The organism is Microbacterium aurum, assembly GCF_016907815.1.
GTDB classification, from domain to species: Bacteria; Actinomycetota; Actinomycetes; order Actinomycetales; family Microbacteriaceae; genus Microbacterium; species Microbacterium aurum.
In genome coordinates this window covers 677432-903982 of sequence record NZ_JAFBCQ010000001.1, presented here as the reverse complement: position 1 = coordinate 903982, position 226551 = coordinate 677432, and the positions used below count along the sequence as shown (strand labels likewise).

The 226551-nt window shown below is 71.1% G+C and carries 215 protein-coding genes, 1 tRNA gene, 7 pseudogenes and 1 riboswitch (2 of these 224 only partly in view); of the genes and pseudogenes, 101 read left to right on the top strand and 122 right to left on the bottom strand.

Annotation, left to right across the window (positions count from 1 at the left end):
- Window positions 1–92, top strand: the 3' end of a protein-coding gene (galE, locus tag JOD60_RS04480; protein ID WP_076688929.1) for a UDP-glucose 4-epimerase GalE. It extends 889 nt beyond the left edge of the window; the window shows 92 of its 981 coding nt (coding positions 890–981); its start codon lies off the left edge, out of view; the stop codon is at window positions 90–92.
- A 764-nt stretch (window positions 93–856) separates the two neighbouring features.
- Here the strand turns inward: galE and JOD60_RS04475 are convergent.
- Entirely contained in the window at window positions 857–1834 is a 978-nt protein-coding gene (locus JOD60_RS04475) for a LacI family DNA-binding transcriptional regulator (protein WP_084201885.1), read from the bottom strand.
- Between the two features lie 75 nt (window positions 1835–1909).
- On the opposite strand from JOD60_RS04475, the gene galT reads away from it, so the two are divergent.
- The 3 genes from galT to JOD60_RS04460 all read left to right on the top strand — a co-directional run bounded on the left by galT (window position 1910) and on the right by JOD60_RS04460 (window position 5130).
- A complete protein-coding gene (galT, locus tag JOD60_RS04470) occupies window positions 1910–3076 on the top strand; it encodes a galactose-1-phosphate uridylyltransferase (RefSeq protein WP_157127832.1) in 1167 nt (388 codons plus the stop codon).
- Complete coding sequence (gene galK / locus JOD60_RS04465) at window positions 3073–4209, top strand: galactokinase (protein WP_076688925.1); 1137 nt, start codon at window positions 3073–3075, stop codon at window positions 4207–4209. The genes galT and galK overlap by 4 nt, the downstream gene beginning before the upstream one ends.
- Before the next feature lie 78 nt (window positions 4210–4287).
- Complete coding sequence (locus tag JOD60_RS04460) at window positions 4288–5130, top strand: alpha/beta fold hydrolase (RefSeq protein ID WP_076688923.1); 843 nt, start codon at window positions 4288–4290, stop codon at window positions 5128–5130.
- Window positions 5131–5224: 94 nt separating this feature from the next.
- On the opposite strand, the gene JOD60_RS04455 is transcribed toward JOD60_RS04460, so the two are convergent.
- Together JOD60_RS04455 and JOD60_RS04450 are read right to left on the bottom strand one after the other, a co-directional pair.
- Window positions 5225–6778 (bottom strand): glycoside hydrolase family 3 C-terminal domain-containing protein, encoded by a 1554-nt coding sequence (locus tag JOD60_RS04455; protein WP_307823843.1) that lies wholly within the window; start codon window positions 6776–6778, stop codon window positions 5225–5227.
- A 148-nt stretch (window positions 6779–6926) separates the two neighbouring features.
- Window positions 6927–7430 carry a MarR family winged helix-turn-helix transcriptional regulator gene (locus JOD60_RS04450; RefSeq protein WP_076688921.1) on the bottom strand — a complete coding sequence of 168 codons (504 nt, stop codon included), beginning with the start codon at window positions 7428–7430 and terminating at the stop codon, window positions 6927–6929.
- Window positions 7431–7514: 84 nt separating this feature from the next.
- Here JOD60_RS04450 and JOD60_RS04445 point away from each other — a divergent pair, with 84 nt between their 5' ends.
- Entirely contained in the window at window positions 7515–8090 is a 576-nt protein-coding gene (locus JOD60_RS04445) for an NADPH-dependent F420 reductase (RefSeq protein WP_076688919.1), read from the top strand.
- A 45-nt stretch (window positions 8091–8135) separates the two neighbouring features.
- Here the strand turns inward: JOD60_RS04445 and JOD60_RS04440 are convergent, their stop codons facing one another.
- From JOD60_RS04440 to JOD60_RS04420, 5 genes are read right to left on the bottom strand one after another with little or no spacing between them, the layout of a single operon-like run.
- Window positions 8136–9050, bottom strand: a complete 915-nt coding sequence (locus JOD60_RS04440; RefSeq protein WP_157127831.1) for a DNA-methyltransferase — start codon at window positions 9048–9050, stop codon at window positions 8136–8138.
- Window positions 9047–10096 (bottom strand): lipoate-protein ligase LplAB, encoded by a 1050-nt coding sequence (lplAB, locus tag JOD60_RS04435; protein ID WP_076688915.1) that lies wholly within the window; start codon window positions 10094–10096, stop codon window positions 9047–9049. Before lplAB ends, JOD60_RS04440 begins: the two co-directional genes overlap by 4 nt.
- A 42-nt stretch (window positions 10097–10138) precedes the next feature.
- Entirely contained in the window at window positions 10139–11008 is an 870-nt protein-coding gene (locus JOD60_RS04430; RefSeq protein WP_157127830.1) for a hypothetical protein, read from the bottom strand.
- Between the two features lie 3 nt (window positions 11009–11011).
- Window positions 11012–11878 carry an alpha/beta hydrolase gene (locus JOD60_RS04425; RefSeq protein WP_076688911.1) on the bottom strand — a complete coding sequence of 289 codons (867 nt, stop codon included), beginning with the start codon at window positions 11876–11878 and terminating at the stop codon, window positions 11012–11014.
- A gap of 24 nt (window positions 11879–11902) precedes the next feature.
- Complete coding sequence (locus JOD60_RS04420; RefSeq protein ID WP_157127829.1) at window positions 11903–12043, bottom strand: hypothetical protein; 141 nt, start codon at window positions 12041–12043, stop codon at window positions 11903–11905.
- An 83-nt stretch (window positions 12044–12126) separates the two neighbouring features.
- Here JOD60_RS04420 and JOD60_RS04415 point away from each other — a divergent pair.
- The 3 genes and pseudogenes from JOD60_RS04415 to JOD60_RS04405 all read left to right on the top strand — a co-directional run bounded on the left by JOD60_RS04415 (window position 12127) and on the right by JOD60_RS04405 (window position 15668).
- Window positions 12127–13781, top strand: a pseudogene (locus JOD60_RS04415) (DHA2 family efflux MFS transporter permease subunit).
- 88 nt (window positions 13782–13869) lie between these two features.
- A complete protein-coding gene (locus JOD60_RS04410; RefSeq protein ID WP_076688909.1) occupies window positions 13870–14328 on the top strand; it encodes a MarR family winged helix-turn-helix transcriptional regulator in 459 nt (152 codons plus the stop codon).
- On the top strand, window positions 14325–15668 hold the full coding sequence (locus JOD60_RS04405) for an MFS transporter (RefSeq protein WP_076688907.1): 1344 nt from the start codon (window positions 14325–14327) through the stop codon (window positions 15666–15668). Before JOD60_RS04410 ends, JOD60_RS04405 begins: the two co-directional genes overlap by 4 nt.
- A gap of 99 nt (window positions 15669–15767) precedes the next feature.
- On the opposite strand, the gene rhaS is transcribed toward JOD60_RS04405, so the two are convergent.
- From rhaS to JOD60_RS04385, 4 genes are all read right to left on the bottom strand, one after another.
- The gene (gene rhaS / locus JOD60_RS04400) at window positions 15768–16817 is read right to left on the bottom strand and encodes a rhamnose ABC transporter substrate-binding protein (RefSeq protein ID WP_076688905.1); all 1050 of its coding nucleotides are present in this window, start codon (window positions 16815–16817) and stop codon (window positions 15768–15770) included.
- Between the two features lie 61 nt (window positions 16818–16878).
- Window positions 16879–17934, bottom strand: coding sequence for an ABC transporter permease (locus JOD60_RS04395; RefSeq protein WP_076688903.1), 1056 nt, complete (start codon window positions 17932–17934; stop codon window positions 16879–16881).
- Window positions 17931–18962, bottom strand: coding sequence for an ABC transporter permease (locus JOD60_RS04390; RefSeq protein WP_076688901.1), 1032 nt, complete (start codon window positions 18960–18962; stop codon window positions 17931–17933). Before JOD60_RS04390 ends, JOD60_RS04395 begins: the two co-directional genes overlap by 4 nt.
- Window positions 18959–20473, bottom strand: coding sequence for a sugar ABC transporter ATP-binding protein (locus JOD60_RS04385; protein ID WP_076688899.1), 1515 nt, complete (start codon window positions 20471–20473; stop codon window positions 18959–18961). Before JOD60_RS04385 ends, JOD60_RS04390 begins: the two co-directional genes overlap by 4 nt.
- Before the next feature lie 188 nt (window positions 20474–20661).
- Between JOD60_RS04385 and JOD60_RS04380 the strand changes: the two genes are divergently transcribed.
- Window positions 20662–21672 carry a LacI family DNA-binding transcriptional regulator gene (locus tag JOD60_RS04380; RefSeq protein WP_076688897.1) on the top strand — a complete coding sequence of 337 codons (1011 nt, stop codon included), beginning with the start codon at window positions 20662–20664 and terminating at the stop codon, window positions 21670–21672.
- Window positions 21673–21765: 93 nt separating this feature from the next.
- Here the strand turns inward: JOD60_RS04380 and JOD60_RS04375 are convergent, their stop codons facing one another.
- Both JOD60_RS04375 and JOD60_RS04370 read right to left on the bottom strand, forming a co-directional pair.
- Window positions 21766–22050, bottom strand: a complete 285-nt coding sequence (locus JOD60_RS04375) for a DUF559 domain-containing protein (protein WP_157127828.1) — start codon at window positions 22048–22050, stop codon at window positions 21766–21768.
- A 158-nt stretch (window positions 22051–22208) separates the two neighbouring features.
- Window positions 22209–23252, bottom strand: a complete 1044-nt coding sequence (locus JOD60_RS04370) for a LacI family DNA-binding transcriptional regulator (protein ID WP_076692047.1) — start codon at window positions 23250–23252, stop codon at window positions 22209–22211.
- Window positions 23253–23339: 87 nt separating this feature from the next.
- On the opposite strand from JOD60_RS04370, the gene JOD60_RS04365 reads away from it, so the two are divergent.
- From JOD60_RS04365 to JOD60_RS04350, 4 genes are all read left to right on the top strand, one after another.
- Window positions 23340–23714: an L-rhamnose mutarotase gene (locus tag JOD60_RS04365; protein ID WP_076688895.1), complete on the top strand. Its 375-nt coding sequence runs from the start codon at window positions 23340–23342 to the stop codon at window positions 23712–23714.
- Window positions 23711–24877 carry an L-rhamnose isomerase gene (rhaI, locus tag JOD60_RS04360; protein ID WP_076688893.1) on the top strand — a complete coding sequence of 389 codons (1167 nt, stop codon included), beginning with the start codon at window positions 23711–23713 and terminating at the stop codon, window positions 24875–24877. The genes JOD60_RS04365 and rhaI overlap by 4 nt, the downstream gene beginning before the upstream one ends.
- A gap of 190 nt (window positions 24878–25067) precedes the next feature.
- Window positions 25068–27104 (top strand): bifunctional rhamnulose-1-phosphate aldolase/short-chain dehydrogenase, encoded by a 2037-nt coding sequence (locus JOD60_RS04355; protein ID WP_076688891.1) that lies wholly within the window; start codon window positions 25068–25070, stop codon window positions 27102–27104.
- A 136-nt stretch (window positions 27105–27240) separates the two neighbouring features.
- Window positions 27241–28677, top strand: a complete 1437-nt coding sequence (locus JOD60_RS04350; protein ID WP_076688889.1) for a rhamnulokinase — start codon at window positions 27241–27243, stop codon at window positions 28675–28677.
- Between the two features lie 52 nt (window positions 28678–28729).
- On the opposite strand, the gene JOD60_RS04345 is transcribed toward JOD60_RS04350, so the two are convergent.
- Complete coding sequence (locus tag JOD60_RS04345) at window positions 28730–29308, bottom strand: DUF1349 domain-containing protein (protein WP_076688887.1); 579 nt, start codon at window positions 29306–29308, stop codon at window positions 28730–28732.
- Entirely contained in the window at window positions 29305–31347 is a 2043-nt protein-coding gene (locus JOD60_RS04340; protein WP_076688885.1) for a beta-galactosidase, read from the bottom strand. Before JOD60_RS04340 ends, JOD60_RS04345 begins: the two co-directional genes overlap by 4 nt.
- 68 nt (window positions 31348–31415) lie before the next feature.
- Here JOD60_RS04340 and JOD60_RS04335 point away from each other — a divergent pair, with 68 nt between their 5' ends.
- Both JOD60_RS04335 and JOD60_RS04330 read left to right on the top strand, forming a co-directional pair.
- A complete protein-coding gene (locus JOD60_RS04335; protein ID WP_084201883.1) occupies window positions 31416–32081 on the top strand; it encodes a TetR/AcrR family transcriptional regulator in 666 nt (221 codons plus the stop codon).
- A 53-nt stretch (window positions 32082–32134) separates the two neighbouring features.
- Window positions 32135–32479 carry a protein-L-isoaspartate carboxylmethyltransferase gene (locus JOD60_RS04330; protein ID WP_076688883.1) on the top strand — a complete coding sequence of 115 codons (345 nt, stop codon included), beginning with the start codon at window positions 32135–32137 and terminating at the stop codon, window positions 32477–32479.
- A 24-nt stretch (window positions 32480–32503) separates the two neighbouring features.
- On the opposite strand, the gene JOD60_RS04325 is transcribed toward JOD60_RS04330, so the two are convergent.
- The gene (locus tag JOD60_RS04325) at window positions 32504–32866 is read right to left on the bottom strand and encodes a hypothetical protein (protein ID WP_076688881.1); all 363 of its coding nucleotides are present in this window, start codon (window positions 32864–32866) and stop codon (window positions 32504–32506) included.
- A complete protein-coding gene (locus JOD60_RS04320; protein WP_076688879.1) occupies window positions 32863–33186 on the bottom strand; it encodes a DUF7882 family protein in 324 nt (107 codons plus the stop codon). The genes JOD60_RS04325 and JOD60_RS04320 overlap by 4 nt, the downstream gene beginning before the upstream one ends.
- A 147-nt stretch (window positions 33187–33333) precedes the next feature.
- On the opposite strand from JOD60_RS04320, the gene JOD60_RS04315 reads away from it, so the two are divergent.
- Complete coding sequence (locus JOD60_RS04315; protein WP_076688877.1) at window positions 33334–33792, top strand: MarR family winged helix-turn-helix transcriptional regulator; 459 nt, start codon at window positions 33334–33336, stop codon at window positions 33790–33792.
- A gap of 70 nt (window positions 33793–33862) precedes the next feature.
- On the opposite strand, the gene JOD60_RS04310 is transcribed toward JOD60_RS04315, so the two are convergent.
- On the bottom strand, window positions 33863–34354 hold the full coding sequence (locus tag JOD60_RS04310; protein ID WP_076688875.1) for a MarR family winged helix-turn-helix transcriptional regulator: 492 nt from the start codon (window positions 34352–34354) through the stop codon (window positions 33863–33865).
- Window positions 34355–34471: 117 nt separating this feature from the next.
- On the opposite strand from JOD60_RS04310, the gene JOD60_RS04305 reads away from it, so the two are divergent.
- The 4 genes and pseudogenes from JOD60_RS04305 to JOD60_RS04290 form a co-directional block, all read left to right on the top strand.
- Window positions 34472–36049 carry a carboxyl transferase domain-containing protein gene (locus tag JOD60_RS04305; RefSeq protein WP_076688872.1) on the top strand — a complete coding sequence of 526 codons (1578 nt, stop codon included), beginning with the start codon at window positions 34472–34474 and terminating at the stop codon, window positions 36047–36049.
- A gap of 5 nt (window positions 36050–36054) precedes the next feature.
- Window positions 36055–38100 carry an ATP-binding protein gene (locus JOD60_RS04300; RefSeq protein WP_076688870.1) on the top strand — a complete coding sequence of 682 codons (2046 nt, stop codon included), beginning with the start codon at window positions 36055–36057 and terminating at the stop codon, window positions 38098–38100.
- Window positions 38101–38314: 214 nt separating this feature from the next.
- Window positions 38315–38455 (top strand): hypothetical protein, encoded by a 141-nt coding sequence (locus tag JOD60_RS04295; RefSeq protein ID WP_198159113.1) that lies wholly within the window; start codon window positions 38315–38317, stop codon window positions 38453–38455.
- A gap of 33 nt (window positions 38456–38488) precedes the next feature.
- Window positions 38489–38662 (top strand): annotated as a pseudogene (locus JOD60_RS04290) (MFS transporter); the annotation flags it as partial.
- Window positions 38663–38702: 40 nt separating this feature from the next.
- Here the strand turns inward: JOD60_RS04290 and JOD60_RS04285 are convergent.
- From JOD60_RS04285 to ddaH, 5 genes are all read right to left on the bottom strand, one after another.
- On the bottom strand, window positions 38703–39548 hold the full coding sequence (locus JOD60_RS04285; protein ID WP_076688868.1) for a transglutaminase family protein: 846 nt from the start codon (window positions 39546–39548) through the stop codon (window positions 38703–38705).
- Window positions 39545–40477, bottom strand: coding sequence for an alpha-E domain-containing protein (locus JOD60_RS04280; protein WP_076688866.1), 933 nt, complete (start codon window positions 40475–40477; stop codon window positions 39545–39547). The genes JOD60_RS04285 and JOD60_RS04280 overlap by 4 nt, the downstream gene beginning before the upstream one ends.
- Complete coding sequence (locus tag JOD60_RS04275; RefSeq protein WP_076688864.1) at window positions 40471–42174, bottom strand: circularly permuted type 2 ATP-grasp protein; 1704 nt, start codon at window positions 42172–42174, stop codon at window positions 40471–40473. The genes JOD60_RS04280 and JOD60_RS04275 overlap by 7 nt, the downstream gene beginning before the upstream one ends.
- A 240-nt stretch (window positions 42175–42414) precedes the next feature.
- Window positions 42415–43635: an ornithine--oxo-acid transaminase gene (gene rocD, locus JOD60_RS04270; RefSeq protein ID WP_076688862.1), complete on the bottom strand. Its 1221-nt coding sequence runs from the start codon at window positions 43633–43635 to the stop codon at window positions 42415–42417.
- Complete coding sequence (gene ddaH, locus JOD60_RS04265) at window positions 43632–44522, bottom strand: dimethylargininase (RefSeq protein ID WP_076688859.1); 891 nt, start codon at window positions 44520–44522, stop codon at window positions 43632–43634. Before ddaH ends, rocD begins: the two co-directional genes overlap by 4 nt.
- A gap of 246 nt (window positions 44523–44768) precedes the next feature.
- On the opposite strand from ddaH, the gene JOD60_RS04260 reads away from it, so the two are divergent.
- On the top strand, window positions 44769–44960 hold the full coding sequence (locus tag JOD60_RS04260) for a hypothetical protein (protein WP_076688857.1): 192 nt from the start codon (window positions 44769–44771) through the stop codon (window positions 44958–44960).
- Between the two features lie 48 nt (window positions 44961–45008).
- Window positions 45009–45314, top strand: coding sequence for a hypothetical protein (locus tag JOD60_RS04255; RefSeq protein ID WP_076688855.1), 306 nt, complete (start codon window positions 45009–45011; stop codon window positions 45312–45314).
- 199 nt (window positions 45315–45513) lie between these two features.
- Here JOD60_RS04255 and JOD60_RS04250 read toward each other — a convergent pair whose 3' ends face one another.
- Window positions 45514–49248: a proline dehydrogenase family protein gene (locus JOD60_RS04250; RefSeq protein WP_076688853.1), complete on the bottom strand. Its 3735-nt coding sequence runs from the start codon at window positions 49246–49248 to the stop codon at window positions 45514–45516.
- Window positions 49249–49344: 96 nt separating this feature from the next.
- On the opposite strand from JOD60_RS04250, the gene JOD60_RS04245 reads away from it, so the two are divergent.
- Window positions 49345–50289 (top strand): LysR family transcriptional regulator, encoded by a 945-nt coding sequence (locus JOD60_RS04245; protein WP_076692046.1) that lies wholly within the window; start codon window positions 49345–49347, stop codon window positions 50287–50289.
- Window positions 50290–50445: 156 nt separating this feature from the next.
- On the opposite strand, the gene JOD60_RS04240 is transcribed toward JOD60_RS04245, so the two are convergent.
- Complete coding sequence (locus tag JOD60_RS04240) at window positions 50446–51006, bottom strand: acyl-CoA thioesterase (RefSeq protein WP_076688851.1); 561 nt, start codon at window positions 51004–51006, stop codon at window positions 50446–50448.
- Window positions 51007–51088: 82 nt separating this feature from the next.
- Between JOD60_RS04240 and JOD60_RS04235 the strand changes: the two genes are divergently transcribed.
- Window positions 51089–51607 carry a GNAT family N-acetyltransferase gene (locus tag JOD60_RS04235; protein WP_076688849.1) on the top strand — a complete coding sequence of 173 codons (519 nt, stop codon included), beginning with the start codon at window positions 51089–51091 and terminating at the stop codon, window positions 51605–51607.
- A 78-nt stretch (window positions 51608–51685) separates the two neighbouring features.
- On the opposite strand, the gene JOD60_RS04230 is transcribed toward JOD60_RS04235, so the two are convergent.
- The 5 genes from JOD60_RS04230 to JOD60_RS04210 form a co-directional block, all read right to left on the bottom strand.
- Complete coding sequence (locus JOD60_RS04230) at window positions 51686–53440, bottom strand: cytochrome b/b6 domain-containing protein (RefSeq protein WP_076688847.1); 1755 nt, start codon at window positions 53438–53440, stop codon at window positions 51686–51688.
- Complete coding sequence (locus JOD60_RS04225) at window positions 53440–54429, bottom strand: electron transfer flavoprotein subunit alpha/FixB family protein (protein WP_076688845.1); 990 nt, start codon at window positions 54427–54429, stop codon at window positions 53440–53442. Before JOD60_RS04225 ends, JOD60_RS04230 begins: the two co-directional genes overlap by 1 nt.
- A gap of 13 nt (window positions 54430–54442) precedes the next feature.
- Entirely contained in the window at window positions 54443–55219 is a 777-nt protein-coding gene (locus tag JOD60_RS04220; RefSeq protein WP_076688843.1) for an electron transfer flavoprotein subunit beta/FixA family protein, read from the bottom strand.
- Window positions 55220–55440: 221 nt separating this feature from the next.
- On the bottom strand, window positions 55441–56217 hold the full coding sequence (locus tag JOD60_RS04215; protein WP_076688841.1) for an enoyl-CoA hydratase: 777 nt from the start codon (window positions 56215–56217) through the stop codon (window positions 55441–55443).
- A 62-nt stretch (window positions 56218–56279) separates the two neighbouring features.
- The gene (locus JOD60_RS04210; RefSeq protein WP_076688839.1) at window positions 56280–57473 is read right to left on the bottom strand and encodes a thiolase family protein; all 1194 of its coding nucleotides are present in this window, start codon (window positions 57471–57473) and stop codon (window positions 56280–56282) included.
- A 74-nt stretch (window positions 57474–57547) separates the two neighbouring features.
- Here JOD60_RS04210 and JOD60_RS04205 point away from each other — a divergent pair, with 74 nt between their 5' ends.
- Genes JOD60_RS04205 through JOD60_RS04195 form a run of 3 tightly spaced genes read left to right on the top strand, consistent with a single transcriptional unit; the run spans window position 57548 to window position 60857 of the window.
- Window positions 57548–59032, top strand: a complete 1485-nt coding sequence (locus JOD60_RS04205) for a type I restriction-modification system subunit M (protein WP_076688837.1) — start codon at window positions 57548–57550, stop codon at window positions 59030–59032.
- Window positions 59029–60144 carry a restriction endonuclease subunit S gene (locus tag JOD60_RS04200; RefSeq protein WP_076688835.1) on the top strand — a complete coding sequence of 372 codons (1116 nt, stop codon included), beginning with the start codon at window positions 59029–59031 and terminating at the stop codon, window positions 60142–60144. Before JOD60_RS04205 ends, JOD60_RS04200 begins: the two co-directional genes overlap by 4 nt.
- Window positions 60141–60857 carry an NYN domain-containing protein gene (locus tag JOD60_RS04195; RefSeq protein WP_076688833.1) on the top strand — a complete coding sequence of 239 codons (717 nt, stop codon included), beginning with the start codon at window positions 60141–60143 and terminating at the stop codon, window positions 60855–60857. Before JOD60_RS04200 ends, JOD60_RS04195 begins: the two co-directional genes overlap by 4 nt.
- Before the next feature lie 245 nt (window positions 60858–61102).
- Here the strand turns inward: JOD60_RS04195 and JOD60_RS04190 are convergent, their stop codons facing one another.
- The 4 genes from JOD60_RS04190 to JOD60_RS04175 all read right to left on the bottom strand — a co-directional run bounded on the left by JOD60_RS04190 (window position 61103) and on the right by JOD60_RS04175 (window position 66173).
- Window positions 61103–61864, bottom strand: coding sequence for an ATP-binding protein (locus JOD60_RS04190; protein WP_076688830.1), 762 nt, complete (start codon window positions 61862–61864; stop codon window positions 61103–61105).
- A gap of 149 nt (window positions 61865–62013) precedes the next feature.
- Window positions 62014–63360, bottom strand: coding sequence for an IS256 family transposase (locus JOD60_RS04185; protein WP_372431321.1), 1347 nt, complete (start codon window positions 63358–63360; stop codon window positions 62014–62016).
- 39 nt (window positions 63361–63399) lie between these two features.
- A complete protein-coding gene (gene istA, locus JOD60_RS04180) occupies window positions 63400–64971 on the bottom strand; it encodes an IS21 family transposase (RefSeq protein WP_232321687.1) in 1572 nt (523 codons plus the stop codon).
- A gap of 368 nt (window positions 64972–65339) precedes the next feature.
- On the bottom strand, window positions 65340–66173 hold the full coding sequence (locus tag JOD60_RS04175) for an Ltp family lipoprotein (RefSeq protein ID WP_076688826.1): 834 nt from the start codon (window positions 66171–66173) through the stop codon (window positions 65340–65342).
- A 153-nt stretch (window positions 66174–66326) separates the two neighbouring features.
- Between JOD60_RS04175 and JOD60_RS04170 the strand changes: the two genes are divergently transcribed.
- A complete protein-coding gene (locus tag JOD60_RS04170; RefSeq protein ID WP_076688824.1) occupies window positions 66327–67634 on the top strand; it encodes an HNH endonuclease signature motif containing protein in 1308 nt (435 codons plus the stop codon).
- Window positions 67635–67955: 321 nt separating this feature from the next.
- On the top strand, window positions 67956–71084 hold the full coding sequence (locus JOD60_RS04165; RefSeq protein ID WP_232321686.1) for a type I restriction endonuclease subunit R: 3129 nt from the start codon (window positions 67956–67958) through the stop codon (window positions 71082–71084).
- Between the two features lie 10 nt (window positions 71085–71094).
- On the opposite strand, the gene JOD60_RS04160 is transcribed toward JOD60_RS04165, so the two are convergent.
- Both JOD60_RS04160 and pulA read right to left on the bottom strand, forming a co-directional pair.
- On the bottom strand, window positions 71095–72249 hold the full coding sequence (locus JOD60_RS04160) for an acyl-CoA dehydrogenase family protein (protein ID WP_076688822.1): 1155 nt from the start codon (window positions 72247–72249) through the stop codon (window positions 71095–71097).
- Between the two features lie 707 nt (window positions 72250–72956).
- Window positions 72957–78690: pseudogene (pulA, locus tag JOD60_RS17365) on the bottom strand (pullulanase-type alpha-1,6-glucosidase); the annotation flags it as partial.
- 202 nt (window positions 78691–78892) lie between these two features.
- Between pulA and JOD60_RS04150 the strand changes: the two are divergent.
- Window positions 78893–82564, top strand: a complete 3672-nt coding sequence (locus tag JOD60_RS04150) for a choice-of-anchor I family protein (RefSeq protein WP_076688815.1) — start codon at window positions 78893–78895, stop codon at window positions 82562–82564.
- A 71-nt stretch (window positions 82565–82635) separates the two neighbouring features.
- Here JOD60_RS04150 and JOD60_RS04145 read toward each other — a convergent pair whose 3' ends face one another.
- The 5 genes from JOD60_RS04145 to JOD60_RS04125 form a co-directional block, all read right to left on the bottom strand.
- Window positions 82636–83826: a bifunctional 2-methylcitrate synthase/citrate synthase gene (locus JOD60_RS04145; RefSeq protein WP_076688813.1), complete on the bottom strand. Its 1191-nt coding sequence runs from the start codon at window positions 83824–83826 to the stop codon at window positions 82636–82638.
- Window positions 83827–83828: 2 nt separating this feature from the next.
- A complete protein-coding gene (gene prpB / locus JOD60_RS04140; RefSeq protein ID WP_076688811.1) occupies window positions 83829–84731 on the bottom strand; it encodes a methylisocitrate lyase in 903 nt (300 codons plus the stop codon).
- A 157-nt stretch (window positions 84732–84888) separates the two neighbouring features.
- Window positions 84889–86427 (bottom strand): MmgE/PrpD family protein, encoded by a 1539-nt coding sequence (locus tag JOD60_RS04135; RefSeq protein WP_076688809.1) that lies wholly within the window; start codon window positions 86425–86427, stop codon window positions 84889–84891.
- Window positions 86424–87053 (bottom strand): GntR family transcriptional regulator, encoded by a 630-nt coding sequence (locus JOD60_RS04130; protein WP_076688807.1) that lies wholly within the window; start codon window positions 87051–87053, stop codon window positions 86424–86426. The genes JOD60_RS04135 and JOD60_RS04130 overlap by 4 nt, the downstream gene beginning before the upstream one ends.
- Before the next feature lie 104 nt (window positions 87054–87157).
- Window positions 87158–88816 carry a PucR family transcriptional regulator ligand-binding domain-containing protein gene (locus tag JOD60_RS04125; RefSeq protein WP_307823842.1) on the bottom strand — a complete coding sequence of 553 codons (1659 nt, stop codon included), beginning with the start codon at window positions 88814–88816 and terminating at the stop codon, window positions 87158–87160.
- 136 nt (window positions 88817–88952) lie between these two features.
- Between JOD60_RS04125 and JOD60_RS04120 the strand changes: the two genes are divergently transcribed.
- From JOD60_RS04120 to JOD60_RS04110, 3 genes are read left to right on the top strand one after another with little or no spacing between them, the layout of a single operon-like run.
- Window positions 88953–90440 (top strand): CoA-acylating methylmalonate-semialdehyde dehydrogenase, encoded by a 1488-nt coding sequence (locus JOD60_RS04120; RefSeq protein ID WP_076688803.1) that lies wholly within the window; start codon window positions 88953–88955, stop codon window positions 90438–90440.
- Window positions 90441–90465: 25 nt separating this feature from the next.
- Window positions 90466–91833, top strand: coding sequence for an aspartate aminotransferase family protein (locus JOD60_RS04115; protein WP_076688801.1), 1368 nt, complete (start codon window positions 90466–90468; stop codon window positions 91831–91833).
- The gene (locus JOD60_RS04110; RefSeq protein WP_076688799.1) at window positions 91830–93266 is read left to right on the top strand and encodes an aminobutyraldehyde dehydrogenase; all 1437 of its coding nucleotides are present in this window, start codon (window positions 91830–91832) and stop codon (window positions 93264–93266) included. The genes JOD60_RS04115 and JOD60_RS04110 overlap by 4 nt, the downstream gene beginning before the upstream one ends.
- Here the strand turns inward: JOD60_RS04110 and JOD60_RS04105 are convergent.
- Window positions 93247–93843 (bottom strand): TetR/AcrR family transcriptional regulator, encoded by a 597-nt coding sequence (locus JOD60_RS04105; protein WP_084201881.1) that lies wholly within the window; start codon window positions 93841–93843, stop codon window positions 93247–93249. The two genes, JOD60_RS04110 and JOD60_RS04105, sit on opposite strands and share 20 nt — an antisense overlap.
- A gap of 109 nt (window positions 93844–93952) precedes the next feature.
- Here JOD60_RS04105 and JOD60_RS04100 point away from each other — a divergent pair, with 109 nt between their 5' ends.
- The 5 genes from JOD60_RS04100 to JOD60_RS04080 all read left to right on the top strand — a co-directional run bounded on the left by JOD60_RS04100 (window position 93953) and on the right by JOD60_RS04080 (window position 100047).
- On the top strand, window positions 93953–95002 hold the full coding sequence (locus JOD60_RS04100; protein ID WP_076688797.1) for an agmatine deiminase family protein: 1050 nt from the start codon (window positions 93953–93955) through the stop codon (window positions 95000–95002).
- Window positions 94999–96741, top strand: a complete 1743-nt coding sequence (locus JOD60_RS04095) for an amidase (protein WP_076688795.1) — start codon at window positions 94999–95001, stop codon at window positions 96739–96741. The genes JOD60_RS04100 and JOD60_RS04095 overlap by 4 nt, the downstream gene beginning before the upstream one ends.
- Window positions 96738–98114, top strand: coding sequence for a pyridoxal phosphate-dependent decarboxylase family protein (locus JOD60_RS04090; protein ID WP_076688793.1), 1377 nt, complete (start codon window positions 96738–96740; stop codon window positions 98112–98114). Before JOD60_RS04095 ends, JOD60_RS04090 begins: the two co-directional genes overlap by 4 nt.
- Window positions 98115–98185: 71 nt before the next feature.
- Window positions 98186–98668 (top strand): Lrp/AsnC family transcriptional regulator, encoded by a 483-nt coding sequence (locus JOD60_RS04085; protein WP_076688790.1) that lies wholly within the window; start codon window positions 98186–98188, stop codon window positions 98666–98668.
- Window positions 98665–100047, top strand: a complete 1383-nt coding sequence (locus tag JOD60_RS04080) for an aspartate aminotransferase family protein (RefSeq protein WP_076688788.1) — start codon at window positions 98665–98667, stop codon at window positions 100045–100047. Before JOD60_RS04085 ends, JOD60_RS04080 begins: the two co-directional genes overlap by 4 nt.
- A gap of 12 nt (window positions 100048–100059) precedes the next feature.
- Here JOD60_RS04080 and ald read toward each other — a convergent pair whose 3' ends face one another.
- Complete coding sequence (gene ald, locus JOD60_RS04075; RefSeq protein WP_076692044.1) at window positions 100060–101133, bottom strand: alanine dehydrogenase; 1074 nt, start codon at window positions 101131–101133, stop codon at window positions 100060–100062.
- Window positions 101134–101274: 141 nt separating this feature from the next.
- Between ald and JOD60_RS04070 the strand changes: the two genes are divergently transcribed.
- From JOD60_RS04070 to JOD60_RS04055, 4 genes and pseudogenes are all read left to right on the top strand, one after another.
- Window positions 101275–101748, top strand: coding sequence for an Lrp/AsnC family transcriptional regulator (locus JOD60_RS04070; RefSeq protein ID WP_232321685.1), 474 nt, complete (start codon window positions 101275–101277; stop codon window positions 101746–101748).
- A 213-nt stretch (window positions 101749–101961) separates the two neighbouring features.
- Window positions 101962–103326, top strand: a complete 1365-nt coding sequence (locus tag JOD60_RS04065) for an APC family permease (RefSeq protein WP_269746959.1) — start codon at window positions 101962–101964, stop codon at window positions 103324–103326.
- A 78-nt stretch (window positions 103327–103404) separates the two neighbouring features.
- A pseudogene (locus tag JOD60_RS04060) lies at window positions 103405–103694 on the top strand (ABC transporter); the annotation flags it as partial.
- Window positions 103695–103781: 87 nt separating this feature from the next.
- Window positions 103782–104327 (top strand): ribonuclease H family protein, encoded by a 546-nt coding sequence (locus JOD60_RS04055; protein WP_076692042.1) that lies wholly within the window; start codon window positions 103782–103784, stop codon window positions 104325–104327.
- On the opposite strand, the gene JOD60_RS04050 is transcribed toward JOD60_RS04055, so the two are convergent.
- The 9 genes from JOD60_RS04050 to JOD60_RS04010 all read right to left on the bottom strand — a co-directional run bounded on the left by JOD60_RS04050 (window position 104324) and on the right by JOD60_RS04010 (window position 112957).
- On the bottom strand, window positions 104324–104686 hold the full coding sequence (locus JOD60_RS04050; RefSeq protein WP_076688784.1) for a VOC family protein: 363 nt from the start codon (window positions 104684–104686) through the stop codon (window positions 104324–104326). The two genes, JOD60_RS04055 and JOD60_RS04050, sit on opposite strands and share 4 nt — an antisense overlap.
- Before the next feature lie 56 nt (window positions 104687–104742).
- The gene (locus JOD60_RS04045) at window positions 104743–105237 is read right to left on the bottom strand and encodes an NUDIX hydrolase (RefSeq protein ID WP_076688782.1); all 495 of its coding nucleotides are present in this window, start codon (window positions 105235–105237) and stop codon (window positions 104743–104745) included.
- Window positions 105238–105268: 31 nt separating this feature from the next.
- A complete protein-coding gene (locus JOD60_RS04040; RefSeq protein ID WP_076688780.1) occupies window positions 105269–106282 on the bottom strand; it encodes an aldo/keto reductase family protein in 1014 nt (337 codons plus the stop codon).
- 44 nt (window positions 106283–106326) lie between these two features.
- Entirely contained in the window at window positions 106327–107562 is a 1236-nt protein-coding gene (gene rlmN / locus JOD60_RS04035) for a dual-specificity RNA methyltransferase RlmN (RefSeq protein ID WP_076688778.1), read from the bottom strand.
- Window positions 107559–108560 carry a glycoside hydrolase family protein gene (locus JOD60_RS04030; protein WP_076688776.1) on the bottom strand — a complete coding sequence of 334 codons (1002 nt, stop codon included), beginning with the start codon at window positions 108558–108560 and terminating at the stop codon, window positions 107559–107561. Before JOD60_RS04030 ends, rlmN begins: the two co-directional genes overlap by 4 nt.
- Window positions 108561–108566: 6 nt before the next feature.
- Complete coding sequence (locus JOD60_RS04025; RefSeq protein WP_076688773.1) at window positions 108567–109514, bottom strand: carbohydrate ABC transporter permease; 948 nt, start codon at window positions 109512–109514, stop codon at window positions 108567–108569.
- A gap of 3 nt (window positions 109515–109517) precedes the next feature.
- Window positions 109518–110459 carry a carbohydrate ABC transporter permease gene (locus JOD60_RS04020; RefSeq protein ID WP_084201880.1) on the bottom strand — a complete coding sequence of 314 codons (942 nt, stop codon included), beginning with the start codon at window positions 110457–110459 and terminating at the stop codon, window positions 109518–109520.
- A gap of 64 nt (window positions 110460–110523) precedes the next feature.
- Complete coding sequence (locus tag JOD60_RS04015) at window positions 110524–111819, bottom strand: sugar ABC transporter substrate-binding protein (protein WP_076688771.1); 1296 nt, start codon at window positions 111817–111819, stop codon at window positions 110524–110526.
- A gap of 37 nt (window positions 111820–111856) precedes the next feature.
- A complete protein-coding gene (locus JOD60_RS04010; RefSeq protein WP_076688769.1) occupies window positions 111857–112957 on the bottom strand; it encodes a LacI family DNA-binding transcriptional regulator in 1101 nt (366 codons plus the stop codon).
- Window positions 112958–113134: 177 nt separating this feature from the next.
- Here JOD60_RS04010 and JOD60_RS16995 point away from each other — a divergent pair, with 177 nt between their 5' ends.
- Window positions 113135–113638, top strand: coding sequence for an HAD hydrolase family protein (locus tag JOD60_RS16995; protein WP_084201879.1), 504 nt, complete (start codon window positions 113135–113137; stop codon window positions 113636–113638).
- 69 nt (window positions 113639–113707) lie between these two features.
- Complete coding sequence (locus tag JOD60_RS03995) at window positions 113708–114604, top strand: Cof-type HAD-IIB family hydrolase (protein WP_372430790.1); 897 nt, start codon at window positions 113708–113710, stop codon at window positions 114602–114604.
- On the opposite strand, the gene JOD60_RS03990 is transcribed toward JOD60_RS03995, so the two are convergent.
- From JOD60_RS03990 to JOD60_RS03975, 4 genes are all read right to left on the bottom strand, one after another.
- Entirely contained in the window at window positions 114601–115428 is an 828-nt protein-coding gene (locus tag JOD60_RS03990; RefSeq protein ID WP_076688765.1) for an SDR family oxidoreductase, read from the bottom strand. The two genes, JOD60_RS03995 and JOD60_RS03990, sit on opposite strands and share 4 nt — an antisense overlap.
- A gap of 2 nt (window positions 115429–115430) precedes the next feature.
- Complete coding sequence (locus JOD60_RS03985) at window positions 115431–116204, bottom strand: enoyl-CoA hydratase/isomerase family protein (RefSeq protein WP_076688763.1); 774 nt, start codon at window positions 116202–116204, stop codon at window positions 115431–115433.
- A gap of 49 nt (window positions 116205–116253) precedes the next feature.
- Window positions 116254–117015 carry an SDR family NAD(P)-dependent oxidoreductase gene (locus tag JOD60_RS03980; RefSeq protein WP_076688761.1) on the bottom strand — a complete coding sequence of 254 codons (762 nt, stop codon included), beginning with the start codon at window positions 117013–117015 and terminating at the stop codon, window positions 116254–116256.
- Window positions 117016–117106: 91 nt separating this feature from the next.
- On the bottom strand, window positions 117107–117619 hold the full coding sequence (locus tag JOD60_RS03975) for a hypothetical protein (protein ID WP_076688759.1): 513 nt from the start codon (window positions 117617–117619) through the stop codon (window positions 117107–117109).
- A gap of 55 nt (window positions 117620–117674) precedes the next feature.
- Here JOD60_RS03975 and JOD60_RS03970 point away from each other — a divergent pair, with 55 nt between their 5' ends.
- From JOD60_RS03970 to JOD60_RS03955, 4 genes are all read left to right on the top strand, one after another.
- Window positions 117675–118028 carry a DUF488 domain-containing protein gene (locus JOD60_RS03970; RefSeq protein WP_198159112.1) on the top strand — a complete coding sequence of 118 codons (354 nt, stop codon included), beginning with the start codon at window positions 117675–117677 and terminating at the stop codon, window positions 118026–118028.
- Window positions 118025–118753 carry an aminoglycoside 3'-phosphotransferase gene (locus JOD60_RS03965; RefSeq protein ID WP_076688757.1) on the top strand — a complete coding sequence of 243 codons (729 nt, stop codon included), beginning with the start codon at window positions 118025–118027 and terminating at the stop codon, window positions 118751–118753. Before JOD60_RS03970 ends, JOD60_RS03965 begins: the two co-directional genes overlap by 4 nt.
- A gap of 138 nt (window positions 118754–118891) precedes the next feature.
- Window positions 118892–120238, top strand: coding sequence for an HNH endonuclease (locus JOD60_RS03960; RefSeq protein WP_076688755.1), 1347 nt, complete (start codon window positions 118892–118894; stop codon window positions 120236–120238).
- Between the two features lie 226 nt (window positions 120239–120464).
- The gene (locus tag JOD60_RS03955) at window positions 120465–120854 is read left to right on the top strand and encodes an MmcQ/YjbR family DNA-binding protein (protein WP_076688753.1); all 390 of its coding nucleotides are present in this window, start codon (window positions 120465–120467) and stop codon (window positions 120852–120854) included.
- A gap of 80 nt (window positions 120855–120934) precedes the next feature.
- Here JOD60_RS03955 and JOD60_RS03950 read toward each other — a convergent pair whose 3' ends face one another.
- The 3 genes from JOD60_RS03950 to JOD60_RS03940 all read right to left on the bottom strand — a co-directional run bounded on the left by JOD60_RS03950 (window position 120935) and on the right by JOD60_RS03940 (window position 124000).
- Window positions 120935–121714 carry an energy-coupling factor transporter transmembrane component T family protein gene (locus JOD60_RS03950; RefSeq protein ID WP_076688751.1) on the bottom strand — a complete coding sequence of 260 codons (780 nt, stop codon included), beginning with the start codon at window positions 121712–121714 and terminating at the stop codon, window positions 120935–120937.
- The gene (locus JOD60_RS03945) at window positions 121711–123345 is read right to left on the bottom strand and encodes an ABC transporter ATP-binding protein (protein WP_198159111.1); all 1635 of its coding nucleotides are present in this window, start codon (window positions 123343–123345) and stop codon (window positions 121711–121713) included. Before JOD60_RS03945 ends, JOD60_RS03950 begins: the two co-directional genes overlap by 4 nt.
- 1 nt (window position 123346) lies before the next feature.
- Entirely contained in the window at window positions 123347–124000 is a 654-nt protein-coding gene (locus tag JOD60_RS03940; RefSeq protein WP_076688749.1) for an ECF transporter S component, read from the bottom strand.
- A riboswitch (TPP riboswitch) is annotated at window positions 123993–124102 on the bottom strand. Its footprint overlaps the gene before it by 8 nt.
- A gap of 34 nt (window positions 124103–124136) precedes the next feature.
- Between JOD60_RS03940 and JOD60_RS17125 the strand changes: the two genes are divergently transcribed.
- Window positions 124137–125633: a D-alanyl-D-alanine carboxypeptidase family protein gene (locus JOD60_RS17125; RefSeq protein ID WP_232321683.1), complete on the top strand. Its 1497-nt coding sequence runs from the start codon at window positions 124137–124139 to the stop codon at window positions 125631–125633.
- Window positions 125634–125663: 30 nt separating this feature from the next.
- On the opposite strand, the gene JOD60_RS03930 is transcribed toward JOD60_RS17125, so the two are convergent.
- The 4 genes from JOD60_RS03930 to JOD60_RS03915 form a co-directional block, all read right to left on the bottom strand.
- Complete coding sequence (locus tag JOD60_RS03930; RefSeq protein WP_076688747.1) at window positions 125664–127259, bottom strand: SLC13 family permease; 1596 nt, start codon at window positions 127257–127259, stop codon at window positions 125664–125666.
- 149 nt (window positions 127260–127408) lie between these two features.
- Entirely contained in the window at window positions 127409–128374 is a 966-nt protein-coding gene (locus JOD60_RS03925; protein WP_076688745.1) for a J domain-containing protein, read from the bottom strand.
- Between the two features lie 8 nt (window positions 128375–128382).
- Window positions 128383–128628: a hypothetical protein gene (locus JOD60_RS03920; RefSeq protein WP_198159110.1), complete on the bottom strand. Its 246-nt coding sequence runs from the start codon at window positions 128626–128628 to the stop codon at window positions 128383–128385.
- A complete protein-coding gene (locus JOD60_RS03915) occupies window positions 128592–129659 on the bottom strand; it encodes an enoyl-CoA hydratase/isomerase family protein (protein ID WP_076688743.1) in 1068 nt (355 codons plus the stop codon). Before JOD60_RS03915 ends, JOD60_RS03920 begins: the two co-directional genes overlap by 37 nt.
- A gap of 107 nt (window positions 129660–129766) precedes the next feature.
- Here JOD60_RS03915 and JOD60_RS03910 point away from each other — a divergent pair, with 107 nt between their 5' ends.
- Together JOD60_RS03910 and JOD60_RS03905 are read left to right on the top strand one after the other, a co-directional pair.
- On the top strand, window positions 129767–130726 hold the full coding sequence (locus tag JOD60_RS03910) for an ATP-binding cassette domain-containing protein (RefSeq protein WP_084201878.1): 960 nt from the start codon (window positions 129767–129769) through the stop codon (window positions 130724–130726).
- A complete protein-coding gene (locus JOD60_RS03905; RefSeq protein WP_076688741.1) occupies window positions 130723–131550 on the top strand; it encodes an ABC-2 transporter permease in 828 nt (275 codons plus the stop codon). The genes JOD60_RS03910 and JOD60_RS03905 overlap by 4 nt, the downstream gene beginning before the upstream one ends.
- A 3-nt stretch (window positions 131551–131553) precedes the next feature.
- On the opposite strand, the gene JOD60_RS03900 is transcribed toward JOD60_RS03905, so the two are convergent.
- The 6 genes from JOD60_RS03900 to JOD60_RS03875 form a co-directional block, all read right to left on the bottom strand.
- Window positions 131554–131952, bottom strand: a complete 399-nt coding sequence (locus JOD60_RS03900) for a hypothetical protein (RefSeq protein WP_076688738.1) — start codon at window positions 131950–131952, stop codon at window positions 131554–131556.
- Window positions 131953–132009: 57 nt separating this feature from the next.
- The gene (locus JOD60_RS03895) at window positions 132010–132810 is read right to left on the bottom strand and encodes a uroporphyrinogen-III synthase (RefSeq protein ID WP_076688736.1); all 801 of its coding nucleotides are present in this window, start codon (window positions 132808–132810) and stop codon (window positions 132010–132012) included.
- Window positions 132811–133023: 213 nt separating this feature from the next.
- Window positions 133024–133296, bottom strand: a complete 273-nt coding sequence (locus JOD60_RS03890; RefSeq protein WP_076688734.1) for a hypothetical protein — start codon at window positions 133294–133296, stop codon at window positions 133024–133026.
- On the bottom strand, window positions 133286–133696 hold the full coding sequence (locus JOD60_RS03885) for a phage holin family protein (protein ID WP_076688732.1): 411 nt from the start codon (window positions 133694–133696) through the stop codon (window positions 133286–133288). The genes JOD60_RS03890 and JOD60_RS03885 overlap by 11 nt, the downstream gene beginning before the upstream one ends.
- 1 nt (window position 133697) lies before the next feature.
- The gene (locus JOD60_RS03880) at window positions 133698–134081 is read right to left on the bottom strand and encodes a hypothetical protein (RefSeq protein WP_076688730.1); all 384 of its coding nucleotides are present in this window, start codon (window positions 134079–134081) and stop codon (window positions 133698–133700) included.
- Window positions 134082–134211: 130 nt separating this feature from the next.
- Window positions 134212–135903 (bottom strand): protoporphyrinogen/coproporphyrinogen oxidase, encoded by a 1692-nt coding sequence (locus JOD60_RS03875; protein ID WP_076688728.1) that lies wholly within the window; start codon window positions 135901–135903, stop codon window positions 134212–134214.
- Window positions 135904–136060: 157 nt separating this feature from the next.
- Between JOD60_RS03875 and JOD60_RS03870 the strand changes: the two are divergent.
- The 4 genes and pseudogenes from JOD60_RS03870 to JOD60_RS03855 form a co-directional block, all read left to right on the top strand.
- A pseudogene (locus tag JOD60_RS03870) lies at window positions 136061–136156 on the top strand (HhH-GPD-type base excision DNA repair protein); the annotation flags it as partial.
- A gap of 391 nt (window positions 136157–136547) precedes the next feature.
- The gene (locus JOD60_RS03865) at window positions 136548–137525 is read left to right on the top strand and encodes a hypothetical protein (RefSeq protein WP_084201877.1); all 978 of its coding nucleotides are present in this window, start codon (window positions 136548–136550) and stop codon (window positions 137523–137525) included.
- A 61-nt stretch (window positions 137526–137586) separates the two neighbouring features.
- On the top strand, window positions 137587–138168 hold the full coding sequence (locus JOD60_RS03860) for an HhH-GPD-type base excision DNA repair protein (protein ID WP_076688726.1): 582 nt from the start codon (window positions 137587–137589) through the stop codon (window positions 138166–138168).
- A gap of 81 nt (window positions 138169–138249) precedes the next feature.
- Window positions 138250–139071 carry a hypothetical protein gene (locus JOD60_RS03855; RefSeq protein WP_076688724.1) on the top strand — a complete coding sequence of 274 codons (822 nt, stop codon included), beginning with the start codon at window positions 138250–138252 and terminating at the stop codon, window positions 139069–139071.
- Window positions 139072–139104: 33 nt separating this feature from the next.
- Here JOD60_RS03855 and JOD60_RS03850 read toward each other — a convergent pair whose 3' ends face one another.
- Window positions 139105–140493, bottom strand: a complete 1389-nt coding sequence (locus tag JOD60_RS03850; protein WP_076688722.1) for a glycine--tRNA ligase — start codon at window positions 140491–140493, stop codon at window positions 139105–139107.
- Between the two features lie 168 nt (window positions 140494–140661).
- Between JOD60_RS03850 and JOD60_RS03845 the strand changes: the two genes are divergently transcribed.
- A complete protein-coding gene (locus JOD60_RS03845; RefSeq protein WP_076688720.1) occupies window positions 140662–141270 on the top strand; it encodes a DUF5996 family protein in 609 nt (202 codons plus the stop codon).
- Window positions 141271–141279: 9 nt separating this feature from the next.
- Window positions 141280–142851 carry a class I SAM-dependent methyltransferase gene (locus JOD60_RS03840; protein ID WP_198159109.1) on the top strand — a complete coding sequence of 524 codons (1572 nt, stop codon included), beginning with the start codon at window positions 141280–141282 and terminating at the stop codon, window positions 142849–142851.
- 22 nt (window positions 142852–142873) lie between these two features.
- Here the strand turns inward: JOD60_RS03840 and JOD60_RS03835 are convergent, their stop codons facing one another.
- Window positions 142874–143557 (bottom strand): NUDIX hydrolase, encoded by a 684-nt coding sequence (locus JOD60_RS03835; RefSeq protein WP_076688718.1) that lies wholly within the window; start codon window positions 143555–143557, stop codon window positions 142874–142876.
- Between the two features lie 89 nt (window positions 143558–143646).
- Here JOD60_RS03835 and JOD60_RS03830 point away from each other — a divergent pair, with 89 nt between their 5' ends.
- A complete protein-coding gene (locus tag JOD60_RS03830) occupies window positions 143647–144651 on the top strand; it encodes an SPFH domain-containing protein (protein ID WP_076688716.1) in 1005 nt (334 codons plus the stop codon).
- A 1-nt stretch (window position 144652) separates the two neighbouring features.
- A complete protein-coding gene (locus tag JOD60_RS03825; protein WP_076688714.1) occupies window positions 144653–145537 on the top strand; it encodes an NAD(+)/NADH kinase in 885 nt (294 codons plus the stop codon).
- On the opposite strand, the gene JOD60_RS03820 is transcribed toward JOD60_RS03825, so the two are convergent.
- Window positions 145530–145967 (bottom strand): DUF4870 domain-containing protein, encoded by a 438-nt coding sequence (locus JOD60_RS03820; RefSeq protein ID WP_084201876.1) that lies wholly within the window; start codon window positions 145965–145967, stop codon window positions 145530–145532. The genes JOD60_RS03825 and JOD60_RS03820 overlap by 8 nt on opposite strands.
- Window positions 145968–146161: 194 nt before the next feature.
- On the opposite strand from JOD60_RS03820, the gene JOD60_RS03815 reads away from it, so the two are divergent.
- Window positions 146162–147628, top strand: a complete 1467-nt coding sequence (locus tag JOD60_RS03815; RefSeq protein ID WP_076688712.1) for a flotillin family protein — start codon at window positions 146162–146164, stop codon at window positions 147626–147628.
- On the opposite strand, the gene JOD60_RS03810 is transcribed toward JOD60_RS03815, so the two are convergent.
- The 6 genes from JOD60_RS03810 to JOD60_RS03785 form a co-directional block, all read right to left on the bottom strand.
- The gene (locus JOD60_RS03810) at window positions 147619–148449 is read right to left on the bottom strand and encodes a hypothetical protein (protein ID WP_157127827.1); all 831 of its coding nucleotides are present in this window, start codon (window positions 148447–148449) and stop codon (window positions 147619–147621) included. The two genes, JOD60_RS03815 and JOD60_RS03810, sit on opposite strands and share 10 nt — an antisense overlap.
- Before the next feature lie 121 nt (window positions 148450–148570).
- The gene (gene menC / locus JOD60_RS03805; RefSeq protein ID WP_076688710.1) at window positions 148571–149704 is read right to left on the bottom strand and encodes an o-succinylbenzoate synthase; all 1134 of its coding nucleotides are present in this window, start codon (window positions 149702–149704) and stop codon (window positions 148571–148573) included.
- A gap of 32 nt (window positions 149705–149736) precedes the next feature.
- On the bottom strand, window positions 149737–150159 hold the full coding sequence (locus JOD60_RS03800) for an organic hydroperoxide resistance protein (protein ID WP_076688708.1): 423 nt from the start codon (window positions 150157–150159) through the stop codon (window positions 149737–149739).
- A gap of 99 nt (window positions 150160–150258) precedes the next feature.
- Window positions 150259–150657, bottom strand: coding sequence for a hypothetical protein (locus JOD60_RS03795; protein WP_076688706.1), 399 nt, complete (start codon window positions 150655–150657; stop codon window positions 150259–150261).
- Window positions 150654–151583: a cyclase family protein gene (locus JOD60_RS03790; protein ID WP_076688704.1), complete on the bottom strand. Its 930-nt coding sequence runs from the start codon at window positions 151581–151583 to the stop codon at window positions 150654–150656. The genes JOD60_RS03795 and JOD60_RS03790 overlap by 4 nt, the downstream gene beginning before the upstream one ends.
- 25 nt (window positions 151584–151608) lie before the next feature.
- Window positions 151609–152319: a GNAT family N-acetyltransferase gene (locus JOD60_RS03785; protein WP_076688702.1), complete on the bottom strand. Its 711-nt coding sequence runs from the start codon at window positions 152317–152319 to the stop codon at window positions 151609–151611.
- Window positions 152320–152614: 295 nt separating this feature from the next.
- Between JOD60_RS03785 and JOD60_RS03780 the strand changes: the two genes are divergently transcribed.
- The 3 genes from JOD60_RS03780 to JOD60_RS03770 all read left to right on the top strand — a co-directional run bounded on the left by JOD60_RS03780 (window position 152615) and on the right by JOD60_RS03770 (window position 155774).
- Window positions 152615–152788, top strand: coding sequence for a hypothetical protein (locus JOD60_RS03780; RefSeq protein WP_232321682.1), 174 nt, complete (start codon window positions 152615–152617; stop codon window positions 152786–152788).
- Window positions 152789–152992: 204 nt separating this feature from the next.
- Window positions 152993–154171 (top strand): cobalamin-independent methionine synthase II family protein, encoded by a 1179-nt coding sequence (locus JOD60_RS03775; RefSeq protein ID WP_076688700.1) that lies wholly within the window; start codon window positions 152993–152995, stop codon window positions 154169–154171.
- Between the two features lie 115 nt (window positions 154172–154286).
- Window positions 154287–155774, top strand: a complete 1488-nt coding sequence (locus tag JOD60_RS03770; protein ID WP_269746947.1) for a peptide MFS transporter — start codon at window positions 154287–154289, stop codon at window positions 155772–155774.
- 9 nt (window positions 155775–155783) lie between these two features.
- On the opposite strand, the gene JOD60_RS03765 is transcribed toward JOD60_RS03770, so the two are convergent.
- Entirely contained in the window at window positions 155784–156194 is a 411-nt protein-coding gene (locus JOD60_RS03765; protein ID WP_076688696.1) for a type II toxin-antitoxin system VapC family toxin, read from the bottom strand.
- Complete coding sequence (locus JOD60_RS03760) at window positions 156191–156484, bottom strand: type II toxin-antitoxin system VapB family antitoxin (protein ID WP_076688694.1); 294 nt, start codon at window positions 156482–156484, stop codon at window positions 156191–156193. The genes JOD60_RS03765 and JOD60_RS03760 overlap by 4 nt, the downstream gene beginning before the upstream one ends.
- 185 nt (window positions 156485–156669) lie before the next feature.
- Here JOD60_RS03760 and JOD60_RS03755 point away from each other — a divergent pair, with 185 nt between their 5' ends.
- Both JOD60_RS03755 and purU read left to right on the top strand, forming a co-directional pair.
- Entirely contained in the window at window positions 156670–156840 is a 171-nt protein-coding gene (locus JOD60_RS03755) for a CsbD family protein (RefSeq protein ID WP_076688692.1), read from the top strand.
- A gap of 83 nt (window positions 156841–156923) precedes the next feature.
- Entirely contained in the window at window positions 156924–157805 is an 882-nt protein-coding gene (gene purU, locus JOD60_RS03750; protein ID WP_076688690.1) for a formyltetrahydrofolate deformylase, read from the top strand.
- Window positions 157806–157930: 125 nt separating this feature from the next.
- Here the strand turns inward: purU and JOD60_RS03745 are convergent, their stop codons facing one another.
- From JOD60_RS03745 to JOD60_RS03735, 3 genes are all read right to left on the bottom strand, one after another.
- Window positions 157931–159034 carry a serine hydrolase gene (locus tag JOD60_RS03745; protein ID WP_232321681.1) on the bottom strand — a complete coding sequence of 368 codons (1104 nt, stop codon included), beginning with the start codon at window positions 159032–159034 and terminating at the stop codon, window positions 157931–157933.
- Window positions 159031–161010 (bottom strand): M13 family metallopeptidase, encoded by a 1980-nt coding sequence (locus JOD60_RS03740; RefSeq protein WP_076688686.1) that lies wholly within the window; start codon window positions 161008–161010, stop codon window positions 159031–159033. Before JOD60_RS03740 ends, JOD60_RS03745 begins: the two co-directional genes overlap by 4 nt.
- 63 nt (window positions 161011–161073) lie before the next feature.
- The gene (locus JOD60_RS03735; protein ID WP_076688684.1) at window positions 161074–162876 is read right to left on the bottom strand and encodes a lipase family protein; all 1803 of its coding nucleotides are present in this window, start codon (window positions 162874–162876) and stop codon (window positions 161074–161076) included.
- 94 nt (window positions 162877–162970) lie between these two features.
- On the opposite strand from JOD60_RS03735, the gene JOD60_RS03730 reads away from it, so the two are divergent.
- Window positions 162971–164290, top strand: a complete 1320-nt coding sequence (locus tag JOD60_RS03730) for an MATE family efflux transporter (protein WP_076688682.1) — start codon at window positions 162971–162973, stop codon at window positions 164288–164290.
- Between the two features lie 117 nt (window positions 164291–164407).
- Window positions 164408–164611 (top strand): hypothetical protein, encoded by a 204-nt coding sequence (locus tag JOD60_RS03725; protein ID WP_076688680.1) that lies wholly within the window; start codon window positions 164408–164410, stop codon window positions 164609–164611.
- A 6-nt stretch (window positions 164612–164617) separates the two neighbouring features.
- On the opposite strand, the gene JOD60_RS03720 is transcribed toward JOD60_RS03725, so the two are convergent.
- A complete protein-coding gene (locus tag JOD60_RS03720; protein ID WP_232321680.1) occupies window positions 164618–165268 on the bottom strand; it encodes a TrmH family RNA methyltransferase in 651 nt (216 codons plus the stop codon).
- 283 nt (window positions 165269–165551) lie between these two features.
- Between JOD60_RS03720 and JOD60_RS03715 the strand changes: the two genes are divergently transcribed.
- Window positions 165552–166832, top strand: coding sequence for an Nramp family divalent metal transporter (locus JOD60_RS03715; RefSeq protein ID WP_076688678.1), 1281 nt, complete (start codon window positions 165552–165554; stop codon window positions 166830–166832).
- 23 nt (window positions 166833–166855) lie between these two features.
- Window positions 166856–167500 carry a metal-dependent transcriptional regulator gene (locus JOD60_RS03710; protein WP_076688676.1) on the top strand — a complete coding sequence of 215 codons (645 nt, stop codon included), beginning with the start codon at window positions 166856–166858 and terminating at the stop codon, window positions 167498–167500.
- Between the two features lie 189 nt (window positions 167501–167689).
- On the opposite strand, the gene JOD60_RS03705 is transcribed toward JOD60_RS03710, so the two are convergent.
- Both JOD60_RS03705 and JOD60_RS03700 read right to left on the bottom strand, forming a co-directional pair.
- A complete protein-coding gene (locus JOD60_RS03705) occupies window positions 167690–168196 on the bottom strand; it encodes a VIT1/CCC1 transporter family protein (protein ID WP_076688674.1) in 507 nt (168 codons plus the stop codon).
- Window positions 168197–168221: 25 nt separating this feature from the next.
- On the bottom strand, window positions 168222–169184 hold the full coding sequence (locus JOD60_RS03700) for an SDR family NAD(P)-dependent oxidoreductase (RefSeq protein WP_076688672.1): 963 nt from the start codon (window positions 169182–169184) through the stop codon (window positions 168222–168224).
- A 61-nt stretch (window positions 169185–169245) separates the two neighbouring features.
- Here JOD60_RS03700 and JOD60_RS03695 point away from each other — a divergent pair, with 61 nt between their 5' ends.
- Window positions 169246–170055, top strand: coding sequence for an HAD-IIA family hydrolase (locus tag JOD60_RS03695; RefSeq protein WP_076688670.1), 810 nt, complete (start codon window positions 169246–169248; stop codon window positions 170053–170055).
- A 112-nt stretch (window positions 170056–170167) separates the two neighbouring features.
- Window positions 170168–170347 carry a hypothetical protein gene (locus JOD60_RS03690; protein WP_232321679.1) on the top strand — a complete coding sequence of 60 codons (180 nt, stop codon included), beginning with the start codon at window positions 170168–170170 and terminating at the stop codon, window positions 170345–170347.
- Between the two features lie 11 nt (window positions 170348–170358).
- Here JOD60_RS03690 and pyrE read toward each other — a convergent pair whose 3' ends face one another.
- The gene (gene pyrE / locus JOD60_RS03685; RefSeq protein ID WP_076688666.1) at window positions 170359–170934 is read right to left on the bottom strand and encodes an orotate phosphoribosyltransferase; all 576 of its coding nucleotides are present in this window, start codon (window positions 170932–170934) and stop codon (window positions 170359–170361) included.
- Window positions 170935–171073: 139 nt separating this feature from the next.
- On the opposite strand from pyrE, the gene JOD60_RS03680 reads away from it, so the two are divergent.
- Together JOD60_RS03680 and pntB are read left to right on the top strand one after the other, a co-directional pair.
- Window positions 171074–172642 carry a Re/Si-specific NAD(P)(+) transhydrogenase subunit alpha gene (locus JOD60_RS03680; protein WP_076688664.1) on the top strand — a complete coding sequence of 523 codons (1569 nt, stop codon included), beginning with the start codon at window positions 171074–171076 and terminating at the stop codon, window positions 172640–172642.
- The gene (pntB, locus tag JOD60_RS03675; RefSeq protein ID WP_076688662.1) at window positions 172639–174078 is read left to right on the top strand and encodes a Re/Si-specific NAD(P)(+) transhydrogenase subunit beta; all 1440 of its coding nucleotides are present in this window, start codon (window positions 172639–172641) and stop codon (window positions 174076–174078) included. The genes JOD60_RS03680 and pntB overlap by 4 nt, the downstream gene beginning before the upstream one ends.
- A 7-nt stretch (window positions 174079–174085) precedes the next feature.
- Here the strand turns inward: pntB and JOD60_RS03670 are convergent, their stop codons facing one another.
- Both JOD60_RS03670 and JOD60_RS03665 read right to left on the bottom strand, forming a co-directional pair.
- Complete coding sequence (locus tag JOD60_RS03670; RefSeq protein WP_198159107.1) at window positions 174086–174451, bottom strand: type II toxin-antitoxin system PemK/MazF family toxin; 366 nt, start codon at window positions 174449–174451, stop codon at window positions 174086–174088.
- Window positions 174448–174675 (bottom strand): ribbon-helix-helix domain-containing protein, encoded by a 228-nt coding sequence (locus JOD60_RS03665; protein WP_076688660.1) that lies wholly within the window; start codon window positions 174673–174675, stop codon window positions 174448–174450. The genes JOD60_RS03670 and JOD60_RS03665 overlap by 4 nt, the downstream gene beginning before the upstream one ends.
- Window positions 174676–174765: 90 nt before the next feature.
- Here JOD60_RS03665 and JOD60_RS03660 point away from each other — a divergent pair, with 90 nt between their 5' ends.
- On the top strand, window positions 174766–176118 hold the full coding sequence (locus tag JOD60_RS03660) for a D-alanyl-D-alanine carboxypeptidase family protein (RefSeq protein ID WP_076688658.1): 1353 nt from the start codon (window positions 174766–174768) through the stop codon (window positions 176116–176118).
- Between the two features lie 39 nt (window positions 176119–176157).
- Complete coding sequence (locus JOD60_RS03655; protein WP_076688656.1) at window positions 176158–176997, top strand: exodeoxyribonuclease III; 840 nt, start codon at window positions 176158–176160, stop codon at window positions 176995–176997.
- A gap of 15 nt (window positions 176998–177012) precedes the next feature.
- Here the strand turns inward: JOD60_RS03655 and JOD60_RS16990 are convergent, their stop codons facing one another.
- On the bottom strand, window positions 177013–177147 hold the full coding sequence (locus JOD60_RS16990) for a hypothetical protein (RefSeq protein ID WP_269746946.1): 135 nt from the start codon (window positions 177145–177147) through the stop codon (window positions 177013–177015).
- A 135-nt stretch (window positions 177148–177282) separates the two neighbouring features.
- Window positions 177283–177864: an NADPH-dependent FMN reductase gene (locus tag JOD60_RS03650; RefSeq protein ID WP_076688654.1), complete on the bottom strand. Its 582-nt coding sequence runs from the start codon at window positions 177862–177864 to the stop codon at window positions 177283–177285.
- A 157-nt stretch (window positions 177865–178021) separates the two neighbouring features.
- On the opposite strand from JOD60_RS03650, the gene JOD60_RS03645 reads away from it, so the two are divergent.
- Genes JOD60_RS03645 through JOD60_RS03635 form a run of 3 tightly spaced genes read left to right on the top strand, consistent with a single transcriptional unit; the run spans window position 178022 to window position 180530 of the window.
- Window positions 178022–178519, top strand: a complete 498-nt coding sequence (locus JOD60_RS03645; protein ID WP_076688652.1) for a septum formation family protein — start codon at window positions 178022–178024, stop codon at window positions 178517–178519.
- Between the two features lie 59 nt (window positions 178520–178578).
- Window positions 178579–179871, top strand: a complete 1293-nt coding sequence (locus JOD60_RS03640) for a sensor histidine kinase (protein ID WP_076688650.1) — start codon at window positions 178579–178581, stop codon at window positions 179869–179871.
- Window positions 179868–180530, top strand: coding sequence for a response regulator (locus JOD60_RS03635; protein ID WP_076688648.1), 663 nt, complete (start codon window positions 179868–179870; stop codon window positions 180528–180530). Before JOD60_RS03640 ends, JOD60_RS03635 begins: the two co-directional genes overlap by 4 nt.
- A 70-nt stretch (window positions 180531–180600) precedes the next feature.
- Here the strand turns inward: JOD60_RS03635 and JOD60_RS03630 are convergent, their stop codons facing one another.
- The gene (locus JOD60_RS03630; RefSeq protein WP_232321678.1) at window positions 180601–181968 is read right to left on the bottom strand and encodes a glycosyltransferase family protein; all 1368 of its coding nucleotides are present in this window, start codon (window positions 181966–181968) and stop codon (window positions 180601–180603) included.
- Window positions 181969–182165: 197 nt separating this feature from the next.
- On the opposite strand from JOD60_RS03630, the gene JOD60_RS03625 reads away from it, so the two are divergent.
- Both JOD60_RS03625 and JOD60_RS03620 read left to right on the top strand, forming a co-directional pair.
- Complete coding sequence (locus tag JOD60_RS03625; protein WP_076688646.1) at window positions 182166–183050, top strand: ABC transporter ATP-binding protein; 885 nt, start codon at window positions 182166–182168, stop codon at window positions 183048–183050.
- Window positions 183047–184135 carry an ABC transporter permease gene (locus JOD60_RS03620; protein ID WP_076688644.1) on the top strand — a complete coding sequence of 363 codons (1089 nt, stop codon included), beginning with the start codon at window positions 183047–183049 and terminating at the stop codon, window positions 184133–184135. The genes JOD60_RS03625 and JOD60_RS03620 overlap by 4 nt, the downstream gene beginning before the upstream one ends.
- A 45-nt stretch (window positions 184136–184180) precedes the next feature.
- Here the strand turns inward: JOD60_RS03620 and rraA are convergent, their stop codons facing one another.
- Window positions 184181–184657 (bottom strand): ribonuclease E activity regulator RraA, encoded by a 477-nt coding sequence (gene rraA / locus JOD60_RS03615; RefSeq protein ID WP_084201874.1) that lies wholly within the window; start codon window positions 184655–184657, stop codon window positions 184181–184183.
- A gap of 110 nt (window positions 184658–184767) precedes the next feature.
- Between rraA and JOD60_RS03610 the strand changes: the two genes are divergently transcribed.
- Genes JOD60_RS03610 through JOD60_RS03595 form a run of 4 tightly spaced genes read left to right on the top strand, consistent with a single transcriptional unit; the run spans window position 184768 to window position 188625 of the window.
- On the top strand, window positions 184768–185349 hold the full coding sequence (locus JOD60_RS03610) for a nitroreductase family protein (RefSeq protein ID WP_076688642.1): 582 nt from the start codon (window positions 184768–184770) through the stop codon (window positions 185347–185349).
- A gap of 51 nt (window positions 185350–185400) precedes the next feature.
- Window positions 185401–186633: a type III polyketide synthase gene (locus JOD60_RS03605; protein ID WP_076688640.1), complete on the top strand. Its 1233-nt coding sequence runs from the start codon at window positions 185401–185403 to the stop codon at window positions 186631–186633.
- Window positions 186630–187322, top strand: coding sequence for a methyltransferase domain-containing protein (locus tag JOD60_RS03600; RefSeq protein WP_076688638.1), 693 nt, complete (start codon window positions 186630–186632; stop codon window positions 187320–187322). The genes JOD60_RS03605 and JOD60_RS03600 overlap by 4 nt, the downstream gene beginning before the upstream one ends.
- A complete protein-coding gene (locus tag JOD60_RS03595; RefSeq protein WP_076688636.1) occupies window positions 187315–188625 on the top strand; it encodes an FAD-dependent oxidoreductase in 1311 nt (436 codons plus the stop codon). Before JOD60_RS03600 ends, JOD60_RS03595 begins: the two co-directional genes overlap by 8 nt.
- Window positions 188626–188710: 85 nt before the next feature.
- On the opposite strand, the gene JOD60_RS03590 is transcribed toward JOD60_RS03595, so the two are convergent.
- Window positions 188711–189544 carry a UbiA family prenyltransferase gene (locus JOD60_RS03590; protein ID WP_076688634.1) on the bottom strand — a complete coding sequence of 278 codons (834 nt, stop codon included), beginning with the start codon at window positions 189542–189544 and terminating at the stop codon, window positions 188711–188713.
- 566 nt (window positions 189545–190110) lie between these two features.
- Window positions 190111–192348, bottom strand: a complete 2238-nt coding sequence (locus tag JOD60_RS03585; protein WP_076688632.1) for an ATP-dependent Clp protease ATP-binding subunit — start codon at window positions 192346–192348, stop codon at window positions 190111–190113.
- 144 nt (window positions 192349–192492) lie between these two features.
- Here JOD60_RS03585 and JOD60_RS03580 point away from each other — a divergent pair, with 144 nt between their 5' ends.
- Window positions 192493–193101 carry a DUF4166 domain-containing protein gene (locus JOD60_RS03580; RefSeq protein WP_076688630.1) on the top strand — a complete coding sequence of 203 codons (609 nt, stop codon included), beginning with the start codon at window positions 192493–192495 and terminating at the stop codon, window positions 193099–193101.
- Window positions 193098–194054, top strand: coding sequence for an epimerase (locus tag JOD60_RS03575; RefSeq protein WP_076688628.1), 957 nt, complete (start codon window positions 193098–193100; stop codon window positions 194052–194054). Before JOD60_RS03580 ends, JOD60_RS03575 begins: the two co-directional genes overlap by 4 nt.
- 13 nt (window positions 194055–194067) lie before the next feature.
- Here JOD60_RS03575 and JOD60_RS03570 read toward each other — a convergent pair whose 3' ends face one another.
- From JOD60_RS03570 to JOD60_RS03560, 3 genes are all read right to left on the bottom strand, one after another.
- A complete protein-coding gene (locus JOD60_RS03570) occupies window positions 194068–195042 on the bottom strand; it encodes a GlxA family transcriptional regulator (protein ID WP_076688626.1) in 975 nt (324 codons plus the stop codon).
- A 328-nt stretch (window positions 195043–195370) separates the two neighbouring features.
- Window positions 195371–196468 (bottom strand): glycosyltransferase family 4 protein, encoded by a 1098-nt coding sequence (locus JOD60_RS03565; protein WP_076688624.1) that lies wholly within the window; start codon window positions 196466–196468, stop codon window positions 195371–195373.
- Window position 196469: 1 nt separating this feature from the next.
- Window positions 196470–197675, bottom strand: coding sequence for a glycosyltransferase (locus JOD60_RS03560; RefSeq protein ID WP_076688622.1), 1206 nt, complete (start codon window positions 197673–197675; stop codon window positions 196470–196472).
- Between the two features lie 123 nt (window positions 197676–197798).
- On the opposite strand from JOD60_RS03560, the gene JOD60_RS03555 reads away from it, so the two are divergent.
- From JOD60_RS03555 to JOD60_RS16615, 7 genes and pseudogenes are all read left to right on the top strand, one after another.
- Entirely contained in the window at window positions 197799–198392 is a 594-nt protein-coding gene (locus tag JOD60_RS03555) for a hypothetical protein (protein WP_076688620.1), read from the top strand.
- Window positions 198393–198428: 36 nt separating this feature from the next.
- Window positions 198429–198992 (top strand): annotated as a pseudogene (locus JOD60_RS16620) (DUF6325 family protein); the annotation flags it as partial.
- Between the two features lie 28 nt (window positions 198993–199020).
- On the top strand, window positions 199021–199482 hold the full coding sequence (locus tag JOD60_RS03545) for a DUF2252 family protein (protein ID WP_076688616.1): 462 nt from the start codon (window positions 199021–199023) through the stop codon (window positions 199480–199482).
- Window positions 199479–200222, top strand: coding sequence for an SDR family oxidoreductase (locus JOD60_RS03540; RefSeq protein WP_076688614.1), 744 nt, complete (start codon window positions 199479–199481; stop codon window positions 200220–200222). The genes JOD60_RS03545 and JOD60_RS03540 overlap by 4 nt, the downstream gene beginning before the upstream one ends.
- Window positions 200223–200262: 40 nt before the next feature.
- Window positions 200263–200841, top strand: a complete 579-nt coding sequence (locus JOD60_RS03535) for a TetR/AcrR family transcriptional regulator (protein ID WP_084201873.1) — start codon at window positions 200263–200265, stop codon at window positions 200839–200841.
- 59 nt (window positions 200842–200900) lie between these two features.
- Complete coding sequence (locus tag JOD60_RS17290) at window positions 200901–201167, top strand: hypothetical protein (RefSeq protein WP_338039514.1); 267 nt, start codon at window positions 200901–200903, stop codon at window positions 201165–201167.
- A 23-nt stretch (window positions 201168–201190) separates the two neighbouring features.
- Window positions 201191–201310 carry a helix-turn-helix domain-containing protein gene (locus JOD60_RS16615; RefSeq protein ID WP_232321677.1) on the top strand — a complete coding sequence of 40 codons (120 nt, stop codon included), beginning with the start codon at window positions 201191–201193 and terminating at the stop codon, window positions 201308–201310.
- Here the strand turns inward: JOD60_RS16615 and JOD60_RS03525 are convergent.
- The 4 genes from JOD60_RS03525 to JOD60_RS03510 form a co-directional block, all read right to left on the bottom strand.
- On the bottom strand, window positions 201277–201753 hold the full coding sequence (locus tag JOD60_RS03525) for a recombinase family protein (protein WP_084201872.1): 477 nt from the start codon (window positions 201751–201753) through the stop codon (window positions 201277–201279). The two genes, JOD60_RS16615 and JOD60_RS03525, sit on opposite strands and share 34 nt — an antisense overlap.
- The gene (locus tag JOD60_RS03520; protein ID WP_307823841.1) at window positions 201704–201931 is read right to left on the bottom strand and encodes an antitoxin VbhA family protein; all 228 of its coding nucleotides are present in this window, start codon (window positions 201929–201931) and stop codon (window positions 201704–201706) included. The genes JOD60_RS03525 and JOD60_RS03520 overlap by 50 nt, the downstream gene beginning before the upstream one ends.
- Window positions 201932–202092: 161 nt before the next feature.
- Window positions 202093–203478: an FAD-dependent oxidoreductase gene (locus JOD60_RS03515; RefSeq protein ID WP_076688610.1), complete on the bottom strand. Its 1386-nt coding sequence runs from the start codon at window positions 203476–203478 to the stop codon at window positions 202093–202095.
- A gap of 11 nt (window positions 203479–203489) precedes the next feature.
- Complete coding sequence (locus tag JOD60_RS03510; RefSeq protein ID WP_076688608.1) at window positions 203490–204248, bottom strand: aquaporin; 759 nt, start codon at window positions 204246–204248, stop codon at window positions 203490–203492.
- 48 nt (window positions 204249–204296) lie between these two features.
- Between JOD60_RS03510 and JOD60_RS03505 the strand changes: the two genes are divergently transcribed.
- Together JOD60_RS03505 and JOD60_RS03500 are read left to right on the top strand one after the other, a co-directional pair.
- On the top strand, window positions 204297–204971 hold the full coding sequence (locus tag JOD60_RS03505; RefSeq protein WP_076688606.1) for an arsenate reductase/protein-tyrosine-phosphatase family protein: 675 nt from the start codon (window positions 204297–204299) through the stop codon (window positions 204969–204971).
- 22 nt (window positions 204972–204993) lie between these two features.
- Window positions 204994–205392 (top strand): arsenate-mycothiol transferase ArsC, encoded by a 399-nt coding sequence (locus JOD60_RS03500; protein ID WP_076688604.1) that lies wholly within the window; start codon window positions 204994–204996, stop codon window positions 205390–205392.
- Between the two features lie 55 nt (window positions 205393–205447).
- Here the strand turns inward: JOD60_RS03500 and JOD60_RS03495 are convergent, their stop codons facing one another.
- Window positions 205448–206767, bottom strand: a complete 1320-nt coding sequence (locus JOD60_RS03495) for an FAD-dependent oxidoreductase (protein ID WP_076688600.1) — start codon at window positions 206765–206767, stop codon at window positions 205448–205450.
- A 92-nt stretch (window positions 206768–206859) separates the two neighbouring features.
- Between JOD60_RS03495 and JOD60_RS03490 the strand changes: the two genes are divergently transcribed.
- Both JOD60_RS03490 and JOD60_RS03485 read left to right on the top strand, forming a co-directional pair.
- On the top strand, window positions 206860–207207 hold the full coding sequence (locus tag JOD60_RS03490; RefSeq protein ID WP_198159106.1) for an ArsR/SmtB family transcription factor: 348 nt from the start codon (window positions 206860–206862) through the stop codon (window positions 207205–207207).
- Window positions 207204–207710 carry a GNAT family N-acetyltransferase gene (locus tag JOD60_RS03485; protein ID WP_076688598.1) on the top strand — a complete coding sequence of 169 codons (507 nt, stop codon included), beginning with the start codon at window positions 207204–207206 and terminating at the stop codon, window positions 207708–207710. Before JOD60_RS03490 ends, JOD60_RS03485 begins: the two co-directional genes overlap by 4 nt.
- A gap of 106 nt (window positions 207711–207816) precedes the next feature.
- Here JOD60_RS03485 and JOD60_RS03480 read toward each other — a convergent pair whose 3' ends face one another.
- Together JOD60_RS03480 and JOD60_RS03475 are read right to left on the bottom strand one after the other, a co-directional pair.
- Window positions 207817–208029, bottom strand: coding sequence for a hypothetical protein (locus tag JOD60_RS03480; RefSeq protein ID WP_307823840.1), 213 nt, complete (start codon window positions 208027–208029; stop codon window positions 207817–207819).
- Between the two features lie 17 nt (window positions 208030–208046).
- Window positions 208047–208637 (bottom strand): annotated as a pseudogene (locus JOD60_RS03475) (acyl-CoA dehydrogenase family protein); the annotation flags it as partial.
- Window positions 208638–208692: 55 nt separating this feature from the next.
- Between JOD60_RS03475 and JOD60_RS03470 the strand changes: the two are divergent.
- Entirely contained in the window at window positions 208693–209907 is a 1215-nt protein-coding gene (locus JOD60_RS03470; protein WP_076688596.1) for an acetyl-CoA C-acetyltransferase, read from the top strand.
- Window positions 209908–209953: 46 nt separating this feature from the next.
- Here JOD60_RS03470 and JOD60_RS03465 read toward each other — a convergent pair whose 3' ends face one another.
- From JOD60_RS03465 to JOD60_RS03415, 11 genes are all read right to left on the bottom strand, one after another.
- Entirely contained in the window at window positions 209954–210406 is a 453-nt protein-coding gene (locus JOD60_RS03465) for a MaoC family dehydratase (protein WP_076688594.1), read from the bottom strand.
- Window positions 210403–211152, bottom strand: coding sequence for a 3-oxoacyl-ACP reductase FabG (gene fabG / locus JOD60_RS03460; RefSeq protein ID WP_076688592.1), 750 nt, complete (start codon window positions 211150–211152; stop codon window positions 210403–210405). Before fabG ends, JOD60_RS03465 begins: the two co-directional genes overlap by 4 nt.
- A gap of 93 nt (window positions 211153–211245) precedes the next feature.
- Window positions 211246–212391, bottom strand: a complete 1146-nt coding sequence (locus tag JOD60_RS03455; RefSeq protein ID WP_076688590.1) for a zinc-binding dehydrogenase — start codon at window positions 212389–212391, stop codon at window positions 211246–211248.
- Between the two features lie 55 nt (window positions 212392–212446).
- Window positions 212447–212878, bottom strand: coding sequence for a heat shock protein transcriptional repressor HspR (locus JOD60_RS03450; RefSeq protein ID WP_076688588.1), 432 nt, complete (start codon window positions 212876–212878; stop codon window positions 212447–212449).
- Between the two features lie 120 nt (window positions 212879–212998).
- Window positions 212999–213991, bottom strand: a complete 993-nt coding sequence (locus JOD60_RS03445; RefSeq protein ID WP_076688586.1) for a DnaJ C-terminal domain-containing protein — start codon at window positions 213989–213991, stop codon at window positions 212999–213001.
- 8 nt (window positions 213992–213999) lie between these two features.
- Window positions 214000–214569, bottom strand: a complete 570-nt coding sequence (locus tag JOD60_RS03440; protein ID WP_076688584.1) for a nucleotide exchange factor GrpE — start codon at window positions 214567–214569, stop codon at window positions 214000–214002.
- A gap of 12 nt (window positions 214570–214581) precedes the next feature.
- Entirely contained in the window at window positions 214582–216450 is a 1869-nt protein-coding gene (dnaK, locus tag JOD60_RS03435; RefSeq protein ID WP_076688582.1) for a molecular chaperone DnaK, read from the bottom strand.
- Window positions 216451–216943: 493 nt separating this feature from the next.
- Entirely contained in the window at window positions 216944–217327 is a 384-nt protein-coding gene (locus JOD60_RS03430; RefSeq protein WP_076688580.1) for a type II toxin-antitoxin system VapC family toxin, read from the bottom strand.
- Window position 217328: 1 nt separating this feature from the next.
- Complete coding sequence (locus tag JOD60_RS03425) at window positions 217329–217586, bottom strand: type II toxin-antitoxin system Phd/YefM family antitoxin (RefSeq protein ID WP_076688578.1); 258 nt, start codon at window positions 217584–217586, stop codon at window positions 217329–217331.
- Window positions 217587–217666: 80 nt separating this feature from the next.
- Window positions 217667–217942 (bottom strand): helix-turn-helix domain-containing protein, encoded by a 276-nt coding sequence (locus tag JOD60_RS03420; RefSeq protein ID WP_076688576.1) that lies wholly within the window; start codon window positions 217940–217942, stop codon window positions 217667–217669.
- 349 nt (window positions 217943–218291) lie between these two features.
- Window positions 218292–220103 (bottom strand): DEAD/DEAH box helicase, encoded by a 1812-nt coding sequence (locus tag JOD60_RS03415; protein WP_076688574.1) that lies wholly within the window; start codon window positions 220101–220103, stop codon window positions 218292–218294.
- Window positions 220104–220180: 77 nt separating this feature from the next.
- Here JOD60_RS03415 and JOD60_RS03410 point away from each other — a divergent pair, with 77 nt between their 5' ends.
- Window positions 220181–221695 (top strand): MFS transporter, encoded by a 1515-nt coding sequence (locus JOD60_RS03410; protein WP_084201871.1) that lies wholly within the window; start codon window positions 220181–220183, stop codon window positions 221693–221695.
- 287 nt (window positions 221696–221982) lie between these two features.
- On the opposite strand, the gene dcd is transcribed toward JOD60_RS03410, so the two are convergent.
- A complete protein-coding gene (gene dcd, locus JOD60_RS03405; protein ID WP_076688572.1) occupies window positions 221983–222588 on the bottom strand; it encodes a dCTP deaminase in 606 nt (201 codons plus the stop codon).
- Between the two features lie 29 nt (window positions 222589–222617).
- Here dcd and JOD60_RS03400 point away from each other — a divergent pair, with 29 nt between their 5' ends.
- Window positions 222618–222860, top strand: coding sequence for a hypothetical protein (locus tag JOD60_RS03400; RefSeq protein ID WP_076688571.1), 243 nt, complete (start codon window positions 222618–222620; stop codon window positions 222858–222860).
- A gap of 37 nt (window positions 222861–222897) precedes the next feature.
- Here JOD60_RS03400 and JOD60_RS03395 read toward each other — a convergent pair whose 3' ends face one another.
- Window positions 222898–223191, bottom strand: a complete 294-nt coding sequence (locus JOD60_RS03395; protein ID WP_076688569.1) for a Dabb family protein — start codon at window positions 223189–223191, stop codon at window positions 222898–222900.
- A 78-nt stretch (window positions 223192–223269) separates the two neighbouring features.
- Here JOD60_RS03395 and JOD60_RS03390 point away from each other — a divergent pair.
- Window positions 223270–223343 (top strand) — tRNA-Gly (locus JOD60_RS03390).
- Window positions 223344–223543: 200 nt separating this feature from the next.
- Here the strand turns inward: JOD60_RS03390 and JOD60_RS03385 are convergent.
- The 3 genes from JOD60_RS03385 to JOD60_RS03375 all read right to left on the bottom strand — a co-directional run.
- Window positions 223544–224974 carry a zinc-ribbon domain-containing protein gene (locus tag JOD60_RS03385; protein WP_157127826.1) on the bottom strand — a complete coding sequence of 477 codons (1431 nt, stop codon included), beginning with the start codon at window positions 224972–224974 and terminating at the stop codon, window positions 223544–223546.
- Window positions 224975–225438: 464 nt separating this feature from the next.
- Window positions 225439–226506 carry a TniB family NTP-binding protein gene (locus JOD60_RS03380; protein ID WP_076688564.1) on the bottom strand — a complete coding sequence of 356 codons (1068 nt, stop codon included), beginning with the start codon at window positions 226504–226506 and terminating at the stop codon, window positions 225439–225441.
- Window positions 226507–226517: 11 nt separating this feature from the next.
- Window positions 226518–226551, bottom strand: the final stretch of a protein-coding gene (locus tag JOD60_RS03375; RefSeq protein ID WP_076688562.1) for a TnsB C-terminal domain-containing protein. It continues 1829 nt past the right edge of the window; only the last 34 of its 1863 coding nucleotides appear in the window; its start codon lies beyond the right edge, outside the window; it ends in the stop codon at window positions 226518–226520.

The window sequence follows — 226551 nt, the reverse complement described above, 5'->3', positions numbered from 1 at the left end:
TCGCCGCCCGCGACCTCGCCTGGCAGAACCGCTACACGGTGGACGAGATGGTCCGCACTGGCTGGGAGGCCCGCCGCGCGGCGACCGCGTGACGCCTGCCGGCGCCAGGCCCGCGGATGTGTGCCGGTCGCCCGCCGTCCCGAAAGCAGGCTGAAACGGCCCATCCGGGGTCGCGGCGGTCGTATTCCGTCAATCCAGCCTGCTTTCGGAACGCGGGTGGTGGCAGAGGCGCGGGCCGCGGCAGGGGCGCGGGCGGCGGCGAAGGCGCGGGCGGCGGCCCGGGACCGGGACGGGACCGGGGTGGGATGCCGGGCCTCGCCGTCCCGAAAGCAGGCCGAAACGGCTCATGCGGGCTCGCGGCGGCCGGTTTCGGTCGATCTAGCCTGCTTTCGGAACACGGGCGGCGGGAGAGCGCGGGCGGCGGCAGGGGCGCGGGCGGCGGCGAAGGCGCGGGCGGCGGCAGGGGCGCGGGCGGCGGCGAAGGCGCGGGCGGCGGCCCGGGACCGGGACGGGACCGGGGTGGGATGCCGGGCCTCGCCGTCCCGAAAGCAGGCCGAAACGGCCCATCCGGGGTCGCGGCGGTCGTATTCCGTCAATCCAGCCTGCTTTCGGAACACGGGCGGCGGGAGAGCGCGGGCGGCGGCAGGGGCGCGGGCGGCGGCAGGGGCGCGGGCGGCGGCAGGGGCGCGGGCGGCGGCGAAGGCGCGGGCGGCGGCCCGGGACCGGGGCGGGACCGGGGTGGGATGCCGGGCCTCGCCGTCCCGAAAGCAGGCTGAAACGGCTCATGCGGGCTCGCGGCGGCCGGTTTCGGTCGATCTAGCCTGCTTTCAGGCAACGCGCGCCGGAGAGGGCCGCGTCAGGCGCTCGCGCGGACCACGAGCTGCGGCGTGAGCACCACCGGCGCGACGGTGTCGCCGCCGATGAGCGACACGAGCGAGGCCACGGCCGCCGCACCCAGGGCGTCGAAATCCTGGCGCAGTGTCGTCAGCGGGGGCCGGTAGTCCGCGGCATCCTCGACATCGTCGAAGCCGACGACCGCGACATCCGCCGGAACCTGCCTGCCTGCCTCCGCGAGCGCGCGCAACGCCCCGAGCGCCATCTGGTCGTTCGCGGCGAACAGGGCCGTCATCGCCTCCGGCAGGGCGGCGACGGCAGCGTGGCCGGATGCCGCGGTCCAGTCGCCGCGCACGATCTCCGGCGCCGGCACGCCCGCCCCCGCGAGCGCCTCGCGCCAGCCGCGCTCGCGCTCCGCCGCGGCGAACGAGCCGACGGGGCCGGCGAGGTGGTGGACGCTCGCGGCACCGGCGGCCAGCAGATGCGCCGTCGCAGCGCGCGCACCCGCGGCGTGGTCGGTCTGCACGGTGCCGGTGGTGGCGGACGCTCCGTCGGGCGGCGCGTCCACGACGACGACCGCGAGCCCCTCGGGAAGGTCCAATCCGCGGGCGAGGGCGGTCGCCTCGTTGAGGACGACGGCGCCGTCGATGCCCTGGTCGTGCAGCCGCTCGAACGCGTCGGCGACCGCGTCGCGACCCGAGGCCGTGACGACGGTCAGCGCGAATCCGCGCGCCGCGGCCGCGTCGGCGATCGCCTGCAGCATCCGCGAGTTGCCGACGGTGGCGAGGGTCGACACGACGAGGCCGATCGTGTCGGTGCGACCGGTGCGCAACGCCCGGGCGGCGCGATGCATGCGGTAGCCGAGCTCGGCCATCGTGGCCTCGACGCTCGCACGAGTGGCCGGATCGACCCGCGGGCTGGCGTTCACCACTCGCGACACCGTCTGCGCCGAGACCCCCGCCGCCGCGGCCACATCCGCCATCGAGACTCGTCGCGCCATGTCGCCATCCTAGGGCGGGATGCCGGAGTTTCCGCCTGTGTTGACGATAACACGACGGCGGGCTAGGGTGAGGGCATGAAGACCGCGGCGATGCACACCCAGCCTCTCGGCGCCGGCGTCCTCAAGCGCAGTACGCGCCTGGCCGACGGTCGCGAGCTGATCTACTTCGATGACCCGGACACGACGCTCGGCCGCGATCGCGCCGTCGACGCCCGGACGCTCGACCCGCGGCCGGCCACCGCGACGATGCGCCAGGACGTCCTCACCGGCGACTGGGTCTCGGTCGCCGCGGCCCGCCAGAACCGCGCATTCCTCCCGCCCGCCGAGCTCGACCCGCTGGCACCGCAGACGCCGACGAACCCCTCCGAGATCCCCTCCCAGTACGACGTGGCCGTCTTCGAGAACCGCTCGCCGTCGTTCGGTCCCGCCCTCGCCGAGGCGTTCGGCGACGCCCCCGCGGCATCCGACCCGCCGCGCGGTCTCGACGACCTCGCGCACCTCGGCCTCGGCCGCACCCGCACGAGCGTCGGCCGCTGCGAAGTGGTCTGCTTCTCCCCCGAGCGCGCCGGATCCTTCGGCACCCAGTCGGTGACCCGCGCACGCACCGTCATCGAGGCGTGGGCCGACCGCACCGCCGCGCTGTCGGCGCTTCCCGGCGTCGCGCAGGTCTTCCCGTTCGAGAACCGCGGCGAGGCGATCGGCGTCACGCTGCACCACCCGCACGGGCAGATCTACTCCTACCCGTACATCACGCCGCGCACGACCAGGTTGCTCGACTCGATCGATCGCACCTCTCCCGACCTGTTCCAGCGCATCCTCGAGTTCGAGCAGGCCGGCCCCCGCGTGCTGCTGCGCGGCGAGCACTGGACCGCGTTCGTGCCCTTCGCCGCCCGCTGGCCGATCGAGGTCCACCTCCTCCCGCACCGCCACGTGCCCGACTTCGCGGGCCTCAGCGAGGCCGAGCGCGACGAGCTGGCCCCGCTGTATCTGCGGTTGCTGCGCGGCGTCGACGCCCTCTACGACACGCCCACGCCCTACATCGCGGCGTGGCATCAGGCGCCCGTGGCCGTCGGGCGCGACACCGTGCGGCTGAACCTGCAGCTGACGAGCCCGCGCCGGGCGGCCGACAAGCTGAAGTACCTCGCCGGGTCCGAGGCGGCGATGGGCGCCTGGATCGGCGACGTGCCACCCGAGACCGCCGCCGACCGGCTCCGCGCAGCCGTGGAAGGAGTCCAGCTGTGACCGAGCGCATCGAGGGCACCTGGTCAGCGCCGGGTCGCGTCAACCTCATCGGCGAGCACACCGACTACAACGACGGGTTCGTGTTCCCCTTCGCGATCGAGTACCGCACCACGGTGCGGCTCGCGTCGCGCGACGACGCCCGCATCCGCGTCTCGTCCTCGTTCTCGGCGGATGCCGTCGAGGTCCCGCTCGCCGAGCTTGCCGGCCTCTTCCCCGACCGCCGCGACGAGGTGGTCGAGTGGGCGCGGTACCCGCTCGGGGTCGCGTGGGCGCTGCTCGAGGCGACCGGCACGGACGCGGCATCCGTCACCGGCGTCGACCTCGCGTTCTCCTCCGACGTGCCGGTGGGCGCGGGGCTGTCGTCGTCGGCGGCGATCGAAAGCGCCACGGCATCCGCTCTGAACGACGTGTGGCAGCTGGGGCTCGACCGGGTCGCGCTCGCCCGCGCGGGGCGCCGGGCCGAGAACGAGGCCGTCGGCGCGCCGACGGGGATCATGGACCAGATGGCGTCGATGCTCGGTCAGCCGGATGCCGGCACGTTCCTCGACTGCCGGTCGCTGCTGGCCGAGGTCGTCGATCTGGGCTTCGCGCGCGCGGGGCTCGAGCTCGTGGTGATCGACACGAAGGTGACGCACGCGCACTCCACCGGCGGCTACGGCGAGCGCCGGGCGGCGTGCGAGCGCGGCGCGGAGATCATGGGCGTCACCGCTCTGCGCGACGTGTCGGTGGCCGACCTGCCGCGCGCGCAGGAGCTCATGGACGACGTGACCTTCCGCCGCGTGCGGCACGTCGTGACGGAGGATCAGCGCGTGCTCGACACGGTGCAGACGCTCCGCGAGGACGGGCCGCGCGCGATCGGCGGGCTGCTGGACGCCTCGCACACCTCGATGCGCGACGACTTCGAGATCTCGGTGCCCGAGCTCGACCTCGCCGTCGAGACGGCGCGCGCGGCGGGGGCGATCGGCGCACGGATGACCGGTGGCGGGTTCGGCGGCGCCGCGATCGCGCTCGTCGACCGCGAACGCGTGCCGGCCGTGACGGCCGCGGTCGAGAGCGCGTTCGCCGCGGCCGGGTTCACGGCGCCGCACATCTTCACGGTGCGCCCCTCCGAGGGCGCCCGCCGCGACGCCTGACCGCGCCTCGCGTGACGCGTCGGTGAACGTGCGCGTCATGGGGTGGATGCCGGGGCGCGCACGTCGTAGCGTCGAGCCATGGCATACCTCACTGTCGCGACCGAGAACTCGACCGACGTCGAGCTGTTCTACACCGATCACGGCCCGGCCGACGGCCAGCCGGTCGTCCTGATCCACGGATTCCCGCTCAACGGCGAGTCCTGGGATCTGCAGAGCCGCGCGCTGCTGACGGCCGGGTACCGCGTCATCGCCTACGACCGGCGCGGGTTCGGCGCCTCGTCGAAAACCGCGAGCGGCTCGGACTACGACACGTTCGCCGCGGACCTGCACGCGCTGATCGAGGACCTCGACCTGCACGACGCGGTTCTCGTCGGATTCTCGATGGGCACCGGCGAGATCGCCCGGTATCTGTCGCGCTACGGCGCGGGGCGCATCGCGAGGGCCGCGTTCCTCGGGTCGCTCGAGCCGTATCTGCTCATCACCGACGACAACCCCGACGGCGCGGGCGACCAGGCGTTCTTCGACGGCACCGCCGAGGCGGTCGCGACCGACCGGCACGCGTTCCTCACCGGCTTCTTCCACGACTTCTACAACCTCGACGACACCCTCGGCGAGCGCATCTCGCAGGAGGCCCTCGACGCGAGCGTGCAAGTGGCAAACCAGGCCGGCAACGCCGCGGTCGCCGCGGCACCGCTGACGTGGCCGACGGATTTCCGGGAGGACATCCCGGCGATCACGGTCCCCGCGCTGATCTTGCACGGCACCGCCGACAACATCCTGCCGATCGACAAGACCGCCCGCCGGTTCCGCGAGCTTCTGCCGGAGGCGACCTACGTCGAGATCGAGGGAGCCCCGCACGGCCTGCTGCGCACGCACGGCGCCGAGGTCAACGAGGCGCTGCTCGCGTTCCTGCGCTCCTGAGCACCGCCGCGCGGCGGGCGGATGCCGCGACGCACGATCGCGGCGACGGCGCCCGCCGCGCGACCCCGCCGCGCGATCCCGCCGCCCGGGACACTCAGGCGCCGGACGCGGGCGCGCTCCCGGCATTGGCCATCGCGATGAGGCCCTCGATCATCTCCGGGCTCGCCGCGTCTCCCGCCATCATCGACACCCGGCCGAGGGGGAACGAGTCCATCATCTTCGTCATGTCCACACCCTCGGGCATAATCGACTCCACGCCCTCCATGCCCTGCATCATCTGGGCGATGGCGGCCTGCACGACGGGACCGGCGATCGGGTGTGCCATGACCTCGCCGAGCGAGGACTCCGCCGACAGCGGCACCGTGACCGCGTCGCCGTCGACCGGCACCGACACCGTCGCGCGGATGTCCCGGCTCGAGGCCGCGACCTCCACGGCGTACTCGCCGCCCTCCACGACCCAGCGGCCGACGCGGATGTCCCAGTACGCGAGGTCCTCGCGCCGCACGGTGAGCACGACCTCGCGCGCCTCACCCGGCGCCAGCGCGACCGACGCGAACGCCTTGAGCTCGCGCTCGGGCCGCTGCACGCGAGAGTCCGCCAGGCCGGTGTAGACCTGCACGACCTCGCGGCCGGCCACACCACCCGTGTTGGTCACCGTGACCCGCACCTCGATGTCGCGATCGGCGGTGACGGATGCCGCGGCATCCGCATACGCGAACGTCGTGTACGACAGGCCGTGTCCGAACGGGAACGCGACCTCGAGGCCGCGGGCGTCGTACCAGCGGTACCCGACGAACAGGCCCTCGCCGTAGCGGACGTGCCCGAACTCGCCCGGGAAGTCGAGGTAGGCGGGGGTGTCGGACAGGCGCAGCGGGATGGTCTCGGCGAGCTTTCCCGACGGGGTGACGTCGCCGAACAGCACGTCGGCGGTCGCCGATCCCCCGGCCTGCCCCAGCAGCCACGCCTCGACGATCGCGGGCACCCGCTCGGCGAACGGAAGCGCCACGACGCCGCCGTTGGAGAGCACCACGACGACGTTCTCGGTGACGGCGAGCACGGCGTCGAGCACCGCGAGCTGGTCGGCCGGCAGGTCGATGTCCTCACGGTCGAAGCCCTCCGACTCCAGCCGCGCGGGCAGCCCGAGGAAGAGGACGGCGATGTCGGCTCCGGATGCCGCGGCCACCGCCGCCTCGCGCAGCGCCGCCGTCTCGGCCTCCTCGACGCCGACAGCGAGGCTGAACCCGGGCGCGTAGGTCACATCATCCGTCGCGGCGTCGCGGATTGCGTCGAGCGCGGTGTCCAGGCGCGTCGGGTTGATCATCGTCGAGCCCGCGCCCTGGTAGCGCGGCTTCTCGGCGAACGCGCCGATGACGGCGAGGCGCGCGTCGCGCCGCAGCGGCAGCAGGGCGCCGCCGCCGGCGACGGGCGCGTTCTGCAGCAACACGATCGACCGGCCCGCCGCCTCCCGCGCGAGCGCGTGGTGGGCGTCGACGTCGAGCGGGCCGGTGATGGCCCCGGCATCCGCCTGCACTTTCCGCACCAGGTCGATGACGCGACCGGCCGCGACGTCGAGCGTCGACTCGGCGAGAGAGCCGTCGCGGACGGCGGTGACCAGCTGCGCATCGGTGCGTCCGTTCGAGGACGGCATCTCGAGATCCATCCCGGCGGCCAGCCCCTTCACGCGGTCGTTGACCGCGTCCCAGTCGCTGACGACGAGTCCCTCGCCGCTCCGCGGCGGCGCGGCGCGGGCGGGTGGGTGGCGGTCAGCTCCCCGGCAGCCCCAATCCCCAGCGACCTCAGGCGTCGGCGACGCGCGGGCGCGGACGGCTGGCGGCCATCCGCCCGTCGGGATCGAGTCGCGCGAGCACCGCGGCGGTGATCTCGCGCAGCTGCGCGCGCTGCCCGGCATCCAACGCGTCGAGGACCAGGCTCCGCACCTGCGCGACGTGCCCCGGCGTGGCCTGCAGCAGCGCTCGGCGGCCTTCCGGTGTGATGACGGCATCGACGCCGCGGCCGTCGGCGTTGTTGCGCTCGCGTGCGACGAGACCGCGCCGCTCGAGGCGACTGACGACGTGGGAGAGGCGCGGCATGGTGGCGTTCGTCATCGAGGCGAGCTCTTTCATCTGCAGCCGATGACCGACGGCGTTGGCGAGCATGGAGAGCGCGAAGTAGTCGAAGTGAGTGAGGTCGACGTCGCGCAGCAGCTGGGCGTCGAGTTCCCGCGGCAGCAGCTCCAGGAGCGCGGCGAGGGGGATCCACGTGTCCAGCTCATCGGGGGTGTAGAAGCGAGACGACGTCATTTCGACATTCTAGGAATACTTGTCGGCACAACGAGGTTGACGAGGATAGTTGCAGATACAACATCTGCTCGGAAAGGACTCGCCATGACCTCCATTACCATCTTCGGCACCGGCAACATGGGTCAGGCCATCGCCGGCGTCCTCGCGCGCGGCGGCGCCGACATCCAGCACGTCGGCAGCTTGGACACCGACGCCCGGATCGCCGGCGACATCGTCGTGCTCGCCGTCCCCTACCCCGCGCTCGCCGCGATCGCCGACTCCTACGGCGACCAGCTCGCCGGCAAGACCGTCGTCGACATCACCAACCCCCTCGACTTCTCGACCTTCGACGCGCTCGTCGTGCCCGTGGGCAGCTCCGCCGCCGCGGGCCTGCAGGAGCGCCTGCCCGAGGCGAAGGTGCTCAAGGCGTTCAACACCAACTTCGCCGCGACGCTCGCGTCGGGCACGGTCGGCGGTCAGCCGACGACGGTGCTCGTCGCCGGTGACGACGCGGGCGCCAAGACCGCGCTCATCGACGCGGTGCAGGCCGGCGGCCTGGCCGCCGTCGACGCCGGCGCGCTCTCGCGCGCACACGAGCTGGAGGCCCTGGGCTTCCTGCAGCTGACCCTCGCCGCGTCCGAGAAGATCGGCTGGACGGGCGGGTTCACCCTCGCGAAGTGACCTCCGGCCGGTCGCCGTCGTCGCCCCGGACTCCGGCGGTCGTGCTCACCGCAGCACGGCCTCCGGCATCCGTCGGCGCATGACGGCGACCGCCTCGGGGTTGTCGTCGACGAGCACGGCGTCGCGGCCGAGCGCGGCGGCGACCGCGCCCGTGGTGCCACTGCCGGCGAAGAGGTCGAGCACGCGGTCGCCGGGCCGGGTCGAGGCCTGCACGATGCGCCGCAGGATCCCCTCCGGCTTCTGCGTCGGATACCCCGTCTTCTCGCGCCCGCTCGTCGGGACGATCGTGTGCCACCAGACGTCCGTCGGCAGCTTGCCGCGCGCCGCCTTCTCGGGCGTCACCAGCCCGGGCGCCATGTACGGCTCGCGGTCCACGGCCTCGGAGTCGAACCAGTACCCGGCCGGATCCTTCACGTACACGAGGATCGTGTCGTGCTTGGTCGGCCAGCGCCGCCTGCTCTTGGCCCCGTAGTCGTAGGCCCAGATGAGCTCGTTGAGGAAGCACTCGCGCCCGAACAGTGCATCCAGTAGCACCTTCGCGTAGTGGGCTTCGCGGTAGTCGAGGTGCAGGTACAGCGTGCCGTCGTCGGCGAGCAGCCGCCAGGCCTCGCGCAGCCGCGGCTCGAGGAAGTCCCAATAGTCGTCGAACCGATCGTCGTACTGCCGCAGATCGCCCCGCAGCCGCGCGTAGCTGGTCCCCCGGAACCCGGTCTTGACGACCGGCCCGCCGAAACTCCACGGATCCGGCGCCGCCGGGGCCGAATCGGGCCTCTCCGGGGCGCCGGCGGCCGGAATCCGTGGAGTTCTCGCGGCCGACTCGACGGCACGACCCTGCGTCCGCCCGGTGTTGAACGGCGGATCGAGGTAGATCAGGGTGAACGAGGCGTCCGGCAGCGTCGCCGCGACGGCGAGGTTGTCGCCGTGGTGGATCTCGACGGAGCCGGGCCCGCCGGCGCTCACGGAACCCGGTGCAGCCACGCGTCGGTCGCGAACTTCGACGCCACGAGCGCCTCGGCCTCGGCGTATTCCTCATCGGTGATGTGGCCCGGCTCGGCCGCGTACAGCGTCGTGAAGGTCTCGATGAGCCGCTCGATGATGGCCTCCCGCGGCAGGCCCGTCTGGCTGCGCAGCGGGTCCACCCGCTTGGCGGCCGACGTCGTGCCCTTGTCGGAGAGCTTCTCCCGCCCGATGCGCAGCACCTCGGTAATGACCTGACCGTCCATGTCGTACGACAGGGTCGCATGGTGCAGCACACCGCCGCCCGCGAGCCGCTTCTGCGCGGCCCCGCCGATCTTGCCGCTCGGCGAGGCGATGTCGTTGAGCGGCTGGTACACGGCGTCGATCCCCAGCGACCGGAGGGCCTGCAGCACCCAGTCGTCGAGGAAGGCGTACGAGTCGGCGAACGTCATCCCCGCGACGAGGGATGCCGGCACGTACAGCGAATACGTCACGATCGAGCCGGCGGCCATGAGCATCGCGCCGCCGCCGGAGATCCGCCGCACGACATCGAAGCCGTGCCGGGCGGCGCCCTCGGGGTCGACCTCGTTGCGGTACGACTGGAACGATCCGATGACGACCGCGGATTCGTCCCACTCCCAGATGCGCAGCGTAGGCCTGCGGCGCCCGTCGCCGACGCGGGTGGTGAGCACCTCGTCGAGGGCGAGGTTCATGCGCGGTGAGACGGCCTTCTCGTGCACGACCTCCCACTCGAAGTCGCGCCACCCCGCGGCCGTCACGAGGGCGCGGCGCACCGCCGTGCCCACCGACTCGGGCGTGAACCCGAGGAGCTGCGCGCCTTCCGGCAGCGCCGCGCGCACCGCCGCGGCGATGCCCGCGACATCCGTCTCGACCGGCAGCCCGGTCACGGCGGCGTCGATGTCGGCGAGGGCGTCGTCGGGCTCGAGGAAGAAGTCACCGGCGAGGTGGAAGTCCGCGATGCGTCCCTCCCGGACCTCGAGATCGACCACGACGAGCTTGCCGCCCGGAACCTTGTACTCCCCGTGCATGCCTCCAGCCTAGAGTCGAGCGCCGCGGGTGGCGCCCGGCTCTCAGCGCCGCGCCCGCGCCCGCGCGACGAACATGGCGACCAGGCACACCGCGAGGGCGAGGATGGCGAGGCGTGCGACCCACAGCGCGACGGCCTGCCAGGCCTGCTCGAACGCCACCGCGCCGAACAGGAACGCGACAAGGGCCTCGCCGCCGTCGCCGGTCACCGGCGTGGTGTCGGTGAGACCGACCGCGAGCGTGGCCACGGCGGCGACGGCGCCCGCCGCGATCGCACCGAAGACCCACCAGGCGGATGCCGGGGCCTCTCCCCGCGGCATCCGGCGCAGCAGAGCGAACCCGCGCGTGGCGAAGACGAGCAGCCACCCGACGACGAGGAGCGACACGAAGACGACGAAGGTCGCGATGGGCGTCGTGATGAGACTGCTGACGAGGCCCGCGGTCCAGCCGCCGTCGACGACGCGCATCGCGACCCAGACGGCCATGCCCACGGTGGTCACGAGTGTCGCGACCGCGGCGTCGCCGATCGTGCGCGGCACGAGGACGCCCGCGACATCGCCCCACGACGACCCCGAGCCCGGGCGCCGTGCGCGAGCGCCGCGAGCGGCGCGGGCGGCGGCATCCGCCGTCATCGACCGCGCGCGTTCCCGCGCGACCACCCTCTCGGGCGGAAGCCCGACGATCCGCGACGACGAGGCGAGGCCGGCGGCACCCGCGCCCACACCGACGACGAGCCAGAACACCCGGTCGGGACCGGACAGCGGCTCGAAAGCCCAGAACGCGATCGCCGTCAGCGCGGCCAGCGCCAGCACCGCGCCGCGCACTGCACCCCAGGGGCGACCCGCCCACGCCGGGTCGACGGCGAAGGGGACCGATGCCGGAACCGCGGAGGGTCGACGTCGATGGCGCGCCACGCGTCAGTCCCGCACCGGGATGCGGGCGTCGAGCCAGGCGAGGAGGTCGGCGAAGACCTCCGCGGCCATCGTCTCGTTGAAGATCTCGTGGCGAGCGCCGGGGTAGACGAGCGTCGTCACGTCGGTCAGGCCGGAGCGGGTGCGATACGCGTCGGCGAGCCGGTGCACGCTGCGGGGGCCGCCGACGGGATCGTCGCGGCCCACCATGAGCAGCAGCGGCGGGTCGACACCGAGGTCCTTGCGCGGCTTGCCGATGAGGCGCAGCACGTCGCGCCAGCCGAACAGCTGCGGCAGGGTGGTGGTCGTCGTCAGCGGGTCGTCGAGGAAGGCCTGGCCCACCGTCAGGTCGCTGGAGAGCCACTCGGTGCCGAGCGCCCCCGGCGCCTTCCAGTTCTTGTTGAGGTCGCCGGAGTTCAGCGCCCCCGGCCACCGCAGCGACGAGCCGCTCAGCACGATGGCGTCGTAGGCGTCGGGGTGGTCGTTGACGAGGATCTGGGTGAGGAACGATCCCCACGAGTGCCCGAGGATCACCAGCGGCAGGTCGGGGTTCTCGCCGCGGATGAGCTGGGTGAACTGCCAGACCGCGGCGACGGCGGCGCGATGCCCGCCGGGGCCGAGCCGGCCGAGCCGCGACGCGTCGCCGTTCCACTGCGCCATGCCGGTGCGCCCGTGCCCGCGGTGGTCGTCGGCGTACACCGTGAACCCGGCATCCGTCAGCTGCGCGATCAGCGCACCGTAGCGGCCCGCGTGCTCGCCGACGCCGTGCAGCAGCTGCACCACCCCGCGCGGGGTGACCCGCGCGGGGTGGACGTCATAGAAGATGCGGATGCCGTGGGCATCGGTGAACGAGCGCGCTTCGGGTGCGGTCATGGACCACAACCTATCGCCCGGGCATCAGCGTCGGCAGGAGGCGCCGCGGTAGTCCAGCGCGTACGTGGAGGCGTACCCCACGCCGTCGACCTGACGGGTGGCGGTGACCGTCACCGTGCCGGTCGGCAGCGAGCGCTCCCCGCTGTCGACGACGTGCGTCAGCACGCCGCCTCGCGGCATCCCCCTGGGGCTCAGCCGGGTCTGGCGCGTCGAGTTATTGCTAGATAAGCTAGCTATTCGTGAGGGGCATCTCGTCGCGCCGCTGGTTCGGCCTCGTCTTCATCAGCCTCGCCGTCGCGCTGATCATCGTCGACTCGACGATCGTCAACGTCGCGATCCCCTCGATCGTCGACGATCTGAAGATCAGCTCGACGCAGGTGCAGTGGGTGCAGGAGGCGTACACCCTCGTGTTCGCGTCGATGCTGCTGCTGTCGGGTCGCTCGCCGACCGCATCGGCCGGCGACGCCTGCTGCTGATCGGCGTCGCGCTGTTCGCCGGCGCGCCGGTCGCGGCGGCGCTCGCACCCAGCGGCGACCTGCTGATCCTCGCGCGGCTTGTGCAGGGCGTCGGCGGGGCCATGATGCTCCCGAGCACGCTGTCGCTGCTGAACGCCACCTTCCACGGGCGCGAACGCGGCATCGCGTTCGCGGTGTGGGGGTCCACGATCGGCGGGATGGCCGCCGTCGGTCCGCTCCTCGGCGGCTGGCTCACGACGTCGTTCTCGTGGCGCTGGGCCTTCGGCATCAACATCCCACTGGGGATCATCATCGCCATCGGCGTGCTGTGGGCGGTCGCGGAGTCGCGCGAGGCGGCATCCGGCACCCTCGATCTCGTCGGCGCGGCGCTGTCGGTCGCCCTCTTCGGCGCGCTCGTGTTCGGTCTCATCGAGGGGCGCACGCTCGGATGGTGGGGCGTGCACGACCCCTTCACGATCGGCGGCTGGACCTGGCCGTTCGATCTCTCGCCGGTGCCGGTGGCGTTCGCGATCGCCGTCGTCGCGCTGATCGTGTTCGTGCTCTGGTCCCGCCATCGCGGCCGCGCCGGCCGGCCCGCTCTGCTCGACCCTCGACTGTTCTCGATCGCGACGTTCCGCAGCGGCAACGTCGCCGCACTGGTGGTCGCACTCGGCGAGTTCGGCATCATCCTCTCCCTTCCGCTGTGGCTGCAGTTCGTGCTCGGCTTCGACGCGCTGCAGACCGGCCTGGTGCTGGTGGCCCTGGCCGTCGGCTCGTTCGTCGCGAGCGGCATCGCGGGCGCCTCGAGCGGCGAGATCAGTCCCGTGCTCGTCGTGCGCGCGGGCCTCGCCGCTGAGATCGTCGGTGTCGTCCTGGTCGGCATCGTCGTGGGGCTGGATGCCGGGACGCAGACCGCCTGGGTGTGGCTGCTGCCGGCCCTGTTCATCTACGGTCTCGGCGTGGGACTCGCGACGGCGCAGCTGACGGGCGTCATCCTGCAGGACGTGCCGGTGCAGCTGTCCGGTCAGGGGTCGGGTACGCAGTCCACCGCGCGCCAGGTGGGATCGGCGCTCGGCATCGCGATCCTCGGCACCGTTCTCTTCTCCGGCACCGCCGGCCTGCTGTCCGCCTCGCTCGATGACCAGGGGATGCCGGCCGCACAGCGCGACCAGGTGGTCTCGGCCGTCGTCGACAGCTCGGGGTCGGCGATCGCGGGGCTCGCCGCCGATCCGTCGACGGCAGCAGTGGCGGATGCCGCGAAGCAGGCCTTCTCCGACGCCACGCGGCTCGCCGCGTTCACCGCCGCGGGATTGCTCGTCGTGGGCCTGATCGCGACGATCCCGCTCGGCCGCGCGCGCCGCCCCGCCGCCGGGAATAGCGGGGGCGGGGATGCCGGGGAGTCCCCTCACGCTTCACCCGACGCAACACGCGACCACAACACCCCATAACTGCAATACGCGCCGGATGAACCGGCAGCCCCGCCCCCACGCGCCCACATTTACTTAGCAAGACTAATGAGCTATGCTAAGTATCTGTATGAGCACCGAGAACGCCGACCCCGCGCCCCCATCCGACCCCTCCCTCGCCACCGACGCCTCCGCCCTGCGGATGGCGACGTTCCGCCTCGCGCGGCGCCTGCGCTTGCAGCGCGCCGTCGACACGATGAGCGACGGCCAGTTCGCGGTGCTGGCCGCCCTGTCGGCGCACGGCGCACACACCCTCGGGGAGCTCGCCGATCGTGAGCGGGTGTCGGCGCCATCGATGAACCGCACCGTCAACTGCCTCGAGAAGTCGGGCTACCTCACCCGCACCCCCGACGAAGCCGACCGGCGCAAGGTCAACATCGCCCTCACGGACGAGGGCCGCGCCGTCGTCGCCGAGACCGTGCGCCGCCGCGACTCCTGGCTCGAGCAGGCGCTCGCCGACCTCACTCCCGCGCAGCGCGAGCTGCTCCATGACGCTGCCGAGCTGATGCGGGAGGTGGCGAGCCGATGAGCTCCTCGATGTTCCGCTCCTTCTCGGTCTTCAACTATCGCGTCTGGTTCATCGGCGCGCTCGTCTCCAACGTCGGGCAGTGGATGCAGGCCACGGCGCTCAGCTGGGTCGTGCTGACGCAGCTGACCGACAACGACGCCGGCGCCATGGGCATCACCATGGCGCTGCAGTTCGCGCCGCCACTGCTGCTCGTCGGCGTCACCGGATGGGTCGCCGACCGGTTCGACCGGCGTCGCCTGCTCATGCTGACGCAGTCGCTGCTGCTCGCGATCGGCGCCGTGATCGGCGTGCTGATCCTGCAGGGCGTCATGACCCTCGCCCTCATGTACCTGTTCACGTTCGTGCTGGGGCTGGTCGCGGCCTTCGACAACCCCGCCCGACAGGCGTTCGTCTCCGACCTCGTGGCGCGCGAGAACGCGTCGAACGCGGTGGCGCTGAACGCGGCATCCTTCAACAGCGCCCGCATGATCGGGCCCGCCGCCGCGGGCGTCATGATCGTCGCGGTCGGCACCGGCTGGGTGTTCCTCGTCAACGCGGCGACCTTCCTCGCGATGATCGTCGCGCTGCTGCTGATCCGCACCGACGAGCTCGTGCCGCGCGTGAAGGCGCCGGGCGCGAACCGCCTCGCGGACGGATTCCGCTACGTGCGGCGCCGCCCCGACCTCATGGTCACGTTCGCGATGGTGTTCCTGCTCGGCGCGTTCGGCATGAACTTCCCGATCTTCGCGTCGACGATGGCACTGGAGTTCGGAAAGGATGCCGACGGTTACGGCCTCCTCTCGTCGATCCTCGCGATCGGGTCGTTGGCGGGCGCGCTGCTCGCGGCGCGGCGCGACCGCGCCCGCATCCGCATGGTGGTCGTCGGGACCGGACTGTTCGCCGTCGCCGCCGCCGTGAGCGCCGTCATGCCGACGTACGGGCTGTATGCCGTGACGCTCATGTTCACGGGCTTCGCGGTCGTCACGACGATGACCACGGCGAACGGCTACGTGCAGACGACCACCGATCCGGCACTGCGGGGCCGGGTGCTCGCGCTGTATATGGCGATCCTCATGGGTGGAACCCCGATCGGCGCGCCCATCGTGGGTTGGGTCGCGGCCGAGTTCGGTCCGCGCGCGGCGATCTGGCTCGGTGCGGGCGGGGCGTTCGTCGCCTTCGCGATCGGATTCGGGTGGATGCTGTTGTCCGGCCGCCTGCACCGCCACGAGACCCGCCGCTTCGCCCTCACGCTCGACGAGACGCGGCCAGTCTCGGTGGTCGCCCCCGTCGCCCCCGAGGAGTTCAGCGACGAGGTCGCCGGCACCACGCCGATCACCCTCCCCGGCCGCGCCCGGCGCTGACGCGACGCGCGGCGCGCGGCGCGCGACGCGCGGCCGCGCACGCGAAAGCGCCCGACCAGCTCTACAGGGAGCCGGCCGGGCGCTTCGGGTGCGGCGACGTCAGAAGTCGAAGTCGCCGATGTTGTCCTTGTTGAACACGTACGGGTCACCGAGGAGGACAGTGGCGTCGGCGCCGACCGTGTAGGAGCCGAGCTTGCCCGCCTCGAACGTGTCCCCTTCCTTACCCGTGATCTCGCCCTTGATGAGCGCCGCGGCCGCGTACGCCGACAGGTAGCCGAGGTCCTCCGGATTCCAAAGCGCGAACGCCGTGACGGTGCCGTCCTCGACGTACTCGCGCATCTGGTTCGGAGTGCCGAGGCCGGTCAGCGCGACCTTGCCCTTGTAGTCCGACGTCGACAGGTAGCGCGCGGCCGCCGCGATGCCGACCGTGGTCGGCGAGATGATGCCCTTCAGGTTCGGGTGCGACTGCAGCAGGGCCGCCGTCTTGTCGAACGAGGTCTGGTCGTCGTCGTCACCGTAAACGACGTCCACCAGCTGGATGTTCGGGTGATCGGATGCCAGGAGCTCCTTCATCTTCTCGATCCAGGCGTTCTGGTTCGTCGCGTTGGCGGATGCCGAGAGCACCGCGACCTCGCCGGCGTCACCGATCTGCTCGGCGATGAGGTCGACCTGCACCTTGGCGATGCCGTCGGCGGTGGCCTGGTTGATGAACAGGTCACGGCAGTCCGCGTCGGTGTCGGAGTCGAAGGTGACGACCTTGACGCCCGCGTCGCGCGCTTCGTTCAGCGCGTCGCAGATCGCCTTGGGGTCGTTCGCCGACACGACGAGGGCGCCGACGCCCTGCTGCGTCGCGGTGTTGATGTAGCTGACCTGCGCGTCGGGGGTCGCCTCGGCGGGGCCCACCTCGGCGAACGTGCCCTTGAGCTCCTCGACCGCGGCCTTGCCGCCCTTGCTCGACGTGTCGAAGTAGGGGTTGCCGAGGTTCTTGGGCAGGAAGGTGATCGACAGGTTGTCACTGCCGCCGCCGTCGCCGGTCGAGCCGGTCGCCCCACCTCCCGAGGTGCCGGTGTCGGCGCAGCCGGACAGGGCGAGCGCGGCGGCCACCGCGACCGCCGCCACAGCGGCCACACGCTTGCGTGCGAACTTCATTGTTTCGTTCCTTTCGTCAGGGCGACCGCGACGGGTGCCGTCGGCCGGGGACGCAGCTTCGTCATGGTGCTGTGGCTGCGACGGATGGGAGACGGCTCGGGCGCCGCCTGGCCTTCTGGAGCCAGCCGAGGACGCTGGCGCTGACCACCGAGAGCACGAGCAGCACTCCGGTGATGATGTTGATGACGTCGCTCGTGACGTTCGCGAGCCGCAGCGCGCTGGAGAGCACGCCGATGAGGAGCGCCGCCGCGACGACGCCGTAGAGCTGGCCGCGGCCGCCGAACACCGAGACGCCGCCGAGCACGACCGCCGCGATCACCTGCAGCTCGAGGCCCGTCGCGTTGTCGCCGCGGGCGCTGCCGAACCGCAGCGTGTAGTAGATGCCGGCGAACGCGGACACGAGGCCCGCGAGCACGAAGAGGATGAACTTCGTGCGCTCGACGTGCACGCCGGAGAAGCGCGCGGCATCCTTCGACAGTCCGATCGCGTAGATGCCGCGGCCGAACGGCGTGAAGTGCAGCACGATCACGAAGATCGCCAGCAGGATCAGGAACGGCACCATGATGTACGGCACGGTCGTCCCGGCGATCTTCGCCTTCGCGAGGGCCGTCCACATCTCCGGGAAGTCGGTGACGGCGGTCGTGCCGAGCAGGCCCACCGCGAGCCCGCGGAACAGGGCCAGCGTGCCGATCGTGACGGCGAGCGAGGGCAGCCCCACGACCGTCACGAGGAAGCCGTTGACGGCACCCCCGACGACGCCGACGAACAGGGCCAGCAGCGCCGCCGCCTCGAAGGGGACGCCCGCCTGCACCGCGACGCCCGTGACGACGCTCGACAGCCCCACCATCGAGCCGACCGACAGGTCGATCTCGCCGGTGATCATGATGAGCGTCATCGGCAGCGCGATCAGCAGGATCGGCGCGATGTCGAGCAGCAGGTAGTTGAGCGTGATCGGCTGACTGAAGCCGTGCACCGTAACCGCCGAGACGAGCACGACGAGGATGAGGAGCCCGACGATCGCCGATTCGCGGGTGAGCAGGATGCGGCGCCAGAGCGGCTTGTCGAAGTCGCGGGCGACGCGATTCGTGGTCGTCGTCGGAGTGGCTGCCGTTGTCATGACTGGTCCCTCGCTTCGATGAGCCGGCGTCGCTGCCTGACCGCCAGCCAGCGATCGAGCACGATCGCGCCGATGATGAGCGCGCCGACGACGGCCCGCTGCCAGAAGTCGGGGATGCCGAGGATCGGCAGCGCCCGGTTGATCGTCATGAGCAGCACCGCGCCGATCGCGGCGCCCCACACCGTGCCGACGCCGCCCGTGATCGCGACGCCGCCGATGACGGCCGCGCCCACGGCATCCAACTCCCAGCCGGCACCGGCCTGCGAGCTCACCGATCCGTAGCGGGCCGCGTAGAAGACGCCCGCGAGGCCCGCGAGCGCGCCGGAGAGGATGAAGGCGGTGAGGATGCGGCGCGTCACCTTGAGTCCGTAGAGCTCGGCGGCGGCGGGATCGGAGCCGATCGCGTAGTACTCGCGGCCCCCGCGGGTGTTGCGCATGTACCAGGCCGCGGCGGCCAGCACGACGAACGCGACGATCGCGAGGATCGGGATCGTGAGGATCTGCCCCGTGCCCAGCGCGAGGAAGTCCTTCGGCATGTCCGACGCGTTGACGCGGCTGGATCCGGCCCACATGACGTTAATGCCGCGATAGGCATACAGCGTGCCGAGGGTGATGACCATCGCCGGGACGCGGGCGAAGGCGACGAGCGCGCCGTTGATGAGACCGAGCACGCCGCCGAAGATCACGGCGAACAGCACGACGACCGGGATCGGCAGGCTCGGGATGTCGATGAACAGGCGGCCCGTCAGATAGGCCGACAGCCCCATCACCGAGCCCACCGACAGGTCGACGTTGCGGGTGATGATGACGATCGCCTGGCCGACGGCGACGAGCACGAGGATCGACGGGGTGAGCAGCAGGTCGCGCCAGCCGTCGGTCGAGAACAGGAAGCTCGGGTTCTTCGCGGTCGCGGCGATGACAACGAGCGCGAGGGCGACGAGGATGCCGAACTCGCGCGCCTTGCCGAGCGAGCCGATGCGCTTGGTGAGCCCCGAGACGGGGATGCGGGTCGTGGAGGTGAACGTCATGCGGCGTGCTCCGATGCGTGCGTCGCGGCGAACATGACGTTCTCGCTGGTGGCGTCGGCGCGCGCGATCTCGGCCGTGACGCGCCCCTCGCGCATGACGAGCACGCGGTCGGCCATGCCGAGGACCTCGGGGAGCTCCGACGAGATCATGAGGATGCCCATGCCCTGCCCGGCGAGCTCGGACAGCAGCCGGTGCACCTCCGACTTGGTGCCGACGTCGATGCCGCGGGTCGGCTCGTCGATGATGAGCACGTCGGGCTGCGTCGCGAGCCACTTCGCGAGGACGACCTTCTGCTGGTTGCCGCCGGAGAGCGTCGCCGCGACGGTGTCGAGCGCGTGGGCCTTGACCTCGAGCCGGCTCGCCCACTCGCGCGCGGCGCGGTTCTCCATGCCGGTCGTGATGAGCCCGAACCGCGACAGCTGCCGCCGGATCGCCATCGTGATGTTGCGGCCGACCCCCGATTCGATGACGAGGCCCTGCTTGCGGCGGTCCTCCGGCACGAGCGCGATGCCGGCCCGCATGGCCTCGGTCGGCTGGCCGCGGCGGATGCGCCTGCCCTTCATCGTGACGGTGCCCTCCTGGTAGCCGTCGACGCCGAACACCGCCCGGGCGACCTCGCTGCGCCCCGCCCCGACGAGGCCCGCGAGCCCGACGATCTCGCCGGAGCGCACCGTGAAGCTGATGTCGTGGAAGATGCCCGGGCTCGTGAGGTTCTCGACCTCGAGCAGGGGCGCGCCGATCGCGGCATCCTGCTTCGGGAACAGCTCGGTGACGTCGCGCCCGACCATCTGACGCACGAGGTCGGCGGGCGTCGTGTCGGCGATGGGCGTCGTGGCGATGTAGGCCCCGTCGCGCATGACCGTCACGGTGTCGCACAGGGCGAAGACCTCGTCGAATCGGTGCGAGATGAAGATGAGCCCGCGGCCCTCGTCGCGCAGGCTCCGGGCGATCGTGAAGAGGCGCTCGACCTCGACGCCCGACAGGGCGGCGGTCGGCTCGTCCATGATGAGCACCTTGGCGTCGAGCGACACCGCCTTCGCGATCTCGATGACCTGCTGGTCGGCGATCGACAGGCCCTCCGCGGGACGGTCGGGGTCGATCGCGACGCCGAGCCGCGTGAACAGGCGCTCGACCTCGTGGCGCATCGCCTTGCGGTCGATGCGGCCGAACCGGCCGGTGAGCTGCCGGCCCATGAAGATGTTCTCGGTGACCGACAGGTCGGGGAACAGCGTCGGCTCCTGGTAGATGACGGCGACGCCGGCGGCCTTCGACTGCGCGGTCGAGGTGAAGTCGACCTCCGCGCCGTCGAGCCGGAAGTCGCCGCCGTCGCGGCGGTACAGGCCCGCGACGATCTTGACGAGCGTCGACTTGCCGGCGCCGTTCTCGCCGATGAGGGCGTGGATGGAGCCCGCCTGCAGGCGGAGGCTGCCCGAGCGCAGGGCGATGACGGCGCCGAACGACTTGACGACCTTCGAGAGCTCGAGGACCACGGGTGCGTCGTTCGTCGGCACGAGTTCCTCCTCGTTGAGGTGTGGGTGAGGGACGGACTCGGATTCTGAACCGAGCCTGAATCGATTCAGGAGCGATTCATGGATACTGTAGGCATCGCATCGCCGCGCGGTCAAGTCACGGATCGGACACGGCGGATGCCGGGCCCCGGGCCCGCGGACAATGCCGCAGCAGCGGCGAAGGAGCACACATGGTGGTGAGCATCAGGGACGTCGCCGAGACGGCGGGCGTCTCGGTCGGCACCGTCTCGAACGTGCTCAATCGCCCCGAGACCGTGTCGGCGGAGTCGGCCGAGCGTGTGCTGAAGGCGATCGACGAACTCGGCTACGTGCGCAACGACGCGGCCCGCAAGCTCCGCGGCGGCGTCTCGACGACGGTCGGCTTCGTCGTGCTCAACGGGCAGAACCCGTTCTTCAACGACGTCGTGCGCGGGGCCGAGGACGAGGCATCCCGCCACGGCATCGCGATCCTGTACGGCAACACCGACGAGGACTCGAGCCGCGAGCGGATGTACCTCGACCTGTTCGAGGAGCAGCAGGTGCGCGGCGTGCTCATCTCGCCGTACGGCGACATCCTGCCGCGCCTGGAGCGGCTGCGCTCCCGCGGCATCCCGGCCGTGCTCGTCGACCGCTTCGGGGGCACGAGCCGGTTCAGCTCGGTCTCGGTGGACTCGGTCGCGGGCGGACGCATGGCCGTCGAGCACCTCATCGAGACGGGGCGGCGGCGCATCGCCTTCGTCGGCGGGCCCATGGACATGCGCCAGGTGACCGACCGGCTGGCGGGCGCGCGCGTGGCGACCGACAACGCGCTCGACGCCGTCGAGCTCGAGGTGATCGCCACGACGGCGATGACGGTCGCCGAGGGCGTGGCCGCCGGCACCCGGGTGCTCGCCCGCCCGCGCCGCGACTGGCCCGACGCGATGTTCGCCGCGAACGACCTCATCGCGCTCGGCCTGCTGCAGTCGCTCGTCGTCGGCGGGCGGATGCTGGTGCCCGACGAGATCGCCCTCATCGGCTTCGACGACATCTCGTTCGCCGCGGCGGCCGCCGTGCCCATCACCTCGATCGGCCAGCCGAGCGGCATGATCGGCCGCACCGCGCTGCGGATCCTGCTCGAAGAGTCCGACGACGCCGAGCTCATCCCCCGCCAGACCGTGTTCCAGCCCGAGCTGGTCGTGCGCCGCTCCACCGCGACGGCCTGACCGGCGCTCGCTCGGGAGGAGATCCGCATTCGGGAGGTGGGTCACCCGGGCATGCGGCCTCCGGGCTGCGCTTCTCCTCCCGAACGACAAGACTCAGCGCGCGAGGTGCAGCCCCTGCGCGACGGCGCGCATGATGCGCTCCTGGACCTCTTCCCACCGTTCGATCACCTGCGTGTAGCCCACGCAGATCACGTAGTAGCCGCGCAGCATGAGTGCGGCATCGTGAGCGACATCCTCTTCCCGCTGGCGCCCCACGTGCGTGCCGCCGTCGATCTGCAGCACGAGGCGCGCGCCGATCAGCAGATCGACCCGGTGGCCCTCGATCGAAGCGCGATGCTCCAGCGGCCTCCAGTCGCGCCGTGCGCACGACACCGCCATGATCGAGAACCCAGCCCGCGATATCCATGGCCGTGATGCTGGCCCCCTGCCGGGGCGCGCGGGGCCGGAGACCCCGCATCCGTGGACACTTTCGCCGCCGCGCCTGCTGTGCAGCGCAAGTGCGGCGCCTCGACCTCCGCGAGGGAGGGGATCCTCGCTCAGGAGGTCGATCGACGGGGAATCTGCCCTCCGGGCCGCGGATCTCCTCCCGAGCCCGCCGTCGAGGCCCGCACGACGAGCTCGGGCCGGAACCGCACGTGCCGCGGCGCGGCCTCGGGCGAGGCGACCGCCTCGAACAGCAGCTCGACCGCGGTCGCGCCGATCTGCCGCGCCGGCTGGCGGATCGACGACAGCGGCACGACCGTCGCCTGCGCGAAGTCGATGTCGTCGTACCCGATGAGCGCCAGGTCGTCGGGCACCCGGACCTCGCCGAGGATCGCGGTGCCCTGCAGCACCCCCACGGCGAGCAGGTCGTTCGCGCAGAACACGGCGTCGGGCCGCTCGCCGGCGCGGCGCCGCCCGATGGCCTCCCCCGCCTCGCGCCCGGCCAGCACGGTGAGCGCCTCGGTCTCGATGACCTCGAGCGCCGCGTCCGGCACCTCGGTCAGCGCACGGCGCGCCCCGGCCAGGCGATCGGCCACCTGGCGGATCGCGAGCGGCCCGCCGACGAACGCGATGCGGCGCCGCCCGAGCCCCAGCAGATGCGCGACCGCGAGGTGCCCGCCCTCGACGTCGTCGACCGCGACGGAGGGCACCTCGCCGCCGGGCAGCTCGCCGTCCACGAGCACGAGGGGGATGCCGGAGTCGGCCAGCGGCGCGGTCAGATCGGTCGGCGTGAGCAGCACGCCGTTGACCCGCTGCTCGCGGAAGAGATCGAGGTAGGCGCCCTCGCGCTCCGGGTTCTGATCGCTGTTGCCCAGCAACACGGACATGCCCTCAGCGGCGGCCCGCTCTTCCGCACCGCGCGCGACCTCGGCGAAGAAGGGGTTCGCGGAATCGAGCACGACGAGCCCGATCGACCGGCTACGCCCGGCGCGCAGCTGTCGCGCCGCGTCGTTGCGGACGAACCCCAGCCGCACGATCGCATCCTGGACCCGGGCGACGGTCTCCGGCGCCACCTTCTCGGGCCGGTTCAGCACGTTGGAGACGGTGCCGACCGATACGGATGCCGCGACCGCCACGTCTTTCACGCTCACTGCCACGGCGCCTCCACCCCTCTCGGATCCGAGCTTGACGAATCGTTTCACTCACACTATCGTTTGAAACGATTCACCATTGGAAGGACAGTCATGGCCCGCGTCGCCTTCTCGCTGACGGTGCGCCCCGAGCTCATCGACGAGTACATCGCCCGGCACAGTCCCGTCTGGCCCGAGATGCTCGCCGAGATCGCCGCCGCCGGTCGCCGCAACTACTCGCTCTTCCTCGACCGGGCCACGGCGACCCTGTTCGGCTACTACGAGACCGACGACGACGCGGCCGCGCAGGCGTATCTGGCGTCCTCCGAGGTCGCCGCACGCTGGGAGGCCTCCATGGCGCCCTTCTTCGCCGACCTCGACGGCCGCCCTGACCAGGCCGCCACCCCTCTCACCGAAGTCTTCAACCTGCACGACCAGCTAACCGCGGCATCCCCCGCCGGCACCGAGAACGAAAGCACCGAATCATGACGACGCTGTCTCCCGAGAACCTCGCCACGCTCGAAGCCCAGGGCATCGAACTGCCTAGCTGGGCCTTCGGCAACTCCGGCACGCGCTTCCGCGTGTTCCCCACGCCCGGCACGCCGCGCGACCCGTTCGAGAAGGTCGCGGATGCCGCCCAGGTCAACGCCTTCACGAAGCTCGCCCCGAGCGTCGCGCTGCACATCCCGTGGGACAAGGTCGACGACTACAGCGCGCTGCGCCGCCACGCCGAAGACCTCGGCGTCACGCTCGGCACGATCAACTCCAACACCTTCCAGGACGAGGACTACAAGTTCGGCGCCCTCACGCACCACGACTCCCGCATCCGCCAGAAGGCGATCGATCACCACCTCGAGTGCATCGACATCATGGATGCCACGGGCTCGCGCGACCTGAAGATCTGGCTCGCCGAGGGCTCGAACTACCCCGGCCAGAACGACATGCGCGGCCGCCAGGACCGCCTGCAGGACTCGCTGCAGCAGATCTACGCGCGCCTCGGCGACGACCAGCGGCTCGTGCTCGAGTACAAGTTCTTCGAGCCGGCGTTCTACCACACCGACGTTCCCGACTGGGGCACGAGCTACGTGCAGGTCGCGGCGCTCGGCGACAAGGCCATGGTGTGCCTCGACACCGGCCACCACGCCCCCGGCACGAACATCGAGTTCATCGTCATGCAGCTGCTGCGCCTCGGCAAGCTCGGCTCGTTCGACTTCAACAGCCGCTTCTACGCCGACGACGACCTCATCGTGGGCGCCGCCGACCCGTTCCAGCTGTTCCGCATCATCACCGAGGTGATCCGCGGCGGCGGTCTGAACAACCCCGACGTCGCGTTCATGCTCGACCAGTGCCACAACATCGAGGACAAGATCCCGGGCCAGATCCGCTCGGTGCTGAACGTCCAGGAGATGACGGCGCGCGCGCTGCTCATCGACCGCGAGGCACTGGATGCCGCGCAGCAGGCGAACGACGTGCTCGCCGCCAACGCGATCCTGATGGATGCCTTCTACACCGACGTCCGCCCGCAGCTGGCCGCCTGGCGCGCCTCGCGGGGCCTGGCCGAAGACCCGATGGCCGCCTACCTCGCCTCCGGCTACCAGCAGCGCATCGCCGAGGAGCGCGTCGGCGGCACGCAGGCCGGCTGGGGCGCCTGATGCCGGCTCGGCAGTCGCTTCGACACAGTCGCGCGCCTCGCGATCGTGCTCAAGCGACTGCCGAACGCGCGCGCACACCGTTGAACAGTCGCTTCGACACAGTGCTACCACCGAGTACCGTGCCGAAGCGACTGCCGAACTCGCCGACCCGCCATCCGCAGATGCCATGCACACGCAGAAAGAACCTGACATGACGAACCCGACCGCCGCTTCTCTCATCGCGCGCAGCAACCGCCTGGGCGCGGACCCGAAGAACACGAACTACGCCGGCGGCAACACGTCGGCCAAGGGCACCGAGACCGACCCGGTCACGGGCGAGCCCGTCGAGCTGCTGTGGGTGAAGGGCTCCGGCGGCGACCTCGGGACGCTGAAGCCCGAGGGCCTCGCCGTGCTGCGCCTGGACCGCATGCGCAAGCTCGTCGACGTCTACCCGGGCGTCGACCGTGAGGACGAGATGGTCGCCGCATTCGACTACTGCCTGCACGGCAAGGGCGGCGCCGCCCCGTCGATCGACACCGCGATGCACGGTCTCGTCGACGCCGCGCACGTCGACCACCTGCACCCGGACTCGGGCATCGCGATCGCGACGGCCGCCGACGGGCCGGAGCTCACGCAGAAGATCTTCGGCGACAAGGTCGTGTGGGTGCCGTGGCGTCGCCCCGGGTTCCAGCTGGGCCTCGACATCGCGGAGATCAAGAAGCAGAACCCGCAGGCGGTCGGCTGCATCCTGGGCGGCCACGGCATCACGGCGTGGGGCGACACGAGTGAGGATGCCGAGGCGAACAGCCTCTGGATCATCGACACCGCCGCCGCCTACATCGCCGAACACGGCAAGGCCGACCCGTTCGGCGGGGTCCGCGCCGGGTTCGAGGCGCTGCCCGAGGCCGAGCGCCGGGCGCGCGCAGCGGCGCTGGCCCCCACGATCCGCGGGCTCGCCTCGACCGACAAGCCGATGGTCGGGCACTACACCGACAGCGACGTGGTGCTGGACTTCCTGGCATCCGAGAAGGCGCCCGCCCTCGCGGCGCTCGGGACGAGCTGCCCCGACCACTTCCTGCGGACGAAGGTCAAGCCGCTCATCCTCGACCTCCCGGCATCCGCGTCGGTCGAGGAGCAGCTCGCGCGCCTGAAGGACCTCCACCAGGAGTACCGCGCCGACTACCAGGCGTACTATGACGCGCACGCGACGGCGGAGTCGCCCGCGATCCGCGGCGCCGACCCGCTCATCGTGCTCGTGCCGGGCGTCGGGATGTTCAGCTACGGGGCGAACAAGCAGACCGCGCGCGTCGCCGGCGAGTTCTACGTCAACGCGATCAACGTCATGCGCGGCGCCGAAGCCCTCTCGACCTACTCCCCCATCAGCGACGCGGAGAAGTTCCGCATCGAGTACTGGGCCCTCGAAGAGGCGAAGCTGCAGCGGATGCCGAAGCCGAAGAGCCACCAGGGCCGCATCGCGTTCGTGACCGGCGCGGCCTCCGGCATCGGCAAGGCCATCGCGACCCGGCTCGCAGCCGAGGGCGCGTGCGTCGTGGTCGCCGACCTCGACCTCGAGAAGGCGCAGGCCGCGGCATCCGAACTCGGGAACAGCGACGTCGCGATCGGCGTCGCCGCGAACGTGGCGGATGCCGAGGGGGTTCAGGCTGCGATCGACGCGACCGTGCTCGCGTTCGGCGGCATCGACCTGGTCGTGAACAACGCCGGGCTGTCGCTGTCGAAGCCGCTGCTGGAGACCACCGAGAAGGATTGGGACCTGCAGCACGACGTCATGGCGAAGGGCTCGTTCCTCGTCTCGAAGGCCGCCGCGAAGGCCCTCATCGAGCAGGGCATGGGCGGCGACGTCATCTACATCTCGTCGAAGAACTCCGTCTTCGCCGGCCCGAACAACATCGCGTACTCCGCGACGAAGGCCGACCAGGCCCACCAGGTGCGCCTGCTCGCGGTCGAGCTCGGCGAGCACGGCGTGCGCGTCAACGGCATCAACCCCGACGGCGTCGTCCGCGGCTCGGGCATCTTCGCGTCGGGCTGGGGTGCCAACCGCGCCGCGACCTACGGCGTCGCCGAAGAGGACCTCGGTCAGTTCTACGCGAACCGCACGATCCTCAAGCGTGAGGTCGTGCCCGAGAACGTGGCGGATGCCGTGTACGTCCTGACCGGGCCCGAGCTCTCCCGCACGACGGGCCTGCACATCCCCGTCGACTCCGGCGTCGCCGCCGCGTTCCTCCGATGACGCGCACCCCCGCGCCGGGCGCGCCGGTGGTGGTCGAGCGCGCCGGTTCTCGCCGAGCGCGCCCCTTGCGCCCCGCCCACAACCGGCGCACTCGGCAGCAACGGGCGCACTCGACCCGCCGACGCGGAGCCCGCGCATGAGCGCGGGGAGCGCGGGCGCGGTCGCCGCGGTCGACCTGGGCGCGACGAGCGGCCGGGTCATCGTCGGCCGGGTCGGTCCCGACACGCTCGAGACCGAGACTGTCGCGCGATTCCCGAACGACCCCGTCTTCGCCGGCGACGGGCTGCACTGGGACATCCTGGGGCTGTACGGTGCGGCGCTGAAGGGGCTGCGCGACGCGTTCCGCACCGAGCCCGGCATCGCGAGCATCGGCATCGATTCGTGGGCGGTCGACTACGGACTGCTGCGGGCCGGGCGGCTGCTCGGCACCCCGTTCCACTACCGAGACGAGCGCACGGCGCGCGGCGTCGAGACCGTCCATGAGCGGATGCCGCACGCCGAGCTGTTCGAGCGGAACGGCCTGCAGTTCCTGCCGTTCAACACGCTGTACCAGCTCGCCTCCGAGCCGGCCGATGTCCTCGGCTTCGCCGATACGGCGCTGCTCGTCCCCGACCTCCTCGCCTTCTGGCTCACCGGCGCCGCGCGCGCGGAGATCACGAACGCCTCGACGACGGGACTGCTGCGCTGGGCCGACCGGCAGTGGGACGACGCGCTGATCAACGCGCTCGGGCTCCCTGGCCTGTCCCGTGGCATCCTGCCGCAGCTCATCGCTCCCGGCGAGCGCGTCGGCGGGCTGCTGCCGCATGTCGTCGAGGCTGTCGGCGGCAGCGCCGATGTCACGGCCGTCGGTTCCCACGACACCGCGTCGGCGGTCGTCGCGGTGCCGATGCAGGCGGATGCCGCGGCCTACATCTCCTGCGGCACGTGGGGGCTCGTGGGCGTCGAAGTGGAGCATCCGGTACTCACGCCGCAGGCGCTGGCCGCGAACTTCACGAACGAGGGCGGGGTCGACGGCCGGGTGCGGCTGCTGCACAACGTCATGGGCCTGTGGGTGCTGAGCGAGACCGTCCGCGGCTGGGAACGCGTCGAGGGGCACGCGATCGACCTGCCGACGCTGCTCGATTCGGCCGCCGAGGTCCCGGCATCCGCCGTGCCCGTCTTCGACGTGAACGACCCGCGCTTCCTGCCGCCGGGCGACATGCCCGCGCGCATCGACGCGTGGTGCGCCGAGCACGATGTCGCGCCGCCGCGCACGCGCGCGGAGTACACGCGGTCGATCGTGGAGTCGCTCGCACAGGCGTTCGCCGATGCCGCCGCCACGGCCGGGCGCCTGGGCGGGGTGGATGTGCGGACGATCCACATCGTCGGCGGCGGGGCGCTGAACCGGCTGCTGTGCCAGCGGACCGCGGACCGCGCCGGGATGCCGGTGCTCGCCGGTCCCGTCGAGGCGACAGCGCTCGGCAACGTGCTCGTGCAGGCGCGCGCCGCCGGCTTCGTGACGGGTTCGCTCGACGCGCTGCGCGACCTCGTCGCCCGCGCCCACACCCCGCGCCGGTTCGACCCCGTGGCCTGAAGCCCCGGACTCCCGCCCACCGGGGCGGGGGTAGGGGCTACTCAGGGGCGGTTCAGTGCAGGGCGGTGTCCGCGTCGGTCCGCTCCCACGTGCGGAAGACGACCTCGAGACCGCTCCGGGTCGGCGCGCACACGAACGGCCCGGCCGCGGCGTCGAGGTCGCCGGCGAACGGTGCGACGCGCACGAGTCGCAGCGGCTCACCGTCGATGCCGGCCCGCACGACGAGGGCGTCGGGCAGGCGGCTGACGCGGACCCGCAGCGTGCGCTCGGCCCACTCCGGCACGGCCCCGACAGACCAGTCCGACATGCGGTCGGTGACGACCGCGCCGACGCCCAGGACGCCGTCGGCGTACTCGACGCCCGCCTTCATCCAGCGCTCGGCGTCGGCGCGCACGAAGATCCCGGCCTGATCGAACTCCCGGTCGAAGTCCGCCGTGAAGACGACCTCCATCGCCGCGCCGACGGGGAGCGGCGCGAGCAGCGCATGCTCCGTGTCGTGCACGAACCCGTATGCCGTGCGGCGCCACGCGTCGCTGCCCTCGGCGGCGGTCACGCGCAGCGCGTCGCCGGCGACGGCGGACGCGGGCGGCGTCGTCCAGGCGCCCGCCGCCCAGTCGATCCGCTCCCTCATGCGGAGACGGCCTCGCGCGCGGCGTCGGATGCCACGAGGACATCGCCGCCCGTCAGGACGACGACCGATCGCGGCGCGACCTCGACGACATCGAGCGCGACCCGGTCGTCGGAGCGGTTCGCGAGGAACACGAACCGCTCGCCGTCGCGTGCGACGCGCACGATGACCTCGAGCGCACCGTCCGCCGCGAGCGCGTCGCCGCGCAGCGCCTCGACGTCCTGCGACAGACGGGCGAGCACGCCGCGCACACCGTCACGGCCGAGGTCGGCCGACACGTACGTCGCCGACCCCTCGCCTGCGGTGCGTCGCGTGACGGCGGCCTGACCGGCGAGGTCGCCGTCGGCATACGTGTCGAGCACCTCGACGCCGTCGGCCAGGCGCGAGATCCGCTCGGTCCACAGGTTTGCGACCGCGCCCGACGCGAGGGTCACGGGGGCGTCCGGCAGCAGCGGCACGAACTCCTCGACGGTCACGCCGAGGACGTCCCGTAGCGCGCCCGGGTAGCCGCCGAGCCACACCCGGTCGTGCTCGTCGACCGTGCCGGAGAAGAAGGTCGTGACGAGGTGCCGTCCGTCCGCGACGATCGCCTCGAGCCGTGCGCGCAGCGCCGTGGGAACGACGTGCAGCATCGGCGCGATGACGACCTCGTAGTCGTCGAACGAGCTCGCGACCGGCACGACGTCGGCCCGGATGCCGAGATCGAGCAGCGCCCGGTACCAGTTCAGCGCCTCGACGTCGTACCGCAGGGCGTCGCTCGGGTGCGAGTCGCGCCCGCTGACCCACCACGACTCGTAGTCGAAGACGATCGCGACGCGCGCCTTCTCCCGGCGCGAGCCGACGACCGGCGCGAGGTCGCGCAGCTGGGCGCCCAGGGCGACGACGTCGCGGAACACGCGACTGTCCTCGCCCGCGTGCGGCACCATGCCGGAGTGGTAGCGCTCGCCTCCCGCGCGGGACTGGCGCCACTGGAAGTAGCACACGGCGTCCGCACCGTGCGCGACGTGGGTGAGGGCATCCGCCGCGAGCTCGCCGGAGCGCTTGGGCGGGTTGACCTCGCGCCAGTTGACGGCGCTCGTGGCGTGCTCCATGAGGAACCACGGGCGGCCACCGGCGATGTTGCCGGTGAGGTTCGCCCAGAACGACAGGTCGTCGCGTCCGAGCTCTCCCGGCCGGCGGTAGTGGTCGTTCGAGACGAAGTCGACGTCGCCCACCCAGGTCGGGTAGTCGAGGTCGCGCACGTTCTGCGCGACCATGAAATTCGTCGTGCGCGGGATGCCCGGGGCGACCTCGCCCAGCACGGCGGATTCGGCGCGCAGGTAGTCGCGCACGGCTTCCGACGAGAACCGCTCGAAGTCGAGCTGCTGACCGGGGTTTCGCTGCGTGGGGGCCGTCCGCGGCGGCAGGATCTCGTCCCACTCGCCGTAGTGCTGCGACCAGAACGCCGTGCCCCACGCCTCGTTGAGCGCTTCGAGCGTGCCATACCGGGCCTGCAGCCACACGCGGAACGCGCGCGCCGCATCATCGGAGAAGTCATAGAGGTTGTGGCAGCCGAGCTCGTTCGAGATGTGCCAGGCGACGACGGCGGGATGGTCGCCGTACCGCTCGGCGAGCGCCCGGACGAGGCGCAGCGCGTGCTCGCGGAACACCGGCGAGGTCGGGCGCCAGTGCTGACGGGCGCCCGGCCACAGGATCGTGCCGTCGATCGTCTGCGGCAGGATCTCAGGGTGGGCCTTCGCGAGCCACGGCGGCGGCGACGCGGTCGCGGTCGCGAGGTCGACGTCGATGCCGTTCGCGTGCAGCAGCTCGATGACCTCGTCGAGCCAGGCGAAGTCGTACTCACCGGGGCGGGGCTCCAGCAGCGCCCACGAGAAGATGCCGAGCGAGACGATGTTGACGCGCGCCTCGCGCATGAGGCGCATGTCCTCCTGCCACACGTCGCGCGACCACTGCTCCGGGTTGTAGTCCGCGCCGTAGCGCATCCGTCCCGGTCCGGTCGATCCGTCGTTCACCCAGCGGTAGGTCGTGTCATCGATCGCCATGCGTTCAGCGTAGCACCAAACACGTGCACATGCACGGGTTTTATCGCGACCCGGGTACTATCGGCTCCATGACGGCCTCCCCGCCCGCGCGCCGCGGCCCGTACGCCAAGACCGCCGAGCGACGCAGCGAGATCATCGCCTCGGCGACGGCGGTCTTCAGCGCGCACGGCTACCAGGGCGGATCGCTGCGGCAGATCGCGAAGCAGCTCGACCTCAGTCTCACGACCGTCATGCACCACTTCCCGACCAAGGTGGCGCTGCTGGCGGCCGTGCTCGAGCAGGAGGATGCCGCCGATCCCGACTTCGACGTCCGCTCGCGACGCGACGGATTCCTCCCCTCCATCCTCGCCATCGTGCGCCGGAACCTCGCGCGACGAGAGCTCGTGCGGATGTTCTCGATCGTCTCGGCGGAGGCGACGTATCCCGGCCACGAGGCCCACGACTGGCTGCGGAGCCGCTATGCGTCGGTGACCGCGACGTACTCCGCGCTCATCGCGCACGACGTCGCGGTCGGCCGGCTCACGACCGACGGCGACCCGCTCGAGCTCGCGGGGCTCGTGGTGACGGGCTGGGAGGGCATCCAGATCCGCTGGCTCGCCGACGGCACGGACCCGGTCGCGGCGATGGGGACCCTCCTGAGCGCGGTGCTGCGGCCCGCGCCCACGGCCTCGCACCTTCACGGGCGCCGCGGGAATCAGCCGGAATCGGTTCACACATCCCGCATACTGGAGTAGTGCCGTTCGGCGCGAAGAATCCCGGGACGCTCCCGGGGAGGATCCGAGGTTCGATGCCGTACCGCAACAAGGCCACCGTCCAGGGCTGGGTGGACGACTACCTCGCCCAGCACCCTGAGCGCACCGGTTCCGTCACGGTCCTCGAGAAGGACTTCACCCCCGGTCCCGAATCCGGCATGGTCGTCGTCGCGCTGCGAAACGTCTCCACGATCACGTACATCCAGGCCGGTGTCGACGAGACCGGCCCGCACTGGCTCGTGACGTTCGAGCCCCGCACCGAGGGATTCGACATGGACGCCGCGGGCGTGACGCAGCTGAGTGAAGACCTCCTCGTCGTCGCGGGACTCTGCGACTATCTGCAGGTGCGCACCGACGGGGCTATGGCCGCGAAGGCCTGATCCGCCGCTGTCGTCGCCGCCTGCTCAGAAGCCGGGCAGCGTCGCGACGGCGGTCGCGAGCGTTCCCAGGGCGACGAGCCCCGTTGCCGCCGCGGCGGTGTGCAGCGCCGCCTGCACGCGAGGCGACTCGGGTTCGGTCATCGCGTGCCTGCGCGCACTGACGACGGCGTCCTTCGCCTCGCCGAGGTCGGCGTAACGGCCGACCGGCGTGGACCGGGCGTCGAATCCCACGAAGTGCCCGTCCGGCGTGCGCTCGGCGAATCCGACGTATTCTCCCGCACAGGATGCCACGTGGAAGCCCGATTCGACGTGGATCCACGTCACGCGGCCGCCCGTCGCGCGGGTCGGAGCGGGAATCGTCGCCGGCGCGTTCAGGACGGCGCTCATGCGACCGCCGCCAGTTCCCGCTTCGCCATGCGCGACGCGTCGAGGTCGATGACGATCCCCATCGCCGACGTCGCGTCCTGGGCGAGCTGGTTGACGTAGGCCGGGTCGAGCTTCACCGGCTCGGCGGAGTCGAAGTCGAAGCGCAGTGGGATCGCGCAGTGCACCCACAGCGTAGATCGGCCGGTGCGCGCCGACGAGAACGAGACGCTGAAGCCTTCGGAGCGGCGGAGCTTCGTCGTCGCCACCATCTTCAGATGGGCCAGCTCGACGTCCGGAACGATGATCGGCTCGGCGCTGTTCCCGTAGTACAGGTTTCCCATGTCGACTCCTCATATGGTCGCCGTGATGATCACGGTCGATTCGTCGAAAGGTTATTCCGTCGGTAAGTAGTTAGTCAAGCGAGACATGTTTCGAGTTATCCTTGCGGGGAGATATATTGTTCACGTGCGATCGGGGGTCACAACGCCATGGACGAAAACGTGGTGACGAAGGACGACGTGCTCGACGCTCTCGAGCGCTTCCGCGCGGCCGACGCGGCGATGCACCTCCGCGTCCGGGAGACCTCTGCGCTCGGGGACAACGAGCTCCGCATGCTGCAGTATCTGCTGCTGCGTCGGCGCGAAGGGGCGGTCGTGCGCCCGAGCGAGCTCTCCCGCCACCTCGGCATCAGCTCGGCATCGACGACGGCCCTCCTCGACCGGCTGGAGAAGCAGGGGCGCGTCGAACGCGTCAGTCATCCCACCGACCGGCGCAGCATCCTCATCGCTCCCACCGCGCACGCCGAGACGGCGGTCGCCGATCTGGTCGACGCCTTCGCGGACCGTGTCGCCGCGATCGTGGGCGGCCTCGACGCCCACGGCCGCGACTGCATCCTCACCTTCCTCGACGAGGTCGCCGCCGCCGCCGACAACGTCGCGGCCGGCTGACGCGCTGCGCGCCGCTCCGCGGCCGCGTCACGCGTCGATCTGAAGCGCCTTCACCCCGACCAGATCGACGCTACGCGTCGATCTGGTCTACCGCCTCGCGCATCGCGTCCAGGAAGCCGATCACAGTGGCGCGCTGATCCGGGTCCATGCCGCGGACGATCGCCATCATGCGCTCGTGCATCGCGGACAGGGTGTGCCGGATCTCGTCGTCCGACTTCTCGCTCGAGGTGACGAGGACGCTGCGCCGGTCGGTCGGGTTGGGGCCGCGACTGACGTGCCCCGACCGCTCGAGCCGGTCGAGGAGGGCGGTCGTCGAGGCCGACGTGATGCCGAGGTACCGGCTGAGTGCGACGGGCGTGACCGACTCGCCGCGCAGGCGCGCTCGCGCGAGGAAGCGCAGCACGAGGAGCTCGTTCTCCCCCATGTCCATCGCCTGCTGGGTCCGGCGGCGCATCGCGACCTCCGCCGCCCGGTAGGACCGCATCGCCTCCATGACCGACGTGGAGCGCGCGTCGTCTTCGACGTACCAATACGACGCCGGCTGCTCGTGGGTGACACTCATCTCCCCCATTCTGTCCCGTGCGCGGCGCGCGGTGTGGCACCGGGGCGGTGGACGCGCGGGGGCGGCGAGGATACGCTCTCTTCAGTTAATGATTCCTAACCAAATCGAGGATGCCCGATGGCCGCGACGACGACGTCCGGATACGCCGCCCTGATCGACGACCTGCGCGCCCGCCGCGCCGAGGCCGCAGCGGGGGGCCCCGAGGCATCCCGCCGCCGGCACCTCGCGCGCGGCAAGCTCCTCGCCCGCGACCGCGTCGACGCGCTGCTCGACCGCGGCTCCCCCTTCCTGGAGCTCGCGCCGCTCGCGGGCTGCGACCTGGCGGACGCGTGGCCCGCGGCGGGCGTCGTCGCGGGCATCGGCCTCGTGCACGGCCGGCACGTGATGGTCGTCGCGAACGACGCGACGGTCAAGGGCGGCACCTACCATCCGCTCACCGTGAAGAAGCACCTGCGCGCTCAGGAGATCGCCGCCGAGAACCGCCTCCCCTGCGTGTACCTCGTCGACTCCGGCGGGGCTTTCCTGCCGCTGCAGGACGAAGTGTTCCCCGACCGCGACCACTTCGGCCGCATCTTCTACAACCAGGCGCGACTGTCCCGCGACGGCATCCCGCAGATCGCCGCGGTCATGGGCTCCTCCACGGCCGGCGGCGCGTACGTCCCGGCGATGAGCGACGAGACGGTCATCGTGCGGAACCAGGGCACGATCTTCCTCGGCGGGCCGCCCCTGGTGAAAGCGGCGACGGGCGAAGAGGTCACCGCCGAGGATCTCGGCGGCGGACTCACCCACGCCCGCATCTCCGGCGTCGTCGACCACCTCGCCGACGACGACGCCGACGCGTTGCGGATCGTCCGCGACATCGTCGCGACGCTCCCGGACACCCCACAGCCGGTGCCGCCGCTGGAGCGACCGGTGCCCGCCGTGCCGCCCGCCGCCGACCCCGCGACCCTCGTCGACGTCGTGCCGGTCGAGCTGACGACGCCGTACGACGCGCGGGAGATCATCGCCCGCATCGCCGACGACGCCACCTTCCACGAGTTCAAGCGCGAATACGGCGAGACCCTCGTGACGGGCTTCGCTCGCATCCACGGTCACCGCGTCGGCATCCTCGCCAACAACGGCGTCCTGTTCGCCGAGTCGGCGCTGAAAGGCGCGCACTTCATCGAGCTCTGCGATCAGCGCGGCATCCCCCTGGTGTTCCTGCAGAACATCACCGGGTTCATGGTCGGCCGCGAGTACGAGCACGGCGGCATCGCCAAGCACGGCGCCAAGATGGTGAACGCCGTCGCATGCGCCCGCGTGCCGAAGCTCACGGTCGTCGTCGGCGGTTCGTTCGGCGCCGGGAACTACTCCATGTGCGGTCGCGCGTACTCCCCGCGGTTCCTGTGGATCTGGCCCGGCGCGCGCGTGTCTGTCATGGGCGGACCGCAGGCCGCGTCGGTGCTGTCGACCGTGCGCGGCGACCAGCTGGACGCCGCCGGCACCCCGTGGACCGCCGACGAGCGCACCGCCTTCGAGCAGCCGATCCGCGAGCAGTACGAGCGGCAGGGCAGTCCCTACTACTCCACGTCGCGCCTGTGGGACGACGGGATCATCGAGCCCGCCGAGACGCGCGACGTGCTCGGCCTCGCGCTCGACGTCGTCGTGCGCGCCCCGATCGACCCGGCGCCGGCCTACGGCGTCTTCCGGATGTGAGGGCGATGGTGCTCCCCCCGTCCCGCGAACGGATCGACACGGTCCTCATCGCCAACCGCGGCGAGATCGCCGTCCGCATCATCCGGACGCTGCGCCGTCTCGGCATCCGATCGGTCGCCGTCTACAGCGACGCGGATGCCGGTGCCCGCCACGTCCGCGAGGCCGACGAGGCCGTCCGGCTGGGACCGGCGGCCGCGGCCGAGAGCTACCTGTCGATCGAGCGCGTTCTGGCGGCCGCACGGCGCACCGGCGCGCAGGCGATCCATCCGGGCTTCGGATTCCTCGCCGAGAACGCCGCCTTCGCCCGCGCGTGCGCCGACGCCGGCATCGTGTTCATCGGCCCCGACGCCCGGGCCATCGAGGTGATGGGCGACAAGATCGCCGCCCGCGCGGCGGTGGAGGCCCGCGGCGTCGCGACCGTCCCGGGCCTCGCCCGGCCGGGACTCTCCGACGACGAGCTGGTCGCGGGGGCCGCCTCGGTCGGCTTCCCGGTGCTGATCAAGCCCTCCGCCGGAGGCGGCGGCAAGGGCATGCACGTCGTGACCCAGGCGGCGCAGCTGCCCGACGCGCTCGCTGCGGCACGACGGGAGGCCGCGGCATCCTTCGGCGACGACACCCTGTTCCTCGAGCGCTACGTCGCGACGCCCCGCCACATCGAGGTGCAGATCATCGCCGACGCGCACGGCCACGTCGTGCACCTCGGCGAGCGGGAGTGCTCGCTGCAGCGCCGGCACCAGAAGGTCATCGAGGAGGCGCCCTCCCCGCTGCTGTCGGACCTCGCCGAGGGCGCGGCGATCCGCGAGCGCCTCGGGGCGGCGGCGTGCGAGACCGCGCGCAGCGTCGGCTACGTCGGCGCAGGGACCGTCGAGTTCATCGTGTCGGCCGACCGGCCGGAGGAGTTCTTCTTCATGGAGATGAACACGCGGCTGCAGGTCGAGCATCCCGTCACCGAGGAGATCACGGGTCTCGACCTCGTGGCGCTGCAGCTGCTGGTCGCCGCCGGTGACCCGCTGCCGTTCACGCAAGACGACGTGGCACTCACCGGCCACAGCATCGAGGCGCGCGTGTACGCCGAGGATCCGCGGTCCGGTTTCCTGCCGACCGGGGGCCGCGTGCTGCGCGTCGTGCACCCGGCGACGGAGGATCGCGGCGGCGCGGGCGGCGCAGATGGTGTCGGCGGGCGCATCCGCGTCGATTCCGCCCTCGAGGACGGACTCGAGGTGGGCGTGGACTACGACCCGATGCTCGCGAAGGTGATCTCGTGGGGTCCCGACCGCGCCACGGCGCTGCGGCGGCTGTCGGCCGCGCTCGCCGACACCGTCGTGCTCGGGTTCGAGACCAACATCGAGTTTCTCCGACTGCTGCTGGCGCACCCCGATGTCGCCGCCGGCGCCCTCGACACGGGTCTCATCGCGCGCGTGTTCGACGAGCTGCGGTTCACCGACGCGTCCGATCGCGTGTTCACCGAGGCGGCGCTCGTGCAGGATGCCGCGGCATCCGCCCCCGGCCTCAGCGACCCGTGGCGGCGGTGCGACGGGTGGCGGCTGGGGCCGCCCGCGCCGCGGCGCTACACCCTGGAATCCGGCGAGCGACGCGGCGAGGTGCGCGTGGGCGGAGCCGGCGACACCCTCCGGGTCGCCGTCGACGAGGGCGCGCCGGCGCCCGCCGCCGTCACGACCCTCGGCGACGGGCGAGCGTTGGTCCGCATCGGCGACGTGTCGCGCGAGGTGGTCTCCGCCCAGGACGGCGCGGCGCTGTGGCTGGCCGCCGGCGGGGTCACGGTCTGCGTCCGCGAGCGCATCACCCGCGCGGAGCGGCAGGCGGATGCCGCGGCCTCGCCGCAGGCCGTCTCCCCGTTGCCGGGGACCGTCGTGTTGATCCCGGCATCCGACGGCGCGCACGTCGAGCCCGGCGACGCCCTCGTCGTCGTGGAGGCCATGAAGATGGAGCACGTGCTGCGTGCCGCCGTGGCCGGGACGGTGCGCATCGACGTCGCGGTGGGCGACCGGGTCGCCCGGGGCGCCGTCGTCGCGCGCGTGGAACCCGACTGACGCGGCGCCCGCCCGGACGCGACCCGCGGCCCCGGCGGGCGGCCCAGACGGGCGGCCGCCGACGGGCGGTCCCCGGCGGTGAACGATTCCGAGGAGATGGCAGGATTCCGAGGACGCTGCGGCGGAGAAAGCTCCTCGGCATCCGTCATCTCCTCGGAATCCGACGCGGCGCAACCCCCTCTCCCGGCCGCGGACGGCGGCCTACCGTGGGCACATGACTGATCAGCGACCAGACGACACCGAACCCGACGCGCCGCTCGGCGGCGACGAGACCACGGAAGACCAGCTCGAAGCCGACAACCCGGCCGAGGAGGACACGCTGGCGACCCTCGACCCCGACGCCCCGCCCGCCTGACCCCACGCCCGCGGGCGTAAGGTGTGAAACGGTCTGACCGACAACGACGCGACCGCCATGGGTTTCACGATGGCCCTGCAGTTCGGCCCGCCGCTCGTGCTCGCCGGCTTCACCGGTTGGGTCGCCGACCGCTTCGAGCGCCGGCGCATCCTCTACGTCACGCAGAGCGCGCTGATGACGCTCGCGATCGTGGCCGGCATCCTCCTCCAGGATCAGCGCTGAGCCGCCCGCGGTCGGCAGGCGCGGGTTACGCCTCGCGCGTGATCAGCACCTGCACGTGCAGGTCGCCCTTGTGCGGCCCGGCGTACACGCCGCGCAGCGGCGGGACGTCGTTGTAGTCGCGCCCGCGGCCGACGAGCACGTGCCGGTCGCCGATCTCGATGCCGTTGGTCGGGTCGAACCCCTGCCAGTCGCCGGCGAACCACTCCACCCACGCGTGCGACTCGCCCATCGTGGGCGCGCCGACCTCGGCGTGGTCGTTGGGGTGCAGGTAGCCCGACACGTACCGGGCCGGGATGCCGACCTCACGCAGCGCGCCCAGGGTGATGTGCGTGATGTCCTGGCAGACGCCCTTGCGCTCGGTCCACGCCTCGGCGGCGGTCGAGTGCACGCCGGTGATGCCGTGGACGTACTCGACGGCCTCGCCGATCGCCACCGCGATGGCGTGGGCGGCGCGGGCGGGGGTGTCGTGCTGCGCTGCGATCGAGCGGGCGATCTCGACGACCTCGGGGTGCGCCGCCGTCCGCGGCGACGTGCCGAGCATCTCGACGGTGGCGATGGAGCGCGCGCTCGCGGCGGCCAGGCGATCCCACGTCAGGTCGGAGAACTCCAGCGGACGCCGCCGCACCTCCACGAGCGAGCGCGCCGTGATCTCCAGCGCCGCGTGGCCGGCGAGCACGTCGAAGGCCGCCACACGGGTTCCGAAGTAGTCGACGTAGTAGTTGACGCTCGTCGACGGCTCGATGTCGAGCTGCGAGCTCAGCACGAACTGCGTGTCGGTGGAGCTCGGCAGCATCCGCGCTTCGTTGTACGACGCGCCGACGGCTCCCTGATATGTGAAGCCCGTGGTGTGCTCGATCCGCAGTCGTCTCACGAGGTCTCTCCGATCCAGCTCGGCTCGGCGTGGGTCGGGAAGAAGCGGCCGCGGATCGCCTCGGACGCCTCGCGGGTCACCTTCTGCACGCGCTCCATGTGGTCGGGCAATTCGCTGAGGATCTCGGTGATCGGCCGGTACTCCAGGTCGTTGCGGATGCGTCCCAGCGCCCGCAGCACGGTGTTCGAGTGCCCGACGCGGTCGGCGACGGGGTCGATCGCGCTCATGCAGTTCTCGGCCTGCGCGATCGAGTGGATCACCGATCGTGGGAACAGGCGGTCCAGCAGCAGGAATTCCGCGGCGTTAGACGCGCTCGGCATGCCCCGGTAGGTCCGCAGGTACGCCTCGTAGGCGCCGCACGAGCGCAGGATGGTGGTCCACGAGGGGCCGGATGCCTCCGTCAGCGCCCGTGTCGCGAGGAGGCGCGCCGTCATGTCGGTGCGCTCGATGGAGCGACCGAGGGTGAGGAACTGCCACGCCTCGTCGCGGCTCGTGGACGAGTCGGTGATGCCGACGGCGAGTGCGGAGCGCTCGCGCACCCACTGGAAGAACTCGTGCACCTTCTCGTTGTTCAGGCGCCGCGGCATGCGCGAGTTGGTGGTGTTGAGGGTCTCCCAGAGTTCGGTGGAGACGATCTCGCGCGCCCGCCGCGCATTCTCACGGGCCGACTGCACGGCGTAGGCGATGCTCGACGGGTTGGCGCGGTCCACCGCGAGGCTCGTGAGCACGTCGGAGCGGGTGACCTCCCCGGCATCCGCCGGCGGGAACGTGCCCATGACGCCCATGAGCGAGCGGCACGCGGTGTCCTCGTCGATCCAGGGGTCCTCCAGCAGCAGCTGCAGGTGCACGTCGAGGATGCGGGCGGTGCCGTCGGCCCGCTCGATGTAGCGCCCGATCCAGAACAGCGATTCGGCGATGCGGCTCAGCATGCGGAACCTCCCTGGCCGACGGATGCCGCGGCATCCTGCGCCTGCTGCTGTTGCTCCTGCTGCTCGCGCGTGGTCAGCGGCCGGTCCTGCGGGGAGTGGGCCTGCTCGCCCTGCGGGTCGTAGATGATCGGGATCGCCTCGGTCACCGAGGCCTGGTCGGCGACGAGGCCGGCGAGCCCACCCGAGGTCTGCACGGCGTAGTCGCGGCGGCGAGGCGCCTCGCCCCCGACGACCCACGTGTCCTTCGAGCCGCCGCCCTGGCTCGAGTTGACGACGAGCTGACCCTCCGGCAGCGCCACGCGCGTGAGCCCGCCGGGCAGCACCCACACCTCGTCGCCGTTGTTCACCGCGAAGGGGCGCAGGTCCGCGTGGCGCGGGCGCATCCCGTCCTCGACGAGCGTCGGGATCGTGGAGAGCATGACGACGGGCTGGGCGATCCAGCCGCGCGGGTCGCGGATGAGCTTCTTGCGGAGCTTCTCGAGCTCTGTGGGCGAGGCATCGGGTCCGACGACCAGCCCCTTGCCGCCCGAGCCGTCGACGGGCTTGACGACGAGCTCGTCGAGGCGATCGAGCACCTCTGCGAGCGCCTCGGGCTCCTCGAGCCGCCAGGTGTCGACGTTCTTCAGGATCGGCTCCTCCGACAGGTAGTACCGGATGAGGTCGGGCACGTACGTGTACAGCAGCTTGTCGTCGGCGACGCCGTTGCCGACGGCGTTGGCGATCGTGACGTTGCCCAGCCGCGCGGCGAGCATCAGGCCGGGGGCGCCGAGCATGGAGTCGGCGCGGAACTGCAGCGGGTCGAGGAAGTCGTCGTCGACCCGGCGGTAGATGACATCGACGCGCTTGGGGCCGCGGGTGGTGCGCATGAACACCTTGCCGCCCATGCACTGCAGGTCGCGCCCCTCGACGAGCTCGACGCCCATGAGGCGCGCCAGCAGCGTGTGCTCGAAGTACGCGGAGTTGTAGACACCGGGCGTGAGCACCACGACGTTCGGGTCGTCGATGCCGGGCGGGGCCGACGCCCGCAGCGCCTGCAGCAGCTTGTTCGGGTAGTCCCCCACCGGGTGCACGCGCATCGAGACGAACAGCTCGGGGAGGGTCTGGGCCATGACCCGGCGGTTGGAGATCACGTAGCTGACCCCCGAGGGCACGCGCACGTTGTCCTCGAGCACGCGCATCTCGCCGTGCTCGTCGCGGATGAGGTCGATGCCGGCGACCTGGATCCGCACCCCGTTGGCGGAGTGGATGCCGGCCGCCTGCCGGTAGAAGTACTGGCTCGAGGCGATGAGTGCTGCCGGCAGCACGCCGTCGCGGACGCAGTGCTGGTGACCGTAGGCGTCGTCGAGGAACGCCTCCAGCGCGCGCACCCGCTGCTGCACGCCCTTCTCGATGCGCGACCACTCGTCGTACTCGATGACGCGCGGCACCGCGTCGAGCGGGAAGGGGCGCTCCTCGCCGGCGAAGTCGAACGTGACGCCCTGCGCGAGGTACGAGCTCGCGAGCGACTCGGTGCGTCCGCGCAGCTCTTCCTGCGTCATCTTCGCGAGGGCCTGATACAGCTCGCGGTACGCCGGACGGGACTGGGCGGTCGACCCCGACGACGCCGGCGCGGCGAACATCTCGTCGAACGCCGGCACCCCCGACGCGGTCTTGCGCGGCGTCAGCGTCGAGCCGTATCCGTCGAAGAGGTCACCCATGTCACGAGCCTAGCCCGGGCCGTGTTTCGTGAATATGACGGATGCCGCGCCCCGCCCGCTCCGCCCCGCCACCCCGCTGCACTGCGCCGCGCCCGTGCGCCGAGTGCGCCCCTTGTCCGCGAGTGCGCCCACTGTGGACGGGCTGCACCGGGCGCACTCGGCGAGAAGGGGCCCGCTCGGCGCCAGAGGCTCGGCGCCAAAGGCTCGGCGCCACGGGCTCGGCGGCAAGGGCGGCTCCGCTCAGCCGGCGAGCACGAGGCGCACCTGCTCGACGGCCCAGTCGAGCTCGGTCGCGCGGATCACGAGCGGCGGCGCGATGCGGATCTTCTGACCGTGCGTGTCCTTCACCAGCACGCCGCGGGCGAGGAGCTTCTCGGCGACCTCGCGCCCCGTGCCGATCGCCGGGTCGATGTCGACGCCGGCCCACAGGCCCGCGATCCGCACCGTCGTGACGCCGTGGCCGACGAGCTCGCCGAGCTTCGCGCCGAGGTGGTCGCCGAGCGCCTGCGCGCGGGTCTGGAACTCCCCCGACGACAGCATCTCGACGACGCGCAGGCCCACGGCATCCGCCAGCGGATTTCCGCCGAAGGTAGAGCCGTGCTCGCCGGGGCGGATGACCCCGAGCACGTCGCGGTCCGCGACGACCGCCGAGAGGGGCAGGATGCCGCCGCCCAGCGCCTTGCCGAGCAGGTACACGTCGGGGACGACCCCTTCGCGATCGCACGCGAAGGTCGTCCCGACCCGCGCCAGCCCCGACTGGATCTCGTCGGCGATGAACAGCACCCGGTGGCGGTCGCAGATCTCCCGGATCGCCCGGAGATACCCCTCCGGCGGGATCACGACACCCGCCTCGCCCTGAATCGGCTCCATGAGCACGGCCGCGGTGTTCTCGTCGATCGCAGCCTCGATCGCGGCGGCATCCCCGTACGGCACCGAGACGAAACCGGGCGTGAACGGACCGAAGCCGTCGCGCGCCTGCGGGTCGTCGCTGAAGCCGACGATCGTCGTCGTGCGGCCGTGGAAGTTCCCGTCCGCGACGACGATCTTCGCCGCGCCGGCGGCGACGCCCTTCACGCGGTACGCCCACGCCCGGGCGACCTTGATGCCCGTCTCGACGGCCTCGGCGCCGGTGTTCATCGGCAGCACGAGATCTTTGCCGCACAGCTCCGCCAGCGCCGCCGCGAACGATCCGAGCCGGTCGTTGTGGAACGCGCGGCTCGTGAGGGTCAGCCGGCCCAGCTGCTCGGTCGCCGCGGCGACGAGGGCGGGATGCCGGTGCCCGAAGTTCAAAGCCGAGTACGCCGACAGCAGGTCGAGGTAGCGCTTGCCCTCGATGTCGGTCACCCACGCGCCCTCGCCGCGGGCGATCACGACCGGCAGCGGGTGGTAGTTGTGGGCGACGTGAGCGTCTTCGGCCGCGATGATCTCGGTCGTGACGTCGTCGGTGGCGGTGGTGGTCATCGCGTTCCTCGCAGTTCGAGCGTGCAGCACTTGATCCCGCCGCCGCCGAGCAGCAGCTCGGACAGGTCGACGAGCACGGGGTGGTAGCCGCGTTCGCGCAGCTGGGCTTCGAAGCCCGTCGCGCGCGGCGAGATGAAGACGTTGTAGCCATCGGATGCCGAGTTCAGCCCGAACACGGCACCGTCGGCATCCGACACGAGGATCGCGTCGGGGTAGCGCTCCTGAAGGATGCGGCGCGAGGCCTCGTCGAACGCGGAGGGGAGGTAGGCGATGTTCGCCCGGTCGACGCCGCCGGGGCCCGCGACCGGATCGAGCACCGAGATCGCGGTGTCGAGGTGGTAGAAGCGCGGGTCGATCAGCCGCAGCGAGACGACCTCGCGGCCGAACACGTCCGCCACCTCCCGGTGGCTGTCGCCGACCGAGCGGAACCCGGTGCCGGCGAGGATCGTGTCGCCGACGAGCAGGAAGTCGCCCTCCCCCTCCTGCACCTCGACCGGCTCGACGACCTCGAAGCCGTGGGCGGCGAACCAGTCCATGAAGGGCCGCTCCTCGCCGCGCCGCTCGTCGACGCGGAACCGCACCCCGAGGGCGCGCCCGTCGATGACGAATCCGCCGTTGGCGGTGTACACCATGTCGGGCAGACCCGGCACCGGGTCGATGAGCTCGACCTCGTGGCCGAGCGCGACGTAGGTGTCGTAGAGGGTCTGCCACTGCGCGAGCGCCTTCGCGGTGTCGGTGGGCTTGGCCGGCTCCATCCACGGGTTGATCCGGTAGCTGACGGTGAAGTGCTCGGGCCGGCACATCAGGTAGCGGCGGTGCTGCTGGATGCGCGCGGGGGCATCGGGTCGTGTCTCGCTGCGCTCACTCAGCGACGGGGGTGTGGACATCTTCTCGCTCCTGGCTTCTCGCTCTATCCGGTGATTCCCGGGCGGGGCGGCGGACGCTGTCCAGAGGCCCGGTGGAGCTGAGAGAGCCGACGGTCCGGGCACGCCGGCATCCATTGTGCCAGACCGCCCCGCGGGCGCACCGGTTGCCCGTGTCGGTGTTGTGAGTAGATTTCTTCTCATGGGGAGACGTACGGGGGACGAGACACGGGCGCTGCTGCTGCGCGTCGGGACTACGCCCGCGTCGCCGTGGACAAGCTGATCGCCGACGGGGCGCCTGGCGACGACATCATCCGCGCCGCCGCCGAGGCGCACGTGCGCACGTCGGCCGTCGACGTGAGCGACCCCACCGACGCGGTCGGTGCGCAGCAGTCCCTCATCGCGCTGGCGCTGCGGACGACCGCCGACACATGGCCCGAGCTGAAGGAGGCGAGCCGGTAGCGCCATCAGGAGTCGATCGCCGCGTTCGCGGAGTTCTACGCCTACCTGATGGAGGCGTACGGGCTGCGGATGAAGACCCCGCTGACGGTGACGGACTTCACCGAGGCGATGGCGGCGATGGGCGAGGGTTTCGCGGTGCGCGCGATGGAGGGGATCGAGCACCCCGTTTACCACGCGGCCGAAGACGACGATGTGCCCACCGGCGAGTGGACGCTGTTCGCCCTCGGAGTGCGAGCGCTCGTGAACGAGTTCATGACGCCGATCGACGCGGCCGCCCGGATGCCGTTCGCAGACGCGCCGGTGACGCCCCCCGCTCCGGCCAGCGACGGGGGCGGGAGCTCTGGGGTCGGATGATTCCCCCGGCCCCAGAGCGACACTCCCCCCGGTGTGTCTTGACGGGTTCGACCTTCGGCTCTGCCGTACTGGAACCGGTCTCCGTCGGCGCTCCCCAGATGCGCCACTCATATGGTCACCTTCCGGGCACCTCAAGGCCAGAAAGATAACTTGTTTCTCTCCCGGCGGGTTTCTGGACGTCGTCCAGCCGCGGCCGGGCTCAGATGACCTGCTCGCTCCAGGTGTCGGGGTTGCCGAAGCGGTGCGCGGTGATCGTGATCGACTGCTCGTGCAGGAACGGCAGCAGTTCGATACGTCCGGCCGTCGTCACCTCTCCGTCGTAGACGGCGATGTCGGGGTCGCCGTCGGTCGCCTCGGCGAGCGCGTGATGCAGTGCCGCGACGGATGCCGCGGCCTCGCCGTCACCGGACGGCGCCGGCCCCACGAGGCGCACGCGCGGTGCGGAGCCGGAGGAACGGGCGACGCGGATCCGGTCGATCCACTCGTCGTCGCTCTCCACGAACACCGGCACCTCGAGCTCCCCCAGCGCGCGGCGGACCTCGGCAGGCAGCCCGACGGGCGCACTGACGGTGAAAGCGCCGCCCACACGCACGGCGGCGATGACGACGCGCAGGAGCGCCGGCCACGCGGCATCCTGCGTCGCACGGATCGCGACCTCGACGGGCCGGTAGCGGAACAGATTCCGCTCGACGGTCAGCTGCGACACGTCCTTGACCTGCCCGAACTCGCGGCTCCAGGCGACGGCGTCCGACAGCGCGGCGCGGCGCAGCCACTCGAAACCCTCGTAGTCCAGGGACGACTGGGCGGCCTCGATGAGGTCGGTGATGCGCGCGTCGAGACCGCGCAGATGCAGGGTCGACGACGGCGGGCCGCCCGATGCCGGTCGCCACGACCCCAGCCCGACGAGGTAGTTGGGGCCACCGGCCTTCGTGCCCGCCCCCACCGACGAGCGCTTCCAGCCGCCGAACGGCTGGCGCTGCACGATCGCGCCGGTGATGCCGCGGTTGACGTACAGGTTGCCGGCCTGCACCTGGTCGAGCCACAGCTCGAGGTCGGCCGGGCTCTGCGTGTACAGCCCCGCGGTGAGCCCGTACGCGACGGCGTTCTGCAGCTCGATCGCCTCGGCGAGCGAGTTCGCGTGCATGACCCCGAGCATCGGCCCGAAGAACTCCTCCAGGTGGGTGCGCGACCCCGGACGGACGCCGACGCGGATGCCGGGCCGCCACAGCCGACCGGCGTACTCCGGCGGCGCATCGTTGACCTCCCGCGGCGCGACGAGCCACTGCTCGCCCTCTTCGAGCGTCGTCAGCGCCCACTGCAGCTTGCCGCGGGGCACCTCCACGACGGGCCCGACCTCGCTCAGCGGGTCGGAGGGCGGCCCGACCCGCAGCGACTCGGCGGCGTCGACCAGCTGGCGGGCGAAGCGCTCGGAGCGGGCGACCGACCCGACGAGGATCGCGAGCGAAGCCGCCGAGCACTTCTGGCCGGCGTGGCCGAACGCGCTCTTGATGAGATCGGATGCCGCGAGGTCGAGATCTGCCGACGGCATGACGATCATGGCGTTCTTGCCGCTCGTCTCCGCCAACAGCGGCAGGTCGGGGCGCCACGAGCGGAACAGCTGCGCCGTCTCCCACGAGCCGGTGAGGATGACCCGGTCGACCTCGGGGTGCGACACCAGGCGCTGCCCGAGCGTCCCCTCGTCGACGTCGACGAGGGCGAGCACGTCGCGGGGGACGCCCGTCGCATCCAGCGCCTCCCAGACCGCCTCCGCGACGACGGCCGCGCAGCGGCGCGCCTGCGGCGCGGGCTTGAAGACGACGCCCGATCCGGCGGCGAGCGCGGCGAGCACGCCGCCGGCGGGGATCGCGACGGGGAAGTTCCAGGGCGGGGTGACCACGGTCAGCCGCGCGGGCACGAACACCGCGCCGCTGACGCGGTCGAGCTCGCGCGCGGTGGCGGCGTAGTAGTTCGCGAAGTCGACGGCCTCGCTGACCTCGACGTCCGCTTCGGCGAACACCTTGCCGGTCTCGCTCGCCGCGACCTCGATGAGCTCGCCGCGCCGGGCCTCCAAGGCCCGCGCGACCGCCTTCAGCACGTCGGAGCGCTCCGCGGCGGGCCGGGCTCCCCACGACTGTCCCGCGGTGCGCACCCGCGCGACGGTCTCCTCCAGGACGGCCGGGTCATCGATGCGGGCGGCGCTGATCGCGGCATCCCCCGCCGTCGAGGTCTCGACGCGCGCGACGACCTCGGCCGCCCACTCCCGGTTGGCCGGCAGGGCCGGGTCGGAGTCGGGGGAGTTCGCGAAGCCGGGGGCGCCGAGAGCGCGCGCCGTGGTTTCACGGGGCGCGAACGCCGCCGTCTCCACGATGCCCTCGGCAGCGAACGGTGCCGCATCCGCATCCGCTGCCGACGCCCGTGCGATGCCGACGACGGCCTGCGTCAGGTCGGAGTCGGGCACCGCCGCGAGGGGGCCGGCATCGCGCACCAAGACTGTGCGCCCGGGCTCGGGATGAGCGGCGCGCCGCCGGTCCTGCGTGCGGTTGGGGCCGACGGGCAGCGCCGGGTCGGCGGCGCGCTCGAGCGAGGCGAGGAACCGGTCGCGCTCGCGCGCGAACAGGCCAGGGTCGGAGTGCAGATCGAACGCGGCGGAGAGGAAGTTCTCGCTCGAGGCGTTCTCCTCCAGCCGGCGCACGAGGTAGCTGATCGCGACGTCGAACTCGTCGGGACGCACCACCGGCACGTACAGCAGAACGTGCCCCACCTCGCGGGAGACGGCCTGCACCTGCCCCTGGGCCATGCCCAGCAGCATCTCGAACTCGATCGCGTCGCGGACGCCCCGGTCACCGGCGAGCAGCCAGGCGTAGGCGATGTCGAACAGGTTGTGGCCGGCGACGCCGATCCGCACCGCCGCGGTGTGCTCCGGCTGCAGCGCGATGTCGAGGCAGCGCAGGTAGCTGGCGTCGGAGTCGAGCTTCGACGCGTGCGTCGCCAGCGGCCAGTCGTGCATGACGGCATCCACCCGCTCCATCGCGAGGTTCGCGCCCTTCACGAGGCGCACCTTGATGCGGGCACCCCCGGCGGCGACGCGCTGCTGCGCCCACGCCGTCAGCTGCTGCAGCGCCGGCAGCGCGTCGGGAAGGTACGCCTGCAGCACGATGCCTGCTTCGAGCCGCTGCAGCCGCGGTTCTTCCAGGATGCGCGTGAACACCGCGATCGTCAGGTCGAGGTCGCGGTACTCCTCCATGTCGAGGTTGATGAAGGTGCCGGTGGCGGATGCCGTCAGGTACAGCGGCAGCAGTCGCTCCACGACCGTGTCGACGACCTCGTCGAACGCCCACATCGAGATGTGGCTGACGATCGCCGACACCTTGACCGAGACGTAGTCGACGTCGTCGCGGCGGATGAGGTCGTGGATGCCCTCGAGCCGGCGCAGCGCCTCGCGCTCGCCGAGGACCGCCTCGCCGAGGAGGTTCAGGTTCAGCCGGGCGCCGCCCAGCCCCGGGGCCTGGGGCTGGCGCAGGCTCGCCAGCGCGGGCCCGAGCTTATCGGGACGGGCGTCGACGATGAGGTGGCCGACCATCTCGCGCAGCACCCGCCGAGCGATCGGCACGACGGGGCTCGGCAGGGCGGGGGCGACGGTGCCGCCGGCGCGCACCGCGGCGCGCAGGTACCAGGGCAGGAACTCGGGCACGAGCGGGGCGACGCGGCGCAGGTTGGATGCCGCGGCCACGAGCGACTCCGGACGCATGACGCCGTCGACGAAGCCGATCGTGAACGGCAGTCCGTTGGGGTCCTTCAGCACCCCCGCCAGCCGCTCCGCGGCGGGGTCGACGGCGGCGGCCGCGGACTCGTCGACCCAGCGGCGGGCGAGTTCGATGGCCTGGGCCGCGCGTGAGGTTGCGTTGGTCACATCACCAGAGTGCACCGTCTCCATCCGTACAGGGTGCGGCACGAGTACGATTCGACAAAAGCGATGATCCGTGACGGATACCGTTCGGCTTCATCGATGATTTACGAGGGGAAGGGTCCCGTGTTCGAGCTGCGTCGCCTGCGCCTGCTGCACGAGTTGGCGCAGCGCGGTACCCTCGCCGCCGTCGCGGAGGCGCTCTCGTACAGTCCGTCCACGATCTCGCAGCAGCTCGCGCAGTTGGAGCGGGATGCCGGGGTGCCGCTGCTCGTGCCCGAAGGCCGCCGCGTGCGACTCACCGAGCACGGCGCCGCGCTCGCCGCCCACGCCGCGCGGGCGCTGGAGGCCGACGAGCAGATCCGTGCCGAGCTCGAGGCGCTGCAGCCCGGCATCGCGCCGGTGCGCGTTGCGGTGCTACAGACGGCAGCGCGCACCGTCATGCCGGCGGCGCTGACGCTGCTCGCCGACCGCGCGCCGCTCTTGCGCGTGGAGCTTGCTGAAGTGCCGCCGGAGGAAGGGCTGTTCGAGCTGGCGGCGCGGGGCTTCGACCTCGCGATCGCGGAGCAGTACCCGGGCCTGACCCGCGAGCACCGCAGCGGGCTCGAGCGCCGGACCCTCGGCACCGACCCGATCCGCATCGCAACCGCCGCGACCGGCTCGGGCGGCGGAGGCGGCGGGGCGGGCGCTGACCGCGGCGGGGCGCTGGAGCTCGCGGCGCTCGCGGATCGCCCGTGGGTCATGGAGCCGCGCGGCACCGCGGCGCGCGAATGGGCGGTGCAGCAGTGCCGCGCCGCCGGGTTCGAGCCCGACGTGCGCTTCGAGCTCGCCGATCTCGCCGCGCACGTGCAACTCATCGCCGCCGGGCACGCCGTGGGGCTCCTCCCCGATCTGCTGTGGGCGGGCCGGCGCCCGCAGGCGGACGGGATCGCGCTGACCGACCTGCCGGGTTCGCCGGTGAGCGAGATCTTCACGGCCGAGCGCCGCGCGGCCACGCCGCGCCCCGGCATCCGTCTCGTCCGCGAGGCCATCGCCGACGCGTTCGTCCGCCCCGCTACCCTGAACGCGTGAGCACGCCACCGCCGAACGCGCCCGCGACGGGCGCGCAGCGCTCCCGGTTCGCGCGGCTGCAGGCGGCGACGGACCGGGTGCCGACGAAGTGGTTCGCCGCGATCGGCACGGGCCTGTTCCTGGCGGTCACGGGTAGCGGCAGCCGCGGCCGCCGCCTCACTCCCAGATGCTCGGCGCCGGTGCCTTCGTCGACGGCAGGGCAGCGCCCGCGGCCCAGTCCACGATCCACTGCGGCAGGGGAGGCAGGTTGTCGGGGCGGTGCAGCGCGTCGAAGAGCTCCGCGGTGTTGACGACGCCGCCGGTGCGGCGGAGGAACCGGGCGCGCACGATCATCTCGGCGTAGATCTCCCCGTCGACCACGGCGCGGTGGATCTGGTAGACCGCCTTGTCGTCGTGCCCGTACAGCCGGGACTCGACGGTGAACCGCTGCCACAGCTGCAGCGACTTCCGGAAGGTCACGGTCTCGCTGGCCACGACCGCGTACCAGCCCTCCGCGTTCATGGCATCCCAGATGCCGGTGCGGATCAGCAGGTCGAACCGGCCCAGGTCGAACAGCGACGCGTAGCGGCCGTTGTTCATGTGCCCCAGCAGGTCGAGGTCGGTGGGGAGCGTGCGCAGCCGCACCCGCCCGACGCTGTCCGGCGGGATGGGTCCGCGCCGCCGCAGCAGCACCTTCGCACGCCAGATCGTCAGCAGGGTCCGCCACCACACATTCACGAACGGCGATGCTACCCGGCATCCGTCGCCGACGCGTTTCGGCCGATTTCGCGTTTGCACAGCTCGGACGTAGAGTCTGGCCATGGAAGCCACCATCGAACCCACAGCACAGACCGACATCGTCGTCCGTCCGGTGCGCGACGTGGATGCCGAGGCCCTCGGGCGGGTGCACGCGACGTGCTGGCACGAGACGTACGACCACCTGATCAGCAAGGCGGCGCTCGAGAACGTCTCCCCCAAGCGCCTGGCGGAGCTGTGGACGCACTGGGCCGTGCAGGGACCGGAGTTCCGCATGTTCGCGGCGCTGTCCGGTGGCGAGATCGTCGGGTTCGTCGGATCGGGCCCTGCGCGCGACCGCGACGCCCCGCGGGCGCGCGAGCTGTACTTCATCTACCTGCTCGACGCCTTCCACGGCACTGGGACCGGTCAGCGCCTGTTCGATGCCGCGGTGGACGCCGGCGAGGAGCTCTACCTCTGGGTGGCCGAGAACAACCCCCGCGCGCACCGCTTCTACACGCGCAACGGCTTCACGCTGGACGGCGCGACCCACACCGAGCCGTTCCTCGGCGAGACCCTCACCGAAGTCCGCTTCGTCCGCTGATCGGGCGGGTCAGCGCGCGCTGGGCTTGCCGGTCGGCCGGCGTCGGGTCGCCGCGGTCGGCGCCCGTGACCGGGCGGGTCAGCGTCCGCTGACGGTGCCGAACAACCGCGCCACCGGTGCGAGCACGAGGGGGCGCGCCGCGACCCACGCCGCGGCGATGGCCACGAGCGACAGCACGAACATCCAGAAACCGGTCCAGTTGTCGGCGTAGGCGGTCGGATCCACCGACCCCTGCGCGGCGTACATGTGGTTGAGGTTGCGCAGCGCCCCCGTCGCCAGGACGAGCGCGACGTGGATGACGATGAACACGACGAAGTAGAGCATCACCGGGAAGTGGATCTTGCGGGCCCACTCGATGGGGTACGCAGCGCTCAGCTTGGCGTTGCCCTTGGGCCACATGCCGCTCATGCGGTATCCGGAGATCGCCGCCAGCGGCGCGGCCAGGAACACCGTCGCGAAGTACGCGAGCTGCTGCAGCGAGTTGTAGTTGACCCACCCGTTCTCGGTGGGCCAGTCCAGCGAGACGTACTGCAGCGCGGCGGAGACGGCGTTGGGGATGACCTCCCAGCTCGTCGGCACGATCCGCATCCACTGCCCCGTGACGAACAGCAGCACGATGAAGACGACGCCGTTGACGAGCCAGAAGATGTCCAGCGCCTGGTGGAACCAGATCGTGAGACTCGTCTTGCCCTTGGGGTTGTTCTTCGGCGCCCAGAAGACGGCGGGGCGCTTCTCGCGGCGGATCGTGAGACCCGAGCGGATGATCAGCACCATCAGGAAGGCGTTGAAGAAGTGCTGCCACCCGAGCCACGCCGGGATGCCGACGGGAGCCGCGTCGGGCAGGTGGTACTCCCCGGGGTACGTGGCGAGGAAGTCGCGCATGCCGTCAAGGCTCAGGAGGAACCGCACGAGCAGCACCACCATCGCCGCCGCGAACAGCAGTCCGAGCCCGCCGACGACGACCGCGCCGGCCCACTGCACTTTGGTGAAGGGACCGATCCGAGCCGGTTCGGGGCGCGGCGCCGGTCGGTGGGTCGCGGCCCGTCCCGGCCAGACGCTGCGCGTGAACGGCAGCGGCGCACGCGGCCCCTCCGTCTCTGCGGCGGGCGTCGCGGCGGGCTGTGCGGGTGCGGGTGCGGGTGCGGCGGCGGCCGGTGCCGATGCCGATGCCGCGGGCGCGGCGGGGGCGGTTTCGGCGGCGGTGGCGAGCCCCTCGGGCGGCCACGGCTCACCGCCGGGCACGCGCGGCAGGCCACGCCGCAGCGCAGCTCCCGATTCAGGTGGCGCGACACGCGGGAACGCGGGCTCCATTCCCGCGGAATGCGCCACCTGAACCGGGGCGGATGCCGCGGCATTCGATTCAGGTGGCGTGATCTGCGGGTTCGCGGGCGCCGAAGCCACCGCTTGCGCCACCTCAATGGGGGTGGATGCTGCGGGCACCGCGCCCGCCGGCGCAACGCCCGCGGGCGGCCACGGCTCGCCCCCGGGCACGCGCGGCAGGCCACGCCGCAGCGCCGTCGCCGATTCAGGTGACGTGATCTGCGGGAACGCGGGCTCCATTCCCGCGGAATGCGCCACCTGAACCGGGGCGGATGCCGCGGCATCCGATTCAGGTGGCGTGATCTGCGGGTTCGCGGGCGCCGAAGCCACCGCGTGCGCCACCTCAACGGGGGTGGATGCTGCCGACGCCGCGCCTGCGGGAACCGCGCCCGCCGGCGCCACGCCCGCGGGTGGCCACGGCTCGCCGCCGGGCACGCGCGGCAGACCGCGCCGCAGCGCGGACCCCGACCCCGAACCCGACCCCGACCCCGACCCCGACCCCGACGACGCCATTACGCCTTCTTCGCCTCGAGCGCGGCGATCAGCTGCGGGACGACCTGGAACACGTCGCCCACGATGCCGTAGTCGGCGATCTCGAAGATCGGCGCATCGCCGTCCTTATTGATCGCGACGATCGTCTTCGCCGTCTGCATGCCGGCCTTGTGCTGGATCGCCCCCGAGATGCCGAGAGCGACATACAGCTGCGGCGCGACCGAGACGCCCGTCTGCCCGACCTGGTGCGAGTACGGGATGTACCCGGCATCCACCGCGGCGCGCGACGCGCCCACGGCGGCGCCGAGCACGTCGGCGAGCTGTTCGACGAGCGCGAACTTCTCGGCCGAGCCGAGTCCGCGGCCACCCGAGACGACCTTCGCCGCTCCGCGCAGCTCGGGGCGGGAGGATGCCGCGACCTCCGCCTCGAATCCGGTGATGCTCGCCGCGGGCGCACCCGACGCTGCGACCTCGAGCGCCTGGACGACGGGCGCGGCGACCGCGTCGGCGCGGGCATCGACCGCGCCCTGACGCACCGTGATGACGGGCGCGCCGAATGTCGCCGCCGACGTCACGTTGTACGCCCCGCCGTAGACGGAGTGCTGCGCGAGCACGCCCTCGTCGTCGCGGCTCACACCGACGGCGTCGACGCACAGCGCCGAGCGCGAGCGCACGGCGAACCGGCCGGCGACGTCGCGGCCCTCGATCGAGTTCGAGACGAGCACGGCGTCGGGGCGGACGAGGCCGGATGCCGCGGCCAGCGCATCGACGAGCGGCACCGTGAGGGCGGTGTCGGCGCCACCCAGGCCCGCCGTGAGCACGACGGCAGCGCCGAGCTCGCCCGCGGCGGCGGCGAGGTCCGCGTGCGCGGACTCCCCGGCGACGATGAGGGCGACCGGTGTGCCGACGCCGGCGGCGGCGCCGAGAAGGCCCGCGGACGACTTGGCGAGCTCACCGGCGGGCGTGACGTCCAGCAGGACGAGGATCGAGTCCGAAGCGAAATCAACCATGACGACTCTCTCCTCAGGCCAGACGGTTCTCGATGAGGTACGCGGCGAGTTTCTCGCCGGCATCCCCCTCGTCGGTGATCTTGATGCCGGCTCCGCGGGGCGGCTTCTCGCTCACGGCGGTCATGATCGACTGCGGGGCGGATGCCGGGTCGACGTCGACGTCGAGGTCGGCCAGCGACACCGTCTCGAACGGCTTCTTCTTCGCCGCCATGATCCCCTTGAAGTTGGGGAACCGGGCGTCGGGCAGCGCTTCGGTGATCGAGATGACGGCGGGCAGGGTCGCGGTCACCTGAGCGGCGCCGGCGTCGGTGGCGCGGGTGCCTGACACCTCCGTCTCGCCGATCGTGACCGCCGACAGTGCGGTGGCCTGCGGCACGCCGAGGTGCTCGGCGACCATGGCCGGAATGACGCCGCCGGCGCCGTCGGTGGAGAGGTTCCCCGTGATCACGAGGTCGAAACCCGCCCGCTGCACGGCCGCGGCCAGCACGCGCGCCGTGACGCCGAGGTCGGCTCCGGCGAGCGCCGGATCGACGACCTGGAGAGCGGATGCCGCGCCCATCGCGAGTCCCTTGCGGATCGTCGCGGCCGACTCCTCGGGCGCCATCGACACGACCGTGACCTCGGTGCCGGGGTGCGCGTCGGCGTACGACAGCGCCACCTCGAGGGCGCGCTCGCCGATCTCGTCGAGCACCCGCTCGGAGGCGGCACGGTCGGCGAGACCGGTCTCGAGGTTCAGCTTGCGGTCGCCATAGGTGTCGGGGACTTCTTTGACCAGCACCACGATCTTCATCGGTTCTCCTTCGGGATGGGATCAGTCTAGGAGATGCGACTCAGTCTCGCATCGGGTGACACTGAGCGTCATGCTCGGAGTGGCGGTGAACTCGGATCGGTGGGAGGAGGAGTCCGAATGACCGATTCTGAGCGAGGTGCTCGTTCCCCGCGAGCGTCTGCGCGTGGGCGATGCCGAACTGCGCCTCGTCATCCGGCGCGCTCGCGCCGACGACGTCGAGATCACCGCTGAGTGAAGCGCGGCTCCCGCTTCTCGCGGAAGGCGGCCATGCCCTCCTTCTGGTCTGCCGTGTCGAACAGCGCCGCAAACACGTGCCGCTCGAACCGCAGGCCTTCGGCGAGCGGCGACTCCATTGCGGCATCCAGCGCCGCCTTCGCGGCGAACACGCTCGGCAGCGACTTCGACGCGATGGTCTCCGCGGTGCGCTGGGCGTCGTCGAGCAGATCGGATGCCGGGACGACACGCGACACCAGGCCCGCACGCTCGGCCTCCGCGGCATCCATCATGCGCCCGGTCAGGATCAGCTCGGCGGCCTTGTAGTAGCCGACCGCGCGGATCAGGCGCTGCGTGCCACCCATGCCCGGAATGACGCCGAGGTTGACCTCGGGCTGGCCGAACCGGGCGGTGTCGGCCGCGAGGATGATGTCGCACATCATGGCGAGCTCGCACCCGCCGCCCAGCGCGTAGCCCGAGACGGCGGCGATGACCGGCGTGCGGACATCGGCGAACCGCGCCCACGCGCCGAAGTGGTCGCCCATGATCATCTCGCGGCCGGTCTTGCCCTGCATCTCCTTGATGTCGGCCCCGGCGGCGAACGCGCGCTCGCTGCCGGTGACGACGATCGCGCCGACGCCCTCATCGGCGTCGAACGCCTCTGCCGCCGCGACGACGTCGCGCATCACCTGCGAGTTCAGGGCGTTGAGCGCCTCGGGCCGATTCAGCGTGATCCACCCGACGCGGCCGCGCTGCTCGGTGAGGATGGTCTCGTACTCAGTCATGCCTTCATCGTGTCACCGGCGGGGCCGCCACGTCACCGGCATGGCCGGCGCGTCACCCGTCATCACAGGCGCTCGATGATGGTCGCATTCGCCATGCCGCCGCCCTCGCACATGGTCTGCAACCCGTAACGGCCACCGGTGGCTTCAAGATGCGCGAGCAGCGTGCCGAGCAGCCGCGTGCCGCTGGATCCGAGCGCGTGACCCAGCGCGATCGCTCCTCCCCAGGGGTTCAGCTTGGCGGCATCCGCCCCGACCTCGGCGGCCCAGGCGAGCGGCACCGACGCGAACGCCTCGTTGACCTCGTACGCGTCGATGTCCTCGATGCCCAGCCCGCTGCGCTCCAGGATGCGACGCGTCGCGGGGATCGGTCCCGTCAGCATCATCAGCGGATCATCGCCGACGACGGCGAACGCGTGGAACCGCGCCCGCGGCGTGAGGCCGAGCTCGATCGCCTTCTGCTCGCTCACGATGAGCACGGCGGATGCGCCATCGGTCAGCGGCGAGGAGTTCCCCGGGGTGATTCGCCAGTCGAGCTCGGGGAAGCGCTCGGCGAGCGCGTCGGTGCGGAACGCGGGCGCGAGGCCCGACAGCCCCGCCTCGGTGGTCGCCGGGCGCACGGTCTCGTCGACGGCGAACTCTCCGGCATCCGTCGGCACCGGGAGCAGCTGCGAGGCGAAGCGTCCCTGCGCGGCGGCGTCGGCGGCACGCCGGTGGGACTCGGCGGCGAAGGCATCCAGGGTCTCCCGGGACAGGTCCCACCGGGCGGCGATCAACTCCGCCGACACGCCCTGGTTGACGAGTCCGGCAGGATAGCGCTCGTGCAGGGCCGGCGAGAACGGCGACCCCGCGACGGATGCCGCGATACCCAGCGGCACCCGGCTCATCGACTCGACGCCACCCGCGATCACGATGTCGTACTGCCCCGCCATCACGCCCTGCGCGGCGAAGTGCGCGGCCTGCTGACTCGATCCGCACTGCCGGTCGATGGTCGTCGCGGGGACGCGCTCGTCGAACCCGGCCGCGAGCACCGCCTGCCGGGCGATGTTCATCGTCTGCTCGCCCACCTGGCTCACGCAGCCGAGCAGCACATCGTCGATCTGCGACGACTCCAGGCCGTTGCGCTCGAGCGTCGCGCGCAGCACGTGTGCCGCCAGATCGACGGGATGGATGCCGCTGAGCGCGCCACCGGGTTTGCCCCGACCCGACGGAGTGCGGACGGCGTCGACGATGACAGCGGTGCGGGCGACGGTGCTCATGACTCCATCCTGCCCGCGCAGGCGTCGTCGCGGGCAGGGTCAGCGGCCGGGCGTCGACCAACTACCGTGGTCCTGTGGTCACGGGTGAGCTCAAGCGTCAGGTCGACAGGGTGTGGGATGCCTTCTGGTCGGGAGGCATCGCCAATCCCGTGGAGGTGATCGAGCAGATCACGTACCTCCTGTTCATCAAGCGCCTCGACGAGCTGCACACGAAGGCCGAGCTGAAGGCCGCCCGGTTCGGCGAGGAGATCAACGACCCGGTCTTTCCGGACGGGTTCGACGGCGAACTGCCCGGTCGGCGGCCGTACCGCGACCTCCGCTGGAGCGTGTTCACGAACTTCGCCCCGGCGGAGATGTTCGAGGTCGTGTCGGAGCACGTCTTCCCGTGGCTGCGCCGTCTCGGCGCCGAGGGTTCGAGCTACGCCCGCAACATGCGGGACGCGCGCTTCACGATTCCGACGCCGGCGCTGCTGACGAAGGTCGTCGATCTGCTCGGGGAGATCCCGATGGACGACCGTGACACCAAGGGCGACATCTACGAGTACATGCTCATGAAGCTGTCGACGAGCGGCACGAACGGCCAGTTCCGCACGGCTCGGCACATCATCCAGCTGATGGTCGACATGCAGCAGCCGCGGCCCGACGACCGCATCATCGACCCCGCCGTGGGCACCGCCGGCTTCCTCGTCGCCGCCGAGGAGTATCTGCGTGCGCAGCATCCCGAGATCTGGACGGATGCCGCCGCTCGCGCGCATTTCAACGGCCCGATGTTCACCGGGTACGACTCCGACGCCGCGATGGCGCGGATCGCGAGCATGAACATGTTGCTGCACGGCGTCGAGAATCCCACGATCGAGCGCGCGGACTCGCTGTCGGAGGGGCATCCCGGCCTCGATGAGTTCACGCTGGTGCTCGCCAATCCGCCTTTCGCCGGGTCGCTCGACGACGAGACCGTGTCGAAGGATCTGCAGAAGGTCGTGAAGACGCGCAAGACCGAGCTGCTCTTCCTCGTGCTGATGGTGCGGATGCTGCGCAACGGCGGCCGAGCCGCGGTGATCGTCCCCGAGGGAGTCCTCTTCGGGTCGAGCAACGCGCACAAGGCCGTGCGTCGGATGCTGGTCGATGACCACAAGCTCGATGCGGTGATCAAGCTGCCGTCGGGCACGTTCAAGCCGTACACCGGGGTGTCGACGGCGATCCTGCTCTTCACCAAGACCTCCTCGGGCGGAACGGACCACGTGTGGTTCTACGACGTGCGCGCCGACGGCATGACCCTCGACGACAAGCGCACCCCGATCGAGGCGAACGACCTGCCCGACGTTCTCGCTCGCTGGCAGAACCAGGATGCCGAGTCCACCCGCGCGCGCACTGATCAGAGCTTCATGGTGCCCAGACAGGAGATCGTCGACAACGGCTACGACCTCTCGCTGAACCGCTATAAGGAGATCGAGATCGAGGAGGTCGAGCACCGCTCCCCGTCCGAGATCCTCGACGAACTCGACGCGCTCGAGGTCCAGATCCAGGACGGGCTGAAGCGCCTGCGGGAGATGCTCGCGTGACCTGGGAGACGGTGCCCCTGGGGGATGTGGTCGAGCTCATGTACGGCAAGGCACTCAAGTCAGGTGATCGAATCGAGGGCCGATATCCCGTCGTCGGGTCGGGTGGGGTCGTTGGAACTCACGCCGACGCCGTAGTCGAATCGCCGACGCTGGTCGTCGGCCGAAAGGGCTCGATCGGTTCTCTGACGTGGGCTCCCGATGGCTGTTGGCCTATCGATACGGCCTATTACGTCTCGCCCCGGCGCGATTTCGATCTGCGATGGCTCTACTGGACATTGCACAACGTCGGACTCGATCGGATGAACAAGTCTGCGGCCGTGCCGGGCCTCAACCGCGAAGACGCATACCGCGCTCGTATCCCTCTCCCGCCCCTCCCCGAGCAGCGCCGGATCGCCGCGATCCTCGACGAGGCTGACGCCCTCCGCGGCCATGCGACGGCCGCGAGGGCGACCGCGAAATCCGCCACGGAGTCCCTCTTCATCTCGATGTTCGGCGATCCTCTATTGAATCCGCACGGGTGGGAAGTCTCGACCCTCGGGGACATCGCGACGAAAATCAGCGACGGCCCGTTCGGCAGCAACCTCAAATCTTCGCACTATGTGGAAGATGGCGTCCGTGTCGTCCGCTTGAAGAACATCGGTGTCGGCGAGTTCCTTGACGACGACAAGGCCTACATCTCAAGAGAGCACTTCCAACGCCTCAAGCGGCACGAACTGGACGTCCAGGACATCGTCGTCGGGACTCTCGGCGATCCCATCCTCCGCGCCGCTGCCGTCCCCGACAACATCGGTCCTGCGATCAACAAAGCCGACTGCGTCCAGGTGCGGGTGGACGGGAATCGATCGACGCGGGAATATATCGTGGACGCGTTGAACATGAGAACAGTCGTAGGACAGGCCGGCCTGCTGGCTCACGGCCAGACTCGTTCGCGGATCAGCATGTCGCAGGTCAGACAGCTCCAGCTTCCCGTTCCCCCGCTGTCGATTCAGCGTGAGTATGGGAAGCTTCGACAGCACCACTCCATGCTCCTCCATGCTGCGGAGGCACGAACCGCGCAGCTCGACGCGCTCTTCGCCTCGCTGCAGCACCGCGCGTTCCGAGGAGAGCTGTGAGCGAGCCGCCGGCATCCCGGGCCACGGCTTCGGTTTACGTGGACGGCTTCAATCTCTACCGACGGCTTCTCGAAGGGCAACCGCAGGACAAGTGGCTCGATCTCGAGGCTCTGAGCCGTCACCTGCTCCCGGAATTCGACATTCTGCGCGTCCGCTACTTCACCGCGGTGATCAAGGCGTTACCGGGGGCCGATGTCGACTCGCCGCAGCGGCAACAGGCCTACATCCGAGCGTTGAGGGCGCAGCCCCGAACGAGCGTCCACCTGGGCAACTTCAGAGTCGACCGTCGGCGCATGCCTCTCCATCCGTTGCAGTACGGCAGCGACGGCAAACCGGTGTCCGCCCTCGTCCGCAAGACCGAAGAGAAGGGCTCCGACGTCTCGCTGGCCAGCTACCTCCTGTTGGATGCATTTCGCGACGAAGCCAACATGTACGTCGTGGTCAGCAACGACTCCGACCTTGTGACGCCGCTCAGGCTCGCCAAGGAGGAGTTCCGGCGAAAGATAGGCGTGCTCTCACCCATGGAGCCGAAACGGGCCAGCAATGAACTCAAGCAACTTGGCCTTGACCTGCATCGTCAGGTCACGATCGAGGCCCTGAGAGCCGCGCAGCTGCCCGACCGGATCTCGGACGCCCACGGCACGGTGCGAAGACCGGGAAAGTGGAGCAGAAATTCCGAGGGCCCCGGCGAAGCGGGGCCCTCTAACCAGTAGCCGAAGCATCTGGGGGTGTGTGACACAGTTTACCCGTACCACCAGTACCAGCAAACACACCGCGGCACACTGAGGACTACCACGGTTGAGGCGCCGCAGCAGCGGCCGCGTACGTCGCAGTCTGTGCAGAAGTGACGAGACAAGCGGTGAATTTGTTTAGCCGGGGCTTCGGGTAGCGCGGATGCGGCGACTGGGTAGCGCGGGCGCGGCGACTGGGTAGCGGTCCGCGCCCGCGCGTCCGGTGGTCAGCTGGCCGTCTCAGTGTGGGTGTGGCGGCGCATGTTCGGCCCGTCGAGTTGGACGAGTTCGGCGTTGCTGACGATGCGGTTCAGGATGGACTCGGCGATGACCGCGTCGTGCAGCGACCGATACCAGTCCTCGGGATCGAACTGGCTGGTCACGACAGTCGAGCCTCGTCCTTCACGAGCGGCGAGGATGTTCAGCAGATCGGCGGCTGTCTCCCCGGTGATCGGGGTGGTGAGGAAGTCGTCGAGTACGAGCAGGTCGCAGGTGTGCAGGCCGGTCAGGAACGTGAGGCGCTGCGCGTCTTGCCGGTGGTAGACGGCGAGCTGATTCGCGAGGTCGTCGAGCCGGTAGTAGCGGGCTGAGTAGTCGCGCCGACAGGCGGCGTTCACAAGCGCTTGTGCGAGGTAGGACTTCCCGACGCTGGACTTGCCGAGGATCACGAGGTTGTGGGTCTGGTCGATCCAGCGGCAGGCAGCGAGCCGGGCGACGAGCTCCCGGTTCAGATTGCGCCCGTCGAGGTAATGGATGTCCTCGACGCAGGCGGCCGGGTTCGGTGTCCGCGACGCTTTCAGTAGCTTCAACACGCGCCGTTCGGTGCGGGCAGCGGTCTCCTGCTCGAGAGCGTGGCGGATCTTCTGCGAGAACGTCCACTGGTCGTAGGTCGGGTCGTTCGCGATGTCGATCACCGCTTCCCCGAACGCGGTCATCCGCAGCCGGGTGAACAAGGCCATGTCGTCGGGGGTGAGGTGTTGGTCAAGCATCGTGGCCGCCTCCCGCCTGGCTGCCGGCTGATCGGAGCGCGTCGAGACTGAACGCCCCTGCGCCGGCTAGGTGCGCGCGGCTGGTGTCCCGATGGCCCGGCGCGCGGGCGTGTCAAGACTTTTGTGTAAGCGGCTTGGTGTCGGTTTGATTACAGGTGGGGTTCGATGCGGTCGGGGTAGGCGAGGGCGAGCTGTTCGAGGGCCTTCTTCCAGTTCGTGGTCACGGCTCCCTCGATGAGTCGGGGCTCGGCTCTGCGCTGTTCGGAGGGCTTGCCTCGTTCCTTGAGCCGGTCTCGGGCTCGTTTGTCCTCGATGTTGCAGATCGCCAGCCAGAGCAGCTTGACGGCGGCGGCATCGTTGGGGAAATGCCCTCGGGATTTGGTGACTTTCCGTAGTTGGTAGTTCAGCGACTCGATGCTGTTGGTGGTGTAGATCACCCGGCGCAGCTCGGGCGGGAACGCGAGGAACGGCGTGAACCGGTCCCACGCGTCTTGGAACGTCTTCACCGCCGACGGGTAGCGCTTGCCGAGGTCGGAGTCCGCGAACTCGGTCAGCGCTTCGAGCGCGGCGTCCTCGTTCACCGCCTGGTAGATCGGCTTGAGCGCTGCGGCCACGGCTTTGCGGTCCTTGTAGTTCACGAACCGCATCGCTGCCCTGATGAGGTGCACGACGCAGGTCTGCACGGTCGCTTGCGGCCAGGTGGCCTCGATCGCTTCGGGGAACCCGGTCAGCCCGTCGGTGCAGACGATGAGCACGTCGCGGACGCCGCGGTTGGCGAGTTCGGCGCACACGGCCGCCCAGAACTTCGCACCCTCGACCGCTTGCACCCAGATTCCCAGGACGTGCTTGATGCCGTCCATGTCGACACCGACGGCGATATGCGCGGCCTTGTTCCGCACGTGGCCGCCGTCGCGGACCTTCACCACGATCGCGTCCAGGTAGATCACCGGATACAGCGCGTCCAGCGGACGGGTCTGCCAGGCCAGGACCTCGTCTGCGACCTGGTCGGTGATCTTCGAGATCGTCTCGTGCGAGAGGTCCGTGCCCAGCGTCGAGGCGAGGTGGTGCTGGATGTCGCGGACGGTCATCCCGCCCGCGTACAGCGAGATGATCATCCCATCGAGGCCGTCCAGCCGGCGCTGCCCTTTCGGGACCAGCATCGGGGTGAACGTCCCAGCCCGGTCCCGCGGGACGGCCAGCTCGATGTCTCCGATCTCGGTCGCGACCGTCTTCGCGCTCGTGCCGTTGCGGGAGTTCGGGTGCAACGAGGCCTCCGCGTCGCCGCGCTCGTAGCCGACGTGCTCGGTCAGCTCCGTCTCCAACCCGCGCTCCAGCGCGGCCTTGAGCATTCCACCGATCAGGCCGTGCTCGCCCGTGAGGGGCTCGCCGGCGTCGATCTGAGCGAAGATCTCGTCCATCGCGCCCGACGCCTTGAGCCGGTCAGCGAGCTCCTTCTGCCGGCGACGACGCTCCTCGCGCTCCGGACTGATAGCCATGGTCTCCATGATGTTCTCCTTCGAGATGAACCTCACCCCTTACACAGACCATCTGATACCCCCCGGCGCGCGGACGCCCGCCGGCGACGCGGTGACGATCCCCATCTCGCCGCTGACGGTGGGGCGGGCGTCGACTCCGGCGCGGAGCGCGGCGATGCGGTTCTTGACGGCGGTGTAGGTGATCTGCCGGTGCGGGTCCTCGTCGACCAGCCCCTTGCAGGCTTGCTCGAGGAGCACCCTGCTGCCCCGCTTGCCGAGGTCAAGGATGTTCATGCAGGACCGGTAGCCCTGCGCCTCGATCACCTTCCCATCCAGCAACCGGGTCAGCGCAGCGACCGTGCCGGGGCCGACCTTCGCGGCCTGCCGGAGGAAGTACCCGCGCGTCCAAAGCCCCGACACCGACTCGGCATGGACGGGCGCGTGTTCGGGGTCGGTGACGTAGCCGTTGCGGCGCGACCCCTGCTGGTGGGTCGCGATGATCTCGCCACCTGCGAGCACGTCGATCTGCTCCCCGATGATCCGGACGTCGACGCTGAGCCCGGCGAACCGGGAGGGGACGGAGTACTTGATCGTGTCGAGTTGGATATGCCAGTCCCGGTGAACCTTCGCCTTCCGCCAGATCACCGGCTCCCAATGACGAGCAGGCAATGCGATCAACTCGCCGTTCTCCTGCTCGGTGAACCAGTCGCGGCGTGACCGCTGCTCACCACGGAACGGAGTCCGATCGTTGATCGCGTCGACCTGGGCGGCGACGGCGACGTTCAACTCGTCCAGCGACGTGAACACCCGGCCTTCGAGGTAGTGGATCACCCAGTTCGTGACGACCTTCACCCCCGCCTCGACATGCCCCCTGTCACGCGGCCGATATGAGCGAGTTGGGACCGCGGCCGTTCGGTAGTGCTCCAGGAACTCGGCATAGGCCGCGTTCACATCCCTGGCCTTCTCGGTCCGGGAGATCTGGTTCGACGCGGTCGACGCATTGTCCGGCACGATCACCTGCGTGACGCCGCCGAAGTACTCGAACGCGCGGCGGTGCGCGTCCAGCCAGGCCGGCTGCTTCTCGTCCAGACACCCATAGGCGAACACCATCCCGGAGAACGGCAGCGACGCGACGAACACCGACACCCGCGTCGTCTCTCTCGTGATCGGGTCCGTGAGGTGCATCTGCGTGCCCGCCCAGTCGACTTGCATCGTGTGCGCCGGAACATGCGCGATCGGGAGCGTCAGATCGTTGACCCGGACGTGCTCCGCGACAATCTGGCAGAACCGCTCATACCCATAGAGCCGCGCGCCGGCAGGGGCATCGGTCTCCAGATACCGGGCCCACAACACCTTCAACGGCGGCTTGTTCCGCCCCAACCTGGCCGCGACGACCTTCTCGATGTCGACCGGGACGAACTCCTCGACCACGCTCCTGCGGCCATCAGCGAACAGTCTGTCGATGTCTTCGAGCGACAGCCCATCGACCTGCTCACGCGTCGTGAACCCCTCCTCGTCGAGGACCCGGCGGGCCCGAGCGATCGCGCGATGTGAGCACCCCGCCATCGCCTCGATCTGCCTATACGCATACCCCTGCACCAGCAGGCCCATCACAAGCCGGTAGTCCGTCATCGCCGACGTTCCTCTCCACCAGCGACCAGCCCTTGGCCGCGGTGAGAGTCATACTCGAACCCGCCGTCGGAACGCTACCGTATCCCCGCACGCACGCTACCGGATCGTTACACCGGCGCTACCCGAAGCGCCGGCTTAACAGTGAATTCAGAGCCCGGGTCTGTGAGCACGCGGATGGTCGGCTACCCGCGTTGCGGAAGACACCCCCTGGGCGTCTTGTCACCGACCATCTGCAGGTCCAGCGTCCCACAGGCCGACGGCATTCCCAACCCGTCGGCGCGACCACCGTCAGCTACCGCTGAGGTCGTCCTCCCCCTGGCGGCCGGCCGCCGCGAAAACGACGACCGGCCGCACGCAGCGGCATCCGATCAGTAGCCGACGGCCGCGAGGGCGTGGTTCGCCTCGTCGGCCGTGAACTGGCTGCCGTACGGGCTCGTGAGCTGGTCGAAGAGGCCCTGCCGTGAGAAGGACGAGTACTCCAGGTACGACTTCGCCTGCTCCACGGCCTCCGCGTTCCAGTCCGCTCCCACGGTGTCGGCGGCCCACGTCGCCACCTCCACCGGGTATCCGGAGCCGTACTCGCTCGACAGCTGATCGATGAGCCCCTGGCGAGAGAACGACGAGAACTGCAGGTACGACTGCGCCTGCTCCAGCGCATTCTGCTGCTCCAGCGTGTACACCGGCTTCGGGGCCTCGCTCGTGATGCTGAGCTCCAGACCCTCCAACGGGTGCGACCCGGCGCTCGGCTGCTGAGACGTCACCACCCAGTCATCGCCGGCATCCGTGGCCTCGAGCGTGAGACCTGCCGCGGCGAGCATGGCGCGTGCCTCGGCGACCGTCGAACCGACCATGTCGGGCACCATGACCTTCTCGGTCGGCTCGACGGGCTCCTCCGCGGCATCCGTTCGCTGCGCGACGGGAGCCGCGCCGTCGCCCGACGCGTCGGAGCCCCCGCGACCACCGCCCACGACTCCCGCGATGATGCCGATCACCACGAGGAGCCCCAGCGCGAGTAGCGCCCACTGCCACCAGCGTAACTTCGGCACCCGGCGGGCGGACTCCGCGACGGCGATCCCCCCAGGCGTGGCACCGGCCGCGGCCCACTGCCCGCCGTCCCAGTAGCGCTGCGCGTCGCCTCCCTGAGGATCGGGATACCAGCCCGCGGGCGGCAGTGCGGACGAGGGGTTGCTGTTGTCGGACATGACACACCTTTCGGTCGTGAGGGGCGCACACCCCAGGTGTGCGCCACCGGCCGATGGCCAGTAGAACAGGACACACCAGACCTCCGACATCGCCGTGATCGGGGCCGGCGAACGGCTCCGCCGATGTCGGAACCCCTCGTCACAATGGGAGGTATGGAAGACGAGTTCGCATCGGTGCCGAGCAGTGACGGCGATGTCGCCGTGCTCGCTGAGATCGTCGCGGACGTCGAGTCGGTGCAGGCGCAACTGGCGGTCGCGCAGGTCGCGGAGATGAGGGCGTTGGCGCGTGCGGGGCAGCTTGCCGAGAAGCAGGCATCGGGCGCCCGCGACACCGTGCGGGTGCACGACATGGCGCTCCGGTCGATCGCCGCCGAGCTCGGCGGTGTGGCCCGGGTCACCGACCGCACCATGCAGACCCGGATCGGCGAGGCGCGCGAGATCGTCGAGGGTTACCCCGCCGCCCTTACCGCCTGGGAATCCGGCCGCATCACCCGTGCACACGTGCGCGCGATCGTCGACGCCGGCTCGGTCGTACCCGTCCAGCGCCGCGGCGAGTACGAAGCCGAAGCGATCCAGCGGTGCCTCCACGACACCCCGAACCGCGTCCGGCCCGGGCTCGAGATCCTCGCCGAACGCACCGCGGAACGATCGTTCACCGAACGCCACCGCGAAGCCGCGAACGGCCGCAAGGTTCGGCTCATCCCGGGGCGACACGGCATATCCACGGTCATCGCGGACGTCCCCACCGTCATCGGCGACGGCATCCTGGATCGGCTCACCCAGCAGGCGCAGACCATCATCGACGCACGCGAGAACACCGATCTCGACGCGGCTGACCGCGACCGCCGCAGCATCGACGAGGTCCGCGCCGACGTGTTCGCCGACCTCCTGCTCGCCGGTGCCCCCGCCCTGGACCCGACCGCGACCGGCGACGCCCCCGGAACCCTCGGCACCATCCGCGCGCAGGTGCAGGTGATCGTCCCCGCGCTCACCCTCCTCGGTGCCGACGACGGCCCCGCCGACCTCGTCGGGCGCTCCCCCATCGACGCCGACACGGCACGCTGCCTCGCCGCGAACACCCCCACCTGGGCGCGCATACTCACCGAACCCGTCGACGGCACCGTCCTCGCCGTCGACCGCTACCGCACGCCCTGGCCCCAACGCCGCTTCCTCCAAGCCCGCGACCAGCACTGCCGATGGCCCGGATGCCGGCGCGCCGCCATCCGCTGCGAAATCGACCACACCATCGACGCCGCCAAAGGCGGCCCCACCGCCCTATGGAACCTCGCCCACCTCTGCCAACGACATCACTCGATGAAGCAGTTCACACCCTGGAAAGTCCGACAACTGTCGGGTGGGATCCTGGAATGGACCTCGCCCACCGGACGGATCTACCGCGAAGACGCCCCCGCACCACCCGTCGCCTTCATGCCGGCATCCGCCAGCGATGCACCCTTCTGACGTCGGAGCCGTTCGCTAGCATGAGCCGAGGGCAGGGCCGCGCCTGCCGCCGGGAGCCGTTCGTGGGGAACTTCGACTTCGTCCGGGATCGCTGGCCGACCGTCTGGGAGGCGGCATCCCGCGCTGAGTCGTACCTGCGGAGCGACCCCCGCGCCTCGGCCACCTACACCCGGCGGGCCGGCGAGATGTTCACCGAGTGGATCTACGCCGCCGAGTCCCTTTCCCGGCCGTACGACGATTCGTTCGCGAACCTCACATCGCAGCCGGCGTTCCGCCAGGCCGTCGGTGCGAACGTGGACGGCAGCCTGCGCATCGTCCGACGTGTCGGCAACGACGCGGTTCATCGCGGCGACGACATGCCGCTCGGCCGCGCGCGGCGCTCTCGAACAGCTGCACACCATCTGTCGCTGGCTCGATCACCGATACGGCGACCCCGACCTTCCCCCGTCGGCGCCCTTCGACTTCGCTCTGGTGCCGCCCGCCCCTGCGACCGTGGTCCGACGCGCCCGGGAAGACCTCGAACGCACCCAGGCGGCGTTCGATGAGGCCCGGCGAGCGCTCGCCGCCGAGCGCGAGACCAGCGCGACACTCCGCGAGCAGCTGGTAGCCCTGCAGGCCGATGCCGCCGCGGCGAAGTCCGCGAACGACACGGCGAACGCCGAGCGAGGGATTCCCGACCCCACCCTCGCGACCGAGGCCGAGACGCGGCGCGACCTCATCGACCTGCAGCTGCGCGAAGCCGGCTGGCTGCTCGAGAACCCGGACGATCGCGAGTGGCCGGTCACCGGCATCCCCACTGCATCCGGCACCGGAAGGATCGACTACGTCCTGTGGGGCGATGACGGCCGCCCGCTCGCGGTCGTGGAGGCGAAGCGCACGACCAAGAGCGCGAAAGAGGGCCGACTGCAGGCCGAGGTCTACGCCGACGCGCTCGAGCGAGATCACGGGCAGCGGCCGCTGATCTACTACACCAACGGGTACGAGACGTGGCTCTGGGACGACCGTCGCTATCCCCCGCGCCCCGTGTCGGGCTTCATGACGAAGGACCAGCTCGCTCTCGCGATCCAGCGGCGCGCATCGCTGGGGCCCCTGGCCACCGCCGCCATCGACCGGACGATCGTCGAGCGGCCCTATCAGCTGCGCGCGATCCGCGCCGTGACCGAGGCGTTCGAGCACCAGCGACGCCGCGCCCTGCTCGTCATGGCGACCGGCACCGGCAAGACGCGCACGGTCATCGCCCTGGTCGACGTGCTGCAACGGGCGAACTGGGTCAAGCGCGTGCTCTTCCTCGCCGATCGCACCGCCCTGGTCAACCAGGCCGTCGGCGCCTTCAAGACGCATCTGCCTGACAGCGCGCCCGTCAACCTCGTCACTGACCGCGGCGGCGACGGCCGCGTCTTCGTCTCGACCTATCAGACCGTGATGGGCCTGATCGACGCCGGCGACGACGGCCGCCGCTTCGGACCGGGCTTCTTCGACCTCATCATCGTGGACGAAGCGCACCGCTCGATCTACAACCGATACGGCGAGATCTTCGACTACTTCGATGCCCTCGTCGTCGGTCTCACCGCGACCCCGCGCGCGGACGTCGACCACAACACCTATCGCCTCTTCCATCTCGACGACGGCGTTCCCACCGACGCGTTCGAGCTCGACGATGCGATCGCCGGCGGATACCTCGTCCCTCCGGTCGCGCGCCCGATCGACCTCGGGTTCATGACACGCGGCATCCGCTACGCCGATCTGAGCGACGCGGAACGGGAGCGGTGGGACGAGCTGGAGTGGCAGGACGGCGAGATTCCCGATGCCATCGACGCGGCAGCCATGAACCGCTGGCTGTTCAACGAGGACACCGTCGACAAAGTGCTCGAGGTGCTCTTCACCGAGGGCCGAAGGGTCGGCGGCGGCGACCGGCTCGGCAAGACGATCATCTTCGCCAAGAACCAGCACCACGCCGACTACATCGAGTCGCGCATCGACGCCCATTACCCGGAGCAGCGCGGCACACTCGCCCGCGTGATCACCCACAACTCGGGGCCGTACGCGCAGACGCTCATCGATGCCTTCGCCACGCCCGGCTCCGCGCCCGACATCGCGATCTCCGTCGACATGCTCGACACCGGCATCGACATCCCCGACGTCGTCAATCTCGTCTTCTTCAAGCCGGTGAACTCCGCCACGAAGTTCTGGCAGATGGTCGGGCGCGGCACGCGGCTGCGGCCCGGCCTCTACGGTCCCGGCGACGACAAGGCCGACTTCGTCATCTTCGACGTCTGCGGCAACATCGACTTCTTCAACGAGGAGCTTCCCGAGGCGTCGGCGACGACGGCGCGCTCACTGTCGGAGCGGGCGTTCCTCCTGCGCACGCGTCTGCTCGCCCTCCTGCGGTCCGCCGACGACCCGGCGGTCACCGCGCTGCGCTCCGGACTCGCCGCCCGCCTGCACGGCGCGATCGTCGGTATGAACCGCGACAACTTCATCGTCCGCCGGCACCTGCGTGCTGTCGAGCGGTTCGCCGGCCTCGACGCCTGGACGGCCTTCGGGCCCGAGCATCTCACGGCGGCGGCGGAGCTGGCCGGGCTCCCCAGCGCGGCGGAGCAGGATGCCGACGAAGCCGCCCGACGCTTCGACGCGCTCGTCCTCACCGCCCAGGTCGCCGTGGCCGAAGGCGAACCGGTGCGCGCCGGCATCCTCTCCCGCCTGCTCGGCATCGTGCGCGCACTCGCCGACCAGCGGAGCATCCCCGCTGTCGCTGCCCACGCGGCACTGCTGGATGCTGCCGCCGACCCCGCATGGTGGGAGGGCGTCGACGCGGTGACTCTGGAGCAGCTGCGCCTGCGGCTGCGCGAGCTCGTGCGTCTCGTCGGCCGCGAGCAGCAGGTCATCGTCTACACCGACTTCGACGACGCCCTCGCCGACGCCCGCGAACTCACCCTCACCCGGGTCGTGCCGGGCCTCAACCGGCGTGCCTTCCGCGACAAGATGCTGGGATTCCTGGCTGGCCGCTCCGACGTGGCGCTGCACCGGCTGCGTACCGGGCGGCCGCTCACGACCGTCGATCTCGCCGAGCTCGAACGCGCTCTCACCTCGGCTGGCGGCGTCGACCCCGATCAGCTCCACGACGAAGCGAGCGGAGCCGGCGGGCTCGGACGCCTCATCCGCTCGATCGTCGGCATGGAGCGGTCGGCCGTCGAGGAGACGCTCGCCGATTTCGTCGCCGCCCCGGGTTTCACCCACCGTCAGCACGCGTTCGTCGATCTCGTCATCCAGCAGCTCACGATCGCCGGCCATCTCGACCCGCGGCGCCTCTACGAAGACCCGTTCGACGGGCTCGCACCGCAGGGGCCGGACGAGATCTTCACCGACGCACAGGTCAGCGAGCTGATCACGCGCCTCCGCCGGGTAGACGCCAGCGCAGACCCGATCAGCACGGACACGGTCAGCGCTTGACCCGCGAGGCTCAGCCCAGCACGCCGCGGCCGATGACCACCCGCATGATCTCGTTCGTCCCCTCGAGGATCTGGTGCACGCGCAGGTCGCGCACCACCTTCTCGATGCCGTACTCCTGCAGGTATCCGTACCCGCCGTGCAGCTGCAGCGCCTGATTGGCGACCTCGAACCCGGCATCCGTCGCGAACCGCTTGGCCATCGCGCACTGCACCGCCACGTCCGGCGCGCCCTCGTCGATCGCGCGCGCGGCGCCCTGCACGAGAGCGCGCGCCGCCTGCAGCTGCGTCGCCATGTCGGCGAGCGCGAACACGACCGTCTGCCGCTCGACGAGCGCCTCGCCGAAGGTGAACCGCTCGTGCACGTACCGCACCGCACGGTCCAGCGCCCACTGCGCACCCCCGATCGAGCACGCCGCGATGTTCACGCGCCCGCCGTTGAGACCCTTCATCGCGATGCGGAAGCCGGCCCCGACCTCCCCCAGAACGGCGGATGCCGGGACGCGCACCTCGTCGAGGATCACCTGTCGGGTGGGCTGCGCGTTCCAGCCCATCTTGTGCTCGTTCGGCCCGAAGCTGAGACCCGCGGAATCCGCCGGGACGAGGAAGGCCGTGATGCCCTTCGCGCCGGGCGCCCCCGTGCGGGCCATGACGACATAGACCGCCGCGGCGCCCGCACCCGAGATGAACTGCTTGACGCCGGTCAGGACGTATTCGTCGCCGTCGGGAATGGCGCTGGTCGTGATCGCCGCGGCATCCGACCCGGCACCCGGCTCGGTGAGGCAGTACGAGCCGAGCTCGGTCATCGCCACGAGGTTCGGCAGCCAGCGCCGCCGCTGGTCGTCGGTGCCGAACGTGTCGATCATCCACGCGACCATGTTGTGGATCGAGATGTAGGCGGCGATCGTCGGGTCGCCCATCGCGAGAACTTCGAAGATGGCCGCGGCATCCTCTCGCCGCAGGCCGGCGCCGCCGACGTCGTCGCGCACGGAGATCCCGCCGAGCCCCAGCTCTCCGGCGGCGGAGAGCGCGTCGAGCGGGAAGTGCTTGTCGCGGTCCCACTCCAGCGCGTGCGGCGCAAGGCGGGTGTCGGCGAACTCCCGAACGGCATCGAGGATGGCGTCGCGTTCTTCTGCCGAAAGCGTCGCCGGGGCAGCGGTCATGCTCATGTAGTCACGTCCTTGTGAGACAGATAGACATCTTCGTCCGCGCCCGGTAGGGCACATTGCTCAGTCTACGTCGTCACACCCGCGCACGGCGAGGCCCCACCCCATCCGACGCGAGACCCCGCCCACGCGCCGACCCATCCCACGCGAGACCCCGCCCACGCGCCGAGACCCCGCGTCCCAACACGGGGTCTCGGCGTCCAGGCGGGGTCTCGGTGCCCGGCGGGATGCCGGTGTCAGCTCGCGGAGTCGACGCCCGCCGCGGCAGTCCGCCGCCGGCGGGCGGCCATGATCACACCGGCGGCGATCATCGCCAGCATCACCAGCACGAACCCGTACGGCGGCTCGGCTCCGGTGCTCGCGAGGGCGCCCGCCGGCAGCACCTCGACGGCGGCGGTGAGCGGGTCCTCCCCGACCGACGCGATCACGAGGGTGTGCGCGCCGAGGGCGAAGTCCGCCGGGATCGCGACGTCGAACGCGACCGTCCCGTCCGCTCCGGCGGCGGGGATGCCGCTCACCACGATCGGGTCGCTGTGCAGCGTCGCGGAGATGCGCTGACCGGCCTCGAGGCCGCTCACCCGCACGTGCAGTGAGCCGCCCTGCTCGACCCGGCCGTCGCCGACGTCGATCGTCGCCCACGCGCCCCCGTCGCCAGCCCCCTCGCCGCCGCCGTCGCCGTCACCGTCGCCGTCGCCGCCGCCCGGCGTCGTGGACTGCGCGTCCACGAGTACCGCGACCGTGCGCGCGGGCACCGTGACGGTACCCGTCTCGGCATCCCACGTCGTCGTCTTCACGACCGCGTCGGTGCCACCGGCCTGCGCCGCAGTCAGCGCGAAGTCGCGCCCGGCGAACGCGCCCACCTGCTGGGTCGTCGCGGTCGGCGACGCATTGAACACGACGAGCGCGCCGTCCAGAGCGGGGTCGGCGTCCGCGCCCACGACGTCGTCGATCGCCATCACGATGACGCCCGGCGTCGCGCCGGTGCCGCTGTTCGGGAAGCTGACCTTCTCGGAGATCCGCTCCGCCGAGCCGAGCTGCAGCAGCCCGACCTCCGAGCGCACGCGCAGCAGGTCCAGCGCCTGACCCTCGGCCGCGGCGATGTCTGCCGCGGTCGGCTTCAGCGCGGGGTTGGCCAGCAGCGGGGCCATGACGCTCCACTTGGCCGAGTTGTCGGCCGACATCGGCAGCCCCGACCCGAAGGTCGACTCCTCACCGGTCCAGTCGATGCGGTTGAACCAGTCACCCGAGTTGTAGCTGTTGCGATCGAGCGACTTCGACCGCAGCAGCTCGGTGCCGGCGTGCCAGAACGACGGGCTCTGGCCGAGCGTGGCCGTCGCGAGCTCCAGCGTGTTCATGCGCACGCGGTCGGCCATCGAGGTCCCCACCGGCAGCTTGAACACCGACAGGTCGTACAGCGTCTCGTTGTCGTGCGCATCGACGTACGAGATGACCTCGTCCGGCTCGTCGGCGTAGCCGGCGGGCTGGCCGTTGTAGTCGATCTCGGAGCCCTTCTTCACCGAGCCGTCCGCCGTCGTCAGCGAGAAGTCGCGCAGGTTGCCCGCGAGACCCAGCTTGACGAGGTCGGCCTGGTGACCGAGATCGGCGAGCGCCTGCTCGGTGGTCCCGTTGATCGGGTCGCCGTTCGGGTCGGTGCCGAGGCCCGTGCCATAGCCCTGACGGAAGGTCGACCCGCTGTCGACGGGGCTGCCGCCGTGCACGGCGTCCCGCAGGCGGTCGTTGAACGTCCCGATGCCGGTGCCGCCGAGCTGCCCCTGCGTCGCCTGCTCGAACAGGGCGTTGTCGGCGACCTCGCCGAAGTTCCAGCCCTCGCCGTACAGGTAGATCGCCTTCCCGTCGACGCCGTCCTTCTCGAGCGTGAGCTCGTCGAGCGCGGCGCGCACGGCCAGCAGGTTCTCCTTCGAGTGGTGACCCATCAGGTCGAAGCGGAAGCCGTCGACCTTGTACTCCCGTGCCCACAGCACGACGGAGTCGACCATGAGCTTCTGCGCCACCTCGTGTTCGGTCGCGACGTTCTGGCAGCACGTCGAGGTCTGCACCGCGCCGTTGCCGTCGAGCCGCTGGTAGTAGCCCGGCACGACCCGGTCGAGCACCGAGGTGTCGGCTTGGCCGGCGGCCGAGGTGTGGTTGAACACCTCGTCGAGCACGACCTGCAGGCCCATGCCGTGCAGCGCCCCCACCATCGAACGGAACTCGCTGACGCGCGCACCGCCCTCGGGATTCACCGCGTACGACCCCTCCGGCGCCTGGTAGTGGAACGGGTCGTAGCCCCAGTTGAAGCCGTCCGCGTCGGCGACGGCAGCCACGCACGCCTGCTGCTGGTCGGAGTCGGGCGCGTACGACGCGAGGTCGCACGCCGGAACGGCCTGCGCCGCGCGGTCCTCCTCGATCGTCGCGATGTCGAACGACGGCAGCAGGTGCACCGTGTTGATGCCGGCGGAGGCCAGCTGCGTCAACTGCTGCGTACCGGCGCTGTCGCGCGTGAACGCGAGGTACGTGCCACGCTCGGCGGCGGGCACCGTCTCATCCGTGATCGAGAAGTCGCGGATGTGCAGCTCGTAGATCGCCCGATCGACGGCGTTCTCGATGACCGGAGCCGGGGTCTCGGACCACTGCTCGGGCTGCCAGGCAGGGTCGGCGAGGTCGATCGCGACCGAGCGCGTCGAGTTCGTCGTCAGGGCGATCGACGACGGATCCGTGACGGCGTTCGTCTCGATCTTCCCCGTCGTCGGCGCGTAGACCACGACCTCCCACAGGTATTCGGCGCCGGCGAGGCTCTTCTGCCCCGCGACCGTCCAGGTGCCGGATGCCGCGTCGAACGCGGCCTCGTGCCGGGTTGGCTCTCCGGTCCCGCCGGCGGGCCACGTCAGCAGGGTCGCCGTCTGCGCGGTGGGAGCCCAGAGCCGGAAGGTGGGCGCACCGCCGTCGAACGAGACGCCGAGCGGCTGGTCTTCGACGGCGTCGGCGTACAGGTCGTCGAGCACGCCGGGGATCTGCACACCCGTGAACGCCACGAGCGCACCGCCCGCGTCGCGCTGCGCGACCGCGACCTGCCCGCGCAGCAGCGCGGCCACGGCGTCACGGTCCTGCCCGTCGACGTGCAGCGCGACGTATCCGGACAGCGCGGGGAACCGCTCGCGTTGCGCGGCGGTGAGGCCGCCGGTGATCCGGGTGAGCGCGATCGGCTCACCGCCCGTGACAGCACCGTCCGTCACCGCGAGGCCGGCCGCCGCGGACCCGTACAGCTCCCACGTCGCGGCATCCGCCCTCGCACCCAGCTCGCCCGGCCAGACGATCGTCTCGGCGTCGATCCAGTGCGCGCGCGACTGTCCCGTGCCCGCCAGCGGCGGGTCGGCCGACGTGATCTCGAGCACGTGCGTCGCGATGTCGTAGCGGAACGTGACGCGTTTGCCCTCCGTCGCCGAGAAGTCGATGTTCGCGCCGTCCTTCACGCCGCCCTCGCCGTAGTTCTCGTTCCAGGTCAGACCGTGCGTGACCTTCACCTGGTAGGCGCCCGTCGCGATCTTCGTCGTGGAGTACTCCAGAATGCCGTCGCCGTCGCCGTCGAACATGAGCGTCGCGAGGCATCCCGGCGCCCAGTCCATGCTGCAGCCGACCTGCGACTGGAACGACCCGGCGAGGGTCACGGCGGGTCCGTCGGCGGTGGAACGCACGAGCTTCGTGCGCGGATCGAACCAGAACGTCACCGGTCCGCCCGCGTGCGAGAGCGCGATGTTCGCCCCGCTCGCCACACCGTTCGCGCCGTAGTTCTCGTCCCAGCTCTTCTCGGTCGCGACCTTGTACTCGTAGTCGCCGGCCGGCAGGTCGACGGTGAGCTGCCAGATCCCGTCGACCAGCGTCATCTGCGCCTGGTCGCAGTCGGGGGCCCAGTCGCCCGCGCAGCCCATCTCGGTGTTGAGCGACCCGGGGATGCTGACGAAGTCGTACGGCGTCGCTTCTTCGGGCTCCTCCGGCTCGGGCTCCTCGACGAGGGTGACCCGGTTGCCGACGGAGGCGTACGTGGATGCCGCGGAGCGGTGGCCGGCGGCATCCGTCGACACCGCGCGGTACTCGATCAGCGTCCCGTCGGCCAGGCCGGCGACGTCGTGGTAGACGCCCGGGGTGGTGTCTTCGGCGGTGCCCAGCGCGTGCCATTCGTCGCCGCCGACAACCCGCCAGGCGAAGCTCGTCTGCCGCCACGACTGGTCGGCGGTCGCCCACCGAGCCCGACACCCCCGCGCCGGCGACGGGAACGGTGACCTGCAGCGCCGCCGCCTCGCTCGGCGCGGTCACCGCGCGGTCGGCCCGGTAGACGACCGCCGACAGTGCCGGGACGGTGACGGATGCCGCGGCATCCGCGTCACTCGTCGTGGTGCCGGACGCGCCGTACAGCCCCGTGAACGTGGCCGCCGCGGTCAGCGTCGGCACCGACACCGTCGCCGCCGAGGCGGTGTTGTTGAGCGCGACGAGGTACTCGACCTTCTCCGCCGCGTCGACGCGCGAGAAGGCGTAGACGCCGTCTTTCGCATACCGCTCGATCTGCGCCCCGTCCACGAGCGCGGGGTGCTCCGCGCGCAGATCGGCGAGAGCGGCGATGTGCCGGTAGAGCACGGCGTCGGTGTCGTAGCGATCGACGGACCCCGCCGTCGACCCGTCGATGAGGGTCTGGTTCTGGTACTCGGCCACGTCGCTGGCGAACAGGCTCTGCCGCGCGCTCTTGTCGTTGCCGGGGTCGGCACCCGTGAAGCCCTGCTCGTCGCCGTAGTAGACGACCGGCTGGCCGCGGCTGAGGAACATCAGATCGTGCGCGAGCTGGTCACGCGCCTGCGCGTCGGCGGACTTCTTCAGCAAGTAGCCGATGCGGCCCATGTCGTGGTTGCCGAGGAACGTCGGCAACGCCGTCGCCGACGAATCCGGTGTGGTGTAGCGGTCATCGCCCGCGAAAAGCTTCTGCAGCACCGTCGCGTCGCCGCCCTTGGCGAAGCTCGTCGCCGCCGACTGGAACGTGAAGTCGAGCACCGAGCTCATGTCGGTGTCGCGGACGTAGGGCGCGAGCAGCGCCGGGTCGGCGTCGTACACCTCGCCGAACATGAAGAAGTCGCTCTTGCCCTTGCTGTGCGCGTAATCGAGCACCTGGGTCGTCCAGCCCTGCCAGAACTCGAAGTTCACGTGCTTGGCGGTGTCGATGCGGAACCCGTCGATGCCGAGGTCGATCCACGTCTGGTACACCTGCGCGAAGCCGTCGACGACCGCGGGGTTCTCGGTCATGAGGTCGTCGAGGCCGGAGAAATCGCCGTACGTCGTGGACTCGCCCGAGTAGGTCGAGTCGCCGCGGTTGTGGTACAGCGTGACGTCGTTGAGCCACGCCGGCACCTTGATGTCCTTCTCGGCGTCGGCGACGACGGGCGTGTAAGGGAAGCTCGTCGCGGCATCCATCGCGGGGAACGTGTTCGTCCCGGCGTAGTCCGCGGGGTCGAACGGGGTGCCGGCGGCATCCGTGTACGGCGCGGATGCCTGGTCGATGTAGGTGTACTGGTTCTCGGCGTACGAGATGACGTCGGCGGTGTGGTTGGTGATGATGTCGAAGTAGACGTCGATGCCGCGGTCATGCGCGTCGTCGATGAGCGCCTTCAGCTCGTCGTTGGTGCCGAGGTGCGGGTCGATCTGCGTGAAGTCGGTGACCCAGTACCCGTGGTAGCCGGCGCTCGCGTCGGCGCCGACGCCCTGCACGGGCTTGTTCTTGAAGCTCGGCGTCAGCCAGATCGCGGTCGTGCCGAGGCCGGCGATGTAGTCGAGGTTCTGCTGCAGGCCGGCGAGGTCGCCGCCGTTGTAGAAGCCGGTTGACGTGGGGTCGAACCCGGTCGTGAGCCGGTCGCCGGTGAGGCCGCCGGTGTCGTTGCCGGCGTCGCCGTTGGCGAAGCGGTCGGTCATCACGAAGTAGAACTGCTTGCCGTCGCCGGCCTGGCGCACTGGCGCGGCGACCAGCGCGTCGTCGGCGGCGGTGTAGCCGGACGCCAGGGATTCGACCTCGATCCCGATGCGGTGGCTCTCGTCGTCGTAGACGAAGCGGAGCCTGGCGGGTCCGTCGATCGTCAGGGGCAGGTTGGCTCCGCCTGCCGCACCGTCGGCGCCGTAGCTCTCGTCCCACGTGCCGTCCAGCGCGACCTTGTACTCGTAGGTGCCGGCGGGCACGTCGAACGTCTGCGCGTACTGCGACGTGCCGTCGACGGGCTGGAGGGTGCTCGCGGCGCACGCGGGGTCCCAGTCCCCGGGGCATCCGATCTCACTCTGCAGGCTGCCGACGAGGACCGGGGTGCGGTCTGCCGCGACAGAGGGGGCCGCGACGACGGCGACGGCTCCCGATCCGACGAGCAGCGCGGTCGTGAGCGCGGCGAGGCGTCGCCGGGCTGGAGTGGACAGGGTCATCGTCGACACGGAGGCTCCTGGGGGGTCGTGGGCACGACGACGTGCCCGGGCTGTCGCGGTCCACCATACTGTGACCGGTCACAGTCGCGCAATGCCCCGATGCGGGTTCGGCGGATGCCGTCCGTTCACCCGAACGTCACGCGCGCGCCACCCCGCGCCGATAGTCAGAGAGCATCCCCGCCCGCCCGACCTGAGGACACTCATGCCTTCGCCTGTCCGACGTCGTGCACTCGGTGCCGCCACCACGGCCGCACTCGTCTGCACGCTCGCCCTGACACCCCTGTTCGCCCCCGCGGCCGCCCTCGCCGCCGACGCACCCGCCGTCCCCGTCGTGCACTCCGCCGACGACGCGGCCATCTCGCTGACGCCGATCGGCACGCACGCCACCGGCGTGTTCGGCGGTTCCGCCGCCGAGATCGTCGCCGCCCACGGCGACCGCCTGTTCGTCGTGAACGCGAAGGCCGGCTCGGTGACCGTGCTCGACTACTCCGACGCCACGCAGCCGACGGAGCTGTTCGCCATCGCCGCCGACGGCGTCGCGAACTCGGTCGCCGTCCGCGCCGACGGCCTCGGCGTCATCGCGCTCGAGAACCCCATCAAGACCGAGCCCGGCCGGCTCGTGTTCTTCGACGCGGATGCCGATGCCGCCACGATCCTGGGCAGCGTGACCGTCGGGGCGCTCCCCGACATGGTGACGATCTCGAAGGACGGCCGGTTCGCCGTCGTCGCGAACGAGGGCGAGCCCGCCGCGGACTTCTCGGTCGACCCCGAGGGTTCGGTCGGCGTCGTGGCGCTGCCCACCACCAAGACGGCACCCGTGCAGAGCGACGTCCGCATCGCCGGCTTCGGCGCGTTCGAGGGCGCGAGCCTCCCCGCCGGCGTCCGGGTCTTCGGACCCGACGTCGCCGCTCCCGACCAGGGCGAGCGCCCGCTCGAGGCGAACCGGGTGAGCCGCAACCTCGAGCCCGAGTACATCACCGTCGACGGCGGCACCGCCTACGTCGCCGTGCAGGAGGCGAACGCGATCGCCGTCGTCGACCTCGCCTCGGCATCCGTCACCGATCTGTACTCGCTCGGATTCAAGGACCACGGCGCGGCCGGCAACGGCCTCGACGCAAGCGACCGCGACGAGGCCATCGACATCGCCACCTACCCGGGCCTGAAGGGCGTGTACATGCCCGACGGCGTCGCCTCGTACCAGGCGAGCGGGCAGACCTACCTCGTCACGGCCAACGAGGGCGACGCCCGGGAGTGGGGCTCGTACATCGACGAGGCCCGCGTGAAGGACCTCGGAAAGAAGACGCTGGCCGCCGTGTGCGCCGACAGCCCGCTCGCCGGGTTCACGGCGGACACCGCTCTCGGACGCCTGAAGATCGCGACCGACCTCGGCATCGCCGACGGCGCCGACTGCTACAGCGAGCTGTACAGCTACGGCGCACGCTCCTTCTCGATCTGGACCGCGGACGGTGAGCAGGTCTTCGACTCCGGCGACGGATTCGAGCAGGTCATCGCCGACGCGATCCCCGACTACTTCAACTCCGGCCACGACGAGACCGGCTTTGACACCCGCAGCGCGGCGAAGGGCCCCGAGCCCGAGAACGTCGCCATCGGAGCCGTGAACGGGCGCACCTATGCGTTCGTCGGGCTCGAGCGGGTCGGCGGCATCATGGTGTACGACATCACGGATCCCGCGGCATCCTCCTTCGTGACCTACGTGAACAACCGCGACTTCTCCGCGGGCGAAGAGCCCAGCAGCGCCTCGCTCGACCTCGGCGCCGAGGGCGTCACGTTCATCCCCGCCGAGCAGTCGACCACCGGCGAGCCGCTTCTCGCGGTCGCGAACGAGGTGTCGGGCACGACGACGCTGTTCGCGATCGACGACGGCCTCACCGACATCCAGGTGCTGACGATCAACGACTTCCACGGTCGCATCGAGCAGAACCTCGCCAACGGCGAGGCCGGCGCCGCCGTGCTCGCCGGCGCGGTCGACGCCTTCGAGGCGCAGAACCCGAACACGCTGTTCGTCTCGGCGGGCGACAACATCGGGGCATCCACCTTCACGTCCTTCATCCAGCAGGACACGCCGTCGATCCAGGCGCTGAAGGCTGCCGGTCTCGACGTGGGCGCCGTCGGAAACCACGAGTTCGACGCCGGCTTCGCCGATCTGAAGGACCGCGTCACTCCGGGCCTCGGGGGCAGCCACCTGTCCCTCGGCGCGAACGTCTATCTCAAGGGCACGAAGACTCCGGCGCTCGACGAGTTCCGCGTCGAGACCGTCGACGGTGTGCGCATCGCCTTCATCGGCACCGTCACCGAGCAGACTGCCGCGATGGTGACCCCGACGGGGATCGCGGGCATCGAGTTCGGCGACCAGCTCGAGGCCGTGAACCGCGCGGCGGCGAAGATCACCGACGGCGACCTCGCGGACGTCATCGTGGTGCTGGCGCACGAGGGTCCCGCGACGGGCTCCTGCGAGGCGGTCGCCGGTGACACCACCGCGTTCGGCGACCTCATCCGCGGCGCGTCCGCCGAGGTGGACGCGATCGTCACCGGCCACACGCACCAGTCGTTCGCGTGCGAGGTCGCCGGTCCCCGCGGCGAGCGCCCGGTGATCCAGGCGCACCAGTACGGCACGACGCTCGGCAAGCTCGACCTCTCGGTCGACTCCGCCACGAAGGAGCTCGTGTCGATCACGCCGTCGCTCGTTCCCCTCGTCGTGGGCGGCCAGGCCGCCTTCGCCGCCGACCCCGCCGTCGCCCAGATCGTGACGGATGCTGTGAAGGTCGCCGACCGCGAAGGCACCGTCGAGGTCGGAACCATCAGCGGCGACATCCTGCGCGGCGGCACGAACGGATCGGACCGCGGCGTCGAGTCCTCGCTCGGCAACCTCGTCGCCGACCTGTACCTGTGGGCGACGTCGAACGAGGACTACGCCGGCACCCCGGCGCAGATCGGGCTCATGAACCCGGGCGGCCTGCGCGCCGACCTCGTCAAGGTCGGCGACGGCACCGTCACCGTCCGCGACGTGGCCAACGTGCAGCCCTTCGCGAACACGCTCGTCACCGTCACCCTCACCGGGGCGCAGCTGAAGGCCGTGCTCGAGGAGCAGTGGCAGCCCGACGGGTCGTCGCGGCCGAAGCTGCACCTGGGCGTGTCCGACGGCTTCACGTACACCTACGACCCGACGGCCGCGCGCGGCGCACGCATCACGTCGATGAGCCTCGACGGCAAGGCGATCGCCGCGACCGACCGCTTCACCGTGGTGACGAACTCGTTCCTCGCCGCCGGCGGCGACAACTTCGTCACCTTCGCGGCGGGCACCGACCGCACCGACACGGGTCAGGTCGACCTGCAGGCGACGGTCGCGTACTTCGCGGCCCACGACGTCGTCGACCCGGCGCCCCTCGGTCGCGCGGTCCTCGCCTCCGGCGGCGGCGAGCTGCCGGGCACCGGCGGGCCCACCGACGCCGAGCTGGGTGCCGCGCTCGAGGGCGCGACGATCGACTACGGCTCCGGCCGCGTCGAGCAGGGAGACGCCTTCACGGTGAACATCGCCGGGTTGCTGCCGGGTCAGCAGATCGCGGCGACGCTGTTCAGCGACCCGATCGTGATCACCGGCATCCCCGCCGCGGGGACCGACGGACGGGTCTCGTTCACGGTCACCGTGCCGACGAACCTCACCCCCGGCGCGCACACGCTCGTGCTCACGTCGGGCACCGGGGAGGTGCGCCTCGCGGTGACGGTCCTGGCCGACGGCACCCTCGCCGCGACCGGCGGCACGTTCCCGATCGGATTCGTGACGGTGCTCGCCGCGGTCGCCTTGGCGCTCGGCGTGCTCGCGGTGCGGCGCCGGCGCGCCGACGCCGCGGCCTGAACCGCGACGCTACGGCGACGGCCCCCGGATGCCTTGGCATCCGGGGGCCGTCCCGTTCTCGCGCAGGTAGCTCAGGCGTCGGCTTCGGCGGCCCGCAGCGAGATGGCGGAGGTGCCGACCTCGTCGACGAAGCCCTCGATGTGCCGTTCGTCCGGGCCGACGTAGGCCGACAGCGGGCGGATGAGGGCGTTGGATGCCGCCTGCTCCATGATGTGCGCCGTCCAGCCCACGACGCGCGCCGCGACGAACAGCGGCGTGAAAGTCAGGGTGTCGAAGCCCATCAGGTTGTAGGCCGGGCCGGACGGATAGTCGAGGTTCGGGTAGATGCCCTTGCGCGCCACGAACTCGCGCTCGAGCGTCGCGTACAGCGCCTCCACGTCGGGGCGGTCGTAGTGCGCGATGAGGGTGTCGAGCGCGGCCTTCATCGTCGGCACGCGCGAGTCCCCGCGCTTGTACACGCGGTGGCCGAAGCCCATGATCTTGCGCTTCTCCGCGAGCGCGCGATCGAGCCAGGGGACGACGTTGTCGGCATCCCCGATCTCGTCGAAGATGTGCAGCACGGCCTCGTTCGCGCCGCCGTGCAGCGGGCCCTTGAGCGCGCCGATCGCGCCCACCACCGCGGAGTACAGATCGCTGAGGGTCGACGTGATGACCCGCGCCGTGAACGTCGACGCGTTGAAGGAGTGCTCCGCGTACAGGATCATCGAGCGGTTGAACGCGTCGACGACGACGGGGTCGGCCTCGGTGCCGAACGTCATCCAGAGGAAGTTGGCGGCATAGTCGAGGTCGTCGCGGGGGGCGATCAGCTCTTCGCCGCGCCGCCGCCGCTGGCCGTACGCGACGATGGCCGGCAGCGCCGCGAAGAGGCGGATGCTGCGCTGCAGGTTCTCCTCCGGCGTGCCTCCGGCGTCGAGCACCGACCCGGTGCCGGCGAGGTCGCGGGCACCGAGGACGCTGACGGCCGAGCGGAGCTCGTCCATCGGATGGGCATCGAGCGGAGTGAGGTCGATGACGGCCTTCACGTCGTCGGCGAGCGCGCGGTGCTGCCGCTCGGTCCGGCGCAGGTCGGCGAGCTGGTCATCGGTCGGCAGCTCGCCGTTCCACAGCAGGTACGCCACCGCCTCGGCGGGCTGGGTCGCGGCGAGCTCGTGCACGGGGTAGCCGCGGTAGAGCAGCGAGTTGGTCTCGGGGTTCACCTTGCTCACCGACGTGACGTCAGCGACGACCCCCGCGAGCCCCTTGTGGATGTCCTGGTCGGGCATGCTCACTCCTTCGTGATCTGAAAGTTGAAGACGTTCGTGTCGAAGTGGTTGTACGCCTCGTAGTCGAGTAGGTCGTACAGGTCGGCGCGATGCTGCATCTGGCCCAGCTGCGAGGTCAGGTGCCCCTCGTCGTTCAGCGTATCCAGCGCGCGGCCCGCCGCGCCCATCGCCATCCGCAGGAGGGACACCGGCCAGATGACGATCTGCACCCCGGCATCGCGCAGCTGGTCGACAGCGAACAGCTCGCTCTTGCCGAACTCGGTCATGTTGGCGAGGATCGGCACGTCGACCGCGTTCGCGACGGCCTCGAACTCGGCGAGATCGCGCATCGCCTCGGGGAAGATCGCGTCGGCCCCGGCATCCACCAGCGCCTTCGCGCGGTCGATCGCGGCGTCCAGCCCTTCCACGGCGCGGATGTCGGTGCGCGCCATGATGAGGAAGTTCGGGTCGCGGCGAGCGTCGACGGCGGCGCGGATGCGCTTGAGGGCGGTGTCCTCGTCGACGACCTGCTTGCCGTCGAGGTGCCCGCAGCGCTTCGGGTTGACCTGGTCCTCGATGTGCGTGCCCGCGAGGCCCGCGTCTTCGAGCGTCTGGATCGTGCGGGCGACGTTCATCGGCTCGCCGAACCCGGTGTCGGCGTCGATGATGGCGGGCAGTTCCGTCATGCGGGCGATCTGCTGGCCGCGACCGGCGACCTCGGTGAGGGTCGTCAGGCCGATGTCGGGCAGGCCCAGGTCGGCCGAGAGGACCGCGCCGGAGATGTAGACCCCGTCGAAGCCCTTGCGCTCGATCAGCCGGGCGCTGAGCGGGTTGAACGCGCCAGGGAACCGCAGCAGCTCGCCCGCCGCGAGTCGCTCCCGGAGAATCCGCCGCTTCTCGGCGGCCGGCGTCTGGCTGTACAGCATCAGCACCCCTCCTTCGCGACCGGCCCCCGTGCCCAATTCAGTCTGCACGCCGCCCGCCGCGCGCCCGGCCCGCGGAAACCCGCGGCTGCGTCGCCTCGCTGTCCGCACGGAGACTGAGTTAGGCACAGAACGCGCGCGGCACCGGCTGCGCGGCGCATCAGAACAGCCCCTTCGGCGTGGCGACGGATGCCAGGACGCCCGCCTTCGCAACGATGTTGAGCTCCTGCACCTCGGCCGCCGTCAGCTCGGGCAGGCGCTCGGCGAGCGCGAGGAAGCGCTCGATCTCGGCCGGCTCGAGCACGGGCTCGGCGAGCAGGCGGAACTTGCGGATGTAATCGGCGCGGGCGAAGGGGCGCGCGCCGAGCGGGTGCGCGTCGGCGACGGCGATCTCATCGGTCAGGGTCGTGCCGTCGGCGAGGCGGATCTCGACCCGACCGCCGAACGCCTTCTCGTCGGGGTCTTCGGAGTGGTAGCGGCGCGTCCACTCGGCGTCCTCGGCCGTCGTGATCTTGTGCCAGAGCGCGACGGTGTCGGGGCGCGACGCACGCTCGGGGGTGTACGAGTCGACGTGGTGCCACCCGCCGTCCTGCAGCGCCACCGCGAAGATGTACGGGATCGAGTGGTCGAGGGTCTCGCGGGAGGCGGAAGGGTCGTACTTCTGCGGGTCGTTCGCCCCCGAGCCGATGACGTAATGCGTGTGGTGCGAGGTGTGCAGCACGATGGATGCCACGTTCTCCGGCGCGAACACGGTGTCCGCCTGCGGTCCCTGAGCCCGTCGAAGGGTGCGCGCCAGGTCGATCCACGCCTGGGCCTGGTACTCGGCCGAGTGCTCCTTCGTGTACGAGTCGAGGATCGCGCGCTTGGCCTCTCCCGGCGCCGGCAGCGGCACGTCGTAGCGCGCGTCGGGACCGTCGAGCATCCACGCGATGACGCCGTCCTCGCCTTCGTAGATGGGCGACGGCGACGTCTGGCCACGCATCGCGCGGTCGACCGCCTCGACCGCCATCTTTCCGGCGAACGCGGGCGCGTGCGCCTTCCACGTGGAGATCTCGCCCTTGCGCGACTGCCGGGTCGCGGTCGTCGTGTGGAGGGCCTGCCCGACGGCCTGGTAGATCGTGTCGGCGTCGAGGCCGAGGAGTGTCCCGATGCCGGCGGCGGCCGACGGACCGAGGTGCGCGACGTGGTCGATCTTGTGCTTGTGCAGGCAGATCGCGCGGACCAGGTCCATCTGGATCTCGTAGCCGGTCGCGATGCCGCGCACGAGCGCCGCGCCGTCGGCGCCGACGTGCTGGGCGACGGCGAGGATCGGCGGGATGTTGTCGCCGGGGTGCGAGTATTCCGCGGCGAGGAAGGTGTCGTGGTAGTCGAGCTCGCGCACCGCGACCCCGTTCGCCCACGCGGCCCACTCCGGGCTCGACACGGTCTCGTTCGGCTCGCCGAAGAGCGTCCCGCCGTGGCCGCCGCGGGAGACCGGGTGGTCGAGCGCCTGCGCGCGCGCCGCGACGACGGGACCGCGGGTGAGGGATGCCGCGGCCACCGCCGCGTTGTCGATCACCCGGTTGATGATCATGTCGACGACGTCCGCCTCCACGGCGACGGGGTCGGCGGCGACCTGGGCGATCTTGTACGCGAGCTGGTCCTCGCGGGCGAGGTTCTCCTCGCTGCGGTGGACGCGGACGTGGTGGATGACGGTCATGGGGTTCCTTCCAGGGAGGCGAGGATCGAGGTCAGCGCGTTGTGCAGGTGGACATGGGTGGCGTGGGCGGCGAGATCGCCGTCGCCCTCGCCGATGGCGCCGGCGATGACGCGGTGCTCGGCGACGGATGCCGCCAGACGCTCGGGGTTCTCACGCGCCAGGCGGCGCACCCGGAGGAGATGGGTGCGCACGTTCCGCAGCGCCGCGGTGAGGTAGTCGTTCGCCACGGCGGCGTCGATCGCGGCGTCGAACCGGGCGATGAGCGCGTAGTACGCGTCGGGGTCGGCGGCGGCATCCGTTCGGGCGAACTCACCGGCCAGTGCGGCGAACAGCTCGGCGTCGACCCCGCGTGCGGCGAGGCGCGCCGCCGTCTCCTCCAGGGCGCGCCGCACCTCGAAGAGCTCTCGGATGTCGCCGGCATCGATGTCACTGACCACCGTGAGCCGCGGCGACGGCTGGACGACGAGGCCGTCGGCCAGCAGGCGCCCCAGTGCTTCGCGCAGCGGCGTGCGACTCACCCCCAGGCGCACCGACTGCTCGACCTCGGCGAGCACCGCTCCGGGCGCCAGCACGCCCGACTGGATCTCGTCGAGCAGCACCCGGTAGGCGCGGTCACTGGCACGCACACGGTCTCCTCTCGACGCCCCGATTGTATACACGGAGGATACCGAAGGGAAGGATTAGACCTCTTTGAGCGATTAATGCATACAGAATGAGATACGTACCCGCCTCACGCGCCCGTGTGGAGCCGGTGAGTCACCACGGCGACATGGAGAGCGGCGACCTGCTCACCATCGTCGAAGTCGACGCCGAGAAGGTCTTCGAGCAGGGCGATGCGCTGATAGAACACCGACCGCGAGAGGTGCGCCGCTTCAGCGGCGGCCGTGCGATTGGACGGGTGCGCGAGCAGCGCCGTGAGCACGTCGAGGAGGTCGCCGCCGCGAGCGCGGCTCTCCGCCAGCAACGGATCGAGCATGCGCTCCGCATGCGCGACGAGACGGTGATCGTCGCGTAGCGCCGCGACCACCCGGGTGAGGGGACGCTCCGCCACACGCCGCCCGTCCGCGCCTGGACGGGAGGACCCGCGCACCCCTTCGTCGACGCCGACAAGGTCGATGGTTTCGCGCAGACCCGCGATGAGCGCTCCCATCGCACGCTCGTATTCGGCCGTGGGCTCGAGCGCGGGAATGACCGTGCCCGGGGCGAGCACGATGCGCGCCCGCACCGACGTCGACCCCGCCCGCAGGGCGTCTTCCAGTGCGGCGGCGAAGGCGTCGGCGCGGTTGTCGGCGGCACTCGTCGCGCGGCCCGCCACGGCGAGGATCAGAGGCGTACGCACGAGCGCCGACCCGTCGTCGACGGGCGCGCTCGTGCCGCACACGACGCGCGCGCCGATCGCCGCAGCGGCGATGTCTGCGGCCGCCGCGACCGCGACCGCGTCGCCGCCCCGGCCCGACGACACGAGCGCGACAGCCGCGAAGGCCACCGTGCCGACGAGCGGCATGCCCGCGGCATCCAGTCGCGCCGCCACCGCGGACAGACCGGTGAACCGTCCGTCGATCAGCGCGTCGACCACCCGGCGCCGTCCCAGCCGCGACCACTCCTCACCGCCGAGATCGGCGAGCCTGCCCAGAGCGAGCGCGGTGGCAGCCTGCTCGAGCACGGCGTCGCGTCCGGCGAGGTGGGCAGCGCCCGGCAGCGCCACGAGCCATCCCCAGCGGATGCCACGCGCCTCCACCGGCACGATCGTGCGACCCTCCCGATCGGGCGCCGCGGCGGCCGCGCGGGATCGGCGCGCCCAGTCGCGCAGCGTGCGGGTCTCGGTGGCTCCGCCGACGTGGGCGACGACGACCTCGTGACCGACGGTCTCCAAGACGACGGGAGCGGCCAGCGTGAGACCGACCTGTTCGACGATGAACTCCGTCGGCGCACCGCGAAGCGCAAGCCCCGTGAACAGTGTGCGCACCGCGTCGCGGGCTTCCAGCGCCGCCGTCTGGTCGGCGATGATCCGGCGGTGCACGGCCTCGGTGATGGTGACGAACTTCACCTCGCGGTGCAGCACGATCAGGGCGATGTCGGCGCTGCGCGCGGCGTCGGCCAGAACCGCCGGTACGTAGCGGTGGTGGGCGCCCAGCTCGAGCACGATGCCCGCGGCGCCCACCTCGGCCAGCTGCGCGACGAACAGCGTCAGCCGCCGGGGATCGTCGGGCCATCCCGATCCGGTGGACAGCAGCAGCTCGCCGCCTTCGAGCAGTCGCGCGACGTCCGCACTGTCGGAGACATGCACCCAGCGCACAGACGCCTCCAGCGCGGCACCGCCCACCACCACGACCGGCGCACCGGGGGCGAAGGCATCGAGGGCCAGCACCTCGGAGACGGTGGGGAGCACGGCGGGAAGATCCGCGGTCGGACGTTCTGTCCGAGAAGACTCCACATCGCGACGATCAGACACCTGCGTCTCCCCCCTGCGCTCCGTCAGCATAAGCATGTCACGACCCGGTCGAACTGTCCGAACAGGAGCCCTCATGGACCTCATCCGCCATCACATCGCCGGCCAGTCCGTCGGATCTGCCGAGCGCACGGGGCCCGTCTACGATCCCGCGACCGGTGCCGTACAGGCCGAGGTGGCCTTCGCTTCGACCGCCGAGACGGATGCTGCGATCGCGGCGGCCGCGGCGGCGCTGCCGGCCTGGCGCGCCACGAGCCTCATCAAGCGGGCTGACGTCTTCTTCCGCCTCCGCCACCTGCTGGTCGAACGCGCCGACGAGCTGGCCGCGATCATCACCGCCGAGCACGGCAAGGTGCTCTCCGACGCGAAGGGCGAGATCAGCCGCGGCATCGAGAACGTCGAGTTCGCGGCGGGACTGGTCCACCTGCTCAAGGGCGAGCACGCCGAACAGGTCTCGCGCGGCGTCGACGTGCACTCGGTGAAGCAGCCGGTGGGTGTGGTGGGCGCGATCACGCCGTTCAACTTCCCCGTCATGGTGCCGCTGTGGATGACGGCATCCGCCATCGCCTGCGGCAACACGGTCGTTCTCAAGCCCAGCGAGAAGGACCCCTCCGCCGCCCTCTTCCTGGCGCGTCTGTACGAGGAGGCGGGCCTTCCCGCCGGCGTGCTGAACGTCGTGCACGGCGACAAGGCGGCCGTCGACGCGATCCTCGAGTCCCCGACGGTGCGTGCCGTCAGCTTCGTCGGCTCGACCCCGATCGCCCGCTCGATCTACGAGCGCGCCGCCGCCGCAGGCAAGCGCGTGCAGGCTCTCGGCGGTGCCAAGAACCACATGGTCGTCATGCCCGACGCCGACCTGGATGCCGCGGCCGACGCCGCCGTCTCGGCCGCCTACGGCTCGGCCGGCGAGCGCTGCATGGCCGTGTCGGTACTCGTCGCGGTGGGTGACGACGTCGCCGATGCGCTCGTGGCCAAGGTCGCCGAGCGCATCGCGGGGCTGGCCATCGGCCCCGGCACGGATGCCGCGAGCGAGATGGGACCGCTCATCACCCGCGAGCACCGCGACAAGGTCGCCTCGTACGTCACCGGCGCCGCCGCCGAGGGCGCGACGGTCGTCGTCGACGGCACGACGCAGCACTTCGAGGGCGATGGCTTCTTCATCGGGGTCTCGCTCGTCGACCGGGTCACCCCCGGCATGAAGGTCTACGACGAGGAGATCTTCGGCCCCGTGCTCTGCGTCGCCCGCGTCGCCACGTACGACGAGGCGGTCGACCTCATCAATGCGAGCCCGTTCGCCAACGGCACCGCGGTCTTCACGCGCGACGGCGGCACCGCCCGACAGTTCGAGTTCGACATCGAAGTCGGTATGGTCGGCATCAACGTGCCGATCCCGGTGCCGGTGGGCGCGTTCTCGTTCGGCGGCTGGCGCAACTCGCTGTTCGGCGACGCGCACATCTACGGCCCCGAGTCCATCCACTTCTACACGCGGAGCAAGGTCGTGACGACTCGCTGGCCCGACCCCAGCGAAAGCCAGATCAGCCTCGGCTTCCCGAGTAACCACTGAGTCCGCGGCATCCGAAGGAGACATCATGAGCACCATCGACCCGGTCGCCGACCCTGCGGCGGATGCCGCGGTCCGCGGCGACGACCGCAGCCACGTCTTCCACTCGTGGAGCGCGCAGGCGCTCATCGACCCGCTGCCGGTTGCGGGAGGTGCGGGCGCGACGTTCTGGGACTATGCCGGAAACAGCTACCTCGACTTCTCGTCACAGCTGGTGAACCTCAACCTCGGCCACCAGCACCCCGATCTGGTCGCGGCGATCCAGGAGCAAGCGGGGCGCCTCGCCACGATCCAGCCGTCGATGGCCAACGACACGCGTGGCGAGCTGGCGCGCCGCATCAGCGAGATCGCTCCCGACGGCTTCTCGAAGGTCTTCTTCACCAACGGCGGGGCCGATGCCAACGAGAACGCGGTGCGCATGGCGCGCCTGGTCACCGGCAAGCGCAAGGTGCTGGCGATGTACCGCAGCTATCACGGCAACACCTCGACCGCCATCACTCTGACCGGCGACCCGCGCCGGTGGGCGAACGAGCCGGCCGATGCGTCCGTCGTGCACTTCTTCGGGCCGTACGCCTACCGCTCGCCGTTCCACGCGGCTTCCCCCGAGCAGGAGACAGAGCGTGCGCTCGCGCACCTCGAGCAGACGATCATCCTGGAAGGCGCTTCGACGATCGGCGCGATCATCATCGAGTCGGTCGTGGGCACCAACGGCGTGCTGATCCCGCCGCCCGGCTACCTGCCCGGCGTGCGCGAGCTCTGCGATCGCTACGGCATCGTCTACATCGCCGACGAGGTCATGGTCGGTTTCGGACGCCTCGGCACCTGGTGGGGCTTCGAGAACTTCGACGTCGTGCCCGACCTCATCACCTTCGCGAAGGGCGTCAACTCCGGCTACGTGCCGTTGGGCGGCGTCGTCATCTCCGACCGCATCGCCGCCCATTTCGACACGGTCTCCTTCCCGGGCGGACTGACGTACTCCGGGCATCCGCTGGCGTGCGCCCCGGGGATCGCCACCTTCGAGGTGTTCCGTCGCGACGGCATTTTGGAGCGCGTCCGCGACCTCGGCGAGCGCGTCGTGCGTCCGCGACTGGAGCAGATGGCCGCCCGGCACCCGTCGGTCGGCGAGGTGCGCGGTCTCGGTCTGTTCTGGGCGATCGAGCTCGTGCGCGACCGCCAGAGCCGCGAGCCGTTGGTTCCGTTCAATGCGGCGGGAGCGGACGCCGCGCCGATGGCCGCGTTCGCGGCGGCGTGCAAGAAGGCGGGCCTGTGGCCGTTCACGCACTTCAACCGCGTGCACGTGGCGCCGCCGTTGATCGTGTCGGAGGACGACCTCGTGCGGGGCCTCGACATCATCGACCGCGCGCTCGAGGTCACCGATGCCGAGGTGGCATCGTGACGACGTCGACGACCGTGCTCCGCAACGTCGTCAACGGGGTGCCGGTCGCCTCGGTCGGCGCGGCCCTGCCGCTCGTGAGCCCGGTGACCGGCGAGGTGTACGCGCACGCGCCCATCTCGACGGCGGACGAGGTGGATGCGGCGTTCGCCGCGGCATCCCGCGCCTTCGAGACGTGGAAGCGCACGACGCCCGCCCAGCGCCAGCTGCTGCTGTTCCGTCTCGCGGATGCGCTGGAGGCGCACGCGGAGGAGTTCGCCGATCTGGAGTCGCAGGACACGGGCAAGCCCCGCGCGAACCTGGTCGCCGACGAGATCGTCCAGTCGATCGACCAGCTGCGCTTCTTCGCGGGCGCCGCCCGTGACCTCGACGGGCGGGCGGCGGCCGAGTACGCGGAGGGGTTCACGTCGTACGTGCGCCGCGAGCCGATCGGCGTCGTCGCCCAGGTGACGCCGTGGAACTACCCGCTGAACATGGCCGTGTGGAAGATCGGCCCGGCCCTCGCGGCGGGAAACACGGTCGTGCTGAAGCCGAGCGAGACGACGCCGCAGACGACGGTGCGCCTCGCCGAACTCGCCGCCGAGATCTTCCCCGCCGGGGTCCTCAACGTCGTCCTCGGCGACCGGGAGACCGGCCGGATGCTCGTGGAGCACCCGACCCCGCAGCTCGTCGCGATCACCGGTTCGGTGCGCGCCGGCATGCAGGTGGCCGCTTCGGCCGCGCAAAGCCTCAAGCGTGTGCACCTGGAGCTCGGCGGCAAGGCGCCGGCCCTCGTCTTCGCCGACGCCGACCTCGACCGCGCCGCCCGCGGCATCGTGGAGGCGGCGTTCTTCAACGCCGGCCAGGACTGCACCGCCGCGACGCGCGTGCTCGTGGATGCCGCCGTGCACGACGAGCTGGTCGCGAAGCTCGTCGCCCACACCCGCGATCACGCCAAGGCGGGCGCACCGGACGACCCGGATGCGTTCTTCGGACCGGTGAACAACCCCGACCAGCTCGCGCGCGTGCAGGGGTTCGTCGACCGGCTGCCGTCGCACGCGGCGATCGCGATCGGCGGGCATCGCCAGGGCGATGCCGGCTGCTTCTTCGAGGCGACGATCGTCACGGGCGTCCGCCAGGACGACGAGGTCGTGCAGCAGGAGATCTTCGGCCCGGTGCTCACGGTGCAGCCGTTCGCGTCGGAGGAGGACGCGCTCGCGCTGGCCAACGGGGTGCCGTACGCCCTCGCGGCATCCGTCTGGACGCGCGAGCACGCGCGGGCGCTGCGGTTCTCGCGCGATCTCGACTTCGGCTGCGTCTGGATCAACGCGCACATCCCGTTCGTCTCGGACATGCCACACGGCGGCTTCAAGCACTCCGGGTACGGCAAGGATCTCTCGGTCTACGGGTTCGAGGACTACACCCGCCTCAAGCACGTCATGGCGAGCCTGGACTGAGCGTCTCCGCATCGACGCGCAGCAGCCCCGCGGCCGCACGGAGCACGGGCGCGACGGGCTCGATCCCGGGCCCCCAGCCCACCAGCGCGTGGGCGCTGAGACCGTCGATCATGGCCAGCAGATGCCACGCGAGGGGCTCCGGGTCGCCGGCGGGGATGGCCCCGTCTGCCATCCCGCGTGCGACCTCCTCAGCGATCACGGCGCGCCACGCATCCATCGCCGCGCGCACCCGCTCGGCCAGCGGGGTGTTGCGCGTGCCCAGCGCCCACGCCTGCACCCAGACCAGGGTGACGTCGCGGCGAGCGGGATCCAGGGTCGTCCGCAGCAGCGCACCGATCCGTACGGAAGCGGCAGCGTCGGGAAGCAGCGCGCGCACCTCGTCGAGCTCGGCCGAGACGATGTCGAAGAACGTGTCGGCGATCAGGTCGTCCATGCTCGGGATGTAGTGGGCGACCAACCCGGAGGCCACGCCCACCCGCGCGGCGACGGCGCGCAGCGTGACCGCGTCCAGTCCCTCGGCGAGCGCGATCTCGCGCGCAGCGCCCGCGATCTGCTCGCGCCTCTGATCGGCGCTCATCCGCGCCCGTCCGGCAGTTGACGTCGACGGCATCCGCTCGCTACCCTCCGGTGAGTTGATCATGTGATCAATAAGCTACTCCAGGACCGGACGACAGTCGAGGATGCCGATGAGCTGGCGGATGCCGAGCGAGACCGCGCCACACGCGCGCACATGGATGGCCTTCCCCGTGGAGGGCCCCACGCTCGGCGACACCGCCGCCGAGCGTGAGGAGGGCTACGCCGCGTGGACGGAGGTCGCCGCCGCCATCGCCCGGTTCGAGCCGGTCACGATGATCGTCGATCCCGCCGAGACCGCGCGCGCACAGCGGACGCTGCCCGGCGACGTCACGATCCTCGAGGCGCCGGTCGACGAGTTCTGGATGCGCGATCACGGCCCGACCTTCGTCGTGGATGACGAGCGCCCCGGCATCCTGGGCGCCGTCGACTGGATCTTCAACGGCTGGGGCGCACACGACTGGGCGCGTTGGGAACGCTCCGCCGAGCACGCCCGCATCGTCGCGGCCGAGGTCGGCGCGGAACTCATCTCCTCGACCCTGGTCGCCGAAGGCGGGGGCTTCCACGTCGACGGCGAGGGCACGGTGCTGCTCACCGACACGGTGCAGCTCGACCCGCGCCGCAACCCCTACGCCGATCGCGCCCGCGTCGAGGCGGAGTTCGCCCGCACCCTCGGCACGACGACGGCGATCTGGCTGCCGCGCGGTCTCACTCGCGACTACGACGATTTCGGCACGAACGGCCACGTCGACATCGTCGCGACCTTCCCCTCTCCGGGCCGCGTGCTGCTGCACACCCAGCGCGACGCGGCACACCCCGACCACGCCGTCAGCGCGGCGCTGCGCGAGCTGCTCACCGACCACACCGATGCCGCCGGACGCCGCCTCGAGATCGTCGAGCTGCCCGCGCCGGCGACCCTGCGCGACGACGAGGGCTTCGTCGACTGGAGCTACGTCAACCACCTCGTCGTGAACGGCGGCGTCATCGCCTGCGGCTTCGGTGAGGACAGAGCGGATGCCGAGGCCCGCATGATCCTCGCCGATGCGTACCCGGGGCGCGAGATCGTCACGGTCGACGCTCGCCCGATCTTCGCGCGTGGCGGCGGCATCCACTGCATCACTCAGCAGCAGCCGGCGCTCGGCGGGCAGGAGGCCGAGCGATGATCGACGTCGTCGAGGCCACCATCGCCGACCTCCGCGCGGCGCTCGAGGACGGGCGCACCACGGCCGTCGAGCTCGTCGAGGCCTACCTCGCGCGCATCGACGCCTACGACGGTCCCGACACGGCGACCGCGCTCAACGCGGTCGTCGTGCGCAACCCCGACGCGCACGCGGAAGCAACCGCCTCCGACGCCCGCCGGGCCCGCGGCGAGGTGCTCTCACCGCTGGACGGCATCCCCTACACCGCGAAGGACAGCTACCTCGTCCGCGGGCTGACCGCGGCATCCGGCTCCCCCGCCTTCGCCACGCTCGTCGCGCAGCGCGACGCCTTCACGATCGAGCGGCTGCGCGCCGGGGGTGCCATCTGCCTGGGACTGACCAACATGCCGCCGATGGCCGGCGGCGGCATGCAGCGCGGGCTCTACGGCCGCGCCGAGAGTCCATACGCCGCCGACTGGCTCACCGCCCCGTTCGCCTCGGGATCCTCGAACGGCTCCGGAACGGCGACCGCGGCCTCGTTCGCCGCGTTCGGCCTCGGCGAGGAGACCTGGTCGAGCGGACGTGGGCCGGCCTCGAACAACGCGCTGTGCGCCTACACGCCCTCGCGCGGCGTCATCTCGACGCGCGGCAACTGGCCGCTCGTGCCGACGATGGACGTCGTCGTCCCTCACACGCGCACGATGGCCGACCTGCTCGAGGTGCTCGACGTGATCGTCGCCGACGACCCCGACACCCGCGGCGACTTCTGGCGCACGCAGCCGTGGATCCCGGTGCCGGCGCCGTCCGCTCTGCGCCCCGCGTCCTACCCCGCCCTGGCCGACGGTGCCTCCCCGGCAGGACGGCGGATCGGCGTGCCCCGCATGTACATCAACGCCGATCCGGATGCCGGGACCGCTCCGACGCCCGGCATCGGCGGGCCGACCGGCCAGCGCATCGAGACGCGCGCGTCGATCATCGCGCTGTGGGAGAAGACCCGCGCGGCACTGACCGCCGCCGGCGCGGAGGTCGTCGAGGTCGACTTCCCGGTCGTGTCGAACTACGAAGGCGACCGGCCCGGGGCGCCGACGATCTTCACCCGGGGGCTCGTGACCCGCGCTTACCTTGATCGCGAGATCCTCGACCTGTCGGCATGGTCGTGGGACGACTTCCTCGCCGCCAACGGCGACGCGGCACTGCACACGCTCGCCGACGTCGACGGCGCGCTGATCTTCCCGCACCCCGCCGGCGCCCTCCCCGACCGCTACGACGGCTTCGACGACGACCTGCCGAGCTATCCCGACTGGGTGCGAGCGCACCGAGGCGTCACCTGGCGGGACATGCCCGAACTCGAAGACGGCCTTCGCGGCCTGGAGCGCACGCGAGAGGTCGACCTGGAGGAGTGGATGGACGACCTCGGCCTCGACGCCGTCGTCTTCCCCGCCGTCGCCGATGTCGGTCGTGCCGACATGGACGTGAACCCCGCCTCCGCCGAACTCGGCTGGCGCAACGGCGTCTGGGTCGCCAACGGCAACCTCGCGATCCGTCACCTCGGCATCCCGACGGTGACCGTTCCGCTCGGACTGATGGACGACACCCGGATGCCGGTGGGGCTCACGATCGCCGGGCGCTCCGGTGACGATGCCGCCCTGCTGCGGCTCGGGTGCGCGATCGAGACGCTGACCGACGAGCGGCCGGTGCCGCCGCGGACTCCCGCCCTCCCGGCATCCACCCCCGCCCCTTCTTCCGCCGAGGCTCATTCATGACCGATGCCGCCCGCATGCACGACGTCACCGCCGAGACCCGCCGCATCGTCGACCTGGTGCTCGACTACTCGCGCGAGCGCCTGCTCGCCCAGGACACCCCGCTGGACAAGCCGCTGCCCGCCGCGGAACTCAGCCGACTGGCGGGGCGGACGATCTCCGAAGAGGGGGTCGGCGCCGAGCGCGCGCTCGGGGTGTTCACGCACGTCCTCGCACCCGCCTGCATCACGACCGACGACCCGCGGTACCTCTCGTTCATCCCGACCGCGCCCACGAAGGCAGCCGCGGCCTTCGACCTCGTCGTGTCGGCGAGCGCCCTCTACGGCGGCTCCTGGCTGGAGGGTGCCGGCGCCGTGCACGCCGAGAACGAGGTGCTGCGCTGGCTGGCCGACGAGTTCGGCCTGCCGGCATCCGCGGGAGGCGTCTTCGTGCAGGGCGGCACGCTCGGCAACCTGTCGGCCCTCGTCGCCGCGCGCGAGGCGGCGCGCGCGCACCGGGCCGACACCGGTACCGCCGCGCCGACCCGCTGGGCCGTCGTCTGCAGCTCGCAGGCGCACTCCTCGATCGCGTCGGCCGCGCGCGTCATGGACGTCGACGTCGTCACGGTGCCGACGGATGCCGACGGCGTGCTGCGCGGCGATGCGGTCGCCGCGGTGCTGGCCGATGTGCACGAGCGGGTCTTCGCCGTCGTCGCGACGGCCGGCTCGACCAACTTCGGCATCGTCGACGACATCGCCGGTGTCGCGGCGGCAGCCCGCGCCCACGGGATCTGGCTGCACGTCGACGGCGCCTACGGCCTCGCCGGCATGCTCTCACCCCTCGCCCGCCACCTGTACGCCGGAGTCGAGCAGGCCGACTCGGTGATCGTCGATCCGCACAAGTGGCTGTTCGCCCCGTTCGATGCGTGCGCGCTCATCTACCGCGACCCCGAGCAGGGCCGGCGCGCGCACACCCAGCACGCGGAGTACCTCGACACCCTGACCGACCGCTCCGACTACAGCCCGTCCGACTACGCCGCGCACCTCACCCGCCGTGCCCGGGGGCTTCCGCTGTGGTTCTCGCTCGCCACGCACGGCGCGGCCGCGTACCGCGAGGCCGTCAGCGCCTCGATCGTGCTGGCCCGGCGGATCGCGGATGAGATCGAGGTGCGCTCCGGCTTCTCGCTGGTGCGCCAGCCGCAGCTCGGTGTCGTCGTGTTCGAGCGCGACGGCTGGACCCGCGCCGACTACGAGGCCTGGTCGCAGCGCCTCCTCGACGTGCAGCACGCGTTCGTGACACCGTCGAGCCACGAGGGACGCGCCAACGCCCGGTTCGCAATCCTGAACCCCCGCACCACGTTCGAGGACCTCACCGGCATCCTCGACACCATGCGCTGAGCGCCGCGTCGCCCGCGAACTTCTGAATCAGTCTTGATTGTTCACTGCGGCGATTGATATCGTCGCCGATCATGCCTCAGACGACGGAAATCGCACCCTCGCGCCGACAGCCCCTGGATGCCGCGTCCAAAGCGATCATCGAGCAGTTGCAGGAGGACGGACGCCGGCCCTACGCCGAGATCGCGAAGGCCGTCGGCCTCAGCGAGGCCGCCACGCGCCAGCGGGTGCAGAAGCTCGTCGACCAGGGCGTGATGCAGATCGTGGCCGTCACCGACCCGCTCCAGCTCGGCTTCGCGCGTCAGGCGATGATCGGCATCCGGGTCGCCGGTGACACCCGCGGCATCGCCGCCCGGCTGTCGACCCTGCCCGGCATCAGCTACGTGGTGTCGACGGCAGGCTCGTTCGATCTGCTCGTCGAGGTCGTCTGCGAGAACGACGACGACCTCATGGACCTGCTCAACGAGCAGATCCGCGCCCTTCCCGAGGTGGTCTCGACCGAGACGTTCGTCTACCTCAAACTCCACCGTCAGCTCTACAACTGGGGGACACGATGACCATCGACGACGCCGACCTGCAGGCCAAGGCCCGCGACCACCTCTGGATGCACTTCGCACGCCAGTCGGTGATGACCGAGGGCTCGGGCGTACCCATCATCGTCAAGGGTGAGGGTCACCACATCTGGGACTCCCGCGGCAAGCGCTACATCGACGGGCTCGCCGGCCTGTTCGTCGTCAACGCCGGACACGGCCGCTCGCGCATCGCCCAGGCCGCGGCCACGCAGGCGGAGGAGCTCGCGTTCTTCCCGCTGTGGTCGTACGCCCACCCGTCGGGCATCGAGGCTGCCGACCGCATCGCGAACCTCGCGCCGGGCGAGCTCAACCACGTCTTCTTCTCCACCGGCGGCGGCGAGGCGGTCGAGACGGCCTTCAAGCTCGCGAAGCACTACTGGAAGCTGCAGGGAAAGCCCACCAAGCACAAGGTGATCTCGCGCGCGATCGCCTACCACGGCACCACGCAGGGCGCCCTCGCGATCACCGGCCTACCCGTCATGAAGCACATGTTCGAGCCCGTGACGCCGGGCGGCTTCCGCGTGCCGAACACCAACTACTACCGCGCCGCCGAGTCGGGCTTCGGCGGGGGAACTCCGGAGGAGTTCGGCCTGTGGGCCGCCGACCGCATCGAGCAGATGATCCAGTTCGAAGGACCCGAGACGGTCGCCGCCGTGTTCCTCGAGCCCGTCCAGAATGCCGGCGGCTGCTTCCCGGCGCCGGCGGGCTACTTCCAGCGGGTGCGCGAGATCTGCGACCGCTACGACGTGCTGCTCGTCTCCGACGAGGTAATCTGCGCCTTCGGCCGGCTCGGCCACTACTTCGGGGCGCAGGCCTACGACTACCAGCCCGACATGATTACCTTCGCCAAGGCCGTCACCAGCGGCTACGCGCCGCTGGGCGGCACGATCGTGAGCGACCGCGTCTACGAGCCCTTCGCACACGGCGACCTGTCGTTCCCGCACGGCTACACCTTCGGCGGGCACCCCGTCTCGGCTGCCGTCGCGCTGGAGAACCTCGACGTGTTCGAAGAGGAGAAGTTGCTTGAGAACGTGCGGGAGAACTCCCCCGTGTTCCGCGCGACACTCGAGAAGCTCCTCGACCTGCCGATCGTCGGCGACGTGCGCGGCGACGGCTACTTCTTCGGCATCGAGCTGGTCAAGGACAAGGCCACGAAGGAGACCTTCGACGACGACGAGTCGGAGCGGCTGCTGCGCGGCTTCCTCTCCAAGGCGCTGTTCGACGCGGGTCTGTACTGCCGCGCCGACGACCGCGGCGACCCCGTCATCCAGCTCGCCCCGCCGCTGACCATCGGCCCCGCCGAGTTCACCGAGATCGAGCAGATCCTGCGCTCCGTGCTCACGGAGGCCTGGAACCGCCTCTGACCGCGCAGGAACTCAGGCGAGGATGCGGGTGTCGATGACCTCGCCGCCGCGGATCGACAGACCCGCACGCAGCGACGCGTCGGCCTCGAGCGCCGCCTCGGTGCCGCGATCGGCGAGCGCGAGCGTGTATCGCAGCGTCGCGTTGGTGAGCGCGAGGGTCGAGGTCAACGGCACCGCTCCGGGCATGTTGGCGACGGCGTAGTAGATGGCGTCGTGCACCCGATAGGTCGGATCGGTGTGCGTGGTCGCGTGGGTGCCCTCGAAGCAGCCGCCCTGGTCGACCGCGATGTCGACGAGCACCGAGCCCGGCCGCATGCGCTCGACCATGTCGAGCGTCACGAGCTTGGGCGCCGCGGCGCCGGGTACCAGCACCGAGCCGATGACGAGGTCGGCGTCGGCGACGAGGTCGGCAATCGTCGAACGGGTGGACACACGCGTGTCGACGCGGCCGTCGAAACGCTCGTCGAGGCGGCGCAGCTGCGGGATCGACAGGTCGACGATGGTGACGTGCGCTCCGAGTCCCACGGCCATCTGTGCGGCGTGGGTGCCGGCGACGCCACCACCGATCACCACGACACGCCCGCGCGGGGTGCCGGGCACGCCACCGAGCAGGACGCCACGTCCGCCGACCGGGCCGAGCAACTGCTGCGCACCCACCTGCACCGACAGTCGGCCGGCGATCTCGCTCATGGGGGCCAGCAGCGGCAGCGACCGATCGGGCAGCTGAACCGTCTCGTAGGCGATGGCGGTGGTACCGGCATCCAGGAGAGCCGTCGTCAGCGCCGGCGCGGCGGCCAGATGCAGGTAGGTGAACAGCGTCAGGTCCGAGCGCAGGAAGCCGTACTCGGGCGCGATCGGCTCCTTGACCTTGACGAGAAGGTCCGCGCCGCCCCAGACATCGGCGGCCTCGGCCACGATCTCGGCTCCGGCGGCGCGGTAGGCGTCATCGCCGAAACCCGACCCGACGCCGGCGCCGCTCTGGATGAGCACCCGGTGGCCGTGTGCAGAGAGCTCGTCGACCCCCGTCGGCGTCATGCCGACGCGGCGCTCGCTGTCTTTGATCTCTGTGGGAACGCCGATGATCATGGGCGGGATTCCTTCGACATGGTCCGCGGGAAAGGGGGTGGAGCGGTGCAGCGCGATCACGATGTCAGCCCGCTCGGCACTCGACAAGAGCATCCGAAAATTCGGTGAAACTGGCTCACTGTTCCGAAATATGCTCGGAAGATGTCCGTTCCTCCCGCCGATCCTTCACTGGATGCCGCCGATCTCCGACTCATCGACGAGTTACGCGACGATGCCCGCCAGCCGCTCAGTCGTCTTGCCGCGACCCTGGGCCTCGCCGCGTCGACCGTCCACGCGCGCATCTCGCGTCTCGTGTCACGCGGGGTGATCCGTCGCTTCACGATCGACGTCGACCCGGGAGCACTGGGGTACCGCACCGAGGCTCTGGTCTCGGTGCGGATCCGCCCGGGGGCACGCGCGCAGCTGACCCGCTTCGCCGAGGAGCTGCGCACCCACCCCGATGTCGCCCAGTACTTCTATGTCGCCGGTGCGGAGGACTTCGTGATCCACTTCCGCGGGCGCGACAGCGCCGACCTGCGCTCTTTCGTCACCGACCACCTCTCGACGCACTCCATCGTCGCGGCGACCAACACGAGCCTCATCTTCGAGCGCACCGACGGGCTGCGCGGGGTCTGAGCCCACACCCTTCGTCCGCGAACGGGCGATCCCCGGTCGAATCGTCCGAACATGGCGCCCACGCGTCATCGGAGGTGACGGCGACGCTACACAAACGAAACACGGCGACCCTAGTATTCGAGCACCCGAAACACCTCACCATCAGGAGGAATCACGAACGAGTCACTGGCCGCCACGTCGGCATCCTCTCGCTCCGCCACCCTTGCGCGCTCTCTGGGAGTCTGGTCCATCGTCGGTCTCGGCCTCGGCTACATGACCCCGACGGTCGTGTTCGACACCTTCGGCTATGTCGCCGTCGAGACCAACAACGTCGTCCCCGCCGCCTACGCGCTCGCCCTCGTCGTCATGGGCTTCACCGCGATCAGCTACGGCAAGATGGTCGGCGTCATCCCGAGCGCCGGCTCCGCGTACACGTACGTCCGCGAATCGATGCACCCGAGCCTCGGCTTCCTCGTCGGCTGGACGTCGCTCATCGACTACCTGCTGCTGCCGATGGTCAACGCGCTGATCCTGCGCAGCTACATGGAGGCGCTCCTCCCCGACATCCCGGGATGGGTGTGGGTGGTGGCCTTCACCGCGGGCGTCACCGGGATCATCTACCTGACGATGCGCGGCACCTCCAACGTCAACATGATCCTGCTGATCTTCTCGATCGTGGTCATGGCGGTGTTCGTCGTCATGGTCATCGTGCAATTGGTTCAGGGCGCCGGCGCCGGCACGGTCGCCTCGGTGCAGCCGTTCTTCCACCCCGAGGTCGAGTTCGGCGCGGTGCTGGCGGGTGCGACCATCGTCTGCTTCTCCTTCATCGGCTTCGACGCGGTGACGATGTACGCGGAGGAGGCGAAGAACCCGAAGACCATGCCGCGGGCGATCCTGCTGACCGTGCTGGTGGGCGGCGCGATCTTCCTCGTCGCGGCCTACTTCACGCAGCTGCGCTTCCCGGCGCACGAGGCGTTCCCGCCCGAGGCGATCGCCGACTCAACGCTGCCGGAGATCGGCTCGCAGGTCGGCGGCATCGTGCTGCAGTCGGTGCTGACGGCGGCCGGCTTCGCGGCGACCTTGGCGTCGTGGCTCGCCTCGCACGCCTCGGTCGCCCGCATGCTGCTGGTCATGGGCCGCAACGGCGTGCTGCCGAAGCGCTTCTTCGGCTACATCAGCCCCCGCACCCACACGCCCGCGTTCACGGTGGTGCTGGTCGGCATCGTGAGCCTGGCGGCGATCGCGTTCACGCTCGATCAGATCGTCGACTACATCAACTACGGCGCCCTCATCGCGTTCACCTTCGTGAACATCTCGGTGATCGCCTGGTTCGCGATTCGCCAGGGACGTCGACGGACGCCGCGCGACATCATCAACTACATCGTGATGCCCGCGATCGGCATGGCGCTGACCGGACTGCTGTGGGTGAACCTGGACGATCACGCGCTCATCGTCGGTCTCATCTGGACGGGACTCGGGCTCGTGTACCTCGTCTTCCTCACCCGAGGGTTCCGCCGGCCCGTGGTGTCGTTCGATGAGAACCAGCCGGTCACCGGTTTCAACAAGATCGTCGAACCCGGGCCGCGCTCGCAGATCTGAGCGCCGTCCCCGACGCACCGGGGGAGAGGGCGGGTGTCGCATCTATCCTGCACCCGCCCTCGGCGTAGCATCCGGCGCATGACCGCCGTCATCCGCACGGACGCCCTCACGAAGCACTACGGCCGCGTGCACGCCCTCGACGGGCTCGACCTCACGGTCGGGCTGGCGCGGCCGACGTCCGGCTCGGCAACCGTGCTCGGCGGCGACCCGTGGACCTGTGGCCGAACCTGTCCGGAGGCGAGGCGATCGACCAGCTCTGCCGCCTGCGCACGGGCTGCGGCGGGGCCGATGCCGCGGTGCGACGCCGGCTCTGCGCGGACTTCGATCTCGACACCCGCACGAAGGGCCGCGCGCACTCGAAGGGCAACCCCGACGCTACCGGCAACCTCCGACACGAGAGGAACCGCGACGCACCCGCGGCATCCGCCGTCGGCCCCATCGAGTACCGTCGAACGGTGACTTCTGCGACCGACCCGACCGACACCTACACCGTGGCTACTGACGGCGCCTGCAAGGGCAACCCGGGACCGACGGGATGGGCGTGGGTCGGCGAGGACGGCCACTGGGCGGCGGGCGCCATCCCCGTCGGCACGAACAACATCGGCGAGCTCATGGGCATGCTGAAAGCCATCGAAGATCACGCGGATATCCCTCACCTGGTCGTGCAGGCGGACTCGAAGTACGCGATCGACACATACTCCTCGTGGATGGATGGCCACCGCCGACGCGGCTGGAAAACCTCCACCGGAGCCCCCACCAAGAACCGCGACCTGCTCGAACAACTCATCGCCGCTCGCGACGCGCGCCGCGCGGCAGGACTTCCCGACGTCGTACTCGAGCACGTGCGCGGGCACCGCGGACACGTGCTGAACGAGTGGGCCGACGAACGCGCCGTCCGTGGCGCCGAGCACGCCGCGAAGGGCACCGCGAGTGCGTGGTCGTCGCTGGGCGGCCTGCATCCTCAACTCGACGTGTCGGCGGCGCCGACGAAGAAGCGCTAGTCCTGGGTCGTTCCCTCGAACAGGCCGATGTGGTTGCCGTCGGGGTCGACGATCACCGCCCACCAGCTCTTCGCCGTGATCGGCTGCTTACCCATGGCGACGGTTGCGCCCGCGGCCTCGGCCTTGGCGATGGTGTCGTCGATCGAATCGACCTCGACGTACGAACGCGGCTGGGTGAACCCCTCGCTGCGCGGGGCGAGTCCGCCGCCGCTGATGCCGTTGGGGGCCGACCACATCGGGTAGCCCTCGAAGCCCGGCGGCTCCGCGATCTGCCATCCGAACAGCTCGGAGTAGAACGCCGCGGCCTTCGCCAGGTCCGCGACCGGGATGTCGATGTGCGTGATGTCGCCGTGTGCCATGAGGGCCCCCTTCGTCGCGCACAGTCTTCGCCGGCGGCGGCACGGCCGCAAGAGGGTCATTCCTGACGCAGCAGCACTTCCAACGCGTCGAGCGCCGGTCGCTGCCCGGCGACCAGGCGGGGACCGGCTTCCGCGAGCGGCATCCAGGCCACGCGGTCGATCTCGGGAAAGCTCTGACGGCGTCCCGACCGCGGCGGCCACTCCATCTCGAACTCGCCGAACACGAGCGCGGCGCGGTCGGCGTCGGAGGCGAGGAATCCCGTGCCGTCGCCGCAGAACACCGTGACCTTCTTCGAGCCCGAAGAGTACGCGAAGGTGCCGAGCTCGACATACGGGACGTCCGGCGGATCGACGCCGAGCTCTTCGCGGAACTCGCGCGCGGCGGCATCCCTCGCCGACTCCGACCGCGGGTCGAACTCTCCCTTCGGGATCGACCAGGCCCCCTCGTCCTTGCGCGCCCAGAACGGACCGCCCATATGTGCGACGAGCGCCGACACCTTGCCGTCCGGATCGGTCCGGTACAGCAGGATGCCGGCGCTCGTCGTGACCATCGTCAGACGACGTTTCTCACCGTGAGAGCGCTCAGAGCGGACGCGAGGCCGGCGAGACCGTGTAGGTCTCCTCGGGGTCGGTGACCGCGGCGGGTGCGAGGGCCTCATCGATCGCCGACATCACCTCGGCATCGAGGACGACGCCGGACGCCTTGACGGAGTCCTCGAGCTGCTCGGGACGCGAGGCACCCACGAGAGCCGCCGAGACGTTCGGGTTCTGCAGCACCCATGCGATCGCCAGCTGCGGCATGGTGAGGCCCGCCTGCTCGGCGATCGGCTTGAGCTTCTGCACGGCGGCGAGCGTGTCGTCCTGCAGGAAGCGCTTGATGAAGTTCGCCCCGCTCTTCTCGTCGGTCGCCCGCGAGCCGTCGGGAACGGGCTGACCGGGCAGGTACTTGCCGCTGAGCACGCCCTGCGCCATCGGCGACCAGACGATCTGAGAGATGCCGAGCTCTTCGGAGGTCGGCACGACCTTGCCCTCGATGACGCGCCAGAGCGCCGAGTACTGCGGCTGGTTGCTGACGAGCTGGAAGTTCAGCTCCTTGGCGAGTGCGGCGCCTTCGCGCAGCTGCTCAGCCGTCCACTCGCTGACGCCGATGTAGAGGGCCTTGCCCTGGCGCACGATATCGGCGAACGCCTGCATCGTCTCCTCGAGCGGGGTCTCGTAGTCGAAGCGGTGCGCCTGGTACAGGTCGACGTAGTCGACGTTCAGTCGACGGAGAGAGCCGTGGATGCCGTCGAAGAGGTGCTTGCGCGACAGACCCTGATCGTTCGGCCCCTTCTTGCCGATGGGCCAGTAGACCTTCGTGAAGACCTCGTAGTCGGTGCGCTCGAGGCCTTTCAGCGCGTCGGCCAACACGACCTCCGCGGCGGTGTTGGCGTAGGCATCCGCGGTATCGAACGACGTGATGCCGAGGTCGAGCGCCTTGTGAACCGTCGCGATGGCGGCCTCGTTTCCCACCTGGGAGGCGTGGGTCACCCAATTGCCGTACGTGATCTCCGAGACCTTGAAGCCGCTGTTGCCGAGATAGCGATAATTGACCATTCCCCCAAACTAACGCCGTGGCGGATGCTGTGGGCCGGCGGCGGTCACACCTCGACGGGGACGGATGCCGCGACCGCGCGGTCTTCCTCGGTCGCGACGAGCTGGCCGCACGCGCCGTCGATCTCCTTGCCGCGGGTGTCGCGGAGGGTCGTCGGGATGCCGGCTTCGTTGAGGCGGCGGACGAACTCGCGCTGCACGTCCTTCTCGGAGGCCGTCCACACCGACCCGGGCGTCGGGTTCAGCGGAATCGGGTTCACGTGCACCCACCCGCGGCCGCGCTCGTTGAGCTTCGTCGCGAGCAGATCGGCGCGCCACGCGTGATCGTTCATGTCCTTGATCAGGGCGTACTCGATCGACACGCGGCGGCCGGTCTTCTCGAAGTAGCCGCGCGCGGCATCCAGCGCCTCGTCGACCTTCCAGCGCGAGTTGATCGGGATCATCTCGTCGCGCAGCTGGTCGTCGGGCGCGTGCAGCGACAGCGCGAAGGTCACCGGGATGTCCTCGGCGGCGAGTTTGTTGATCGCCGGCACGAGGCCCACGGTCGACACCGTCACACCGCGCGCGCTCATCCCGAGGCCGTGATCCTTGTCGACCATCGTGCGGACGGCCTGCATCACCCGGTTGTAGTTGGCGAGGGGCTCCCCCATCCCCATGAAGACGATGTTGGTGACGCGCTCGTCGGCGTGCTCGGCGGGGCCCAGCTCACCGGCGCGGATCGCCGCGTTCGCGCGGACGACCTGCTCGATGATCTCCGCCGCCGACATGTTGCGGGTGAGTCCCGCCTGGCCCGTCGCGCAGAACGGACAGTTCATGCCGCACCCCGCTTGCGACGACACGCACAGGGTGATGCGACCGGGGTAGCGCATGAGCACCGACTCGACGAGCGCCCCATCGTGCAGCTTCCAGAGGAACTTGATCGTGTCGCCGCGGTCGGTCTCCAGCCGTCGCACCTCGGTGAGCAGATGCGGCAGCAGGCCCGCGACGAGCTCCTCCCGACCGGATGCCGGGAGGTCGGTCATTGCGGCGGGATCCGACGTGTAGTGCTGGAAGTAGTGTTTCTCGACCTGCTTCGCCCGGAACCCCGGCAGCCCCAACTCCTTGACCTTCTCGACGCGCTGCTCGGGCGTGACGTCGGCGAGGTGTACGGGCGGCATCCCCTTCTTGGGGGCGGCGAACTGCAGGAGGGGCTTGCCCTCGGCGTCGAGCCGCTGGGTCCAGCCTTCCGCGCGCGGGCGCACCTGACGGGGACGGGTGGTGCGCACGGGGCTGGGATCGGTCATGACTCCAGGGTACCGACGCCACCTGGATGAGCGGCGGGCGGACGGGTCGCCGATTCCCGCACGGTGAGGCGGCCATCGACCCAGCCGACGGGAAGGGGGTCGGTGATGCCGCCCACGAACGCGCCGTGCTCGTCGAGGTTGTGGAAAGCGAACAGCAGCCACTGACCGTCGTCGCGCCGTCGGAGCAGCCGCCCGACGTAGAGGCTCGCGTCGGTGAGGGGGTAGGCCTCCTCGACGTCGAACGGCCCGAGCACGCTCGCCGCGGGAACCGCCCACGTACCGCCGCGTTCGGCGGCGCGGGCCGGCATCGCGTGCTCCGCCAGGCAGGAGAACAGCAGCACGGGCCGCCCGTCGACGACCTCGACCTGCATGACCTCGAGCTGCCCGAAGCCCCGCTCGCTGGGCGCCGACAGCGGCGGTCGCAGCTCCCACGTCTTCAGGTCGGGTGACCAGCCGTGGCCGATGACGCCCCGGCCGAAGGCCGGCCCCTCGGGGGCACGGGCGGTCACCAGCATGTGCCAGCCGTCGCCATCGGGGTCGGCGAACACCCAGGGGTCGCGGAACGCCTCGTCGTGCCAGTCGCCGTCGGCGAGCGTCTCGTACCAGGGGCCGGAGGCCGACAGCAGCGGCCCCGGCGCCTTCGTCCACACCAGGAGATCGGGCGAGGTCGCACAGCCGATCCGCTGCACGTTCTTGCCGTCGGGCGCCAGCGACGACCCCGTGTAGAAGAGGTACCAGAGCCCGTCGTCGCCGCGGACGGTCGAGCCGGTCCAGGTCGCAAGGTCGTCGAAGCTGCCCGCTTCGCCGCGGACGATCGCGTCGGCGACCGGCGTCCACGTCACGAGGTCGTCGGACACGGCGTGGCCGACCGAGGCCCGGTAGTGGCGCGCGTCCGGGTCGTGCAGGGCGCGCGAGGCATAGAGGAAGAAGAGGTGGTAGGTCTCACCGTCGTCGGCGAACCAGTAGTCCCAGACCCAGGAGGAGGAGAGGTCGAACATGTGCGCTTAGCCCTTCACTCCGCTGGCCGCGATGCTGCTGACGAACGCGCGCTGGAAGACGAGGAACACGATGAGGACGGGGAGGGTGATCAGCGAGGTGTACGCCATGACCTCTCCCCACGCCGTGTTCAGTTGGAAGAAGTACTGCATCCCGACCATCACGGGCCTCAGGCCCTCCTTCTGCACCACCATGAGCGGCCACAGGTACTGGTTCCATGCGGGAAGGAACGTGAGGATCGCGACGGTCGCGAACGCCGGCCCCGACAGCGGCACGATGATGCGCCGGTAGACGGTGAACCAGCTGGCGCCGTCGATGCGCGCCGCCTCATCGAGCGAGGCCGGAATCGTCGAGAAGTACTGCGCGAACAGGAAGATCGAGAACGCGTTGGCGATGAACGGCACGATCTGCACCTGGTAGGTGTTCAGCCAGCCGAAGTCGTACTTCAGCACGCCGCCTTCCATCACCAGAGTCGGCAGGTGGGACACCCAGTAGACCATCGGCACGGCGATCGTCTCGAACGGCACGATGAGGGTCGCGATGATCAGGGCCATCACGACGAGCCGCCCCTTCCACCTCAGCCGTGACAGGGCGAAGCCGGCCATCGAGTTGACGATGAGCCCCAGGCCCACGGTCAGCACGGTGACCAGCACCGAGTTGAACATGAACTGGGCGACGGGAACGCGGTCGAAGACGCCGAAGTAGTTGTCGAGGCTGATGTCGCCGACGGGGAGGAAGGCCGCCGGCGAGTTGACGTCGCGCAGGATCTGCGCGTCGGGCTTGAGGCTGGAGACGAACATGAAAACGAGCGGGAAGAGGAAGAGAACCCCGAAGCCGCTCATCACGACGTAGGTGAGGATCTTCCCGATGCGCCGACGACGCCGCTCGCTCGCGTCTTTGCGCACCGGGCGCAGCACGGATGCCGGGACGGGTGCCGGGGTGACAGTGGCGGTCATGACTCAGTCCTTGTCTCGCGTGAGCCGGCGCTGGATGAGCGCGATGATCAGTACCGCGACGAAGAAGATCAACGAGATCGCCGCGGCGTACCCGATCTCCTGCTGCTGGTAGCCCTTGCGCACGGCGTGGTAGACGATCGTGGAGGTCGAGCCGGTCGGCCCGCCCTGCGTCATGACGTCCACCTGCACGAACAGTCCGAGCGCGGCGATCGTGATCGTGACGAGGACGAAGACCATGGTGGGGCGCAGGCCCGGCCAGGTCACGCTCGTGAACTGGCGCCAGGGGCTCGCGCCGTCCATCTTCGCGGCCTCGTAGAGCTCCTCGGGGATCGTCTGCAGGCCCGAGAGCCAGATGATCATGTGGAAGCCGACCGCCTGCCAGATCGACAGCACGATGATCGCGGGCAGTGCGGTCGCCGGATTGTTCAACCAGTCCACGCTCTGCCACGCGCCGAAGGTGAGCGTGTCGATGAACGAGTTGATGAGCCCGTCCTTCTGGTACATGAACTTCCAGAGGATCGAGACGACGACGATCGAGGTCACGACCGGGATGAAGAAGATCACGCGGAACGCGGTGACCCCCCGCATCCGGCGGTTGACCAGCACCGCCAGCAGCAGGCCGAGGCCGGCCTGCACCGGCACCACGACGAGCGCGAACAGGAAGGTGTTCCAGGCCGACTGCAGGAACATCGGGTCGGCGCCGAATGCACGGGCGAAGTTGTCGAGGCCGACGAAGCGCGGCGGGTTCGGCGATATGAGGCGCGCGTTCGTGAACGAGAGGCCGAAGGCGAGCAGCACGGGGATGACGAGGAACAGGAGGAGGAGAATGCCGGCCGGGGCGATCATCGCCAGACCGGCCCACGTCTCGCGTCCGCGGATGGAGCGGAAGCGGCTCAGGGCGCGCCGCGGCTTCTCGGCCACGGCCGTGGCAGGGGTGACAGTCATGGTGACTCTTTCGAGGTCGGCGAGCGGAGCGGGTGGGACGTGTGAGCGCCCCACCCGCCCAGGCTCACTTCTTGAAGCCGTACCCGTCGTTGGACGAGATGTTGGCGTCGATCTCGCTGACCGCCTGGTCGAGCGAGGTCTTGACGTCGGCGCCGTTCATGATGTCTTTCGCCGCGGTCTCGAACGTGGTCGAGATGACGGCATAGGCCGGCGTCTCCGGGCGCAGAACGGCGAACTTCTGCGAGAGCTCGACGAACGGACGCAGGACGCCCTTGTCGTTGAAGTACTTCGACGCCTGCGCGGCGGAGTCGGTCGCGGGAATGACGATCTGCTGATCGGCGAACTGGGTGATGTACTTGTCCTGGAAGCTGAACTCGAGATACTTGCGCGCACCATCGGCGTCGTTGCATCCCTTGGAGATGGCCCACTGCCAGGATCCGCCGCCGATCTTCGGGCCGGCGCCGAGGTCCGGCGGAGGCAGGATCGCGAGGTCGTCCCCGACGGCGTCGACCGACGCGAGCGCGTTCCACACGCCCGTGTAGCTGAGGGCCACCTTGTTGTCGACGAATTCCTGGTTGCCAACCGTGCCGTCCGCGTTGGCGTAGCCGTCCTTGAACAGGTTCTGGAACCACGTACCCCAGGCCACCGCGTCGCTGCCGTTGAGCGCGCCGTCGGCGGTGAGCATGGTGGAGCGGTCGATGAGGTCGCCGCCGAAGCTCTGCAGGAACGGCGAGTACGCGTAGGGCCACCACTCGCCCTTGTCCTCAGCGCCGATGTCGATCGGGGTGTCGTAGCCGGCGGCCTTCAACGTCGCCAAGACCGAGCCGAACTCGTCCTTCGTCCACGGCTCGTCGACGGTCGGGATGCGGATGCCGTTCTTCTCCAGCACCGACTTCCGGGCGAAGATCGACAGCGCGGCATCCCAATAGCCGGCGGAGTAGATCTGTCCGTCCCACTTTCCGACGGCGGTCGGCAGCAGCGCATCGGTGATCTTCGTGTCGATGCCCAGCGGCTGCAGGTAGCCGGCCCACGCCCAGTTGGGCATGATCGGCCCGTCGAGGTCGAGCAGGCAGGGAAGGTCCCCGGATGCCGCGGCAGCGACGACGGCGTCGTTGTACGCGCCCTGGGGGAAGGATTCCTCGACCACTTCGTACGTGTCCTGCGACGCGTTGAAGTCCGAGATGATCTGCTGATAGACCGCCAACTCGGCAGGGTTTCCGGCCGAATGGGTCCACATCGTCAGCTTGGTACGACCGTCCGCGGTCGTGCTGTCGCCCGTGCCGGCCTGTCCACAGCCGGTCAGCGTCAGCACACCGACGAGCCCCGCCGCAGCGAGGAACGACACGGATGTGCGCTTCATTGTGATTTCCTTGTCTCGTGATCGACGCGTGCGCCGGTCACCGGTCGGGGGTCGCCGAAAGCGACCGCTCGGTGTGTTGTGAGGTCCGTCGCCGGTTCTGTTTGCCGACGTGCGCCGGCGGCGGACCCACGGAGTCTCGTCGGATGACGGGACACTCCATCTGGTGAACGGCATCCACGCCCCCCTCGCGGATGCCGAGTGCAACCTCCATCGCCCAGCGGCCCATCTCGTAATGGGGCAGGGCGATCGTGGTCAAGGGAGGGTCTTGTTCGGCGGCGATGAACTGCTGGTCGTCGTAGCCGATGATCGAGATGTCTCCCGGAATCTGCAGTGCGCGCGCGTGGATCGCGGTGTACGCGCCGGTCGCCATGCGGTCGTTGAAGCAGAACATCGCCGTGGGGCGGTGGTGCTCGGGCAGATCGAGAAGACGGTCGGCGGCCTCGCGACCGCCGCGGTGCGAGGTCTCCCCGTGCACGTGCAGCCGGTCGTCGATCGCGATGCCGGCCTCGGCGAGCACCGCGCGGTAGCCCTGAAGACGGAGGTCGGCGGCGAGAGGCCGGGTGGCGGCCTCGGCCGTGTCGATGTAGGCGATACGTGTGTGACCGGCGGCGACGAGTTCGCGCGTTGCCGCCGCCCCGCCCTCGCGGTCATCAGGGACGACACTGGGAAAACCGACGACGCCGTCCGCCGGGCGGCAATCGAGCAGCACGGTACCCGCGGGCAGGCTGACGTCGGCCGAGACGACCCGATGCCACATCGCGGCGTAGATGAGCGCGTCCACCTGCTGCGCGGTGAGCGCACGGATGGCGGCCTCCTCGACCTCCGTGTCCGAACCGGTGTCGACGAGGAAGACGAGGTGCTCGTTGGCCCGGGCGACGTCCTGAGCGCCGGCGAGCATGCGCCCCGCGAAGGGTGTCGTCGCAATCTGGTCGGAGATCAGGCCTACCGTCTTGGTGCGCTGCCGGCGAAGCCCGCGCGCGAGTGCGCTGGGCTCGTATCCGACCGCGGTGGCCGCCGCACGCACGCGGTCGCGGGTCTCCTGCGAGATACGCGACTCGACATCGTTGAGCACGAGCGAGACCGTCGTGACCGACACTCCGGCCGCCGCCGCCACATCGGAGATACGCACCCGAGCCATGTCATCACTTCCTCGTGATAAATCGATTTATCGCCTGGAGCGATTATTGACGACCGTCGGCCGTTCGTCAAGCACTTCTAGACTTCTCAGCATGAGCACCCCCGACGCCGCGGCATCCGCTCGGCGCACCCACCCGACGCACGCCGTCCCGGTGCACAAGGTGCCAACAACAACGTCGTGATCGCGATCGACGAGTCGGGGCGCGAGCGGGTCCTCATGGGACGCGGCCTCGCCTTCGGGCTGAAGCCCGACGACGCGATCGATCCCGCGAAGGTGGAGAAGACGTTCATCCTCGACTCCGGCGACGGCGGCGAGAACGAACTGCGGCTTCTCTCCGAGGTGCCCTACCCCGTGCTCGAGGCGGTCACCCGCGCCGTCGACGGCGCCGAACGCAGCCTCCGTCGCGCACTCGGCCGCGGTTTCACGATCGCCGTCCTCGACCACATCCAGTTCGTCCTCGAGCGACTCGACCAGGAGGCGGTCCTCGCGCACCTGGGCATGGACCCCGCCGACGCGATCGGGATCGGCGACAACTGGAACGACGCCGAGATGTTCGAGGTGTGCGGCACCGCGATCGCGATGGGCAATGCCGTGGACGGCGTGAAGGCGCTCGCCGACCAGGTGACCACGGCGATCGACGACGGCATCCTGCGAGCCTTCGCCGTCAACGGGCTGATCTGAGGTGCGGGACGCCCCGGCCGCATCGCCCTGTCCAGATTCCGTTCATGCGGCTCTGGAAGGATGGATGCCGTGACTTCGGCATCCCCTTCGCGCATCGTGTTCATCGATGTCGACGGGACGATCCTGGAGCACGGCTCCGTCATCGCCCCCTCGACCGTCACCGCGATCCGGACCGCGCGGGCGAACGGGCACCTGGTGTACCTGTGCACCGGGCGGTCCGCGGGCGATGTGCACCCCGACGTCCTCGCGATCGGCTTCGACGGGGCGATCACCAACGGCGGCGCGTTCGCCACGCGCGGTGACGAGGTGCTCGTCTCGCACCCGATGCCCCGGGCGGACGTCGAGCGCCTCACGGACTACTTCACCTCGCGTGGGATCGAGTACTTCCTGCAGACGGACGAGCACGTGTATGCCAGCGCCGGCATCTTCGCGATGATGGCCGAGTTCGCACGGCTGCGCGCCGAGCGGCGAGCGGAGGACCTCCGCCACCTGGGGCTCACCAACGCGGACGCGGACGCACAGGACGACCTCCTCGACGCCGTGATGGCCGACGCGACGAACCGCTATCTGCCGCTCGCGCAGGCCGACCTCGACGCCGTGGCGAAGGCGGTCTTCGTGAGCGAACGCTCCGATGGCGTCGACCGGGCGCAGCGCGATCTCGGCGACCGGTTCCACGTGATCCCGGGCAGCATGCCCCTGCCCGGCGGCTCGAACGGCGAGATCTCCCTCGCCGGCGTCACGAAGGGCGCGGCGATCCTCGAGGTGCTCGCGCACCTCGGCCGGTCGCCGGAAGAGGCCGTCGGCATCGGCGACAGCTGGAACGACGTGGAGATGTTCGAGGTGTGCGGCGACTCGGTGGCGATGGCCGGCGCCGACCCCGAACTGCAGGCCCGCGCCGACCGCGTCACGACGGGAGTGCTCGACGACGGCGTGTGGAACGCCTTCGTCGAACTCGACCTCGTCTAGAGGAAGATGTCGGGGAACAGCTCGCTGTCGGGCGTCCCGGGGGTCGCGGCGTACTTCGCGAAGTCGGTGACCCCGGCGTCCCGCAGCACCTGTTCGACGATGAGCGTCTGGCCGGTGTACTCCCGCGCGGGCTTCGTGAGCACCTCGTAGGCGGCGTCGGCGTAGACCTCGGGCGTGCGGCTGACCTTCATCATGCGGTCGCCGCCGAGGGCGAACTGCACGGCGGCGGTCGCGATCGTCGTCTCGGGCCACAGGGTGTTCGCCGCGATGCCGTCGTCGGCGAACTCGGCCGCCATGCCGAGCGTCGCCATCGTCATGCCGTACTTCGCGAGCGTGTAGCCGGTGTGGGCGCCGAGCCAGCGCGGCGTGATGTTCAGGGGCGGCGACAGCGACAGGATGTGCGGGTTCTCGGCATCCTTCAGGATCGGCACCGCGGCGCGGCTGAGCATGAACGTGCCGCGGACGTTGACGTCCTGCATGAGGTCGTACTTCTTCGCGGCGAGATCCAGCGACCCGGACAGGTCGATCACGGAGGCGTTGTTGACGACGATGTCGATGCCGCCGAACTCGCCCTGCGTCTTCAGCACCGCCTCGGTGATGTCGTCGTCGTTGCGCACGTCGCCGACGATCGGGAGCGCGCGACCGCCCGCCGCTTCGATGGCCTCGGCGGCGGAGTGGACGGTGCCCTCGAGCTTCGGATGCGGGGTGTCCGTCTTCGCCATGAGCGCGATGTTCGCGCCGTCGCGCGCCGCCCGCAGCGCGATCGCGAGGCCGATGCCGCGGCTGCCGCCCGACATCAAAATGGTCTTTCCGGTGAGGGTCACAGTCACTCCTTGGTGCTTCGACGGGATGCCGCGGCGAACGCTGCCACGCGCGCTTTCGACTCGGGGGTGTCGAACCGCGCGCCGATCGAGCGCGCCTCGTCGTCGAGGTTCTCGGCGAAGGCGCGGCGGGCGCCGGCGCGGATGAGGCGCTTGGCCTGACCGAACGCGGCGGTCGCGTTCTCGAGCCAGAAGGCGGCGACCTCGGCGGCACGCGCAGCCGGATCGGCGGCGACCTCGGTCACAAGCCCCCAGTCCAGCGCCGTCTGCGCGTCGATCGTCTCGTCCTGCAGCAGCAGGCGCAGTGCGCGGGTCTGGCCGATCGCGGCGGGCAGCAGGGTCGAGACCCCGAGGTCGGGGGTGAGGCCGATGTTCGCGTACTTGCTGACGAACTTCGCGCGCTCCGCCGCGACGACGTAATCGGCGGTGAGCATGAGCCCGAGCCCGCCTCCGGCGACGGCGCCTTGGACCGCGGCGATGACGGGCTTGTCGGACTCGATGAACGTGCGGATGCCGTCGTGGATGCGGTGGGCGGCGGCGGTGACGTCGGCGCCCGCGGCACCGGAGGTCGCCATCTCGACGACGTCGCCACCCGCGCAGAACGCCGGACCCGCGGCATCCAGCAGCACGGCGCCGACCGTGTCGTCGGCGGTGATCTCGTGCGCCAGGTCACGCCACCGCTTCCCCATCTCGAAGCCCATCGCGTTGAGCGAAGCGGGCCGGTTGAAGGTCAGGCGCGCGAGAGCGCCGTCACGGGTGTAGAGGATGGAGTCGGTCATGCAGGCATCTCCTTGCGCGGGTGTCGGTGACGCGTTTCGGCGGGGGTGCTCACTTCGGCGCCATCCGGATCGCGCCGTCCAGGCGGATGGTCTCGCCGTTCAGGTAGCCGTTGCGGACGATCTCGAGCACGAGGCTCGCGTACTCGTCGGGCCGGCCGAGTCGCGCCGGGTAGGGCACCTGCTGGCCGAGGCTCTGCTGCGCGGCCTCGGGGAGGCCCGCGAGCATGGGGGTCTCCATGATGCCGGGAGCGATCGTGCACACGCGGATGCCGTACCGCGCCAGTTCGCGCGCGATCGGCAAGGTCATGGCGTGCACGCCGCCCTTGCTCGCCGAGTACGCCGGTTGCCCGATCTGACCGTCGAAGGCGGCGACGGAGGCCGTGTTCACGATGACTCCGCGGTCTCCGTCGGGCGCCGGGTCGGTGCGCGCGATCGCGGCTGCCGCCTGCGCGATGACGTTGTAGGTGCCGACGAGGTTGACGCGCACGATCCGCTCGAAGTGCGCGAGATCGGTGGGGTCGCCCTCACGGTCCAGCACCTTGGCGGGTGGCGCGATGCCGGCGCAGTTCACGACGACGCGCAGTGGCCCGTGCTCGCCGGCGGCGGCGACAGCGGCGGCGACCTGTGCCGGGTCGGTGACGTCGGCGGGCACGAAGGTGCCGCCGATGTCCTGCGCCCGCTCGGCGCCCGGCGACGTGGGCAGGTCGATGATCACGACGTGCGCACCCGCGGCGGCGAGACGCGAGGCCGTGGCCAGCCCCAGTCCGCTGGCGCCGCCGGTGACGAGGGCGGATGCTCCTGCGATCTCCATGGATTCTCCTTCGAAGTCCGGATGCCGTCGCGCGGCGCTCGTGGCAGATCCGTGCAACTGCGTCCCAGCATACGCGAGACGCAGTATCACGTCAGGGCGTGGCGGGAGGCGGCTGCCGCAGGATCTGGGCCAGGCGATCGAGCAGCGCGACCGGCTGCGCGAGCAGCCCGCGCGCGTCCGGATGTGCAACGAGATGATCGACCAGGCGGGCCGACATCGCGGCATCCTTTCGCCGATATCCCGACAGGTAGTGGGTCGTGGCGGACCATTCGAGCTGCGCACCGTCGGCGGTGCGGACGTGCACCGGGAAGGTGGGGGTCTCGGTCACCTCGATGGCGGCGCCGCCGAACAGCCCCTCGATCACCGGCCCGACGGAATCGCCGAGTGCGGGATGCGGCCACCAGGTGGTCGGCACATCCAGGCGGATCTCGCGCACGTCGGCCCAGGGGACGAAGCCCGACGGCGCCTCCGCGAGGTGCGGCGTGAGTCCGGCGACGCTGAGCCGCACGTGATGGACGTCGATATCCCCGACCGCGAGGGCCGGCTGTCCTCCCTCGACGGCCGCGAGCGGACCGACCCGGCGGGTGACGGCGGCAGAGGGCATGCCCCATCTCATCACGGCGGTGGCGAGGATGCGAGGTTCGGGGTTGACTGGCGGGATGGAGCTGCGAGTGAAGCACGTCTACGACGAGGCGACGGATGCCGACGGGTTCCGCGTGCTGGTCGACCGGCTGTGGCCCCGCGGCCTGTCGAAGGAGCGCGCCGCGCTCGATCTGTGGGCGAAGGACGTCGCCCCGTCACCCCAGCTTCGGCGGGCGTTCCACCACGAGGGTCTCGCGTGGCCGGAGTTCGAGAGCCGCTATCGCGCCGAGCTCGCCGCCGGCGATGGGCTCGACCGGCTGCGCGGCGAGGTGGCGGGCCACCCCGTCGTGACGCTGCTGTACGCGTCGCACGACGCCGAGCACAACGGTGCCGTCGTGCTGCGGGACCTGCTGAGGGGCTCTGCTCGGTGAGCATCCCGGCGCCGGATCTCGCCGTGCCCGGTGCCGTGCGCGCGCTCGCGCGGGGAGCCGCGCTGCGCGCGGTATGGCGGAACGGCATGGGTGGAGTGACCTTTCGCAGCGATGACGGGCGGTACATCAAGTACGGGCCGCAGCAGGCGGAAACCTCCATGCGAGCGGAGGCGGAGCGGATGGAGTGGGCGCACGCGTTCACGCGGGTCCCCGAGGTCCTCGAGAGCGGGGAGGACGACGCCCACGAATGGCTCGTGACACGCGCAATCGACGGACGCTCCGCCGTCGACCCGCACTGGCTCGCCGACGACCCTGCGACCGCGGTGCGCGCCGTCGGCGAAGGGCTGCGAGCCCTCCACGAGGCACTTCCTGTCGCAGACTGTCCGTTCGACTGGAGCGTGCGGTCTCGCGTCTCTCATGCCGCTGCCCGCGGCATCCGCCTGCCCGTGGCCTTGCAGGAGGGGCCGCCAGTCGACCAGCTCGTCGTCTGCCACGGCGACGCGTGCTGCCCCAACACCCTGCTGGGTGACGACGGCGGATGGCTCGCGCACGTCGACCTCGGCGCCCTCGGCGTCGGCGACCGGTGGGCCGACATCGCGGTGGCCGCCATGAGCACCGAGTGGAACTACGGCCCGGGGTGGGAAGACGCGCTCATCGCCGCGTACGGCGTGGCGCCCGATCGCGATCGGCTCGCGTACTACCGCGACCTCTGGAACGCGACGTGAGCATCGAACCCGGCCTGTGACTAGCATGATCCTCCGACAGTGGAACCGGTTCCACGTCGAGTTATCCACAGAAATAGTCCTGGTGAGAGTGAGAATAGTCTCACCCACGAGGAGGGTGTTCCGCGGTAGATTGGGGGTATGAGCAGCCCCGTCGCCACCCTCGCCGAAGCGGTCACCGCGCTCGGTGACGCGTGGCCCGACGGCAGCCTGGCGGGGTGCGAACCGGGACGGCTGGCGTCGCTGACGGAGTTGGTCGGCACGGCCCGGCGACTCCTGGATGCTGCGGCCGCGCAGGTCGCCACCGAGGTCGCCCGGCAGTCCCGCCCGGAACTGGGTGCGGAGTCCCTCGCCAAACGGCACGGGCACCGCAACGCGACCGTCATGCTCGCCACCACCCTCGGCACCTCCACCGCCGAAGCCGCCAAACTCGTCGAGGTCGGTGACGCCACCGCACCCCAGGCGACACCGGCCGGGGCACCCGCGCCGGCACGGCACCCGCACATCGCGGCGGCCGTCGCTTCCGGGACCCTCGGGCGGGACGCGGCGTCGATGATCATCCGGATGCTGGACGCCCTCCCCCACCGGGTGACGCCTGCCGCGATCGATGACGCCGAACGCGCCCTCACCGGCCAGGCGATCGGCCTGGAACTGCACGCGCTGCAGAAGATCCTGCTGCACGCCGAAGCACACCTGGACCCCGAGGGCCTCGAACCCAAAGAAGAAGAACTGCGGGCGCTTACGGCGGTGACCGTCCGCAACGACCGGTCCGGGATGATTATCCTCAACGCGAAACTCGACCCCGCCCGCGGCGCCCCCGTCCTCACCCTGCTAGAAGCGATGGTCACCGCCGAACTCGGCCGCGAACGCGACGCCGCCACCCGCGGCAACGGACTCCCACCCCGCCCCATCCCCGTCATGCTCGCCGAAGCGCTCATCACCGTCTGCGAGCACTACACCGGATGCGACCGCACCGACCAGCCCCTCCCCGGCGCGACCGTCATCGTCCGCTGCACCCTCGACGACCTCCGCACCGGCACCGGCACCGCCACCATCGACGGCATCGACCAGCCCATCTGCATCGGCACCGCCCGCCGGATGGCCGCCTCCGGCGGCATCATCCCCTGGGTCATGGGCACCGACAGCGAGATCCTCGACTGGGGCCGCGAGAAACGCCTCTTCACCACCGCCCAAAAACGCGCCATCACCGAGCGCGACGGCGGATGCATCGGATGCGGAGCCCCACCCGGCAGATCCAAAGTCCACCACGTCACCTGGTGGACCCACGGCGGCACCACCGACCTCACCAACGGCGCCCTCCTCTGCGACTCCTGCCACCACCGCATCCACGACCAAGGCTGGGACATTCACATCGACGGCCCCGGCATCAACGCACACGTCTGGCTCCTCCCACCCCCCACCATCGATCCCACCCGCACACCACGACCCGCCGCCCAACGACGATTCACCTACCAACCCGCCGCATAAGGCCCGAGGGAAGAGTCGGGCTGATCTCGATACGCCCGCTCGTCCCTCGCGGGCACTCGATCACCGGCGGCCGGGCGACGCGGCGAACGCGGGCACTCGATCACCGGTGGGAAGCGACGCGACCAGCGCGGGCACTCGATCACCGGAGGGAAAGCGACGCGGCGAACGCGGGCAGCCGACCACGGCACCCCTCGCCGGACGCGGACCGGCGCGGCAGAATCGGGCCATGACGCATCCGCTCATGTTCGACGACGCCGACCCGGTGCTCGCGCGCGTACGGGCCATCGCGCTGGCGCTCCCGGAGGCGGCCGAGAAGATCACCCACGGCAGGCCGACCTTCTTCACCGTCAAGACCTTCGCGTTCTACGGCGGATCGCCCCGCGGCGAGGTCGGCGACCGACACGACCAGGCGGTCCTCTTCCACCCCGATCCCGCCGACGAGCCGGCGCTGCGCCAGGACCCGCGCATCTGGGAGCCCTCCTACCTGTGGCCGCACGGCTGGCTCGCGATCGACCTCGACGACGACACCGACTGGTACGAGATCGCCGAACTGCTGGATGCCTCGTACCGCGCGAGCGCACCCCGCCGGCTCGTGAAGCTCCTCGACGCCCGCTGACCCGGGCCCGCGCGCGGGCGGGCGGAGGCAGGCGTGGGCGGGAGATGTCGGGAACCGCGCCGCCGGAACCCGCGCCCGGGTCACCTCGGGCCGAAGATCGGGTTGAACGCTCCGACGGCGATCGAGACGGCGAGCGCGATCAGTGAGATGGCGAGCCCCACGAGCATGAGCAGCACATCGCCGGGGCCGAGTCGGGACTCCCGCGCCCACGTGCGGCGCACGGGAGCACCGAAGGCGCGCGCCTCCATCGCCGTCGCCAGCGCCGAGCCGCGCCGGATCGCGAGGACGAACAGCGCGAACGCCGTCCCCAGCGCGCGTCGCACCCGACCGCTGTCGGCCACACCGCGGGCGCGGCGCGCGAGCGACAGCGCACGCCAGTCATCGGCGAGAAGGCCCAGCATCCGCATGCCGGCGAGCGCGCCGAGGACGAAGCGCGCCGGGAGTCGCACGATCTGCGCGAGGCCGTCGGCGAGATCGGTCGGATCGACCGTGACGAACAGGACGACCGCCGGCAGACCGATCGCCAGCACACGCAGGAACGCCGCGAGCGCCAGCGCGAGCGACCCCTCGCTCACCCGCACGAACAGCCACTCGAACAGCACGTCGCCGCTCTGCTCGCCATACAGGGCGATCGTGAGCGCCGTCGCGGGGGCACCGATCCACAGCGGCAGCGTCCGCAGCCAGAACGTCCGCCAGGCGAGCCCCGCGGACAACACCAGCGGCAGCTCCAGCAGCAGCGCGACGCCCGCGGACACGGCATCGACCGTGACGACGAGCGGGAGGGCGATCAGCAGCGCGGCGGCGAACTTCGCCACCGGGTTCAGACGCGCGACGGCCCCGCGTCCGTCGGCGGGACTCACGCGGCACCCTCGGGGAACTCGCCCGCGCCGCCGAGCGCGAACCGACGCGCGCCAAGCGCCTCGAGCAGCTGCTCGTCGTGCGTGATCGCCGCGATCCCCAGCGGCGCGCTGCCGTCCGCGCCGTCGCGCAGCGCCGCGATGATCGCGACGAGTTCGGCCCAGGTGCGGGCATCCTGCCCGAACGTCGGCTCGTCGAGCACGAGCACCGGCGGCCGCGTCGCGAGGGCGGCCGCGACCGTGAGCCGTCGCTTCTCGCCGCCCGACAGCGTGTACGGGTTGGCGGCGGCCAGCGGCCCGAGCCGCAGCCGCTCCAGCAGCTCGTCGACCCGCGCGGCGATCTCCGACTCCGCGATGCCCAGTTCCCGCGGCCCCACCTCGAGCTCACCACGCACCGTGTGCGCGAGGAGCTGGTGCTCGGGTTCCTGGAACACCGTGCCGATCCGGGTGAGCAGCGATCGTGAGGTCCAGGTGAACGGATCGCGCGGGTCGGATGTCGCCGCGCGCCCGCTCCGACCACGGCCACCCCGCCCACCCCGACTACCCCCACCAGCCCGCACGCGACGCGCGCGACGCCCCTCACGGCGCACCTCGGCGCCCGCCGCGAGAGACTCGGCGGCGCGCACCGTGCCGCCGACGGACGGCAGCAGCCCGGCGAGCGTGAGGCCCAGTGTCGACTTGCCGGCGCCGTTCGGCCCGACGATGCCGACGATCTCCCCCGCCCGCAGTCCGAGATCGAGCGGGCCGGCCGCGGGCGTCCCGGCATCCCGCCCCACGACGAGCCGCTCGGCCCTCAGCAGCACCTCGCCCGCAGCCGCCGTCGGCGGAGGTGGGGCGGCGGGGCGGATGCCGGGGACCCACACGTCCGCCGCGGTCAGCTCGCCCGCCCGGTCGCGCAGCACGGCGGCGGGAGACCCGTCTGCGAGGATCCCGCCCCCGCCTGCGGGCGAGCCGAGCACGATCACCCGGTCCACCAGGGGCAGCCACACGTCGACCCGATGCTCGATCACGACGAGGGTCGACCCCGTCGCGGCGAGTACCCGGCCGACCGCCGCCTGCACCTCGATGACGCCGGCCGGGTCGAGGTTCGCCGTCGGCTCGTCGAGCAGCATGACCCCGGGCGCCATCGCGACGACACCGGCGAGCGCGAGACGCTGCTTCTGACCCCCCGACAGCGCCGCCGTCGGCCGGTCCAGCGGCACGTCGAGTCCGACGGCATCGAGCGCCGCGCGCACGCGCGGCCAGATCTGCGCGCGCGGCACGCCGAGGTTCTCGCAACCGAACGCGACGTCGTCGCCCACCCGCGCCAGAATCGTCTGGCTGTCGGGGTCCTGCAGGACCATGCCGGCACGGCCGCGCACGGACGCCGCGGGCATGCCGTCGACGAGCAGTTCGCCCTGCGCCTCGCCCTCGTCGGCACCGCCGAGCACGCCCGCGATCCCCTGCAGGAACGTCGACTTGCCCGCGCCCGAAGCGCCCAGCAGCAGCACCCGCTCCCCCGGTTCGATCCGGAGGTCGACGCCCTGCACCGCCCAGGCGTGCCGGGTCGCGTACCGCCAGCCCCAGCCGCGCGCGACGATGCCGGCGGGGCGGGCGGCGGCATCCGGCGTCGCGGGGCGCCCGTCGGACGCCACGCTAGACGCGCACGCCCGCTTCGCGCCCGGCGGCGAAGCGGCTGAGGGCACCGGTGCGGGCCAGCGCGCGGGCGATTAGCCACCCGCCGAGGCCCGCGATCACCGCGCCGGAGACGGTCGTCGCGGAGATGTACACCGTCGTGAACAGCGTGTCGGCGCCGGGGTACCAGAGGATACGGTCGTTGATGCCGCACGCGAGGCCGGCGCCGGCGCCGGCGAGCATCGCGACCGGCAGGCGCCACACCCCGTAGAGGAACACCAGGAACACGATCTCGGCGCCGAGGCCCTGCACGAGTCCCGACACGATCGTGAGCGGTCCGCCCCACTGGTTGCCGACGAGGGCGGAGATCACCGCGGCGACGGTCTCGGTGTAGATCGCGGCGCCGGGCTTGCGGATGATGAGCCCGCCGAGCACCCCCGCGATGAGCCACGGTCCGGCGAGCAGCCCCTGCAGGCCCGGCAGCAGCGGCTTCAGGATCGCCGACGGCCCCTCGTAGCCGACGTTCCAGAGCAGGAAGACGGCGGCGCAGGCGACCGCGATGACGCTCGCGACGACGATATCGACGACGCGCCAGCGGTAGCGGTCGGCGCGCGAGACGGCATCCGCCGACGCATCGTGAGAGCGGACGGGGGACGGGGACGCAGACGCGTGCATGTTCTCTCCTCCCTGCGCCGGCATGATCCGGATCAGGTTCGACGGTCGAAGCGTGGATCGCTTCCTCTCAGCCCGGCTCACCGGACTCCCGTGGTTGTGGCGTCGAGTATAGCCGTGGACCGGGTAGTTTGGGCGGGTGACCACGTCCGACGCGCCTCCGCAGTCGCGCCGCGCACTCCGCGAGCAGGGCCGCTCGACGGGACCCGTGCCGCAGCAGGATGCCGGCGCGCACCCGCCGGGCGATGCCGAACCAGCCCCGGAGACCTCCCCCGTCATTGTGAGCAACCGGGAGGGTCGGCGGGCGCTCGCGTGGCTCGACGACGACACCGTGACGGCGCTGCCCGCGCCGGGCGACCTCGCCGGCACCCAGCACCCGTACGCCGTCGTCGCGCCCGACCTTCTCGCGCGCCGCCCCCGCCGGTCGCCGCTGCGCGCCGGCGTCATCGTCCCGCTGCTGGCGGTGCTCGGCGCCGCTGGCGCGTACGCGGCGACGACGCTGCTCTGGCCGCTGCACGCCGTCGCCCCCGAGGTGCGCGAGATCGCCCTGCAGGACCTCGGCGCCCCGGCATCCGCCCTCACGTGGCCGACCGAAGGATCAGCGGCGGTGGGTGTCGCCGGGATCAGCACGACCGCGGCATCCGGCGCCGAGACGGCACCCATCGCGAGCATCTCGAAGCTGGTGACGGTGCTGATGATCCTCGACGAGCTGCCCCTCGCGGTCGGCGAGCAGGGGCCGTCGTACACGTTCACCGCTCGCGATCGCACGACGTACTACAGCTACCTCGACAACGACGAGTCGGCGCTGAACGTGCCCGTCGGCGGGTCCCTGACGGAATACCAGATGCTGCAGGGCATCCTCATCGGCTCGGCCGGCAACTACACCGACCGGCTGGCGAGCACGGTGTGGCCGAACGACCGCGTCTTCGCCGCCGCCGCCCGCGCGTGGCTCACGCGGCACAACCTGCCGGGCATCACGCTCGTCGAGCCGACGGGGATCGACCCCGCGAACGCCGCCGACCCCGCCTCGCTCATCACGCTCGCGCGTCTCGCGCTGGCGAACCCCGTCGTCGCCGAGATCGTCCGGACGCCGTCGGTGGAGCTGCCCGGCGCGGGCCTGGTCACGAACACCAACGACCTGCTCACCGATCCGGCCGTCGTCGGTCTGAAGACCGGAACGCTCGACGGCGCGTACAACCTGCTGGCCGCCAAAGAGGTCACGATCGCCGACACCCCGGTGCGCGTGTACGCGGCCGTGCTCGGCCAGCCGACCGACGAGGCGCGCGACGGCGAGACGGCACGGCTGCTGAACGACGTCGCCGCCGAGGCGGCCGCCCCGCAGGTCGTCCCCGCGGGGTCGCTCACGGGCGTCGTGACGACGAAGTGGGGCGCCACCGTGAACATCGTGACGGATGCCGATGCCTGGGTCATCCTGTGGAACGGCGCGAGCGGCACGGTGACCACCAGCATCGCGCTGGGCGACGCGCGCGCCGCGAACGACGCGGTCGGCGAGGTGCGCGTCAAGGGCCCGCTGAACGCGACGACCACCGGCCTGCACCTCACCGCCGACATCCCCGATCCCGACCCGTGGTGGCGCCTCACCCACCCGTTGGAGCTGTTCGGCCTGGTCGACTGACGCGGCGCCGGCGCTCAGAACGGCCAGCGCTCAGAACGGCCAGACCAGCGGGACGTAGAGCACCGCGACGGCGAGGTAGACGACCATGAGCGGCAGGCCCAGCTTCCAGTAGTCGCCGAACCGGTACCCGCCGGGCTGGAGCACCATGAGGTTCGCGGGCGTCGCCACCGGGGTGAGGAACGCGGCGGCGCCGGCGACGGTGAGCGCCATCATGAACGGCTGGATGCTGAGCTCGAGCGTCTGCGCGATGGCGACGGCGATCGGCGTCACGACGAGCACCGTCGCGACGTTGGAGATGAACTGGCCGAGCACCATCGTCAGCACGCACAGCACGAGCAGCGCCAGATGCGGGGATGCGGAGCCGATGATGCCGAGCACGAAGTCGGCGACGCTGTCGGCCGCCCCGGTGGCGATGAAGGCCGCCGACAGCGGGATCATGCCGGCGATGAGGATGACCGTGGTCCACGAGATCGACCGGTAGGTCTGCGGGATCGTCAGCACGCGGGTGAGCACGAGGGCTCCGGCGGCGAGCAGCCCGGCCACCGCCGCCGGCACGAGCCCGGTCGCGAGCAGCACGACCATGACGCCGAGGACGACCAGAGCGCGCTTCGCGCCGCGCCCGAGCGGGACGGCGCGCTGCAGCGCCTGCGGCGGCGTCACCGCGATGACGTCGGGCGACTGGGTGTAGCGGGTGAGCGCCGCCCAGGGGCCCTGCACGAGCACGGCGTCACCGGCCTGCAGCTGGAGGCTTCCGGCGACCCCGGTGCCGCGCGACGCGTTGGGCCCCTCGTCCTCACCGCGGCGCACCGCCAGGATGACGAGGCTCTCGTCGCGGGTCGTCATCCCGGCGTACACCGTCCGCCCGATCAGCCGCGACCGCGGCGCGACCAGCACTTCGGCGACGCCCTCGTCGGCGGTGAACAGCGCGCCGGTGTCGAGGTCGACGGCGTAGCTGGAGCGCAGCAGTTGCGCGTGCGCGCGGGGATCGGGGGCGAGGTCGCCGAGGTGCTCGGGGGTGCGGTCGGGTAGCAGTCGCCCACCGCCGAGCACGACGACCGCGACCGTCAGCAGCACGAGAGGGACACCGGCGAGAGCGAACTCGAAGAACCCGAACTCGCGGCCGCCCGCCGCCGCGGCCGCTTCGGAGACGACGATGTTCACGGGCGTGCCGGTCAGGGTCAGCAGCGACCCGGCGCTCGCGGCGAACGCCAGCGGGATCAGCATCTTCGAGGGCACGAGCCCCGCGCGCACCGCGACGACCACGACGACGGGCAGCAGCGCCGCGACGGCGCCGTTGATGGAGATGAACGCGGACAGCCCCGCCGCCAGCATCCCGACGATGAGGGTCAAGCGGCCCCGGCCGCGCCCGGCACGCGCGACCACCTGATGCCCCAGCCACGCGGTCACGCCGGTGGCATCCAGCGCCTCACTCACGACGAACAGCGACGCGATGAAGAGCACCGTCGGGTCGCCGAACCCGCTGAACGCCTCGCCGAGCGTCAGCACCCCGGTCGCCCAGAGCGCCAGCGCGACCCCGATCGAGACGATCGCGAGGGGCACCCTGCCGCTGACGAACGCGACGATCGCGAGCGCCAGGATCACGAAGGTCCAGGATGCCGGGTCCACAGCATCACCCTACGGCGCCCGGTTCGGGCGCGTGAGGTCGCCACTTCACACGCGAGGTCGCCAGCTCTCGCGCGAGGTCGCCACCCGGCGGCCTCGGGGACGAACCGGCGACCTCGGGGACGAACCGGCAACCTCGGGGAGCGGGCGCGTCAGACGAACCGGACGACCTGCTGCAGGCGGGTGCGGATGTCGAAGAGCTCGTTGCCGCCGATGTCGCGGGCGCCGGTGAGTCCGCGTCGCAGCACCGTGGACAGCGCCGAGCGGGCCACGATCGCGACGGCCAGTCCCCGGACGCGACCGATCTCGTCGATCGCGGTGACGACGTCATCGTCGGGCAGCACGACGATCGCCCCGCTGAACTTCACGCGCGCCGCCCGTGCGACCGCCCGCGCGGCGGCGACGACCTCGGCGACCGGCGCCCCGGTCACGCCGTCGCCGATGAGATCACCTCGGCGCACCCGCACCGGTCCGCCGAAGTCCTCGCTGCGCAGGGCATACAGCCCGCTCGGGCCGAGCACGATGTGGTCGAGCTTGAGGTCGGCGTCCCGCGGATCGGCGGCCACGTCGTGCCAGACGGTGTACCCCATGCCGAGGTCGCCGACGATGCGCGCCGTGGTCTCCTCGGCGAGCGCGTCGGCGAGGAGGCGCCGCAGCTCGCGCGGCGCCGTGCGCACGAGCGCCGGATCGTACGGATCGGCGAGCTCGGTCCCCCGCCCCGCCCATTCCCGCATGAGCGTGAGGTACCGCTCGCGGCGCCAGCCGCCCGGCTGCCCGAACGACCGCGCCCGCGGTCGGGTGTCGGCCGACCGGGTCCGCGGCCGCCAGCCCCCGTCCGCGCCACCCCCGCCGGCGCCCTCGGCTCCGCCCGCCGCGCCCGCGGGCGCATAGCCGGTCCCGCCGAAGCCGTGCCCGCGATCGTAGGCGGCGCGGGCCTCGGGCGTCGCGACGAGCTCCCACGCCCGCTGCACCTGCACGAACGCGGCGGCGTCGCCCCCGGTGTCGGGGTGGGTCTGGCGCAGCCGCAGGCGGTACGCCTTGCGGAGGTCGTCGTCCGCAGCATCCGGCGCCACACCGAGCACCTCGTAGGCCGACGCGGAGAGGGGACTGTCGAACACGGGCGACCTCAGCGCTTCTCGCCGCGCCGCGCGTACGCGGCGGCGCTCTGGCTCGACACGGCGAGCAGGATCAGGATGTCCAGGCTCAGCGACAGGAAGGTGCTCTGCAGCGTGATCTCCTGGCCCTGCGCCCACCACGCGACGAAGGACGACGCGATCGACAGCGTCGAGAAGACCATCACGACCACGCGCGCCCAGTTGCGCCCGGCGGGCGCGGTCAGTGGGCCGGCCACAGCGGTTCGCGCGGCACCCATTCCAGAGCCTCGGCGCCGAGGTCGGCGGCGACGTCGGCGAGCGCCGCGGGCTGCCAGCGCGGGTCACGGGTCTTGTCGACGAGCTGGGCGCGAATGCCCTCCACGAGATCGGGCTGCGTGTGCGCGAACCACAGCACGAGGCCGTACTCCTGTGCGAGCGCCGTCCGCAGATCCGGCAGCTTCCGGGCGCGGCGGACGGCGGCGAGGGTCACGGTGAGCGCGGTGGGCGCGAGCTGCTCGAGCAGGTCGGCGGTGTCGGATGCCGCCGGCTCGCCGTGCGCGCGCAGGCGCGCGATGATCTCGGTGACGGTGTCCGCAGCGAACGCATCATCGATCCACGGCCGCGCCGCCCGGAGCCGAGACGGCCCCGGCGTCTCATCCAGGAGGAGCACGAGTTCCGCGGGCGTCGCGGGGTCGGCGCGGTCGACGAGCGCGTGACGGAGGTCGTCGAGTCGCTCGCTCGGCACGAGCGCGTCGGCGAATCCGGCGTAGATCGCGTCGGCGGCATCCATCGTCTCGCCGGTGAGGGCGAGGTACTCGCCGATCCGGCCCGGGGCGTGCGCGAGCAGCCACGACCCGCCCACGTCGGGCGTGAAGCCGATGCGGGTCTCGGGCATGGCCAGCCGGGAGCGCTCGGTGACGACGCGGACGGCTGCGTGACCGGCCAGACCGACGCCGCCGCCCATCGTGACCCCGTCGGCGATCGCGACGATGGGCTTCGGATACTCGGCGATGCGCGCGTTCAGCGCGTACTCGGCGCGGAAGAACACGGCGACGTCGTCGGTGCGCCCCGAGACGATCTGCTCGCGGAGGCCGCGCACGTCCCCACCGGCGCACAGTCCGCGATCACCGGCGCCGTCCAGGAGGACGAGCTCCACGTCCGGGTCGCTCTCCCATCGGTCGAGCGCCGCCGAGAGCTGCTCGATCATGTCGAGGTCGAGCGCGTTGATGGCGCGGGGACGGTTGAGCGTCAGATGTCCGATGGCGCGCTCGGTGCGCGCCATCACGGTGGGTTCGACGGTGTCGGTCACGCTCGCAACGTTACCCGCGGGAACACCTCACCCGGGCGCGGCCTCCGGGCGCCGGCGGCGGCATGCGACAGGATGGAGGCAACGACCCCCACGATGAGAGGCCGCCGATGCCCGCCACACCCGAGGGACACGTCCTCGAGTTCACCGACGTCATCAAGCGATTCGGACCCGTCGCCGCCGTCGACGGCCTCACTGCCCGGGTCGAACCGGGCCGCGTCACCGGCTTCTTGGGGCCCAACGGCGCCGGCAAGACGACGTCGCTGCGGATCCTGCTGGGACTCGTGTCCGCGACCAGTGGGAGCGCGACGATCGGCGGCAAGCGCTACGCCGAGCTCGACCGGCCCCTGCAGACGGTCGGCGCCGCGCTCGAGGCGTCGAGCTTCCACCCCGGGCGCACCGCGGCGAACCACCTCAAGGTGTACGCGCAGGCGGCGGGCCTGCCGACCGCCCGCATCGACGAGGTGCTGGGCCTTGTCGGCCTCGCCGACGCCGCCGGGCGGAAGGTCGGCGGGTTCTCGCTCGGCATGCGCCAGCGGCTGGGCCTGGCATACACCCTGCTCGGCGACCCCGGCGTGCTCGTCCTCGACGAGCCCGCCAACGGTCTCGACCCGGAGGGCATCAAGTGGCTCCGCGGATTCCTCGGGCAGCTCGCCCGCGAGGGCCGCACGGTGCTCGTCTCCTCCCACATGCTCGCCGAGGTGCAGCAGACGGTCGACGCGCTGCTGATCATCTCCCGCGGCCGCCTCGTCTACGAAGGCGACATCGCCGGTCTCACGGTCGCCGACGACTACGCGACGATCGTCGACTCTCCCGACCGCGCAGCGCTGGCCCAGGCGCTGGATGCCGCGGGCATCGCCTACGAGCCGGTGCGCACCGGTTTCACGGTGCGCGGTGCCGAGCCGGCCGCGCTGGGGGCCGTCGCCGCCGCAGCGGGGGTCGCCTTGTCGAACCTGCAGCGTCGCGGTCCGGCGCTGGAGGAGGTCTTCCTCGACCTCGTCAACGGCACCCGCGTGCACACTCCGACACAGCAGCAACCCGCCCCGGCAGAGGAAGGCGACCAGCGATGAGCCTCGTGAACGCATCGCGCTCGGAACTGACCAAGCAGTTCACCACCGCGATCTGGTGGGTCCTCGGCCTCGTGCTGCTCGTGTACGTCGGCAGCACGGCCGGCGGCCTCGCGGCGACGTTCGGAGCCCTCGCCACGGGCGCCCTGGGCGGCGACGCGGTGAGCGGCCCCGCCCTCCCCACCGAGATGCTGCCCCCGGTGATCTACAGCCTCGCCACGGCTGTCGGCTACGTCTTCCCACTCCTGATCGGCACTCTGCTCGTGACGAACGAGTTCCGGCACAAGACCCTGACCCCGACCTTCCTCGCCACACCGCGGCGCGGGATCGCGCTCGGCGGAAAGGTGGTCGCCGGCATCCTCATGGGGCTGCTGTACGCCGTCGTCGCGCTCGTCGCGACGGTCGGCCTGGGCGGTGGGCTCCTCGCCGTGTTCGGCATCGACACGGCCCTCGGGTCCGCGGAGACGTGGGCGATGATCGGCCGGATGGTGATCGCGTTCGTGCTGTGGGCGCTCGTCGGCATCGCCGTCGGCACCCTGGTGCGCAATCAGGTCGCGGCCGTCGTCGGCGTGCTCGCCTTCACGCAGTTCATCGAGCCCATCCTGCGCACCGTCGGCGGGTTCGTGGAGGGGGTCTCCGGCATCACGGAGTACCTGCCGGGCGCCGCATCCGACGCCCTCGTCGGCGCGAGCATCTACTCGAGCCTCGGTGGCGAGACCGCGGCGGTCGGCCTGCACTGGTGGGCGGGCGGACTCGTTCTGCTCGGGTACGCCGTGGTGCTGCTGGTGATCGGCTACGCCGTCAGCTGGCGCCGCGACGTCAGCTGACGTTCAGCGCGCCGACGCGGCGATCTCGGTGACCTCCAGCGGCGCATCGTCCGCCTCGAGCCGCAGCGCCTGCACGAGATCCCGCCCGTGGCGCGTCGTGAGCACGACGCGCGAGAACTCGGCATCCCCGTCCAGGTCGATCACGACGGCGGGGTGACGGCGCCGGACGATGACGAAATCCGCGCCGCCGGCCGAGCGCCACGTCCCCATGGCGATGGTGCCGCGGATGAGGGTTCCCGGATTCGGCACCCCGCGCAGCCACGTCCAGGCATCGTCGGTGAGCTGCACTTTGACGATGTGCTCCCGCGCGATCCGCACGCTCGTCGTGCGGCGCGAGAGCGTCCGCTCGATGGGTGAGAGCACGACCTCGAGCTGCGTCGAGTCGAGCAGCAGCGTCACCATGCGATCAGTCTGCCAGCGTCACGATGCGCGAATGCTCACAGAGCCGCAACGATCCGCTCAGACCGCGAACTCGTCGGCGGCGTGCGGCAGCGGAAAACGCGACACCGCAGCGATGAGACCCCCGATCGTCTGCTCCCGCGCGACGGCGCTGACCCCGAGACCCACCTTGCGGGCATCCTTCGCGGTGCGCGGACCGATCGCCGCGACGACCGTCGCCTCGGGAATCTCGGGGAACTGCAGGTGCACCTGCTCGGCGACCGATCCGCTCGTGACGAGGATCGCGTTGATCCGGCCGCTGGCGACATCGTGCGCGATGCGCTCGGTGACGGGGACCCCCACCGTGCGGTAGGCCACGACGCTGCGGACGTCGTGGCCGGCTCCGGTGAGCCGCCGCGTCAGCACCGGCTTGGCGATCTCGCTGCGCAGGGTCAGGATGCGGCGGGGCTGCGGCTCGAGCTCGATCATCTGCGCGGCCATACCGGCGGCGGAGTTGTCCTCCTCCGGCACGAGGTCGACGCGGTAGCCGACGGCGGTGAGCGCGGCAGCGGTGGTCTCGCCGACGGCCGCGACGCGGGTGGAGGCCGGGATGACGGCGCGATAGGCGTAGAGCACGTCCACGGTGGTGGCGCTCGTCAGCGTCACCCAGTCGAAGGCACCCGCGGCGAGATCGGCCAGGGCCGCCTCAAGGGTGGCCTGATCGGTCGAGGGGGCGAAGTTGATGAGCGGGGCGATCACCGGCACGGCGCCCTGGGCGCGCAGGGTCGCCGCCACGGAATCGCCCCAGGGGCCGCCGCGCGGAACGAGCACACGCCAGCCCTTGAGGGGCTTGGCCGCCTCGGCATGCAGGTCTCGGTTCATGGTCGACTCTCGGTGCTCAGTCGGGACACACGGGATCGCGCGTCCGGCGCCACCCGCTCCGGAATCGGGATTCCGTGCTGTTCGGCAAGGCGGTGCCGGCAGCGTGCGCGTCATTGCCACTGCCTGGATCCGAGCATACCCCCGGCTCCGCGGACGGGGGACACCGGCGGATGCCGCGGCATCCGTCGCCCGTGCGGTGCGGGTGTGGGCCGGTCAGCGGGTGTAGAGCCGGACGATGCCCCACACCGCCACGCCGACCAGGGCTGCGGCGACGACAACGGCGGCCGTCGCGCCCGTGGGGTTGCGGCGGGCGAAGGAGCGGGCCGTCGCGACCGTGCGGTCGGTCGCCTTCGCGACCCGCTTCGGGACGTTCGCCTTCTCTTCGATGGCGGCCAGCGCCGCCTTCAGCTCGGCGCGGGCACGCTCCACGGGGTCGGTGATGCCGAGCGCGACCGCGGTGCGGGGGACGGGCAGGTCAGAACTCATCGGCCACTTCCTTCACGATGCGGGCGTCGACCTTGATGGCCTTCGCAGGGTTCTCGGAGCGGCTGAGCCGCTTGAACCGCAGCAGCCCCAGCACGGCGAAGATCGCCACGAGCACGATGCCGAGCACGAAGACGATGAGGCTCGCGAGCCACGCCGGCATCCATGAGCTGAGCCCGATGATCGTGAACGCGCCGAGCGCGGGAATCGACCAGAACAGGAAGAACAGGGCGACGAGGAACCAGGCGCCGCCCATCCCGGCATCCTTACCCGTCTTCTTGGCCCACTTCTTCGCCGAGTCGATCTCGGCCACGACGAGATTGCGGACGAGCTCGGGCACCTCGCCGACAAGGGTCAGCAGGCTGTCGTCCGAGCGGTCACGGAAGCCGCGGGGAGTGCTCATCTCAGTCGTCCGTGGCCTTCTTGGCCTCGGCGACGGCCTTGTCCGCCGCCTTCTTGACCTCGGCGACGCTCTTCTCCGCCCCGCGGGCGACGTCGTCGGCGGAGGCCTTGCCGGCCTTGATCGCGGAGTCGAGCTTCTGACCGGGCGTGCTGCCCTTGCCCGCCGCCTTCGTCACCTTGACCGCGCCGTCCCACAGGGCGCTCGGCAGGGCGAGGGCCGCGGACGTGCCGAGCTCCTTCGCCTTGTCGACCTGCTTCTGCACCGGCGGCGTGTTCCACATTTTCAGGAAGCTCGACTTGATCTGCTCGTAGCGCTCACGCCCGGCACGAGAACCGAGGACGTACCCTGCGGCCAGGCCCACGACGATTCCGATCTTGCCTCTCATGGCGTCTCCTCACGTTCGACCCGTGGTGCTTCGTGAGACCAGGGTAGCCCCATATGCCGATCCCGGCATCCGCCAGGTCGGGGGCTGGCCAGAGCCGACGGGCTGTGCTATCCCCGAGGACGCCGGTCTGCTACTCGCGGCCGAACAGAATGCGCGCGCGCACCTTCTCGACCTCGTCGAGGGTGTCGGCGACGATGGGGGCGATTCCGCCGCCGGCGAGCCACGCGCCGACGGCCACGAGGCCCTCGCGTCCGGCGATCGCGGCGCGTGCCGCCGCCGTCCGCTCGGCGTGGCCGATGACGGATGCCGGGGGCGCGAGCACCACCCGCCGATGCGCCGCCGCCCGCGGCTCCCCCACCTCGGTACCGAGCAGCGCGGACGCGGCGCGCCGCGCCTGCGCCACGAGCTCGGGTCGCGCGGGGCTGGGGCTGGGGCTGGTGGTGTTCGCGAGTGCGCCCGTTGTCGCCGAGTGCGCCCGTTGTGCACCGTCCGCAGCGGGCGCACTCGGCGGGAAGGGGCCCGGTCGCGATGGGTCGGTGGGGGCCTCGAGCTGGACGCGCAGGATGCGGCGGGGTCCCGCCGCGGCGGCGAGGTGCGGCCACGACGCGGTGGCGTCGTCGACGGCGGCGGCGCGGATCCCGGATGCCGCGGACGCGATCGCCGGGGTGGCGTACACGGTCGCGGGGGCGACGGACGCGGTGGCGGGGGATGCGTTGGATGGAGCGGAGGACGTCGGGGCGACGGCGGTGGCGGTGGCAGTCGCGACGGGAGCGTCGACGATCAGGGTGACGACGTCGCGCTGTGGCGATGCGGGCGCCGCGACGGAGATGCCGGCGGAAGCGAGGAGGGATGCTGCGGCGTCGCCGTCGGTCGCGATGATCACGACGTCGGCGATGACCTGCCCGCTCGGTGTCGCGTCGGGATCCGGGGCGCCGGTGGCATCGGGATCTGACGCCTGGGCGACGGAATCGGCGTCCGGGGCGCTGGCCGCGGCATCCGGGGCCGCGTTCTCGATGCGAACGGTCCACCCCACGTCGTCCCGGTGGAGCCCGGCGACGCGCGCACCCGTGCGGATCTCGACCTCGAGATCCGCCAGGCGCCCGGCGAGCGCATCGACGAGACGTCCCATCCCGCCGCGCAACGTGGCGCGGGAAGGCGCCGGACCGTCGGGGAGGAGCTGGGAGATCGCGCCGGCGAGCGACCCCGCGCGGGTGAGGGCGGTGCTGAGCCCGGGGACGGCGAGGTCGGCGTCCACGTCGTCGACGTCGACACCGAACCGGCCGAACGCGAGCGGCGCGACGAGACGGTCGCGCACGCGCACTCCCATCCGCGTCCGCACGAGGGCGCCGAGGCTCTGCTCCCGGCCGATCGTCAGCGGGGGGCGGAGGCGGTCGAGGTAGGCCCGCCACGCGCCGCGCCATCCGATAATCCGTCGCGCGTCGTCGCTCCACGGGTTCGCCGGGATGCCGGCGAGTCCCACCGGGAGGCGCGCGACCCGCAGCGCATCCGGTGAGCCGACGGCGACCGCGATCGCGTCGCCGGCGGCCGGCTCGACGGCGTCGCGCAGCCCCAGTTCGTCGATCAGCGTGTCGAGGGCGGGCGCGCCCAGCGCGAATCCGTCGGCGACGAGATCGACGGCGAGTCCGTCGATCTCCTCGGTGCGGATGCTGCCGCCCAGCCGATCGGACGCTTCGATCACCGTGACGCGGATGCCGACCTTCGCGCACTCCAGCGCCGCCACGAGCCCCGCGACACCGCCGCCGGCGACGACGACGTGTGCCTCGTGGGCACGGGAGATGAGATCTGAGGCGCGGTCGGACACCCCTTCATCCTCCCCCACCGCCGGGCCACGGCGCCGCCGGGCGGCGTTCTGAAAGCAGGGCGAATCGCACCTTTCGGCCGGCTGGCGCCGCATGATCACCGGTTCCCCCTGCTTTCGCGACGCCGCTGCAGCGAGAGCGCGTGGGAGCATGGATGCCATGGCCCTGCACATCACCGGCGATGACGCCGCCGACGAGCTGCTCACGAACGACCCGCTGGCGCTCCTGATCGGGATGCTGCTGGACCAGCAGGTTGACTAACCATGTAGTGGTTCCGGTTGTCATGACGGCCAGCCAGGCGAGACGCATTAGCAAATATCGCCAGCGCGCCATGAGATTCAGTGAAGGCGCGGCAAGTTGAAGCGGTCCACTTGACTTCCTCACGGCCGAACAAGGACCTGTCCTCCAGAGTGACCGGCCCCTGAACCTTCACGAAGTCGCAAAAAGTGGAGGGCCCGCCATGCGTACTCGTAAAGAGCATAGGCAACCGCGGACCCTCTGACCGCGTGCCATCTAGGATGACAGAGGCGGGATAGAGGGAGAATAACACGGATGACTGCAAAAAAGGTCGATTGGGTGTCCCCTGCGAGGTTCGCCCCCTTCTTAGCAGCCTGCGACGGCGACAACGAGCTTGCTTGGGACCTGTATGAGTGGAACGCTCAGCGTCGCTTCGGCCCTCTTCGAGTGCTTCCATCACACCGAGGTACTGCTCCGAAACTCGATGATGAAGCGTCTCGCCACCATCCATCCGCTCGACTATCCGTGGCAGCAGCCGCTCGACAGCGTCGTGAAAGCCTCAGAGCGGCGAATGGACGAGACCACGAAAGTGGCGACGCCTGATGCGATCATTTCTGAGTTGACTTTGGGTTTCTGGACGAACCTTCTCGAGCAGCGTCCCGCCAACGAAGAGCTCTGGCGCAGGCATCTACGACATGTGTTTCCTGGCTCACCGGGAACCAGGGAAGCCGTACATAAGGCTGTCACCGACATGCGCAACTTACGGAATCGATGTGCGCATCAGGACTCTCTCCTCGACTTTGACCCGGGCATCGAGCTAAAGAAGCTCCTGTCCCTCGTCGAGTGGATTGATCCGGAGGCGAGGTCTTGGCTCGAAGGCATCGAAAGCGTGTCCACGACCGCAAGCGAACGCCCCGTAGCGCCCGCTCGAGACGTCGTTGTTGTCGCCGCAACCGTGGAGAAGAAGACGATCGAGATGTACGAACGCGTCTCCGCATACGTCTGCGCCAACGACCGATCGATCGCCCAGGTTACTCACATAGGCTTTTACGTGAGCAAACAGATCGAACCGTACTTCCCCCAAATCGAGGAACGAATCGTTCCAGCCCGCTGGAGCTCAGATGAAGTGAAACGCCTCTCGGGTTCCGAGATTGCCGCCGACAAGCGCCTCGCGAAAGTCATGGGGTACGGGCTCAAAAACGGATGGGCATCAGGCGCGCAAGTCCAGGTCTTCCTCCTGTCGGAGAAGAAGTCCCCGCTAACGACACGTCGAAGCAAACCGATCGTCCACGAGAAGTCAGGTCGCGGCTCCGCCTTCGTGAAGAACCCGCGCTACTTCGCTCTTTCAGCCCTGGTTGCAGCCGACAATACGGCTCACCTGGGCTGACCCCGATCCAGACGCCGGTCGAACGGCCACCCTCGCTGCCTCGCCCTGCCACACTGGTCGCATGGCCCTTCACATCATCGGAGACACCGCCGCCGACGAGCTGCTCACGAACGACCCGCTGGCGCTCCTGATCGGGATGCTGCTCGACCAGCAGATCGCGATGGAGACCGCCTTCGCCGGACCGCTGAAGATCCAGCAGCGCACCGGCTCGTTGGATGCCGCGGCGTTGGCGTCCTTCGACCCCGACGCCCTGACCGCGGTGTTCAAGGAGACCCCGGCCGTGCATCGCTTCCCCGGGTCGATGGCCGCACGCGTGCAGTCGTTGTGCCGGGCGCTCGTCGATGACTGGGGCGGAGATGCCGCGGCGCTGTGGACCCGCCCCGCAGCCGACGGCACCGCGCCCGACGGGCCGACCGTGCTGAAGCGTCTGAAGGCGCTGCCGGGGTTCGGCGAGCAGAAGGCGAAGATCTTCCTGGCGCTCCTGGGCAAGCAGTATGGCTTCAGCGGCGCGGGCTGGCGCGAGGCCTCCGCCCCCTACGGCGAGGACGGGTCGTTCCGCTCGGTCGCCGACATCGTCTCGCCCGAGTCACTCACCAAGGTGCGCGAGCACAAGCGCGCGATGAAGGCCGCCGCGAAGGGTTGAGCCCCGGCAGTCCACCGCGCCGGCGCCCCGCGCTGTGGAGAAGTCGCTCTACCCGGCACGATTCCCCGATAGATTCGCAGCGTGCGGACTCAGCTGCGATGGATCGTTCCTCTCCTGCTCGCACCGGTCGTCTACCTCGCGTGTGCGTGGGGCATCCAGGCGCTGGCGGGCAGTGCGCCCGCGCGTGTGGACGCAGCCGTCGGCAGCCTCGGCCTCGCTGTGCTCGGTTTCGTCGGTCCGATCGTCCTGCTCATCATCGCTGTCGTGCAGGGCGTCGGCGTGTATCGACAGGCGCGGCGGAGGCGAGGGCATTTCAGCAAGGCCGAACTTGCGCAGGCGGGCGAGAAGGCCGCCCAGTCGCACGCGTGGGAGAACGCACGGGCCCTCCGCCGCACGTTGCTGCGCAGCGAGGTGCCGCAGTCGCTGGAGCAGTGGAACGTGCCCGCCCGGCCGCGGGAGTTGTTCTTCGCTGCCGTCCCCATGACCTACGCGCGGTACTACGGTCAGGACGTCCACTACTCGACCGGCGGAGGCTTTGCCTACGGGCCGCCCGCCTTCGTCATCGGCGCCCTGGCGGTGACCGGTATCGCGAACAGTGTCGCACGCTCGAACGCCCGCGCGGCCGCGGCCGAACAGTGGCGCGAGTGGCAGACCGGGCTCGTGCTCGTCAGCAACCAGCGCCTGGTGGTCAACGCCGGCGGCCAATGGCTCACCTTCGATTTCGGGGCCATGACCGCCATCTACCCGGAAGTGTCTGCGCAGACGCTGGTCTGCCAGTTCGAAAGCGCCGCCCCGCTCCTGCTGCAGGGCCCCCATGCCCCACTGGCAGCCATCATGACGACGTTCGCGACCTATGGGCGCGACGGTCTGGCGCGGCATCCCAGTCTTCTCGCCCTCGACTAGGAGGCGGCCCGAAGCCGGGCGGACGACTGGGACTCAGGCGCCGCGCAGCCGCTCGGCCAGGTACGCGACGAGGCCGTCCAGGCCGATGCGCTCCTGCGCCATCGTGTCGCGGTCGCGGACGGTCACAGCGTCGTCCTCGAGCGAATCGAAGTCGACGGTGACGCAGAAGGGCGTGCCGATCTCGTCCTGGCGGCGGTACCGGCGGCCGATCGCGCCGGCGTCGTCGAAGTCGACGTTCCAGCCCTGCGCGCGCAGGTCGTCGGCGACGCGGCGGGCCAGCGGCGACAGGTTCTCGTTGCGCGACAGCGGCAGCACGGCGACCTTCACCGGCGCGAGGCGCGGGTCCAGGCGCAGCACCGTGCGGGTGTCGGTGCCGCCCTTCGCGTTCGGCACCTCCTCCTCGCGGTAGCTGTCGACGAGGAACGCCATCATCGACCGGGTGAGGCCGAACGACGGCTCGATGACATACGGAACGTATGTCGTGCCCGACGCCTGGTCGAAGTACTGCAGCTTCTGACCGGACGCCTCGATGTGGCTGGACAGGTCGAAGTCGGTGCGGTTGGCGACGCCCATGAGCTCGCCCCACTCCTTGCCCGGGAAGCCGAAGCGGTACTCGAAGTCGATCGTGCCGGCGGAGTAGTGCGCCCGCTCGTCCTCGGGCACGTCGAACTGGCGCATGTTCTCGGGATCGATGCCGAGGTCGATGAACCAGTCCCAGCACGCCTGCACCCAGTGCTCGAACCACTGCTGCGCCTCGGCGGGGGGCGTGAAGAACTCGATCTCCATCTGCTCGAACTCGCGCGTGCGGAAGATGAAGTTGCCGGGCGTGATCTCGTTGCGGAACGCCTTGCCCACCTGGCCGATGCCGAACGGCGGCTTCTTGCGCGACGCGGTGAGCACGTTCGAGAAGTTCACGAAGATGCCCTGCGCCGTCTCGGGGCGCAGGAAGTGCAGGCCCGACTCGTCGTCGACGACGCCGAGGTAGGTCTTCACAAGACCCGAGAACGCCTTCGGCTCGGTGTACTGCCCCTTCGTGCCGCAGTTCGGGCAGGGGATGTCGGCGAGCCCGTTCTCGGCGGCGCGGCCCTTGCGCGCCTCGAAATCGTCGATCAGGTTGTCGGCGCGGAAGCGCTTGTGGCAGCTGAGGCACTCGACGAGCGGGTCAGTGAAGGTCGCGACGTGGCCCGACGCCTCCCACACCCGCTTGGGGAGGATGACCGACGAGTCCAGGCCCACCATGTCACCGCGGCCGCGCACGAAGGTCTGCCACCACTGCCGGCGGATGTTCTCCTTCAGCTCGGTGCCGAGGGGGCCGTAGTCCCACGCGGAGCGCGACCCGCCGTAGATCTCACCGGCCTGGAACACGAACCCGCGGTGACGGGCGAGGGCGATGACTTTGTCGAGACGGGACTGCTCGGCCACAGGTGGCTCCAAATGGTCGGATTCGCGAGAGCGAGAGAAGAGCGATGAGGAACGGATGCCGCGGCCACAGGGCGCGCGCCCGGCATCCGCCAAGTCTAGCCGTCGCGCCGGCAACGGCCGGCGGCACACCCCCTGCCGGACGGGCGATCGCGCTGGCAGGGTGGCCACATGGATGAGCGCGAGACGAGATGGCCGGCGCTGCGGATCGCGGCATGGCAGGACACCCGCGACACACTGCAGCTGTGGACGCAGATGGTCGGCAAGCTCCGGATGGCGCTCGCTCCGCATCAGAACCACTGGTGGCACGTGCCGCTCTACGTGGATGCGCGAGGGCTGACGACGGGGCTCATGCCCGCCGGGAGCCTCGGCCTGGAGGTGCGGTTCGACGTCATCGCGCACGAGCTCGTCTTCGAGCGCACCGACGGGACGGTGCGCGCGATGGCGCTGCGTCCCCGGTCCGTCGCGGACTTCTCCCGGGAGTTCGTCACCGTGCTCACCGCGCTCGACGTGCCCGCCCGCATCCACCCGGGTGCCGGTCGAGCTGCCCGAGGTCATCCCGTTCGACGAGGACGAGACCCACGCGTCGTACGACGCCGACGCGGCGGCACGCTTCTGGCGCTCGCTCACCACGATCGCGCCGATCATGGCCCGGTTCCGCGGCGAGTGGGAGGGCAAGGCCAGCCCGTGCACTTCTTCTGGGGCGCGTTCGACCTCGCGACCTCGCGCTTCAGCGGGCGGCCCGCGCCGCAGCATCCCGGCGGCGGGCCGGTGGCCTAGCGTGGACGGGTGAGCGATGCCCGCGCCGAGATCCGCCATGTCATCGTGCCGGGCCGGCACCATCTGCTGACCCGGTTCCAGGTCGACTACCTGCGGCGGCTGCTCGCGGGCGTCGAGCACGACGACGTGGGCGACCGGGTCGCGGCATCCGCCGACGCCGTCGTCGTGTGGGCGGTCACGAGCGCCAACCACTCCGCGACGCGGCGCAACCCGTTTCCCGGGCATCGGCGCGAGGCGGCGATCGAGATCCTCGCGCACGTCGAACGGATGCCGTCGATCGTCGTGCCGGTGGTGGATGTCGCACCGACGCCCCGGTTCGCCGAGATCACCCTCAAGACGATCGACTACGCGACGGCCGAGCGCATCTCCCCCTCACCCGCCACGGCGATCGTCGCGACCTCGACGCCGGCGGTCGCCGAGATGTACCGCGCGCTCGGCTACCGCATCGCGCCGATGGAGCGCGGCCACCCCGACTCGCCCGACACGCCATGGCAGCTGCTCGACGACCTGACGGCCGGCGGCGACCGGTGGCGCACGGCGGCGCATCCGGCGAGCGTCGACATCGTCGACCGCTACGGCCTCGCCGAGCAGGCCCGGCAGATCGCCACCGACCCCGTCATCGGCGATGAGGGCGGTCTCACCCAGACCCGCGACTACCGCACCTACAGCCGTTCGTTCGAGGACGCCGCCGACCGGAAGTGGGCGCAGGCGCGCCCCTGGATCGTGCCGGGCCGCGTCGTCGACCTCGGCTGCGCGACGGGCGCGATGCTCGAGCTGGCCGCCCGCGAGCCCGCGCTCGCGGAATCGGACCTCATCGGCGTCGAGGTCGCGCCGGAGCTGTTCGCGGAGTGCGAGCACAAGAAGTCGCAGGGCGCGTTCGCGAACCCCAACACGTTCTTCTACCGGCGCAACATCCTCGCCGGGTCGCTCTTCCCCGACCGCAGCATCGCGACGACGCTGAGCTTCGCCCTGACGCACGAGATCTACTCGTACGGCGACGGGATGCCCTCGCTCGAGGCGTTCGCCCGCGCGATCGCCGACCAGACGATGCCCGGCGGCGTGTGGATCAACTCCGACGTGTGCGGCCCGGCCGACCCCGGGCGGCGCGTGCGGCTCCGGTTCCACGAGGGCGACGTGACGACGCCGGCGCGGCGCCTCACGGGGTCGAACGACGAGATCGCCGCTGCGCTCGACGCCCTGCCGGTGGCGAGCCGGGTCGCGCAGTTCGCGCAGGACTTCACGGAGCTCAGCGGCACGCCGTGGCGCTATGACGTGTGCGACGAGCGGACGATCGAGCTGTCGCTGGGCGATGCGATGGAGTTCCTCGAGACCGTCTCGTACACCCGCAACTGGCTGTCGGAGATGCACGAGCGGTTCTGCGCGCTGTCGTGGCAGGACTGGCAGGCCCTCATCGCGTCGGTCGGCCTGCAGATCGACGAGCGGTCGGGGCCGTGGCGCAACGAGTGGCTCGTCGAGCACCGATTCGCGGCGGCGGCCTCGCTCACCGACCCCGCCGGCAGGCCGCTGCCGTGGCCCGATACGCACGTGCTGCTCGTCGCGCGGCGGCCGCTGGAAGGGTGACCCTCGCGAACAGCCGCATGCCCTAGGTCCCCGGCCGCAGGAACGGCGGATGCAGCTGCCCGACCGGTCCGCGGCGGAACACCTGCGCGGGTCGTCCGCCGTCTCGCACGGTCGCGCCCGTCGGCTCGACGAAGCCGGTCGCACCCGTGATCTTGCGGTGGAAGTTGCGCGGATCGAGCCGCTCGCCCCAGACGGCTTCGTACACGGCTCGCAGCTGCGCGACCGTGAACTCGGGCGGGCAGAACGCGCTCGCGAGGGCCGAGTACTCGAGCTTCGCGCGCGCCCGCTCCAGGGCGTCGGCGAAGATCACGCCGTGGTCGAATGCGAGCGGCAGCGCGCCGTGCTCGACGGAGGAGACCGGCCACCAGCGCGCGGCGCGCGCGTCGGATCCGGCGGCGGGCTCCGCCAGGTCGGGCGCGAGCGCGAGCCACGCGACGGTCACGACGCGTCCGCGGGGGTCGCGCCCCGGCATCCCGTACGTGCGCACCTGCTCGAGATGGATGCCGGCCGACACGCCCGTCTCCTCGGCGAGCTCACGATGGGCCGCGGCCTCGAGATCCTCCTCGGGCAGCACGAAGCCGCCGTGCAGGGCCCAGGCGCCGACGTCCGGCTGGATCCCCCGCTCGACGAGCAGCACGTGCAGCGCCCGCTCGCGGATCGTGAGCACGACGAGATCGACGGCGACCGCCGAGGAGAACGGATCCATCACGCCAGTATACGAGTTTTCGTCATCTTGACGATATCTATCGCGAGGGGTTATGGTCAGAGTGACACTAACAAGGGAAAGAGGATCTCATGGCCACCATCACCGCCCGCCCCTTCGTCCGTCACCTGAGCGCGACGCCCACGATGCACGTGACCCACACCCGCCGCGGCGTGAGGCGGCACGACGGTGCCGGCCAGGCATTCTGGTTCCGGCCGCTGGACGCAGCGATCAGCGAAGTTCCGCTCGACGATCGCGAGCTCTCCGTCGTGGTGACGCTGCGCACAGCCGACCTGCAGCAGCTCTCGGCGCCCGCCACGGCCACCTACCGGATCGTCGACCCCGACCTCGCCGCCCGGCGCATCGACTTCTCGATCGACCTGCGCACCGGCCGGTGGAGCGAGCAGCCGCTCGAAGCCATCGCGGCGCCGCTGCACGGTGCGACGACCGCCGCGGTCGTGCACCTGCTGCAGCCGCGCACGCTGGATGAGGCACTCCGCGCCGATCTCGCCGAGCTCGGCCGGGCCGCGACCGCGATGCTCGCCGACGACACGCGGTTGACCGATCTCGGCATCGAGATCGTCGGGGTGCGCTTCTCGCTGCTGCGCGCCGAGCCCGACGTCGAGCGCGCCCTGCAGACCCCGGCGCGGGAGGCGATACAGCAGGATGCCGACAAGGCGACCTTCGCGCGCCGCGCGGTGGCCGTCGAACGCGAGGCGGCGATCGGCGAGAACGAACTCGCGAATCAGGTCGAGCTCGCCCGCCGCCAGGAGGAGCTCGTGCAGGCCAGGGGCCGCAACGCGCGGATCGAAGCGGAGCAGGCCGCCGTCGCGGCGACGATCGCCTCCGAGTCCGACGCGGATCGCGTCCGCACCGACGCGCAGGCGCGGGCGGATGCCGAGCGCGCGCTCGGCGAGGCGGCCGGTGCGGCGGAGCAGGCGCGCATGGCGGCCCTGCGGGACGTACCCGTCGGCATCCTCACAGCCCTCGCCCTGCGGGAGCTCGCCGGGAGTCTTCCCCGGATCGAGCACCTCACGGTCACGCCGGATCTGCTCACCGATCTGGTCGGCCGCCTCGGCGCCCGCGAGGGGCGCTGACATGCCGACCCCGCGCGCGGTCGTCGTGCACCGGGCGAGCGAGCTCACCGAGCTGCTCGCCCGGCACGGAACCCGGGGTCAGGTGGCCTTCTTCCTCGACGCTCGAGGGCAGAGTCTGGCCGCCGTCGAGGAGCGCCACGAGCGCACCCGCGCCGCGCTGGCCGATGTCGCGGCAGGGCTCCCCGCCGACTGGCGGCGCGCCGGCGTCGAGCGGGCCGAGCTGCCGCGCTTCGTCTTCGAACCCGACGACGTCGTCCTCGTCGTGGGTCAGGACGGGCTCGTCGCCAACGCCGCGAAGTACCTCGGCGCGCAGCCCGTCATCGGCATCGATCCGCTGCCCGGCGTGAACGCCGGCATCCTGGTGCCGTTCGCGCCCGCCGCCGGTGCCGCGCTCGCCGAGCCGGCGCACGCGGGCGACGCGCCGATGTGCGAGCGCACGATGGTCGAGGTGCGCACCGATGACGGCCAGTCACTCACCGCGCTCAACGAGGTGATGATCGGGCAGCCGGGCCACCAGTCCGCCCGCTACACGATCGAGGTCGATGGCGCCGGCGAGCGCCAGTCGTCGTCGGGCGTGATCGTCTCGACGGGCACCGGCGCCACGGGCTGGTGCCGGTCGATCGCCCGCATCCAGGCTCCGACGCTCCCACTGCCGGGGCCGACCGAGCGCGCCCTGGCCTGGTTCGTCCGCGAGCCCTGGCCCTCCCCGAGCACGGGCGCCGACGTCGTGGCGGGCCGGCTCGATCGCGGCGCGCTGGCGCTGCGCGTCGAGTCGGATGCGCTCGTGGCGTTCGGCGACGGCGTGGAGGCCGACCGCCTCACGCTGACGTGGGGTCAGCGGGTGACGGTCGGCGTCGCGGGCCGGACGCTCCGGACGGTCAGCTGACGAACTTGATCGCGAGCGGGTAGGTGTACCACTCGCCCTTGTTCGCCTTCACCGCCGCGATGATCGAGAAGATGAGCGTGACGATCGAGATCGCGGGCGTCAGGAACCATCCGATGACCACGATCCAGAGGACGCCGGCCACGATCTGCGCGATCAGCATCGTCAACTGGAAGTTGAGCGCCGTCGCGGCGTGCGCGCGTACGAATGGGCCACGGTCCTTCAGTACGAGGTAGCCGACGAGCGCCGGGATGAACGAGAAGAAGATTCCGCCGACGTGGATGAGGGTGGCCCACAGCTTCTCATCGGCGGGGTTCAGCGGCTGCGACGGCTGGGCGCCGCCGCCGTACGGCGGCTGCGGCGGAACGCCGCCGTACGGCGGGGACGGCGGCTGGTACGGCGGGGACGGCGGCTGGTTCGGCGGGATAGTCATGGTGTCAGCCTAGGGCCCGGGACCCGGCCGCGCACGGAGGGATAACCGGAGATGTCGCCGGTGTCATCCACCGAAACGGGACACCGGGGCGCGGGGCACCGGGACGTGATCCCCCGCACGACGGAGGCGCCGCGGCATCCCGAACCGATACGGTCGAAAGACGACCGTCGTCACAGCCCAGACAAAGGAGACGCATGGACATCTTCGCTGCCGGAGGAGCCTTGGTGGTGGGCGTGATCGCGGTCATCGCCGCCATCATCCTGCTCATCTTCATCCTGATCATGGTGCGTGCCTGGTACAAGGTGGCCAAGGCCGACCAGGCGCTCGTCGTGGTCGGCAAGAGCCAGAAGGGCGCCGACGGCGCCTCGTCGCGCATCTCAGTCATCACCGGCGGCGGCGCGCTGGTGAACCCGCTGACGCAGCGCGCCGAGATGATCTCGCTGCGTGCGCGGCAGATCAAGATGGAGCCGACGGCGCAGGCGTCCAACGGCGTCACGGTCAACGTCTCGGGCGTCGCGCTCGTGAAGATCGGCTCCGACCCCGAGTTCGTCCGCCGCGCCGCGGAGCGCTTCCTCAGCCAGGACGGCGCGATCGAGCAGTTCACGACCGAACAGCTCGAGGGCGCGCTGCGCGGTGTCGTCGCGACGCTGACCGTCGAGCAGCTCATGAAGGACCGGCAGAAGCTCAGCGACCAGATCGCGGAGGGCATCAAGAGCGACCTGCTCGCGCAGGGGCTCATCCTCGACTCGTTCCAGATCCAGGGCATCACCGACAAGAACGGCTACATCGACGCGCTCGGCGCCACCGAGGTCGAGCGCGTGCGGCGCGAGGCCGATGTCGCCCGCATCAACGCGGCGCGCGAGGTGCGGGCGCGCCAGATCGCGACCGACGAGCAGAACCTCATCGAGCAGACCGCGTTCGACAAGAACTCCGCGGCGGCCGCCGCCGAGGTCGGTCGGGCCCGCGCCGAGGCCGAGCAGGCCGAGGCGCTCGCCCGCGCGGAGCGCGAGCAGGCGGTGCTCCTGCAGGGCGCCGAGAACAAGCAGGCGCAGCTGGATGCCGACATCAAGAAGGTCGCCGACGCGTCGCTCTACGAGCGGCAGCGCGCGGCGGATGCCTCCGCCTACGGCGAGGTCAAGGCCGCCGAGGCGCGTGCGCAGATCGCCGCGCAGGAGGCCGAGGCCACGCGCCTGCGCGCCCAGGCCGAGGCCGACGCGGTGCGCCTCGTCGGCGAGGCGCGCGCCGCCGCGATCGAGGCGGAGGCCGAGGCGCTGTCGAAGAACCAGGAAGCCCTGCTCGCGCAGCGCGCCCTCGAGGCGCTCGTGCCGATGATGACCGAGTTCGCCCGCGGGTTCGACAAGGTCGGCTCGATCACGGTGCTGGGCGGCCAGGGCGCCTCGTCGCACATCGCCGCGGAGTCGGCGTCGAGCATGCGCGCGAGCTTCGACGCGATCGAAGCGGCGACGGGCATCGACCTGCGACAGGTGATCCAGGGGCAGGCGACCGGGCGCGGCATGGCCGAGGGGCTGCGGCAGGATTCCGAGGCCACCGCCGCCGGGACGCGCGCCGCCGCGCGGCAGGAAGCCGCGCAGACCGCGCAGGAACAGGCCGGGCAGGCCGGTGCGCCTCTAGCGGAGCCCCAGAGCGAGCCTCAGCCGTAACCGCACCAGTCGGCGACCCACGCGAGGATCCGGCCGCGCAGCGCGGCGTCGGCGGCGAGCGTGAACTGGCCGGGTTCGCCGCCGACCACCACGTCGAGGGTGAATACGGTGCCGCGCTTGTCCTCCTGGACGGCGTGCGGGTCGCAGCGCGCGGGTCGCAGCGGCAGCGCGATCGTGCGGGCGTTCTGATCGTCGCCGCCGACCGTCACATCCAGCGGCAGGATGCCGCCCGCCACCCCGTCGAAGGTCAGCAGATTGGTCTCGCGCACGTCCGCGAGCAGGACGGCCGCTGCCGCACCGGACCGCGGCACGATCGACAGTTCGAGGGAGGCCGGCGCCCCGGCATCCGACGGCGTGAACGCGCTCCATGTGACATCGGCCGCCGCCGCGGTGCGCGCGGCGACGCATTCGCGCCGGTGCAGCGCATCGAGGAACGGGAAGACCTCACCGGCGGCCGCGGACGCCGTTCCCGCCCGATCACCCTGGGTGTAGGCGAAGGTGACGGTCGCGCCGGGGGTCGCGGTCCCGTCGCACACGACATCGGCCAGCTGCACGCGCACGTTCACGGTGCGCCCGGGGGCGAGGGTGGAGGTCCGGTCGACGACCCGCGTCGCGGGCGCCGCGAACCGCGGATCGTCGAGGCTCACCGCTCCGATCTCGATCGCCTCATCGGAGCCGTTGTGCACCTGCACCTCGACCTGCCGGTCGGCGACGTCGGAGCGCAGCTGCGTGACGGCGACCGTCACGCCGGCGGGGAGGGCGGTCGCCGCCTCGGTCGCCGACGTGCCCCCGGCGCCGCACCCGGCCAACGGCGCCGTCACGCACAGGATCAGCGCGAGCGCCCGTACACAACTCCTTCGAACCGGTGCGTCGTCAGGCGAAACCCGGCGCCGCGGCGGCCTCGAGTGATGGATCGAAGGAGTTGGCCACGGCCGCACGGGGTCACCGCCGCAGTTCCGCCCGCGCGACCGTCGCGTCCTCGAGGGCGACCGGGTCGATCTCGACGCCGAGGCCGTGACCGGTCGGCACCCGCACGTGCCCGTCCTCCAGCCGGATCGGCTCGGTCACGATGTCGCGCGCGTAGAACCGGTCGGATGCCGATACGTCGCCCGGCAGGGTGAAGCCGGGGAGGGCGGCCAGCGCGGCGTTCGCGGCGCGGCCGATGCCCGTCTCGAGCATCCCGCCGCACCAGACCGGGACGCCGGCCTCGCGGCACAGGTCGTGGATGCGGACGGCCTCGAGGTAGCCGCCGACCCGGCCCGCCTTGATGTTGATGACGGATGCCGCGCCGAGCGCGAGCGCGTCGGCGGCCGCCTTCGCGGACACGATCGACTCGTCCAGGCAGACCGGCGTCCGCAGGCGCGCCGCGAGGGTCGCGTGGTCGACGATGTCGTCCTCCTGCAGCGGCTGCTCGATCAGCAGCAGGTCGAACCGGTCGAGCTCGGCGAGGGTGGCGGCGTCCGCCAGCGTGTACGCCGAGTTCGCGTCGACCTGCAGCGGGATCGCGCCGAACGCGTCGCGGACGGCCGCCGTGTCGGCGACGTCGCGGCCGGGCTTGATCTTGATCTTGATGCGCACGTAGCCGGCGTCGAGGTACCCGCCGACGGCCTCGACGAGCGCGGCAGGGTCCTGCTGGATGCCGACCGATACCCCGCTCGGCACCCGGTCGACGACCGCGCCGAGGTACTCGCCGAGGGGGCGCCCCTCCGCGCGCAGCGCGGCGTCGAGGATCGCCAGCTCGAGGCCGGCTTTGACCATGCGGTGCGCGACGAACGGCTCCAGGATGCCGGCGACCTGCTCCGGCGCGAGCGTGCCGACATCCAGCAATGCGGGCACGAGAAAGCGCTGTGCGACGTCCCACGCGCCCTGCGTGTACTCGCTGGAGTACAGCGGCGCCTGCTGCGTGACGATCTCGCCCCAGCCGTCGCCGTCGGCGGTCCGTGCCCGCACGACGATGACCTCGCGGACGGTCTCGGTGCCGAACGAGGTCGTGAACGGCGACACGAGCGGCAGGTGCAGGACGCGCAGTTCGATCGCCTCGAGGGCGACGGATGCGGCGGCGCGGGCGATCGGCATGGGCTCAGGGTACGCCGCCGCCCGCGGGTGGGTCAGTCGTCGACGACGGTGACCGTCACGTCGATGTTGCCGCGCGTCGCATTGGAGTACGGGCAGACCTGGTGGGCGGCGTCGGCGAGGCCGCGGGCGACCTGCGGGTCGATGCCCGGGAGGTTCACCTCGAGCTCGACGGCGAGACCGAACCCGCCCTGGCCGTTCGGGCCGATCGCGACGCGCGAGCCGACGCTCGAGTCGTGGATCTCGACCTTCTGCGCACGCGCGACGGACTGCAGCGCACTGTGGAAGCACGCCGCGTAGCCGGCGGCGAACAGCAGTTCGGGGTTCGGCGCGCCGCCCGCGCCGCCCATCTCCTTCGGCACGCGGACGTCGATGTCGAGGATGCCGTCCGCGGTGCGGACGTGGCCGTTGCGGCCGCCGCCCGTGGCGAGGGCCTCGGCGGTGTAGAGGGTGTCCATGGGGATTCCTTTCGTCATGCGACAGGGCGCTGCGCCGCCGCCAGTTCACGCATGTTGGCGGTGATTGCACGCAATTCAATTGCGCACAATGAGGAGCGTTCAGCGGAAGAGGGTGAATCCGTCAGGGTCGCCGGGGCGCGGCGGGCGCAGCTGCGCGGGGATCGGCCACGGCAGCACGAACCGCTCGGTCGCATGGCTCACGTCGCCGAAGTCGTCGGCTTTCACGGCGATGCGCGCCGGCGTGACCTCGACCAGGCGCACGCGCAACGGCTCGGCGCCGGGACGCTCCAGCATCCACGGGTCGGCGAGGAAGGCGAGCCCGCGCTCCTCGAGCGCCGCCTCGGCGGCGAGCCAGTCGACGGATGCCGCGACGACGCGCCCGAGCACATCGATCGCGCGCCAGTCGTCCCCGTCCGGGAGGATCCACCCCACGAGTTCCCCGTCCTCCCGCCGATGCGGGATCGCGTCGGGCGACGGCCCGCCGTCCGCCGCGCTCACGGCAGCTCCGCGAAGGCGCGCACCGGGAAGGTGCCGAAGCCCTCGATCGCCGGCGGCGCGGCGGTGAAGCGCGCGCCCGTCGGCGGCAGCGCGCCGAGGTTCGTCAGGTGCTCCACGACGTGCACCCCCGCCCCGAGAAGCAGGGTGTGCGCGGGGCGCTCGCCCCCGGCATCCGCCGCGGTGTCGTCGATGTTGACCGCGTCGATCCCGACGAGCACCGCGCCGGCATCGATGAGCCACTGGGCGCCCTCGCCGGTGAGGAACGGCGCACCGCGCCCGTACGCGGGCGTGCCGAAGTGGCGATCCCATCCGGTGTGCAGCAGCACGGCGGCACCCCGGACGTCGCGGTCGGCGAGCGTCTCGGGCCGGATACCGCGGCGCTCGGCGGTCCAGGCGTCCGCCAGGTGGAAGACCTCTGCGCGCAGACCCACGAGCGTCGCGAGGTCGAGCCCGGCGAGGTCGGGCCCGTCGGCATAGCGGTGGAACGGCGAGTCGAGGTAGGTGCCGGTGTTGCCGATCATCGTGATGATGTCCATCGCGAACTCGGTGCCCGGCGCGTAGGTCGCGAGGGAGTCCTCGCGCGTGAGGTGCGGCGTGATGACGGGCGCCGGCAGGCCCGGGTAGGTGAGGAGCCCGGCCCGGATCCGGTGGCTGAGGTCGACGACGCGGGATGCCGCAGCATCCGCGTGCCCGGCAGCGCCGACGTCGACTCCGCGGCTGCCGCGGTGCGGTTCGGCGACGATGCGCAGCCCCCGCAGCTCGACGTCGGCGACGAGCGCGAGGCCCAGGTGCTGCACGAGCAGCCGGCCGATCTCGGCCTCGGACACCTCGGCCGAGGGCAGGTCGAGTCGGAATCCGGTGCCGGAGAGCTCTCCCCCGTTGGCGAAGCTGATGGCGAAGTCGAAGTGCGCGCGGTAGTCGGTCACCCGCTCAGCGTAGGGCGCTGCCGCGTCAGCCGCGCCCGAACAGGTACCCGCGCTCGTCGTCGAAGCCGATCACGACGAACCCGTCCTGCAGCAGTCCGCCGAAGGCGTCGCGCACGCGGTAGCGCCACTCCAGCGCCTCGGCCGGGTCGTCGCGGCGCACCGCCTCGATGTCGTGCGGCACGGGCACCGAGGTCACGACGTCCTCCTCGCGCGGGGCGGATGCCGGGGCGGCCAGCGCCCACGAGACCATCAGCCGGTCGGACTCGTCGCCGCGGTTCACGCCGTCGTCCATCGCGCCGTAGTGGTCGACGAGGTACTCGGTGATGCGCGCGCCGAGCACCCGCAGGTTGAAGTGGGCGTTGCGCGCGACGAGCGGGTCGAAGGTCCACGTGATGTGACCGACACCGTGGGCGAAGGCCCAGTCGCGCTGGTGCTGCTTCAGCAGCCGGCCGAGCCCGAGCGACCGATACCCCGCCAGCACGCCCGTGATGTGGCTGTGCATCGAGCGCTGGGCGGGCGCCGCGAAGAACGCGACGGATGCCCCGACCATCCGCTCCCCGTCGTACAGCCCGACGGCGTAGTTGCCCGAGTGCGCCAGCGCGCGCAGCAGGTTGGGCGGCATGCCGGTGCGATCCCCGCCCCACACCTCGCTCAGCACCGCGGATGCCGCGAAGACCTCCTCGACCGTCTCCAGCGCGCGGATCGTGACCTCGGGAGCATCGGGCGCGTCGTCCATGCCAGCACCTTACGCCCGGCGGCGCCGGCGCCCGGTGGCACCGATGGGCTCACCGGCGACGACGCACGCAGACGCCTCACCCGGATGCCCCCGCAGGGCGCGATCGTCGCCGTGCTCGCGATCGCGGGCCTCCTCACGAACCTCGCGTCGGTCGCGATGGGGTCGCTGTTCTCCTCGAACGTGTCGTACCTGCAGCTGCTCGAACTCCCTCCGCCCGCGGGGTGGCGCCTCGAACGGGCTGAACGCCCTGTTCCGCTCGCTCGGCACGAGCATCGCCGCCGCCGTCGTCGGCGCCGTGCTTGCGAGCCTGTCGACCGTGCAGGACGGGATGCAGGTGCCCACGGCATCCGCGTTCCAGCTCTCCTTCACCCTGGGACTGGCCGCCGCCGTCGTCGCGCTCATCGTCGCGGCGTTCATCCCGCAGCGCCCGGCCGCCGAGTCGCACCCGGCCCTGCCGGACGAGCACTGAGCCGCGCCGGCGCCACGGCGGCAGCATCCGGCGGCATCGGCGTCACCCGGCGTCACACGTCCGCACGACCCCGGCCGGCAGCCGTATCCTGGGCACGGCTCGAAAACCGGAAGCCTCCGCCTTGAGCAGCCTGCGCCCGACGCCGCTGCAAGAGCCTTCTGACACTCGCCCGCACGCCGGGCACCGTCCCTCAGGAGGAGACCCATGTCCGTTGCCACCACGACCGCCGGAAGCCTGCCCCGCACCGCCGCGCTGCTCGATGCCAACGCCGCCCGCACCTTCGCCGACGACGGCTTCACGCTGCAGTCGACGCCCGAGTTCGAGACGCTGACGGCGCAGGCCGTCGCCGACGTCGTCGAGCGCCAGCGCGCGGCGGGGATCACGCTCGTCGGCGACGGGGAGTTCGGCAAGGCCATGACCGGCGCGGTCGACTACGGCGCGTGGTGGTCGTACTCGTTCCAGCGCGTGAGCGGCCTGTCGCTGACCGACGTCAACGCGTTCAACGAGCCGCCCGTCCGCTCCGAGCCGGGGAACATCCGCCTCACGAGCTTCCTCGACCGCCGCGACCGGCAGCTGTTCCCCGCCGTCTACGCCGAGGCCGTCGAGACCGGCCGGGGCGCCACCGCCTTCCCGACGACGACCGGACCGCTCTCGTACCGGGGTCAGGATGCCGTGGCCTCCGACATCCGCCACCTGACCGCCGCCCTGCGTCCCGGCGAGCAGGGCTTCCTCACCGCGATCGCTCCCGGATCGGCCGCGCGCGTGCGCAACGAGTTCTACGCGACCGATGAGGAGCACATCTTCGCGTGGGCCGACGCCCTCCGCGAGGAGTACCGCGCGATCGTCGACGCGGGCCTCATCCTGCAGCTCGACGACCCGTCGCTCGCGGAGAACTTCGACCAGATCAGCCCGGAGCCCGCGATCGCCGACTACCAGGCGTTCACGAAGATCCGCATCGACGCGATCAACCACGCGATCGCGGGGCTCCCCAAGGAGCAGGTGCGCCTGCACCTGTGCTGGGGCTCGTGGCACGGTCCGCACACGACCGACGTCGAGCTGAAGGACATCCTGCCCGTCGTGCTGCAGGCGAACGTCGGGTCGATCTCGTTCGAGGCGGGCAACGTCCGCCACGAGCACGAGTTCGCCGCGTGGGCGGATGCCGCGGTGCCGGACGACCTCGTGCTCGTGCCGGGCGTCGTCAGCCACGCGACGAACGTCGTCGAGCACCCCGAACTCGTCGCGCAGCGCATCCGCCGGTTCACCGACATCGTAGGTGCCGACCGCGTCATCGCCTCGACCGACTGCGGCCTGGGCGGGCGCATCCACCCCGACATCGCGTGGGCGAAGCTGGAGTCGCTCGGCGAGGGCGCGCGCCGCGCCTGAGCGACCGGCGGAGCCGGACGGCCTCGCTCCGGCGGGGGCCTGTCCGGCAGGAGCTGTCCGGCGGGACCGGGCAGGGCACTGCCGCCGCGACCCCCGCGACCAGTAACGTCGGAGCGTGAGTTCCCGCAGCCCCGTGGCCCGCACGCCCGCCGGTCCCGCGCAGGGCGACCGCGACACCCGCTTCTTCGGCCAGCCGTGGGCGCTCGCGCACGTCTTCGGGGTGGAGATGTGGGAGCGGTTCAGCTTCTACGGCATGCAGGGCATCCTGCTCATCTACCTGTACTACTCCGCCACGCAGGGCGGGCTGGGGATCGAGCAGAGCGTCGCCGCCGGCATCGTGGGGGCCTACGGCGGCGCCGTGTACCTGTCGACGATCCTCGGTGCGTGGATCGCCGACCGCATCCTCGGCGCGGAACGCGTGCTGTTCCTCAGCGCGATCGTCATCATGGCCGGCCACATCGCGCTCGCACTGCTGCCGGGATTCTTCGGGGTCGGTGTCGGCCTCGTGCTCGTCGCGATCGGCTCCGGCGGTCTCAAGGCGACCGCGACGAGCGTCGTCGGCACGCTGTACGCGCCGGACGACGCGCGGCGGGATGCCGGGTTCTCGCTCTTCTACCTCGGCATCAACCTCGGGGCGTTCGCGGGCCCGCTGCTGACCGGGCTGCTGCAGTCGAGCCTCGGCTTCCACTGGGGCTTCGGCCTCGCCGCGGTCGGCATGGCGCTCGGCCTCCTGCAGTACTCGTTCGGCCGCAAGGCGCTGCCCGACGAGGCGCGCCACGTGCCTAACCCGCTGCCGCGGGGCCGCTACCCGCTCATGATCGGCATCGCGGCGGCCGGGGTCGTCGTCATCGTCCTGCTGGTCCTCACCGGGGTCATCCGCGCCGACAACCTCTCGCTCATCGTCATCATCGCCGTCACCGGCGCGGCCATCGCCTACTTCGCGGTCATCCTCTCGAGTCGTCGCATCGACTCCGACGAGCGCAGCCGGGTGTGGGGCTTCCTGCCGCTGTTCCTCACCTCGGTCGCGTTCTGGTCGCTGTACCAGCAGCAGTTCACGGTGCTCACGGTGTACTCCGACAAGCGCCTGAACCGCGACCTGTTCGGCTGGGAGATGCCGGTCTCGTGGGTCAACTCGATCAACCCGATCTTCATCATCATCCTGTCCGGTGTCTTCGCCGCGATCTGGACGAAGCTCGGCAGCCGGCAGCCGTCCACGCCGGTGAAGTTCGGCCTCGCGGCGATCGTGATGGGGGCGGCATTCCTGCTGTTCCTGCCGTTCGCCGGCGGCGGCGAAAATTCGACCCCGCTGCTCGCGATCGTCGGCATCCTTTTCGTCTTCACCGTCGCCGAGCTGCTGCTCTCGCCGGTGGGGCTCTCGGTCGCCACGAAGCTCGCCCCCGAGGCGTTCCATACGCAGATGGTGGCGCTGTTCTTCCTGTCGGTCTCGCTCGGCACGGCGATCTCGGGTCAGCTGGCGACGCTCTACAACCCGGGTGACGAGGTGCCCTACTTCTCGTCGCTCGGGCTCATCGCCATCGCGGTCGGCGTCGTGCTGCTGCTGTTCGTGAAGCCCGTGCTGAGGCTCATGCGCGGGGTGCGCTGACCGCGTGCGTTACGCGAGCTCGTCCAGCTCCTCCAGCGCCGAGCGGATGCCGGTGCGTGTGAAATCGTCGCCGGCATAGAGCAACGGCTCGTCCCGCACGTGGGCCAGCGCGAAGCTGTAGGTGTCGCCGAGGTTGAGACGTGCGGTATGGCCGCTGCCGCGACCGAAGTCGCGGTACGCGTCGCTGGCGGCATCCGCCTGCGCCTCGTCGAACGGGACGATCTCGATGTGGAACCGCGCGAGCAGCCCATCGAGCGCGCGACGCCCCTCGCGCCCGAGGTACCCCGTCACGACGACGCGCGCCTCAACGAGGACGGGGGACGCCATGATCGCCTCTTCGGCGAGCAGGATCTCCACGAGCTGCTCGTATCCGGGTTCCTTGCGGATGATCGCGATCAACGCCGACGAGTCGACGATCACTTCGGCAGCCCCATCTCGTCGTAGAGCCAGTCGTCGGCGTTCGCCATGGCATCCCGCTGCTCCTGGGTCGTCTCCCGGTGAAGCTGCTCGACGATGCGCTCGACCGCCTTCCGGCGCCGCTCGCGCTCCTCCGGGGGGAACTTCCCGGGGCGCACACCGGCGGAACTCCGCAGCTCGTCGAGGCGGCGGCGGACGGCCTCCTCGACGGCGCTCGTCTGGCTCACCCCCGTCAGCGCAGCGAGCTCGCGCACGAGAGCGTGAGTCTGCTCATTCTTGATGTTGAGGCTCATGTCCTGATTCTACCGTGGTAGATACCACGGCGGTAGAACGCTGCCGGATGCCGGCGGTCCCGGCATCCGTATCGCGACTACGGCACGAGTCGGTATCCGTCAACCCCATCGGTTTGCGCCGGGCTCCGACCTACCGTGGAGACAGATGGCCGGTGCACGACCGGTCGCCGCCGAAAGGAGACTTCATGGGATTCGACGACAAGATCAAGAACACCGCACAGGACCTCGGTGGCAAGGCGAAGGAAGCCGCCGGCAAGGTCACCGACAACGAGCGCCTTCAGGCGGAGGGCCAGGCCGACCAGGTCGAGGCCAACGTCAAGAAGGCCGGCGAGAACGTGAAGGACGCTTTCACGTAAGCCCCCTGAGCACTCCCCCCGTGAGGCCCCCGCCGATGTCGGCGGGGGCCTCACGGCGTGCTGGGATCGGGCAGAATCGATCCATGCCTCCCGTGCACAGTCCCTATCTCCCGGCCGATCACGCCTGCCTCATCGTGCACGGCAGCGACAAGCCCGGAATCGTCGCGGCGGTGTCGGCGATGATCACCCGCATCGGCGGCAACATCGTCGCGTTCGACCAGTTCTCCGACGACCACCGGGGCGGGGCGTACTTCCAGCGGGTCGTGTTCCACCGGCCCGGCTTCGCCGCCGACCGCCCGGCGATCGAGGTGGAGATCGCGTCGACCCTCGCGGACTTCGAGCTGGAGTGGAACCTGACCGACCAGTCGGTGCCCAAGCGCATGGCGATCCTCGCCAGCAAGCAGGACCACTGCCTGCTCGACCTGCTGTGGCGCCACCGCCGGGGTGACCTGCCGGTCACGATCCCGATGGTGATCTCCAACCACACCACCACCGCCGAGGACGTCCGCAGCTTCGGGGTGCCGTTCTTCCACGTGCCGTCGGTGGCGGGGCCGGACAAGTCGGCGTCGGAGGCGGAGATCCTGAAGCTGCTCGTCGGCAACGTCGACTTCGTCGTGCTCGCGCGCTACATGCAGATCCTGTCGCCGGAGTTCCTCGAGCAGCTCGGGGTGCCGGTCATCAACATCCACCACTCGTTCCTGCCGGCCTTCATCGGCGCCGAGCCCTACCGCAAGGCCAAGGAGCGCGGCGTCAAGCTCATCGGCGCGACGAGCCACTACGTCACCGGCGACCTCGACGAGGGACCGATCATCGAGCAGGACACCGTGCGCGTGACGCATGCCGAATCGGCCACCGAGCTGGCCCGCCGCGGCGCCGACGTCGAACGCCAGGTGCTCTCGCGCGCCGTGCTGTGGCACGCGCAGGACCGCGTGATCCGGCACGGCAACCACACGATCGTGTTCTGAGGGCTCGGCCCCGCCCTCGATATCTCGCGAACCCTTACCTCCCCACCGAACCCTCACCGCCCCGCGCGCGCAGGGACGAGGGTTCGGCGGAGGGACAAGGGTTGGGCGGATGAGGGCTGCCGCCCTCAGTACGCGTACTCCATGAGGTCGAGGCCCAGAGCGCGGAACGCCTCGTGGGCACGCACCCGGTGCGCGACCGACAGGTCGTCGAAGCAGACGATCAGGGCGTAGGCGGCGCCGGCGCGGGGTCCGGCGATGACGCCGGCCTCGGCGCGGATGCCGTCGGCGCGCCCGGTCTTGTTCACGAACAGCAACCCGTGGCGGTCGTCGTCGTGGGCGAACGGGTCGAGGGCCGTGCTCGCGCCGACGAGCGCGAGGTCCTGGTTCAGGCTCAGCCACTCCGACACCTGCGCGCTGACGGCGGGCGAGACCACGTGCGCGTTCACGAGCGCGGCGAACAGCGCCGCGAGCTCGCCGGTCGAGGCGAGCGCCACGTGCGGCGCGTCGTCGGGGCCGCGCGTATCGCGGAATCCGTCGAGCAGCGCCGTCTTGACGAGGCCGATCTGCTCCACGCGGGCGCGCACCGCGTCGAGCCCGACGCGTGCGAGCAGCGCGTTGGCCGCCGTCGCATCGGATGCCGCGGCCGCGAGCACCGCCAGATCGCTCACCGGCAGCGCGGGCGCCTTCAGCTGGTGCCAGAGACCGCCGACGGTCACCGGATCCACCGCCGTGCGCTCGATGATCTGCAGCGGATCGAGCGTGCCCGCCTCGATCTGCGCCGCCACCTCGATCAGCAGCGGGACGACGCCGAGGCCGGCGACCGGCAGCGTCAGATGGTCGTCGCCGACGAGCACGGCCTCGCCGCTGTCGATGTCGGCGACACGCACCGACACCTGCGCCCCCGCGGCCGACAGCGCATCGAGCGCCTTCAGCGTCCCGAGGAACGATCGCGCCCGCAGCGCGGAGCGCCGCGGCGGAACAGCCCCCGACACCGCGCCACGGCGGAGCGCCCGACCCCCGGCATCCGCCCGCGCAGCAGCATCCGCCCGACCCGCGGCAAGCGCCCGACCCGCGGCATCCGCCCGCGTCGCAGCGTCCGCCCGCGCCCCGGCATCCGCCCGCGCCTCTCCCGCCGCCTGCCCGCGCCGCGCGCTGCGACCTCCCGAGCGGGTCGCGGCCCGCTCGGGCTCCTCCGCGCCGGAGCGGCGCGTGCGGCCGGGCTCGTTCACCAGATGGTGACGCGCTGCTGCTCGTCCAGCCAGAGGGCATCGCCCTCGGTGACGTCGAACGCGCGGTAGAACTCGTCGACGTTGCGCACGATCTGGTTGCAGCGGAACTCGTTGGGCGAGTGCGGGTCGATCGTCAGCAGCCGGATCGTCTCGGCATCCCGCCCCTTCTGCTGCCAGATCTGCCCCCAGCTCAGCAGCAGGCGCTGGATGCCGGTGAACCCGTCGATCACGGGACCGTCACCCTCGGCGCCGGTGGCGGCCAGGTGCAGGCGATATGCCTTGATGGCGATCCCGAGCCCGCCGAGGTCGCCGATGTTCTCGCCGATCGTGAGCGCGCCGTTGACGTGGTGCTCCGGCGCGAGACCCTGCGGCACGAGGGCGTCGTACTGGGCGATCAGGGCGCCGGTGCGCTCCTGGAAGGCGGCGCGGTCCTCATCGGTCCACCAGTCGTGGAGCGCCCCGGTGCCGTCGAACGCCGACCCCTGGTCGTCGAAGCCGTGGCCGATCTCGTGCCCGATGACCGCGCCGATGCCGCCGTAGTTGGCCGCGGCATCCCGATCCACTTCGAAGAACGGATGCTGGAGGATCGCGGCCGGGAAGACGATCTCGTTCATGAGCGGGTTGTAGTACGCGTTGACCGTCTGCGGGGTCATGTACCACTCGTCGCGGTCGATCGGCTGGCCGAGCTTGGCCAGCTGCCGCTCGTGCTCCCAGGTGTTGGTGCGACGGACGTTGCCGATGAGGTCGGCAGGGTCGACCTCGAGCGCGCTGTAGTCCTTCCATTTCACCGGGTAGCCGACCTTCGGGGTGAAGGCGGCGAGCTTCTCCAGCGCGCGCTCGCGCGTGGCCGGCGTCATCCACTCCAGCTGCGAGATCGACTGCCGGTAGGCCTCGATCAGGTTCCCGACGAGTTCGTCCATCGCCGTCTTCGCCGCCGGCGGGAAGTGCCGCTCCACGTACACCTTGCCGACGGCCTCGCCCATCGCCGCCTCGACGAAGCTCACGCCCCGTTTCCAGCGCTCGCGGTTGACGGGGACACCCGTCAGCTCGGTGCCGTAGAACGCGAAGTTCGCGTCGACGAAGGCGCTCGACAGGAACGCCGCGTTCGCCCGGACGACGTGCAGCCGCAGCCACGCCTTCCAGTCCTCGAGGCGGTCGTCCACGAGCAGCGTCCCGAGGCCCTCGAGGTAGCTCGGCTCGTTGACGTTGATCTCGGCGAACCCGTCGCGGTGCGCGGGAGCCACGGCCTCGAGCCACGGGTCGAGGTCGACGCCGATGAGCCGCTGCACGTCGTCCCACGTCATGAGGTTGTAGGTCGCGACGGCGTCGCGCGTGCGCACGTTGTCCCAGTGGTGGGTGGCGAGCTCGGTCTCCAGCGCGAGCACGCGGTCAGCCTGCGCATCGGCATCCGCGATACCGGCCAGACCCAGCACGGTGTGCACGTACCCGCGGAACGCGACCCGCGTCTTGTCGAAGTTCTCCAGGCGGTAGTAGCTCTCGTCCGGCAGCGACAGCCCGGACTGCACGAAGAACACGACGTAGCGCTCGGGGTTGCCGGGGTCGGGCTCGATGTAGGTGCCGACGATGCCGCCGACACCCTCGCGCTCCAGTTCGCCGACCACCCGCAGGAGCGCCGGGATCGAGTCGATCGCGTCGACCCGCGCCAGCTGGTCCTGCAGCGGGGCGGCGCCGAGCGCCTCGATGCGCTCGGTATCCATGAAGCTCGTGAACAGGTCGCCGATCTTGCGGGCCTCGGTGCCCGGCTCGGCATCCACCACCTCTTCGATGATCGCGCGCACGTCCTTCTCGGCCTGCTCCGCGATGAGGTGGAACGACCCCCACCGGGCCTTGTCCTCGGGGATCTCGGTGCGCTCCAACCACGCCCCGTTGACGTGGCGGAAGAGGTCGTCCTGGGGGCGGATGCCGGGGCTCAGCTCGGACAGCTCGATACCCGAGCGCAGGGGGGTCGCGGTCATGCGTAACAGGATACGCGCCGCCGCCCGCGGCCGATCCGGCCGAGCCCGCCGGTCACGTCGAGGTCACTTCTCGGTCACCGTGCAGCCGAGGCCCGCGTCCGTCGCGGCGAAGCGGCCGCGTGTCCATTCGAGCAGGTCGGCCGCCAGCGGCGAGTAGCCCTCCATGACCTGGGCGTGCTGGAAACCGGCATAGCGGCGGTAGTCCACGCGCTGGCCCGCTTCGCACATCCGCGCGACGAAGTCGTCCTGCACGCTCGGCAGCACGATCGAGTCGGCCGCTCCCTGCCCGACCAGCACGGGCGGGCCGATGAGAGTCGGGGCGGCATTCGCGCGCAGCGCCGCACCGAGCGGGCCGGTGGTCGGGTCCTCGGCGAACACGTCGGGATCCTGCGTCGTGCCGAGCACCGCGAGGATCGACAGCGCCATATCGGGGTCGGTGAGGCAGCGCTGCGCCATCGACCGGACGAACGTCTGTGCACCCGGGCGGACATAGCGGTCGTACGTGACATCGGGCGCGATCGCGGAGTAGGCGGCGAACGCGTACGACGCGAAGATGCTGCCCCCGGTGACGTCGTCGACGTGCTTCACGATCGTGGGCAGGTCGCTCGCGGGGGCGAGCGCCGCGACGCCGCGCACCCACACCTCCGGCGCGTACGTCTGGGCGAGCGCCCCCGCCCACAGCGCCGCGTGACCGCCCTGCGAGTGGCCCCAGATGACGGTGCGGCGGTCGAGCCGCGCCTCGTCGAGCTGCCGGGCCGCGCGGACGGCGTCGAGCGACGCGTACGCGCTGGGCTTTCCGAACAGGTACGGGTGCGGCCCCTGGGTGCCGAGGCCGATGTAATCCGTCGCGACGATCGCCCACCCCTCCGCGATGACCTTGCGGGGGAAGTACAGCGCGCCGGCCCAGAATGGGCGCTCCTGCAGCGACGGCGCGCAGTGCTGCGCGTATCCCGTGGTGCCGTGATTCCAGTCGATGACCGGCCACCGGGTGTCCTCGTCGCCGCCGCGCGGCGTGACGACGAGGCCGCTGGCGACCCGCACCTTCCCGTCGACGCCGGTGGTCGTGTACAGGATGCGCCAGCCCTGCGCGTCGGCGGGGACCTCGCGCGTGAACTCCTCGGCCCGGATCAGCTGCCCCGGTTCGTCGGGGATGTCGCGGGGCGCGGCGTAGAACTCGTCGACGACCGTCGACCCCTCCCGCAGCGGCGCGGTCACCAGCACGGTCACGACGGCGAGCGCCACCGATCCGACCGCCATGACGGTGCGTCCCCAGCGGCGGCGCGGCGCGGCATCCGTCTGGTCCTTCCCGGCATCGCGACGGCGGCGGATCGCCGTCCACAGGTCGGTCACGCCCCGCATGATCAGCCACGACCCGAACACCACGGCGACGACGAGCAGCGTGATGTCGGGCCACCCCAGCGCGAGCACGCCGAAGATGATGCCGGTCGCCCCGAACGCCGCATCCGCGATGCGCGCGTCCCAGCCGCGGCCGCGTCGGAACGCGCCGACGATCCCGGCGGCGCCGTTGACGAGCAGCAGGATGCCGGTGATCACGGCGACGGCGCGCACGGTCAGCGCGGGCCACAGCAGCACGAAGACCCCCACGCCGACCCAGCCGGCCGCCAGGAGGTAGCGCCACCAGCGACGGCTGCCCTCCTCGGGACGGCTCGTCGCCTCGACCACGCCGGTGAGCACCATACCGCCGCCGAGCAGTAGGGCGAGCACGTCGAGGGCCGTGGTCGGCCGGATGACGATGACGGCGCCGAGCACGAGGGTCACCAGCGCCAGGGCGACGCGCAACCACTCCGGCATGCCGGCGTGCACCCTCCCCAGCGGGAGGCGGTGCAGGATGCTGGTGCGCGCCATCCCTCCAGGCTAGGACGCGTGCGGGCGTGCGCGTCGCGTCCGCGCCGTGCGCGGGTTCGGGAGGAGCGTGCGCGCCAGCCCATAGGCTCGGATCATGCCGGCGCCCACCCTCAACCGCGAGATCCTGCGGTTGGCGGTCCCGGCGCTCGGCGCCCTGATCGCCGAGCCGATGTTCCTCATCGTCGACTCCGCGCTCGTGGGCCATCTCGGGGTGGTGCCCCTGGCAGGGCTCGGAATCGCGTCGGCGGTGCTGCAGACGATCGTCGGGCTGATGGTGTTCCTCGCCTACTCGACGACCCCCGCCGTCGCGCGGCGCTTCGGAGCGGGCGACCACACCAGTGCCGTGGGCGCGGGCGTCGACGGGCTGTGGCTCGCGCTCGGGCTCGGCGCCGTGCTGGCCGTCGCGGGGACGCTGTTGACCCCGTGGCTCGTGGGGCTGTTCGGCGCCCCCGCCGACGTCGCCGAACAGGCCGTGATCTACCTGCAGCTGTCGATGTGGGGCCTGCCCGCCATGCTCATCGTGTTCGCCGCGACGGGGCTGCTGCGCGGGATGCAGGACACCGTGACGCCGCTGTGGATCGCGGGAATCGGCTTCGGGCTGAACGCCGTGCTGAACACACTGTTCATCTACGGGTTCGGCTGGGGCATTGCCGGTTCGGCGGCGGGCACCGTCGTCGCGCAGTGGGCGATGGTCGGCGCCTACGCGTGGGTGGTGGGCGCGCTGGCGCGGCGGCACGCGGCATCCGTCCGCCCGCAGCGCGAGGGCCTACGGGGATCGGCGCGGTCCGGCGGATGGCTGTTCCTGCGGACCGTGTCGCTGCGGGCGGCGCTCCTGGCAACGGTGTTCGTCGCGACGGCCCTCGGCACCGACGAGCTCGCCGGCTGGCAGGTCGCGTTCACGATCTTCTCCACGGCCGCGTTCGCCCTCGACGCGCTCGCGATCGCGGCGCAGGCCCTCATCGGACGCGGGCTCGGCGCGCAGGACGAGCCCTTCGTCCGGCGCGTCCTCGGTCGCACCGTCGCGTGGGGCGCATGGTTCGGCGTGGTCGTCGGCGCCGCGATCGCGGCGCTGTCCGGCGTCATCGGCCTCGTCTTCACGGGTGATGCCGCGGTCGCCGCACTCGTGCAGCCGGCCCTCCTCGCCCTCGCGGTGGCGCAGCCCGTGTGCGGTGTCGTGTTCGTGCTCGACGGCGTGCTGATGGGCGCCGGCGACGTCCGCTACCTCGCGATCGCCGGCGGCCTGAACCTGGTGCCCTACCTCCCGGCGCTGGTAGCGGTGTGGCTGCTGCATCCGACGGGAGCCGTAGGCCTCTTGTGGCTCGCGGTCTGCTTCTTCGGGGTCTACATGCTCGCGCGGCTCGCGACGCTCGGCTGGCGGGTGCGCCGCCCGGACTGGCTGACCGCAGGCGCCTGATCTTCTCCCCAGGCAGCAAGTCGCGCGATCTCTCCACAGATCGACGGCCGGCTCGCACAGCGGTCGCCTACCCGTGACATCGTGGGGGCCTGAAGTCACAATGGAGGTGTGTTGACCATGACGGAGCCGCAGGTGTGGACGCTGATCGGCGTGTTCAGTGCGCTCATGTTCAGCATGCTGGGCATCGTCTCCACACTCTTCATCCGCGTCGTGCGCACCGAGATCGGACGGCTCGAAATGAAGATGGACGTGCGCCTCGACAACCTCGACCGCGACGTGCAGGCGCTCATGCGCCACACCTTCGGCATCGATCGCGACTGATCGCGACTACGCCCAGCGGCGGCACCACTCGTACATGACGACCGCGGCCGCGGCGCTCGCGTTGATCGAGCGCGTCGAGCCGTACTGGGTGATCTCGACGACGCCGGATGCCGCGGCCACCGCCTCCGGAGATAGCCCCGGACCCTCCTGCCCGAACAGCAGCGCGCACCGCTCCGGGAGTTCCGCCCGGTCGAGCGCAACCGACCCGGCGACGTTGTCGACCGCGATGATCGGGATGCCGGCATCCTGCGCCCAGGCGGTGAACGCCGCGACGTCCTCGTGGTGCCGCACGTGCTGGTAGCGGTCGGTGACCATCGCCCCGCGACGATTCCAGCGGCGCCGGCCGATGATGTGCACCTCGGCGGCGCCGAAGGCGTTGGCGCTGCGGACGATCGAGCCGATGTTCATGTCGTGCTGCCAGTTCTCGATCGCGACGTGGAACGCGTGGCGGTGCTGGTCGAGATCGGCGACGATCGCGTCCATTGTCCAGTACCGATAGCGGTCGATGACGTTGCGCCGGTCCCCCGCGGCGAGCAGCTCCCGGTTGTAGCGCGGGTCGTCGGGCCACGCCTCGGGGCCGCCCGGCCAGGGTCCCACCCCGACCGGCAGCTCGGGCTCCGCCTGCCGCTCGTCCGTCTCGCCCCCGTGCAGCACCACCCCGCAAGGCTATCCCCGCCCCGATCCCGCCCGCGCGCGGCGCCGCGCCCCGCGCGCTTCCCGCGCGCCGCCCCGCGCCGCGCCCCGCCCCGCGCGCTTCCCGCGCCCCGCGCCCGCCCGCTTCCCGCGCGCGCCGCGCCCGCGCGCCCGCGCCCCGTGCCGAAAGCAGGCTGAACCGGCACTGGCGCCGGCTGAGAGCGCCCGCCGCGACGATCGAGCCTGCTTTTCGCACGCGTGACGCATCTTTCGGCACGCCGAAAAATCCCCTGGTACAGTTTTCGGCATGCCGAAAACGGATGCCGCGACGACGACGCCCACCCCCGCGACGCCCGCCCCGCCGCGTCGGCGCGCGGCGTGGCTGCTCGGCCCGGCCCTCGTCGCGGGCGTCGCCTACCTCGACCCCGGCAACGTCGCGAGCAACATGACCGCGGGTGCGCGCTTCGGCTACCTCCTCGTCTGGGTCGTCGTCCTCGGCAACACGATGGCCTGGCTGATCCAGTACCTGTCGGCGAAGCTCGGCATCGTGACCGGGCAGAGCCTCGCCGAGACGCTGGGCACCCGCATCCGCAGCCGCTGGGGCCGCCGTGCGTACTGGCTGCAGGCGGAGCTCGTCGCGATGGCCACCGACATTGCGGAGGTCATCGGCGGCGCCGTCGCGCTGTGGCTCCTGTTCGGTGTGCCTCTGCCGGTCGGCGGTCTCATCACGGGAGGGGTGTCCATCGCGCTGCTGCTCATCCAGCAGCGACGCGGCGCGCGCGCGTTCGAGTTCGTCGTCATCGGGCTGCTCGCCGTCATCGCGCTGGGATTCTCGTACGGCGTGTTCATCGCGCCGCCGGATGCCGCGGGCATCGCGGCCGGTCTCCTCCCCCGCTTCGACGGTGCCGAGTCGGTGCTGCTGGCGGCATCCATCCTCGGCGCGACGATCATGCCGCACGCGATCTACGCGCACAGCGCGCTCGCCCGCGACCGGTTCACCGCGCCCGGCGCGCACGCCGCCGACCGCGCCGCGGGCACGTCGCGGCTGCTGCGCGCCACCCGCTGGGACGTCACCATCGCGCTCGTCATCGCCGGCACCGTGAACCTCTGCATCCTGCTGCTGGCCGCCGCGAACCTCGCCGGCGCTCCCGGCACCGACAGCCTCGAGGGCGCCTACCACGCGCTGCAGTCGGGCCTCGGCGCGGTGGTGGCGACCCTGTTCGCGGTCGGCCTGCTCGCGAGCGGACTGGCCAGCACCGCCGTCGGCGCGTACGCCGGCGCCGAGATCATGCAGGGGCTCTTGCGGGTGCGGGTGCCGCTCCTCGCACGGCGCCTGGTCACTCTCGTCCCCGCGGTCGCCCTGCTGGCCGCCGGCGTCGACCCGACGTGGGCGCTCATCCTCAGCCAGGTCGTGCTGAGCTTCGGCATCCCCTTCGCGCTCATTCCGCTGGTCGCACTGACGGCGCGCGCGAGCGTGCTCGGAGCACATCGCAACCGGTGGTGGACGACGGCGGCGGGAGTGGTCGCCGCGGCGTTCCTCGTCGCGCTGAACGGCGTGCTGCTGTGGCTGGTGCTGTCGGGGGCATAGGCTGCGCCGGATACCCTGGCTCCGTGGCCGGAAACTCCGTCGCGATCGACGACTACCTGAAGACGATCTACCACCACACCGAGTGGCAGAACGACCCGATCACCCCGTCACAGCTCGCCGGGGAGCTCTCGCTCGCCCCGTCGACGGTGACCGAGATGGTGCAGAAGCTCGCCGCGCAGGGTCTCGTTTCACACCGCCCCTACGGCCCGGTCTCCCTGACCGATGCCGGACGGCTGCGCGCGGCATCCATCATCCGCCGGCATCGGCTCATCGAGACGTGGCTCGTGCGGGAGTTCGGCTACGCCTGGGACGAGGTGCACGACGAGGCCGAGGTGCTCGAGCACACGATCAGCGACCGCCTGCTGGCGGGGATCGATGCGCGGCTGGGCCACCCCCGGTTCGATCCTCACGGCGACGCGATCCCGGATGCCGACGGCGCCGTCGACCGCGCCCCGTTCGTCCTCCTGGCGGCCGCGCACATCGGTCACAGCGGCCGGGTGCTGCGGGTCAGCGACCGCGACCCGGCGTTGCTGCGGGCGCTCGAGGGGCACGGCATCGACGTCGGCCACACCCTGGTCGTCGCCGGCCGAGATGCCGTGCGCGTCGACGGCGGCGCGACCGTGGAGCTGCCCGCCGGCGCCGCCGACGCCGTGTGGCTCACCGTCTGAGCACCCCGCGGCATCCCCCGCCCTCGTCGGCGAGCAGAACAGGTGGCGCAATCGACCACCTCGGCCTCGCGGAGGCCGCCGCTCGCGCCCCCTTTTCCTTTGGGAGGTCGCCGTTTGCGCCCCTCTTCTTCGGGGAGGTCCGCAGAACGCGACCCCGGCCAGGTCAGAAGAGCGCGAGCCCGCGAGGGGTCAGAAGAACGCGAGCCCGGCGACGTAGCTGACCCCCATCGTGCCGAGGCCCACGACGAGCGTCCGCACGAGCACACGCCGCAGCATGAGGTGTCCCGCCCGCGCGGCGACCAGCGACGTCAGCACCAGGGAAAGCACGACGGCCAAGACGATCGCCGTCGTCTCGATCGCGACCGGCGCGAGCCACGTGATCAGCAACGGCACCGCCGCTCCGAGCGCGAACGCGATCCCGGCGGCGACCCCCGACCAGATGGGCGCCGCCTCGGCCATGATCTCGTCGATGCCGTGCTCCGCGTCGAGCTGCGCCGCGAGCGCGTCGTGGGCGGTGAGCTCCTCCGCCACCCGGCGCGCGGTCTCGGGTGTCAGCCCCTTGGCCTCCCAGTGCGCGGCGAGCTCATCGATCTCGCCGCTGAGGTCGCGGTCGAGTTCGGCCCGCTCCTGCTCGGCGATGACCAGCTGAGCCTCGCGCTCGGCCGCAGCCGCTGCCATACCCGCAGCCGCTGCCATACCCGCGGCGCGCCCGGCGCCGCACTCATGGCCGGCGGGCGCGGCGGGTCTTCGCCGCCTTCAGGTACGGCCACGGCGCCCCGACCGCGTGCTCGCAGTAGTTCCACAGCCGTGCCGCGATCTCCTCGTCGCGGGTGATGCGACCCGCCGTCGACAGCTTCGGTGCGCCGCTGACGATGCGCGACGGCCCCCAGAACTGCCCGCCGTCGGCATCCGGGTCCACGAGGGCACGCACGAGCGACCACGCCCCCCGCTCCTTGGACTGCGTGATCGGCGCCTGCAGGTTGTCGCCGAAGCGCTGGAGACGCGAGGGCTCGTTGACGCCGAGGATGCCGCGGGTGCGGCCGCTGATCGAGTAGCCCGGATGGGCGACGAGGCTCGCGATGGGCACACTCGCGGCGCGCAGCCGCCGGTCGGCCTCGAAGCCGAGCGCCGTCGTGGCCACCTTGGACTGTACGTACGCGCGCCAGGGCGTGTAGCCGTTCTCGAGCTCGGGGTCGATCGGGTCGTACGCCCACATCGACGTCGACATCGAGCCGACCCACACCATACGGCCGCGGCCCGCCGCGAGCGGCAGCAGCAGCTCGCCGGCGAGGGCGTAGTGGCCGAGCGCGTTCGTCGCGAACACGACCTCGTGCCCGTCGGCCGTCGTCTGCCGATGCCGCGGCGGGTGGACGATGCCGGCGTTCAGCAGCAGTCCGTGCAGTCCCGCCCGCCCGCGGACCGTCGCGGCGGCGGCGCGCACCGACCCCAGGTTGCTCGTGTCGAGCAGCAGCGTCGTGACGTCGGCATCCTTCGCGCCCCGCAGCACCGCCGCCCGCGCGGCGGCCAGCCGATTGGGGTTGCGTCCCGTCATGATGACGTGCGCGCCGGCGCCGGCCAGCTGCAGCGAGGAGAAGAACCCGAGGCCCGCTGTGGAGCCCGTGACGAGGTAGCGCCGACCGTTGAGGTCGGGCAGGCGCTCGGGGTCCCAGTCGTCGCGTGACACATGGTCGACACTAGAGCCGCGGGCCGCCGTTCGGCTGGCGACTCCCCGGTAGACTGGCCGCATGCGGACACGCGCCGATATCGAGTGCTGGCTCACGGACATGGACGGCGTTCTCGTCCACGAGAACAAGCCCATCCCGGGAGCCGCCGACCTGCTCGCGCAGTGGCGGGATGCCGGGATCCCGTTCCTCGTGCTGACGAACAACCCCTTCTACACGCCGCGGGACCTCAGCGCCCGGCTGCGGATCTCGGGCCTCGAGGTCCCCGAGGACCGCATCTGGACCTCGGCGCTCGCGACGGCGGAGTTCCTGCGGTCGCAGCATCCCGGCGGCACGGCGTTCGTCATCGGCGAGGCCGGCCTGACGACGGCGCTGCACGAGGCCGGGTACGTCATGACCGAGACGCAGCCGGATTACGTCGTCATCGGCGAGACGCGCAACTACTCGTTCGACCGCATCACCCAGGCGATCCGCTTCATCAACGCCGGCGCGCGGTTCATCATCACGAACCCGGATGCCACGGGCCCGACCCCCTCGGGAATCGTCCCGGCGACGGGGTCGTTCGCGGCGCTCATCACCCACGCGACCGGCAAGGCGCCGTACGTCGTCGGCAAGCCCAACCCGATGATGTTCCGCTCGGCGATGAACCGGATCGGCGCGCACTCGGAGAACACCGGCATGATCGGCGACCGCATGGACACCGACGTCGTGGCGGGCATCGAGGCCGGTCTGCACACGATCCTGGTGCGCACCGGCATCTCCGACGACGCCGAGATCGAGCGGTATCCGTTCCGCCCGGACGAGATCCTCGATTCGGTGGCCGACCTCGTGACCGCCGAGCCGGTCGAGTCGGAGATGCCGGAGGGGCTGTGAACGCCTTCGAGCAGACGCTGCTGCTGGTGACGTCCGCCCTCATGATCCTGACGACGCTCGTCGTCGTCATCGTGCAGTACGTCCGCGGGCGCGGCCGCCGCGGGGGCCGCTGATGGCGCTCTTCCTCGTCGTGACGGCGTTCGCGCTGCTCATCGCCGCGCTCGTGCTGTTCCTGCGCGGCCGCCGGGATGCCCCGCAGGGCACGCCGCTGCCGAACGGCCGCGGGATCGCACTGCTCACGGTTGTCGGGCTCGTCCTCGCCCTGGCATCGCAGCTGCCCGTCTTCCGCTGACCCGCCCCGGGTTACTGCGGCGCGAGGCCCAGGTCGTCGAGGTCGATGATCGAGCGCCAGGTGAAGCCGGCGGCCTCGACGGCGGCCTGCGCGCCGGTCTTGCGGTCGACGACGGTGACGACCGCGACGACATCGGCCCCGGCCGCGCGTGCGACCTCGGCGGCCTTCAGGGGCGACTGCCCCGTGGTGGAGGTGTCCTCGACGATCACGACGCGCTTGCCGGCGACCTCGGCGCCCTCGATCTGGCGGCCGCGGCCGTGATCCTTGGGCTCCTTGCGGACGACGAACGCGTCGACGGGGGTGCCTGACGCGACCGACGCGTGCAGCACGGCGTTCGCGATCGGGTCGGCGCCGAGGGTGAGACCCCCGACGGCGTCGACCTCGAGGTCGCGCACGAGATCGAGCACGAGCCGCCCGATCGCGGGCGCCGCGCGGTGGTCGAGGGTGAGCTTGCGCATGTCGACGTAGTACGTCGCCTTCTTGCCGCTGGACAGCGTGAAATCGCCGTGAAACACCGCCTCCTCGCCGATCAGGGCGATGAGGTCCTGGCGCTGTGCTTCGAGCTCGGGCGTGGAGGCGACGGTCATGCCCAGCAGTCTACGGACGCCCCGCCGCCGTTTTTCACGCGCCGTCCGCCGCCGACGCGCACGGTGTGGCCCTAGAGTCGGGAACGTCGCCGGCGCCCGAGCCGCGGCATCCGTCGCCCGCCGCGAACCGAGGAGCACCATGGCCCGCATCGGCATCGTCACCGAGTTGCCCGGCGAGACGCGGGTGGCCGCGTCGCCGACCACGGTGGGCCGCATCGCCAGGCTCGGCTACGACGTCGTCGTGCAAGCCGGCGCCGGCGAGCGCTCGTCGTTCCCGGATGCCGAGTACATCGCCGCCGGCGCGACCATCGCCGATCGCGACACCGCGTGGGCCGCCGATGTCGTCCTGAAGGTCGCGGTGCCGACCGCCGACGAGATCGCGCTCCTGCAGCCGGGGGCAACCATCGTGGGCTTGCTGAGTCCTGCCCTGCGGCCCGATCTGCTGGCCGCGCTCGCGGCGCGCGGCGTCACGGCGCTGGCCCTCGACGCCGTCCCGCGCATCTCGCGCGCCCAATCGATGGACGTCCTCTCCTCGATGGCGAACATCGCCGGCTACCGCGCCGTCGTCGAGGCCGCCAACGCGTTCGGCCGCTTCTTCACCGGGCAGGTCACGGCGGCCGGCAAGGTGCCGCCGGCGAAGGTGCTCGTGGCGGGCGCCGGGGTCGCGGGACTCGCGGCGATCGGCGCGGCATCCTCGCTCGGCGCGATCGTCCGCGCGACCGATCCGCGCCCGGAGGTCGCCGACCAGGTCGCCTCGATCGGCGGCAGCTACCTGCCCGTCGCCGTGCCGGACGAAGCCAAGGAGGTCTCGGCCGACGGATACGCGAAGGCCACGAGCGCCGCCTACGACGCCGCGGCCGCGCAGCTCTACCGGGACCAGGCCGCCGACGTCGACATCATCATCACGACGGCGCTCATCCCGGGCCGTCCCGCGCCCCGCCTCATCACCGCCGCCGATGTGGCCGCCATGAAGCCGGGCAGCGTCATCGTCGACATGGCGGCGGGCCTCGGCCAGGACGGCCAGGGCGGCAACGTCGAGGGCTCGGTCGCCGGCGAGAAGGTCGTGACGGCGAACGGCGTCACGATCCTCGGGTACACCGACCTCGCGGGCCGCCTCCCGCAGCAGGCCTCCCAGCTGTACGGCACGAACCTGCTGAACCTGCTCACCCTGCTGACCCCCGGAAAGGACGGCGTGCTCGTCATCGACGAGACCGACGTCGTCCAGCGCGCCGTCACCGTCGTGCGTCAGGGCGAGGTGACGTGGCCACCCCCGCCGGTGCAGGTGTCGGCGGCGCCGGCGCCCGTGGCGGATGCCGCGGCATCCTCGTCGGCACCGGCACCACGGCAGGGCCTGTCGACCCGCACGAAGTCCGTCCTCACCGGCGTCGGCATCGCCGCGCTGTTCCTCGTCTGCACGTTCGCACCCGCGCCGCTGCCGCAGCACGTCCTCGTGCTGACGCTCTCGGTCGTCATCGGGTTCTACGTCATCGGCAAGGTCGCCCACGCGCTGCACACGCCGCTCATGAGCATCACCAACGCGATCAGCGGCATCATCATCGTCGGCGCCATGTCGCAGATCATCGTGCCCGACCCGCTCGTCCAGGTGCTCGCCGCCGTCGCGGTGCTGCTGGCATCCATCAACATCTTCGGCGGCTTCGCCGTCACCCGGCGCATGCTCGCCATGTTCCAGAAGGGCGATCAGAAGTGACCGACGCGTACTTCGGAGATCTCGGCGGCCTCGTCCTCGCGCAGTCCATCGCCACCGCGGCATATATCGTCGCGGCGCTGCTGTTCATCCTCGCCCTCGCCGGGCTCAGCAAGCAGGAATCGGCCCGCCGCGGCATCGTCTACGGCATCGCGGGCATGACGATCGCGCTCGTCGCGACCCTCGTCCTCGTGGTCGCGAGCGGCATGCTGCTCACGAGCGGCGCCACCCTCGGCCTGACCCTCCTCGTCGTCGCCATCCTCGTCGGCGGCGCGATCGGCCTGTGGCGGGCACGGGTGGTCGAGATGACCGGCATGCCCGAGCTCATCGCGCTGCTGCACTCCTTCGTGGGCCTCGCAGCCGTGCTCGTCGGATGGAACGGCCACCTCTACGCGGAGGGCATCGCCCCGGAACTGGTCGGCATCCACCACGCCGAGGTCTTCATCGGCGTCTTCATCGGCGCGGTCACCTTCACCGGGTCGATCGTGGCGTTCCTCAAGCTCTCCGCGCGGATGAGCTCGCGCCCGCTCATGCTGCCGGGCAAGAACCTGCTCAACGTCGGCGCGCTCGTGCTGTTCGTCGCGCTCACGGTCTGGTACGTCATCACGCCCGAGCTGTGGCTGCTGATCGTCGTCACCCTGCTCGCACTGGCACTCGGCTGGCACCTCGTCGCCTCGATCGGCGGCGGCGACATGCCCGTCGTCGTCTCGATGCTCAACAGCTACTCCGGCTGGGCGGCCGCCGCGGCGGGCTTCCTGCTGAACAACGACCTGCTGATCGTCACGGGTGCCCTCGTCGGCTCATCGGGTGCGTACCTGTCGTACATCATGTGCAAGGCCATGAACCGGTCGTTCCTGTCGGTCATCGCGGGCGGATTCGGCATCGAGGCGCCGCGCACCGGCGACGAGGAGCAGGGCGAGATCCACGAGACGGATGCCGGGGCGGTCGCGTCCCTGCTGCGCGATGCCCGCTCTGTCATCATCACCCCCGGCTACGGCATGGCCGTCGCGCAGGCGCAGTACCCGGTCGCCGACCTCACGAAGCGGCTGCGCGAGCGCGGCGTGACGGTGCGCTTCGGCATCCACCCCGTCGCGGGACGGCTTCCCGGCCACATGAACGTGCTGCTGGCCGAGGCGAAGGTGCCCTATGACATCGTGCTGGAACTCGACGAGATCAATCAGGACTTCGCCGAGGCCGACGTCGTGCTGGTGATCGGCGCGAACGACACCGTCAACCCCGCCGCGGCCGAGGATCCCGGCTCGCCCATCGCCGGCATGCCGGTGCTGCACGTGTGGGAGGCGCGGAACGTCGTCGTGTTCAAGCGGTCGATGGCCTCGGGGTACGCCGGTGTGCAGAATCCGCTGTTCTTCCGCGAGAACACCCGCATGCTGTTCGGGGATGCGAAGGAGCGGGTGGAGGACATCCTGCGCGCGCTGTAGCCCGCCTCTACAGCGCGAGGTGCAGGCGCAACGCGTCGTCGAGGGCACCCATGAGCTCGGCGGGCACCCAGCCCGCGACTGCGGAGATGCGGCGCACCGAGATCGCCCGGACCTGCTCGGCTTGCGCTTTGCTGTCGCGACTCAGACCTGTGCCGGATGCCGGGAGCAGCACCTGGAAGTCGAAGACCCGCTCGGTGTTCGACGTGAGCGGGACGACGGTCACGACGCCGCCGGTGCGCATCGCTGCCGCATTCGCGACGTTGTTGCTCACCACGACGACAGGCCGCGTGCGCGCGGCTTCGCTCCCTGCCGCGGGGTCGAGGTCTGCCAGCACGATCTGACCTCGCCGCAGCGACGGCACCGGCGTGTTCATGCGACGCCGTCAGCGGTCACGCCGTCCCACAGCGGCGCGTCGGCGTCGGCGTTCCATTCGCCGTAGGCCGCGGCATAGGCGTCTTCGAGCGCGCTCTCGCGCAGCAGTCGGACCGCCGCCTGCACCGCCGCCGACCGGCTGCGGAACCGCCCCGCGACGGCCTGACTGTCGAGATATGCCAGGTCGTCGCTGCTCAGGCTGAGACTGACTTTGGTGAACGACATGCCGTGATACTACTTCCTTGCTACCGCCATTGCTACTCTTCTCTCGCCGAACGCCGGGGACGCGCACGGGAGCGTGCGAGGATCGGAGGCATGGAGACGCACGACGACGAGCTGACGTCGTTCGCCGATCTCCTCGACTCCGCGGATGCCGACGCCCCGGCGCCGGTCATCGATCCCGCCGAGCGGGCCCGCCGTCGCCGTCGGCGACTCCGGGCGGGGATCACGACCGCGGTCGTCGCGCTCGTGCTCCTGGGTCTGGCGGGAGGATACGCCGCCTACGCCCTGACCACCCCGGTCGCGCTCCCCGCCGCGGAGACCCGCACGCCGCAGCCGACGGCGGGCGCCCCGGCGTCGCTGGCGATGCCCGCCGGCGCGTCGGCGGTGCAGGTCTCCGGCGGGACGGACTTCCTGGGCGTCGACGGGCTGGCCGCGGCATCCGGCGCCCCGGGCCCGCTCCCGATGGCGAGCATCACGAAGCTCGTGACCGCGCTCGTCGTGCTCGACGCGCATCCGCTGTCCGGCCCCGACGACCCCGGACCCGTCCTGACCTTCAGCAAAGCCGACCACGCGCTGTACGACCAGTACTACGTGCGGGGCGCGACGATCGCCGCCATGCCGACCGGCAGCACGATGAGCCTGCACGACGCCCTGGAGCTCATGCTCGTCGTCTCGGCCAGCAATTACGCCGACGCCGTCTCGACGTGGGCCTTCGGCTCCCGCGGCGCGTTCGTGCGCGCGACGGACGCCTGGCTGGATCGCAACGGGCTGGGACGCATCACGGTGGTCGAGCCGACGGGCATCGACCCCCGCAACACCGCCACTGCCGCCGACCTCATCACGCTCGGCACCATCGCGATGAGCAACGAGACGATCGCCGGGATCGTGGGGATGACCACGCTCGACGTGCCCGGCTTCACCGGCAGCAACACGAACTCGCTGCTCGGCACCGACGGGGTCCGCGGCATCAAGACCGGGACGCTCGAGGGGTCGAACCTGCTGTTCTCGTCGCTGCTCGACGTCGGCATCGACGAACCGCTGACGATCACCGGCGCGGTGCTCGGCGGCCGGGACCGCGACAGCGTCAACAGCGACGTCGAGCGGATGCTGGGGAGCATCCGCTCCGGCTTCCACGCCGTCTCGCTCGCCCGCCGCGGCGAGGTGTATGGCAGCTACGAGACGCCGTGGGGAGCCGAGGCGCAGATGGTGGTCGCAGCGGATGCCGCGGTGCTGACGTGGTCGGACACACCCATCACCGCCGAGATGACCACGAGCCCGCTGACCACCGGGCGCGCCGGCGAGAAGGTGGGGACGATCACGTGGACGGCCGGGCCGCGCACCCTGTCGACCGACCTCGTGCTCGACGCCGACATCGCGATGCCCGACGACTGGTGGCGTCTCACCCACCCGCTCGAACTCGACGGCCCGCTGGCGGGCCGGGGGTAGCGGCGCGCGCTGTCGGCGGCGGCGAATACTCTGGATGCCATGCGTGTGGCCACCTGGAACGTCAACTCGATCCGTGCCCGCGTCGTCCGCACCGTCGACTTCGCCGTGCGCGAGGACATCGACGTGCTGGCGATGCAGGAGATCAAGTGCAAGCCCGAGCAGTTCCCGTACGCCGAGTTCGAGGCGGCGGGCTACACCGTCGAGGCGCACGGCCTGAACCAGTGGAACGGCGTCGCGATCGCGAGCCGCACGCCGATCGAGAACCTGCAGATCGGCTTTCCCGGCATGCCGGGCTTCGCGAAGGGTCATGACGGGCCCGACGCCCCGCAGGAGGCCCGCGCGATGGGCGCGACCGTCGGGGGCGTCGAGGTGTGGAGCCTGTATGTGCCGAACGGCCGCGGCCTCGACGACCCGCACTACCGCTACAAGCTCGACTGGCTCGAGGCGCTGCGGGGGTACACGTCCGACACCCTCGCCGCGAACCCCGACCTGGCCCTCGCCCTGACCGGCGACTTCAACATCGCCCCGACCGACGCCGACAACGGCGATCCCACCGTGATCGAGGGCGTGACGACGCACGTCTCGGCGCCCGAGCGCGCCGCCTTCCAGTCGCTGCTCGACGCGGGCCTGCACGACACGGTGCGCCCGCTCGTGCCGACCGGGTACACGTACTGGGACTACAAGCAGCTGCGCTTCCCCCGCAACGAGGGCATGCGCATCGACTTCATCCTCGGATCGCACGCGTTCGCCGACGCGGTGGTCGCGGCATCCATCCATCGCGACGAGCGCAAGGGCGAGATCCCGAGCGACCACGTGCCCGTCGTCGTCGACCTCGACCTCGAAGGTCCCGACGACGACGACCGCCCGATGATCTTCTGACGCGACGCCGCGGCCTCAGGCCGCGCTCGCCCGGCCGTCGACGGCGTCGAGCCCTGTCGCGGAGCGCCACGCGATGAGCGTGGTCCCGAGGGCGGATGCCGCGAACACCGCCGCCAGCAGCGCCCAACCACGTCTGCCGCGGGGCAGCACCTGCGCGCGCTGCGCGCGGCCGGCCTCGTCTCGTCGACGCGATACGGCCGGTCGGTGCTGTACCTGCGCAGCGAGCTCGGCAACGCACTCGTGCCGCCGGCGCCGGGCGCCTGAGCCCGGCGTGGCGTCAGCGGCTCATGACGCGCCCGGCGCCCAGCGCCCGATCAGGTCGTGCAGCTGCCGCAGGAACCCGGTGAGGAACTCCCGCGTGCCCGCGTTCGCGAACCCGCCGTCGCCGTCGAAGAACTCATCGCCGACGCGGATGTACGCCTCGGGCACACCGACCAGCGGTGCACCGAGCGCCGAGAGGATCGCCTTCAGGTGGTTCTGCGCGACGGCCGTGGAGATCATGCCCTTCGTCGCGCCGGTGACGGCGACGGGCTTGCCCGCCAGCGAGCTCTTGCCGGTGGGGCGGCTCGCCCAGTCGACGGCGTTCTTCAGCACCGCGGGGATCGACCGGTTGTACTCCGGCGTGATGATCAGCAGCCCGTCGGCGCTCTCCACCGCGCGCTTAAAGGCCCAGCCGTCGTCGGGGAAGTCCGTGTCGTACTGCGTGCCGTAGAACGGCAGGTGCGCGATCGGGATGTCGCGGAACTCCAGCCCGGCGTCGGGTCCCAGCGCGATCAGCGCGTCGGCGAACCTGCGGTTGAGCGAGGGTTCGGACACCGACCCCACGATCACCCCTACGGTGTAGACCTTCTCGTCTGTGTCGGTCATCGTGACTCCCTCGTGCGTTCGGTGCGGTGCGTGAGTGCGGTGCGGTAGGTGGTCGTTCGGTGTCATCCTGCCAAAGCGCACCGGCATCCCCAAGGGTCTTGACGCGCCCATCGGTCTCATAGGATTCACCAAGAGAGCCGCACGACGAGGGGACGAGATGAAGAAGGCACGCCTGGCGACACTGGCCGCGCTGCTGCTGGCGGGGACGGTGGCCCTCACCGGCTGCTCGCAGCTGATGGGGCTGATCGCCGACAACCCGCCCGTGCGCGACGCAGACACGTCCGAGATCACCGAGGGCGGCGACCTCGACGTCTTCACCCTGAGCGTCGGCGACTGCTTCGACGACCAGTCGGCGACCGAGGTGAGCGAGGTGCCGGTCGTGCCGTGCACGCAGCCGCACGACAACGAGGTCTTCCACGACTTCACGGTCGACGGCGAGGAGTTCGATCAGGCCACCATCGACGCGGCCGCCGAGGAGAACTGCGGCGGTCAGTTCGACGTGTTCACCGGCATCGCGTACGACCAGTCCGTCCTCGACTGGAGCACGCTCGCGCCCACCCCGGGCAGCTGGGAGCAGGGCGACCGCCTCGTCTCGTGCATCATCTACGAGTACGGCGTGCGGACCGTCGGGACGCTCGCCGGCGCGCAGCGCTGAGCGCTCGGCTCCGTCGTGCGGGGGATGCCGCGGCATCCGCCCCCGCCTACGTTGGAATCATGAGCGAGCACGTCACCGGGCGCACCGTCACCGCGGCGCAGCGCCGCAACGATCTGTGGCTGGCCGCCGGGCTGCTCGTCGGCGCCGTGATCAGCGCATGGCTCGGGCAGGTGGCCGGCCTCTACGGCGACGAGACACCGCCGTTCGCGTGGGCGCTCGTCTACGCCCCCGCCCTCACGCTGCCGCTGGCGCTGCGGCGCCGCTACCCGGAGGCCGTGCTGGTCACCGTCGCGCTGGCCTTCTTCGTCGGCGTGACCGCGCGCATCCCCGAGGTGTACGTCGGCAACGTCGCGCTGTTCATCGCGATGTACACCGTCGGCGCGTGGGTCGCCGACCGGCGCCGTGCGACGCTCGTGCGCCTGATCGTCATCGCCGCCATGTTCGTCTGGCTGCTCGTGACCATCTTCCAGGCGGCGACCGGCGAAGACGACGGGGGCCCGTCGCGGGCGGGGCTGTTCTCGCCGTTCGCGGCGTACATGCTGCTGCAGTTCCTCGTCAACGTCGCGTTCTTCGGCGGGGCGTACTTCTTCGGCGAGCGCGCGTGGGCCGGCGCCCGCTCCCGCGCGGTGCTCGAGGAGCGCACCGCCGACCTGGAGCGGGAGCGGGAGCTGACCGCCGCGCAGGCGGTGGCGCTCGATCGCGTGCGCATCGCCCGCGAACTGCACGACGTCGTCGCCCACCACGTGTCGGCGATGGGCGTGCAGGCGGGCGCGGCGCGCACCGTTCTCGACCGCGACCCCGCCGCCGCGCGCGCGGCGCTCGGGACGGTGGAGCACTCCGCCCGCGAGGCGCTCACCGAGCTGCGCCAGCTGCTGGAGACGCTGCGCACGCCCGACGCCGACACCCCGGTATCCTCCACCCTGAGCCTGCGCGCCCTTCCCGACCTCGTCGCCCACGCCGTCGACAACGGCCTGCCGACGACGTTCGCCGTGGTGGGCGAGCCCGTCGAGACGCCCGAGCTGGTGCAGGTGAACCTGTACCGCATCGCACAGGAGGCGCTCACGAACGCGCGCCGGCACGGCGGTCCGGATGCCGTCGCCGACGTGCGGCTGCGCTACGACGACGCCGGCGTCGAGCTGGAGGTCACCAACACCGGCCGTCCGATGGTCGCGGGGCGCGCGGGCCTCGGCATCGTCGGCATGCGGGAGCGGGCGGCCGCTTCGGGGGGCACGATCGAGGCGGGGCCGCGACCGCGGGGCGGCTTCCTGGTGCGGGTGCGGGTGCCGTCGGCATCCGGCACCGGCGAGGTTTCGCGCCGAGAGGGTGCCGTGAGCGCGGCGGTGCGCACATGAGCGTGCGGGTGCTGCTCGTCGACGACCACGCCGTCATGCGGGCCGGGTTCCGCATGATCCTGGATGCCGAGGACGACCTCATCGTCGTCGGCGAGGCCGGCAACGGCGCCGACGCGGTGGCGGCGGCATCCGCCCTGCGTCCTGACGCCATCTGCATGGACGTCCAGATGCCGGGCATGGACGGGCTCGAGGCGACCCGCCGCATCGTCGCCGACCCCGCGAGCACGGCCGCCGTCGTCGTGGTGACGACCTTCGACCGCGACGACTACCTGTTCCAGGCGCTGCAGGCCGGCGCGAGCGGATTCCTGCTCAAGAACGCCGGGCCCGAGGAGCTCGTCACCGCGGTGCGCGTCGCGGCCGCCGGCGACGGGCTGCTCGCCCCGGCGGTCACCAAGCGCGTGATCGAGCGGTTCGCGGCATCCGCTCCCCCGGACGCCCCCGCGGCGATGCCGCCCTCGCCCGCCGCGGCGCTGCTCACCGAGCGCGAGACCGAGGTGCTGCGGCTCTTGGCCGACGCGCGCAGCAACGCCGAGATCGCCACGGCGCTGTACATCGGCGAGGCGACCGTGAAGACGCACGTGTCGAACGTGCTGCAGAAGCTCGGCGCGCGCGACCGCGTCGCCGCGGTCGTCTACGCGCACCGCCACGGCCTGGCCTGACGCGCCCTGCGGGGTGGGCCTGGCCTGACGCGTGCTGCGGGGGCGAGGCGCCGGGCCCGACCCCCGGGCGTCAGCCGCGGGCGACGACCGGGATCGAGCCGGTCAGGGCGAGCCGCTCGCGCAGGGCGACGAGCGAGGTCTCGGGGCGCCACAGCGCGACGATGCTCCAGCCGAACAGGCCCACCACCAGCACGTTGCGCGCCAGCAGCACGGCCGCGGCAAGCGGGTGCGCGTCGATGAGCGGCAAGTACAACACCGGGAAGACGAGGGTCGTGAGGAAGCACACCATCGCCATCCACTCCGCGACCCGCGACCATGCGTGGCGGTCGATGACCAGCCCGACGGCGACGATCGGCGCCAGCCACAGCATGTACTGCGGCGAGCCGACCTTGTTGAAGACGATGAGCGCCGCCGTCAGCGCGAAGGCGCCGCGGAGGATCAGCCGCTGCTCGGCCAGGGGGGTGAGCGTGCCTTCGGTGAGAGCGCGACGCCGCGCCCGCCACAGCAGCACGAGGATGACGGCGAACGCGATCGGCATGAGCCACGTCACGAGCACGCCGGCGGCCTGCGCGCCGGGCCCCGCCACCTCACGCGTCGCGAGGACGTAGTTCTGCCGGATCTCAGCTCCCGGCATCCCGAGCACGGTCGCCCACACCCACGGCGTCGCGATCGGCGCCTCCAGCTGGAGCGAACGGTCACCCTGGATCGTGGCGAAGCTGAACAGGTTGTGCCCGCCGCCGAAGGCGATGACGACGCCGGCGATGGCGGCGCTGACGGCGAGCCCCCCGGCGATGATCCGCATCCGCAGCGACGAGATCGCGACAGCCGCGGCGGCGAGCGCCGCCGGCCAGACCTTGATCCAGGTCGCGGCGGCGATGAGCGCGCCCGCGAGGGCCGGCCGTCGCACGAGCCAGACGAGGGCCGCGATCGCCAGCGGCGCGGCGAAGCCCTCGAGCCGCAGCATCGACACCGGCGCGAGCAGCAGCTGCACGGCGAGCCAGTACCACGCGGCGACATAGCCCTTGCGGCGGCGGAGGTTTCCCGTCAGGGCCGCGATGGCGAGCCAGTTCGCGGCGACCATCAGCAGGAGCCACACGAGCTGGTAGGTCCAGGGGCCGAAGGCGATGGCCGCCATGATCGGCACGAGCGCGCCCGCGGGGTACACCCACGCCATGTCGATGACTGGCCAGTGCCCGTGCAGCGCCTGCTCCGCCCACAGCCGGTACAGCGGCAGGTCGCCCTCGGTGCCTCCGACGACGATGACGTGCAGCAGCCCGACGAAGTACAGCAGGTGCACGACGGCGAACCCGGTGATCAGACCCCGGCGGGTGAAGGCGAAGCGCACGGCGACCGGAAGGAATCTCTCCCATCGCTCGACCGCGCGGACACCCAGGCTCTTCACGCGCTGGGCGCGGGAGATCTCCGGAGCGCTCGTCACCTTTGCGAGTGTAGAGACGGCAGGCGGACGGCGGGTGGACACGACATTTCTGTTTCCTGTCAATTCACCGTGCGCTCATCCGGGCGACGGATGCCGCGTCGCGCGCAAACCCGTCCCACGGGGGAGGTCTGCGGCATCCGCTGCGCGTAGCGTCGGAGCATCGGCACGCGGTGCCGGTGGCCCTAGAGGAGGAGCGCATGCTCGAACTGTCCGGCATCACCAAGAGCTACGGCACCCATCGGGTGCTCGACGACGTCGGGTTCCACGTCGCCCCCGGGCGCCTGACCGGCTTCGTCGGCGGCAACGGCGCGGGAAAGACCACCACGATGCGGATCGTGCTGGGCGTCCTCGCGCGCGACGGCGGCACCGTCACCCTCGACGGCGCGCCGGTGACGGCGGCCGACCGCCGCCGATTCGGCTACATGCCCGAGGAGCGCGGCCTGTACCCGAAGATGCGGGTGCTCGACCACATCGTGTACCTCGCCCGTCTGCACGGCTTCGACCGCGCCGACGCGACGGCCCGCGCGGAGGCGCTGCTGGTCGAGCTGGGGCTCGGCGAGCGCCTGCAGGACAACATCGAGACGCTGTCGCTGGGCAACCAGCAGCGCGCGCAGATCGCCGCCGCGCTCGTCCACGACCCCGAGGTGCTGATCCTCGACGAGCCGTTCTCGGGCCTTGATCCCCTCGCCGTCGACGTCGTCGCGGGCGTGCTGCAGAGCCGCGCCGCCGCGGGGGCGGCCGTGCTGTTCTCGTCTCACCAGCTCGACGTCGTGGAGCGCCTGTGCGACGACCTCGTGATCATCGCCGGGGGCACGATCCGCGCCGCCGGGCGCCGCGACGACCTGCGCGCGCAACACGCCGGGCGCCGCTTCGAACTCCTCTCCGCCGGGGATCTGGGGTGGCTGCGTGACGCCCCCGGCATCGATGTCGTCGAGTTCGACGGCGGCTACGCCGTGTTCGACGCCGACACCGACGAGGCGGCGCAGGACGTGCTGCGTCGCGCCGTCGCGGCGGGCGCGGTCACGAGCTTCGCCCCCCGGCATCCCACCCTCGCCCAGATCTTCAAGGAGGTCATCCAGTGACCGTGCAGACCCCCTCCTTCGCCCAGAGCGTGTGGCTCGTCGCCGAGCGCGAGATCGGCTCGAAGCTGCGCAGCAAAGCGTTCCTCATCTCGTTCGGCATCCTGTTCGTGATCGCGCTGGCCGGCGTGATCTGGGCCGGATTCAGCGCGAACGACAACTCGACGACACCCGTCGCGGTCACCAGCGACGCCGCGCAGCACGTCGACGGCATCCCAGGGCTGGAGCTCACGACCGTCGCCGATCAGGCCGCCGCGGAGGCGCTCGTGAAGGACGGGACGGTGGATGCCGCGGTCGTCGGCGACGGCCAGCCGCCGCTCGGGTTCTCGGTGATCGTGGAATCCGACGTCCCCTCGAGCCTGCTGATGTCGCTGTCGCAGACCCCGAACGTGGTGGTGCTCGACCCCGCGAACGCGACGAACTGGATCGGCTACATCGCGGCGATCGGCTTCGGCGTCGTGTTCCTGTTCGCGGCGCAGACCTTCGGCGCGACGATCGCCCAGAGCGTCGTCGAGGAGAAGCAGACGCGCGTCGTGGAGCTGCTGATCTCGGCGATCCCGGCGCGGGCGCTGCTGGCGGGCAAGGTGATCGGCAACACGATCCTCGCGATGGGCCAGGTGGTCATCCTGGCGGCGATCGCGGTGGTCGGCCTCACGGTGACCGGGCAGACGGAGTTCCTGCAGGGCATCGGCGGTCCGATCGCGTGGTTCAGCGTGTTCTTCCTGTTCGGCTTCGTGCTGCTGGCGGCGCTGTTCGCCGCGGCGGCGGCGATGGTGTCGCGGCAGGAGGACATCGGGGCCACGACGACGCCGCTGATGTTCCTGATCCTCGCGCCGTACTTCCTGGTGATCTTCTTCTGGAACAACCCGACGGTCCTGACCGTGATGTCGTACGTGCCGTTCTCGGCCCCGGTGGGCATGCCGGTGCGGCTGTTCCTCGGTCAGGCGCAGTGGTGGGAGCCGCTGGTCTCGCTCGCGATCCTGCTGGTCTCGTGCGTCCTCGCGATCCTCGTCGGCGCGAAGATCTACGAGAACTCGCTGCTGCGGATGGGCGCCCGCGTCAAGCTCACCGAGGCGCTCGGGCGCTGAGCCGAAGACGCTGACCGGCCGCGCCGCGACACCGCGCGCGGCCGGTCAGCGCTCGACGCGCTCGACGAGTATGCCGTCGGCATCCGCCCACACGTGCGCGCCGGGTCGGAAGACGACACCGCCGATCTCCACGGGGACATCGACCTCGCCGATGCCGTCCTTGGCGCTCTTGCGCGGGTTCGAGCCGAGCGCCTTGACTCCGAGCGGCAGCGTCGCGATCGCCTCCCGGTCGCGGATCGCCCCGTGCACGATGATCCCGGCCCACCCCGCGGCGACCGCGGACGCCGCGATGAGGTCGCCCACGAGCGCCGACTCCAGCGACCCGCCGCCGTCGATGACGAGCACGGCGCCGTCGCCCGGCGTGGCGAGGATCTGCTTGACCAGCGCGTTGTCGCGGTGGCAGCGCACCGTGCGGACGGGCCCGTCGAACGCGACGCGTCCGCCGATGTCGTGCAGCTGCAGGGCGAGGGACTCCAGCGCGTCGCCGCGCTCGTCGTAGAGGTCGGCCGTGGCGATCGTCATGGCTGCCACGGTAGCCGGTGACGTCCAGCGGGAACACATCGCGGGTGCATACAGTTGCATCGACTGGGCCGAGGGCGTCCCGACCGCTGACATCGATCCGAGGAGACGCCATGAGCCTCACCACCGTGCACCCCGCCGACACCGACGCGCCCATCCTGGACGTGCTCGCCGAGCGCTGGAGCACCCGCATCTTCGACGCGCAGACGCCGATCGACGAAGACGCCCTCGCGAGCGCGCTCGAGGCCGCCCGCTGGGCGCCGTCGGCGAACAACACCCAGCCGTGGCGCTTCGTGGTCGCCCGCCGGGGCACCGACGCGCACGCCGCGCTCGTCGGCGCGCTCATGTGCTTCAACCAGTCGTGGGCGGCCGATGCCGGTGCGCTCGTGGTGTTCGCGGCGGCGGCGTCGCTCGACGGCAAGCCGCTGAACTGGGCGGTGTACGACACCGGCCAGGCGGCGGCGTACTTCACGGTGCAGGCGCACGCGTCGGGACTGCACACGCACCAGATGGGCGGCTTCGATCGCGCCGCGATCGGCGAGGCGTTCGGTTTCGGCGACGATCTCGCCGCCGTCACGGTCATGGCCGTCGGCGCGCTCGGGTCGCTCGCCGAGGCGCCCGAGGCCCTGCGCGAGCGCGAACTCGCGCCGCGCACCCGTCGCCCGATCGCGGACTCCCTCATCGCGAACGACTGACCGTCGCGCAAGCCCCCTCCGCATCCGGCGGGTTCCCGGTTACCGTGAACCATGCCCGCCCGCATCCTGTCGATCGGAACCGCCCTCCCGGCGACGCGTCTGCCGCAGGAACACGTGCGGGATCTGTTCGCCGCCCAGCCCGGCGTCGACCGGCTGACGCGACGGCTCATCCACGCCGCGTTCGACGCGGCGGCGATCGACAGCCGCCGCACCGTGCTCGCGGCTCTCGCGCCTGAGGGCGGGACTCTCGCGCCGGGCGGCGGGGTTGCTCTCGCGTCCGGCGGGGCGGACGACGAGCGGATGCCGGTGCGCGACGCCGCCGGGGTGCTGCTGCGGCCCTCGACGGGCACGCGCAACGCCGCCTACGTGCGACTCGCGCCGCCGCTGTTCGCCGAGGCGGCACGGCGCGCACTGGCCGGAGCGGGGGTCGAGCGCGGCGAGGTCACGCACGTCGTCACGGTTTCGTGCACGGGCCTGTTCGCCCCGGGGCCGGACTACCGACTGGTGCGCGATCTCGGCCTGCCGGCGGGGACCGAGCGGTTCCATCTGGGTTTCGTGGGGTGCGCGGCGGCCCTCCCCGCCCTGCGGCTCGCCGCGGCGCTGTGCGCCGCCGATCCCACCGCCGTCGTGCTGGTCGCCTGCGCCGAACTGTGCACGCTGCACTTCCGGCCGTCGGCCGACCCCGAGCAGATCGTCGCGGCATCCGTGTTCGCCGACGGTGCGGCGGCGGCCGTCGTCACGGCCTGCGCCGAGCTCGCGGCACGGCACGGCGGCGCGACCCTCGAGCTCGATCGATTCGGCACGACCCTCACCCGCGATGGGGAGGCCGATATGGCGTGGACGATCGGCGATGCGGGCTTCGAGATGACCCTCTCGGCGGAGGTTCCCCGCATCATCGGACGCGAGATCCGCGGTGCGGTCGGGGATTTCCTCGGCGGCGAGCGCCCGGACCGGTGGGCGGTGCACCCCGGCGGACGGAGCGTGCTGGACCGCGTGGAGGCCGGGCTCGATCTCCCGCCGGCCGCCCTCGCGCCGTCGCGGACGGTGCTCCGCGAGCACGGGAACATGTCGAGCGCGACGATCCTGTTCATCCTGGCGCGGATGCTCGACGAGCCGGCGGATGCCGACGTCGCCCGCGTCGCGGCCCTCGCTTTCGGTCCGGGGCTCACCGTCGAATCGGCGATGCTCACGCTGCGCGCCGGGGCGGGCGCGGGCGCGGCGGGCGTCGCGGCGCGCGGGGCTGCGGCGGTCGGGGCGGGCGCGACGGCGGAGTCGCGACGGTGAGCCTGCGGGTCCGCGACACCGAGGTGCGGGAGCTGATGGACGATCCGGACTGCGATGCCCGACGGCTCGCGGCGACGTTCCGGCGCTTCGGCATCGTGAACCGGCTCGTGTCGGGGTGGGGTGGGGTGTACCGCACGCAGCTGCGTCCGTACCTCGCGTCGCTCGCGCGACCCGCCCGCATCCTCGACATCGGCTCCGGGGGCGGGGACCTCGTCGTGCGGCTCGCGGCGCTCGCCCGCCGCGACGGATTCGACGCGGAGTGGACCGGCGCCGATCCCGATCCTCGCGCGCATGCCGCGGCATCCGCCCATCGCGCGCCGGGCGTGACGTTTCGCTGCACGGATGCCGCCACCCTCGTCGCGGCGGGCGAGCGTTTCGATGTCGTCGTGTCGAATCATGTGCTGCACCATCTCGACGCCGAGGAGCTCTCGGCCTTCGCGGCGGATGCGCTCGCCCTGTCGCGAGGCGCGGTGCTGCTGGCCGACATCGCACGCGGGCGCCTCGCGTACGCGCTGTATGCGGTCGGGATCATGCCGCTCGCGCCGGGGACGTTCCTGCGCACCGACGGACTGCGGTCGATCCGGCGCAGCTACCGTCGTGACGAACTCGCCGCCGCGCTCGGCGCGCCGTGGCGGGTCGAGGAGCCGGGGCCGTTCCGGCTGCTCGCGATCGGGGCGGGGCATGCCTGAGGTCCTCATCGTCGGGGCGGGACCCGTCGGGATCATGCTCGGGGCGGAGCTCACGCGGCGCGGGGTGGAGGCGATCGTCCTCGAGCGCCGTATCGCCGTCGGTGCCGCCTCGCGGGCGATCGGACTGCATGCGCCGGTGCTCGCGGCGCTCGAGGACGGCGGCGCGACCGAGCGCATCCTTGACGGGGCGGTGCGGGTCGCCCGCGGCGAGTGCCGCGGGCTCGGCGCCGACGGCTGGGAGCGACTCGGGACGGTCCGGTTCGACCGGCTGTCGCTGCGGTTCCCGTTCGTCGCGACGCTGCCGCAGCCGGCGACCGAGGCGGCGCTCGGGCACGGGGGCGCGCCCGTCGTGCGCGGCGAGACGGTGACGGCGATCCGGCGGGACGGGGATCGCGTGCGGGTGTTCTCGTTCGGCGCGAATGGGCAGCGCGAGTGGGATGCCGCGGTCGTCGTCGTCGCGGGAGGCTCCGCCGCCCGCGATCTCGTCTACCGGCCGGGCGCGATCGCGGTGCGCCACTATCCGGATCGGTATCTCATGGTTGACGCTCCCGTCCCGGAGCGGGCGGACGCCGAGACCGCCGTGGTCACGCTCGCGCCCGGCGGGGTGCTGGAGTCGTTCCCGCTCCCCGGGAGCCGCCGGCGGTTCGTCGCGTGGGACCGGCGGGACGCGGGCGAGGGGTCGGTGGTCGCGGGGGCGGCGGGTGCGGGGTCGGGGTCGGGTGGCGCGGGGTCGGGGTCGGGTTCGGCGGGCGCGGGGTCGGGTTCGGCGGGCGCGGGGTCGGGGTCGCTTGCGGGCGGGGGCGCGGGGTCGCTTGCGGGCGCCGCCGCGGAGGATCCGGCGGCACGGGACAGGCGACTGCGCCGCGCGCTGGAGGAGCGCGGTGAAGCGGATGCCGCCGCGAGCGCCGTCGGGGCCACGTCATTCCGAGTACGGCGGGCGGTGGCACCGCGCCTGCGGCGCGGCCGGGTGCTCGTCGTCGGCGATGCGGCGCACGAGGTTAGCCCGATCGGCGGGCAGGGGTTGAACCTCGGACTGCTCGACGCCGCGGGACTCGCCCCGCTGCTCACCGACTGGCTGCGCACCGGCTCGGCGCCGGATCTCGACGTGGAGCGATGGGAGCAGCGCCGCGTGCAGTCGGCGCGGATCGCCGCCGGGATCGCGACGCTCAACACCGCGCTCGGCCGGCCGCTCGGCCCCCGCGCCGATGCGGCGCGTTCGGCGGCGCTGCGGGTGGCGCTGTCCGGGGCGTCGGCGCGGGTGTTCGCCCACGCGTATGCGATGGGTTTCGACCGCGGCGCATGACCCGGCATCCGTTCCCTGGTCAGAAGACGCCGCTACCCGACCCCGAAACAGCCACAACCGCCCACCCAACCCGCGCCGAAGCGCCTCACGACCCGCGGGTCGCGACGAGTTGGGCGGCGAGGAGGAGCGCGCAGAGCATCGTCAGACGGAACAGCGCGCGACCGGGCGGATGCCGCAGCGCGCGCACCAGCGTCACGACAGCGACGGCGCCCACGGCGGCGAAGAACAGCCAGGCGACCGGGCCGATCCGACCGAGATCGCCGCCGACGGGTCCCACGAGCACCGCGACCGCACCGACGACGATGCCGGCGATCGCGACGATGACGGACACACGCGCGCCCAGCCCGTGCGGCAGGCCCCGGATGCCGGTGCGATCATCGTCCTCGAGGTCGGGCAGGACGTTCGTGAGGTGCACGGCCGCGCCGAGCGCGGCGCCGGCGAGCGTCGCCCAGGGGGTCGCGAGCCGCGGCGGATCGGCCGCGAGCGTCGCCAGCGACGGGAACAGGCCGAAGCTCACGATGAACGGTGCGATCGACCACGCCGACTTCTTCAGGCCGGCGTTGTAGGCCCACGCGGAGGCGAGCGCGACGGCGTGCACGGCGGCCATCGCGAGCCCGAGCACGGCCGACAGGACGAGCGCGACCACCACGGCGGCGGCCGCCGCGACCCACGCCGTGCGCAGGTCGACGTCGCCGCGGGCGATCGGCTTGTCGCGCCGACCGACCGCGCGATCGCGGGCCGCGTCGATCGCGTCGTTGGAGATTCCGACCGACAACTGACCCGCCAGCACCGCGACCGCCAGCAGGGCGAGGCGCCACGGCGGCAGGTCCGCGCCGACGCCCAGGGCGACGGCGAGCACCGTCACCACCAGCGACGGCCCGGGGTGCGACGCCGCCCACAGCGCCCGCAGCCGCCGCATCACCGCCCGGACCCTGTCATTCTCCGACGCTAGCCCAGCCACCGCGGGGCCGCGAGGCGCGCCCGTCATTGTCCGGAAAGCAGGCTGGATCGGCCTCCCGCGGCCGCGCCGGGGCGCGTCGTGTCGATCCAGCCTGCTTTTGAGACAGGACGGGACGGAACGGGGCGGCCGGGACGGGTAGAGCCGGACGCAGACGGCCCGAGATTGCGCCCGGCCGGGTGTTCCGAAAGCAGGCTGGATCAGCCTCCAGCGGCCGCGCCGGGGTGCGTCGGGTCGATCCAGCCTGCTTTGGAGACGGGGACGGGCCGGGGACGGCCGACACAGGACCCGTCGGGAAAGGGTCGGCCGCGGCAGGGGCGGCCGAGACAGAGCCGGGACGCGGGCTGCGCCGAGGCGCGGCGAGACGGCGCCGGCAGGTTGTTCCGAAAGCAGGCTGGATCGGCCTCCCGCGGCCGCGACGGGGCGCACCGAGTCGGTCCAGCCTGCTTTTGAGACAGGGACGGTCCCCGCCCCAACGGCGCCCCGACCCGACGGCACCCCGCCACCCCAGCCCGGCGCGGGACGTGTTAGTCGTCGAGGAGGTCGGCCTCGATCACGTCGTCGTCCGGGTCGGTGCCGGCCGAACCGGATGCCGCGGCATCCGCCGGGGCGGGGCCGCTGCTCGTGAGCGCGAGCCCGGATCCGTCCGCCGCGACGTCGACCCGCACGACGTCGCCGTCGTGCACGCCGCCGGAGAGCAGCGCCATCGCGAGCCGGTCCTGGATCTCGGACTGGATGAGCCGCCGCAGCGGCCGCGCGCCGAACAGCGGGTCGTAGCCGCGCTCGGCGAGCCAGGCCCGGGCATCCGGCGTGACCGCGAGGGTCAGCCGGCGCTCGTGCAACCGCCGCTGCAGCGCGTCGACCGACAGCTCCACGATCTGCGCGAGGTCGTCCTCGGTCAGCGCCTGGAACATCACGATGTCATCGAGTCGGTTGAGGAACTCGGGCCGGAACGCCTGTCGGACGAGCGCCATGACCTGCTCCCGCTTGACCTCGACGGGCAGCGTCGGGTCGATGAGGATCGGCGAGCCGAGGTTCGAGGTGAGGATCAGGATCGTGTTCGTGAAGTCGACCGTGCGGCCCTGGCCGTCGGTCAGCCGCCCGTCGTCGAGCACCTGCAGCAGGATGTCGAACACCTCGGGGTGCGCCTTCTCGACCTCGTCAAGGAGCACGACCGAGTAGGGGCGCCGCCGCACGGCCTCGGTCAGCTGGCCACCCTGCTCGTAGCCGATGTATCCCGGAGGAGCGCCGACGAGCCGGGCGACGGAATGCTTCTCGCCGTACTCACTCATGTCGATGCGCACCATCGCGCGCTCGTCGTCGAAGAGGAACTCCGCGAGCGCCTTCGCGAGCTCGGTCTTGCCGACGCCCGTCGGGCCGAGGAAGAGGAACGAACCGGTCGGCCGGTTCGGGTCGCTGATGCCCGCGCGCGAGCGCCGCACCGCATCGGACACGGCCTTCACGGCATCCTTCTGACCGATCAAGCGCTTGCCCAGCTCGGCCTCGAGGTGTACGAGCTTCTCGCTCTCGCCCTGCAGGAGGCGCCCCACCGGGATGCCCGTCCACGCCGCGATGACGGCGGCGATGTCCTCGTCGGTCACCTGCTCGTTGACCATGCGGGGCTCGTCGGCAGGCATCGCCGCCGCGCGCTCCGCGTCGGCGATCTCCTGCTGCAGGCGCTTGATCGTCTCGTACTCGAGCTTCGACGCGAGCGCGTAGTCGCCTTCCCGGAGGGCCCGGTCGCGGTCGGTGACGGCCTGGTCGTACTGCTCCTTGAGCTCGCCGACGCGGCGGAGCCCGCCGCGCTCACGCGCCCAGCGGGCCTCGAGCACCGCGAGTTCAGACTCCGCGGCATCCATCTGCTCGCGCAGCTTCGCACGACGCTCCTTCGAGGCGTCGTCCTTCTCCTTCTTGAGGGCGAGGTCCTCGAGCTTCATGCGGTCGACCTGACGGCGCAGCTGGTCGATCTCGACGGGACTCGAGTCGATCTCCATCTTCAGCCGGCTCATGGCCTCGTCGATCAGGTCGATGGCCTTGTCGGGCAGTTGCCGCGACGGAATGTAGCGGTTCGAGAGCGCGGCGGCCGCGACGAGCGCGCTGTCGCTGATCGTGACGCCGTGGTGCGCTTCGTAGCGCCCCTTGAGCCCGCGGAGGATCGCGACGGTGTCCTCGACCGAGGGCTCGCCGACGTAGACCTGCTGGAAGCGGCGCTCCAGCGCGGCATCCTTCTCGATGAACTCGCGGTACTCGTCGAGCGTCGTCGCGCCAATCAGGCGCAGTTCGCCGCGCGCGAGCATGGGCTTGAGCATGTTGGATGCCGCGACCGACCCTTCGCCACCGCCGGCGCCCATGAGGACGTGCAGCTCGTCGATGAACGTGATGATGCGGCCGTCGGACTCGGTGATCTCCTTGAGGACGCTCTTCAGTCGCTCCTCGAACTGGCCGCGGTACATCGCGCCGGCCACGAGCGCGGAGATGTCGAGCGAGACGAGCTCCTTGTCCTTGAGCGACTCGGCGACGTCGCCTGCGACGATGCGCTGGGCGAGGCCCTCGACGACGGCGGTCTTACCGACACCGGGCTCGCCGATCAGCACCGGGTTGTTCTTCGTGCGCCGGGTGAGCACCTGGCTGACGCGGCGGATCTCGCTGTCGCGTCCGATCACCGGGTCGAGCTTTCCCTGCCGAGCGCGGTCGGTGAGGTTGATCCCGAACTGCTCGAGGGGGCTCTTCTGCTCCTCCTGCCCGGGCGCGGGTTGTGCGTTCATTCTGTCTCCTCCAAAACTGTGGCACTCAAACTTGAGTCGCCTAGGCTCAAGTTTAGCAAGAGTGGATGCCGTGGGCAAGCGCCGCGGCACCGGTATGCGGTCTCGCGGCATCCCCCACCCACGCCGCATCCGTAGGCTGGGGCCATGACCGACGCGGGCTCACCTTACGCTCGCGCGCTCGGTGACCGCATCGCGGAGCTCTCGCCCGCACTGCAGCGGTACTTCGGCACGATCCCGGACGGCTTCGTCGGCCGCGGCGAGGGCGTGTTCGACCGCGTCGGCTCGCGGCGCCGGGTGCTGGCGCCGCTGCTGCGGTGGTTCGCCGACCGCGGCGTCGTGCCCGCCGGCTGGCACGAGCGCGTGCCGTTCCGCATCGAGAACCGCACCCTCGACGGCGTCGCCGTAGCCGTCCGCCGCTTCGACCTGCCGACGGGCGCGTTCACGATGCACGACGCCGTCCGGGCAACACCCCTCGGCACCGTCGTCGACCGGGTCGGCCGGCCACCCCGGGTCGCGGTCGAGTTCACCGTGCACGTCGCGGGCGGCGCACTCGAGCTGCACAGCGTCGCCGTCGGCATCCGCCTCGGGCGCCTGCAGCTGCGGCTGCCGGCGTGGGCGGCGCCCCGCATCCGGCTGCGCGAGCGCAGCGCCGGCGACCGCCAGCGCGTCGAGTTCACGATGGACCTCCCGCTGATCGGGCGGGTCTACGAATACGCCGGGACGTTCGACTACCGGATCGAGGAGGACAGATGAGCGGTGACCGGGTGGTGCTCGGCGGGGCGTCGGGGTTCATGGGACGGGCGCTGCGCGCCCACTACGCCGCTGCGGGCCGCGAGGTCGTGACGATCGGACGGACGGGCGCCGACCTCGCGTGGGCGGATGCCGCAGGCATCGCCGACGCGGTCGACGGCGCGAGCCTCGTCGTGGGCCTGGCCGGCAAGAGCGTGAACTGCCGCTACACCGAGCGCAACCGCGACGAGATCTTCGCCTCGCGACTGACGACGACCCGCGCGCTCAGCAGGGCGATCGCAGCGGCGGACGCCCCGCCGCCGCTGTGGGTGAACTCCTCGACCGCGACGATCTACCGGCACGCCGACGACCGCCCCATGACGGAGTCCGACGGCGAAATCGGCACGGGATTCTCGGTCGAGGTCGCGAAAGCGTGGGAGCGCGAGCTGTTCGCCGCTGACCTCCCCGCCACCCGTCGCGTCGCGCTGCGCAGCGCGATCGTGCTGGGCCGCGACGGCGGCGTGCTGCCCGAGCTCGCCGGTCTCGCCCGCGTCGGGCTCGGCGGCCCGCAGCTCGACGGCTGGTGGCCGGTCACCCCGGCGCGCGTGCGCGCGGGGACCGCCCACCGGCCCGGCACGCGCGGTGGGCGCCAGCGGTTCAGCTGGGTGCACATCGCGGACGTCCTCGGCATCCTGGACCATCTCGAACGCACGACGGAACTGACGGGCCCCGTCAACGCGTCGGCCCCGGGACCGGTCGAAAGCCGCGACCTCATGGCCGCCGTGCGACAGCGGGTCGGGGCGCGGGTGTCGTTCCCGATGCCGCGATGGATGCTGGAGATCGGCGCCCTCGCGCGCGGTACCGAGACGGAGCTCATCCTCAAGAGCCGATGGGTGCTGCCGGAGCGCCTCGTCGCGAGCGGCTACACGTTCGCGTTCCCGACGCTCGGCGCAGCCCTCGACGACCTGCTGACCTGAGTGCGGCGCCGGACTACGCGACGGCTTCGGCCGCCGGGGCGGTGCACGTGAAGCGGGCGCGATAAGCGGTGGGGGTGAGCGCCAGCATCCGCCCGAAGTTCTGCCGCAACACGGCCGCGGAGCCGAATCCGCACTCGGCGGCGATCGCGTCGAGCCCCAGGTCGGTCTGCTCGAGCAGGCGCTGGGCCTGGATGATGCGCTGCCGGCCGAGCCAGGCCGCCGGCGTCGTGCCGTAGTCGGCCTTGAAGCGGCGCGCGAAGGTCCGCGGCGACATGTGGGCGCGGTGGGCCAGCTGGTCGACCGACAGATCGAGGGTGAGGTTCTCCAGCATCCATTCGGCGACGGGAGCCAGCGACAGGGAGCTCGACTCGGGCAGGGGCTTGGCGATGAACTGCGCCTGCCCGCCGTCGCGCTGCGGCGGGACGACCATCCGCCGGGCGATCGTGTTGGTCATCTCGGCGCCGAGCTCGATCCGCAGCAGGTGCAGGCATGCGTCGAGGCCGGCGGCGGTGCCGGCGCTCGTGATGATGCGACCGTCCTGCACGTACAGGACGTTGGGGTCGACGTCGATCTCGGGGTACATCGCGGCCATCGTGTCGGCATACCGCCAGTGCGTCGTCGCGCGGCGGCCGTTCAGCACACCGGCGGCGGCGACGACGAACGAGCCGCTGCACACCGTCAGCACCCACGCGCCGCGGGCGACGGCGCGCTGCACGACGCCGATGACACGCTCGTCGATCCGGTCCCACGCCTCGCGCGGGATCGGCGTGATGACGACGAGATCGGCCTCATCGGCGAAGGCGAGGTCGGCGTCGACGTTGATCGAGAAGCCCATGTTCGCCGGCACCGGTCCAGGGTCAGGCGCGACGATGCGGAAATCGAAGTTCGGGATGCCCTCGTCCGACCGGTCGAGACCGAACGCCTCGCACGCCAACCCGAACTCGAACGGGGCGAATCCGGGCTGGACGATGCATGCGACGGTCTTCATGGCAGGAATCCTACCCTGATGCGCAGTTCTGCCAATAGTGGCGGTTTGCGGCCGAGCGTAGCGTTTCTGCCATGGTCACTGTCATCGTCATCTTCGGCCTGCTGGCCGCCGTCGCCATCATCGCGACCGTCCGCGCGCTGCGCGTCGACGGCTACCGCCGCATCCCCACCGACTCCTCCCACCTGCCCTGACCCGAGCGCCGAGCCCAGCGCGCCGGGCCCGCGCGGGAAACAGGTGGCGCAATCGACGGCCTCAGGCCCGGCGACGTGGTCGTTCGTGACCCCGAAAATCGGCGGCGAGACCGCCCCAGCCCCGCCAGCGCCCCGCATCAGCGCCGCGGCAGCGCGGCGACGGCGTCGAGCAGCGCCCCGGCCGATCGGTCCCACGAGAAGCGCGCGATGTGCGCCGTCCCCGCGGCGACGACCCGCGCCCACTCGTCCGCGTCGTCGAGGCTGCGCACGGCGGCGGCGAAAGCCTCGGCATCCGTCCCCGACGCGTAGCGGGCGCCGTCGCCCGCGACCTCCCGGAAGATCGGCATGTCGGTCACGACCGCCGGCACCCCGAGCTCGATCGCTTCGGCGACGGGCAGGCCGTAGCCTTCGTCGAGGGATGCCGAGACGAGCACCGCCCGGTCGGCCAGCAGTGCGGCGTACTCGGCATCGGTGACGCCGCCGTGGAAGACCACCTCGGCGCCGGCCGGGTCGACCATCGCCGAGAGTTCGGCGCGGCGCTCGGGCGAGATGCGTGACAGCAGGTGCAGGGTGCGTCCGGGCAGGTGCGCGGCCGCGCGGATGAGCGTCTCGACGTTCTTGTACGGCATGAACGAGCCCATGTACACGAGGTGCGCTGCGCCCGGCACGACGGCGGTCCCGGCGGGCAGCAGCGCCGCCAGTCGCTGCGGAGCATTGGGGATGACGACGACCGGCCGCTTCGTCAGTCGCACGCGGGCGAACTCCGCGGCACTCGTCTCGCTCACGGTCGCGACGACGTCGGCCGCGTTGAGGGTGAGCCGCTGCGGCACGTACGACAGGTGGAACAGCCGCCAGCCCAGCCGCACGTACCAGGGGAGGTCGCGCGGCGGCGTGCGGTGCCGGTAGTAGATGGTGTCGTGCAGCGTCAGGATGAGGCCGAACCGGCGGCCGAGCGAGCCGATCGTCTGCATGGGCGAGAACACGGCATCCGGCCGGTGGCGGTTCAGCAGCAGCGCCGTCAGCGGTTCGCGCAGCGCCGTCGGGGCATGGATGCGCAGCACCCGCGCGCCCGGCGGGAGGAACGCGCGCTGCGCGTCGTCGTGGATGAGGAAGGCCACCTCGACGCCGCGCCCGGGTGCGGCAGCGGCGACGGCCGCGGCGAGCTCGGCGGAGTATCGGCTGATGCCGTCGTGGACGTCGGTGCGGATGTAGCGCGCGTCGAACAGCAGGCGCATGTCAGAGCGGTTCGCCGCGGTACAGCTTCTCGAACGTGTCGAGCGTGTTCTCGATGTCGTGGATGTCCACGCCCTCCAGCGACGCCTGCTGCATCCGCGAGTACTCCTCCTGCGAGGCGGTGAGCACCCGGCGGAGCTTGTCGGCGAGGTCGTCGGCGTTGCCGGGCTCGAACAGGTACCCGTTGACGCCGTCGTGGACGAGGTGCGGGAGCGCCACGGCATCCGCCGCCACCACCGGCAGCCCCGACGCCATCGCCTCCATCGTGGCGATGGACTGCAGCTCGGCGATCGAGGCGATCGCGAAGACGTCGGCCTTCGTGTACGCGGCGCGCAGCTCGTCCTCCTCGACCCGCCCGTGGAAGCGGACGCGATCGGCGATGCCGAGCCGCTGGGCGGTCTGCTCGAGGTTGCGCCGCTGGTCACCGCCGCCGACGACGTCGAAGCTGATCTCCGGCAGCTCGGGGGCGAGCTTCGCGACGGCGTGGAGGGTCACCTCGACGTGCTTCTCCGTGGTCAGGCGCCCGACGAAGAGCACGCGGGAGTGCGGGCGCGGGCTGAGGTCGGCGGTGTAGTTGCGCTTGTCGATGCCGCAGCTGATCGGGATGACGCCGTGGATGTCGATCGTGTTCTCGAGGAACTCCGCCGCCTTGCGCGTGGGCGTCGTGACCGCCCGCGACATGTCGAACGTGCGCTTGGCGTCGGCCCAGGCGAGCTTCACGACGTACTTGTCGAGCAGCGGCGGCAGCGTCGTGAAGTCGATGATGTTCTCGGCCATCACGTGGTTCGTCGCGACGACGGGGATGCCGCGGCGGCGCGCGATCCGCGTCAGCGCACGCCCGAGGACGATGTGCGACTGGCTGTGCACGACATCGGCGGGCACCTCATCGAGGAGCTTGCGCGAGTAGTGCTTGGCCATCCACGGCAGCACGAAACGCAGCCAGTCGTGGGGATACCAGCGCCACCCCGGCGGGCGGTGGACCGTGATCTCCTGGCCTTCGATGACCTCCCGGAACACGCCGTGGTTGCGGTGGGTGATGCTGGGAGTGAGGACGTGCACGTCGTGGCCGCGACCGGCCAGTCCCGCAGCGAGACGCTCCGCGAAGCGCGCGGCGCCGTTCACGTCGGGGGCGAAGGTGTCTGCGGCGATGACGATCGTCAGCGGCCGGTCGGGGCGGGGAGAGTCGTCGGGTGTCGCGGATTCGGTCACGGGGGTGCGGGGCCAATCTGTGCGGCGGCGGCGGACCGCGGATCGCGGTGTCCGCCGCCGTCGAGTCTACCCGAGGGCCGCTCTGGCACCCGGAGCGCCTCGCGCGGCCCGTAGCCTGGAGTCATGGTGCGACTTCAGGCCGACGCCGACCCGGCGCGGTGGGTTCCGGTGACCGAGTCCTTCGGGTTCCGGGGGCGCCGCGCGCGCAAGCAGGCGATCCGGATGCTGCTCAGCCAGGCCGGTGCCGCAACGGGTGCGACGCCGCGGCCCGGCGGCGGGTTCGCCGCGTGGGCGGTCAGCCAGGCCGCGCCCGCCCTCATGCGCAAGGCCGCGGGCCGGGTGCTCGTGTGGGTGTGGAAGGACGCGCCGGACCTCCTCGTCGTGATGGCGCAGATCCAGGAGCTCACCCCGCAGCTGCGGACGGCGCGGGCGATGATGCCGATGGAGTACGACGACACCGAGGCCTTCCGCGGCACCTATCTCGGCATGGGCGAGAAGCTCGCGATGCCGCTGCCGTCCTCGCCCACTGCTCCCCCGTTCGCGACGTACACGTGGGACACCGGAACGCACCTCGTGACCGTGACCGCGGTGTGCGCCGACCGCGAGCGCTTCGGCGCCGTCATCGGCGCCGTCGACGACCTCGCCCGGTCGCTGCGCATCGTGGACGATCTCACGGTGCGGGAAGCATCCGGGGTCCTCCGCCTCGACCCCGCCTGATCGCTCCTCCGCCTTCGGGGTGAGGGTGCCGGGCGGATGGGCATCCGGGCCGGGGGCGGATGCCGAAGGCATCGAGGCCGGGGGCGGATGCCGAGAGGACCGAGGCCGGGTGGCGGATGCCGAGGAGATGACGGATTCCGAGGAGCAGAACCCGGCATCCGCTCCTCGGAATCAGGACATCTCCTCGGTAACCTGCGCGGCGTCCGCGCAGGGCGAGCCGAGGGAGCCAGAGCACTCACCCGCATCGGGCGACGACGGCCCGAACCCCTCGCGTCGGATGCGCCGCAGGAGCAGCCTCGACCCCGAGAGAAAGGACCTCCCGTGGTCGACTTCAGATTCGGACCCGTCGAGCTGTACCTCGTGAGCCTCGACGGCGACCGACCCGCGCCCGCCGTGATCGCCGCGTTGACCGACCTGGTCGCCGCCGGAACGGTCAACCTGCTCGACTTCGTCGTCGTCTCCAAGGCCGAGGACGGCACCGTCACCGCGATCGAGATCGAAGAGCACGCCGACGAGTACGGCGTTGCGGACCTCGAGTTCGCCGCCCTCAGCGTCACCGGCCAGGAGGACATCGACGAGTTCGCCGAGCTGATCGAGCCCGGCACCTCCGCCGCCGGTCTCCGACGCGGTGCGCCGCGTTGTCGGTGTCGGCAGTGTCGGCACGCGGTGCTACGTGTCGGTGCTGCAGGATGCCGCGGGCACTCCCCTCCTGCTGCAGACGAAGGAGGCCGGGCGCAGCGTGCTCGAGGAGCACGGCGGCAACGAGCTGCCGCCGCAGCTGTCGGAGGTGATCGCCGAGGGCGGGCGGGGTGCGCGCGTGGTGGCCCTGCAGCGCATTCTGCAGGGCGCCTCCGACCCGTTCCTCGGCTACTTCGTGGGGAACGGACGGCGACTACTACGTGCGCCAGTTCCGCGCTGCTGGAGTGGGCCTACGCCTACGCCGAGCTCTCCCGCGCCGGCTACGACGCGTTCGTCGCCGCCCGCGGCTGACGGCCGGGGGCGCCGCGCGCGTGCGCTTCCCGGCATCCGTGCTAGCCTCCTACCGACCGGCCGGTATGTCATCCGACCCGCGACCCGGAGGCGCCCATGACCCTCGACCGCTTCACCGACACGGTCTCGCTCATCACCGGTAGCAGCCGTGGCATCGGGTTCGCGATCGCCCGGCGGATCGTCGCCGAGGGCGGCGCGGTCGTCCTCACCGGCCGACACCAGGACACCCTCGACGCGGCGGTCGCCGAACTGGGGGAGAACGCCTCCGCCGTGGCCGGACGCGCCGACGACGACGCGCACCGAGCCGCCGTGTTCGCCCACATCGCCGAGCGCCATGGTCGCCTGGACCATCTCGTCAACAACGCCGGCATCAACCCGGCCTACGGCCCCGCGCTCGCCCTCGACCCCGCCGCGGCGCGCAAGATCCTCGAGGTCAACGTCATCGCCGCCCTGGAGTGGACCCGCGACGCGGTCGCCGCGGGCCTGCGCCGCTCCATCGTGAACATCGCGTCGATCTCCGGTGTCACCGCGGCGCCGAACATCTCCTTCTACGGAGTCTCCAAGGCCGCCCTGATCAACCTGACCATCCAGCTCGCCGACGAGCTCGTCCCCGGCATCCGCGTCAACGCCGTCGCCCCCGCCGTCATCAAGACCCGCTTCGCGAAGGCGCTGTACGAGGGGCGTGAGGACGAGGCCGCCGCCGCGTATCCGCTCACGCGGCTCGGGGAGCCCGACGACGTCGCCGCCCCCGTCGCGTTCCTGCTGTCGCCGGATGCCGGGTGGATCACCGGTCAGACCCTGCTGATCGACGGCGGCACCTCGATCCGCCCGCTGGACTGACGCGGCCAGGCGCCCACGCGCGGCAGGGAAGGATGGACGTATGAAGCAGACCAACGTGGCCGACGACGTCACGCGCGCCGCCGTCGACCTCTTCGCCGCGCAGGGATACGCCAACACGAGCGTGCAGCAGATCGTCGAGGCGGCGGGCGTCACCAAGGGCGCGATGTACCACTACTTCCGGTCCAAGGACGACCTGCTGTTCGGCATCTACGACCGGCTGCTGTCGCTGCAGAAGCAGCACCTCGACGACATCGTCGCCCGCGGCGGCGCCGTCGTCGACGTGGTGCGGGCGGTGTGCGTCGACGTGATCGAGACCTCGATCGAGTTCCTGCCCGAGGGGACCGTCTTCTTCCGCTCGTCGCACATGCTGAGCGCCCCGCGGCAGCAGGAGGTCACGCGCCGCCGCCGCGCCTACCACGACACCTTCGCGGCGCTCATCGAACGCGGCCGCGCCGAAGGGGTCTTCCGCAGCGACATCCCGGTGCCCGTCGTGGTGGCGCACTTCTTCAGCGACGTGCACTACCTGTCGCACTGGTACTCGCCCGAGGGTCCGGAAAGCGGCACCCTCGTCGCCGAGCAGCTCACCGAGCTGTTCCTCGCCGGCATCACCACCGGCTGACACGGCGGGATGCCCCGGCATCCCACCCCCACCGAAGGAGACGCATCCGCGCCTGGCACGTGACCGCACACGGAGAGCCCGAAGACGTCCTCGCCCTCGTCGAGGTCGACGACCCGGTGCCGGGGCCGGGCGAGGTGCGGGTGCGCGTGCACGCCGTCGCCGCGAACTTCCCCGACGTGCTGCTCGCGCGCGGCCAGTACCAGGACGTCACGATGAGCACTCTGGTTGCCTTCACGACGATCACGACCACGCTCCCGTCGAGGGACGAGGACCGGCCGGTGCCGGTCGACCCGGCCGAGGAGACGGGGGGCGACTCGTGCCAGTGAACAGCCCCCGCAAGCGACCAAAGATGCTCACACCCGGCGAGCTGGCCGCGCAGCTCGGCGTCGACGTGCGCGACCTCAAGCGACTACGAGACGAGGGCCGCGGCCCTGCCTACATCACCCTCACGCCGCGCACGATCCGATAGCTGAGCTCCGAGGTCGCGGACTGGCTCACAGGCGACACCACCGACGAGGACGTGGCGGCACGCTGACTCTCATCGTGCTTCGCGAGAGCCCGCGCAACGGAGGATGCGCCGACGCCGAACGTGCGGGCGATCTTCGCGATGCTGACGCCGGCAGCACGCATCCGTGCGGCCTCCTTGACCCTCTCCGGGGTCATCACGGAGGGACGGCCGCCGACGCGGCCCTGCGCGCGAGCGTGGGTCAGGCCCCGCATCGTGTTGTCTCGGATAGTGGCGACGCGGAGCTGGGCGAGCACGGCCACGATGCCCACGATGGCTTCCCCCATCGGCGTCGACGTGTCGACGTCCAAGAACGGCTCCGTGAGGCTCCGTAGCCGGATGCCGCGGCGGCCAAGATCACGATTGCCCCCGCATCTGCTCGGCCAGAGCGCGGAAACGACGCTCATACTCGGCGTCGTCGATCACGCCTCGAATGTGGTCGACAAGCAGCTCCACGTCGTCTCGGTTCGGCTCCCAGCCCTCATGCCAGGCCGACGCGAGCGACTGCCGCAGCGCCCACCGGTTGTTCTCGTCGAGCACGTCGAACAGCTCCGGCCACCGCTCCTCTAGGTCGAACCGCTCCATCAGCTCCGCCCCTCCTGTCCGGCCCCGTACCCTCGATCGGCCATCCGTGCGCTGGGGCCGCGTCCCGCTGCCGGCGCCGACGTCGGCCGGTGCCGGCGTCGACGCACCGGAAACGATCAGTTTTGACCTGTTGCGGAAACCTCCACGCGAGGCGTGCTCAATCAGACGAGCGATGCCAAGGTACGCGCGTCACGTTCCCACGCCTGGGTCGCCATCTGTACGGCGTCCCAGGGCGAGCCGAGCGGGGGCGTGTAGGAGAGGTCGAGGTTGCTCATGCCGTCCACCGTCATGCCGTGGTGCAGGGCGGTGGCGTAGGTGTCGACGCGCTTAGAGATTTCGGCGCCGCGGGTGCCGACGAGCTGCGCGCCGAGGAGGCGGCCGTCGCGGGTGTCTCCGGTGACGCGGATGCTGATGGGGGTGGCTCCGGGGTAGTAGCGCTTGTGGTCGTCAGCGATCGCAGTGTGGCTGTGCGGGGCGTAGTCCGCGGCGGCGGCTTCGTGGTCGCGGAGGCCGGTGCGGGCGGCCACGACGTCAAACACCTTTACGACCTGTGTGCCGAGGCTGCCAGCGAAGCGGGCGTTGCCGCCGATGGCGTTTTCTCCGGCGACGCGGCCCTGCTTGTGCGAGGTCGTGCCGAGGGGCAGGTAGGTGACGCCGAGGAGGCGGTGGTGGGTGACCACGCCGTCGCCGGCTGCCCATACGTTCGGCAGGCCGGTGCGCATGTGCTCGTCGACGACGACTGCACCGCCCGCGCCTGTGGTTGCGCCGGCTGCGGTGAGCAGGCTGGTGTTGGGGCGCACGCCCACGACGACGAGCACGAGGTCAGCGCTGTGGGAGAAGGTGTCACCGTCGCGGGTGCCGGTCACGGTGAGGCGGCCCGCGTTGCGGGTGACAGCTTCGATGCGGGTTCCGGTGAACACGTCGACGCCGTGGCGGGTGAGTTCGTCGCGGACGAGGGAGCCCAGTTCGGGGTCGAGGGTGGAGAGCACTTCGGGGCCGCGTTGGAGTTGGGTGACGTGCAGGCCGCGAACGGTGAGGGCTTCGGCCATTTCGAGGCCGACGTAGCCGGCGCCGACGATGATCGCGGTTTCCGGCTGGTGCTCGTCAAGGTAGCGCTCCAGGGCGAAGGTGTCGCCCATCGAGTGCAGCAGGTGCACCCCGTCGTCGGGGCCGAGCTGGTCGAGGCCGGCGATGCCGGCGGTGGACGGGGATGCTCCGGTGCCGACCATGAGCTGGTCGTAAGCGATCGTCGATTCGGTGCCGGCGGCGTCGCGGACGGTGAGCGTGCGGCCGTTGACGTCGATGCCGGTGGCGAGGGTGTCCAGGTGCAGGTTCATGCCGGTGGCTTCGAGGTCGGCGTGCGTGCGGTGTGCGAGAGACTGCCAGGGCTGCACTTCGCGGGAAAAGTAGTACGGGATGCCGCAGATGGAGAAGTTCGGGTAAGCGTCCGCGACGACGACAGTGACGTCGACGGAGGGATCGAGTTCGCAGGCGCGCAGTGCGGTGGAGATGCCGGCGTCGCTTCCGCCGATCGCTACGAGGTGCATGGGGGTGCCTTTCAGGACGTGGTTTCGGGTTGCGTGGGCACGACGACGTCGCCCGCGATGCGCGCGGCGGTCGGGTAGAAAACGAGCAGCAGCGCGAGCCCGAGGGCCGCGCCGACGAGCTGCGCGAGGATGAACGGGGCCACAGATGCGGGGGCGATGCCTGCGAACGTGTCGGTGAACATGCGGGCGATGGTCACGGCGGGGTTGGCGAACGATGTGGAGCTGGTGAACCAGTACGCGGCACCGATGTAGGCACCGACCGCGGCCGCGGTCACTGAGCCTTTCCCTGTGCGGCCGAGCGCGAAGATCAGCAGCACCAGCCCGGCGGTGGCGACCACTTCTCCGACCAGGTGCCCACCGGTCGCACGGTCGTTGCCGGAGAGTGAGGGTGCGGTGTCGAACATCACTCCTGCGAGGAGGGTGCCGGCGATGCCTCCGAGAACCTGCGCGGCGAGGTACGGGGCAAGGTCGCGCAGCGGCAGGCCGGTCCCTGCGCGGCGCCCGAGCAGCCAGTCGGCCAGCGACACTACGGGGTTGAAGTGCGCTCCTGACACGGGGCCGAGCATGAGGATCAGCACCGTTAGGCCGAGCGCCGTGGTCAGGCTGTTTTCGAGAAGCTGCAATCCCACATCATCCGGGGACAGACGCTGCGCCGCGATCCCCGACCCGACCACGACAGTGACGAGCAGGCCCGTCCCGACGAACTCGGCAGCGGCACGGCGCAGCACGTGCGGCCTCGTCACGGTCGCGTTGTAGGTGGTGGTTTTCATGTCGGCTCATCTTGACCCGAGCAGGGTAGTTCAGTCAACATTGAATCAATGAACACTGAACGAATCGACACGGTGGAGGCGCGCGCCGCACGGCACGCCGCATTGAGCGACCCGTCGCGCCTTCGAATTGTCGACCTCCTGACGCTGGGCGACTTGTCGCCGTCGGAGATTCGGACGGCTCTGGAGATGCCCGGGAACCTGGTGGCTCATCACCTGAACGTGCTGGAGACGGCGGGCATGGTGGCCCGGTCTCGGTCGGAAGCGGACAAGCGACGCAGCTACGTCCACCTGACCGACACCGCACTGCAGGGCCTCACTCCCGGTCGAGTCGAGCGGGCGAGCCGGGTGGTGTTCGTGTGCACGGCGAACTCGGCCCGATCGCAGTTGGCCGCGGCGTTGTGGTCGACCCGCAGCAGCATCCCTGCCGCTTCCGGCGGCACCCACCCCGCAGACCGGATCGACCCCGGCGCGATCGCGACGGCGGATCGTCACACACTCGACCTTCCCGACGAGTCGCCGCGGGCGTTGGAGACGGTGCTGACCGGTTCGGATTTCGTGGTCACCGTGTGTGACAACGCGCACGAAGAACTCGGCGTGACCGGGCATCTGCACTGGTCGATCCCGGACCCGGTGCGCGTCGGCACCGACGACGCCTTCGACACCGCGTACGACGAGCTGGAGCGCCGGATCACCCAACTCGCACCCCGGCTCGCCGCCTCCTGACCCTGCCTAGAAAAGAGAACCCGTGACTGACACCACTCCGACCGTCCTGTTCATCTGCCAGCACAACGCCGGCCGCTCTCAGCTTGGCGCCGCGCTCTTGGAGCACCTGGCCGGCGACCGGTTCACCGCGACGTCGGCGGGACTGTCGCCCGCAGGCGAAGTGAATCCTGCCGTGGCCGCCACGGTCGCTGAGCTGGGCATAGACATCGCCGACCGGGTGCCGCGTGCCGTCACCGCGGACGACCTGGATCAGGCGGACGTGGTGGTTCTGATGAAGCCCGGCCTCGCCCTGCCGTCCACTCCCCGCGGCGAAGTCTTGGAGTGGTCCTTCCCCAACCCGGAGGCCTGGGACGCCGAGGCCGTGCGGCCGCTGCGCGAAGCTGTCTCCGACAAGATCCAGACCACGCTCCTCGCACGCTGAGCAACGGGAGAGGGGGCAGATCGCTGATGCGACCCGCCCCCTCTCGTCTGTCTGGTCAGACGGCGGCCGGAGCGCGTCCGATCTGGAGCAACTGAGCCGGCGGGGCACAGCAGGCACCGCCCAGGGATACCCCGGAAGCGTCGAACAGGCCGGCGCCGCCGCAGACGCCCGTGTCGGGCAGCACCAGTTCCACTCGGCGGGCGGCCTCGTGGTCGCCCGCGAGCTCCGCGACGACGCTGCGCACTTGTTCGTACCCGGTGAGGGCGAGAAAGGTCGGTGCCCTCCCGTAGGACTTCGCGCCCACGAGGTAGAAGTCAGGCTCCGGTTGGGCGATGTCGGCGGCGCCGGTCGCCGCGACCGAACCGCAGGAATGCACGTTCGGGTCGACCTCCGCAGCGATACGCACGGGGGCTTGCAAGGTGGGGTCCAGCTCCAACCGCAGCTCCGACAGGAACGACAGGTCCGGACGGAACCCGGTGAGCACGACGACGCGATCGGCGGTGAGCGTGCGGCCATCTTCTGCCACCAGGACCGGCCGATCCCCGTCCGTGGTGACGCGCTCGACGCGGAACCCGGTCACGAGAGACACCAGGCCGGCGTCGACGAACTCCTTCGCCTTGATCCCCAGTGCCCCGCGTGCGGGTAGCTCGTCGGCCTCGCCGCCGCCGAAGGCGTTCCCGGCGGTGGCGCGGCGCAGCACCCACGTCACAGTAGTGTCCGGGTCGCGGCGCGCCATGCGTGCCAGCGCGAGGACCGCCGTCACGGCCGAATGCCCGGAGCCGATGACGACCGTGTGCTTCCCCTCGAAGCCTTTCCGGTCGCGGAAGTCGGGGATGCGGTACGACAGCAACTCGGCGGCGGCTCGCTCGCCCAGCGCGGGCAGACCGTCCGCGCCTGCGGGGTTGGGCGAGGACCACGTACCCGAGGCGTCGATCACCGCGCGCGCCTGCAATCGGTACTCCTCACCCTCGCTCGGCTGCACGTGAACTGTGAACGGCTGATCGCTGCGGCCCGCGTCGACGAGGCGGTCGCGGCCCAGGCGGGAGACCCCGACGACCCGAGCGCCGTACCGCACCCGGTCGCCCAGCTCGGTAGCAAGCGGCGCGAGATAGCCGCTGATCCACTGCGCGCCGGTCGGATAGCCGGTCGTCGGAGCGGACCATCCGGTGGGCTCGAGAATCCGCGCCCCGGCCGTGTCGATCAGCTCCGGCCACTCCGAGAACAGGCGCACATGCCCCCACTCGGCAACCGCTGATGCCGGGTCGGTTCCGGCCTCCAACACAACAATCGGGACGTCTCGCTCGACCAGGTGGGCGGCAGCTGCGAGCCCCTGCGGGCCGGCACCAATGACAACCACGGGCAACGCGCTCTCCATTACACTCACTCCTCCACGCATCGACAGAACTCGATGGATCGAGAATCCTCGATGTATCGACGAATGTCAATGTGACGTGCCAGAATCGTGGCATGCCCACGACGCTCCCCCTCCTCCCGGCCGACGCCACGGTGTGCTGCTCGCCGGTCACCGGCGGGGTGCTGACGCCCGACGAGGCCGAGCGGATCGCGCGCACGTTCAAGGCTCTGGGCGACCCCACCCGCGTGCGACTCCTCTCACTGATCGCCGCATCCGGCGACGGCGAAGCATGCATCTGCGACCTCACCGAGCCAGTCGGACTCTCCCAGCCGACCGTCTCCCACCACATGAAACTGCTCGTCGACGCCGGTCTCACCACTCGCGAACAACGCGGCCGCTGGGCCTACTACCGCATCGTCACGGATGCCCTCGAACAGGCCTCCCGCACGCTGCGCCCATGAGCGGCGTTCTCATCCGCACGATGACCGCCGCCGACTGGCCAGCGGTGGAATCCATCTACCGCCAAGGCATCGCCACCGGCAACGCGACCTTCGAACCGAACCCACCAACCTGGTCGGCCTTCGACTCAGGAAAAATCACCCTAGGGCGGCTCGTTGCCGAGGACGCCGCCGGATCCGTCGTCGGATGGGTCGCCGCCTCACCCGCGTCGTCTCGTGAGGTCTATCGGGGCGTGGTCGAGCACTCGGTCTATATCGCGGACCAGGCTCGTGGGCACGGCGCAGGCGCCGCACTCCTTGACGCCTTCCTCCGAGCTGCCGACAGTGCCGGCATCTGGACGGTGCAGGCGAGCATCTTCCCCGAGAACCCCGCCAGCCTCGCCCTCCACGACAGGGCAGGCTTCCGCCGCGTAGGTCACCGCGAACGCATCGCCCTCATGACCTACGGCCCCTGGGCTGGGCAGTGGCGCGGCACCATCCTCGTCGAGCGCCGCCACCCTCGCTGACCGTGTGCCGAAACTCCAGGCCGAAACAACTTGTCCCGCAACCTGGTTCCGATACGGGCAAGTGCGCCGTAGTACACGCGCGCGAAATCGGGGACGTTCGGCACCATCATCGCGACCCGGTCGCCGGGGCCGATTCCCCGCGCCCGCAGAGCGCCCGCGTAGGCCCGGGCTGCGCCCACAGCTCGCCGTAGCTCAGCGTCGTGCCGGCGGCGTGCAGCGCCGGGCGGTCCGGCCGGGTCGCCTTCTCGGCGAGGATGCTCGCGACGGACAGCGTGGCGTGGCCGTCGCCGTCGATCGCGGGGTCGGGGGCATGCGTCATCGCATCGTCCTTCCGGTTCAGCGGTCGGTGCGCAGCTGCGCCCGCCCGAGGCTGTCGAGGTGCACTTCGTCGGGGCCGTCGGCGAGACGCAGCGTGCGGATGCCGGCGAAGAGGGCCGCGAGCGGCGTGTCCTGCGACACGCCCGCGCCGCCGTGCAGCTGGATCGCCCGGTCGAGGATGCGCTGCACGGCCCGTGGGACCGCGATCTTGATCGCCTGGATCTCGGTCATGGCGGCACGGTTGCCGACGGTGTCCATGAGCCACGCGGTCTTCAGCACCAGCAGTCGCAGCGCCTCGAGCTCGACCCGCGACGACGCCAGCCACTCCCGGACGACGCCCTGCTCGCCGAGGGTCCGGCCGAACGCGACGCGTTCCCGGGCGCGCGCGGTCATGAGCGCGAGCGCGCGCTCCCCCATGCCGATCGCGCGCATGCAGTGATGGATGCGGCCGGGGCCCAGGCGCGCCTGGGCGATCGCGAAGCCGTCGCCCTCGGCGGCGATGAGGTTCGCGGCGGGCACCCGCACGTCGTCGAAGACGATCTCGGCGTGGCCGCCGTGGTCGCGGTCGTCGTAGCCGAACACGGTGAGCGCACGCATGATATGAACACCCTGATCGTGGGGCGCGCCGTCACCGGCGTCGCCGCGTTCGTCTGAGGAGGATGCCGTGACCGAGGCCTACATCGTCGCCACCGCCCGCTCGCCCATCGGACGCGCCCGCAAGGGGTCGCTCATCGGCATCCGCCCCGATGACCTCACGGCGCGCATGGTCCGCGCCGCGCTGGCGAAGGTGCCGGCGCTCGATCCCGCGCGCATCGACGACCTGCTCGTCGGGTGCGGGCAGCCGGCGGGCGAGCAGGGATTCAACCTCGCCCGCATCGTCGCGGTGCTGCTGAGGCTCGACACCGTTGCCGGAGCGACCGTCAACCGCTACTGCTCGTCGTCGCTGCAGACCACGCGCATGGCGTTCCACGCCATCAAGGCGGGCGAAGGCGACGTGTTCGTCTCGGCGGGCGTCGAGTCGGTGTCGCGCTACGTGCACGGGCGGGCGGATGCCGAGGAGGCGCACAACCCGCTCTTCGCGGATGCCGGTGCGCGCACCGCGGCGCGCGCGAGCGGCGGGGCGTCGCCGTGGACCGACCCGCGCACCGACGGAACGGCCCCCGACGCCTACATCGCGATGGGCCAGACCGCCGAGAACGTCGCGCAGCTGCGAGGCATCGGCCGCGCGGAGCAGGACGCGTTCGCCGCACGGTCGCAGCAGCGCGCCGAGGCGGCGATCGCCTCGGGGTTCTGGGCCCGCGACATCACGCCGATCACGCTCGAGGACGGCACGGTCGTCGCCGCCGACGACGGGCCGCGGCCGGGGGTGACCCTCGAAGGGCTCGCCACCCTCGAGCCGGTCTTCCGCCCCGACGGCACGGTGACGGCGGGCAACTGCTGCCCGCTCAACGACGGTGCCGCCGCCGTCGTGATCGTCTCGGACCGCGTCGTGGACGAGCTCGGGCTCACACCGCTCGCGCGCATCGTCTCGACGGGCGTCAGCGGGCTGTCGCCGGAGATCATGGGTCTCGGCCCGGTCGAGGCGTCGCGCCGCGCGCTCGCGCGCGCCGGGCTCGACGTCGACGACATGGACCTCGTGGAGATCAACGAGGCGTTCGCCGCGCAGGTGATCCCCTCGGCGCGCGAGCTCGGTGTCGACGACGAGCGACTGAACGCGTTCGGCGGTGCCATCGCCGTCGGGCACCCGTTCGGGATGACCGGCGCGCGCATCACCTCGACCCTGCTGAACGGTCTCGCCGAGCGGGGCGGGCGCTACGGCCTGGAGACGATGTGCGTCGGCGGCGGCCAGGGCATGGCGATGGTGCTCGAGCGCGCGTGACGCGCGGCGCGCCGCGCCTCACACGAGGCGCGGCGCACGGCAGGCCTCACTCCGGGACGTACAGCGCGATCGTCTCGGCGACCAGCGCTGGGCGCTCGGAGCCCTCGATCTCGACGGTCGTCCGCATCCCGACGCGCATGCCCTGCGCCACCGGTTCGGCGGAGCGCACCTCGGTGACGGCGCGGACGCGCGCGCCGGCGCGCACCGGCTGCAGGAAGCGCACCGCGTCGAGCCCGTAGTTGACGGCCATCGCGACGCCGCCCACCTCGAGCAGTCCGCTCGCAAGGTGCGGCAGGAGCGACAGTGTCAGGTAGCCGTGCGCGATCGTGCCGCCGAAGGGACCGGATGCCGCGCGGTCGCGGTCGAGGTGGATCCACTGCCGGTCCTCGGTGGCCTCGGCGAACGCGGCGATGCGATCCTGATCGATCTCGAACCACGCGCCCGTGGCGCTCTGGCCGACGACGCCCGGCAGGTCGGCGGGGCTGGCGACGCGGATCATGCGCGCGGACCTCCGGCGACGTACAGCACCTGACCCGAGACGAACCCGGCATCCTCCCGGCAGAAGAACGAGACCGCGGCGGCGATGTCGTCGGGTTGACCGGGACGGCCGACGGGGATCTCCTTCGCGGTCGCGGCGACGAAGTCGTCGAACGGCACCCCGACCCGCTCCGCGGTCGCGCGCGTCATATCGGTGACGATGAAACCGGGGGCGACGGCGTTGACGGTGACCCCGAACGGGCCGAGTTCGATGGCGAGGGTCTTCGTGAAGCCCTGCATGCCGGCCTTGGCGGCGGCGTAGTTCGCCTGCCCGCGGTTGCCGAGCGCCGAGGTGGACGACAGGTTCACGATGCGCCCGAACCCGGCCTCCACCTGGTGGCGCGGCACGGCACGGCTCATGAGGAAGGCGCCGCGCAGATGCACGTTCATGACGGCGTCCCAGTCGTCGGCGCTCATCTTGAAGAGGAGGTTGTCGCGCAGGATGCCGGCGTTGTTCACCAGCACGGTGGGCGCCCCGAGCTCTGCGGTGACGCGGTCGACGGCGGCGGTCACCGCGTCTTCGTCGGCGACGTCCGCGCCGACGGCGAGCGCGCGGCCGCCGGCTTCGGCGATGGCGGCGACCGTGTCGGCGCACGCGGCCTCGTCGAGATCGACGACCGCGACGGCGTAGCCGTCGGCGGCGAGACGGCGGGCGGTGGCGGCGCCGATGCCGCGCGCGGCTCCGGTCACGATGGCGATGCGGGTCATGCGTATCCTCTCCGTCGGGGATGCGGCGGCATCCGTCTCGAGCACACCGACTGCGCGGTATGGTGTCGCGCTCTCGCGCTGCGGCGCTCGGCGTCAGAAGGTGATGAGCTGGCGCAGTTCGCCGCCGGCGGCGAGCCGGTCCATGGCGGCGTCGATCTCGGTCAGGGCGACGTGACTGGACACCAGCTTCTCCAGCGGCAGCCGGCCATCGCGCCACAGCTCGATGTAGCGCGGGATGTCACGGCTGGGCACCGCGGAGCCGAGGTAGCTGCCGATGACGGTGCGCGCCTCCGCCGTGAGGGTGAGGGGCGACACCGACGCCCGGGCATCCGGCGCCGGCAGGCCCACGGTGACGGTCGTGCCGCCGGGGGCGGTGAGGGCGAACGCGGTCTCGAACGCGCGCGCGTTCCCGGCGGCTTCGATCACGACGGAGGCGCGACCATCGGCATCCGTCGCCTGGGCGAGCGCGTCGGCGGGGGTGAGCGCTCGCGCGGCGCCGAGCCGGCGAGCGAGATCGAGCTTGGATGCCACCGCGTCGACGCCGACGACCTCGTGCCCGAGCGCGACGGCGACGAGGAGCGCCGCCATGCCGACGCCGCCGAGACCCACGACGGTGACGCGCTCGCCCGCGGCGGGCCGCCCGGCGTTGAGCACCGCGCCGCCGCCGGTGAGGACGGCGCAGCCGAGGAGCGCCGCGATCTCGGCCGGCACGTCGGCGGGCACCGGCACGACGGAGGTGCGGCTCACGACGGCGTGGCTGGCGAAGCCGCTGACGCCGAGGTGGTGGAAGACGGCCTCGGCGTCAGCGTCGCTGTCGCTGTCGTCGCCCGGTCGCTGCCGGTGCAGACGGATACCGCCGCCCACCAGCGTGCCGGCGTTGTTGGCGGCGGTGCCCGCCTCGCACGGCAGGCGGCCGTCGGTCGCGCAGCCGGCACAGTGCCCGCAGCGCGGGAGGAAGGTCATGACGACGCGGTCGCCGACGGCGAGGTCGTCCACGTTCGCCCCCAACTGCTCGACGATGCCGGCCGCCTCGTGGCCGAGCAGCATCGGGACGGGACGGCGGCGATTGCCGTCGACGACGCTGAGGTCGGAGTGGCAGATGCCCGCCGCCTCGATGCGCACCAGGATCTCACCGGCCTCGGGCGGATCCAGCTCCAGCGGGCCGACCGTGAAGGGGCGGGTGCGGGCGAACGGCGCCTCGGCTCCGCTGGTCTCGAGCACGGCTCCAGTGATCTGCATGGGTGACCTCCTCGTCGCCTCCGACGCTACCCGACACCGGCGACCGGTCAGTCGGTCACTCCGCGGGGTCGGGGCGCGGCCGCCACAGCACGACCTCGGTCGCGCGGCGCGCGCGCGCGCCTTGCCGGAGGGTGACGACCGACCCGGTCGCACCCGCCGCGAAGACGCGGGATCGGCGGTCGAGCTCGTCGCGCAGCTGCTGCTCGAGCTCGGCGACGCGCCGACGCAGCACCCGCGCCTCGTTCTCCAGCTCGATGAGCCGGGAGATCGCGGGCAGGCTCATGCCCTCCGCCGACAGGGCCGCGACCTCGCGGAGCTGCTTGACGTGCCGCAGCGAGTACCGCCGCGAACCGCCCTGGGTGCGGGCGGGCACGACGAGGCCGAGCCGGTCATACTGCCGGAGCGTCTGCGGGTGCATCCCGCTCAGCTCCGCGGCCACCGCGATCGCGAAGGTCGGGGCTTCCTCGTCGATGTCCTGATCGGGCATGTGCTCACCTCCTTCGCGGGTTGCGGCGTTTCGTCTCGCCGCTGCGCTCGGCGCGGGGCGACCGGGCGAGGGTGACCCCACGGTCGTTGAGCGAGCGCAGCGAGACGAAACGCGGCATCCTCACTCCCGCGCCTTGGCCATGAGGTCGGCGCGGGGGTTCTCCCGCGGCTCCAACTCGTGGAAGCGCTCCAGCGCCTCGCGCGCCTTGTCGTCGAGGTGTGCCGGGACGGCGACCTGCACCTCGGCGAGGAGGTCGCCGGTGCCCTTGCTCGTCTGCACCCCGCGTCCCTTGACACGCAGCACGCGGCCGGACGGCGTGCCCGGGGCGACACGCAGCTTGACGGGGTCGCCGCCGAGCGTGGGCACCTCGATCGTCGCTCCGAGCGCGGCCTCGGTGAAGGTCACCGGGACGGTGACGCGCAGGTTCAGGCCGTCGCGCGTGAACACGGGATGCGGCCGCACGGTCACCTGCACGACGATGTCGCCGGGCTCGCCGCCGTCGGGCGACGGGCGTCCCCGGCCACGCAGCCGGATCTTCTGCCCGTCGGCGACACCGGCGGGGATCTTCACCTTGAACGGCTTGCCGTCCTCGCCCGCGAGAGTGATGGTCTCGCCGCGGACCGCCGTCTGGAAGTCGAGCGTCGTCCGCGCCGTCACATCGGCGCCGCGCTGGGGACCGCCGTAGCCGCGGAAACCTCCCGTCGACTGGCCGAACCGGCCGGAGCCGAACCCGCCGCCCTGCTGCCCGAACATCGAGAACAGGTCGTCGAAGTCGGCCTGCTGGTACGACCCGCCGCGCGACTGACCGAACCGGCTGAAGACATCCTCGAACCCGCCGGCGCCGCCGGAGCCGGGCGCCTGGAACCGGGCGCTGCCCGACCCCATCGCCCGGATCTGGTCGTACTCCTCGCGCTGATCCTTGTCGGAGAGCACCGAGTACGCCTCGCTGATCTCCTTGAACTTGGCCTCTTTGGCGGCGTCACCCTGCGTCGAGTCCGGGTGGTAGGTGCGCGCGAGCTTTCGGTACGCCTTCTTCAGGTCGGCTTCGGAGACGTCCTTGGAGACGCCGAGGACCTTGTAGAAGTCCTTGTCGAACCAATCCTGACTGGCCATCTGTCTCCTCAGTCCGCTCCGCCGGCGACGACGACCTTCGCGGGGCGCAGCTCGATGTCGCCCAGCCGGTAGCCGACCTCGACGACGTCGAGGATCGTCCCGTCGGCCACATCACCCGGGTTCGGCGCGTGGAAGATCGCCTCGTGCTGCTGCGGGTCGAACGCCTCGCCCGCCTCGCCGTAGCGCTCCACGCCCAGGCGCGCGACGACGCCGCGCAGCTTCTCGGCGATGGCCTGCAGCGGCGAGCCCTCGGCGAGGTCGCCGTGCTTCTCGGCACGGTCGAGGTCGTCGAGCACGGGCAGCAGCCCCTTGGCGACCGAGCCCTTGGCGCGGTCGATCTCGACCTGACGCTGTTCCTCGGTGCGCCGACGATAGTTGGCGTACTCGGCCTGCACGCGCTTGAGGTCCAGCAGCAGATCCTTGTCCTCATCGGATGCCTCGGCGATGGCAGCGTCGTCGGTCTGCTCGGCGCCCAGGATGTCGTCGACCGTCAGGGAGTCCTCCTGCGAGTCGGGGCCGGATGCCGTGGCATCCGACCCCTCGTCACCGGGGACCTCGTTCTCGAAGTCCTTCGTCATGTTCCGATTCTCTTACTTCTTGTCGTCCTCGTCGTCGACCACTTCGGCGTCGATGACGTCTTCCTCGGGGTTCGGCGTCTCACCGTTGCCGGGCTGGCCCACGTTCGGGTCGCCCTGCTCGCCGGCAGCCTGGCTCGAGGCGTAGATCGCCTCGCCGAGCTTGCCCTGCGACGCATTGAGCTTGTCGAACGCGTTCTTCACCGCGTCGTCGTCCTCGCCGGCCAGCGCCGTCTTCAGAGCGTCGACATCGGCCTGGACCTCGGTCTTGACGTCCTCGGGGAGCTTGTCGTCGTTGTCCTTGATGAGCTTCTCAATCGAGTACGCGAGCGTCTCGGCCTGGTTGCGGACCTCGGCGGCCTCACGGCGCTTCTTGTCCTCGGCGGCGTGCTCCTCGGCCTCGCGCACCATGCGCTCGATGTCATCCTTCGGCAGGCTCGAGCCGCCGGTGATCGTCATCGACTGCTCCTTGCCGGTGCCCTTGTCCTTCGCGGACACGTGCACGATGCCGTTGGCGTCGATGTCGAAGGTCACCTCGACCTGCGGGATGCCGCGGGGAGCCGGCGCGATGCCGGTCAGCTCGAACGTGCCGAGCGGCTTGTTGTCGCGCGTGAACTCACGCTCGCCCTGGAAGACCTGGATCGCGACCGACGGCTGGTTGTCGTCGGCGGTGGTGAAGGTCTCGCTGCGCTTGGTCGGGATGGCGGTGTTGCGCTCGATGAGCTTCGTCATGATGCCGCCCTTGGTCTCGATGCCGAGGCTCAGCGGGGTGACGTCGATCAGCAGCACGTCCTTGCGCTCACCCTTGAGGACGCCGGCCTGCAGGGCGGCGCCGACGGCGACGACCTCGTCCGGGTTCACGCCCTTGTTGGGCTCCTTGCCGGTCTCCTTCTTGACGAGCTCGCTCACGGCGGGCATGCGGGTGGAGCCACCCACGAGCACGACGTGGTCGATCTTGTCGACCGTGATGCCGGCCTCGCGGATGACGTCCGCGAACGGCTTCTTAGTGCGGTCGAGCAGGTCCTTCGTGAGGTCCTCGAACTTCGCGCGCGTCAGCGTCTCGGAGAGCGACACCGGACCGGAGTCGGTCAGCGACAGGTACGGCAGGTTGATGGAGGTGCTCGTCGAGCTCGACAGCTCCTTCTTCGCCTGCTCGGCGGCCTCCTTGAGGCGCTGCAGCGCGATCTTGTCGTTCGAGACGTCGACACCGGTGGTGTCCTTGAACTGCTTGATCAGGTAGTCGACGACGCGCTGGTCCCAGTCGTCACCGCCGAGGCGGTTGTCGCCGGCCGTGGCGCGCACCTGGATCGTGGAGAAGTCGTCGTCCTTGCCCACCTCGAGCAGGGACACGTCGAACGTGCCGCCACCGAGGTCGAAGACGAGGATGAGCTCGTCCTCCTTGCCCTTGTCGAGGCCGTACGCGAGCGCTGCGGCGGTGGGCTCGTTGATGATGCGCAGGACGTTCAGGCCCGCGATCTCACCGGCCTCCTTCGTGGCCTGACGCTCGGCGTCGTTGAAGTACGCGGGAACGGTGATGACGGCATCCGTCACCGAGTCGCCCAGGTACTGCTCGGCGTCGCGCTTGAGCTTCTGGAGGATGCGCGCGGAGATCTCCTGCGGCGTGTACTGCTTGCCGTCGATCGGCTGCGTCTTCCAGTCGGTGCCCATGTGGCGCTTGACGGAGGTGAGGGTGCGGTCGACGTTGGTGACGGCCTGGCGCTTGGCGGTCTCGCCGACCAGCACCTCGCCGTCCTTGGTGAACGCGACGACCGAGGGGGTCGTGCGGAAGCCCTCGGCGTTGGTGATGACCTTCGGCTCGCCGCCCTCGAGGACGGCGACGACCGAGTTCGTCGTACCGAGGTCGATACCCACTGCACGTGCCATGTGTTGTTCCTTTCGTGAAACGGAATCGAGAAAGTCTGGAGGTTGAGTCGCGATGGCTCAACTTGTGATGGCTGCCACGTTACCGGCATCCATTCCCCATGTCAAATGAACTTGATACGACTCATATCAAGTTTGCAGAAGGCTGGCGCCGCGTCCGGCGCAATAGGCTCACGCCAAGAGCAGACGCGATCGTGAGCGGGTGGTGCAGGCAAGCGGTCCCGAGGCGTGGGGCGCCTATCTCCGGGAGCGCATCTATCATCAGCCATCTGCTGACGAAGGACGAGATGCCGTCCGGGGCGGAGCTGCGCCTGTTCGTGCGGATCTCCGGGGGCGGCCTCAGCACGGTCGTGACCCCCGGCATCCTGTTCCTCGGTCCCGCCGTGATCGGCCTGCAGGTGCTCGCCAAGTCGGTGCGACGCGCGCTCCGGCGCCGTACGGCGCCGACGCGGGTCGTCCGGGATCCGTCGCCGCGTGGCGCACCGCCTCCGCCGCCTCAGCCGCAGGCGGGGTGCGGAGGGATCCCTTCACGGCGCGCGGCGGTGATCAGCTCGCGATCGCAGCCGAGCATGCCCTCGATGTCCGCGGCCAGGTCCACCGCGGTCGCGAGGTGAAGGGAGTCGAGCGCGCGCAGTCCGGAGCCGAGCTCCACAGCGCGGTCGAGGAGATCGTCATCGATGCCGACCAGCGACACACGCGCCAGCAGCTCGTCGACACCCGACGCCTCCAGCCATCGGCGACTCACGGCCGCGTGCAGCTCGACACGGAGGAGGCGGGACGAGACGAGGGGATCTCCCGCCGCGAAGACGGCACGGACGAGGTCGGAGCCCGGCTCGTCGACCAGCGCCTTCACGGCCGCTGACGTGTCGAGGTAGATCACGTCACTCGCCTCGGATGTCGTCGAGGATCTCCGCCGCGGTGGAGGCGCTGCGAACCGGTGGGACTGTCAGAGCGCCGGCGGCTGTGGCGGGCTGGACCCGGCCGGCATCCACGAGCTGCTCCCACCGCGACTCGCGCACGGGCGCGATCTGCGCGATTGCCCTGCCGCGGTCGGTGATGACGATGCGCTCACCGGCCGCAACGCGCGCGAGCACGCGAGCGGTCTGCTGGTTCAACTCGGTCCTGGTCACGCGCTCCATACCACTTAATGTACGCGCAAACTAGTAGAAATAGTAGACCCTCGCGGATTTCTGACGCTGAGCCGAGCCCTGACGCGCGCTCAGATTGCGCGGGAGGGCGCGCGCAGACGGCTGAGCAGCCGCGCGGTCTCGTACCGCGTGCGTCCGATCGCAGACCGGGGGTCGTATCCCAGCATCCGGCTCAGTGCCTCGTGGCGCGCCTGCAGCGTGGAGTGGTGCAGTGAGAGCGCCGTCGCCGCAGCACGGACGCTCTCCGCAGCGACCAGCTCATCCAGGACGCGGAGCGTCGCATCGTCGAGCTCGCAGAGCGCGTCGACGTCGGGATGCGCGGGCTGGGCGGGGTCGTATGCGCGCACCAGGAGGATCAGCGCGCCGAGTTCGGAACTCCTTCGTTCAGATCGGTTGCGACTATGTTCTCCCGCTCACCGCCGGTGCGTACCCGCCGCGTGGCGGAAACCTCGTGGCATGCGTCCGCCACGCGGCGGGTGGTGCGCCGACGCGGTCACCCGCACGCCGGCGGCAGGACGCAGAACCAAAACGCAACGGCAAGGCTTCGTGTGCGACACGCCGGGGTTCGCGGCGTCGCTGCGGAGTGTCGCGCTCAAGGCCTTGCAGTTGTGAACCGCGGATGCCGGGAGCAGGGCACCGACGTGGCGTGCCGGGTCTGTCGCGCGGCGCGGCGCGTCGCGTCGCGTCGCCGAGACGTCAGTCGTCGTAGCGGCGGCGCGGGCGGTCGCCCCGGTCGCCCCGGTCACCGCGCTCGGGGCGCTTGGCGGAGCGCTGGAAGCGATCGGGCTTGATCTCGATCAGACGGCCCGAGATGCGCGTGTTCGCCAGGCGGTCGAGCGTTCCGCGCGGCAGGTCGGCGGGAAGCTCCACGAGCGAGAAGTCCGGGCGGATCTGGATCGCGCCGAAGTCCTCGCGGCGGAAGCCGCCCTCGTTGGCGAGCGCGCCGACGATCTGGCGCGGCTCGACCTTGTGCCGACGGCCGACCTCGATGCGGTAGGTCGCCGTCGCCCCGTCGCGGCGCTCGCGGCGCGGCCGGTCGCCCCGCTCGCCCCGCTCACCCTGGTCGCGGTCACGGCCCCGGTCCCGATCGAATCGGTCGCGGTCGCGGCGCACGGGCTCGTCGTCGGCGGCATCCAGCAGCAGCGGCGTCTCCCCCTGCGCGACGACGGCGAGCGCGGCGGCGACATCAGCCTCGGGCACGTCGTGATGCGTGACGTAGTGGGTGATGATGTCCCGGAAGCGGTCGATCCGCTCGGTCTCGGCAAGCGCGGCGGTGATCGCGTCGTCGAAGCGGGTGAGCCGGGTGGCGTTGACGTCGTCGACGCTCGGCAGGGTCATCTCCGTCAGCGGCTGTCGCGTCGCCTTCTCGATGGATGCCAGCATGCGACGCTCGCGCGGCGTCACGAAGCTGATCGCGTCGCCGGTGCGGCCGGCGCGACCCGTACGGCCGATGCGGTGGACGTAGGACTCGGTGTCGATCGGAAGGTCGAAGTTGACGACGTGGCTGATCCGCTCGACATCCAGTCCGCGCGCGGCGACGTCGGTGGCGACGAGGATGTCGAGCTTGCCGGCCTTGAGCTGGTTGACGGTCCGCTCGCGCTGCGCCTGCGCGACGTCGCCGCTGATCGCGGCGGCGGTGTAGCCGCGGGCGCGGAGCTTCTCGGCGAGCGTCTCGGTCTCGTTCTTCGTGCGGGTGAACACGATCATGCCCTCGAACGGCTCGACCTCGAGGATGCGGGTGAGCGCATCGACCTTCTGCGGATACGACACCACGAGGTAGCGCTGCGTGATGTTGGTCGCGGTCGAAGTCTTCGCCTTGACGTTGATCTCCTCGGCATCCTTCAGATACGTGCCCGCGAGGCGCCGGATCTGCGCCGGCATCGTCGCCGAGAAGAGCGCGACCTGCTTGCCGGCGGGGGTGTCGGCGAGGATCGTCTCGACGTCCTCGGCGAAGCCCATCTTGAGCATCTCGTCGGCCTCGTCGAGCACGAGGAAGCGCAGCTCCGACAGGTCGAGCGTGCCCTTGTCGAGGTGGTCCATGATGCGGCCGGGGGTGCCGACGACGATGTGCACGCCGCGGCGCAGCGCCGACAGCTGCTGGCCGTAGCCCTGACCGCCGTAGACCGGCAGCACGTGCACACCGCGCAGGTGCGCTGCGTACGACTCGAACGCCTCGCACACCTGGAGGGCGAGCTCGCGCGTGGGCGCCAGCACGAGCGCCTGCGGGGTCTTCTGCGACAGGTCGAGCTGCGACAGGATCGGCAGCGCGAACGCCGCGGTCTTGCCGGTGCCGGTCTGCGCGGTGCCGAGCACGTCACGGGCGCGCAGCAGGGGCGGTATGGTCGCGGCCTGGATGGCGGACGGTGTCTCGTAGCCGACGTCCTTCAGCGCTTTCAGCACCGCGGCGTCGAGTCCCAGGTCGGCGAAGGAGGGGACGGATGCCGGGGCGCCTGCGGCGGACGCCGTCTCGTCCGGGCCGGTGGTTTCGGGTTCACGTGCAGACGTCATTCCCCCACGGTAGTCGCGCGAGCCCTCTGCGGTGTGGCGCCACCGCCCGTTCACCCGGGAGCCCTAGCGTGACGAGCATGCCGCTGCCCGATCAGCCCGAGCCGAACGCCCCGGACGCCCCCGGGTCGTCCGGCACCCCCGGCGCCCCGGACGCGCTCGACGCGTCCGGCGCCGTCCCTCCCCTGCCGGCTGACGCCCGCGCGCTCGGCGCGATCGGCGAGATGTTCCAGGATGCCGTCGCCGACCGCGACATCCCCCGCCGCCAGGTGATCTCGTGGGCGATGTGGGACTGGGCGATGCAGCCGTTCAACACGGTCATCCTGACGTTCGTCTGGATCGCGCTGTATCTCACCTCGCGTCAGTTCCTCGACCCGGCTGTGCGCGACTCCGGCCTTCTCCCCGATGGCTCCTACCTCAACTGCAACGCGTCGGAGAACGTCGCGACGGCGTACTGCCAGGGCTTGACGGACCTGTCGGAGTGGTGGGGCTGGGCGAACTTCGCCGCCGGCATCCTGATTCTGGTGCTGGCTCCGGTTCTCGGCCAGCAGGCCGACGCGCGCGGGAGCAAGAAGAAGTGGGTTCTCGGCGCGACGGTGGCGATCGCGCTGGTGCAGTTCGCGCTGTTCTTCGTCGAGGCCGACCCGCGCTACTTCTGGTTCGGCGCCTTCGCCGTCGCGGTCGGCGCCGTCATCTCGGAGATCGGGAACGTCAGCTACTACGCCATGCTGTCGGAGGTGTCGACGCCGAAGACCGTCGGCCGGGTGTCGGGTCTCGGGTGGGGCCTGGGATACATCGGCGGCGTCGTCGCGCTGATCCTCTGCATCCCCATCCTGTTCGGGCTGGGCCAGGACGATCCGCTCGCGTACAAGCTCGTGGCCGTGGTGTGCGCGGTGTGGACGCTCGTGTTCTCGATTCCGCTGCTGCGGAACGTGCCGGAATCGCCCTCGTACGGCGGCCCGACGAAGGTCGGCCTGCTGGGGTCGTACGTCGTGCTGGGCAAGAACCTGGCGGCACTGTTCCGCGAGAACCGGCCGACCTTCTTCTTCCTGCTGGCCGCGGCCGTCTACCGTGACGGCCTCGCGGGCGTGTTCGCCTTCGGGGCGGTGCTCGCGGCGCAGGGGTTCGGTTTCTCGTTCCTGGAGGTCATCGCCTTCGGCCTGGCCGCCAACCTCGTCGCGGGCATCTCCACCATCTTGGCCGGGCGGCTCGACGACGTGATCGGCGCCCGGAAGCTGATCGTCATCGCGCTGTCGGGCCTGGTCGCGATGGCGTTCGTCGTGTTCGCGCTGCGGGAGCTCGGGAGCATCGTGTTCTGGATCTGCGGCCTGCTGCTCTGCGCGTTCGTGGGCCCGGCGCAGGCCGCCAGCCGGAGCATGCTCACGCGCATGACGCCGCCGAGCATGCAGGGCGAGATCTTCGGCCTCTACGCCACGACCGGCCGCGTCGCGTCGTTCCTGTCGCCGCTGGCGTGGTCGCTGTCGCTCGCGTGGTTCGGGGGCATCGTGTACGGCGTGCTCGGGATCGGGGTCGTGCTGCTGGCCGGACTCATCCTGCTGCTGTTCGTGAAGCTGCCGCCGCACGTCCGCAGCTGACGCGGGGTCCGCGACGCCCCGCCCGCGCCCCGCCCCCGAATCAGCGGCGGCGCTGCCAGGGCAGGCGGATGCCGCGCTCGTTGGGCTCCTCGACCCGGCGAGAGCGCCAGCCACGGTCACTGCGAGCACGGCCACCGTGGGCACGGTCACGCGCCGCACCGTCACGCGGATCGCGCGTTCGAGCGCGGCTTCGACGCGGGGTTCAGCCGGGGCGCAGCCTCGCGCGACGCGTGAGCTGCGGCATCCGATCGGGGCCGCTCTCCTTCGGGAGGGCGGCCTTTCGTCTGTCAGCCGCCGATGGCCCCGGCATCCGTCGACCCGACATCGGTGCGGTGGAAGTTCTGGAAGGACCGGGATGCCGTGGGCCCGCGCTGGCCGTGATATCGGTTGAGGTACGGGCCGGTGCCGTAGGGGTTCTCGGCCGCGGAGGACAGCCGGAAGAAGCAGAGCTGGCCGATCTTCATGCCGGGCCAGAGCTTGATCGGCAGGGTCGCGACGTTGGAGAGCTCGAGGGTGACGTGTCCGGAGAATCCGGGGTCGATGAAGCCGGCGGTGGAGTGCGTGAGCAGGCCGAGGCGGCCGAGGGACGACTTGCCCTCCAGGCGCGCCGCGATGTCGTCGGGCAGGGTGACCTGCTCGAACGTGGAGCCGAGCACGAACTCGCCCGGGTGCAGGACGAAGGCCTCGTCGGGGGCGACCTGGATGAGGTGGGTGAGGTCGGGCTGGTCCTCGGCGGGGTCGATGAACGGGTACTTGTGGTTGTCGAAGAGGCGGAAGTAGCGATCCAGGCGCACGTCGACGCTGGAGGGCTGGACCATGGCCGGGTCCCAGGGGTCGAGGCCGACCCGTCCGTGGGAGATCTCGAGGCGGATGTCGCGGTCGCTCAGCAGCACGAGTTCAGCGTACTTGTAGGTTTCTGTCTATGAATCCTGACTACGGGGCGGCGGCCGGTTTCGGCATCGGCTTCATCATCCTCATGCTCGTCATCTATCTCGGGCTCATCGCGTTGATGCTGTGGGTGAGCTACCTCATCATGCGGACCGCGGTGAAGAACGGCGTGAAGCTCGCGATGCAGGAGACCGGCCAGCAGTTCGCCCCGATGGGCTATCGCCCACCGATGCCGCCGCAGGCTCCGGGCGGCTATCAGGGTCCGCCGACGCACTGACCGCGGCCGGCGTCAGCCGCCGTGTGGGGTCAGTCCGTCACGTCGACGAAGTCGTACTCCTGGAACGCGGCGACCTCCGGCACCCAGCGCGTCTCGACGAAGCGCACGTGATCGGGTGCGTGTTGTAGGCGTCGTAGGATGCCTGGTCGTCGAACGTCATGGAGAACGGGAACCGCGCGTCGCTCTTGCTGCTGACCTGACGGCGCACAGCGAAATCGTTGACGGCCGGGATCGCCGAGAGGGTTCGCGTCGCGTCGGAGAGGAACGCCGTTTCCGCCGGCGACCCTTCGTCGTGACGCAGGCGGAACACGACGGTGTGGATGATGCGCATGTGCCATCTTCCCGCGCTTGTCCGTGGCCCTGGTAGTGTCGTGGAAGCGAGCAACCCCCTCCGGGGCTGCGTCGCCTCGGGGCTGTAGTTCAATGGCAGAACTTCTGCTTCCCAAGCAGACAGCGCGGGTTCGATTCCCGTCAGCCCCTCCACTGATGTCGTTTCCAGAGCCTGATTGGACTTTCCGGCCTTAGGTTGGACTGCTCAGCATCAGGGTTGATGCTCTTGCGTGACGACTCAGAGCAATGTCACCTCAACGACAATCGAGAGGGAGTGCATCACTGCACTCCCTCTCGCCGTTCTGCACACCCCCTCGGGCACGCGCCCGTCGGGCGACCCGTTCCCCGCCGGTTCAAGCGGCGAGCCGGACCACTTTGCGGTTGCCGGCCCGTTCCGACCATGGACATCTCTTGCACCCGCCGGACAGGATGCGACGCGGGATGCTCTGGTTCGTAAGGTGCCCGTGGGCGCATTGCCACATGTACTTGACGTCCGACCCGGCCATGACCTCGTCCGGCTGCCTCCAGTTCAGGTATGGGTGCCAGTCGAACACCAGGTCGGGATGCGTCGTCTGGAAGTCGTTGAAATTCTTCAGGATGCGGCGACGCGCGCAGTAGGGGCAGGTGCATCCGCGGGTACGCGCTTCGAGTCGCATTGGGAACGAATGTCCCTGTTCGCACCACCAGACGACGTCCAACCTTGAGCCCGCGGTGTAGTCACGAGGGTCGCGACCTTCGTTGAGTTCCGGCCGCCATGTTGCCGCCAGCTCGGGGAACCTATCGGCGAAGCTTCGCCCCGATGTGCGATTGCGTCGCTTGTCGCATTCTGCGCACGACCTTCCGTCTACACGTTGACGGACGGTCGCGCGGTACTCGTGCCCTTCCGGGCACACCCAAGCGCGCGGTTTGGTGTCGTTCGCTGTGAGTTCGTGAGCGCGCTTGCTGCTGCAGCTACTGGGGTGCAGGTCGGCCGCGATATCGGGGTGCGTGGTGCGGAGGTCGTTGATGCCGACGAGGATGACGCGCCCCAAGCACACGGCGCACTCAGTGCCGTTCAGCGTTCGGTTCGCAGGCGTCGCTCTGTACGGATGGAACACGTCACACACCCACCACACGGAGCGACCGCTCGCGGCCGCGATGTCTTCCGCTCGGAGTTCGCCGTTGAGGGTGGGGTGCAGGTGCGCTGCGATTTCTGGCGCGACGCTAGCCAGGTCGTTGACACCGGGTACGACGTGGCTTCGGGTGCATGTCGGGCACGGTGTCTGACCGCGTTCCTTCGAGGTCAGGACCTCGAGGTAGGGGTGCCCTTTGCTGCAGTACGCGCGCTGGACGACCGGCTTCGCGACGGTCGGCTCGCCGTCCCTAGCCTCAGTCGCGGTCAGTCGGTCGAGGCCAGCGCACTCGAGGTAAGCCCGAGCGCTCTGGAGTTCACCGGTGTGCGGGTACCAACTGGCGATGCCCTCCGGGAGGGCGAAGTCGTGCACGTGGCCCGGGCGATAGTCGCCGTACCCGCGCAACGCGGTCTGGAGCGCGATGTGCGCCGGCCACAAGCGAAGCCAGATGGCACGAATGGTCGCAGAAACCGCGGTACCAGTCATCTCCGCGAGGACACTGGTCATCCACGCGTGAGTGTCGGCGTAAGGCTGCACTGGGTCGAAGACTCGGCGCATGGTGTCCGTGCGGGATACCCACGCCACCGTCTCGACGGCGGTCGCGAAGACTTCGTGGGTGTCGCGGCGGAGGTCGCGCACGAGGGCGTCCAGAACCTCGCACAGCAGCGGCATGTCGATGCGTCCTCGTCTGTGGAGCCTGCGGAACCGCCGGTGGGCCGCGACTGCGTCCGGGCTGACGCTGGTCTGCGCGTCCGGAGTCGTAGCGGGTCCGGTCCACCGTTCGTGCCGCTCGCAGAGGAAGTCGTCGAGGTGCGGGTGCTGCTGCACCCGCTCGCCGTGGCTGCACAGCACGCAAGCCCACCGGTCCTTGACGAGGTTCGCGCACGGTGCGCAGTCCGTATGGGGTGTCCGCGGCTCCACAGGTATGAGCCGTCCGAGGTCCCGCCCTGTCTTCGCGCTGAGGATGCTGGTCCAGTCGGGGCTGGCGCCAGCGTCCCGTGCGAGCTTCTGGAGCTCGCGACGCAGCGTGTCTGGTTCAGCGTTGGCTACGAGACTGCGGCGTGAGTAAGACTCGAGGGTTTCGCGGTGTCGAGGGCGGACCGTGAACGGAAACGCGCGGGTGAGGTCGTCCGGAGTCACAGCGACATCACCTTCTCCATCGCCGTCTTACCTCGACCCGAGAGCCGCGTCTTCACCCTTTGGTAGTGCTCTTCGGCGGTCCGGTCGAGTCGGTACGCGTCCAGCCGGGACCGGTCGAGTACCTCCGGCTCCACCCCGTTCTGAATGACGTCGATGGCAGCGCCTGTCAGGAGCCGACCAAGGGACCCGATGGACCCTCCGGTGCGCTGCCACAAATACTGCACCTCCCCCTTGAGGGTTCCTGCAGGGTGGTCTCGCAGTTGGAGTTCCTTCTCGAAGCTGCGTACGAGGGCCTTCCATGCCTTCTGGTGCTCGGGGTTGCTCCAGTTGTAGCGCGTGAGCTCGAGCACCGTGAACCGGCTCTTGAGCTGTTGCCCGCGCGGACCGCTCATCAGGCTGGAACTGGTGACGTCGATGCCGCAATACAAAAACGTCCCGGCAATGTCGTTGTGGAGGCCCTTGAGCACATCGACCGTCTCACCTAGGCCGACGGCCTTCCCCGCCGAAAGGTTGTGGAGTTCGTCGACGACGATGAGTTGGGTCCGACCACGCCGCATGGCAGCGACGACTTTGGCGCGAAGGTCGGCCATCGAGTCCCGCGTGAGGACGGAGAGCCCGAAGAACGCGCTCATTTCTTTCAGGAGCGCCTTGCCGCTGCTGTTCGGCGGGACCTCCACGTACATCACCGGCACGTGCTGCAACGCACGCCAATCAGGCACCTGCTTCTCATACTCCTGCAGCACCCAGCGCATCAACCGCTTGGCGGTCGTGGTCTTCCCCAGCGTGGAGTCGCCGGAGAGGATGACGCCGGAGTGGCCCGAATTGCGAGCCCGGTTCTCCTGGAAGGCACGCGTGAGCTGCAGCCGGCCCTGCATGACGGTGTCGGTCCCCAAGATGATTCCTCCGGAGAGGTAATCCATGCGCTGCTGGTCGAATTCGTATCGGTTGCGGTCGTCTCGGAGCTCGGAGTCGGGCGCGGCGAGCGGGTGCTGAAGGTGGTGCAGGAGAGATTCGCGTCGGTTGAGCGAGGCCTGGTCGTGGTCGGGGTTCGTGAAGCTCAGCATGGTCATCTCCTTCAGTTGTCGAAGTCCGGCAGGAAGTCGTCATCG

Coding starts and splice junctions, on each gene's coding strand:
- rhaS (WP_076688905.1), bottom strand. CDS start 16,817: ATGAAGTTCGCACGCAAGCGTGTGGCCGCTGTGGCGGCGGTCGCGGTG.
- JOD60_RS03445 (WP_076688586.1), bottom strand. CDS start 213,991: ATGGCCAGTCAGGATTGGTTCGACAAGGACTTCTACAAGGTCCTCGGC.
- JOD60_RS04050 (WP_076688784.1), bottom strand. CDS start 104,686: ATGGCACACGGCGACATCACGCACATCGACATCCCGGTCGCGGACCTG.
- JOD60_RS04010 (WP_076688769.1), bottom strand. CDS start 112,957: ATGGCTCGGGTGCGTATCTCCGATGTGGCGGCGGCGGCCGGAGTGTCG.
- JOD60_RS03410 (WP_084201871.1), top strand. CDS start 220,181: ATGCCGCTGCCCGATCAGCCCGAGCCGAACGCCCCGGACGCCCCCGGG.
- JOD60_RS03450 (WP_076688588.1), bottom strand. CDS start 212,878: ATGCCCGATCAGGACATCGACGAGGAAGCCCCGACCTTCGCGATCGCG.
- rocD (WP_076688862.1), bottom strand. CDS start 43,635: ATGACCACCACCGCCACCGACGACGTCACGACCGAGATCATCGCGGCC.
- JOD60_RS03895 (WP_076688736.1), bottom strand. CDS start 132,810: ATGAACCGAGACCTGCATGCCGAGGCGGCCAAGCCCCTCAAGGGCTGG.
- JOD60_RS04085 (WP_076688790.1), top strand. CDS start 98,186: ATGCCTCAGACGACGGAAATCGCACCCTCGCGCCGACAGCCCCTGGAT.
- JOD60_RS04015 (WP_076688771.1), bottom strand. CDS start 111,819: ATGAAGCGCACATCCGTGTCGTTCCTCGCTGCGGCGGGGCTCGTCGGT.
- JOD60_RS03860 (WP_076688726.1), top strand. CDS start 137,587: ATGGCCCTTCACATCATCGGAGACACCGCCGCCGACGAGCTGCTCACG.
- JOD60_RS04305 (WP_076688872.1), top strand. CDS start 34,472: ATGGCCGCGACGACGACGTCCGGATACGCCGCCCTGATCGACGACCTG.
- JOD60_RS03885 (WP_076688732.1), bottom strand. CDS start 133,696: ATGAGCACTCCCCGCGGCTTCCGTGACCGCTCGGACGACAGCCTGCTG.
- fabG (WP_076688592.1), bottom strand. CDS start 211,152: ATGACCCGCATCGCCATCGTGACCGGAGCCGCGCGCGGCATCGGCGCC.
- JOD60_RS04150 (WP_076688815.1), top strand. CDS start 78,893: ATGCCTTCGCCTGTCCGACGTCGTGCACTCGGTGCCGCCACCACGGCC.
- JOD60_RS04320 (WP_076688879.1), bottom strand. CDS start 33,186: ATGGGAAACCTGTACTACGGGAACAGCGCCGAGCCGATCATCGTTCCG.
- JOD60_RS03970 (WP_198159112.1), top strand. CDS start 117,675: ATGGAGCTGCGAGTGAAGCACGTCTACGACGAGGCGACGGATGCCGAC.
- JOD60_RS04395 (WP_076688903.1), bottom strand. CDS start 17,934: ATGACAACGGCAGCCACTCCGACGACGACCACGAATCGCGTCGCCCGC.
- JOD60_RS03825 (WP_076688714.1), top strand. CDS start 144,653: ATGCCGACCCCGCGCGCGGTCGTCGTGCACCGGGCGAGCGAGCTCACC.
- JOD60_RS03635 (WP_076688648.1), top strand. CDS start 179,868: ATGAGCGTGCGGGTGCTGCTCGTCGACGACCACGCCGTCATGCGGGCC.
- pyrE (WP_076688666.1), bottom strand. CDS start 170,934: ATGACCGTCGCCTCCACGCCCGAGCTCGAAGCACAGCGCCAGGACCTC.
- JOD60_RS03760 (WP_076688694.1), bottom strand. CDS start 156,484: ATGAGCCTCAACATCAAGAATGAGCAGACTCACGCTCTCGTGCGCGAG.
- JOD60_RS03525 (WP_084201872.1), bottom strand. CDS start 201,753: ATGAGCGTCGTTTCCGCGCTCTGGCCGAGCAGATGCGGGGGCAATCGT.
- JOD60_RS03610 (WP_076688642.1), top strand. CDS start 184,768: ATGAGCCTCACCACCGTGCACCCCGCCGACACCGACGCGCCCATCCTG.
- JOD60_RS04220 (WP_076688843.1), bottom strand. CDS start 55,219: ATGAAGATCGTGGTGCTGGTCAAAGAAGTCCCCGACACCTATGGCGAC.
- JOD60_RS03395 (WP_076688569.1), bottom strand. CDS start 223,191: ATGCGCATCATCCACACCGTCGTGTTCCGCCTGCGTCACGACGAAGGG.
- JOD60_RS03940 (WP_076688749.1), bottom strand. CDS start 124,000: ATGCACGCGTCTGCGTCCCCGTCCCCCGTCCGCTCTCACGATGCGTCG.
- JOD60_RS04450 (WP_076688921.1), bottom strand. CDS start 7,430: ATGACGTCGTCTCGCTTCTACACCCCCGATGAGCTGGACACGTGGATC.
- JOD60_RS04255 (WP_076688855.1), top strand. CDS start 45,009: ATGGAGGCGTACGGGCTGCGGATGAAGACCCCGCTGACGGTGACGGAC.
- JOD60_RS03495 (WP_076688600.1), bottom strand. CDS start 206,767: ATGGAGAGCGCGTTGCCCGTGGTTGTCATTGGTGCCGGCCCGCAGGGG.
- JOD60_RS03655 (WP_076688656.1), top strand. CDS start 176,158: ATGCGTGTGGCCACCTGGAACGTCAACTCGATCCGTGCCCGCGTCGTC.
- JOD60_RS04210 (WP_076688839.1), bottom strand. CDS start 57,473: ATGAGCACCGTCGCCCGCACCGCTGTCATCGTCGACGCCGTCCGCACT.
- JOD60_RS03645 (WP_076688652.1), top strand. CDS start 178,022: ATGAAGAAGGCACGCCTGGCGACACTGGCCGCGCTGCTGCTGGCGGGG.
- JOD60_RS03920 (WP_198159110.1), bottom strand. CDS start 128,628: ATGGGTGCCGCGCGAACCGCTGTGGCCGGCCCACTGACCGCGCCCGCC.
- JOD60_RS03830 (WP_076688716.1), top strand. CDS start 143,647: ATGGCCACCATCACCGCCCGCCCCTTCGTCCGTCACCTGAGCGCGACG.
- JOD60_RS03670 (WP_198159107.1), bottom strand. CDS start 174,451: ATGAACACGCCGGTGCCGTCGCTGCGGCGAGGTCAGATCGTGCTGGCA.
- JOD60_RS03440 (WP_076688584.1), bottom strand. CDS start 214,569: ATGACGAAGGACTTCGAGAACGAGGTCCCCGGTGACGAGGGGTCGGAT.
- JOD60_RS04380 (WP_076688897.1), top strand. CDS start 20,662: ATGGTGGTGAGCATCAGGGACGTCGCCGAGACGGCGGGCGTCTCGGTC.
- JOD60_RS04310 (WP_076688875.1), bottom strand. CDS start 34,354: ATGAGTGTCACCCACGAGCAGCCGGCGTCGTATTGGTACGTCGAAGAC.
- JOD60_RS04410 (WP_076688909.1), top strand. CDS start 13,870: ATGAGCACCGAGAACGCCGACCCCGCGCCCCCATCCGACCCCTCCCTC.
- JOD60_RS04275 (WP_076688864.1), bottom strand. CDS start 42,174: ATGGGTGACCTCTTCGACGGATACGGCTCGACGCTGACGCCGCGCAAG.
- JOD60_RS03480 (WP_307823840.1), bottom strand. CDS start 208,029: ATGACGCATGCCCCCGACCCCGCGATCGACGGCGACGGCCACGCCACG.
- JOD60_RS03905 (WP_076688741.1), top strand. CDS start 130,723: ATGAGCCTCGTGAACGCATCGCGCTCGGAACTGACCAAGCAGTTCACC.
- JOD60_RS03505 (WP_076688606.1), top strand. CDS start 204,297: ATGAACACTGAACGAATCGACACGGTGGAGGCGCGCGCCGCACGGCAC.
- JOD60_RS03580 (WP_076688630.1), top strand. CDS start 192,493: ATGACCGACGCGGGCTCACCTTACGCTCGCGCGCTCGGTGACCGCATC.
- JOD60_RS03740 (WP_076688686.1), bottom strand. CDS start 161,010: ATGACCGCGACCCCCCTGCGCTCGGGTATCGAGCTGTCCGAGCTGAGC.
- JOD60_RS04340 (WP_076688885.1), bottom strand. CDS start 31,347: ATGGCGATCGATGACACGACCTACCGCTGGGTGAACGACGGATCGACC.
- JOD60_RS03510 (WP_076688608.1), bottom strand. CDS start 204,248: ATGAAAACCACCACCTACAACGCGACCGTGACGAGGCCGCACGTGCTG.
- JOD60_RS03540 (WP_076688614.1), top strand. CDS start 199,479: ATGACCCTCGACCGCTTCACCGACACGGTCTCGCTCATCACCGGTAGC.
- JOD60_RS03485 (WP_076688598.1), top strand. CDS start 207,204: ATGAGCGGCGTTCTCATCCGCACGATGACCGCCGCCGACTGGCCAGCG.
- JOD60_RS04045 (WP_076688782.1), bottom strand. CDS start 105,237: ATGGTCACGACGAGCGCCGGCATCCTGCTGTACCGGACCGATCCGGAC.
- JOD60_RS03575 (WP_076688628.1), top strand. CDS start 193,098: ATGAGCGGTGACCGGGTGGTGCTCGGCGGGGCGTCGGGGTTCATGGGA.
- JOD60_RS03980 (WP_076688761.1), bottom strand. CDS start 117,015: ATGGAGATCGCAGGAGCATCCGCCCTCGTCACCGGCGGCGCCAGCGGA.
- JOD60_RS03555 (WP_076688620.1), top strand. CDS start 197,799: ATGGTGCGACTTCAGGCCGACGCCGACCCGGCGCGGTGGGTTCCGGTG.
- JOD60_RS03660 (WP_076688658.1), top strand. CDS start 174,766: ATGGAGACGCACGACGACGAGCTGACGTCGTTCGCCGATCTCCTCGAC.
- JOD60_RS04095 (WP_076688795.1), top strand. CDS start 94,999: ATGATCGACGTCGTCGAGGCCACCATCGCCGACCTCCGCGCGGCGCTC.
- JOD60_RS04355 (WP_076688891.1), top strand. CDS start 25,068: ATGACGAACCCGACCGCCGCTTCTCTCATCGCGCGCAGCAACCGCCTG.
- JOD60_RS04365 (WP_076688895.1), top strand. CDS start 23,340: ATGGCCCGCGTCGCCTTCTCGCTGACGGTGCGCCCCGAGCTCATCGAC.
- JOD60_RS03690 (WP_232321679.1), top strand. CDS start 170,168: ATGGCGCTCTTCCTCGTCGTGACGGCGTTCGCGCTGCTCATCGCCGCG.
- menC (WP_076688710.1), bottom strand. CDS start 149,704: ATGCCGATCGCCCGCGCCGCCGCATCCGTCGCCCTCGAGGCGATCGAA.
- JOD60_RS04190 (WP_076688830.1), bottom strand. CDS start 61,864: ATGCTTGACCAACACCTCACCCCCGACGACATGGCCTTGTTCACCCGG.
- JOD60_RS03490 (WP_198159106.1), top strand. CDS start 206,860: ATGCCCACGACGCTCCCCCTCCTCCCGGCCGACGCCACGGTGTGCTGC.
- JOD60_RS04025 (WP_076688773.1), bottom strand. CDS start 109,514: ATGACCGCCACTGTCACCCCGGCACCCGTCCCGGCATCCGTGCTGCGC.
- JOD60_RS03735 (WP_076688684.1), bottom strand. CDS start 162,876: ATGGCGCGCACCAGCATCCTGCACCGCCTCCCGCTGGGGAGGGTGCAC.
- JOD60_RS04105 (WP_084201881.1), bottom strand. CDS start 93,843: ATGAGCGCCGATCAGAGGCGCGAGCAGATCGCGGGCGCTGCGCGCGAG.
- JOD60_RS04325 (WP_076688881.1), bottom strand. CDS start 32,866: ATGAGCGCCGTCCTGAACGCGCCGGCGACGATTCCCGCTCCGACCCGC.
- JOD60_RS03415 (WP_076688574.1), bottom strand. CDS start 220,103: ATGACGTCTGCACGTGAACCCGAAACCACCGGCCCGGACGAGACGGCG.
- JOD60_RS04145 (WP_076688813.1), bottom strand. CDS start 83,826: ATGCCCGACCAGGACATCCACAAGGGGCTCGCGGGGGTCGTCGCTGAC.
- dnaK (WP_076688582.1), bottom strand. CDS start 216,450: ATGGCACGTGCAGTGGGTATCGACCTCGGTACGACGAACTCGGTCGTC.
- JOD60_RS03835 (WP_076688718.1), bottom strand. CDS start 143,557: ATGGATCCGTTCTCCTCGGCGGTCGCCGTCGATCTCGTCGTGCTCACG.
- JOD60_RS03975 (WP_076688759.1), bottom strand. CDS start 117,619: ATGCCCTCTGCCGCCGTCACCCGCCGGGTCGGTCCGCTCGCGGCCGTC.
- JOD60_RS03695 (WP_076688670.1), top strand. CDS start 169,246: ATGCGGACACGCGCCGATATCGAGTGCTGGCTCACGGACATGGACGGC.
- JOD60_RS04020 (WP_084201880.1), bottom strand. CDS start 110,459: ATGACTGTCACCCCTGCCACGGCCGTGGCCGAGAAGCCGCGGCGCGCC.
- JOD60_RS03910 (WP_084201878.1), top strand. CDS start 129,767: ATGCCCGCCACACCCGAGGGACACGTCCTCGAGTTCACCGACGTCATC.
- JOD60_RS03605 (WP_076688640.1), top strand. CDS start 185,401: ATGCCCGCCCGCATCCTGTCGATCGGAACCGCCCTCCCGGCGACGCGT.
- galT (WP_157127832.1), top strand. CDS start 1,910: ATGAAGACCGCGGCGATGCACACCCAGCCTCTCGGCGCCGGCGTCCTC.
- JOD60_RS03585 (WP_076688632.1), bottom strand. CDS start 192,348: ATGAACGCACAACCCGCGCCCGGGCAGGAGGAGCAGAAGAGCCCCCTC.
- JOD60_RS03640 (WP_076688650.1), top strand. CDS start 178,579: ATGAGCGAGCACGTCACCGGGCGCACCGTCACCGCGGCGCAGCGCCGC.
- JOD60_RS03900 (WP_076688738.1), bottom strand. CDS start 131,952: ATGGTGACGCTGCTGCTCGACTCGACGCAGCTCGAGGTCGTGCTCTCA.
- JOD60_RS03650 (WP_076688654.1), bottom strand. CDS start 177,864: ATGACCGACACAGACGAGAAGGTCTACACCGTAGGGGTGATCGTGGGG.
- JOD60_RS03570 (WP_076688626.1), bottom strand. CDS start 195,042: ATGAAGACCGTCGCATGCATCGTCCAGCCCGGATTCGCCCCGTTCGAG.
- ald (WP_076692044.1), bottom strand. CDS start 101,133: ATGATCATCGGCGTTCCCACAGAGATCAAAGACAGCGAGCGCCGCGTC.
- JOD60_RS03425 (WP_076688578.1), bottom strand. CDS start 217,586: ATGGAGCGCGTGACCAGGACCGAGTTGAACCAGCAGACCGCTCGCGTG.
- JOD60_RS04425 (WP_076688911.1), bottom strand. CDS start 11,878: ATGACCGCACCCGAAGCGCGCTCGTTCACCGATGCCCACGGCATCCGC.
- JOD60_RS04030 (WP_076688776.1), bottom strand. CDS start 108,560: ATGTTCGACCTCTCCTCCTCCTGGGTCTGGGACTACTGGTTCGCCGAC.
- JOD60_RS04230 (WP_076688847.1), bottom strand. CDS start 53,440: ATGGCGTCGTCGGGGTCGGGGTCGGGGTCGGGGTCGGGTTCGGGGTCG.
- JOD60_RS04345 (WP_076688887.1), bottom strand. CDS start 29,308: ATGAGGGAGCGGATCGACTGGGCGGCGGGCGCCTGGACGACGCCGCCC.
- ddaH (WP_076688859.1), bottom strand. CDS start 44,522: ATGTCCACACCCCCGTCGCTGAGTGAGCGCAGCGAGACACGACCCGAT.
- JOD60_RS04135 (WP_076688809.1), bottom strand. CDS start 86,427: ATGACCGTCATCCACCACGTCCGCGTCCACCGCAGCGAGGAGAACCTC.
- JOD60_RS03565 (WP_076688624.1), bottom strand. CDS start 196,468: ATGCGCCTGCTGTTCGACGCGCGCTACATCCGCACCGACGTCCACGAC.
- istA (WP_232321687.1), bottom strand. CDS start 64,971: ATGACGGACTACCGGCTTGTGATGGGCCTGCTGGTGCAGGGGTATGCG.
- JOD60_RS04070 (WP_232321685.1), top strand. CDS start 101,275: ATGTCCGTTCCTCCCGCCGATCCTTCACTGGATGCCGCCGATCTCCGA.
- JOD60_RS04160 (WP_076688822.1), bottom strand. CDS start 72,249: ATGAGCATGACCGCTGCCCCGGCGACGCTTTCGGCAGAAGAACGCGAC.
- JOD60_RS03800 (WP_076688708.1), bottom strand. CDS start 150,159: ATGGACACCCTCTACACCGCCGAGGCCCTCGCCACGGGCGGCGGCCGC.
- JOD60_RS03960 (WP_076688755.1), top strand. CDS start 118,892: ATGAGCAGCCCCGTCGCCACCCTCGCCGAAGCGGTCACCGCGCTCGGT.
- JOD60_RS16615 (WP_232321677.1), top strand. CDS start 201,191: ATGCTCACACCCGGCGAGCTGGCCGCGCAGCTCGGCGTCGACGTGCGC.
- JOD60_RS03815 (WP_076688712.1), top strand. CDS start 146,162: ATGGACATCTTCGCTGCCGGAGGAGCCTTGGTGGTGGGCGTGATCGCG.
- JOD60_RS03465 (WP_076688594.1), bottom strand. CDS start 210,406: ATGATCCGCGTCGCCAGCCCCGCCGACCTGCCGGGCGTCGTCGGCCAG.
- purU (WP_076688690.1), top strand. CDS start 156,924: ATGCCTCCCGTGCACAGTCCCTATCTCCCGGCCGATCACGCCTGCCTC.
- JOD60_RS03705 (WP_076688674.1), bottom strand. CDS start 168,196: ATGGCAGCGGCTGCGGGTATGGCAGCGGCTGCGGCCGAGCGCGAGGCT.
- JOD60_RS04250 (WP_076688853.1), bottom strand. CDS start 49,248: ATGGAGACGGTGCACTCTGGTGATGTGACCAACGCAACCTCACGCGCG.
- JOD60_RS03515 (WP_076688610.1), bottom strand. CDS start 203,478: ATGCACCTCGTAGCGATCGGCGGAAGCGACGCCGGCATCTCCACCGCA.
- JOD60_RS04235 (WP_076688849.1), top strand. CDS start 51,089: ATGGAAGCCACCATCGAACCCACAGCACAGACCGACATCGTCGTCCGT.
- JOD60_RS03625 (WP_076688646.1), top strand. CDS start 182,166: ATGCTCGAACTGTCCGGCATCACCAAGAGCTACGGCACCCATCGGGTG.
- JOD60_RS04330 (WP_076688883.1), top strand. CDS start 32,135: ATGCCGTACCGCAACAAGGCCACCGTCCAGGGCTGGGTGGACGACTAC.
- JOD60_RS03785 (WP_076688702.1), bottom strand. CDS start 152,319: ATGGACGACGCGCCCGATGCTCCCGAGGTCACGATCCGCGCGCTGGAG.
- JOD60_RS04445 (WP_076688919.1), top strand. CDS start 7,515: ATGACCTCCATTACCATCTTCGGCACCGGCAACATGGGTCAGGCCATC.
- JOD60_RS03845 (WP_076688720.1), top strand. CDS start 140,662: ATGGATGAGCGCGAGACGAGATGGCCGGCGCTGCGGATCGCGGCATGG.
- JOD60_RS04460 (WP_076688923.1), top strand. CDS start 4,288: ATGGCATACCTCACTGTCGCGACCGAGAACTCGACCGACGTCGAGCTG.
- prpB (WP_076688811.1), bottom strand. CDS start 84,731: ATGCTGTACAGCCAGACGCCGGCCGCCGAGAAGCGGCGGATTCTCCGG.
- JOD60_RS03775 (WP_076688700.1), top strand. CDS start 152,993: ATGTCCGTTGCCACCACGACCGCCGGAAGCCTGCCCCGCACCGCCGCG.
- JOD60_RS03880 (WP_076688730.1), bottom strand. CDS start 134,081: ATGAGAGGCAAGATCGGAATCGTCGTGGGCCTGGCCGCAGGGTACGTC.
- lplAB (WP_076688915.1), bottom strand. CDS start 10,096: ATGCACGGGGAGTACAAGGTTCCGGGCGGCAAGCTCGTCGTGGTCGAT.
- JOD60_RS03820 (WP_084201876.1), bottom strand. CDS start 145,967: ATGACTATCCCGCCGAACCAGCCGCCGTCCCCGCCGTACCAGCCGCCG.
- JOD60_RS04475 (WP_084201885.1), bottom strand. CDS start 1,834: ATGGCGCGACGAGTCTCGATGGCGGATGTGGCCGCGGCGGCGGGGGTC.
- JOD60_RS04170 (WP_076688824.1), top strand. CDS start 66,327: ATGGAAGACGAGTTCGCATCGGTGCCGAGCAGTGACGGCGATGTCGCC.
- JOD60_RS04405 (WP_076688907.1), top strand. CDS start 14,325: ATGAGCTCCTCGATGTTCCGCTCCTTCTCGGTCTTCAACTATCGCGTC.
- rraA (WP_084201874.1), bottom strand. CDS start 184,657: ATGACGATCGCCACGGCCGACCTCTACGACGAGCGCGGCGACGCGCTG.
- JOD60_RS04080 (WP_076688788.1), top strand. CDS start 98,665: ATGACCATCGACGACGCCGACCTGCAGGCCAAGGCCCGCGACCACCTC.
- JOD60_RS04185 (WP_372431321.1), bottom strand. CDS start 63,360: ATGGCTATCAGTCCGGAGCGCGAGGAGCGTCGTCGCCGGCAGAAGGAG.
- JOD60_RS04175 (WP_076688826.1), bottom strand. CDS start 66,173: ATGTCCGACAACAGCAACCCCTCGTCCGCACTGCCGCCCGCGGGCTGG.
- JOD60_RS03890 (WP_076688734.1), bottom strand. CDS start 133,296: ATGAGTTCTGACCTGCCCGTCCCCCGCACCGCGGTCGCGCTCGGCATC.
- JOD60_RS03730 (WP_076688682.1), top strand. CDS start 162,971: ATGCCGGCGCCCACCCTCAACCGCGAGATCCTGCGGTTGGCGGTCCCG.
- JOD60_RS04335 (WP_084201883.1), top strand. CDS start 31,416: ATGACGGCCTCCCCGCCCGCGCGCCGCGGCCCGTACGCCAAGACCGCC.
- JOD60_RS04120 (WP_076688803.1), top strand. CDS start 88,953: ATGGACCTCATCCGCCATCACATCGCCGGCCAGTCCGTCGGATCTGCC.
- JOD60_RS03535 (WP_084201873.1), top strand. CDS start 200,263: ATGAAGCAGACCAACGTGGCCGACGACGTCACGCGCGCCGCCGTCGAC.
- JOD60_RS04375 (WP_157127828.1), bottom strand. CDS start 22,050: ATGGCGGTGTCGTGCGCACGGCGCGACTGGAGGCCGCTGGAGCATCGC.
- JOD60_RS04100 (WP_076688797.1), top strand. CDS start 93,953: ATGAGCTGGCGGATGCCGAGCGAGACCGCGCCACACGCGCGCACATGG.
- JOD60_RS03520 (WP_307823841.1), bottom strand. CDS start 201,931: ATGGAGCGGTTCGACCTAGAGGAGCGGTGGCCGGAGCTGTTCGACGTG.
- JOD60_RS04300 (WP_076688870.1), top strand. CDS start 36,055: ATGGTGCTCCCCCCGTCCCGCGAACGGATCGACACGGTCCTCATCGCC.
- JOD60_RS03865 (WP_084201877.1), top strand. CDS start 136,548: ATGAGTGGAACGCTCAGCGTCGCTTCGGCCCTCTTCGAGTGCTTCCAT.
- JOD60_RS03380 (WP_076688564.1), bottom strand. CDS start 226,506: ATGCTGAGCTTCACGAACCCCGACCACGACCAGGCCTCGCTCAACCGA.
- JOD60_RS03725 (WP_076688680.1), top strand. CDS start 164,408: ATGACGGAGCCGCAGGTGTGGACGCTGATCGGCGTGTTCAGTGCGCTC.
- JOD60_RS03595 (WP_076688636.1), top strand. CDS start 187,315: ATGCCTGAGGTCCTCATCGTCGGGGCGGGACCCGTCGGGATCATGCTC.
- JOD60_RS03715 (WP_076688678.1), top strand. CDS start 165,552: ATGCCGAAAACGGATGCCGCGACGACGACGCCCACCCCCGCGACGCCC.
- JOD60_RS04040 (WP_076688780.1), bottom strand. CDS start 106,282: ATGGTCAATTATCGCTATCTCGGCAACAGCGGCTTCAAGGTCTCGGAG.
- JOD60_RS04280 (WP_076688866.1), bottom strand. CDS start 40,477: ATGCTGAGCCGCATCGCCGAATCGCTGTTCTGGATCGGGCGCTACATC.
- rhaI (WP_076688893.1), top strand. CDS start 23,711: ATGACGACGCTGTCTCCCGAGAACCTCGCCACGCTCGAAGCCCAGGGC.
- JOD60_RS03400 (WP_076688571.1), top strand. CDS start 222,618: ATGAATCCTGACTACGGGGCGGCGGCCGGTTTCGGCATCGGCTTCATC.
- JOD60_RS04215 (WP_076688841.1), bottom strand. CDS start 56,217: ATGACTGAGTACGAGACCATCCTCACCGAGCAGCGCGGCCGCGTCGGG.
- JOD60_RS03665 (WP_076688660.1), bottom strand. CDS start 174,675: ATGTCGTTCACCAAAGTCAGTCTCAGCCTGAGCAGCGACGACCTGGCA.
- JOD60_RS04295 (WP_198159113.1), top strand. CDS start 38,315: ATGACTGATCAGCGACCAGACGACACCGAACCCGACGCGCCGCTCGGC.
- JOD60_RS04090 (WP_076688793.1), top strand. CDS start 96,738: ATGACCGATGCCGCCCGCATGCACGACGTCACCGCCGAGACCCGCCGC.
- JOD60_RS04455 (WP_307823843.1), bottom strand. CDS start 6,778: ATGCCGTCCTCGAACGGACGCACCGATGCGCAGCTGGTCACCGCCGTC.
- JOD60_RS03455 (WP_076688590.1), bottom strand. CDS start 212,391: ATGCAGATCACTGGAGCCGTGCTCGAGACCAGCGGAGCCGAGGCGCCG.
- JOD60_RS04115 (WP_076688801.1), top strand. CDS start 90,466: ATGAGCACCATCGACCCGGTCGCCGACCCTGCGGCGGATGCCGCGGTC.
- JOD60_RS03385 (WP_157127826.1), bottom strand. CDS start 224,974: ATGCCGCTGCTGTGCGAGGTTCTGGACGCCCTCGTGCGCGACCTCCGC.
- JOD60_RS03590 (WP_076688634.1), bottom strand. CDS start 189,544: ATGCGGCGGCTGCGGGCGCTGTGGGCGGCGTCGCACCCCGGGCCGTCG.
- JOD60_RS04350 (WP_076688889.1), top strand. CDS start 27,241: ATGAGCGCGGGGAGCGCGGGCGCGGTCGCCGCGGTCGACCTGGGCGCG.
- JOD60_RS04225 (WP_076688845.1), bottom strand. CDS start 54,429: ATGGTTGATTTCGCTTCGGACTCGATCCTCGTCCTGCTGGACGTCACG.
- JOD60_RS03755 (WP_076688692.1), top strand. CDS start 156,670: ATGGGATTCGACGACAAGATCAAGAACACCGCACAGGACCTCGGTGGC.
- JOD60_RS03680 (WP_076688664.1), top strand. CDS start 171,074: ATGGCCCGCATCGGCATCGTCACCGAGTTGCCCGGCGAGACGCGGGTG.
- JOD60_RS04390 (WP_076688901.1), bottom strand. CDS start 18,962: ATGACGTTCACCTCCACGACCCGCATCCCCGTCTCGGGGCTCACCAAG.
- JOD60_RS03955 (WP_076688753.1), top strand. CDS start 120,465: ATGACGCATCCGCTCATGTTCGACGACGCCGACCCGGTGCTCGCGCGC.
- JOD60_RS03985 (WP_076688763.1), bottom strand. CDS start 116,204: ATGACCGACTCCATCCTCTACACCCGTGACGGCGCTCTCGCGCGCCTG.
- rlmN (WP_076688778.1), bottom strand. CDS start 107,562: ATGACCGATCCCAGCCCCGTGCGCACCACCCGTCCCCGTCAGGTGCGC.
- JOD60_RS04315 (WP_076688877.1), top strand. CDS start 33,334: ATGGACGAAAACGTGGTGACGAAGGACGACGTGCTCGACGCTCTCGAG.